At 64.4% G+C, this 230686-nt stretch carries 213 protein-coding genes, 4 tRNA genes and 2 pseudogenes (2 of these 219 running past the window's edge); 117 read left to right on the forward strand and 102 right to left on the reverse strand.

Annotation, left to right across the window (positions count from 1 at the left end; genetic code table 11):
• Positions 1–2327, reverse strand: partial view of a DNA gyrase subunit A gene (gene gyrA / locus NO366_RS14600; RefSeq protein ID WP_256531516.1) — the 5' portion only. Its footprint begins 148 nt before the window's first position; only the first 2327 of its 2475 coding nucleotides appear in the window; its start codon is at positions 2325–2327; its stop codon lies off the left edge, out of view.
• A gap of 295 nt (positions 2328–2622) precedes the next feature.
• A complete protein-coding gene (gyrB, locus tag NO366_RS14605) occupies positions 2623–4554 on the reverse strand; it encodes a DNA topoisomerase (ATP-hydrolyzing) subunit B (protein WP_256531517.1) in 1932 nt (643 codons plus the stop codon).
• Between the two features lie 273 nt (positions 4555–4827).
• Here gyrB and NO366_RS14610 point away from each other — a divergent pair, with 273 nt between their 5' ends.
• The 3 genes from NO366_RS14610 (at position 4828) to NO366_RS14620 (ending at position 8873) form a co-directional block, all read left to right on the forward strand.
• Positions 4828–7251 (forward strand): DNA topoisomerase VI subunit B, encoded by a 2424-nt coding sequence (locus NO366_RS14610; RefSeq protein WP_256531518.1) that lies wholly within the window; start codon positions 4828–4830, stop codon positions 7249–7251.
• A gap of 2 nt (positions 7252–7253) precedes the next feature.
• Positions 7254–8354: a DNA topoisomerase IV subunit A gene (locus NO366_RS14615; RefSeq protein ID WP_256531519.1), complete on the forward strand. Its 1101-nt coding sequence runs from the start codon at positions 7254–7256 to the stop codon at positions 8352–8354.
• A gap of 87 nt (positions 8355–8441) precedes the next feature.
• Positions 8442–8873 (forward strand): type IV pilin, encoded by a 432-nt coding sequence (locus NO366_RS14620; RefSeq protein WP_256531520.1) that lies wholly within the window; start codon positions 8442–8444, stop codon positions 8871–8873.
• Between the two features lie 30 nt (positions 8874–8903).
• On the opposite strand, the gene NO366_RS14625 is transcribed toward NO366_RS14620, so the two are convergent.
• On the reverse strand, positions 8904–9602 hold the full coding sequence (locus NO366_RS14625; protein ID WP_256531521.1) for an MBL fold metallo-hydrolase: 699 nt from the start codon (positions 9600–9602) through the stop codon (positions 8904–8906).
• A gap of 9 nt (positions 9603–9611) precedes the next feature.
• Positions 9612–10343, reverse strand: coding sequence for a fumarylacetoacetate hydrolase family protein (locus NO366_RS14630; protein WP_256531522.1), 732 nt, complete (start codon positions 10341–10343; stop codon positions 9612–9614).
• A 132-nt stretch (positions 10344–10475) separates the two neighbouring features.
• Here NO366_RS14630 and NO366_RS14635 point away from each other — a divergent pair.
• A tRNA-Glu gene (locus tag NO366_RS14635) sits at positions 10476–10550 on the forward strand.
• Between the two features lie 401 nt (positions 10551–10951).
• Here NO366_RS14635 and NO366_RS14640 read toward each other — a convergent pair.
• Positions 10952–11818, reverse strand: coding sequence for a UbiA family prenyltransferase (locus NO366_RS14640; protein ID WP_256531523.1), 867 nt, complete (start codon positions 11816–11818; stop codon positions 10952–10954).
• Positions 11819–11990: 172 nt separating this feature from the next.
• Between NO366_RS14640 and sucC the strand changes: the two genes are divergently transcribed.
• Together sucC and sucD are read left to right on the forward strand one after the other, a co-directional pair.
• Positions 11991–13139: an ADP-forming succinate--CoA ligase subunit beta gene (gene sucC / locus NO366_RS14645; RefSeq protein ID WP_256531524.1), complete on the forward strand. Its 1149-nt coding sequence runs from the start codon at positions 11991–11993 to the stop codon at positions 13137–13139.
• Positions 13136–14005, forward strand: coding sequence for a succinate--CoA ligase subunit alpha (sucD, locus tag NO366_RS14650; RefSeq protein ID WP_256531525.1), 870 nt, complete (start codon positions 13136–13138; stop codon positions 14003–14005). The genes sucC and sucD overlap by 4 nt, the downstream gene beginning before the upstream one ends.
• A 163-nt stretch (positions 14006–14168) precedes the next feature.
• Here the strand turns inward: sucD and NO366_RS14655 are convergent, their stop codons facing one another.
• The 3 genes from NO366_RS14655 to NO366_RS14665 all read right to left on the reverse strand — a co-directional run bounded on the left by NO366_RS14655 (position 14169) and on the right by NO366_RS14665 (position 17230).
• Complete coding sequence (locus NO366_RS14655) at positions 14169–15152, reverse strand: prolipoprotein diacylglyceryl transferase (RefSeq protein ID WP_256531526.1); 984 nt, start codon at positions 15150–15152, stop codon at positions 14169–14171.
• A 663-nt stretch (positions 15153–15815) separates the two neighbouring features.
• Positions 15816–16610: a M14 family metallopeptidase gene (locus tag NO366_RS14660; RefSeq protein ID WP_256531527.1), complete on the reverse strand. Its 795-nt coding sequence runs from the start codon at positions 16608–16610 to the stop codon at positions 15816–15818.
• A gap of 125 nt (positions 16611–16735) precedes the next feature.
• Positions 16736–17230: a DUF309 domain-containing protein gene (locus tag NO366_RS14665; protein WP_256531528.1), complete on the reverse strand. Its 495-nt coding sequence runs from the start codon at positions 17228–17230 to the stop codon at positions 16736–16738.
• Between the two features lie 504 nt (positions 17231–17734).
• On the opposite strand from NO366_RS14665, the gene NO366_RS14670 reads away from it, so the two are divergent.
• The 9 genes from NO366_RS14670 (at position 17735) to NO366_RS14710 (ending at position 25654) form a co-directional block, all read left to right on the forward strand.
• A tRNA-Leu gene (locus NO366_RS14670) sits at positions 17735–17817 on the forward strand.
• Positions 17818–18076: 259 nt separating this feature from the next.
• Entirely contained in the window at positions 18077–18898 is an 822-nt protein-coding gene (locus tag NO366_RS14675; RefSeq protein ID WP_256531529.1) for an inositol monophosphatase family protein, read from the forward strand.
• A 69-nt stretch (positions 18899–18967) separates the two neighbouring features.
• Entirely contained in the window at positions 18968–20092 is a 1125-nt protein-coding gene (locus NO366_RS14680) for a DUF63 family protein (protein ID WP_256531530.1), read from the forward strand.
• 49 nt (positions 20093–20141) lie between these two features.
• Positions 20142–21011, forward strand: a complete 870-nt coding sequence (locus NO366_RS14685; protein ID WP_256531531.1) for an NOP5/NOP56 family protein — start codon at positions 20142–20144, stop codon at positions 21009–21011.
• A complete protein-coding gene (locus NO366_RS14690) occupies positions 21004–21642 on the forward strand; it encodes a fibrillarin-like rRNA/tRNA 2'-O-methyltransferase (RefSeq protein ID WP_256531532.1) in 639 nt (212 codons plus the stop codon). The genes NO366_RS14685 and NO366_RS14690 overlap by 8 nt, the downstream gene beginning before the upstream one ends.
• A 96-nt stretch (positions 21643–21738) precedes the next feature.
• The gene (locus tag NO366_RS14695) at positions 21739–22824 is read left to right on the forward strand and encodes a glutamate--cysteine ligase (RefSeq protein WP_256531533.1); all 1086 of its coding nucleotides are present in this window, start codon (positions 21739–21741) and stop codon (positions 22822–22824) included.
• A 406-nt stretch (positions 22825–23230) separates the two neighbouring features.
• Positions 23231–24082 (forward strand): COX15/CtaA family protein, encoded by an 852-nt coding sequence (locus NO366_RS14700; protein ID WP_256531534.1) that lies wholly within the window; start codon positions 23231–23233, stop codon positions 24080–24082.
• Between the two features lie 157 nt (positions 24083–24239).
• The gene (locus NO366_RS14705) at positions 24240–24830 is read left to right on the forward strand and encodes a winged helix-turn-helix transcriptional regulator (protein ID WP_256531535.1); all 591 of its coding nucleotides are present in this window, start codon (positions 24240–24242) and stop codon (positions 24828–24830) included.
• Positions 24831–25021: 191 nt separating this feature from the next.
• On the forward strand, positions 25022–25654 hold the full coding sequence (locus NO366_RS14710) for a uracil-DNA glycosylase family protein (protein WP_256531536.1): 633 nt from the start codon (positions 25022–25024) through the stop codon (positions 25652–25654).
• Positions 25655–25724: 70 nt separating this feature from the next.
• Here the strand turns inward: NO366_RS14710 and NO366_RS14715 are convergent, their stop codons facing one another.
• Together NO366_RS14715 and dinB are read right to left on the reverse strand one after the other, a co-directional pair.
• The gene (locus NO366_RS14715; RefSeq protein WP_256531537.1) at positions 25725–26867 is read right to left on the reverse strand and encodes a J domain-containing protein; all 1143 of its coding nucleotides are present in this window, start codon (positions 26865–26867) and stop codon (positions 25725–25727) included.
• A 227-nt stretch (positions 26868–27094) separates the two neighbouring features.
• The gene (gene dinB / locus NO366_RS14720; RefSeq protein ID WP_256531538.1) at positions 27095–28693 is read right to left on the reverse strand and encodes a DNA polymerase IV; all 1599 of its coding nucleotides are present in this window, start codon (positions 28691–28693) and stop codon (positions 27095–27097) included.
• Positions 28694–28835: 142 nt separating this feature from the next.
• Here dinB and NO366_RS14725 point away from each other — a divergent pair, with 142 nt between their 5' ends.
• Positions 28836–30503: a gamma-glutamyltransferase family protein gene (locus NO366_RS14725; RefSeq protein ID WP_256531539.1), complete on the forward strand. Its 1668-nt coding sequence runs from the start codon at positions 28836–28838 to the stop codon at positions 30501–30503.
• 44 nt (positions 30504–30547) lie between these two features.
• On the opposite strand, the gene NO366_RS14730 is transcribed toward NO366_RS14725, so the two are convergent.
• The 4 genes from NO366_RS14730 to cyaB form a co-directional block, all read right to left on the reverse strand.
• Complete coding sequence (locus NO366_RS14730; RefSeq protein WP_256531540.1) at positions 30548–31198, reverse strand: DUF5804 family protein; 651 nt, start codon at positions 31196–31198, stop codon at positions 30548–30550.
• A 93-nt stretch (positions 31199–31291) separates the two neighbouring features.
• Positions 31292–32479 (reverse strand): tRNA sulfurtransferase, encoded by a 1188-nt coding sequence (locus NO366_RS14735; protein WP_256531541.1) that lies wholly within the window; start codon positions 32477–32479, stop codon positions 31292–31294.
• Positions 32480–32560: 81 nt separating this feature from the next.
• Entirely contained in the window at positions 32561–33766 is a 1206-nt protein-coding gene (locus tag NO366_RS14740; protein ID WP_256531542.1) for a methionine adenosyltransferase, read from the reverse strand.
• A 208-nt stretch (positions 33767–33974) separates the two neighbouring features.
• Positions 33975–34538: a class IV adenylate cyclase gene (gene cyaB, locus NO366_RS14745; protein ID WP_256531543.1), complete on the reverse strand. Its 564-nt coding sequence runs from the start codon at positions 34536–34538 to the stop codon at positions 33975–33977.
• Between the two features lie 277 nt (positions 34539–34815).
• Between cyaB and NO366_RS14750 the strand changes: the two genes are divergently transcribed.
• Positions 34816–35820 (forward strand): FKBP-type peptidyl-prolyl cis-trans isomerase, encoded by a 1005-nt coding sequence (locus tag NO366_RS14750; protein WP_256531544.1) that lies wholly within the window; start codon positions 34816–34818, stop codon positions 35818–35820.
• Between the two features lie 364 nt (positions 35821–36184).
• On the opposite strand, the gene NO366_RS14755 is transcribed toward NO366_RS14750, so the two are convergent.
• Positions 36185–36811: an RAD55 family ATPase gene (locus NO366_RS14755; RefSeq protein ID WP_256531545.1), complete on the reverse strand. Its 627-nt coding sequence runs from the start codon at positions 36809–36811 to the stop codon at positions 36185–36187.
• Between the two features lie 254 nt (positions 36812–37065).
• On the opposite strand from NO366_RS14755, the gene pyrB reads away from it, so the two are divergent.
• The 4 genes from pyrB to NO366_RS14775 are packed head-to-tail and all read left to right on the forward strand — an operon-like array spanning position 37066 to position 39513.
• Complete coding sequence (pyrB, locus tag NO366_RS14760; RefSeq protein ID WP_256531546.1) at positions 37066–37983, forward strand: aspartate carbamoyltransferase; 918 nt, start codon at positions 37066–37068, stop codon at positions 37981–37983.
• Positions 37976–38437, forward strand: a complete 462-nt coding sequence (gene pyrI, locus NO366_RS14765; protein ID WP_256531547.1) for an aspartate carbamoyltransferase regulatory subunit — start codon at positions 37976–37978, stop codon at positions 38435–38437. Before pyrB ends, pyrI begins: the two co-directional genes overlap by 8 nt.
• Before the next feature lie 60 nt (positions 38438–38497).
• The gene (locus NO366_RS14770) at positions 38498–38620 is read left to right on the forward strand and encodes a hypothetical protein (RefSeq protein ID WP_256531548.1); all 123 of its coding nucleotides are present in this window, start codon (positions 38498–38500) and stop codon (positions 38618–38620) included.
• Between the two features lie 59 nt (positions 38621–38679).
• Positions 38680–39513: a hypothetical protein gene (locus NO366_RS14775; RefSeq protein ID WP_256531549.1), complete on the forward strand. Its 834-nt coding sequence runs from the start codon at positions 38680–38682 to the stop codon at positions 39511–39513.
• 83 nt (positions 39514–39596) lie between these two features.
• On the opposite strand, the gene NO366_RS14780 is transcribed toward NO366_RS14775, so the two are convergent.
• The 4 genes from NO366_RS14780 to NO366_RS14795 all read right to left on the reverse strand — a co-directional run bounded on the left by NO366_RS14780 (position 39597) and on the right by NO366_RS14795 (position 42915).
• Positions 39597–40448, reverse strand: coding sequence for a hypothetical protein (locus NO366_RS14780; protein ID WP_256531550.1), 852 nt, complete (start codon positions 40446–40448; stop codon positions 39597–39599).
• Positions 40449–40594: 146 nt separating this feature from the next.
• A complete protein-coding gene (locus tag NO366_RS14785) occupies positions 40595–41794 on the reverse strand; it encodes a hypothetical protein (RefSeq protein WP_256531551.1) in 1200 nt (399 codons plus the stop codon).
• A gap of 398 nt (positions 41795–42192) precedes the next feature.
• Positions 42193–42266: transfer RNA gene (locus tag NO366_RS14790), tRNA-Lys, on the reverse strand.
• Positions 42267–42555: 289 nt separating this feature from the next.
• Positions 42556–42915: a hypothetical protein gene (locus NO366_RS14795; protein WP_256531552.1), complete on the reverse strand. Its 360-nt coding sequence runs from the start codon at positions 42913–42915 to the stop codon at positions 42556–42558.
• A 502-nt stretch (positions 42916–43417) separates the two neighbouring features.
• On the opposite strand from NO366_RS14795, the gene NO366_RS14800 reads away from it, so the two are divergent.
• Positions 43418–44866 (forward strand): DHH family phosphoesterase, encoded by a 1449-nt coding sequence (locus NO366_RS14800; RefSeq protein WP_256531553.1) that lies wholly within the window; start codon positions 43418–43420, stop codon positions 44864–44866.
• A 68-nt stretch (positions 44867–44934) separates the two neighbouring features.
• On the opposite strand, the gene NO366_RS14805 is transcribed toward NO366_RS14800, so the two are convergent.
• Positions 44935–45225, reverse strand: coding sequence for a PRC-barrel domain-containing protein (locus NO366_RS14805; RefSeq protein WP_256531554.1), 291 nt, complete (start codon positions 45223–45225; stop codon positions 44935–44937).
• Between the two features lie 75 nt (positions 45226–45300).
• Positions 45301–47829 (reverse strand): disk-shape morphogenesis protein volactin, encoded by a 2529-nt coding sequence (locus tag NO366_RS14810; protein ID WP_452176566.1) that lies wholly within the window; start codon positions 47827–47829, stop codon positions 45301–45303.
• Between the two features lie 463 nt (positions 47830–48292).
• Here NO366_RS14810 and NO366_RS14815 point away from each other — a divergent pair, with 463 nt between their 5' ends.
• From NO366_RS14815 to NO366_RS14825, 3 genes are all read left to right on the forward strand, one after another.
• The gene (locus NO366_RS14815; protein ID WP_256531556.1) at positions 48293–49804 is read left to right on the forward strand and encodes a phosphoenolpyruvate carboxykinase (ATP); all 1512 of its coding nucleotides are present in this window, start codon (positions 48293–48295) and stop codon (positions 49802–49804) included.
• Between the two features lie 98 nt (positions 49805–49902).
• Positions 49903–50157: an HEWD family protein gene (locus tag NO366_RS14820; RefSeq protein ID WP_343217306.1), complete on the forward strand. Its 255-nt coding sequence runs from the start codon at positions 49903–49905 to the stop codon at positions 50155–50157.
• Positions 50158–50480: 323 nt separating this feature from the next.
• Positions 50481–50969, forward strand: a complete 489-nt coding sequence (locus tag NO366_RS14825; protein ID WP_256531557.1) for a 50S ribosomal protein L11 — start codon at positions 50481–50483, stop codon at positions 50967–50969.
• 85 nt (positions 50970–51054) lie between these two features.
• On the opposite strand, the gene NO366_RS14830 is transcribed toward NO366_RS14825, so the two are convergent.
• Positions 51055–51657 (reverse strand): hypothetical protein, encoded by a 603-nt coding sequence (locus tag NO366_RS14830; protein ID WP_256531558.1) that lies wholly within the window; start codon positions 51655–51657, stop codon positions 51055–51057.
• A gap of 330 nt (positions 51658–51987) precedes the next feature.
• Between NO366_RS14830 and NO366_RS14835 the strand changes: the two genes are divergently transcribed.
• The 7 genes from NO366_RS14835 to NO366_RS14865 all read left to right on the forward strand — a co-directional run bounded on the left by NO366_RS14835 (position 51988) and on the right by NO366_RS14865 (position 56390).
• Positions 51988–52626, forward strand: a complete 639-nt coding sequence (locus tag NO366_RS14835) for a 50S ribosomal protein L1 (protein WP_256531559.1) — start codon at positions 51988–51990, stop codon at positions 52624–52626.
• A gap of 1 nt (position 52627) precedes the next feature.
• Entirely contained in the window at positions 52628–53662 is a 1035-nt protein-coding gene (locus NO366_RS14840) for a 50S ribosomal protein L10 (protein ID WP_256531560.1), read from the forward strand.
• Positions 53663–53683: 21 nt separating this feature from the next.
• On the forward strand, positions 53684–54019 hold the full coding sequence (gene rpl12p, locus NO366_RS14845; protein ID WP_256531561.1) for a 50S ribosomal protein P1: 336 nt from the start codon (positions 53684–53686) through the stop codon (positions 54017–54019).
• A 219-nt stretch (positions 54020–54238) separates the two neighbouring features.
• Complete coding sequence (locus NO366_RS14850) at positions 54239–55492, forward strand: tripartite tricarboxylate transporter permease (RefSeq protein WP_256531562.1); 1254 nt, start codon at positions 54239–54241, stop codon at positions 55490–55492.
• A gap of 44 nt (positions 55493–55536) precedes the next feature.
• Positions 55537–55716, forward strand: coding sequence for a hypothetical protein (locus tag NO366_RS14855; RefSeq protein ID WP_256531563.1), 180 nt, complete (start codon positions 55537–55539; stop codon positions 55714–55716).
• 225 nt (positions 55717–55941) lie between these two features.
• On the forward strand, positions 55942–56121 hold the full coding sequence (locus NO366_RS14860) for an HVO_2753 family zinc finger protein (protein ID WP_256531564.1): 180 nt from the start codon (positions 55942–55944) through the stop codon (positions 56119–56121).
• A 2-nt stretch (positions 56122–56123) separates the two neighbouring features.
• The gene (locus NO366_RS14865) at positions 56124–56390 is read left to right on the forward strand and encodes an elongation factor 1-beta (protein ID WP_256531565.1); all 267 of its coding nucleotides are present in this window, start codon (positions 56124–56126) and stop codon (positions 56388–56390) included.
• A 190-nt stretch (positions 56391–56580) separates the two neighbouring features.
• On the opposite strand, the gene NO366_RS14870 is transcribed toward NO366_RS14865, so the two are convergent.
• From NO366_RS14870 to NO366_RS14885, 4 genes are all read right to left on the reverse strand, one after another.
• A complete protein-coding gene (locus tag NO366_RS14870; RefSeq protein WP_256531566.1) occupies positions 56581–57015 on the reverse strand; it encodes a hypothetical protein in 435 nt (144 codons plus the stop codon).
• A gap of 37 nt (positions 57016–57052) precedes the next feature.
• Positions 57053–57739: an MBL fold metallo-hydrolase gene (locus NO366_RS14875; protein ID WP_256531567.1), complete on the reverse strand. Its 687-nt coding sequence runs from the start codon at positions 57737–57739 to the stop codon at positions 57053–57055.
• Positions 57740–57802: 63 nt separating this feature from the next.
• Positions 57803–58657 (reverse strand): class I SAM-dependent methyltransferase, encoded by an 855-nt coding sequence (locus NO366_RS14880; protein ID WP_256531568.1) that lies wholly within the window; start codon positions 58655–58657, stop codon positions 57803–57805.
• Between the two features lie 63 nt (positions 58658–58720).
• Entirely contained in the window at positions 58721–59680 is a 960-nt protein-coding gene (locus NO366_RS14885) for a hypothetical protein (protein ID WP_256531569.1), read from the reverse strand.
• Between the two features lie 83 nt (positions 59681–59763).
• Here NO366_RS14885 and NO366_RS14890 point away from each other — a divergent pair, with 83 nt between their 5' ends.
• On the forward strand, positions 59764–60411 hold the full coding sequence (locus tag NO366_RS14890; protein WP_256531570.1) for a helix-turn-helix domain-containing protein: 648 nt from the start codon (positions 59764–59766) through the stop codon (positions 60409–60411).
• 27 nt (positions 60412–60438) lie between these two features.
• Here the strand turns inward: NO366_RS14890 and NO366_RS14895 are convergent, their stop codons facing one another.
• Entirely contained in the window at positions 60439–61602 is a 1164-nt protein-coding gene (locus NO366_RS14895; protein WP_256531571.1) for a cystathionine gamma-synthase, read from the reverse strand.
• A gap of 198 nt (positions 61603–61800) precedes the next feature.
• Between NO366_RS14895 and NO366_RS14900 the strand changes: the two genes are divergently transcribed.
• The 8 genes from NO366_RS14900 (at position 61801) to NO366_RS14935 (ending at position 68352) form a co-directional block, all read left to right on the forward strand.
• Positions 61801–62094 carry a 50S ribosomal protein L21e gene (locus tag NO366_RS14900; protein WP_256531572.1) on the forward strand — a complete coding sequence of 98 codons (294 nt, stop codon included), beginning with the start codon at positions 61801–61803 and terminating at the stop codon, positions 62092–62094.
• The gene (locus NO366_RS14905) at positions 62091–62447 is read left to right on the forward strand and encodes an RNA polymerase Rpb4 family protein (protein ID WP_256531573.1); all 357 of its coding nucleotides are present in this window, start codon (positions 62091–62093) and stop codon (positions 62445–62447) included. Before NO366_RS14900 ends, NO366_RS14905 begins: the two co-directional genes overlap by 4 nt.
• 270 nt (positions 62448–62717) lie before the next feature.
• The gene (locus NO366_RS14910; protein WP_256531574.1) at positions 62718–63311 is read left to right on the forward strand and encodes a DUF655 domain-containing protein; all 594 of its coding nucleotides are present in this window, start codon (positions 62718–62720) and stop codon (positions 63309–63311) included.
• A gap of 81 nt (positions 63312–63392) precedes the next feature.
• Positions 63393–64277, forward strand: coding sequence for a 16S ribosomal RNA methyltransferase A (locus NO366_RS14915; protein WP_256531575.1), 885 nt, complete (start codon positions 63393–63395; stop codon positions 64275–64277).
• 63 nt (positions 64278–64340) lie between these two features.
• Complete coding sequence (locus NO366_RS14920; RefSeq protein WP_256531577.1) at positions 64341–65543, forward strand: mechanosensitive ion channel family protein; 1203 nt, start codon at positions 64341–64343, stop codon at positions 65541–65543.
• Positions 65543–66121, forward strand: coding sequence for a HemK2/MTQ2 family protein methyltransferase (locus NO366_RS14925; RefSeq protein WP_256531578.1), 579 nt, complete (start codon positions 65543–65545; stop codon positions 66119–66121). The genes NO366_RS14920 and NO366_RS14925 overlap by 1 nt, the downstream gene beginning before the upstream one ends.
• A gap of 159 nt (positions 66122–66280) precedes the next feature.
• A complete protein-coding gene (locus NO366_RS14930; RefSeq protein ID WP_256531579.1) occupies positions 66281–67285 on the forward strand; it encodes a 5-methyltetrahydropteroyltriglutamate--homocysteine methyltransferase in 1005 nt (334 codons plus the stop codon).
• Entirely contained in the window at positions 67282–68352 is a 1071-nt protein-coding gene (locus NO366_RS14935) for a methionine synthase (protein ID WP_256531580.1), read from the forward strand. Before NO366_RS14930 ends, NO366_RS14935 begins: the two co-directional genes overlap by 4 nt.
• Before the next feature lie 70 nt (positions 68353–68422).
• Here NO366_RS14935 and ddfA read toward each other — a convergent pair whose 3' ends face one another.
• Positions 68423–68692, reverse strand: a complete 270-nt coding sequence (ddfA, locus tag NO366_RS14940; protein WP_256531581.1) for a DdfA family disk-determining factor — start codon at positions 68690–68692, stop codon at positions 68423–68425.
• Between the two features lie 197 nt (positions 68693–68889).
• Here ddfA and NO366_RS14945 point away from each other — a divergent pair, with 197 nt between their 5' ends.
• The gene (locus NO366_RS14945) at positions 68890–69894 is read left to right on the forward strand and encodes a TIGR04024 family LLM class F420-dependent oxidoreductase (RefSeq protein WP_256531582.1); all 1005 of its coding nucleotides are present in this window, start codon (positions 68890–68892) and stop codon (positions 69892–69894) included.
• A gap of 42 nt (positions 69895–69936) precedes the next feature.
• Here the strand turns inward: NO366_RS14945 and NO366_RS14950 are convergent, their stop codons facing one another.
• The 3 genes and pseudogenes from NO366_RS14950 to folP all read right to left on the reverse strand — a co-directional run.
• Positions 69937–70374: a hypothetical protein gene (locus NO366_RS14950; RefSeq protein ID WP_256531583.1), complete on the reverse strand. Its 438-nt coding sequence runs from the start codon at positions 70372–70374 to the stop codon at positions 69937–69939.
• A gap of 63 nt (positions 70375–70437) precedes the next feature.
• On the reverse strand, positions 70438–71142 hold the full coding sequence (locus tag NO366_RS14955) for a 6-hydroxymethylpterin diphosphokinase MptE-like protein (RefSeq protein WP_256531584.1): 705 nt from the start codon (positions 71140–71142) through the stop codon (positions 70438–70440).
• 521 nt (positions 71143–71663) lie between these two features.
• Positions 71664–72515: pseudogene (folP, locus tag NO366_RS14960) on the reverse strand (dihydropteroate synthase); the annotation flags it as partial.
• Between the two features lie 250 nt (positions 72516–72765).
• Between folP and NO366_RS14965 the strand changes: the two are divergent.
• On the forward strand, positions 72766–73551 hold the full coding sequence (locus tag NO366_RS14965; RefSeq protein ID WP_256531586.1) for an RNA methyltransferase: 786 nt from the start codon (positions 72766–72768) through the stop codon (positions 73549–73551).
• 105 nt (positions 73552–73656) lie between these two features.
• On the opposite strand, the gene gatE is transcribed toward NO366_RS14965, so the two are convergent.
• The 5 genes from gatE to NO366_RS14990 form a co-directional block, all read right to left on the reverse strand.
• Entirely contained in the window at positions 73657–75564 is a 1908-nt protein-coding gene (gene gatE / locus NO366_RS14970; RefSeq protein WP_256531587.1) for a Glu-tRNA(Gln) amidotransferase subunit GatE, read from the reverse strand.
• A gap of 186 nt (positions 75565–75750) precedes the next feature.
• Positions 75751–77157 (reverse strand): class II fumarate hydratase, encoded by a 1407-nt coding sequence (locus NO366_RS14975; RefSeq protein ID WP_256531588.1) that lies wholly within the window; start codon positions 77155–77157, stop codon positions 75751–75753.
• Between the two features lie 101 nt (positions 77158–77258).
• A complete protein-coding gene (locus tag NO366_RS14980) occupies positions 77259–78935 on the reverse strand; it encodes a PH domain-containing protein (RefSeq protein ID WP_256531589.1) in 1677 nt (558 codons plus the stop codon).
• Positions 78932–79393: a PH domain-containing protein gene (locus NO366_RS14985; protein ID WP_256531590.1), complete on the reverse strand. Its 462-nt coding sequence runs from the start codon at positions 79391–79393 to the stop codon at positions 78932–78934. Before NO366_RS14985 ends, NO366_RS14980 begins: the two co-directional genes overlap by 4 nt.
• A 239-nt stretch (positions 79394–79632) precedes the next feature.
• A complete protein-coding gene (locus NO366_RS14990) occupies positions 79633–79878 on the reverse strand; it encodes a BolA family protein (RefSeq protein ID WP_256531591.1) in 246 nt (81 codons plus the stop codon).
• A 158-nt stretch (positions 79879–80036) separates the two neighbouring features.
• Between NO366_RS14990 and NO366_RS14995 the strand changes: the two genes are divergently transcribed.
• Together NO366_RS14995 and cysS are read left to right on the forward strand one after the other, a co-directional pair.
• Positions 80037–80534, forward strand: a complete 498-nt coding sequence (locus tag NO366_RS14995; RefSeq protein WP_256531592.1) for a DUF7523 family protein — start codon at positions 80037–80039, stop codon at positions 80532–80534.
• A 263-nt stretch (positions 80535–80797) separates the two neighbouring features.
• A complete protein-coding gene (gene cysS / locus NO366_RS15000; protein WP_256531593.1) occupies positions 80798–82285 on the forward strand; it encodes a cysteine--tRNA ligase in 1488 nt (495 codons plus the stop codon).
• 64 nt (positions 82286–82349) lie between these two features.
• Here the strand turns inward: cysS and NO366_RS15005 are convergent, their stop codons facing one another.
• The 4 genes from NO366_RS15005 to NO366_RS15020 form a co-directional block, all read right to left on the reverse strand.
• Positions 82350–83360 (reverse strand): presenilin family intramembrane aspartyl protease PSH, encoded by a 1011-nt coding sequence (locus NO366_RS15005; protein WP_256531594.1) that lies wholly within the window; start codon positions 83358–83360, stop codon positions 82350–82352.
• Positions 83361–83599: 239 nt separating this feature from the next.
• Positions 83600–83824, reverse strand: coding sequence for an H/ACA ribonucleoprotein complex subunit GAR1 (locus NO366_RS15010; RefSeq protein WP_256531595.1), 225 nt, complete (start codon positions 83822–83824; stop codon positions 83600–83602).
• Positions 83824–84105 (reverse strand): signal recognition particle subunit SRP19, encoded by a 282-nt coding sequence (gene srp19 / locus NO366_RS15015; protein ID WP_256531596.1) that lies wholly within the window; start codon positions 84103–84105, stop codon positions 83824–83826. Before srp19 ends, NO366_RS15010 begins: the two co-directional genes overlap by 1 nt.
• 157 nt (positions 84106–84262) lie before the next feature.
• Complete coding sequence (locus NO366_RS15020; RefSeq protein WP_256531597.1) at positions 84263–85420, reverse strand: PGF-CTERM-anchored ABC transporter substrate-binding protein; 1158 nt, start codon at positions 85418–85420, stop codon at positions 84263–84265.
• 60 nt (positions 85421–85480) lie between these two features.
• Here NO366_RS15020 and btuC point away from each other — a divergent pair, with 60 nt between their 5' ends.
• From btuC to NO366_RS15040, 4 genes are all read left to right on the forward strand, one after another.
• Complete coding sequence (gene btuC / locus NO366_RS15025) at positions 85481–86578, forward strand: vitamin B12 ABC transporter permease BtuC (RefSeq protein WP_256531598.1); 1098 nt, start codon at positions 85481–85483, stop codon at positions 86576–86578.
• Complete coding sequence (locus NO366_RS15030) at positions 86575–87834, forward strand: ATP-binding cassette domain-containing protein (RefSeq protein ID WP_256531599.1); 1260 nt, start codon at positions 86575–86577, stop codon at positions 87832–87834. The genes btuC and NO366_RS15030 overlap by 4 nt, the downstream gene beginning before the upstream one ends.
• A 1103-nt stretch (positions 87835–88937) precedes the next feature.
• Complete coding sequence (locus NO366_RS15035; protein WP_256531600.1) at positions 88938–89354, forward strand: DUF5805 domain-containing protein; 417 nt, start codon at positions 88938–88940, stop codon at positions 89352–89354.
• Entirely contained in the window at positions 89347–90360 is a 1014-nt protein-coding gene (locus tag NO366_RS15040; RefSeq protein ID WP_256531601.1) for a tyrosine-type recombinase/integrase, read from the forward strand. Before NO366_RS15035 ends, NO366_RS15040 begins: the two co-directional genes overlap by 8 nt.
• 763 nt (positions 90361–91123) lie before the next feature.
• Here NO366_RS15040 and NO366_RS15045 read toward each other — a convergent pair.
• The 3 genes from NO366_RS15045 to dph2 form a co-directional block, all read right to left on the reverse strand.
• Complete coding sequence (locus NO366_RS15045; protein WP_256531602.1) at positions 91124–92545, reverse strand: hypothetical protein; 1422 nt, start codon at positions 92543–92545, stop codon at positions 91124–91126.
• Between the two features lie 287 nt (positions 92546–92832).
• Positions 92833–93663 carry an MBL fold metallo-hydrolase gene (locus NO366_RS15050; RefSeq protein WP_256531603.1) on the reverse strand — a complete coding sequence of 277 codons (831 nt, stop codon included), beginning with the start codon at positions 93661–93663 and terminating at the stop codon, positions 92833–92835.
• Between the two features lie 158 nt (positions 93664–93821).
• Positions 93822–94886, reverse strand: a complete 1065-nt coding sequence (dph2, locus tag NO366_RS15055; protein WP_256531604.1) for a diphthamide biosynthesis enzyme Dph2 — start codon at positions 94884–94886, stop codon at positions 93822–93824.
• Between the two features lie 275 nt (positions 94887–95161).
• Here dph2 and NO366_RS15060 point away from each other — a divergent pair, with 275 nt between their 5' ends.
• Positions 95162–96085 carry a cell division protein CdpA domain-containing protein gene (locus tag NO366_RS15060; RefSeq protein WP_256531605.1) on the forward strand — a complete coding sequence of 308 codons (924 nt, stop codon included), beginning with the start codon at positions 95162–95164 and terminating at the stop codon, positions 96083–96085.
• A gap of 96 nt (positions 96086–96181) precedes the next feature.
• Complete coding sequence (locus NO366_RS15065) at positions 96182–97216, forward strand: disk-shape morphogenesis protein volactin (protein ID WP_256531606.1); 1035 nt, start codon at positions 96182–96184, stop codon at positions 97214–97216.
• Between the two features lie 232 nt (positions 97217–97448).
• On the opposite strand, the gene NO366_RS15070 is transcribed toward NO366_RS15065, so the two are convergent.
• Positions 97449–97619 (reverse strand): hypothetical protein, encoded by a 171-nt coding sequence (locus tag NO366_RS15070; protein ID WP_256531607.1) that lies wholly within the window; start codon positions 97617–97619, stop codon positions 97449–97451.
• Between the two features lie 139 nt (positions 97620–97758).
• Between NO366_RS15070 and NO366_RS15075 the strand changes: the two genes are divergently transcribed.
• Both NO366_RS15075 and NO366_RS15080 read left to right on the forward strand, forming a co-directional pair.
• A complete protein-coding gene (locus tag NO366_RS15075) occupies positions 97759–98160 on the forward strand; it encodes a sugar phosphate isomerase/epimerase (RefSeq protein WP_256531608.1) in 402 nt (133 codons plus the stop codon).
• Positions 98161–98384: 224 nt separating this feature from the next.
• Complete coding sequence (locus NO366_RS15080) at positions 98385–99014, forward strand: METTL5 family protein (RefSeq protein WP_256531609.1); 630 nt, start codon at positions 98385–98387, stop codon at positions 99012–99014.
• Between the two features lie 24 nt (positions 99015–99038).
• Here NO366_RS15080 and NO366_RS15085 read toward each other — a convergent pair whose 3' ends face one another.
• Positions 99039–100805, reverse strand: a complete 1767-nt coding sequence (locus tag NO366_RS15085) for a rhomboid family intramembrane serine protease (protein WP_256531610.1) — start codon at positions 100803–100805, stop codon at positions 99039–99041.
• Positions 100806–100968: 163 nt separating this feature from the next.
• Between NO366_RS15085 and NO366_RS15090 the strand changes: the two genes are divergently transcribed.
• Entirely contained in the window at positions 100969–101253 is a 285-nt protein-coding gene (locus NO366_RS15090; RefSeq protein WP_256531611.1) for a DNA-directed RNA polymerase subunit L, read from the forward strand.
• A gap of 100 nt (positions 101254–101353) precedes the next feature.
• Here NO366_RS15090 and hisF read toward each other — a convergent pair whose 3' ends face one another.
• The 3 genes from hisF to NO366_RS15105 all read right to left on the reverse strand — a co-directional run bounded on the left by hisF (position 101354) and on the right by NO366_RS15105 (position 104345).
• Entirely contained in the window at positions 101354–102193 is an 840-nt protein-coding gene (hisF, locus tag NO366_RS15095; RefSeq protein ID WP_256531612.1) for an imidazole glycerol phosphate synthase subunit HisF, read from the reverse strand.
• A 131-nt stretch (positions 102194–102324) separates the two neighbouring features.
• Entirely contained in the window at positions 102325–103680 is a 1356-nt protein-coding gene (locus NO366_RS15100) for a twin-arginine translocation signal domain-containing protein (RefSeq protein ID WP_256531613.1), read from the reverse strand.
• Positions 103677–104345, reverse strand: a complete 669-nt coding sequence (locus NO366_RS15105; RefSeq protein WP_256531614.1) for a hypothetical protein — start codon at positions 104343–104345, stop codon at positions 103677–103679. The genes NO366_RS15100 and NO366_RS15105 overlap by 4 nt, the downstream gene beginning before the upstream one ends.
• A gap of 139 nt (positions 104346–104484) precedes the next feature.
• Here NO366_RS15105 and NO366_RS15110 point away from each other — a divergent pair, with 139 nt between their 5' ends.
• Positions 104485–104691, forward strand: coding sequence for a DUF7550 family protein (locus tag NO366_RS15110; protein ID WP_256531615.1), 207 nt, complete (start codon positions 104485–104487; stop codon positions 104689–104691).
• Positions 104692–104699: 8 nt separating this feature from the next.
• On the opposite strand, the gene NO366_RS15115 is transcribed toward NO366_RS15110, so the two are convergent.
• Together NO366_RS15115 and NO366_RS15120 are read right to left on the reverse strand one after the other, a co-directional pair.
• Positions 104700–104912 carry a DUF7120 family protein gene (locus NO366_RS15115; RefSeq protein ID WP_007697004.1) on the reverse strand — a complete coding sequence of 71 codons (213 nt, stop codon included), beginning with the start codon at positions 104910–104912 and terminating at the stop codon, positions 104700–104702.
• A gap of 236 nt (positions 104913–105148) precedes the next feature.
• Positions 105149–105445, reverse strand: coding sequence for a hypothetical protein (locus NO366_RS15120; RefSeq protein WP_256531616.1), 297 nt, complete (start codon positions 105443–105445; stop codon positions 105149–105151).
• A 277-nt stretch (positions 105446–105722) separates the two neighbouring features.
• Between NO366_RS15120 and NO366_RS15125 the strand changes: the two genes are divergently transcribed.
• The 3 genes from NO366_RS15125 to menD are packed head-to-tail and all read left to right on the forward strand — an operon-like array spanning position 105723 to position 109533.
• The gene (locus tag NO366_RS15125; protein ID WP_256531617.1) at positions 105723–106313 is read left to right on the forward strand and encodes a sulfite oxidase-like oxidoreductase; all 591 of its coding nucleotides are present in this window, start codon (positions 105723–105725) and stop codon (positions 106311–106313) included.
• A 32-nt stretch (positions 106314–106345) separates the two neighbouring features.
• Positions 106346–107755: an isochorismate synthase gene (locus NO366_RS15130; RefSeq protein ID WP_256531618.1), complete on the forward strand. Its 1410-nt coding sequence runs from the start codon at positions 106346–106348 to the stop codon at positions 107753–107755.
• Complete coding sequence (gene menD, locus NO366_RS15135) at positions 107752–109533, forward strand: 2-succinyl-5-enolpyruvyl-6-hydroxy-3-cyclohexene-1-carboxylic-acid synthase (RefSeq protein ID WP_256531619.1); 1782 nt, start codon at positions 107752–107754, stop codon at positions 109531–109533. The genes NO366_RS15130 and menD overlap by 4 nt, the downstream gene beginning before the upstream one ends.
• Positions 109534–109626: 93 nt before the next feature.
• Here the strand turns inward: menD and NO366_RS15140 are convergent, their stop codons facing one another.
• A complete protein-coding gene (locus NO366_RS15140) occupies positions 109627–110616 on the reverse strand; it encodes a J domain-containing protein (RefSeq protein WP_256531620.1) in 990 nt (329 codons plus the stop codon).
• Positions 110617–110803: 187 nt separating this feature from the next.
• Here NO366_RS15140 and NO366_RS15145 point away from each other — a divergent pair, with 187 nt between their 5' ends.
• The 4 genes from NO366_RS15145 to NO366_RS15160 all read left to right on the forward strand — a co-directional run bounded on the left by NO366_RS15145 (position 110804) and on the right by NO366_RS15160 (position 115590).
• A complete protein-coding gene (locus NO366_RS15145; protein WP_256531621.1) occupies positions 110804–111691 on the forward strand; it encodes a 1,4-dihydroxy-2-naphthoyl-CoA synthase in 888 nt (295 codons plus the stop codon).
• A gap of 400 nt (positions 111692–112091) precedes the next feature.
• Positions 112092–113027, forward strand: a complete 936-nt coding sequence (locus NO366_RS15150) for a 1,4-dihydroxy-2-naphthoate polyprenyltransferase (protein WP_256531622.1) — start codon at positions 112092–112094, stop codon at positions 113025–113027.
• Positions 113024–114067 carry an o-succinylbenzoate synthase gene (menC, locus tag NO366_RS15155; RefSeq protein WP_256531623.1) on the forward strand — a complete coding sequence of 348 codons (1044 nt, stop codon included), beginning with the start codon at positions 113024–113026 and terminating at the stop codon, positions 114065–114067. The genes NO366_RS15150 and menC overlap by 4 nt, the downstream gene beginning before the upstream one ends.
• Positions 114064–115590 (forward strand): class I adenylate-forming enzyme family protein, encoded by a 1527-nt coding sequence (locus NO366_RS15160; RefSeq protein WP_256531624.1) that lies wholly within the window; start codon positions 114064–114066, stop codon positions 115588–115590. The genes menC and NO366_RS15160 overlap by 4 nt, the downstream gene beginning before the upstream one ends.
• A gap of 182 nt (positions 115591–115772) precedes the next feature.
• Here the strand turns inward: NO366_RS15160 and NO366_RS15165 are convergent, their stop codons facing one another.
• Together NO366_RS15165 and NO366_RS15170 are read right to left on the reverse strand one after the other, a co-directional pair.
• The gene (locus NO366_RS15165) at positions 115773–116348 is read right to left on the reverse strand and encodes a HalX domain-containing protein (protein WP_256531625.1); all 576 of its coding nucleotides are present in this window, start codon (positions 116346–116348) and stop codon (positions 115773–115775) included.
• A gap of 377 nt (positions 116349–116725) precedes the next feature.
• The gene (locus tag NO366_RS15170) at positions 116726–118699 is read right to left on the reverse strand and encodes a 3-hydroxyacyl-CoA dehydrogenase/enoyl-CoA hydratase family protein (RefSeq protein ID WP_256531626.1); all 1974 of its coding nucleotides are present in this window, start codon (positions 118697–118699) and stop codon (positions 116726–116728) included.
• A gap of 115 nt (positions 118700–118814) precedes the next feature.
• On the opposite strand from NO366_RS15170, the gene NO366_RS15175 reads away from it, so the two are divergent.
• Entirely contained in the window at positions 118815–119969 is a 1155-nt protein-coding gene (locus tag NO366_RS15175) for an acyl-CoA dehydrogenase family protein (protein WP_256531627.1), read from the forward strand.
• A 256-nt stretch (positions 119970–120225) separates the two neighbouring features.
• On the opposite strand, the gene NO366_RS15180 is transcribed toward NO366_RS15175, so the two are convergent.
• Both NO366_RS15180 and NO366_RS15185 read right to left on the reverse strand, forming a co-directional pair.
• Complete coding sequence (locus NO366_RS15180) at positions 120226–120696, reverse strand: hypothetical protein (protein WP_256531628.1); 471 nt, start codon at positions 120694–120696, stop codon at positions 120226–120228.
• 93 nt (positions 120697–120789) lie between these two features.
• A complete protein-coding gene (locus NO366_RS15185) occupies positions 120790–122103 on the reverse strand; it encodes a dicarboxylate/amino acid:cation symporter (RefSeq protein WP_256531629.1) in 1314 nt (437 codons plus the stop codon).
• A gap of 185 nt (positions 122104–122288) precedes the next feature.
• On the opposite strand from NO366_RS15185, the gene NO366_RS15190 reads away from it, so the two are divergent.
• From NO366_RS15190 to NO366_RS15200, 3 genes are all read left to right on the forward strand, one after another.
• Positions 122289–122885 (forward strand): DNA-3-methyladenine glycosylase family protein, encoded by a 597-nt coding sequence (locus tag NO366_RS15190; RefSeq protein ID WP_256531630.1) that lies wholly within the window; start codon positions 122289–122291, stop codon positions 122883–122885.
• Positions 122886–122981: 96 nt separating this feature from the next.
• The gene (locus tag NO366_RS15195) at positions 122982–125078 is read left to right on the forward strand and encodes an acetate--CoA ligase family protein (RefSeq protein WP_256531631.1); all 2097 of its coding nucleotides are present in this window, start codon (positions 122982–122984) and stop codon (positions 125076–125078) included.
• Positions 125075–126328, forward strand: coding sequence for a phosphotransacetylase family protein (locus NO366_RS15200; RefSeq protein WP_256531632.1), 1254 nt, complete (start codon positions 125075–125077; stop codon positions 126326–126328). Before NO366_RS15195 ends, NO366_RS15200 begins: the two co-directional genes overlap by 4 nt.
• A gap of 45 nt (positions 126329–126373) precedes the next feature.
• Here NO366_RS15200 and NO366_RS15205 read toward each other — a convergent pair whose 3' ends face one another.
• Positions 126374–126823 (reverse strand): pyridoxamine 5'-phosphate oxidase family protein, encoded by a 450-nt coding sequence (locus NO366_RS15205; RefSeq protein WP_256531634.1) that lies wholly within the window; start codon positions 126821–126823, stop codon positions 126374–126376.
• Positions 126824–126959: 136 nt separating this feature from the next.
• Between NO366_RS15205 and NO366_RS15210 the strand changes: the two genes are divergently transcribed.
• From NO366_RS15210 to NO366_RS15220, 3 genes are all read left to right on the forward strand, one after another.
• Positions 126960–129554 carry a cation-translocating P-type ATPase gene (locus NO366_RS15210; RefSeq protein WP_256531635.1) on the forward strand — a complete coding sequence of 865 codons (2595 nt, stop codon included), beginning with the start codon at positions 126960–126962 and terminating at the stop codon, positions 129552–129554.
• A 159-nt stretch (positions 129555–129713) separates the two neighbouring features.
• Positions 129714–131276, forward strand: a complete 1563-nt coding sequence (locus NO366_RS15215) for an ABC1 kinase family protein (RefSeq protein WP_256531636.1) — start codon at positions 129714–129716, stop codon at positions 131274–131276.
• 167 nt (positions 131277–131443) lie between these two features.
• Complete coding sequence (locus tag NO366_RS15220) at positions 131444–132496, forward strand: zinc-binding dehydrogenase (RefSeq protein ID WP_256531637.1); 1053 nt, start codon at positions 131444–131446, stop codon at positions 132494–132496.
• Positions 132497–132585: 89 nt separating this feature from the next.
• Here the strand turns inward: NO366_RS15220 and gap are convergent, their stop codons facing one another.
• Positions 132586–133659: a type I glyceraldehyde-3-phosphate dehydrogenase gene (gene gap, locus NO366_RS15225; RefSeq protein WP_256531638.1), complete on the reverse strand. Its 1074-nt coding sequence runs from the start codon at positions 133657–133659 to the stop codon at positions 132586–132588.
• 385 nt (positions 133660–134044) lie between these two features.
• On the opposite strand from gap, the gene NO366_RS15230 reads away from it, so the two are divergent.
• The 7 genes from NO366_RS15230 to NO366_RS15260 all read left to right on the forward strand — a co-directional run bounded on the left by NO366_RS15230 (position 134045) and on the right by NO366_RS15260 (position 138282).
• Positions 134045–134218, forward strand: coding sequence for a signal peptidase complex subunit 2 (locus tag NO366_RS15230; RefSeq protein ID WP_256531639.1), 174 nt, complete (start codon positions 134045–134047; stop codon positions 134216–134218).
• A gap of 12 nt (positions 134219–134230) precedes the next feature.
• Complete coding sequence (locus NO366_RS15235; protein WP_256531640.1) at positions 134231–135055, forward strand: cytochrome c oxidase subunit II; 825 nt, start codon at positions 134231–134233, stop codon at positions 135053–135055.
• Positions 135052–136806 carry a b(o/a)3-type cytochrome-c oxidase subunit 1 gene (locus NO366_RS15240; RefSeq protein WP_256531641.1) on the forward strand — a complete coding sequence of 585 codons (1755 nt, stop codon included), beginning with the start codon at positions 135052–135054 and terminating at the stop codon, positions 136804–136806. The genes NO366_RS15235 and NO366_RS15240 overlap by 4 nt, the downstream gene beginning before the upstream one ends.
• Positions 136806–136988 carry a CbaC protein gene (locus NO366_RS15245; protein WP_256531642.1) on the forward strand — a complete coding sequence of 61 codons (183 nt, stop codon included), beginning with the start codon at positions 136806–136808 and terminating at the stop codon, positions 136986–136988. The genes NO366_RS15240 and NO366_RS15245 overlap by 1 nt, the downstream gene beginning before the upstream one ends.
• Positions 136989–137061: 73 nt before the next feature.
• Positions 137062–137256, forward strand: a complete 195-nt coding sequence (locus tag NO366_RS15250) for a DUF8131 family protein (RefSeq protein ID WP_256531643.1) — start codon at positions 137062–137064, stop codon at positions 137254–137256.
• Between the two features lie 122 nt (positions 137257–137378).
• Positions 137379–137672 carry a DUF211 domain-containing protein gene (locus NO366_RS15255; RefSeq protein WP_256531644.1) on the forward strand — a complete coding sequence of 98 codons (294 nt, stop codon included), beginning with the start codon at positions 137379–137381 and terminating at the stop codon, positions 137670–137672.
• Positions 137673–137712: 40 nt separating this feature from the next.
• On the forward strand, positions 137713–138282 hold the full coding sequence (locus NO366_RS15260) for a VIT1/CCC1 transporter family protein (protein WP_256534035.1): 570 nt from the start codon (positions 137713–137715) through the stop codon (positions 138280–138282).
• Between the two features lie 97 nt (positions 138283–138379).
• Here the strand turns inward: NO366_RS15260 and NO366_RS15265 are convergent, their stop codons facing one another.
• The 3 genes from NO366_RS15265 to NO366_RS15275 all read right to left on the reverse strand — a co-directional run bounded on the left by NO366_RS15265 (position 138380) and on the right by NO366_RS15275 (position 142485).
• A complete protein-coding gene (locus NO366_RS15265) occupies positions 138380–139714 on the reverse strand; it encodes a RimK family alpha-L-glutamate ligase (protein ID WP_256531645.1) in 1335 nt (444 codons plus the stop codon).
• Between the two features lie 123 nt (positions 139715–139837).
• Positions 139838–141307, reverse strand: coding sequence for an oligosaccharide flippase family protein (locus NO366_RS15270; RefSeq protein WP_256531646.1), 1470 nt, complete (start codon positions 141305–141307; stop codon positions 139838–139840).
• A gap of 425 nt (positions 141308–141732) precedes the next feature.
• A complete protein-coding gene (locus NO366_RS15275; RefSeq protein WP_256531647.1) occupies positions 141733–142485 on the reverse strand; it encodes a GNAT family N-acetyltransferase in 753 nt (250 codons plus the stop codon).
• 254 nt (positions 142486–142739) lie between these two features.
• Here NO366_RS15275 and NO366_RS15280 point away from each other — a divergent pair, with 254 nt between their 5' ends.
• The 5 genes from NO366_RS15280 to NO366_RS15300 all read left to right on the forward strand — a co-directional run bounded on the left by NO366_RS15280 (position 142740) and on the right by NO366_RS15300 (position 147508).
• A complete protein-coding gene (locus tag NO366_RS15280; protein ID WP_256531648.1) occupies positions 142740–143810 on the forward strand; it encodes a succinylglutamate desuccinylase/aspartoacylase family protein in 1071 nt (356 codons plus the stop codon).
• A gap of 161 nt (positions 143811–143971) precedes the next feature.
• Positions 143972–144397 carry a succinate dehydrogenase, cytochrome b556 subunit gene (gene sdhC / locus NO366_RS15285; RefSeq protein ID WP_256531649.1) on the forward strand — a complete coding sequence of 142 codons (426 nt, stop codon included), beginning with the start codon at positions 143972–143974 and terminating at the stop codon, positions 144395–144397.
• Positions 144397–144762 (forward strand): succinate dehydrogenase hydrophobic membrane anchor subunit, encoded by a 366-nt coding sequence (locus NO366_RS15290; protein ID WP_256531650.1) that lies wholly within the window; start codon positions 144397–144399, stop codon positions 144760–144762. Before sdhC ends, NO366_RS15290 begins: the two co-directional genes overlap by 1 nt.
• Positions 144762–145655 (forward strand): succinate dehydrogenase/fumarate reductase iron-sulfur subunit, encoded by an 894-nt coding sequence (locus NO366_RS15295; RefSeq protein ID WP_256531651.1) that lies wholly within the window; start codon positions 144762–144764, stop codon positions 145653–145655. The genes NO366_RS15290 and NO366_RS15295 overlap by 1 nt, the downstream gene beginning before the upstream one ends.
• Positions 145656–145657: 2 nt before the next feature.
• A complete protein-coding gene (locus NO366_RS15300) occupies positions 145658–147508 on the forward strand; it encodes an FAD-binding protein (RefSeq protein WP_256531652.1) in 1851 nt (616 codons plus the stop codon).
• A gap of 220 nt (positions 147509–147728) precedes the next feature.
• Here NO366_RS15300 and NO366_RS15305 read toward each other — a convergent pair whose 3' ends face one another.
• Together NO366_RS15305 and NO366_RS15310 are read right to left on the reverse strand one after the other, a co-directional pair.
• Positions 147729–147923, reverse strand: coding sequence for a XapX domain-containing protein (locus NO366_RS15305; protein WP_256531653.1), 195 nt, complete (start codon positions 147921–147923; stop codon positions 147729–147731).
• Between the two features lie 140 nt (positions 147924–148063).
• Positions 148064–148873 carry an HD domain-containing protein gene (locus tag NO366_RS15310; RefSeq protein ID WP_256531654.1) on the reverse strand — a complete coding sequence of 270 codons (810 nt, stop codon included), beginning with the start codon at positions 148871–148873 and terminating at the stop codon, positions 148064–148066.
• Positions 148874–149160: 287 nt separating this feature from the next.
• On the opposite strand from NO366_RS15310, the gene NO366_RS15315 reads away from it, so the two are divergent.
• The 9 genes from NO366_RS15315 (at position 149161) to NO366_RS15355 (ending at position 158469) form a co-directional block, all read left to right on the forward strand.
• Positions 149161–149451 (forward strand): Sec-independent protein translocase subunit TatA/TatB, encoded by a 291-nt coding sequence (locus NO366_RS15315; protein ID WP_256531655.1) that lies wholly within the window; start codon positions 149161–149163, stop codon positions 149449–149451.
• Positions 149452–149465: 14 nt separating this feature from the next.
• Positions 149466–149538 (forward strand) — tRNA-Arg (locus tag NO366_RS15320).
• Positions 149539–150108: 570 nt separating this feature from the next.
• Positions 150109–153669, forward strand: a complete 3561-nt coding sequence (locus NO366_RS15325; protein ID WP_256531656.1) for an ATPase, T2SS/T4P/T4SS family — start codon at positions 150109–150111, stop codon at positions 153667–153669.
• A complete protein-coding gene (locus tag NO366_RS15330; RefSeq protein WP_256531657.1) occupies positions 153666–155729 on the forward strand; it encodes a type II secretion system F family protein in 2064 nt (687 codons plus the stop codon). The genes NO366_RS15325 and NO366_RS15330 overlap by 4 nt, the downstream gene beginning before the upstream one ends.
• A 2-nt stretch (positions 155730–155731) precedes the next feature.
• Positions 155732–156268, forward strand: coding sequence for a DUF7287 family protein (locus NO366_RS15335; RefSeq protein WP_256531658.1), 537 nt, complete (start codon positions 155732–155734; stop codon positions 156266–156268).
• The gene (locus tag NO366_RS15340) at positions 156262–156876 is read left to right on the forward strand and encodes a DUF7288 family protein (protein ID WP_256531659.1); all 615 of its coding nucleotides are present in this window, start codon (positions 156262–156264) and stop codon (positions 156874–156876) included. Before NO366_RS15335 ends, NO366_RS15340 begins: the two co-directional genes overlap by 7 nt.
• Entirely contained in the window at positions 156870–157256 is a 387-nt protein-coding gene (locus tag NO366_RS15345) for a DUF7261 family protein (protein ID WP_256531660.1), read from the forward strand. The genes NO366_RS15340 and NO366_RS15345 overlap by 7 nt, the downstream gene beginning before the upstream one ends.
• On the forward strand, positions 157256–157735 hold the full coding sequence (locus NO366_RS15350) for a DUF7266 family protein (protein WP_256531661.1): 480 nt from the start codon (positions 157256–157258) through the stop codon (positions 157733–157735). Before NO366_RS15345 ends, NO366_RS15350 begins: the two co-directional genes overlap by 1 nt.
• Positions 157732–158469, forward strand: coding sequence for a DUF7289 family protein (locus tag NO366_RS15355; protein ID WP_256531662.1), 738 nt, complete (start codon positions 157732–157734; stop codon positions 158467–158469). The genes NO366_RS15350 and NO366_RS15355 overlap by 4 nt, the downstream gene beginning before the upstream one ends.
• A 19-nt stretch (positions 158470–158488) precedes the next feature.
• On the opposite strand, the gene NO366_RS15360 is transcribed toward NO366_RS15355, so the two are convergent.
• From NO366_RS15360 to NO366_RS15415, 12 genes are all read right to left on the reverse strand, one after another.
• Positions 158489–159619 carry a hypothetical protein gene (locus NO366_RS15360; protein WP_256531663.1) on the reverse strand — a complete coding sequence of 377 codons (1131 nt, stop codon included), beginning with the start codon at positions 159617–159619 and terminating at the stop codon, positions 158489–158491.
• A gap of 94 nt (positions 159620–159713) precedes the next feature.
• Entirely contained in the window at positions 159714–160544 is an 831-nt protein-coding gene (locus tag NO366_RS15365; protein ID WP_256531664.1) for a CheR family methyltransferase, read from the reverse strand.
• Positions 160541–161053: a chemotaxis protein CheD gene (locus tag NO366_RS15370; protein WP_256531665.1), complete on the reverse strand. Its 513-nt coding sequence runs from the start codon at positions 161051–161053 to the stop codon at positions 160541–160543. Before NO366_RS15370 ends, NO366_RS15365 begins: the two co-directional genes overlap by 4 nt.
• Positions 161050–162291 (reverse strand): chemotaxis protein CheC, encoded by a 1242-nt coding sequence (locus NO366_RS15375; protein ID WP_256531666.1) that lies wholly within the window; start codon positions 162289–162291, stop codon positions 161050–161052. Before NO366_RS15375 ends, NO366_RS15370 begins: the two co-directional genes overlap by 4 nt.
• Positions 162288–162893, reverse strand: a complete 606-nt coding sequence (locus NO366_RS15380; RefSeq protein ID WP_256531667.1) for a chemotaxis protein CheC — start codon at positions 162891–162893, stop codon at positions 162288–162290. The genes NO366_RS15375 and NO366_RS15380 overlap by 4 nt, the downstream gene beginning before the upstream one ends.
• Before the next feature lie 46 nt (positions 162894–162939).
• The gene (locus NO366_RS15385; RefSeq protein WP_256531668.1) at positions 162940–167370 is read right to left on the reverse strand and encodes an ATP-binding protein; all 4431 of its coding nucleotides are present in this window, start codon (positions 167368–167370) and stop codon (positions 162940–162942) included.
• Positions 167370–168578, reverse strand: coding sequence for a chemotaxis-specific protein-glutamate methyltransferase CheB (gene cheB, locus NO366_RS15390; protein ID WP_256531669.1), 1209 nt, complete (start codon positions 168576–168578; stop codon positions 167370–167372). The genes NO366_RS15385 and cheB overlap by 1 nt, the downstream gene beginning before the upstream one ends.
• Positions 168575–168937 (reverse strand): chemotaxis protein CheY, encoded by a 363-nt coding sequence (cheY, locus tag NO366_RS15395; RefSeq protein WP_007697168.1) that lies wholly within the window; start codon positions 168935–168937, stop codon positions 168575–168577. Before cheY ends, cheB begins: the two co-directional genes overlap by 4 nt.
• Before the next feature lie 213 nt (positions 168938–169150).
• Positions 169151–169987, reverse strand: a complete 837-nt coding sequence (locus tag NO366_RS15400) for a chemotaxis protein CheW (RefSeq protein WP_256531670.1) — start codon at positions 169985–169987, stop codon at positions 169151–169153.
• Between the two features lie 235 nt (positions 169988–170222).
• On the reverse strand, positions 170223–170978 hold the full coding sequence (locus tag NO366_RS15405) for a DUF5803 family protein (protein ID WP_256531671.1): 756 nt from the start codon (positions 170976–170978) through the stop codon (positions 170223–170225).
• A gap of 2 nt (positions 170979–170980) precedes the next feature.
• Positions 170981–171655 (reverse strand): DUF2110 family protein, encoded by a 675-nt coding sequence (locus NO366_RS15410; protein ID WP_256531672.1) that lies wholly within the window; start codon positions 171653–171655, stop codon positions 170981–170983.
• Positions 171655–172179 (reverse strand): transcription factor, encoded by a 525-nt coding sequence (locus NO366_RS15415; protein ID WP_256531673.1) that lies wholly within the window; start codon positions 172177–172179, stop codon positions 171655–171657. The genes NO366_RS15410 and NO366_RS15415 overlap by 1 nt, the downstream gene beginning before the upstream one ends.
• Positions 172180–172374: 195 nt before the next feature.
• Here NO366_RS15415 and NO366_RS15420 point away from each other — a divergent pair, with 195 nt between their 5' ends.
• Positions 172375–172680: a hypothetical protein gene (locus NO366_RS15420; protein ID WP_256531674.1), complete on the forward strand. Its 306-nt coding sequence runs from the start codon at positions 172375–172377 to the stop codon at positions 172678–172680.
• A gap of 204 nt (positions 172681–172884) precedes the next feature.
• On the opposite strand, the gene NO366_RS15425 is transcribed toward NO366_RS15420, so the two are convergent.
• From NO366_RS15425 to NO366_RS15455, 7 genes are all read right to left on the reverse strand, one after another.
• Entirely contained in the window at positions 172885–173433 is a 549-nt protein-coding gene (locus NO366_RS15425; RefSeq protein WP_256531675.1) for a tRNA (cytidine(56)-2'-O)-methyltransferase, read from the reverse strand.
• Positions 173434–173597: 164 nt separating this feature from the next.
• Entirely contained in the window at positions 173598–173909 is a 312-nt protein-coding gene (locus NO366_RS15430; protein WP_256531676.1) for a colicin immunity domain-containing protein, read from the reverse strand.
• A gap of 438 nt (positions 173910–174347) precedes the next feature.
• Entirely contained in the window at positions 174348–174671 is a 324-nt protein-coding gene (locus NO366_RS15435; RefSeq protein WP_256531677.1) for a hypothetical protein, read from the reverse strand.
• A 6-nt stretch (positions 174672–174677) separates the two neighbouring features.
• Positions 174678–176459, reverse strand: a complete 1782-nt coding sequence (locus NO366_RS15440) for an ATP-binding protein (protein ID WP_382273890.1) — start codon at positions 176457–176459, stop codon at positions 174678–174680.
• Between the two features lie 205 nt (positions 176460–176664).
• Positions 176665–177309 (reverse strand): DUF7344 domain-containing protein, encoded by a 645-nt coding sequence (locus NO366_RS15445; protein ID WP_256531679.1) that lies wholly within the window; start codon positions 177307–177309, stop codon positions 176665–176667.
• Between the two features lie 178 nt (positions 177310–177487).
• Positions 177488–177838, reverse strand: a complete 351-nt coding sequence (locus tag NO366_RS15450; protein WP_256531680.1) for a DUF7113 family protein — start codon at positions 177836–177838, stop codon at positions 177488–177490.
• 219 nt (positions 177839–178057) lie between these two features.
• Positions 178058–179350 carry a DNA double-strand break repair nuclease NurA gene (locus NO366_RS15455; RefSeq protein ID WP_256531681.1) on the reverse strand — a complete coding sequence of 431 codons (1293 nt, stop codon included), beginning with the start codon at positions 179348–179350 and terminating at the stop codon, positions 178058–178060.
• A 161-nt stretch (positions 179351–179511) separates the two neighbouring features.
• Here NO366_RS15455 and gpmI point away from each other — a divergent pair, with 161 nt between their 5' ends.
• The 10 genes from gpmI (at position 179512) to NO366_RS15505 (ending at position 193444) form a co-directional block, all read left to right on the forward strand.
• Entirely contained in the window at positions 179512–181092 is a 1581-nt protein-coding gene (gene gpmI, locus NO366_RS15460) for a 2,3-bisphosphoglycerate-independent phosphoglycerate mutase (RefSeq protein WP_256531682.1), read from the forward strand.
• 121 nt (positions 181093–181213) lie between these two features.
• On the forward strand, positions 181214–181657 hold the full coding sequence (locus tag NO366_RS15465) for a hypothetical protein (protein ID WP_256531683.1): 444 nt from the start codon (positions 181214–181216) through the stop codon (positions 181655–181657).
• A 305-nt stretch (positions 181658–181962) separates the two neighbouring features.
• Positions 181963–184590: an alkaline phosphatase PhoX gene (locus NO366_RS15470; RefSeq protein WP_256531684.1), complete on the forward strand. Its 2628-nt coding sequence runs from the start codon at positions 181963–181965 to the stop codon at positions 184588–184590.
• A gap of 5 nt (positions 184591–184595) precedes the next feature.
• Positions 184596–185411 (forward strand): hypothetical protein, encoded by an 816-nt coding sequence (locus tag NO366_RS15475; protein WP_256531685.1) that lies wholly within the window; start codon positions 184596–184598, stop codon positions 185409–185411.
• Positions 185412–185601: 190 nt separating this feature from the next.
• On the forward strand, positions 185602–186432 hold the full coding sequence (locus NO366_RS15480) for a hypothetical protein (RefSeq protein WP_256531686.1): 831 nt from the start codon (positions 185602–185604) through the stop codon (positions 186430–186432).
• A gap of 479 nt (positions 186433–186911) precedes the next feature.
• On the forward strand, positions 186912–187760 hold the full coding sequence (locus NO366_RS15485) for a hypothetical protein (RefSeq protein WP_256531687.1): 849 nt from the start codon (positions 186912–186914) through the stop codon (positions 187758–187760).
• 131 nt (positions 187761–187891) lie between these two features.
• Positions 187892–188902: a sodium:calcium antiporter gene (locus NO366_RS15490; protein ID WP_256531688.1), complete on the forward strand. Its 1011-nt coding sequence runs from the start codon at positions 187892–187894 to the stop codon at positions 188900–188902.
• Between the two features lie 107 nt (positions 188903–189009).
• The gene (locus NO366_RS15495) at positions 189010–190296 is read left to right on the forward strand and encodes an O-acetylhomoserine aminocarboxypropyltransferase/cysteine synthase family protein (protein ID WP_256531689.1); all 1287 of its coding nucleotides are present in this window, start codon (positions 189010–189012) and stop codon (positions 190294–190296) included.
• A gap of 414 nt (positions 190297–190710) precedes the next feature.
• Positions 190711–192123, forward strand: coding sequence for an autotransporter outer membrane beta-barrel domain-containing protein (locus NO366_RS15500; RefSeq protein WP_256531690.1), 1413 nt, complete (start codon positions 190711–190713; stop codon positions 192121–192123).
• A 139-nt stretch (positions 192124–192262) separates the two neighbouring features.
• Positions 192263–193444: a CARDB domain-containing protein gene (locus NO366_RS15505; protein ID WP_256531691.1), complete on the forward strand. Its 1182-nt coding sequence runs from the start codon at positions 192263–192265 to the stop codon at positions 193442–193444.
• Positions 193445–193544: 100 nt separating this feature from the next.
• Here NO366_RS15505 and NO366_RS15510 read toward each other — a convergent pair whose 3' ends face one another.
• The 6 genes and pseudogenes from NO366_RS15510 to nadC all read right to left on the reverse strand — a co-directional run bounded on the left by NO366_RS15510 (position 193545) and on the right by nadC (position 200111).
• Positions 193545–194495 carry a D-2-hydroxyacid dehydrogenase gene (locus NO366_RS15510; protein ID WP_256531692.1) on the reverse strand — a complete coding sequence of 317 codons (951 nt, stop codon included), beginning with the start codon at positions 194493–194495 and terminating at the stop codon, positions 193545–193547.
• A 176-nt stretch (positions 194496–194671) separates the two neighbouring features.
• Positions 194672–195121 (reverse strand): annotated as a pseudogene (locus tag NO366_RS15515) (ABC transporter permease subunit); the annotation flags it as partial.
• Positions 195122–195179: 58 nt separating this feature from the next.
• A complete protein-coding gene (locus NO366_RS15520) occupies positions 195180–196460 on the reverse strand; it encodes an RNA-guided endonuclease InsQ/TnpB family protein (protein WP_256531694.1) in 1281 nt (426 codons plus the stop codon).
• A gap of 613 nt (positions 196461–197073) precedes the next feature.
• Positions 197074–198546: an aldehyde dehydrogenase family protein gene (locus NO366_RS15525; RefSeq protein ID WP_256531695.1), complete on the reverse strand. Its 1473-nt coding sequence runs from the start codon at positions 198544–198546 to the stop codon at positions 197074–197076.
• Between the two features lie 92 nt (positions 198547–198638).
• The gene (locus NO366_RS15530; protein WP_256531696.1) at positions 198639–199082 is read right to left on the reverse strand and encodes a hypothetical protein; all 444 of its coding nucleotides are present in this window, start codon (positions 199080–199082) and stop codon (positions 198639–198641) included.
• Between the two features lie 207 nt (positions 199083–199289).
• Complete coding sequence (nadC, locus tag NO366_RS15535) at positions 199290–200111, reverse strand: carboxylating nicotinate-nucleotide diphosphorylase (RefSeq protein WP_256531697.1); 822 nt, start codon at positions 200109–200111, stop codon at positions 199290–199292.
• Positions 200112–200245: 134 nt separating this feature from the next.
• Between nadC and NO366_RS15540 the strand changes: the two genes are divergently transcribed.
• The gene (locus tag NO366_RS15540) at positions 200246–201547 is read left to right on the forward strand and encodes a hypothetical protein (protein ID WP_256531698.1); all 1302 of its coding nucleotides are present in this window, start codon (positions 200246–200248) and stop codon (positions 201545–201547) included.
• Positions 201548–201583: 36 nt separating this feature from the next.
• Here the strand turns inward: NO366_RS15540 and NO366_RS15545 are convergent, their stop codons facing one another.
• Positions 201584–203146 carry an L-aspartate oxidase gene (locus tag NO366_RS15545; RefSeq protein ID WP_256531699.1) on the reverse strand — a complete coding sequence of 521 codons (1563 nt, stop codon included), beginning with the start codon at positions 203144–203146 and terminating at the stop codon, positions 201584–201586.
• Between the two features lie 2 nt (positions 203147–203148).
• Complete coding sequence (gene nadA / locus NO366_RS15550) at positions 203149–204282, reverse strand: quinolinate synthase NadA (protein ID WP_256531700.1); 1134 nt, start codon at positions 204280–204282, stop codon at positions 203149–203151.
• A 399-nt stretch (positions 204283–204681) separates the two neighbouring features.
• Here nadA and nikR point away from each other — a divergent pair, with 399 nt between their 5' ends.
• The 3 genes from nikR (at position 204682) to NO366_RS15565 (ending at position 206821) form a co-directional block, all read left to right on the forward strand.
• On the forward strand, positions 204682–205113 hold the full coding sequence (nikR, locus tag NO366_RS15555) for a nickel-responsive transcriptional regulator NikR (protein WP_256531701.1): 432 nt from the start codon (positions 204682–204684) through the stop codon (positions 205111–205113).
• Positions 205114–205456: 343 nt separating this feature from the next.
• Positions 205457–206191, forward strand: coding sequence for a J domain-containing protein (locus tag NO366_RS15560; RefSeq protein ID WP_256531702.1), 735 nt, complete (start codon positions 205457–205459; stop codon positions 206189–206191).
• A gap of 51 nt (positions 206192–206242) precedes the next feature.
• Positions 206243–206821 carry a DUF420 domain-containing protein gene (locus NO366_RS15565; RefSeq protein WP_256531703.1) on the forward strand — a complete coding sequence of 193 codons (579 nt, stop codon included), beginning with the start codon at positions 206243–206245 and terminating at the stop codon, positions 206819–206821.
• Between the two features lie 48 nt (positions 206822–206869).
• On the opposite strand, the gene NO366_RS15570 is transcribed toward NO366_RS15565, so the two are convergent.
• Positions 206870–207667 carry an ABC transporter permease gene (locus tag NO366_RS15570; protein WP_256531704.1) on the reverse strand — a complete coding sequence of 266 codons (798 nt, stop codon included), beginning with the start codon at positions 207665–207667 and terminating at the stop codon, positions 206870–206872.
• On the reverse strand, positions 207664–208686 hold the full coding sequence (locus NO366_RS15575; protein ID WP_256531705.1) for an ABC transporter ATP-binding protein: 1023 nt from the start codon (positions 208684–208686) through the stop codon (positions 207664–207666). The genes NO366_RS15570 and NO366_RS15575 overlap by 4 nt, the downstream gene beginning before the upstream one ends.
• Before the next feature lie 139 nt (positions 208687–208825).
• On the opposite strand from NO366_RS15575, the gene NO366_RS15580 reads away from it, so the two are divergent.
• The 3 genes from NO366_RS15580 (at position 208826) to NO366_RS15590 (ending at position 211561) form a co-directional block, all read left to right on the forward strand.
• Entirely contained in the window at positions 208826–209782 is a 957-nt protein-coding gene (locus tag NO366_RS15580) for a TIGR03557 family F420-dependent LLM class oxidoreductase (RefSeq protein WP_256531706.1), read from the forward strand.
• 129 nt (positions 209783–209911) lie between these two features.
• Positions 209912–210466: a DUF192 domain-containing protein gene (locus NO366_RS15585; RefSeq protein ID WP_256531707.1), complete on the forward strand. Its 555-nt coding sequence runs from the start codon at positions 209912–209914 to the stop codon at positions 210464–210466.
• Positions 210467–210571: 105 nt separating this feature from the next.
• Positions 210572–211561, forward strand: a complete 990-nt coding sequence (locus NO366_RS15590) for an aldo/keto reductase (protein ID WP_256531708.1) — start codon at positions 210572–210574, stop codon at positions 211559–211561.
• Positions 211562–211622: 61 nt separating this feature from the next.
• On the opposite strand, the gene NO366_RS15595 is transcribed toward NO366_RS15590, so the two are convergent.
• Together NO366_RS15595 and NO366_RS15600 are read right to left on the reverse strand one after the other, a co-directional pair.
• Positions 211623–213056 carry a heme o synthase gene (locus NO366_RS15595; RefSeq protein WP_256531709.1) on the reverse strand — a complete coding sequence of 478 codons (1434 nt, stop codon included), beginning with the start codon at positions 213054–213056 and terminating at the stop codon, positions 211623–211625.
• 93 nt (positions 213057–213149) lie between these two features.
• A complete protein-coding gene (locus NO366_RS15600) occupies positions 213150–213437 on the reverse strand; it encodes a DUF7111 family protein (protein WP_256531710.1) in 288 nt (95 codons plus the stop codon).
• Positions 213438–213609: 172 nt separating this feature from the next.
• Between NO366_RS15600 and NO366_RS15605 the strand changes: the two genes are divergently transcribed.
• Entirely contained in the window at positions 213610–213888 is a 279-nt protein-coding gene (locus NO366_RS15605; RefSeq protein WP_256531711.1) for a PadR family transcriptional regulator, read from the forward strand.
• A gap of 14 nt (positions 213889–213902) precedes the next feature.
• On the opposite strand, the gene NO366_RS15610 is transcribed toward NO366_RS15605, so the two are convergent.
• Together NO366_RS15610 and NO366_RS15615 are read right to left on the reverse strand one after the other, a co-directional pair.
• Positions 213903–215207 (reverse strand): digeranylgeranylglycerophospholipid reductase, encoded by a 1305-nt coding sequence (locus tag NO366_RS15610; RefSeq protein WP_256531712.1) that lies wholly within the window; start codon positions 215205–215207, stop codon positions 213903–213905.
• A 198-nt stretch (positions 215208–215405) separates the two neighbouring features.
• A complete protein-coding gene (locus NO366_RS15615) occupies positions 215406–216578 on the reverse strand; it encodes an acyl-CoA dehydrogenase family protein (protein WP_256531713.1) in 1173 nt (390 codons plus the stop codon).
• A gap of 209 nt (positions 216579–216787) precedes the next feature.
• Here NO366_RS15615 and NO366_RS15620 point away from each other — a divergent pair, with 209 nt between their 5' ends.
• Positions 216788–217840 carry a phytoene/squalene synthase family protein gene (locus NO366_RS15620; protein WP_256531714.1) on the forward strand — a complete coding sequence of 351 codons (1053 nt, stop codon included), beginning with the start codon at positions 216788–216790 and terminating at the stop codon, positions 217838–217840.
• 18 nt (positions 217841–217858) lie between these two features.
• Here NO366_RS15620 and NO366_RS15625 read toward each other — a convergent pair whose 3' ends face one another.
• Entirely contained in the window at positions 217859–219190 is a 1332-nt protein-coding gene (locus tag NO366_RS15625; RefSeq protein WP_256531715.1) for a hypothetical protein, read from the reverse strand.
• 293 nt (positions 219191–219483) lie between these two features.
• Entirely contained in the window at positions 219484–220338 is an 855-nt protein-coding gene (locus NO366_RS15630) for a 3-hydroxyacyl-CoA dehydrogenase family protein (RefSeq protein WP_256531716.1), read from the reverse strand.
• 313 nt (positions 220339–220651) lie between these two features.
• Between NO366_RS15630 and NO366_RS15635 the strand changes: the two genes are divergently transcribed.
• Positions 220652–221245: a hypothetical protein gene (locus NO366_RS15635; RefSeq protein ID WP_256531717.1), complete on the forward strand. Its 594-nt coding sequence runs from the start codon at positions 220652–220654 to the stop codon at positions 221243–221245.
• A 228-nt stretch (positions 221246–221473) separates the two neighbouring features.
• A complete protein-coding gene (locus NO366_RS15640; protein ID WP_256531718.1) occupies positions 221474–222232 on the forward strand; it encodes an SAM hydrolase/SAM-dependent halogenase family protein in 759 nt (252 codons plus the stop codon).
• A 213-nt stretch (positions 222233–222445) separates the two neighbouring features.
• Here the strand turns inward: NO366_RS15640 and thsA are convergent, their stop codons facing one another.
• Positions 222446–223990, reverse strand: coding sequence for a thermosome subunit alpha (thsA, locus tag NO366_RS15645; protein ID WP_256534036.1), 1545 nt, complete (start codon positions 223988–223990; stop codon positions 222446–222448).
• A gap of 243 nt (positions 223991–224233) precedes the next feature.
• Here thsA and NO366_RS15650 point away from each other — a divergent pair, with 243 nt between their 5' ends.
• Complete coding sequence (locus NO366_RS15650; protein WP_256531719.1) at positions 224234–225061, forward strand: amidohydrolase family protein; 828 nt, start codon at positions 224234–224236, stop codon at positions 225059–225061.
• Positions 225062–225179: 118 nt separating this feature from the next.
• The gene (locus NO366_RS15655; protein ID WP_256531720.1) at positions 225180–225965 is read left to right on the forward strand and encodes an enoyl-CoA hydratase/isomerase family protein; all 786 of its coding nucleotides are present in this window, start codon (positions 225180–225182) and stop codon (positions 225963–225965) included.
• A 96-nt stretch (positions 225966–226061) separates the two neighbouring features.
• On the opposite strand, the gene NO366_RS15660 is transcribed toward NO366_RS15655, so the two are convergent.
• Both NO366_RS15660 and NO366_RS15665 read right to left on the reverse strand, forming a co-directional pair.
• Entirely contained in the window at positions 226062–226955 is an 894-nt protein-coding gene (locus NO366_RS15660) for a glycosyltransferase family 2 protein (RefSeq protein WP_256531721.1), read from the reverse strand.
• 79 nt (positions 226956–227034) lie between these two features.
• Complete coding sequence (locus NO366_RS15665; protein WP_256531722.1) at positions 227035–227745, reverse strand: class I SAM-dependent methyltransferase; 711 nt, start codon at positions 227743–227745, stop codon at positions 227035–227037.
• A 263-nt stretch (positions 227746–228008) separates the two neighbouring features.
• Between NO366_RS15665 and NO366_RS15670 the strand changes: the two genes are divergently transcribed.
• The 3 genes from NO366_RS15670 to NO366_RS15680 all read left to right on the forward strand — a co-directional run bounded on the left by NO366_RS15670 (position 228009) and on the right by NO366_RS15680 (position 229983).
• Entirely contained in the window at positions 228009–228299 is a 291-nt protein-coding gene (locus tag NO366_RS15670) for an ArsR family transcriptional regulator (protein ID WP_256531723.1), read from the forward strand.
• Positions 228300–228329: 30 nt separating this feature from the next.
• Positions 228330–229118 carry an MBL fold metallo-hydrolase gene (locus NO366_RS15675; protein ID WP_256531724.1) on the forward strand — a complete coding sequence of 263 codons (789 nt, stop codon included), beginning with the start codon at positions 228330–228332 and terminating at the stop codon, positions 229116–229118.
• A 148-nt stretch (positions 229119–229266) separates the two neighbouring features.
• A complete protein-coding gene (locus tag NO366_RS15680; protein ID WP_256534037.1) occupies positions 229267–229983 on the forward strand; it encodes a YkgJ family cysteine cluster protein in 717 nt (238 codons plus the stop codon).
• Positions 229984–230050: 67 nt separating this feature from the next.
• On the opposite strand, the gene NO366_RS15685 is transcribed toward NO366_RS15680, so the two are convergent.
• The gene (locus NO366_RS15685; RefSeq protein WP_256531725.1) at positions 230051–230455 is read right to left on the reverse strand and encodes a TRAM domain-containing protein; all 405 of its coding nucleotides are present in this window, start codon (positions 230453–230455) and stop codon (positions 230051–230053) included.
• A gap of 120 nt (positions 230456–230575) precedes the next feature.
• Positions 230576–230686 carry the final stretch of a radical SAM protein gene (locus tag NO366_RS15690; RefSeq protein ID WP_256531726.1) on the reverse strand. It continues 1602 nt past the right edge of the window, so 111 of the gene's 1713 nt are visible here — the last part of the coding sequence; its start codon lies off the right edge, out of view; it ends in the stop codon at positions 230576–230578.

Here is a 230686-nt window from a genome sequence, read left to right on the forward strand (position 1 = left end):
CCGCGTTCGCTCATGATGACGAGGTGATCGTCCGGCGTCACGGCTTTCAGCGCGGTGACCGGCCCGTTTCGATCGTTGGTCTTGATGTCGATCAATCCCTTCCCGTACCGCGATTGGGTGCGATACTCGGAGAGGAGGGTCCGTTTGCCGTAGCCGTTTTCGGTGACGGTCAGGAGGGCCCGGCCGGCGTCGCCGTCTGTGGCGACGAGGCCGGCGACGGCGTCTCCCTCCTCCAGGTCGATGCCGTTGACGCCGCGGGCGTTGCGTCCCATGGCGCGCGCTTCGGTCTCGTCGAACCGGATAGTCATCCCCCGTTCGGTCCCGATGACGAGGTCGTTCGTGCCGTCGGTGACCTCGACGTCCACGAGTTCGTCACCCTCCTCTAGCGAGGCAGCGATGATGCCCGTCGTGAGGATGTTGTCGAATTCGTCGCCCCGGGTCCGCTTGACGTAGCCGTCGCGGGTGACCATCGTCACGTACTCGTCGTCGCCGAAGGCGTCCGTGTCGACGATGGCCGTGAGTTCCTCGCCCGGATCGAGGTCGAGGATGTTGACGGCGGACTTCCCCCTGGCCGTCCGGCTCATCTCCGGAATCTCGTAGGCCTTGAGCTGGTAGACCTGGCCCTGGTTGGTGAAACAGAGCAGATAGTCGTGCGTGTTGGCCTGGAAGACGGTCGTCACGCGATCACCCTCTTTGACGTCGCAGCCGATGATCCCCTTCCCGCCACGACCCTGCGGGTCGAAGTTCGAGGCCGGCATGCGCTTTACGTAATCGTCCTCGGTCATGACGATGAAGACCTCCTCCTCTGGGATGAGGTCCTCGTGCGTGACGGTGCCGACGTCCTCGATGATCGAGGTACGTCGATCGTCGTCGTACTCGTCCGTGATCGCCTCCAGTTCGTCCGTGATGACCTCGAGTAAGCGGGATTCGTTCTCCAATATCTCGGTCAGGTACTCGATCTCGTCCTGGACCGCTTCGTACTCTTCCTGGATCTCCGCGGCCTCCATGTTGGTGAGGCTGCCCAGTTGCATCCGGACGATGTGGGCCGCCTGCATCTCGGAGAAGCCGAACTCGGTCTCGAGGCCGCTGCGGGCCTCGTCGCGGTTCTCGGAGTTGCGGATGAGTTCGACCACGTCGTCGATCATGTCGAGCGCCTTGAGCCGGCCCTCGAGGATGTGGGCGCGCTCTTCGGCCTCGGCGAGGTCGTGTTCGGATCGTCGGCGGACGACCTCGCGACGGTGTGAGATGTACTCTTCTAACGTCTCTTTGAGCGTCAGGACCTGCGGCTGACCGTCGACGAGCGCGAGGTTGATCACGCCGAAGGTCTTCTCGAGGTGGTTTTCGAGCAGCTGGTTCTCGACGATCTCCGTATTGGCGCCCCGCTTGAGTTCGACGACGATCCGGACGCCGTTGCGGTCGGACTCGTCGCGCAGGTCGGAGATGCCTTCGATGACGCCCTCGTTGACGTCGTCGGCGATTCGCTCGACTAACTTCGCCTTGTTCTGCTGGTAGGGGATCTCGGTGATGACGATGCGATCGCGATCTGTCTTCCACTCTTCGACCTCGAACTCGGCGCGGACGCGGATGCGCCCGCGGCCGGTCTTGTACGCCGAGTAGATGGCGTCGCGGCCGACGATGTTGGCGCCAGTCGGGAAGTCGGGACCTTTGACGTGCTCCATGAGGTCCTCGACGGTGGCCTCGGGGTTCTCGATGAGTTCGATCGTCGCGTCGATCACCTCGCCAAGGTTGTGTGGCGGGATGTTCGTCGACATGCCGACGGCGATTCCCGACGAGCCGTTGACGAGCAGATTAGGGAACGCCGAGGGAAGAACCGTGGGTTCCTGCAGGCGATCGTCGTAGTTCGCCTGGAAGTCGATCGTGTCCTTCTCTATGTCGGTCAGCAACTCCTCCGCGATGGGGGCCATCCGGGCCTCAGTGTAGCGCGGCGCGGCCGGCGGATCGCCGTCCATCGACCCGAAGTTGCCCTGCCCGTCGACCAGCGGGTAGCGCATCGAGAAGTCCTGGGCCATCCGCACCAGCGCGTCGTAGATCGGACTGTCACCGTGTGGGTGGTAATCACCCATCGTCTCGCCCACCACGGACGAGGACTTGCGGTGGCTCGACCCGCTGGTGACGCCCATCTCGTGCATCGCGTACAGGATGCGTCGGTGGACGGGCTTCAACCCGTCTCGCACGTCCGGCAGGGCGCGTCCGGCGATGACGCTCATCGCGTAGTCGATGTAACTTTGCTCCATCTCGTCTTCGATCCGAACGGTCTCGACCGTCCGCGCCTCGACGTCGCTCGGATCAGGGGCTTCAGAACTCATGTCTCAGATACCTCGGTTGCGGTAGCGATTGGATCAGCGACTGCGGTAGCTGTAGTCGTCAGGCTGTTCCACCGCGAGCGCGGCCGCGGTGCGGCCACGCGAGCGGGCCGACGACCGACCCGAAGCGCGCGGCTTTGCCGCGCCGGAGGGGAGGGAGGAGTGCTTTTCATCAAAGCTAAGCGGGAGCGGAGCTCCCGCGAGGTCCAAAAGAGCCGTCCGGCTCTTTTGAGGATTTTGCCGAGTGCGGTCGCTTCGCGACCGCACGCAGCGCAAAAGTTTGCAGGGCAGAAGTTCGTCATATATCCACCCACTCGGCCTCGGGTGCGTGCTCTTTGATGAACTCCTTGCGCGGGCCGACGGCGTCGCCCATCAGGATCGAGAACATGCGGTCGGCCTCGGCGGCGTCTTCGACGGAGACGCGTTTGAGGATGCGGTTCTCGGGGTTCATCGTCGTGTCCCAGAGCTGCTCGGGGTTCATCTCGCCGAGGCCTTTGAAGCGCTGGACCTGCGAGGGGTTGCCGTTGCACTCTTCCTCGACGATCTCGTCGCGCTCTTCGTCGGTCATGGCGTCGTAGGTGTCCCCACGATATCGGATACGATACAGCGGCGGCTGGGTGGCATAGACGTAACCGTGCTCGAGTAACGGCCGCATGTGACGGTAGAAGAACGTCAGCAGCAGGGTTCGAATGTGCGCGCCGTCGACGTCGGCGTCGGTCGCCATGATGATCTTCTTGTAGCGGACGTCGTCGATGTCGAACTCGTCACCGATTCCGGCCCCGATGGCGGTGATCATGTTGCGGATCTCGTCGTTCTCGAGGATGCGATCGAGGCGGTGTTTCTCGACGTTCAGGATCTTGCCCTTGATCGGGAGGATGGCCTGGTAATCGGGATTGCGGGCCTGCTTCGCGCTGCCGCCAGCCGAGTCACCCTCGGCGATGAAGAGTTCGGCCTCGTCGGGGTCGCGCGTCTGGCAGTCGGCGAGTTTACCGGGGAGCGCAGTCGAATCGAGTGCGGATTTTCGTCGCGTCAACTCTTCGGCCTTCTTGGCGGCCTTGCGAGCCTTCGCTGCTTCGACGGCCTTCAGGACGATCGCCTGGGCCGTGTCCGGGTTCTCCTCGAAGTAGGTCGCCAGTCCGTCGTGCATCGCGCCTTCGACGATACCGCGGACCTCGCTGTTGCCGAGTTTCGTCTTCGTCTGGCCCTCGAACTGGGGGTCGGGGTGCTTGACGGAGATGACGGCGGTCAGCCCCTCGCGAATGTCCTCGCCCTTCAGGTTCTCGTCGAGATCGGAGAGGAGGTCGTTCTCGTTCGCGTAGTCGTTGACGACGCGCGTGAGTGCGGTCTTGAATCCGGTGAGGTGTGAGCCACCCTCACGAGTGTTGATGTTGTTCGCGAAGGCGTGGATCGATCCCTGGAGTTCTTCGGTCGCCTGCATGGCGACCTCGACGTGGATGTTGGCCTCTTCGCCGGTGAAGTAGACGATATCGCGATGGAGCGGCGAGCGCGTCTCGTTTATGTACTCGACGAACTCGCGGATCCCACCCTCGTACTCGAACGTTTCCGAGAGGACGACACCCTCCGCGTCGACCTCACGCTCGTCGCGGAGGGTGATTGCCACGCCCGAGTTCAAGAACGCGAGTTCTCGCAGGCGTTTCGACAGCGTCGCGTAGGAGAACGCGAGCGTCTCGAAGATCTCGCTGTCGGGCCAGAAGCGAATCGCCGTCCCGGTCTCGTCGGAATCGTCGGGTTCGCCGACCATCGACATGTTCCCGTCGGGTTCGCCGCGGTCGAAGCCGTGTTCGTAGACGCCGCCGTCGCGGGTGACGGTCACTTCGAGGCGTTCGGAGAGGGCGTTGACGACGGAGACGCCGACGCCGTGGAGGCCGCCGGAGACCTGGTAGGACTTGCTGTCGAACTTCCCGCCGGCGTGGAGGACGGTGAGGATGACCTCCAGGGCAGGCCGGTCGTACTCGTCGTGCGTGTCGACGGGGATACCGCGGCCGTCGTCGACCACGCTGACCGAATCGTCCTCGTGAATCGTGACGGTGATCTCCTCACAGTGGCCCGCGAGCGCCTCGTCGATGGAATTGTCGACGACCTCGTAGACCAGATGGTGGAGTCCGCGTGAGTCGGTAGAGCCGATGTACATCGCCGGCCGTTTCCGCACGGCCTCCAGACCCTCCAGGACCTGGATCTGACCGGCGCCGTACTCTCGTTCCTGTGACATGGAAAACCTGTCTTCGGGTAGCGCCTCCCCATTGATAAAGGTCACGTACGCGCGCGAGCGCGAGAACGTGTGGGCTCATCGTCAGTCTTCGGTCGAACATCGAAACTCAGTGCGCTCAGCAGTCTTGTGTCGAATTCGTCGATCGATTCGACCTGGTGATTCGGGAGGCGTCCAGTTTCCGGAGACGACGGCTGAATCGGTGGTCACAGTCCCGTTTCACTTTCACCGGGCTAACGGGAACGTTTTAAGGCCGCCGTTGCTACGGATTCCGTAATGACGTCGTTCCAGTCGTCGCTCGGCGACGAATCCGAGATCGCCCAGGAGCTGGCAGAGAGCCAGCAGGCGATCTCCATCGCCGAGTTCTTCGAGAAGAACAAGCACATGCTCGGCTTCGACAGCGGCGCGCGAGGCCTCGTCACGGCCGTGAAAGAGGCCGTCGACAACGCCCTCGACGCCGCCGAAGAGGCCGCTATTCTCCCGGACATCTACGTCGAAATACAGGAAGTCGGGCAGTACTACCGCCTGATCGTCGAGGACAACGGACCCGGGATCACGAAAGAGTCCCTCCCGAAAGTCTTCGGAAAGCTCCTCTACGGCTCACGCTTTCACGCTCGCGAGCAAAGCCGCGGTCAGCAGGGGATCGGGATCTCGGCAGCCGTCCTCTACTCGCAACTGACCAGTGGCAAACCGGCGAAGATCACCAGCCGAACGCAGGGGTCGGCCGACGCGCAGTACTACGAACTGATCGTCGATACGGACGAGAACGAACCCGAGATCAGCGTCGACGAGCAGACGACGTGGGATCGTCCGCACGGGACGCGCATCGAAATCGAGATGGAGGCCAACATGCGGGCCCGCCAGCAGCTCCACGACTACATCAAACACACGGCGGTCGTCAACCCCCACGCGCGGATCGAACTGAAAGAACCGAACGAGCACTTCAAGTTCGAGCGGGTGACAGACCAGCTACCCGACGAGACCGAAGAGATCCGTCCGCACCCCCACGGCGTCGAACTCGGCACCGTGCTCAAGATGCTGGCTGCGACCGATTCACACTCGGTCTCCGGATTCCTCCAGAACGAGTTCACCCGCGTGGGCAAGAAGACGGCCGAATCTGTCATCGAGGCGTTCCGCGATCGCCACTTCGGACGCGGGATGACGTGGCCAGCGCCTGCGAGTGGGGAGGACACGGACGTTGCTGCGGTCGTGACCGAGGCGACGGCGAACAAGGGAGCCGACGCGACGGAAAACTTCGCGACGGCAATCGCGGACGAGATCGACGCCGCCGGGCGGGTCGCATACCACGAAGTCCACGAGATCGTCGACGCTGCGGCGGAGGAGACGGAGGAGACCCACGGAACGACGTTTGGCACGACCGTCAGGGAGAACGCCGTAGAGGCCGCGTGGCTCGAACTCGCGCCCGTCGCCGCCTCGGACGTCGACGCCGTAGAGGAGACCCGCACAGCCGCGGATCTCTATCGCCGAGTCAACGACGCGACGAGTTCCCGAAAAGACGACGCCGTCATCGACGCCTTTGCGGGACGACTGGCCGGAAAGTTCGCAGACGAGGACGACCACAGACACCGACTCACATGGGCGACGCTGCGCTCGCACGTCGATCGGGCCGCCGATTTGACCGAGGATCGCGACGACACGAGTTTCGGTGAGACCGCCCGCGAGAACGTCACGGACGAACTCTGGGGGCTGATGCGCACAGTGCCGGACGATCCGCCATTGGTACGAGAACTCGCTGACGATCGTGACGGCGCCAGCGACCTCGTCGAGGCGATGCGGTCGACCGACATCATGGCTCCGCCGACGCGGTGTCTCTCCCCGATCACGGACGAGCTGATCGAAGCCGGCCTGAAGAAGGAGTTCGACGCGGACTTCTACGCGGCGGCGACTCGCGACGCCGGGGTATCGGGCGGCGATCCGTTCGTCGTCGAGGCCGGCATCGCCTACGGCGGAGAACTCGACGCCGAGGGGAGCGTAGACGTCCTGCGGTTCGCGAACCGTGTCCCGCTCGTCTACCAGCGAGGGGCCTGCGCGACGACGGACGTCGTCAAGTCGATCGGCTGGCGCAACTACGGACTGGACCAGCCAGGTGGGTCCGGGCTACCCAACGGCCCCGCCGTGGTCATGATCCACGTCGCGTCGACGAACGTGCCCTTCACCAGCGAGTCCAAGGACGCCGTCGCGAACGTACCGGAGATCGAAGACGAGATCGAACTCGCGATCCGCGAGGCGGCGCGCGATCTCAAACGCTATCTGAACAAGCGCCGCTCGATGCAACAGCGCCGGGAGAAGCGCAACAAACTCGGGACGATCCTCCCAGAGATGGCCGCAAAGCTCGCGACCGTCACTGAGCGAGAGCCGCTCGATATCGACGACTCGATCGCTCGAATCATGAACAACGTGCTGGTCGAACGGTCCGTCGAGGACGGCTCGGTCACGATCACGGTCGAAAACAACTCGTCGTCGAACGCCGACGTCGAACTGACCGACATCGTCTCCGTCGAACCCCAGGAGACCAACGGGGCCCAAGTGATCGAGATGGACGGTGAGTGGTTCGTCAAATGGGCCGAAACCGTGAGTTCGGGGGACGAGGCGGCACTCGAATACCGCGTCGATGGTGATGCCGAGTTCGATCTCGACGTCGCGGGTATCGAGGAGGAACTGCTGACGGTGAACACATAATCATGAGCACGGACTCTACGCTGAACGAGGAGGAAGCGCGCGAACAGTTGCTTGATCTGGCTGCGGACTTCTACGATCAGTTCGCCGAGGGAGACGTCCCCAAGATGCAGATTCCGACGCGGACCAAGTCGAACATCGAGTACGACGAGGACGAGGACGTCTGGGTGTACGGGGACCGAAGCAGCACGCGGAGTGCGAAGTCGGTTTCGGGTGCCCAGAAGCTCCTGAAGGCGACATATACCATCGATTTCCTCGCCGACCAGCTCGATCAGGATCGCTCGTCCACCCTGCGTGAGCTGTACTACCTCTCGGAGTCCTGGGATCTCGACGAGGCGCAATTCAACACGCAGGACGAGTCGAACAACCTCATCGAGGATCTCGAGATCGTCAGCGAGGTCAAGCGCGAGGACTTTCACATGCGACCGGAGGAGTCCGGTGCGAAAGTCATGGGGCCGCTCCTCATCAGAGAACAGACCCGGCGGGGCGATCGTGAGATTCACTGCCAGAAAGACGTCGGCCAGGGTGGCTACCAGATTCCGAACAATCCCGATACGATCGAGTTCCTCGAGAACGACGCGGAGTTCGTCCTCGCCGTCGAGACCGGCGGTATGCGAGATCGACTGGTCGAGAACGGATTCGACGACGAGTTCGACTGCATCGTCGTTCACCTCGGCGGACAGCCCGCACGCGCGACGCGTCGATTGACCAAGCGAATGCACGACGAACTCGATCTCCCGGTGACCGTCTTTACGGACGGTGACCCGTGGTCGTATCGCATCTTCGGCTCAGTCGCGTACGGTTCGATCAAGTCCGCACACCTCTCGGCGTACCTCGCGACGCCCGAAGCGCAGTTCATCGGCATTCAACCGGCCGACATCGTCGAATACGATCTGCCGACGGACCCGCTGAGCGATTCGGACGTCAACGCATTGGAGAGTGAACTGGAGGATCCGCGCTTCCAGACTGACTACTGGGAGGAACAGATCGAACTCCAGCTCGAGATCGAGAAGAAATCGGAACAGCAGTCGCTGGCTGCACGCGGACTCGACTTCGTCACCGACTCGTACCTCCCGACGCGGCTCGAGGAGATGAACGTCATCTGAACCAGCCGCGGATTGGCCAGTGACGACCGCTGTACGCACAGAGATGTCCGTCGGGTTCCTTTTGTCGGCGGTGCTCGTACGACCCGTATGGCTTCACGCGTGGCGAAAGTGCGGGCGGCACTGACGGCCATCGGCGTCGTTTTCGCGGCTGCACTGGTACTCGGCATCGTCATCCTCGTTCTCGGCTCTCTCGTCGGATACGTCGGCGGAACGGTGTTCGGTGGCGGTGACGGGACTGGATTTCAGGGACCCGATGCCGAGTTCGAGACGACACTCGCGAACGACTCGGTGGACGTACGGTACGTCGATGCCGAACCGATCGACGCCTCGGGGATCGTCTTCGAGGTCGACGGGGAGAGCCAGGGAACCTGGGCTACGTACGCCGCAGGCGATCCGTCGACGATCGAGGAGGGCGATGCGGTCACGATCGACGGGGTCGCGCCCGGGGACGAACTGGTCGTCCGATGGACGGACGGTGAGGTCTCCCAGGTGCTCCACCGGGAGACGCTCGAACCGTAGCGGGTCGTCGCCAGACGAACCGATTCTGGGTTACTCGTCGAGCGCGACGGGGACGCCACTCGTGGCGACGTCGACGACGAACGCGCTGGCGTCCGTCTCCAGTGCCTCGAAGGTGTCGTAATGGATGGGGACGACGAGATCGGGAGCGATGTCGACAGCGAGCGTGGCCGCTTCACGGCGATCCATCGTGAAACGCCCGCCGATTGGCGGACAGAAGACGTCGACGGGAAGCGTTTCGTGGAGTGAGAGTGCATCCGTGTCTCCCGGCCAGAAGACGGTGATCCCGTCCATGGTAAGCCCGAACCCGCATCCCGTCCCTGCCGGGTGGAACGGTGTGCCGTCGTCGCGGGTGTGAGGTCCGTCCGGTTCGTTGTGCGCCGGCGTCGTGTACAGATCGAGTGGTCCGACGGCGAACGATTCGTCGGCCTCGACACGTTCGACAGTAAACGGAAGCTCCTCCGGCTGGCGGGAGACTCGATCGATCTCGGTCGCGTCGATCGACTCGTGACAGACGACGATCGCGTCCTCGTGGGCGACGCGTTCGATGCCGTCGGGATCGAAGTGGTGAGCGTGACTGACCAGTACGAGATCGCCGTCTCGGGGTCGGTGGCCGTCGAGAACGCCGTATCGACCGGGGTCTACGTAGACCACCGTCCCGGTTCGCCCGGCGATGCGAATCGTCGCGTAGCCGAACCAGTCGAGTTCGACGGGCCCGTGTGTCACGGTCATGATGGTCGATCAGGGCCAGCGAACAGAGTGCTCTAGACGGCCGATGCCGTCGATCTCGATAGCGACCTCGTCGCCCTCTGATAGCGGTGTCACACCCTCGGGCGTGCCGGTCGCGATGACGTCGCCGGGTTCCAGTGTGAGGTAGGACGTGATTTCCGCGACGAGTTCTGGAACGGGGAAGATGAGTTGGTCGAGTGACCCCGCCTGGGCTGGTTCACCGTCGACGTACGACCGGACGCCGGCGTCGGCTGGTACCTCGTCGGGAGTCGCCAATACGGGGCCGATCGGGGCCGCGCCGTCGAACGCCTTCCCGCGGACCCAGTTTTGCTCCTGGCGCTGGTCGTCCCGGTTCGAGACGTCGTCGACGCACGTATAGCCGGCGACGACGTCCATCGCATCCGCTTCGTCGACGTTCCGACACTGTTCCGAAATGACCACGCCGAGTTCCGCCTCGACCTCCAATCGCTCGGTATCGGCTGGTGCCGTGATCGTATCGCCGTGACCGGCGAGCGTGTTCGGCGGTTTCAAGAAGAGCAACGGACGATCCGGTACGTCGTTTCCCATCTCTGCTGCGTGGGCAGCGTAGTTGCGTCCGATGCAGACGATCTTCGAGGGCTCGCACGGTGGAAGAACCTGAACCTCGTCGAAATCGTACTCCTGTCCGCCGAAGTAGACAGTCTCTCCGTGAACGGTCCCACGACGCACGGCACCCGCAGGATCGCGAAATCTGGCGTACTTCATACGACCTCTCATACAGGCCGGGGCTAAAAGAGTTCTAACTCACCGTCGTGACACGCCCACGCACGGGACAGCCGGAACGGAACGCTTTTTACTAGGCCCCGGCAACCCCAGACTGTCGCGTCACCGACGCGAGCTCCGTTGGTGTAGTCCGGCCAATCATTTCGGCCTTTCGAGCCGATGACCTGGGTTCAAATCCCAGACGGAGCATTTTGCTGCGAACGAACGAGAGCAGCAAATGCGACCCTGGATTTGAGCCCTGTCAGTCGCAGCGCGAACGAAGTGAGCGACCGTCTGGCTTCGGTTCAAATCCCAGACGGAGCACTACAGCGAACGAATTTTTGCGAGTGAGCGAAGCGCGCACAGATGGGATTTGAATTATACCGAGGTTCTGCGAGCGAAGCGAGCAGGTTCTCGGAGTTCACATCCCAGACGGAGCATCCGGCGACGTATCCGGGAGTGAAATGAGCGAGCGCTCGTGAGAACAGTATTCTCACGGTGAACGAAGGTCCGGAGTGGCTTGTGCCCCTGGGGGATCATATCGCAGGTCTGCGAGCGGAGCGAGCAGTTTCTCGTGAGTAGTTCGACCCCCGGTCGAGAGACGGGTACCGTTACAGGATCCCCACTGCGGCGAGCGTAGCGACGAGGATCGCGAGGAAGAGGTGTTCGCCGTCGACGACGAAGCCGTAGAAGAGCGGGCTGGCGTCCGGGTCCGCACGCAGTGAGTAGGTGAAGACGTAGGCGCTGAAGGGACCGAGGACGAGGTACCGAGGTGGGACGAGCGTGCGGGCAACCGCGCCGACGACGCCAGCGGTCACGAGGACCGCCGCTCCGGCGCAGATGTGTCGGGTCCGTCGGGTCCCGATGAGACGGGGGACGGTCAGGATTCCCTCGTGACGATCCCCGACGATGTCCTTGAGATCGAAGACGACTGCGGCGATGGTCAGCATGGCGAAGACGAACGTGGAGAGGAGCGCGATCTCGAGGGTCGTCGCGACGCCATAGTAGACACCGACGCCGAGCGGGATACCGCTCCAGGCGAGACCGACGAGGAGGTTCTTCACGAGCGGGATTCGCTTCAGGCCGAGGACCGAGTAGAGCGTGATGACGGCGATCGGGGCGAGGAGCAACTCGGCGCGAGGAAGGTCGTACCAGAGGGCAATACCTGCAGCGGCCAGGTACGCGACGGTCCCTGCGGCGAGGGTGGCGCGTCCGTAGCGTCTCGTGAACACGGCGCGTCCCGGGACGTTGTACTCGTCCTCGTCGATGTCGGTGAACCGGTTGAGGCTGTAGACGAAGAGCGTTACGGCGAAGACGATGAACGCGGGGATCGGATCCGGTGGCAATTCGGCGAGGACGATCGTCGTGACGACCCAGCTCGTGGCCGCGAGTGCGATGAAGACGTTACTGTGGACGAGTGCGAGAACGAGTCCGATGCCGGGTCGTGCGGGTGCCGTTCCCGTCCAGGAGTCGCTCATCCAGGGTGGTCGACCTACGGCGTCGAACCGCTTGAACGCTCGGACGCGACGACGCGGCAGTGGCGCGCCACGCTACCGATCGACGATGCGGATCCCGATTACCGGTTCGCGAGCGTCGGGGGCTTTCGACAGGTCTAACTCGGGGATTGCCGAACCTTCCGACGAGTTCACAATGAAGCTGCACGAGTATCAGGCGAAGCAGGTGTTCGCCGACGCGGGGATTCCGACGCCGGATTCACAGCTGGCGTCGGACGTCGACGGCGTCCTAGAGGCCGCCGGCGACGTCGGCTACCCGGTGGCGATCAAGGCGCAGGTACAGGTGGGCGGTCGAGGAAAGGCCGGCGGGATCGAACTCGTCGAGAACGACGAGGAGGCCCGCGAGGCCGCAGACCGTATTCTCGGTATGGACCTCAAAGGGATCCGAGTCGAGCGGGTGCTCGTCGAGGAGGCGGTCGATTTCACGAACGAGCTGTACGTCGGGGTCACGATGGACCGCGGCGAGGGGAAACCGGTCGCGATGGTCTCGACGAAAGGCGGTGTGAACATCGAGGAAGTCGCCGCGGAGGATCCGGACGCGATCGCCCGCGAACACGTCGATCCGTCGTTCGGGATGCACCCCTATCAGGCCCGGAAGGCCGTCTTCGACGCCGGCGTCGACCGGTCCGTCGCGACCGACGTCGCATCGGTACTCTCGACACTGTACGACCTCTGGGACGCGAGGGACGGCGCAGACGCCGAGATCAACCCGCTGATGGTGACGGCCGACGACGAGGTCGTCGCCGCCGATGCGGTGATGAACATCGACGAGGACGCCCTCTTCCGCCAGCCCGAGATCGCCGAGATGGGCGAGGAGGCCGCCGCCGGTGACGATCTCGAGGCCAAAGCCGACGAGTACGGGTTCGACTACGTCCGACTCGACGGCTCCGTCGGCATCATCGGCAATGGCGCCGGTCTCGTGATGACCACGCTCGACCTGGTCGACTACTATGGCGGTTCGCCGGCGAACTTCCTCGACGTCGGCGGCGGCGCGAAGGCCGAACGGATCGCCAACGCGCTGGATATGGTCTTCTCCGACGACAACGTCGACAGCGTCGTCTTCAACATCTTCGGCGGCATCACCCGCGGCGACGAAGTAGCGAAAGGGATCAACGAAGCGCTCGAACAGTTCGACGAGATTCCCAAGCCGGTCGTCGTCCGACTGGCGGGGACGAACTGGGAGGAAGGAATGGAGATACTCAACGAAGAGCTCGTGACCGTCGAGCAGACGCTCGAGGACGCGGTACAACGCTCGGTCGAATACGCCGAGGAGGTGGACGCATGAGTGTACTCGTCGACGAGGAGACGCGCGTCGTAGTACAGGGGATCACCGGCGGGGAAGGCAAGTTCCACGCCGGCCAGATGATCGAGTACGGTACGAACGTGGTCGCCGGAGCCGTCCCCGGAAAGGGCGGCCAGGAGGTCCACGGCGTCCCGGTCTACGACACGGTCGACGAGGCCGTCCGCGAGGAGAACGCCGACGCATCGGTCATCTTCGTTCCGCCGGCGTTCGCAGGCGACGCCATCTTCGAAGCGCTCGATACGGACCTCGATCTCGCGGTCGCAATCACCGAGGGCATCCCGACCCAGGACATGGCTCGGGTGAACAAGCGTCTCAGCGAGACCGATACGCGCCTCATCGGCCCCAACTGCCCAGGTATCATCACGCCTGGCGAGGCCAAACTCGGCATTCTCCCCGGGAACATCTTCGCGGAGGGTGACGTCGGTCTGGTCTCGCGCTCGGGAACCCTCACCTACCAGGTCGTCGACAACCTGACGAACCGCGGCATCGGCCAGACGACCGCCATCGGAATCGGCGGCGACCCCATCATCGGGACGGACTTCGTCGACGCCCTCTCGGCCTTCGAGGACGACCCCGACACGAAGGCCATCGTCATGTGCGGCGAGATCGGCGGCGAAGACGAGGAGGAGGCCGCTCGATACATCGACGAACACGTCGACACGCCCGTCGTGGGATTCATCGCCGGGCGAACCGCGCCACCGGGCAAGCGGATGGGCCACGCCGGGGCAATCGTCTCCGGGTCGGGTACCGGAACCGCCGAGAGCAAGATCGAAGCGCTCAACGACGCGGGCGTCTCGGTCGGCGATACGCCCGAAGAAGTCGCCGATAGCGTCGAAGACCTGCTCTGAGCGGATCGGCACGTTCCACATCGAGCGTCTGGATCGGCACGTTCCACATCGGTTCGAAACGAGCGGCTCGAAGTGACGAGTTGCCAGTCCGCTCCGGGTATCGCGTGACTGTGTGATTCCTACAGCACCGTTCTGGCCACTCGAGAAGCGATGGTGCGTGTCGTCAGCTTCGACCGCCGAGGCCCGGAACACGAGAGAGAAGTCGTTTGACGACGTCGACGCGTGACGATTGTGCCGGTTTCCGATGGTCGTAATATTCGATGGTCGTTCGAATCTCGCTCTTTGATTGGTTCGAGTCTGGGGCCGTCGGGTCATCCTCGACCCGAACGGATCTCTGGGAGTCGTCCGGTCCAGTCGGTTCCGTTTCGGGTTCAGTTGACGCCGCTGTACGGTCCGTCGCGTGTTCGGCAGACGCACCGCGTCGTTCCGATCCGCGCTCGCCAGCGGTCGACTCTGCAGTGTCGGTCGCCGCTCGGGGTGGAACCTTCCCGGAACCGGCCGCCTTCTCCCGTACGGTCGCCGACCAGTCTGTCTCGTCGGTCGTCGATTCGGCCGACGCCTCCCAGGCGATGGATTCGTCGGGAGTCGGGCCCTGATCATCAACCTGGGCCGCCGACCCGTCGCGAACTGTCTCCGTGTCGTCGTCCGTCACGTTCGTTCGTCCCCCGTCGTCTGTGGTAGGTGTCGAGTGCATCGTCGATTCCGTCTCGTCGTCGCGCTCCGTCGAGCGCTCGCGCTCGCCGTCCGCAGGACCGGTCTCTGTCCCTGACGGCGTCGCAGGTGAATCGTCAGCGGCCGGTTCGATCCACAGGAACGACCCGTCCGATCGTCGGTCTGGAAGGAGTAGCTGCTCGAACTCGTCTGCGTCGAACAGGGTCGAATCTGTAGACTGCGCCCGTGGCGGATCAGTCGCCCGGTCGATGAGCTCCGCCGGCGTCGTTCCATCGAGGACGGCATCCGTGTCGATTGCCGGCCCATCGGACGAGAGCGATCTGAAGACGTCCGTCGCCGTCTTGTCCCGAATGGCTGATCGCCGCCGGTCAGCCGAGTTGGTCAGCGTCAGTCCGGACTCCGACGTCGTACTCGCAGAACGTGCTGACTCCGAGTCAGTGGACTGGCGGTCCCGTCTCGACTCGTCGGTTCCCATCCCTCTTCAACAAACAAATGCCGTGTATTGAATTAAATCCTTCGATAACTCGTCTGTCAGTACCCTTCGCGGCGTGAGCCAGTACGTCGTCGACCGAAATCGTCGGGCAGAAGCGGACGTGACGCACCGCGAATACCGTTTGGATTTTCACGGGAGCCGTCTCGCCGACCAGGAAGCTCGTGTGCCGGTGTTCGACGACACACGTGTGGCAAATCGAGTCCGGTTCCGGGACTGGATTGGCCGACGTATCGATCGACATCGGTGTGAGTTCAGCGTGTCTCGATACCGAATACATACCGTCGATTTCGTCACGTGACACTCGATTCGTTGTACGCGCGAGGCGGAGACAGAAGCGTACGAGGAGAGCGAGCAGACCGAGCGGACGAAGACGGTCGTCGAGTGGGTTCGACGTCCGCGAAGAATCACATATCGTTGCAGTACCCGTTGGGACGCTGTTGACGGCTCGCGATAGGACGTTCGAGTCCGACGACTTTCGTCGTCGTGCCGGTCGGAGTAGTGAACAGACCTCGGGTGCGACGCGTGCCATTTGTGATGTCGACGCAGGAATCTGCACCGATCGTGGTCTGTCAGGAACCGCTTGCTGGAACCGCTAGGTCGGTAGCTGCTGACGAAGTCGGTCATCCCCCGTGCGTGCGAGATCGATCATGGTCCCTGTGCCGGGACGAGGTCGGTCAGTTTCTTCGCGGAGTACCCGAAGACGTCCTCGTAGCCGTCGGCAGAGAGCAATACCGGGTAGAACGGTTCCTCGGCGACGCGAGCCTCGCCGTCTGCGGCGGCGAATTGGGCTCCCGATTCGACGCGTTCGAAGTTGTCCACGAATACCTCGTACCGATCGGCCGCGTTCTTCGATATCGTATCGATCAGTCGGTACACCGGAACGCGGTGCTGAATCGTCGTACCCGGTAGCGCGCCGGTCGCCGTCAGAAATTCGTGAACGAGGCGAGCGGCGTTCTCTGCTGCGGTCTCCGTTCCCTGGAGGCCACACTCGACTTCGATCGTCTCCGCGCCGGTGAACAGGCGTCCCTCTGCCAGAGGGCCGGTCTCGACGAGTGCGCCGATAGAGAGCTGAGAACAGAGTCGACGCGCCGTCCCGGTCAGACCGTCGACGACGGCGAACGGTTCCGCGTGGCTGCGTGTCGAGTGCATGGAGAACACGATCGTGTCCGCCAATTCTGTCGAGAGTCGCGACGCCAGCTGACCCTCGTGCGTCCCGGCGTCCGGATCGCCCGGGAACGCCCGATTCAGGTCCTCGTCGACGTACCGGACACCTCGCTCGATTGCCAGTTCATTCGCCACGACGAGTTTGACCGGCTCCGTGACTGGCGGCGCTTCCGAGATGAGCCGTTCGATCGCGGTGACGCCGCACGGTTCGTCGCCGTGAATCCCACCGACGATCGCGATCGACGGCGTTCCCGTCCCGAGCTGTTCGACTCGCATGTACCGCTACTGGGTGTGGGAGGACTATAGGCGATTCGAAGTCGAAGCGACGACGAACGGACCGGGGTACGGACAACCGGTACCCCAGCTCTCATCGAGTGCCGCCGTCAGGTCGCCGATCGGCGTCACGATAGTTCGGCGGCGTAGGCGTAATCCGACTGCCTCGCGTCAGGTCGGTCCCCGTCGAGTTCGATCCGCCAGTCGTCGAGGACCGTCGGATCGGTACGCGCCGTCGTGAGCGTCGTTCGCACGTCGAGAACGTCGACGCCGTAATAGTCCTCCGGAACGTCGTGGAGGTACCGGAGTGCCGTCCCGAACAGGCTACACATCCCGACGTCGTTCTCGAAGTCGAAGTGCTTGTACGCACCCGCCGCCACCTGAACCATCCCGTGCAGAAAGACACTTTCGGTGGTGCCGCGCCCGTAATTGTACCACTCCGCTTCGAAACAATCGTGTGACTCGTGGAACGCGCCGCCGTTGTACAGTCTGACACCGTGAATCACCGCCCGCCGAAGGGTGCCGTACTCCCACCCGTTCGAGACCCCTCGATCACACCGCCAGCCGGTCGGATCGCCCGATATCGGGGGCGCGACGGTCTGGTCTCGCGTGTGGTCGTTCATGGTGGTGTCGGAGTTACCCGCGTCGTGTGCTCGTCCTGGGCCCGTGTACGTATCGTCTCTCCACGTCGTCGCCCTCCGGAGTCCAGCCGGACCATCGCGTGTGTGCCACCCGGGTACGAGCGCCCATACAGTGTCGACGGTCGATAGAAAGGAAAGCGTTCCGACGACGGTCCGCCATGCGGACCGGCGATACCCCCACGAACCTGCGAGTATGGACCCGCTAGTTTACGCCGGCCGGAGCCGTACGACCGACGATGCAACATCCACGCGGCCGGTGTGACCGCTGTGGGGAGCGCATGTACGCACAGGTTGCAGGCGGGTACCGGTGTTACAATTGTGGGCGCGAATCCTCCACAGGGACGAGCGATCGATATCGGGTACAGTGAGTACGGACGGGCCATCGGAGTGCCGGGCTTCGTCGGTAGCGAGAGTGTCGAGGCGATCGCCACGCGCGGTACGGAACCGTAGCGTATTCAAACGACCCCCTCGAACGGGTGAACGCGTGCGAGGGTAGCCAAGCGGCCAACGGCGGCGGACTCAAGATCCGCTCGTGTAGACGTTCGTGGGTTCGATCCCCTCCCCTCGCATTGCAGTGAGGCGCACGACGCGCCGAACGAAAATGCACGGAGGGATCGAATGACGCCGAGATTCTGCGCGTTGCGCAGGTTCTCGGAGGTGGTTCGATCCCCTCCCCTCGCATCGCAAGCGCCGCACTGCCGCGGCGAGACGCGATGCGGAAGATCCGAGCGATCTTCCCTCGCAACATTTTACAGGGCTGGGTAGTTCGAGAGCCGTGGCATCACCTCGATCACAGTGGCTTTGGCGCTTCGCTACGCCTGTACCGATATGACAGAACGCGGGAGGCACCCGACGCGTGTCGACGTCGCGATCGAAGCGGCGGCGGCCGGAGCGAGGGTCGCGGCGGATTCATTTCGATCGACGCTCGACGTCGAGACGAAGTCGAACGAGACCGACTTCGTCACGCAGGCTGATCGTGACGCACAGAACCGGGTAGTCGAAACGATCCGAGACCAGTACCGGGACGAACCGATCGTCGGGGAAGAGAGCGGCCGCGATGGCGCCGTTCCGGAGGCTGGTGCGGCGTGGATCGTCGATCCGATAGACGGGACGGCGAACTACGTGGCCGGGATCCCGACGTTCTGTACCGCCGTCGCGTGCACTGTCGACGGTGACGCCGTCGTCGCGACGCTCGACTTTCCCGTCCTCGGGGACCGATACGTGTTCGACGGTGACCGTGTCGAGCGAAACGGTGAGGACGTACACGTCAGTGACCGAACTGAACCGCAGGCGTGCACGGTCAGCCCGACGCTGTGGTGGGATCGAGACCGGCGCGAGGAGTACGCACGGGCGTGTGCCGAGATCGTACACCGATTCGCAGACCTCCGACGAGTCCGGTGCGCGCAGGCCGAACTCGCGATGGTAGCGGCCGGCGCGCTGGACGGAACGTTCGCGAACGTGTCGGCGCACCCGTGGGACACGGTCGCCGGCGTGGCGATGGTCAGAGCGGCCGGTGGCACGGTGACGGACCTCGACGGACGGCCGTGGCGTCTCGATAGCGACGGAATCGTTGCATCGAACGGCGAGATCCACGACGAGGTACTCGAAGCGGCGCGGGCGGTCGACGAACGGGCCAACGTCCCACGGTGAGTCACGGGGGAACGGCGCCGCCCTCTGCGAACCGGAACCGATAACCGGTCGCACGATAGCACCCTGCGTATGCAGAAGTACGTCGACCGCTACGGCGCCGAACGGGTGTGGGCGGCGATGGTCGTCACCGTGTTCGGCGGCCTCGCTCTCCTGGCGGCGCTGTTTCCCCACCGGGTGTACGTCGAGTTCCTCTGGGAATACTTCTGGGCTCCCGTGGTAGCCGACGCCAACGGGTGGAGTTGCGTCGCGTGGGCCGGTGGCAGCGTCGAGCCGTGTTCTACAGCCGGGCCGGGAGCCGGGCCCACGGCCACTCCCGGGTACACGTACGTCTCCTACGGGGGCTACATTCCGACGCTGCTACTGCTCTTGACGGGGTTCATCTTCGCCATCCGCCGGCTCGACGTCGATCGGTACCGGGCCGGGTTCTGGGGCCTCTTCCCGTTCATGCTCTTCGGCGGGGCCCTCAGGACGGTCGAGGACGCCAACGTCGCCGTCCGTGCGGAGACGGGAGAGGCGGCTCTGTCGCTTCCCTGGCAAGCGCTACTCATCAGCCCGTTCATCTACGTCGTGGTCGCGGTGATCGCGCTGGTTTCACTCGTCGTCGCCATCTGGCTCGAACGTCGCGACTACGTTCCGGGGTACGAGTACGCCCTCGCCGGAATCGGAACGACGCTGCTCGCGCTCTCGCTCGTCGTCCTCGCTCGCTGGGCCAGCGTGGGAGGCTACGGCTTCTTCCCGTTACTCGCCATCACCGTGCTGGTCGTCGCGAGCGCGATCACGGCGGTCGTCTGGCTGGCGATACAACGGTTCGCACCGGAACTCAACCGGGGGACGGAGTACATGGGTATCGCCATCCTCTGGGCGCACACGATCGACGGGACGGCGAACGTCATCGGACTCGACTGGGCGACGGCGTTCGGTTTACCCGGAAATCTGAACCCGAAACACCCTGTCAACGCGGCGATCCAGAACATCATGGCCAGGTACCTCCCAGAATCGATCGCGACGGTCACCGGAGACGTGTGGCCGTTCCTCCTGGTGAAAGTCGCCGCGGCCGTCTTCATCATCTGGGTGTTCAACGAGGAGGTCTTCGAAGAGAGTCCACGATTTACGATCATGCTCATGCTCACCGTCGTCGCCGTCGGTCTCGGGCCCGGGACGCGGGACGTGCTCCGGGCGACGTTCGGGGTCTGAGGCGGCGTGATCGCGAACGTCTTTAGGCGAGGACCGACCACGTACGGATATGAGTGAGCCGACAGCGGCCTGGTTCGCCGGCGTCGATCCAGCCGATCGAGACGCCGGCGTCCGATCGGTCCGCGACGGATCCGTCGCCGAACCCGGCCCGTGGCCGACGAACGCGGTCGAATCTAGCGCCGTTTCGGACGAAGACGCCTACTACGACTGGCTCCACGAGGTGACGGTCGCGGCGACCGAGCGTGCCGCACGAGAGGCTGAACGAGCCGACGACCGCCAGTTGATCCACGTGGTTCGAGCGATGGACGACTGCCGGCGGACGGCGAACGAACTCGCGGAACGAGTGACCGAGTGGGCCGGCACGCTCGACGACGATCCCGGTTCCGGCGTCGCGTACGCCCGTCGTCTTCGGGATTCGGAGTCGGAGGCCGCCGACGAATCCGTCCGATCGCTCGCCGGACGCGTCGTCGACGTGGACGAGGAGGCGACCGCACTCGAACGGCGGATCGACCGATTGGCGCCGACGGTCGCACCGAACCTGTCCGCGCTCGCCGGGCCGATACTCGCCGCGCGTCTGATTTCGCTCGCCGGGGGCCTCGAAGCGCTCGCGAAGCAACCGAGCGGGACCGTCCAGGTACTGGGAGCCGAGGATGCCCTGTTCGCCCATCTCCGGGGCCAGGCGCCGTCGCCCAAACACGGAGTCATCTACACACACGAGGCGATCCGTGAAACGAGACCAGCGGACCGGGGATCGGCGGCTCGCGCACTCGCGGGGAAACTCTCCATCGCCGCCCGGATCGATCACTATTCCGGCGATCGTCGTCCCGAGCTCGAACGGGAACTCGCCGACCGGATCGATACGATCCGGTCTCGTGACCCGGAAACCGGAGCAGACGATGGCGGTGAGACAGATGTCTGATCTCCCGACGGGCGTCGAGCGCCGTACGCTCGACGGACGCGAGCGACTCGCGACGCGTGGCGAACCGGTCTACGGCGAACCGACCGACGGAGCGTGGCGGGCCTGGGACCCACGCCGGTCGAAACTGGGCGCCATGCTCGAACTGGGCTTCGAGACCGGCTTCCGCGGCGGGGACGACGAACGCGTGCTCTACCTCGGCGCTGCGAGCGGAACGACGGTGAGTCACGTGGCGGACTTCGCCGGGCCCACGTACGCCGTCGAGTTCGCGCCAAGGCCAGCTCGCGACCTCGTGACGGTCGCGAACGACCGACGACGGCTCTTTCCCCTCCTCGCCGACGCCCGCATGCCGGCCCAGTACGCACACGTCGTCGAATCGGAACTCGACGTCGTCGTCCAGGACGTCGCGACGCGCGGGCAAGCTCGCGTCGCGATCGAGAACCGGCGCTTCCTCGCCGACGACGGTCGCCTGGTGCTCGCCGTCAAAGCCCGAAGCGAAGACGTAACCGCCGATCCGGCCGCCGTCTTCGAGCGCGTCCAGGACGAGCTAACCGAGGCGTACGAGATCCTCGAACGGAGGTCGATCGACGAGTATCACGCGGATCACTTCGGTATCGTCGCCACCCCCAGGTAATCGGCGTCGGCGTGCCGAGGGGCGTGCGATTCGATCGCAGTGGCGACGGTTCTGGTTCCAAACCCTATTTATCGTCGCACCCGCAAGACAGAGCCGATGGATCGCGGGTCGCGTTCGGCGTTCGATACGATGGGAACGCTCGGCGTCGAAGAGGAGTACTACGTCGTCGACGAACGGGCCAGGCCGACGAGCGGAACGGACGAACTCGTCTACGAATCGGAACCGCCGGCCGTCCTCGACGGGAAGCTCGATCACGAACTGTTCAAGTGCGTCATCGAGAGCCAGACGCCGACGTTCGAGGACCCTTCGAACACGGCCGAACACATTACCCGCGTTCGGTCGGCCCTGTGCGACCACGCGGCGGACCACGGATTCGACATTGCCGCGGCCGGGCTCCACCCGCTCGCGAGATGGCGTGAGCTCGAACACGCCGAAAAACCTCGGTATCAGTCTCAACTCGATCGGATTCAGTATCCACAACACCGAAACACGACCGCGGGCGTCCACGTCCACGTCGGCGTCGACGACGCCGACAAGGCGATCTGGATCGCGAACGAACTGCGGTGGTACGTCCCGATCGTCCTCGCGCTCTCGGCCAACTCGCCGTTCTGGAACGGGTTCGACACCGGTCTCGCGTCGGCACGGGCGAAGATATTCGAGGGGCTCCCGAACACGGGGATGCCGACCGCGTTCGAGGACTTCGAGTCGTTCGATCGATTCGAACGGCGGATGGTCGAGAGCGGGGCGATCGACGACCGGGGCGAACTCTGGTACGACGTCCGCCCACACACGGGCCACGGCACCGTCGAAATTCGGACGCCGGACGGACAGGCCGATCCGACGGTCGTACGCGCCATCGTCGAGTACTGCCACGCGCTGGTCGTCGATCTCGCGGCGGCGTACGAAGACGGCGAGCGCGGGTACGCTCCGACACAGCGCCGGGAAGTTCTCGACGAGAACAAGTGGCGAGCCATCCGACACGGGCGCGATGCCACGTTTATGACACGCGACGTCACGGGAACGATCGAACTCGACGAGCTCGTCGACCGTGAGTCCGACCGACTCGGGGTCGACGGCATTCGTCGAATATACGACCGGGAGAGTGGCGCACACCGACAACGCCGCGTGCTGGAGCGCGATGGCGTCGACGCGCTCTGTGAGTCACTCCTCCTCGAAGTGTAGCTCCGTGGATAGAGCGGGGAGGACTCGAACCGGCTCCGATCTCGACCACCTCCCATTGTAGACCGGCTCTGGAGTGGCTGGTCTATCTCGGAACGCTGCTGAGACCATCTTCTGTCTCGGAACGACCGAGACCGTCTTCCGCCTCGGACCGTCTCTGGGCTGACCGACCACTCTCAGGCCGTCTCTGAGAGCGGCTTCCGTCACACGTCACTACGTGCACCGACTCGTTTCAGAAGCAAGTGCGAGGCCGTGCGTATACCCCCGACCCGTCGCCTCGACCAGATCGTCGATTCGGATAGATAGTCGCACGTACCCAGGCGGTTCGTCGTGTCCGATCCGTTCCAGCTCGGTGGGAACGACTCGGTCGATTGAAATAGCGCGACCGTCAACTCGCACGCGATAGACCGTGGCCTCCACAACACGCACCGAAGCGAGTGGGTTCGGACTCCTCTCACGTCGGTTCGGCGTCCCGGAACTGGTCGGTACGACGCTCGTCCTGGTGAGTGCGACGATTCTCCTGGGAATCGCGACGAAAGCGTCCGGTGCCGGATTGGCCTGTGACGCGAACTGGCCGCTGTGCGACGGCGGCATCCTCAACCTCTTTCCGGCGACGTTCCCCAGTTTCTTCGAGTGGATTCACCGTGTCGTCGCCGGCGTCTCCGGACTCTTCATCGTCGCCTCCGCGATCGTCACCTGGCGATCCGGCGCCGACCGAACGGCCGCCTGGGCGCTCACGATCGGCCTGCTCCTCACCCCGGTTCAGGTAGCACTCGGCGCCGGCACCGTAAAACTCTACGATCTCGCCATCCTCGACCTCCACTTCTGGACGGCGATCGCCATCTTCTGTAGCTTCGCTGTCGGGGCGATCGTGCTGACGGCCGACCGCCTGAATACGACGACCGTCACGCGCGCACTCGGAATCGCGACGGTACTCGTCCCGGCACAGGTGGTACTCAGTCCTCTCGTCATTTCCACGTACACGGAAGTCCTCCAGACGACGCTCTACGCCGTCACGCTGGTGTTCATCGGATCACTGCTTTTCGCTGCGATCGTCGGCCGCCGCCGGTACGAAGGCCGAACCGCCCTGGTTCTCGGGGCCGCTCCGATTCTCGGCCTCGTCGTCGTCTACTTCGGGAGAGAATCCGTCATGGGGTTCGATCCAAGTATCGTCCTCGGGTACTGGCTCGTCACGATCGGCACGACGGTTGCGTTCGCGTGGCTCTGGTATTCCGTTCGAACGACCACCCCGAAGCATTGACCGTCGGTCGACCGGCACCGGTATTCGTCGACGGACCACGCTATCACAAGTATCCGTCAGCAACACGCTCGATAAGCCCTTCGAGGGACTCTCGAGAGTGTTTCCTCGATTAATCAGTACCGTAAAATGTAAAGTGTATCGGGACGAAGATTCCGGTATGCGTTCGCTGGACGAAACAGACCTCGAAATCATCGCCCTCCTCCTCGAAGACGCGCGCCGTCCGTACAACGACATCGCCGACCGCGTCGACGTCTCCGCACCCACGGTGTCCGACCGTATCGATCGGCTCGAACGGCTCGGGATCATCCAGGGGTTCACCGTCGATATCGATCGTTCGTCGTTCTCCGACGGGATCGAAGTCCTGATCGACGTTGCCCTCTGTGCGTCTCAAAACGGCACCGTGACGACGGACCTCGCCGCAGTCGAGGGTATCGAACACGTGTTCATGACCTCCGACGCCCGCCTGCTCGCGGTCGGTACCCTCCAGAGCCAGGACGTCGGTCCCTCACTTCTCTCAGCACTCGACGCCGGACAGATCGAATCGTACCGCGTTCACCTGATCCAGGAACGCGCCTGGGAGCCCTCTCTCGCCGACCGGTCGATAAACCTGACCTGCGAATCCTGTGGCGACGACGTCACCGAGAACGGTCGCTCCCTCCGATTCGATGGCGGATTGTACCACTTCTGTGACCGTGAGTGCCGGTCTGCCTTCGAAGATCAGCAGACGCCCCTCGCCGAGTCCTCCTGACCCTGGCTGGTCACCCGAGCACGAACGTCCCCGCGTGAGACGGCGACCACCCTCGTGCATCGACCGATCCTGCGCATCGTCGTCCCGCTCATCGGTCGGGTCCGCGCATCGACGCCCCGCACTGCACCCGTCTCACGGAGTCGAGATCGGAAATCGAGGCCGTTATGCGATCGGCGAACCTTCCGTTCGCCGTGACGCACCTGACCGATCGTCGGTCGAACCCGTTCGGACTGACGCCGCCGTTCGACCGCAGTGACGAATCGGCCGTCCCCGCCGTCTTCGGATACGGCGATCCCAACGCGGATTTTCACGTGATCGGTGATCGTCCCGGCGTCCACGGCGGTTCGACGTCCGGGATTCCGTTCGCACTCGGGAGGCGGGAGACGCCGCTCACCTCGCTCCTTCGGTCGGTCGACTTCCTGTCAGACGATGCGGACGGACCCCACCTCGACGATTGTTTTCTGAGCTACATCCACATGTGTACCCTTCCAGCCGGCACGGAGCCGACCGCGGACTCGTACGCACGACTCGAACGCTTCTTCGACGCGGAACTTCGGGCGGTCAACGCGCACGTCCTCGTCCCGATCGGACGGCGTGCAACGGCACGCGTCGTCGAATCGTACACGACCCGACGAACACGAATCGAACTGGACATGGACGCGCTGCACGCGACGGAGATACGCGGTCGAGGCTTTCTCGTCGTTCCGTTGGCGGATCCTGATCGGTGGGACGAGTCCCTGGTGGCGAGAGCGTCCGATCGATTCGAGTCGATCCTGTCCAGCGACTACCGTCAGACGAAGGGAGTCGCCACCACGGTCGGGTGACGCGGACGAGGCAACCGATCGGTCACACGTCGCGACGAGGAGTGAGCGGACGGTGACCGTTGTCGCCGGCTCAGACGCCGATACGGCGCCGGACGACAATCCTGACGGGGAGTCCGAGCGCACCGAGGAGGGGAACGACGACGAGCGCCACCAGTTCGATCGGTCCGAAGGCGAGCTCTATCGTGCCGGCGACGAGGACGGCGACCGGCGCCGAGACCAGGAGCAGATAGACGTAGGACGGAGACCAGCCTGGCAACCGACGTGAGTGATAGATCACCACGCCGAAGAGCAGTGGAAGGAGGAGCGATCCGGCGAGTAAGACGCCGCCAGCGAGTGTGCTGGTTACGCCCACGACGAGTGCGAGGAGGATCGTCTCGTCGATCGTCACCGGTCCGAGGAGGCTGCCACGTCGTGTGTGGCGCCACCCGAGGAGCAGCGCAATCGTCCCGACGATCGCTCCGGCGAGTACGGCGTACCAGAGCTGGCGAGCGATCGGTGGCGTGACCGGCTCCGTGGCCCCTACGTACGAAATTGCGCCGGTAAGACCGTCGCTGGCGGAGACGAGTGCGTCGTAGTCGACCCCCGATGTGCGAAGCGTCTCCCAGATATCGCCGAACGCGTCACTGTTGGCGCGACCGTACTGAATCAGCCCGAGCAGGTACACCAGCGTGCCAGTCCAGAGGAGCGGGCCGGCGACGTTTATAGAGCGCCACCACCGGAGGAGCTCTGAAAGACGATCGTGCGGAGATCGGACGACGCGGCGGCCGATGCCCGTGGAGGAGCCGATGCCCGCGGAAGACCCGACGTTCGAACCCGAACCGCGTCCAGATCCGGTCGACGAGGCGGATGCGTCGCCAGTTCGAGCATCTGCCCCGGCCGATGACCCCCACGAGGTCGATTCGGTCCGAACGGTGGAGTCGCCAACCGACGACGATCCGTCTGCGTCGTCGGTCGCCCACTTGTCGGGAGAGGGTAATCCGGAGGTGCGCTTTGCGACGTAGTCGACGTGGCCCAGTCGATCGTACGCTCGTCGTTCGACGGGGTCGCCGAGGACGTCGTACGCCGTCTTGAGGGCCGTAAATTGCGCTTGCGCACGTTCGTCGTCGTTCAGATCCGGATGGTAGATGCGCACCTGTTCACGAAAGGCAGCCTTGATCTCGTCCTGCGTGGCGTCCGGCGGTACGTCGAGAAGATCGTAGAAGTCCTCGGTCATGGCGTCACACTACTGGGCGGTCGTGGTACCTCGATTATCTATTCCTCTCCCGTATAATTCTGCTGTTCGGGAGGCGTCTGTCGATCATCCGCAACCAAGTGGGTTGAGCGTTGTGGCCGATTCCGCCGCGGCGTTGCACACCGACGCAGGTATACACGGTCGCTGGAGGTGTTCACGGTCGCTGGGGTACTCGATGCGTAACACACGGGCGAGGACAGTGAGAGGCATCAGTTTCCGACGAACTCCGACAGCGTCGTCTGATCGGGATGGCGGCGTACCGAGGTGATCGGACCGGTCCCGGCGGATCGATTTGCGTCGCGTCGGTCCGGCCCCGCGTCGACGGAAGCGCCGTCGCCGTCGAACGCCGAAAGGGGCACCACCACGTCTGTCGAACCGTCGCCGGCGTTCACCACCGCTGTTCGAGACGAAGGCGACGTTGGCGATCGATCGGCCGACCGGGTCCCGCCCTCGACGAGAGCGTCGAGCGTTCGCTGATCGGCTGGCAGCGTGTCCCCAGCGGCGTCCGATGTCTCGCCCGTATCGTCGGGCGATGGGTCGGGAGTGGTCCTCGACGAATCGGTTGCTGGTTTCCCTCCCGACACGTCCAGCGGGTTGTCGACACCGTCTCCGTCCGAACCCGCCCCGTTCGTGTTCCCTGGTTCCGTAGCGTCGCCCCAGCCGTCGAGGTTCGACTGGTTCGCCGCGTCGAACTCCAGGTTCGCCACTTTGACACCCAGTTTCCGGACCCGATCCTCGTCGAACTCCCGAAAGAGGTCCGTCGCGATCTCGACGACGAGCCCCGGATCGTCCACCGGCCCGGAGAGCGATCGCTCCCGTGTGTTGACGTCGTACGGCGGCGTGACGGCCTTGACGCCGACCGTTCGGTACAGCGCCCCTTCGCGCGTCGCGCGATCGGCAACGGCCTCGGCCAGCGTGTGCAACGTCTCGCGTTTTCGTTCCCACGCTGCGACGGGGGAGCCGAACGCGGATTCACGTGAGAAGCTCTTCGGGAGGCCGCGCGGCGTGACTGGCCGGTCGTCGGCGCCGCGCGAGTAGTCGTAGAGTTCTCGGCCTCGCTCGCCGAACGCCTCGACGAGCGCGTCGGGATCGGCGTCGGCGACGTCGCCGGCGGTCTCGAGTCCCATCTCGCGGAGGGTACGGGCCGTGACCGGTCCGACGCCGTGTATCTCGTCGACGTCGAGCGGACCGAGGAACGATCGGACCTCGTCCGGTTCGACGACGGTCAACCCGTCGGGTTTGTCGAAGTCACTCGCGATCTTGGCCGCACTCATCGATGGGGCGACGCCGATACTGACGGTGACGCCGACCTCACGGGCGATACGCTCTTTGACGTGTCTCGCGAACCCCTCCGCGACCGACCAGTCCGTCCGCTCGGTCACGTCGAGGTAGGCTTCGTCGATGCTCACCTCCCGAACGACGTCTGCGCTCTCGTGGAGGATAGACCGTACGTCCTCGCTCACAGATTCGTAGTACGCCATGTCGACGGGGCGGTAGACGCCCGTTTCGGAGACGTCCAGGTCCGAGTCCGAATCGGCGTCGACGCGTCGAGGAAGGTTCTCCAGGGCCTGACTGATCGCCATGGCGCTCTCGACGCCGAACTCGCGCGCCTCGTAACTCGCAGTCGCGACGGCGCCGACGGAGTCGCCCGGTTCGTAGCCCATCCCGACGACGACCGGTTCGCCACGCAATTCCGGCTCGCGGAGACGCTCACAGGCCGCGTAGAAGCAATCGGCGTCGACGTGCAGGACGATGGGGTCCTCGTCGGACTCCGTCTCGACGCCCGGGAGTCGCGCCTCGTCCGCCATTGTCGCCAGTCCGGACCGAACCACCGTGAACGTTGCGACGGCTGCCCGACGATCGGCTTCGCGCCACTTCGGTCCGGCATCGGTACCTGTCACGCCTGCCGGGAGGGGTCGCTTTTTGTCCGTGCGGCCGGGAGACGGTAGCATGGACTACGATCTGGATCGGTTCACCTCACGGCAGTCGACCGTCCGCGCGAATCGCGGGCTGGTCGCGACGAGTCAACCGCTCGCCGCGCAGGCGGGCGTGGAACTGCTTCGAAACGGCGGTAACGCCTTCGACGCCGCCGTAGCGACCGCCGCGGCGCTCAACGTGGTCGAACCGACTTCGACGGGAATCGGCGGCGACGTCTTCGCCCTGTATCGAACCGCCGACGGCGAGGTTGGCGCGATGCGATCATGCGGCGGGGCGCCCGCCGATGCGACGATCGAGAACGTCCGAGCGGCCCTCTCCGACGCCGACCCCGACGAGCGCGCGTCGTACTACCCCGAGTCTCGCGGCTACGCCGTCGACGCTGGTGGCGACCCGGACACCCTCGAGATGCCGTTTCTCGGTCCCCACGCGGTGACCGTTCCCGGGACGGCTCGCGGGTGGGAAGCGACCGTCGAGGAATTCGGCCGCACGTCACTCGCAGACGCACTGGCTCCGGCGATTCGCTACGCGACCGAGGGCTACCCCGTCTCTGACGTGATCTCGTACTACTGGCAGGGGGCGGAGACCCTCTTTACCGACGAACACGCTCGCGAGGCGTACCTCTTCGACGGCGAAGCCCCGGCCCCGGGACAGACGGTCACGCTCCCCCGACTCGGCGGGTCTATGCAACAAATCGCCGACGAGGGCGCCGACGTCGTCTACGAAGGGGAGATCGCCGACGCGATCGCGTCCGAGATCCAGGACGCCGGCGGCTTCATGACCGTCGACGATCTGGCGTCGTTCGAACCCGAGTTCGTCGACCCCGTCAGCACTACCTACAACGGGACCGAGATCTTCGAACTGCCGCCGAACAACCAGGGGTTGATCGCGCTCGAAGCGCTCAACATCGCCGAGGAGATCGGTGCGGGCGACCACGCCTACGACTCGCCGGAGCGCGTCCACGCCTTCGCCGAGGCGATGAAACTGGCGTTCGTCGACGGCCACCACTACATAACCGATCCGGCGTACGAAGAGATCCCGGCGCTCGCGTCGAAATCCTACGCGGAGACGCGGGCCGAAGAGATCGGCCAGGCACCGATTTCGGACCCGGACATCGGCGTGCCGAACGCCAACGCCGAGGACGCGGACACGGTCCTCCTCACGGTCGGCGACGAGGCCGGCAATCTCGTTTCCTTCATCAACTCACGGTTCGCCGGGTTCGGAAGCGGGCTCGTCGCCGGCGATACGGGCATCGCCCTCCAGAACCGCGGGGCGTCGTTCTCGCTCGACCCCGACCACCCGAACAGCCTCGAACCGGGCAAGCGCCCGTTCCACACGCTCGTCCCGGCACTCGCGAAGTTCGACGAGGACGACTGGGCCGCCTTCGGCGTCATGGGCGGCTACATGCAACCGCAGGGCCACGTTCAGGTGCTCTCGAACGTCGTCGACTACGGTATGGGACTGCAGGAGGCGCTCGACGCGCCGCGCTGGCGGGTACGCGAAGATGGCACGCTCGGCGTGGAAGAGCGCCTGCCGAACAGCGGTGCACTCGCACGCACGGGTCACGACGTCCGCGTGCTCCCGCCGGTCCAGTTCGGCGGCGCGCAGATCGTTCGTCGACGTGACGGCAGCCTCGCCGGGGCCAGTGAACCACGCAAGGACGGACAGGCCACCGGGTTCTGACGGTCGCCGATCAAAGCCGATCTTCGGTGACCTGGCGGCAGTTCTCAGGGAGCGTACTCGTCTTCGGTCAGTCGGACGACGACCGTTTCGGAGACGTCGCGGAGGTCGTACTCGGGGATTTCGCCGTCAGTTCGCCTGACGTACAGCGGTTCGACGAGGCGACCCCGGTCCGTCTCGCCACCCGTTCGGCCGGTCGCATCGTCCGGATCGGACGTCCCGGCGTCCGGATCGTCGATCGTCGCATCGTCCGGGTCGTCGACCGTCCCGCCGGTCGGGTCGTCTGTCGTCGCTCCGTCCACCAGCGCCGGATCGACGCCCGCAGGCGGCCCCGAATCGCGGTCGTTCTGCCGACGATCGTCCGGATACTCGACGCCGTATATCTTCAGATAGTCGCCGGTCTCGGCCGGCTCCATCTCGTCGTTACGCATCGCGCGGGCGAGCGGCCGAGAGAGCCACTCCGTCTCGTGGACACTCGGATCTCGAACCAGGATCGTATCGACGAATCGAACCACGTACCACTGCAGGTCGTTACACAACGCCATCGCCGCGCCGAGGCTCACCGTATCGAGGGCGATCGAGTTCTCGAACGGCCGTCGCAGATCGTACGTCGAGAGTGCTTCGCGGGAGGTCTCCCGCGAGAGGAGTTCGTACTGCAGGGTGACGTCCTCGTCGCCGACGAAGCAGACCCGGGTCACGTTCCGAAGGTGGGGTCGGACGAATAATGGTGGTTTCGGTCCGACTGGCCGCAGTCGACGTCGAACCGGACAGACTCGGGATCGAGTGCGTACTCACCGGCCACGAGGGTCGATGAGCGTCGCCTCGGAGGTGGCAGACGCCGCCCGCTCGTAGAGGTCGTCGGGTTCGACCGCCAGCAGCTGTTCGACCCGGCCGTTCGTCTCGACGCGATCGGGGGCAATGCGGTTACACCCGGCGGGGATGGTCGAGTCGCGGTACGTCCCGATGTTTCGGGCGCGCTCGACGATGGTCTCTTTGTCCATCGCGAGGAGCGGCCGGTGGATCGGCAGGTCCGTCGCCCGACTCGTCACCGCGAGATTCTGGGCCGTCTGGCTCGACTTTTGCCCGAGGGCTTCACCGGTGACGATCCCCTGGGCGTCTGTCTTCGCTGCGACGTGTTCGGCGATGCGGTAGAAGAACCGACGCAGTGAGAGCATCCGGCCCTGCTCCATGGTCTCGGCGAGGTGGGAGACGGTGTCGCCCCCCGGCACCCGATAGACGGTCAGGTCCCGGGTCGGCGCGTAGCGGGCGAGGGATCGAACGGTCTCGATCGCCCGTGCCTCGTGGTCGGGTCCGCCGTACTCGCCGAGGGCCACGTAGACGGGAACGATGGGACTTCCGCGTCGCATCACCTCGTACGCGGCGACGGGCGAGTCGATGCCGCCGCTGATCAGGGCGACCATGGGGGCCTGCGACCCGAGCGGGAGTCCGCCCGGTCCGGCGACGGTGTCGGTGTAGAGGTAGGCCGCATCGCTGCGAACTTCGACGCCGAACGTGTGGTCCGGATCGTCCAGATCGACCGTCGGGTCGAACGCGTCCTCGACGGCCTCCCAGATCGCCGTTCCGCCCGCTTTGGCCAGCTCCTGGCTCGTAAAGGGTAGGTCCTTGTCGGCCCGCCGGGCGTCGACCGCGAAACTCCCGCCGTCGTACGCCTCCGGGGCGATCTCGGCGAGCGCGTCGACGATCGGCTCGAACGCTGGCTCGACGGTTACGCACGGACTCGCCGAGACGACGCCGAACGTATCCGTCGCCGCGTCGAGGGCGTCGGCGACGGCACCTTCGGTCGTCTCGATTCGGGGCCGGTTCCACTCCCTGACCACCGAACCCGGGACCGATCGGTCCGCCATGAGCGCCTCCAGGTGCTCGACGAGTAGGCCCTCCATGTAGCGCTTGACCGACGTGCTCTTCGTGTTGATGTCGCCGTGGCGAACGAGCACGGTGTCGGCTCCCGGCGGATGCATGGCTCTCGCTAGCGACTGGTCCGTATAAGGAGGTTGTTATCGGCGAGCGGCGACGTTGGCGGCGTGAGCCACGAACGCGACCTAAAACGTCGTCAGTTCGCCGTCGATGACGCGACGGGTGAGTTCGGAGACGTCGCCGAGTTCACGATCGACGATGGCCTCGACGGCGTCCGCTACGTCGGCGATCGCCACGCCATCGGCAGTGACGACGTGGACGTCGGCGACGTGCGGGTGGTCGATCGGGCGGCCGATCTGGCTCAACAGGCGCACGCGAAGATCGGTGACGCCGTCGACCTCGGCGACGACGGCCTGGGCGATCTGCGTCGAGAGGAGGTTGTAGATCTTGCCGATGTGATTGACGGGGTTCTTGCCGCTCGTCGCCTCCATCGACATCGACCGGTTGGGCGTGATGAGGCCGTTCGCCCGGTTGCCCCGGCCGACGGACCCGTCGTCGCCCTGCTCGGCCGAGGTGCCAGTGACGGTGAGGTAAATCGAGCCCGCGTCGTAGTCGTCGGCCGTGTTCACGTGCACGCGGACGGTCCGATCGGTGTGTTCGGCGGCGACATCGGAGACGAACGCACGAACGTCTTCGACGGCGTCGCGGTATGCGTCTAGATCTGGCACGTACTCGTCGATCATTGCCGCCGCGACCGTGACGTCGATCTCGTCACCCTCACGCTTTCCCATTATCTTGACGTCGGTACCGAGTTCCGGGTGGTCGGCCGAATACGGGCCGTTGAGCCGACGCTCGGCCTCGCGGACGATCTCCTCGGTCTCCGAGAGCGGTGCGTGTCCCACGCCGTAACTCGTGTCGTTGGCCATCGGGACGCTGACGTCGTCATCGCCGAAGACCGACTGGAGGTCGCCGCTCCCCTCGCCGAGTTTGACGTCGACGATGACGTCCTCGCCGAACGTGAGTTCGGGGATCGTCTCGGCCAGGTACTCTCGGGCGGCTCGCAAGGCGATGGTCTCCGTGGGAATCGTCTGGCCGTCGTAGTGTTTGGTCGCTCGTCCGACGATCAGGAGGTAGATCGGGTCGACGACCTCGCCCCCGCCGAACGCCGGTGCCGCCTCACCGGCGACGAGTTGCGTCTCGTCGGTGTTGAAGTGCAGTACCGTCCCAACCCGGTCGAGATAGGTCTGTGCGAGCGCCTGCGAGACGTGTTCGGCGATACCGTCGCAGATCGAGTCCGGGTGACCGATCCCCTTTCGCTCGACGATCTCGATCTCCTGGTCGTCGACCGCTCGCCGCTCGAACGGTTCGATCCGTACGTTCCGGTCAGTCATTACACACGCCTTGCGGAGGCCCGGTCCTATAACTTGCGAAAATGAATTATCTCGCCGTGATTACTCAGACACCGTTCGATGGGCCGACGTCGGTTATCGATCGAGCGGACGTGTCCCATCGTGGACCTGTAGTACTCCCGGACGTGTCGGGCTCTCGGACGTGTCGGGCCCATCGGACAAACACTCGGTGACGTGTCGGGCTCTCGGACTACTCCGACGGCCCGTCCGTCTCGATACCATCGTCCAGCAGGAGACCGAGGTACGACGTCCGAATCTGGTCGGTCGGATCGAGTCCGAGTCGATCGAGGACGTCGAACGCGCCGCGACGGACCGCCTCGACGTCCGACTCCGTCGTTCCACGCTCGACCTCGACGTACTCGCCGACGTCCGCGACGACGTCGAGCGTGACTGCGTAGCCCTCCACGTCGTAGACGGTCCGCTCCTTGCGGACGGTCGCGGTCGGCGTAAATCCGAGTCGCTCGAAAATTTCTGCCAGTTCGGAGTCGCTGTCGACGCTCGTCTCGAACTCCTCTCGCGTCTTCGACTCGTCGTCGACGAGCGGACCCTTGTAGGTCACGTTCACGACCGTTTCGTCCGCCGTCAGTTCCCGGCGTATTCGGAGCGCTTCGTCCGTCTCACCGAACGACCGGTGTGGAGCGTCGTAGTAGACGTCGACCTGCGTCAGCGACCGATTCGCTTCGAATCCGAGGCGGTCCAGCCGGTCCCTCACGACGTCGAGATCGGCGGGTACCTTCACTTCGACTTCGTACATACTCGCGTACACGTCCGGCGGTCAAAAGTATCGGTCGTTTCACGAACGGCGGACGTGGCAGTCGGGTTTCGAACGATACCGACAGCGATTCGTCGAAATATCGTCCATCCCACGAACCGTGAAGATGGTCAGTCGATACCGCACACGGACGCCATCGGCGCGAATCGATCCGTGACCCCCTGTCGCCCCCCAGCATCGTAGTGGTGTCGGTCGCGGATACCCACGAACGTGGGGGCAAAACGTGTTCCTTAAATGTGGACGGGGAAACGTACAACGTATGACCGATGAAGCAGAGCGGGAGGCTGAGACGGCAGCCGACGACGCCGAGGAAGAACCGGACGCCGAAGCCGAGGCGACCCAGGAGAGCGGGCTGCAAGACGGCGACTTCGTGAAGATCGCCTATACGGCCCGAACGATCGAGGACGGACAGCTCGTCGACACGACCGATCAGGAGGTCGCCGAGGAAGAGGGCGTCGCAGACCAGGAGCGCGAGTTCGCGCCGCGGACGATCGTCGTCGGAGAGGGGCACATCTTCGAGGCGGTCGAAGACGCCGTACGCGGGAACGAAGTCGGCACCAGCGACACGGTCACCGTCGCCGCCGAGGAGGCCTTCGGCGAGTACGATCCCGACGCCGTCGAGACCGTAAGCTCCGAGAAGATCGACGAGGACGATCGGTACCCGGGTGCCCAGGTCCAGCTCGACGGCCGTCAGGGCTTCGTCGAGACGATCGTGGGCGGCCGTGCCCGCGTCGACTTCAACCACCCGCTCGCCGGAGAGGACGTCGAGTACGACTTCGAAGTGATCGAGGAGGTGGACGACCGCGAGCAACAGGCCGCCGGTCTGTTCGAGATGTACATCGACGTCGAACCCGAGGTCCACATCGAGGTCGACGAGGTCGAAGAGGAGGTACTCGTCGAACCGGACGACGACGCGGACGAAGACGACTCGGCGGACGAAAGCGACGAGCCAGAGCCGGAGTACGAGACGGAGATCGTCGAGAAAGAGACGCTCTACGTCGAGTCGACGCCCCAGCTGACGATGAACCAGCAGTGGATGTTCTCCAAGCAGCAGATCGCCCAGGACGTCATGGACAAGGTCGGCGTCGACCGCGTGATCGTCCAGGACATCATCGACGGCAGCGGCATGGGCATGCCCGGTATGATGGGTGGCATGGGCGGTATGGGCGGCATGGGTGACGGGGACCTAGAAGACGCGCTCGAGGACGCCGACGTGGACGCCGACGAGCTCGTCGAAGAGCTCGAAGCCGAAACCGACGAGTAACCACCCAGGTCGCTCTCGATCAGTTTCGAAGTCGAAACCGACGGGAACTCTTCCCGTTCGGTCGCTCCCATACCGACCCTCGTAGTACCGACCACGTCGGTACACTCCGTCGCGATTCGCTCGCGTTCGACGGACCGACTTGTTCCTCGAACGAATCCGTCGTCGTTTCGTCGAGAGCGTCCGTCGTCTCCTCGAACGCATCCGTCTGCGGCCCAATTCTAGTCGCTATAGAAGCGTTCCTGTCGCGATGACGACGGTCGACAGGCCGTTCCATGCTCCCTCTGGCACCCGCCACACCGGGAATCGACGCTGAGGTCGACATCGTGTCGAACGGTTGTGACAGAAGAGCCACCGTCCTGATCGTTCAGGCGATGTCTCGGCTCGTGTCGATCGCCATCTCGTCTGCCATCTCCAGTTTGATCCGTTCGGTCGGGGCACCGCCAGCCCTGAACTTGGGAATCGTGAGGAAGTTCTCCAGTTCCGTCGCTCCGATGTTGGTCTCCAGATCGAAGACCGCGTCGGCCATGTGCAGGGTTGCGGTCCGATTGTCGGGAATGGTCTCTCGCTTGAGGCAGTGGAGAACGGCGATGCTGCCGGTCTCTAGCATCTGGGTCTTGAGCTCGTTCAGGAAGACGCGATACTCCTCGACGGGCGTTTCCTCGAGAACGTCCATCGTGTCGACGATCAGGTTAGCGCCATCCGGGAGCGCGCCGACCAGGCGGCGCGCGTCGGTAACGGGATCGTCGCCCGTAATCTGTCGAATAGTCGGGCTTCCGACGCGCGCCTGTGACGTCTCCAGGCAGTGTCGAATCGCGTCGTCAGACCGTTCCGTCGAGATGTACAGGGTACCACGGGCGGCGGTGAGTTCGTACAGGAGCAGTTCCGACTGGCTGGCTGGCGAGGCCGTGAAGGCGACGATGCACCCAGGCGGAAGCCCGCCATCGAGCTTCCGATCGAGGACGTCGATACCGGTTTCTAACCGACCAGCCATGTACGCCTGAAATAATGCACCACGGCGGCTATAACTCTTTGGCTTCGAGTAGTTTCCGTCGGTAACGAGCTCCAGACCCGGCGGGCGAGACCGTGATACGTCGCAGTGCCGTGCCGAATTGGCCGGGGCTGGAGAGTGAGGGGAGTGACTCGCACACGATGAGACACGAACACACTCGTCGGGTTCGATGGGACCGAACCGACCTCGGTCAGGATGGGGAGATTGAAGGGCACGCCACGCACACGTGCGAGTAGATGCGTCACGGAAATATTCTCACGAGCAAACAACTGTCTCGGGCGGACATCGAAGCGGTCCTCGACCACGCGGCCGCGATCGAATCCGACGGATCGGCGGCCGTCGAGGACCGCTCCGAGACGGTGCTCGGCTTGCTATTTTTCGAGCCGAGTACGCGAACGAAGATGAGTTTCGAGACGGCGATCAAGCGCCTCGGCGGCGACGTCGTCGACATGGGGTCGGTCGACGCCTCGAGCGTCAAGAAGGGTGAGAGCCTCGCCGACACCGTTCGCGTGATAGAAGGCTACGCGGACGGTATCGTCCTCAGGCACCCGCGACAGGGGGCGGCGAAGCTAGCCAGCGAGTACGTCGACGTGCCGGTCATCAACGCCGGTGACGGGGCCGGTCACCATCCGACGCAGACCCTCCTCGATCTATACACCATCCGAGAGAACGCCGGTCTCGACGATCTCACCATCGGGATCATGGGCGATCTCAAATACGGTCGGACCGTCCACTCGCTCGCGTACGCCCTCTCGAATTTCGACACGCGACAGCACTTCGTCAGCCCGGAGAGCCTCCAACTTCCGCGGGAGGTCGTCTTCGACTTACACCAGGAGGGTGCATCGGTGAAAGAACACGAATCGCTCGACCCGATCCTCCCGGAACTCGACGTTCTCTACGTGACGCGAATCCAGCGCGAGCGCTTCCCCGACGAGAACGAGTACCAGAAAGTCGCCGGCGAGTACTGCATCACGACGGAGACCCTCGAGGCCGCGAGCGACGAACTCTCGGTGATGCACCCGCTGCCGCGCGTCGACGAGATCGCCCCTGGTGTCGACACGACGGACCACGCGACGTACTTCGAACAGGCTCACAACGGCGTCCCGGTTCGAATGGCCCTCCTGGACCTCCTGCTGGGTGATTCCGATGAGTGAGAACCACGAACTCCGGGTCAGCAAGATCAAGAACGGGACCGTGATCGATCACGTCCACGCCGGCCAGGCCCTCAACGTCCTCGCCATCCTCGGCATCGACGGATCGGACGGCGAGGGAGTCTCCATCGGGATGAACGTCCCGTCCGACCGCCTCGCCACCAAGGACATCGTAAAGGTCGAGGGACGTGAACTGAGCCAGGAAGAGGTCGACGTCCTCTCGTTGATCGCCCCCGAAGCCACCATCAACATCGTCCGCGAGTACGACGTCGTCGAGAAACACCGCGTCGAGCGACCGGATTCCGTCGAAGGGATTCTCAGTTGCCCGAACGCCGGGTGTATCACCGCAGCCGACGAACCGGTCACGTCCCGGTTCGACGTCCTCGACGATGGCGTCCGGTGTGTCTACTGCGAACGGATCGTTCGTGACGGGATTCCAGCCTTGATCGAACGCTAATTTCTCTCACAATATACTCCTCCAAAAGGGTTAATAGGGAGCGTCAGGTAGATCCGCTGTATGTCACGAACGACGAAAGTCATCCTCGCGCTGGTCGCGGTCGTCGCCCTCTGGAAACTGTACAGCACCGTCTCACCATCCCCCATCGAGTACGAGCCCGAACCGGAGACGCAGACGGCGTAAGACCGACCGAACCGGTCGGTGAACGAACGCCTTAACCCGTCCGGACCGAACGGTGATACATGGTCGGCGTCGTCACCCGAAACGAGCCAGAAGTCAACTGGGCGGAGTTCGATCGTGCGTTCTACGAAGTCAAAGACGTCACCGGCCGGTCGGCGGAACCGCTCCCGTCGGCCATCAACATGGTCTCGTGTTTCGGTGACAACGCGGCAGCCGACGCCGACCCCTCGCTAGTCGCGGTCGACGACGGCGGAACGCGTGCGACCCGCGAGCAACCGTACTTCGACTGGGCGTACATCTGTCCGTCTCGAACGGCCTACCAGGACGGACTCTTCGAGATCGTCGACGACTGCGTGGCCGCGAACGAAGACGTCAGACTCGACGACGTGGGGTTTCCACGAGCCGAATACTGTCGCTGTCAGGCCTGCGAGACGGCGTTTCGGGAACACGAGTCCGACGACTGGATGACGTGGCGCGCCGACGTCATCACGGACTTCGTCGCTCGAGCGGCCGACCGGATCCCCGGCCGTGTGTATCTGACCCTGTACCCGGATCCGTATCCCGGGCACCTCTACGAACGGTCGGGTCTCGACCTCTCCGCGCTCGACCCCTACGTCGACGAATTCGTCGTCCCGCTGTACGACACACACTACGGGACGACCTACTGGCTCGAATCGCTCGCGAAGGGGTTCGAGAGCGCGCTCGAAACGCCGTTCAGCGTCGAACTGTACGCGGTCGACGTCGCGATCGACGACCTCGCCCACGCGGCCCAGGTCGCCGAAACGTACGCGAGCGACGTCTACTTCGGCTACGACGCGAGCAACGCGCGAGCCACCGTCAGGCGCATGCGAGCGGACGACCGACAGGGGGAGACGTTCGGTGCGCCCGACTCCTGACCGGTAGCCGATCGACAGCACGACGGCTCGACGTGGTCCTGTCAGCGCCCGTCACGGACGAAACCCGATCGAACGGTCGGCGGTCAGGACCGATCGGAGTCGCTATCGGAGTCGGTGTCCCGATCGTGGAGCCCCCGGTCGTCGTCGCTATCGGAGTCGGTGTCCCGGTCTCGCACCTCGCGTTCGGCGTCCGTCAGTTCGTCGTCTGTGCCGCCGACGCGGTCGCCGTCGCCGACGTCCGGATCCATCGCTTCTCCCTCCGATCCCCTGTGAGCCGAGGACGAGCTTCGACCCCGGTCACTCCGCTCCGACCCGGAGAGTCCCGCGTCGGTGGTACCCGGGTCGTCGTCCATCGGCCGATCGTCCGGCCCGCCGGATCCACTCGACTCCGTTCGTCCACCGGCGACGTCGCGCTCCGGGACACTGCGGTTGGTTCGGTCGTCTGAATCGGAACGCTCACGCTGGTCGACGTCGCCGACGGGTCCCGTTTCGGTCCCCATCGACTCCTCCGCTCCCAGTTCGCTCCCCCGGTCACGGCCCCCGTGGTCGCCCGTCGCGTCTCCTCGGCCCGTCCGATCCTCCGGCGTCGACTCGGAATCGTCCCGTCGACCGGTCTCCGCGGACTCGGTACTCGTACCCGCGTCGCGACCGCTCGACACGTCCTGATCCATCGTCCCCGCCGTCGTGTCGCCGTGGAGTTCTCCACTGAGGTGGATCTCGTCCCCGGTGATGCGATCGATCGCGTCCTCCTGTAACGGATACGTGTCGTCGCCGGTGTCTTCCCACCCGAGCGCCGCTTTGATACTGTCCGTGAGACCCGGATCCGGGTTGATACGAGCGGTCCCGTGTTCGACTGCCGTCACCATCCCGACTTCCTCGCCGCTCGCGTTCACCACGGTCTTTCCCACGTCGTCGTCGCCGAATGCTGCGCACATAGCAACGATACTGTCGACGATGTCGTGTATGCCAGTGGTGCTTGCACAGACCGGGACGGAAACGATCCCCACACGCTGACCAAATTAGCAGTCTCCTCCATCCGACTACAGACTCCTCAATCCCTCGAACACACACCCTGACCCACCTACTCCTCGTCGTGCCACAGCTGTCCGTCCTCGGGGATGGTCGACAGTCCCAGCAGTTGGGCGTGGACGCTCGGCTCGTCGGGAGCGTCCATCCTGTAGAGGTCGAGCGAGAGATCGCCCTCGTAGGCAGTCCCGACGGCCAGCGAGATCATTTCCTCGTCGGGCGGCACGTCCGCCGGTAACTCGCCGATCGGCAGGCCGTCCTCGTCGACGAGTCGGCGGATGAACGTCTCCGAGTTCACCTCCCAGAGCCTGTCGTCGCGACGACGAACGCAGAAGACGTGACACCTGTCGCCGTAGTCCAGATCGTCCGGGAACGTCCCGTAGTCCATCCCCTCGAACTCGAACGGTGCGTGGGCCTCGCACACAACCGGGTCGCTCGCCAGTTCGCCCGGTTCGAGTTCGCGGAACGGATCGACGAACGTCGACCGCTTCCTGTCGATCTCCGCACGCAGCTCCGTGACAGATCGGCCCTCGAACAGGTACTCGTACGCCGACACCTCGTGATCGCCCGAGAGGTCCGGCCGTACGTGGCCAGGGACCGGATCGGTGCGGAGAAACACGGCGCCGGTGTCGAGTTCTGCCGCCTTCCAGACCGGCGCGTCGAGCACCCTGTCGCGGCCGCCGAAGCCCGGGAACCACTCCTCCGAGAAGACGGTCATCCACCCCAGTTCCTCGAGACCGCTGTTCGGCGGGTGCTCGTCCGGGTGTAACCCCATCAACTCATCGATGTGACGGATCGAGACGGTCAGGTACCACGGATCCAGGGCTTCGGCGAGGGCAACGACAGCCTCCTCCACGGTCTCCGCCCGCTCCCGGGCTGGCTCCGCCGATACCTCGTTCGACTCGAACGCGCGTTCGGTGATCCCGTCGACGTGGACGACCGGAGCGAGTTCGTCGTACCGCTCGTCAGCATCGAGCGTGAACGTCACGAGCGCGTACCGGTCGGCGAACTCGGTCCTGACGACACCGGACTTGGCCGCCGCGATCTCCGCTCCCACGGTGTCGAACGACGAGTCGTTCCTGGTCTCCCGCCCGTCCTCGAACGACCCCACCTCGTACCAGTGTACCTGATCGGCTGCTCTGTTCCAGTCCGTCTCGAATCCGGACTCGTGGAGTCGTTCGATCGCGCGGCGAACGAGATTGTCCGTCGGATCGTCGACGAAGGCGGACACCTGCAACTTCCTGGGATCGCTCATGCGATCCGATCGTGAGGGAACGGATATAATTTCCTGCGCTCCGAATCGAACTATCGAAGGCCCACGGCCGCGACGAGAGTGTCGACCTCGCAGAGAGACCGACATCAGAGGCATCCAGATTCGTGTAGACGTACCTGAACCAGGTCGTGACCGACACTCCTGACCGGGCACGATTTGAACGACGCCCAGAACAGCCCGCTTCGCTGCGCCGTTCTGGTCTACTTCAATCGCGGCGGCCGTCCCACTCCTCACGTCCGTTCGTCGTGTAACCGGGCCGGGCGCGATTTGAACCGAAACCAGACGTTCCTGCTCGGGCCACTGGCCCTGCGCGGGCTGCGACTGGTAGGGCTCAAATCGCTGGTGACCGCTTTGCTCGTCACGTCCGTTCCTCGCAAAAGCGGGCCGGGCGCGATTTGAACACGCGACCGTCTGATTAAGAGTCAGACGCTCTGCCTAACTGAGCTACCGGCCCTACACCTCCGAGTTTTCGTCGGGCATTGAAATACATTTCCCTTGGCGCGTCCGGCCGGGAACGCGGAGCGTCGCGACGAGCCCGGTCGTACCCTCCATAAAAATCGACGCTGACTGACCGGCCAATCCCCGCACCTACCCTCGCAACTCCTGGACTTGCGCGAGCGAGAGCCAGCAGCCGCACGGACTCGCTGCGTGCGAGTGCGGTCCAGACGACGTGATACGGACGACTGGTCTGTCGCAGAGCGGACACAGCGGAAACGGACAGTCCGCCGGATCGGGGACGTCGCTCATCGGTTCGCCCCGCCGAGCATGGACGCGACAGTGTCGGCCTCCAGCGGGCAGCCGCACGGGTCGGCGGCGTGGAGGTGCGGCCCGAGCGTCCGAATCGTGATCACGGGCTCGCTGCAATGTGGACAGTGCGGGTACTGCTCGCGCGGGACGACGCCGATGCGATTCGGGTCGACCGGTTTGTCGATCTCGACGCGGAGCGGGTCCTCGGGGGAACCGGTAGTGGCCGAGTGAATGCGTGGGAACGGGACGGAGTCGGAGCGCGGAGTGCTCGGACGGAGAAACGCGTAGCTGGCCGTATCCTGCAGGTAGGCGGGCTGTGCGCGGGGTTTATGGTGGTCTGGTGTATAGCGTGTCATGGCTTGCAAAACCCATCCTGTGGGTTCGGAAGCCACGTCTCGGGTGTCCTCAGCACCCGGGGCATTTCTGCCCGCTCTGGAGTTCCAGAGCCAGTGGCTTCCGCGTGAGAAGACGGCCTAGTGCATATTATATTTATTGGATATTAGTTTGTTTTTGGAACAGGGAGTTTGTCACGGCGGCGTTTCCAGAAAGTTAGGATTCAGTGGCATTTCGTGGCGGTCCCGTAGACGACAGAGCCAGTTGGTTTGGACCGAGTTGGTTTGACCGGTCGATGACGGACCCGTGTCGCCACGCCGACGTTCCTCCGGGTCGACTCTCTCGAAACGAGGAGGCGCGAGCGACCGCCACCGATTCCAGACATCGGGGCAGGCGCACCCAGTAGCCACGGTAGATCCGATAGGCGATCGGTACGGTCGAACGGCCGATACCGTTGCTAACGACCGATCCACCGTCTGTCACTCTCCGGGAGGGTTAAGTGGAGTGACCCCGACCACACGCCCAATGAACGCTGGGGCCTCCATCTCCTCTACATCGAGCTACGCGATACTCGGGTGCGGTAGTGTGGGATACGCCGTCGCAGAGGAGATCGCCGAACAGGGGAAGGACGTACGGATCATCGACCGCGACGAGAGTCGGGTCGAATCGCTCAGAGACCAGGACTTGGACGCCCGCGTCGCCGATATCAGCGAGCCCGGCATCGTCGACCTGGTCGCAGACCGCGACGTCGTCCTGATCCTCGCCTCGGACGTCGACGCCAACGAGGCCGCCGTCGAACACGTGCGAGGGGCCGACTCCGACCAGTTCATCATCGCCCGCGCGAGCGATCCCGTCTCCGGTGACGAGCTCTCGGCGCTCGGCGCCGACGTAGTGATAAACCCGTCGACCGTCATCGCGGACTCCGCCCTTCGCGCGCTCGAATCCGGGGAACTCGAACACAACGCCCAGTCGCTCGCCGCGATCATCGACGACGCGACGGAGCGCATCGCGATCCTGACGAAGCGCAATCCCGACCCGGACTCGATCGCGAGCGCCGTCGCGTTACAGGCCATCGCGGAACATCGGGGTGCCGACGCCGATATCATCTACTTCGGCGACCTCGGCCACCAGGAGAATCGCGCGTTCGTCAACCTCCTCGGCATCGAGTTACACCTCTGGGAGGACGTCGCCGACGAGAACGACTACGATACGGTCGCGCTCGTCGACCACACGAGCCACCCGGAGATGGACCTCCCCATCGACGTCGTCATCGACCACCACGACGCGGACACCGAGGCCGACCCCGAATTCGCCGACGTCAGACCGAGTATGACCTCGACGTCGACGATCATGACGAAGTACATCCAGGAGTTCGATCTGAACGTCTCCGAGGAGGTCGCCACCGCGTTGCTCTACGGGATCAGGGCCGAGACTCTCGACTTCAAACGAGAGACGACGCCCGCCGACCTCACCGCAGCTGCGTACCTCTATCCGTTCGCGAACCACGACACCCTGGAGCAGGTCGAATCCCCGTCGATGTCGCCGGAGACCCTCGACGTGCTCGCGGAAGCGATCGCCAACCGGGACGTCCAGGGGAGCCACCTGGTCTCGAACGCCGGCTTCGTCCGCGACCGCGAGGCGCTCTCGCAGGCGGCGAATCACCTCCTCAACTTGGAAGGTGTCACGACCACGGCCGTCTTCGGCGTCGCCGAGGAGACGATCTTCCTCTCCGCCCGCTCGAAGGACATCAGGATCAACATCGGGAAAGTGCTCGCCGACGCCTACGACGAAATCGGCGAGGTCGCGGGCCACTCGACCCAGGCGAGCGCCGAGATTCCCCTCGGTATCTTCACCGGTATCGAGATCACCGAGGGGACGAGAGAGACGCTCCTCGAACTGACCGAAGAAGCCGTCAAACAGACGCTCTTCGACGCGATGGGCGTCGAGGGATCGGAAGGATCGAACGGAAACTAGCGATCGGCGCGCGTGAGAGACCCCTGAGGAGATCGGGTCACGCCCGAAGAGATCGGGTCACGCGACGCTCAGGCGACGACTTCTTCTTCGTCGTCCGGTTCGCGGACGCGCTCTACGACGTCGGCGACGAGAATGACGTCGCCCACGGCTCGCACCCAGCGATAAGGGACGACGACGCCCTGTCCCTGACTGGCTTCCTGTTCGAACAGTTCCGTGCTGAGACTCCCGACGGCGAGTCCCGTTACCGTTCGCACGTCGAGGTTGAGCTTGAGATCTTCGACTTCACCGACGAAGACGCCGTTCTTCGTGTAGACTTCGCGTCCGACCAGGGACGTGATCTCCTGTGGTCGTTGCTCCATGAGGAGGCCAAAGCGTGGTGGACTCTTAATTGTTGGTCAGACGCGTGACTGTCATCCCATCTATCGTCCGGGCCGTCACCGCGACCCAAGCACGCCGCCGATCCCCACGACGCCCAGGACGACGGCGGCGATTCCGACTTCGAACGCACCCGAGACGACGAGTGCGATCCCCGAGACCACGCCCGCACTGGCCCCGCCCGCGACGAGGCTGGCGACGTCGACGCCCGATGCATCCTGGTCGGACGTCGCCGTCTCGTTCGATTCGGAACGCGACGCCGAGAGGTCGTGAACACGCCGATCGAGTTCGGCGATTCGATCGAGCGCGTCCGCCTCGACGTCGTCGTCTGTGCTCGATTCGAGCGTCTCGATTCGTGATTCGATCGACTCGAACCGTCGGTTCGCGTCGTCGAGACGATCCAGTTCCTCCTCCAACGTATCCACCCGATCCAGGTCCCCTTCGAGGGTGATCAGTGACTCCTCGAGAGTCTCTACCCGGTCCAGGTCCGCTTCGATACGATCCAGATCCTGTGCGAACACGTCGAGTCGATCGTCGACCGATCGCTCGATCGTCGAACGCTCGTCGTCGAGCGCCTGGACAGCCCCAGCGAGGGTATCGACGGACAGATCGGTCGTCTCGAGCGTAGCATCCACGTCGCCGAGGTCGTCGGAGACTGTATCGACCGTGGTTCGTACGTCGTCGACGGTCGATTCGAGCGATTCGATCGCCGCGTCGTTCGCGTCGATGGCCGATTCGGCCGACTCGACGTCGGCGCGAACGGCAGCACCCTGGGCGTCGACGTCCGCCAGGTCGGATTCGACCGACGTTAGCCCGGATCGAAGCGCTTCGACGTCGGATTCGATCGCTTCGACATCGGATTCGACCGCGTCAACATCGGACGCGGCCGCTTCGACGTCGGATTCGATCGCACCGTGTGTGTCCTCTAGCGCGTCGACGGTCTCGGTTAGCGCGGACGCGGTCGATTCGAGTTCGTCGATACGGGTCGAGAGTTCGTCGTCGTATTCGGAGACGTCAGATTCGAGGGTGTCGACGGCGTCGTCGAGTCTCTCGACGGCTGACTCGCGTGTCTCGATCGCCGTCTCGAGGCGATCGCTCACCGAATCGATGTCGGCGGTGTGCGTCGTCCGAAGTTCGTCGATGTCGGTTTCGACGGTCGATTCGAACGTCTCGAGGGCCGCTGTTCGCTCGTCGCGGACGCGCTCGATACTGGCTTCCGCGGCGTCGACGTCGTCGGAGAGCGCGTCGAGATCGCGCGCCAGTTCCTCGACGCGGTCTGCCGCGGCGAGGGTCTCGATCGACTCCGAGACGTCGGTGAGGAGCGCCTCGGCATCGTCGATGCGTTCCGACATCGCGTCGACGTCTTCGGTCGATGCCGCCGAATCCCCGAGTGACTCGAGGTCGCCACGCAACCCGTCGAGGTCGGTTCGAACGCCGTCAACCGTCGATCGCAAGTCGTCGAGTTCGTCGTCGCGCGTGCCGAGACGATCGAACAGTCGCTCGATGGCGTCGTCCGCCACGTCGTCTCCGGCGAGACCGCCACTCGACCCGTCGTCGACGAAGTCGGTCAGTTGCCGATCAGTGCCTGATTCTGTCGATTCGTCGTCGACGTGAGGAGACCACGTGACGTCTGTGAAGTCGTCGACGTCTTCCTGCGCGGCGGCGAGGGCACCGCGGACCGCACTCTCCGCCGGGTCGTCGGCCAGACGGACGCCTCTGATCGAAAACGGGAGCGAGGCGGCGTCGAACCGGCCCCCGAAGAGGTACTCGACGCCGTCGACTGCTCCGGACCCGGCGACGGCGACGGGCACGGAGAGTCCGCGCTCGATATCCGCCGCGGCCGACTCCGCGTCGATTGCGTCGACCAGGGAGTCACAGAGGTCGTCGAAGGTCTGCGCGATGGCCCGATCGAGCCGTCCGCTCGCGTCGGGATCGAGCGAAAACTCGTCGAGCCGAGTCGAGACGGCATCGAGGTCAGTGTCGGCGGCGTTCGCAGCCCGTTCGATGAGCCACTCCTGCCCAATCGACAGGGAGAACGTGAATACTGGAACGCCGTAGTAGACGAGCGCGACGCCCGTCAGCGTACGGCCGACGTGGATCCCGAGCCCGGTGACCGACTCGTCTCCGAGCTGGTCGGCGACGACCGCGTAGCCCGTGCTGACCGGCGTCGGGTCGTATCCGAGCGTGCGAATCGAGTCGTCGATCGCCGTCCGATGGTGCTCGGTTGGCCGTTCGGCGTCGACGATCGTCCCGGGAACGGTATAGCAGAGTCGAGAATCCGTTTCGTCCGAGAGAAGTGACTCGAGGAGCGCGTCGAGTGCCGGTTCGGCATACGGGTCGGTCGAGAGGATACCGCCGTCGAAGAGCGGGACCGGATCGGCGTCCGCCTCCGCCGCGGCCGTCCGTGCGAATTTCCCGACGGCGTACGTGTCACCATCGACGTCGATGGTGAGTCCGTTCCCGGCCTCGGACGCCGTGGACGTATCTATCGGAAAACACATCGACTCGACGGTCTCGATAGCAGACTCGTCGAGTCCGTCACGTGCAACTCGCATCAGTGGAGAAGAAAGAGCGAGACCAGTGGCCATACTGGACGGAGTGACCGATCGATAATGGACGTTTCCCTCCGAATACCAGAACTGAAAATCGGCTCCGCAGGAATGGCTGTACAGGTGCCGACGATCGTCGGATCACCCTCGCGACTCGAACAGCGTAGACGCTACGTCGGGTGTCGACGCGATCGACCCATCAGCACCTGTGCCCGACCGTATGGGCTGTGACGAACGACTCGAGCACCTCCCGGACCGATTCAGGTTCGGCCGTCCTCCGCGGAGGTCGATCAACCGTCCAGGCCGCGGTGATCGATCATCCGTCCGGGGCGCGGTGCTCGCTCACTCGTCCAGGCCGCTGTGCTCGACCGGCAGGCACGCTCACGGGCCACCGACAGGCACGCTCACGGGTGCACCGACAGGCACGGCCACACGGCACACACCCGCACGCCGAATCGGGAACCTCTACCGTTATAATAGGGGACCGAGAGAACTAGAATACATGTCCGAAACCGGGACAGAGCCGCCGACGTACGCACAGCGGCTCCCCGACCCTGCGAGCACGTCGAACGTTCGGTACAACCCGACACTCACGGTACTCCGCGAACTCGCACGCGACGACGAACGCCAGACCGAGTACGGTTCGCCCGCGTACGTCAGCGAGTACCGTTCCCGCAGTGCGGACCGCACCAAGAACGCGATCGACCACGATCTGACGGACGAGGATCACGAGCGGGTCCGCGACGCGATCCGATCCGCCTCGGACCGTGAGCTGCTCTGTGTCGATCGACTCGTCGGTCGTCACCCCGACGCCACCTTCTGCTGTCGGCTGTACGTTCCGACCGAACACGCACGAATCGCACTCACCTGGGCCAAACTCTTCGAACCGACGGACGGTCGCGAACCGGATTTCCACACCCTGCAACTTCCCGACCACGACGAGACGGCGATACGCGTCTTTCCGGAGGAGGGTACGACCGTCGTCCTCGGCTCCGACTACACCGGCGAGGCGAAAAAGTCGTTCCTCCGACTGTTCATGTACCGTGCGAAACGAGCCGGCGGGCTCGGACTTCACGCCGGCAGTAAACGCGTGACAGTGTCGGACGCCGAGGGAACCCAACGAACCGTCGGACAGCTCTTTCTCGGCCTCTCTGCGACCGGCAAGTCGACGCTCACATCACACGGCTGCTGGTTAGAGGAGCCGGAACACGCGGCGATGTTACAGGACGACGTCTGCGCGTTACTCCCGGACGGCTCGGTCGCGGGAAGCGAAGGGCAGGGACTCTACATCAAGACGGACGGGTTGACGAAGTCCGAACAGCCAGCGCTGTACGAGGCCGCGACGGCAGACTCCGCCGTCCTCGAGAACGTCGTGGTCGCGGACGACGGGACCGTCGACTTCGACGACGACCGTTACACCGCGAACGCGCGCGCGGTCGTCCAGCGATCCGAACTGTCGAGCGCCGCCGACGAGATCGATCTCCCGCACGTCGACCAGATCTTCTTCATCACGCGTAACCCCCTCATGCCGCCGGTCACCAGACTCGACGATCGCCAGGCGGCGGTCGCGTTCATGCTCGGCGAATCGATCGAAACGAGTGCGGGGGATCCGTCGCGAGCCGGGGAGTCCATCCGCGTCGTGGGGACGAACCCGTTCATCGTCGGCTCCGAAGGCGAGGAGGGGAACGTGTTCAGGGATCTCGTCCGATCGCTCGACGTCGACTGCTACGTCATGAACACGGGCTTCATCGGAGACGAGTCCATCGACGTCGGCGTCTACGAGTCGGTGACGCTCCTGACCGAGATCGCGAGAGGGACGATCGAGTGGCGGGCGGACGATCGAATGGGACTGACGATTCCCGACGAGGTCCCCGGCCTCGACATCGATCGGTACTACGTTCCCGACCACGTCGACGACTACGACGCGGCCAGCTCGGCGCTCAGAGACGATCGCGCGTCGTATCTTGACTCGTTCCCGCACCTCGACGACGAGATCACGAACGCCGTCTACTAACGCCCGGGTCGAGCGCGCCCGTTACCGAGTCGTCGAGATACGTGCAAAAACCGCCGGTGACCGCGCAGGTTATCAGTGTCGACGACCGTGTGCCCACCATGGCAACGAACGGGTCCGACCGAGACATTCACGTTCCGAATCGGCGGCGATGCGAACGGTGTGGACGAACCGAAGCCTGGGATAGCCCCGAGGGAGCGTGGACACTGATCGATTCCGACCGGGCTGGCAGCCGATTCTGCATTCACGAGTGGGACATCACCGGTTCGTTCTGTCCGGTTCCACCGGCCGACAGACGAGACGGAGCGTCGATGGTCGGGCCGCGGAAGGCCGTCTCGAACGAGAGCGGTGACTGACGGCTGACGGACTCACAGGTCAGCCGCGACGTCGGGTTGTCACGTCCGCTTCGGTAGGGTCGTGTGCAGCTTCGGTACGGACGTGTGCGGAACCACACTGGGACGTCGACTCGAAACGGTCGGACCGGGGCGAACACGGGGTGAGTGATGAGCGATTCCGCCGCACGTCGACGACCGTGTGACTCACCGTATCCGCCGGCCGCGCGGGTGGAACGAGAATCCTCGAGTGAAACGTACCCAGACAGCGCGTGAAGCGAACACACGGCGGTGGTCGGCTGCGCCGAAAAGCAACCCTTAAAACTCGCGCAGTGATTTGATCCCGTATGGCTGGAACTATCGAAGTACTCGTTCCGGGCGGTGCGGCCAATCCGGGGCCGCCGCTCGGACCGGAACTCGGACCGACGCCCGTAGACGTCCAGGCCGTCGTCCAGGAGATCAACGACCAGACCGCCGCGTTCGACGGAACCGAAGTCCCCGTCACCGTCGAGTACGAAGACGACGGCTCCTTCGACATCGACGTGGGTGTCCCGCCGACGGCCGCCCTCGTCAAGGACGAGGCCGGATTCGAGACCGGAAGCGGCGTCCCGCAGGAAGAGTTCGTCGCCGACCTGTCGGTCGAACAGGTCAAGACGATCGCCGAGCAGAAACTGCCGGACCTCCTCGCGTACGATCTGAAGAACGCGACGAAAGAGGTCGTCGGCACGTGTACGTCCCTCGGAGTCACGATCGAGGGCGAGAATCCGCGCGAGTTCAAAGCGAAGATCGACGAGGGCGAGTACGACGAGTTCTTCGCCGACGAAGCGGCCGCGTAGTCGACGGACGACTCGCCACCGGCACGACCTGTTCTCACCGGACGTCGACGGACAGTGACGAGACTAACCCAGCGTACCGACTCGATCAGATCTTGTTCGCAGGGGGGACGGATCGGTCGGATGGATCGGTCGCGGACCCACCCGATATCAGTACGCGAGCGCCGGCACCGGCGCCGTAGCAAACGAGTGTCCCGAATACGACGGCGAAGAGAAGCAACTGCGCGGACGCCAGACCGAGGAGCACAGCTCCACCGATGAGGCCGGCGGTGAACCCGTCGGTGCCGAGACGAACGGAGAGGGCGTTTCCCACGGAGACGGCCGCCATGATAGCCCAGGCCGGCAGGAGCGTCAGACCAACCGTCACGAGCGGAATCGCGAAGAAGACGCCGAGGTCCGAGTGAGTGAGTCGGATGCCGACGTAGGAGAGGGCCACGACCGAGAGCGCTGCCGGGACACCGACGAGTATCGAGATGACGGGACTCCGACGGGCCGTCTCGATCGTTCGGGAACTGTAGCCAGGGAGGAGTCCGAGGACCGTGAGCCCGGTGAGCAGCGTCGCACCGAAGACGAGTCCCGCCCGGAGCGCCGGTGACAGTTCGACGAGGATGTCGAACACCGCCTGCTGATCGGAGAGGGGAACCGGTGGATACTGGGGAAGTTCGTGCGCCGTCGGCGGGCCCAGTATCATCGTACAGGTAATACGAATGCGTCACAAAGAAGATATCGGTGCCGGAGGCGTCGAATCGATCGGGACCGGCCACGGCTCGTCGCCAGGAACGGACTCGACGATCCGATGGGGCGAGAGCGCTATCGGGGATGCGGCGAGTCCTCCCAGACGGACGCTCGTACCCGCTCTCATCGACGGACAGGGAATACGGGTCCGTCGAGCGCTGCAGCGGGAGCCAGAAGGGAGCTTCGACGGGTTTAAGTCCGGGTTAGCTCTGACAATAAGGTGAGACAGGCTTTGCCTGTTTCACTGACCCGTAGGAGCAGACCCTGCGTACTACGGAGGTGAACGATGGCAGATTCGGATATCGAAACAGCAGTCACGCGCGCACTCGAGGAGTCACCGGACCGGAACTTTACCGAGACGGTCGACCTCGCGATCAATTTGCGTGACCTAGATCTCGACGAACCGTCGAATCGCGTCGACGAGTCAGTCGTCCTCCCGGCCGGTACCGGCCAGGAGACGACGATCGTCGTCTTCGCCGAAGGGGAAACGGCGCTCAGAGCCGAGGACGTCGCGGACGACGTCTTAGACGGCGACGAGCTCGCAGACCTCGGTGACGACGACGATGCGGCCAAGGAACTGGCCGACGACACCGACTTCTTCATCGCCGAGGAGGCGATGATGCAGAACATCGGACGGTACCTCGGTACCGTCCTCGGTCCGCGCGGGAAGATGCCGACGCCGCTCTCGCCGGACGACGACGTGGTCGAAACAGTAAACAGAATGAAAAACACCGTGCAACTGCGCTCCGGTGACCGACGGACGTTCCACACGCGCGTCGGTGCCGAAGACATGGGCGCCGAGGACATCGCCGACAACGTCGACGTGATCCTCCGCCGATTGCACGCGGACCTGGAGAAGGGTCCACAGAACATCGGTTCCGTCTTCGTGAAGACGACGATGGGCCCGTCCGTGGAGGTGGCCTGAGATGAGCGCCGAGGCCACTCGCCAGACCGAGAACCTGCCGGAGTGGAAGCGCGAGGAGACCGACGAGATCGAGGCCCTCATCGAGGACCACGAGAACGTCGGCGTAGTCGGTATCGCCGGCATCCCCTCGAAACAGCTGCAGGACATGCGCCGCGAACTGCACGGGACGGCCGTGCTTCGCGTGAGCCGCAACACGCTACAGCGCCGTGCACTGGAGGCGACCGACGTCGGCGAGCTCACGGAGTTCGTCGAGGGACAGGTCGGACTCGTCCTCACCGACGAGAATCCGTTCAGCCTCTATCGCGAACTCGAGGCCTCGAAGACGCCGGCACCGATCGGCGCGGGCGAGGTCGCACCGAACGACATCGTGATTCCCGAAGGGGACACCGGCGTCGATCCCGGACCGTTCGTCGGTGACCTCCAGCAGATCGGTGCGAACGCCCGGATCGAGGACGGCTCGATTCAGGTGATGGAGGACTCCACGGTACTCGAAGCCGGTGAGGAGGTTACGGCAGACATCGAGAACGTCCTCAACGAACTCGGTATCGAGGCGAAAGAGGTCGGTCTCGACCTGCGAGCGGCGTTCGCCGATGGCGTGGTCTTCGATCCAGACGACCTCGACATCGACGTCGACGCCTACGAGCAGGACGTCTCGACGGCCGCCGTGCAGGCCCGAAACCTGTCGGTCAACGCCGTCTTCCCGACGGCGCAGACTGCGCCGACGCTCGTCGCCAAAGCTACGGGCGAAGCCAAGAGCCTCGGGCTGCAGGCCGCCATCGAGGACGAAGAGCTGATGCCCGACCTCGTGGGCAAAGCCGACGCACAACTGCGCGCACTGGCTGCGCAGATCGACGATACCGACGCACTCCCCGAAGAACTCCAGGACGTCGAGGCGCCGGCCGAAACGGCGACCGAAGAGACGACGGAGACGGACGAATCGACCGACGAGCAAGACGAGACCGACGCCACCGAGGACGGCGACGACGATGACGACGACGAAGACGGCGCGGAAGGCCTCGGTGCGATGTTCGGCTGATACCAACGGAGACACAGACCAATGGAATACGTATACGCTGCACTCATCCTGAACGAAGCGGACGCAGAGATCAACGAAGACAACCTGACCGACGTGCTCGACGCAGCAGGCGTCGACGTCGAGGAGTCCCGCGTGAAGGCGCTCGTCGCCGCACTCGAGGACGTCGACATCGACGAAGCCGTCGCCGACGCCGCTGCCGTGCCCGCCGCAGGTGGCGCCGCTGCCGCGCCGGCCGAGGAGGGCGGCGAGGACGAAGACGAAGAAGTCGAAGAGACCAGCGACGTCCCGGACACGACGGACGACGATGACGACGAAGACGAGGCCAGCGGTGAGGGTCTCGGCGAACTCTTCGGCTGAGCCAGAAGACGCGACACTTTCTCCGTTTCTTTTCCCGGCGTAGCGGCTGCGCTCGGCGCCGTACGCGACACGGGTGGCGTCTCTGTGGACGCGGTCGACTCGCCCGTCGGTACCCAGGTAGTCCACGGTCGGTCCCCACTCAGTCGACGGTGACGACACGGACCGACGGACCCGACACGGGCGAACCATTATAACCGATCACGCGGCCAGGGTGCCCGGATGAGTGGGATAGATCTGGTCGTCGATCCGGGGGTGTCGATTCGGATCGGCTGCTGGATCGGCGTGGGTGTTCTGCTCGGGGCGATCAGCGGGTCGATTCCCGGATTGCACGCGAACAACGTCGCGTTCGTGCTGGCAGGGGTCGCGCCGCAGATACCGGGACCACCGCTGCTCGTCGGCGTAGCGATGCTCGCGGCGGGCGTCGTGCACACGTTCGTCAACGCGATCCCGGCGATGGCGATCGGTGTTCCGGACGCCGAGATGGCGTTGACGACGTTGCCCGGCCACCGTCTCGTTCTCGCCGGCCGGGGACACGAGGCGATCCAGCTGTCCGCAGTCGGGAGCCTGCTCGCGGTCGTCTTCGCGGTTCCCATCGCGGTGCCGCTCACCTGGATCGTCGTTCGGGTCTACCCGTTCGTGATCGACCACCTCGGGCTCGTCCTCGCCTGCGTGGTCTGCGGACTGCTCATCGGCGAGCGGACACCACGCCGTGTACTCGGCGGCGCGCTCACGGTTGCCCTCGCCACCGGACTCGGCCTGACTGTGTTAGACGTCGACCCGGCCGCGCCGCTACACGCAGGAGGAGTGCTCGCGCCGATCTTCGCGGGACTCTTCGGCGCCCCCGTGTTGATCGACGCAGTCGACGCAGGCGGAGTCCCCAAGCAGGACGACGCACGGATCCGGCGTCCGCGCTGGGCCGTCGGTTCGACAGCGTTCGCCGGGACCGTCGCCGGCGCGATCGTCGGGTTCCTCCCCGGCGTGTCGGCGGCCATCGCCGCCGTCGCAGTCCTCTCCGTCGTGCCGGGAACGAGTGGTATCGGTTCGACCGACGATCGCGAGTATATCGTGGCCACGAGCGGCGTCGACACGGCGAACGCGGTGTTCGCGCTGATCGCGCTGGTCGTGCTGGGTCAACCCCGGACCGGCGTGATGGTCGCGTTCGACGCGACGGGTGCACCCGTCGTCGTCCCGGTGGTGCTCGCGAGCGTCCTCGTCGCCGGAACCTGCGGCTTCGCGATCGTGGTCCTCGGCGGTTCGTACTATCTGGAATTCGTCGGCCGAGCGAACTATGCGGTCCTCTCGATCGGCGTACTCGCGCTACTCGTCGGGCTCTCGTGGCTGTTCGCCGGTCCGCTCGGTGTGGTCGTCTTCTGCGTTTCGAGCGTTATCGGTCTGGTCCCAGTCCGACTCGGTGTTCGACGCGTTCACCTGATGGGCGTCCTGCTCGGACCGCTCATCCTCTCGGCGTGGTGACGAAGAATCCGACGTGTATTGCCCACACCGATCAGAGATCCGATATGTGTCACGCGGAGTCGTCGGTCGCAGCGCTGCTGGTCGCCGTCGCCGCCGGTTCGCTCGTGGGCGTCACGACGACGAAGTCGACGCTACTCTGGCTCGGCTGGGCGGTCGCCACCGTCGTGGCCGCTGGCGCAGTGCTCCTGTGGTCGAACTGGGGACACGAACCGCAGATCGACTAACCCGAACGTACCGGACGATCCGCGGTCGTGGTCGCGAGACGATCGGCCGTTCCCGTGCACGGGCGGTGCTGTTCCGGTGGGACCGTCGAGACGTCTGTGGACTCGTGGGACGCACGGACGACCGGCGGGTAAGCGAGCCCGTCTTCGGACGTGGTCCGTCCGACTGGTGTGCCTCGCGGCGGCCGAAAGACAACCGTTAAAAGCAACGGACGGGAATCCTCTCGTATGAGTACGACGGACGACCGCGGAGACCGCGCGTGCGTGTCCTGCGGGATCAACGTCTCCGGAACCAACGCGGCTCGGTTCAAGTGCCCCGACTGTGGTGCGACGATCCACCGCTGTGCAACCTGCCGCAAGCAGAGCAACCTCTATGAGTGTCCCGACTGCGGATTCACCGGACCGTAACCATGGGTAAAGTAGCAGCTGCGATCAAGGTCATGCCGAACAGCCCGGACATCGACCTGGACGACCTCCAGGAGCGTCTCGAAGCGACCCTCCCCGAGGGGGCGAAGATCAACGGCGTCGAACGCGAGGACGTCGCGTTCGGTCTCGTCGCGCTCGTCCCGACCGTCATCGTTCCCGACGGTGCCGGCGGTACCGAGGCCGTCGAGGACGCATTCACCGAAGTCGACGGCGTCGAGAGCGTCGACGTCCAGAACGTCGGTCGTATCTGAGACGACGTCAGTTTTCAGCCGGTATCCACCGTTTTCGAGCGAGAGCCGTCGGGTTCGACACCGACGAGCGCTGCCGCGACGACTGCGAGGACGTATCGGTGACGAGTTCGGGGTACGGTCACCGCAAAAGCGGACGGGAATGGCCGAACGGAATCGATACCGGGCCCGAACGACCGTATCGACAGACCGATCAGGAGTCGGCCGGCGCGCCCCAGGTCGACGGTTTCGACGCGAGGAGTTCGGAACCCGCCTCCGAGAGCTCGACCGAGACGTCCCGGTCGAGTCCCGTGCTAATCTCGTCGATGTTCTTCGCGAGGACGGTGAGGATATCCGGCGGGTTAGGGTAGACGAGCATGGTGCCGTCTTGACCCTCCGTCGCGAGTTGTGTGTCGTTGATCGCCACCTGATCGTCGACGATCGACGCCGTGACGACCGGGAGCGCCTCGGGTTTCCCCGGTTCGTCCTCCCGGACTTTGCGGATGTGAACGGCGTCGAGGTCGATGACGTCTTTGTGTTCTCGGATTCGTTCGGCACATCGAACCATATCGCGAACGACGTCCTGTCGACCCTCGTCACCGTGTTCGCGGGCGTAACAGTGCGCACAGACGCGCAACTCGAGTCGCATACACGACGTAGCCGGCCGGGACGGATGAGATTTCCGTTCAGTCGCCGGTCTCGAACGTCGTCGCGATTTCTTGAATGCGGTCGGTACCGAGCGGCACGTACCCGCCGTGGTGGCAGATCACGTGATCGACGTCGAGTTCCGCGAGAGTCGCCACGGAGTCGGCCGCCCGTTCCTCGTCTATCGTGTAGGCCGGTTTCGGCCCCGAGAGTGGCTCGTCCTCGTCGGCGACGAGAGCGTCACCGGCCAGGAGGAGGCGCTCATCGGGGAGATAGAGGGAGACGTGCCCGGCGGTGTGACCGGGCGTCTCCACGACGCGAAGGGGTCCGGCGCGGGTCGAATACGTCGCACCGTCCGCCAGTTCCTCGTCCACCTCGGCCGGCGGGTATCGATCGTCGTCCGGGCCCTTCACCGGCATCTCGTCGCCGTTTACGTGCGGTCGCTCCGCGGGGTGGGCGGCGATCGTGACGTCCGTTCGCTCTCGGAGTGTCGCGAGCCCGCCCGCGTGGTCGGCGTCGTGGTGCGTGAGGATGACGCGGTCGACGTCGTCGAACCCGAATCCGACGTCCGCGAGTGCGGTCGCCAGGCGATCGGTCGCCGGTTCGGGTCCCACGTCGACCAGGACGAGTCCGTCGTCGGTTTCGACCGCAGTCGGGGTGATCGAGACCGTTCGATCACCGAACTCGATCGGAATCGTGAGCGCGTGCACGCTGGTGTCGTCGGGCATCGATCCGGATTTACTCGTGCCGACTCGAAAGCGTTCCGACGACGTGGTCCCGACGCGTGTCCGTCACCCGGAGGCGTTCGCGTCGCCAGTCTCTGCGACGGCGAGGTAGCCGGCCCCGCCGTCGTACGTCTCGACGACCCGTACCCGCTCGAACGTCTCCCGCAGTAACTCGAGCGTGTCGACGCCGCGCTGGTGATTCACCATCCACTCGATGACCCGCTCGTACACCGGGTTGATGCGGCTGGCCAGCCCGTCGGTCAGCGGGCGCGAATCGAGCACGACGAATCGGCCGTCGGGCGCCAGCGCGTCGTGGACGGTCTCGAGTGCACCCGCCGCGTCGGGAAACGTGTGGAGTGCGAACGTCGTGACGACGGCGTCGAACGCGTCGTCGGGACCGCAGGTCACCGAGGCGTCCGCCTGGACGACGTGGACGTTCTCCCAGCCCCGTTCGTCGACCTGTGTTCGCGCCGACTGCACCATCCCGGGCGAGTAGTCGAGGCCCACGACGGTCCCGTCGGGGCCGACAGCCTCGCGGAGGACCTCGAAGTTCGTCCCGGGCCCGCACGCGAGGTCGAGGACGGTCTCGCCGGGTTCGAGGGCGAGCGCGTCGAACGTATCGTCCCGCAGCGATCCTGCCAGCCCAATGACAGCGTCGTACAACCAGTCGCGATCGCTCCACCAGTCGTACAGGGAGCGACCGCGATCGTGCGCTGTCGGATCGAGCGCCGCGACGTCGTCACGCGAGACGACCGTCGCCCCATCGGCTCGGAACGCATCTAGAAGGTCCGGATCGGCGGAGTTCGTGCCAGCCATCCCCACGTCGTCTGCGTCCATCGAGGACGGCCGACTCCCGCCTTCGGCGCCGCTCGACTCTCGCTCCCGTTCCGGCCGCGCTCGGTTGTCCATGTTCGATGTCATTCGCTCTCGATCGTCGATTCGATCGCCGACTCCCTTAGCCCACTGACGATCCCTTTCGGCCATTTATGTGTCCCGACACGATCGCATCGATGCCTCTCGACGCACTCGCCAGGTTCGCGGCCGGTTCGATCCGACCGCGTGGACGAGCAGTTCGTTCTCAGCGGGTAGCGGTCGTTCGAGAATGCGTTCTGGACGATCGAGCAGGCGTTTCATCGCGAACGCCGTCCCGCGCGCCATCGGGTTCCACGTGTTCGTGTACGCCTCGAATACCCGTTCGAAGGAATCGGCTTCCATGAATTGCAGGAGTCGGACGCCGTCGGCGGTGCGGTCGAGGAAGATCGTCTCGGTGTACATGCCTTCGGCCCGGATGATCGCCTCTTCCCAGCCCGTCGTCGATCGCTCGATCCACCCGCCGCTGCTCCCGTGCGAGCGCGTCGCCAGCCACTCGACGAACCAGGACGCGACCCCCGGTTTGACGCGCGCCTCGACGAGCGCGACCTCGACCGAAGGATCGTCCGACGACGCCGACGGGACCACCGGTTCGTCCCGATCGGCGACGGCAACCGACCCACGCGGACGTTCCGGATGCCACGCGTGGGTGAAGACGTCCTCGCTCGAGAGGGGCCCGCCGATCGCCCGCGGTCGATCCGACGAGGCCAGGAATTCGTCTATCCCGGCGTCGTACAGCGGTGACTGCGTTCTGAGGTGTTGGGCGCCAGACGTCCCTGTGGAGTCCTTTTCGGCGACCGACCGATCGACCTCCAGGTACCAGGTGAGCGTCGGGTCGTGACTCGACTCGTCGAGAAAGAGCGCTGCCGTGTAGACCCCGTCGATCCCCGTCAACGCGCTCGGATCGTCGACCGACCGATCCCTCACTACATCCGCGACCACGTCGCGGACGGATCGTGCGGCGTCGGAGCGAATCGGTTCCTGGACGAGATAGGCGGACGCCAGTCGTTCGAATGGGTTTGCTGGTGGCGTCCCGTCGGCAGCACCGTCGGCGTCGCGCGTGCTGGCTTCCATACCGCACCTACTGGCTTCAGTCGCGAGAACGTGTACACGATAGTGTTCACGGATTTATATGGTCCCGGTGAAAAACGAGGGCTGTGAAGTCTCTCAGGATCGCGATCACGCCGGATCAGGAGCTCGTGGCGGCCGAAGGGAACATGGCCGTCGCCTCGTCGGCCGTCGACAGACACCTGATTCTGGGTGGCGCAGTCCTCGACGGTCGAGAGACGACGATCTCGTACGTCGAGGGCGACCCCGACGCCATCGAGTCTATCCTCGACGCGTCGACTGCCGTCGACGAGTACGACGTGACAGCGACCGACGGCGGCTGCTTTCTGTACTGTCGGCAGGCGTTGACCGAGTCGGCGCTGACGCTGTTCGACGCGTTCTTCCAGGAGACGATCGTCGTGGTACCGCCCTACGAGTGCCGATCCGACGGCTCGATCCACATGACCGTCGTCGGGGCACCGTCGGAGGTCCAGGCCGTCCTCCAGGAGTTCCCGGACGACGTTGGCGTCGAGGTGCTTCGGGTCGGAGACACCGTCGGCGGCGCGGTGACCGAACTCTCCGACCGCCAGCGGGAGGCGGTCGCCGCCGCGTGGGAGTGTGGCTACTACGAGGTGCCGCGAGACGATGGTATCGACGCCGTCGCCGACGAACTGGACTGTGCCGTCTCGACGGCGTCGGACCTGCTCAGACGGGCCGAGTCGCGCCTGGTCGCGAACGCGCTCGACGTCCAGCGATAGGAGACGCCCGGCGGACGGTCGCACCGATCAGGACAGGGCTGCGTCGATCGCGGTTTCGAGGTCGGCGAGCAGGTCGTCGACGTGCTCGATGCCGACGCTGATGCGAACGAGGCCGTCGGTCAGACCGGCGGCGAGACGGTCCTCGCGGGGCACGGCGGCGTGGGTCATCGGGGCCGGCTGTTCGATGAGACTCTCGACGCCGCCCAGGCTCTCCGCGAGGGTAAACACCTCCGTGTTCGAGACGACGGCGCTCGCCTCGTCCAACGTCGCGTCCAGTTCGAAGCTCAGCATGCCGCCGAAGTCGTCCATCTGGCGCGCCGCGAGGTCGTGACCCGGGTGGGACTCGAGTCCCGGATAGTACACCGTCTCGACGTCCGGGTGGTCGTCGAGCCACGCGGCGATAGCCCGGGCGTTCTCGCAGTGGCGGTCCATCCGGACGGGGAGCGTCTTCGTCCCGCGGAGGACGAGGAAACTCTCGAATGGACCAGGGGTCGCGCCCACGGCGTTCTGGTAGAAGCCGAACTGCTCGTCGAGATCGGGATCGTTCGTCACCAGCGCGCCGCCGACGACGTCGGAGTGTCCGCCGAGGTACTTCGTCAGCGAGTGCGAGACGACGTCGGCACCGAGGTCGAGTGGTCGCTGCAGATACGGCGTCGCGAACGTATTGTCGATCGCGCAGATGGCGTCGTGGTCGTGCGCGATCGCCGCCGCGCCCTCGATGTCGACGATCGACATGAGCGGGTTGGTCGGCGTCTCGAGCCAGAGCAGTTCGGTGTTCTCGCGAAATCCGGCCTCGATGGCCTCGAGGTCGGTCATATCGACGAACGTAAACTCGATATCGTAGTCCTCGTACACCTGCGTAAAGATGCGATGCGTCCCGCCGTAGACGTCGGTGCCGGTGACGACGTGGTCGCCGGCCGAAAGCGTGTTGAGGACGGTGTTGATCGATCCCATCCCGCTCGAGAAACAGCGTCCGTACTCGCCGTTCTCCAGGCTGGCTAGATTCGCCTCGAGGTCGCTTCTCGTCGGGTTGCCCGTCCGGGAGTACTCGTACCCTCGATGCTCCCCCGGACCGTCCTGTTCGTAGGTCGAGTTGGCGTGGATCGGCGTCATCACCGCTCCAGTCTCCGGATCCGGCTCCTGTCCCGCGTGAATCGATCGCGTCTCGAACCGGAAGTGGTCGTCGTCCATGCGCGGGTAGACACGCTCTACGCCCCTTACCCTTACCGTCTCGATTGGCTGACTGTCATAGTATTGTTATTACGGTGCCGGTATCGGGGCGACCGGTCGCGGATCGATGCGGTGGTACCGTCGGACCGGAATTCGACGAGAGAGCGAACACAGAACGTGTCTTTTATAACTGTCACGGGGTAACGGGACGGTACGACTATGCCCAAATCGAACGGCCCTCGCCAGGGAACGCGGAACAAGCTCCGTAACGACCCCCGAAACCGTGGGACGTCCCCGCCACAGCGTGCGATTCAGGAGTACGACGTGGGGCAGAAGGTCCACCTGAAGATCGACCCGAGCGTCCAGGACGGTCGGTTCCACCCGCGCTTCGACGGTCGAACGGGAGAGGTCGTCGGCACGCAGGGGACGGCCTTCACGGTCGAGGTGACAGACGGCGGGTCGTCGAAGACGCTCATCGTCACGGCCGCCCACCTCCGCGCACAGGACGAATGACCATCTTCAAGGAGATCGTCGACGAGGAGTACCTGACCGTCTCCGAGACCAAAGAACTCCTCGCGGACATCGAAGCCGAGCGCGCCCTGGACGAGGACCGTGAGCTCCGCTACGAACTCGCGCGAGCGATCGAACACGCGAACCGGTTCGCCGTCCTCGATCCCGACGAATCCCGTGAACTGGTCGCCGACCTCGAAGCCCACGAGAAGATCGACGAGGCGACGGCCTACAAGATCGCCAATCTGTTACCCAGAGATCGGGACGAGCTTCGGGCCGTCTTCGCACAGGAGCGCTACTCGCTCTCCGGAGACGAACTCGACGACGTACTCGACACCGTCGCGAAGTACGCCTGACCGGCGGTATCGGGGCAGATCATCCTCTTCAGACACCCGTACCTTCGATCCGCACCGTCCGTCCGACCGGCTCCGACGACCGGCGCTCACGACGGTCCGTGAAGACCGCGATCACCATCGGTTCCGACGACCGTGATAGCCAGTGTCTCCAACCACCGTGATAGCCAGTGTCTCCGACGACCGCCGGTCTCGACCGTCGGGTCCTGGTCGGACCCAGCGATCGAGAGGTGGCCGATCGTTTAAGTGTTCGCTTGGCGTACCTAGCAGGTGATGAGTGAATCCGAACGTGACGAGTCGGCGCAGCGGCGCGCGGTCGTGCTGGATTATCTGGCGCACGGTCTCTCCTCGAGTGGCCGGCCGCAGTACGAACGCTCCCCCGCCGGGTACGCGATGGATGTCGACGATTTCGGACTCTACGAGGTTGCGTTCGACGAGGACGAACGGTTGACGATCGGAACGCAGGTCGTTCTCGAACCGGTAGACGCGCGAACGATCGTCGAAGACGCCAGACCGGCGTCGTACGACGATCTCTCATCCGGCGCCCACTCGGAACTCGAGTACGTGATCCGGGACCTCGTCGAGGACGACGAGCGACGGTTCGTCGACTTCTACAACGAGGCCCAGCCGATCACGTTGCGGCTCCACCAGCTGAACCTCCTACCGGGAATCGGGAAGAAACTGCGGAACTCGATCCTCGAAGAGCGAAAGCGAAAACCCTTCGAGAGCTTCGAGGAACTCGAAGAGCGCGTCTCGGGGTTACACGATCCGGACGACATCCTCGTCGAGCGGATCTTAGAGGAGATCAGAGACGACGACCTGAAGTACCGAACGTTCGTCGGCCGGCAGGCCGAAGACGCCCGGTGACGGACGGCCCATCGATTTTTCGACCGATCGGCGAGGTCCGGAACGGTGCGTTTACCCAGCGTCGGTTCGAACCGAGGCACAATGAGAGATCCGGACGAACTCCTGGTCAGGGCTGGTGTCCGCGGTAACCCCGACCGGGATCAGCATTTCCTCGTCGACGATCGCGTCCTGGATCGGTTGCCGACGTACCTCGACGCGGTCGACACGACCGACGGTGACGACGGGCCTGCCGTCGACCCGACCGCGCTGGCGGGCGAACACCTCCTCGAGATCGGGCCCGGAACGGGAGCGCTGACGGATCGATTGCTCGCGACTGGTGCGTCGGTCACCGTCGTCGAGCGCGACCGCGACCTGGTTGCGTTCCTGAAACGAGAGTTCGCCGACGAGGTCGACGCCGGACGACTCACGGTGATCGAGGGGGACGCCCTCGACGTCGAGTTCCCGGACGTCTCGGCGTCCGTCTCGAACCTCCCGTACAGCGTCTCGAGCGGGGTGGCGTTCCGTCTACTGCCGCTCGGCGTTCCGCTGGTCTGTATGTTCCAGAAGGAGTTCGCCGAACGGATGGTCGCCGAACCCGGAACGTCGGCCTACGGCCGGCTCTCGGTCTCGACACGCCACTACGCGGCACCCGAGATCGTGGAGACGGTGCCGCCGGAAGCGTTCTCGCCGCCACCCGCCGTCGAGAGTGCCGTCGTCCGAACGCGGCCGCGGACGCCGTCGTACGAGGTGGCCGACGACGCGTTCTTCTTGCGGTTCGTGAAAGCGCTGTTCACGCAGCGGCGCAAGACCGTTCGCAACGGGATCCGAAACACGGCACACATCTCCGGTCTCGACGACCCAGACGCCGTGGTGGACGCTGCCCCCGAGGCTCTGTGTTCGAAGCGTCCTGACGCCCTGGCGCCGGCCGAGTTCGCCGAACTGGCGACGATCGCTCGATCGATCGAGGGGAACGACCGTGACGACTGAGCCCGGCCGGACGAACGATCGACGAATTATCAAGGGAGAACCCCCAACACCCCACGGAGACTGATGGACGCCTCGATCACCGCGCTCGACGGGCTGGGGACGATATTCGAGACGACGACGCAGCGCCTCGTCGTTACCGCGCTCGTCACTGCCAGTTTCGTCTACGGACTCAGGGTCGGCCGACGAGCGCTGAAGCGTCTCGACGATCACGTCCGCCCGGTCTACAGGGACGTCGTCGGCGCACTCGTGTTTCTCGCCGGCTCCGGACTCGCGTCCGGCATCGTCGTCGGGACCTGGCAGCAGACGACACACGTCACGACGGTGGTGAACGGGAACGGTCTGGGCGGAGAGACGATCGCCCGGTTGATCGTCTCGACCATCCTCGTCGTCACCGGCGTCATCGGCACGCGATTCCTCAGACGCCTCATCAGGAACATCCTCGGATCGGCCTCGTCGGTCACGGACCACCAGAAGGAAGTCACGTACCGACTGACGCAGGTCATCGTCTACGCGATGGTGTCGATCATCGTGCTCGGTATCTGGGTGGAGGATATCGGTGCGATCCTCGTCGGCGCCGGGTTCCTCGGTATCGTCCTCGGCATGGCTGCCCAGCAGACGCTCGGGTCGGTGCTATCCGGCTTCGTCCTCATGTTCTCCCGCCCGTTCGAGATCGGCGACTGGGTGCTAATCGGCGACGTTCACGAAGGCGTGGTGACGGACATCTCCATCGTCGACACGCGCCTCAGAACGGTCGACGGCGAGTACATCGTTCTGCCGAACGACGTCGTCGGGTCGTCGGCGGTGACGAACCGGTCGCACGCCGGACGACTACGGCTCGAAGTTGAGGTCGGCGTCGACTACGCGGCCGACGTCGAGCGGGCCGCGGCGCTTGCGACGGAGATCGCGGAGTCGGTGGACATCGTCCTGAACGCCCCGTCACCGCGCGTGGCGACGAAGTCGCTCGGTGACTCGTCGGTCGTCCTCGGCGTTCGATTCTGGATCGACCGACCGCGCGCACGTCGGGCCGCGGAAGCGAGGACGGCGGTCACGAACGCGATCAAGGCCGGCTTCGACGACGCCGACGTCAAGATCCCCTTCCCACAGCGAGAACTCTCCGGAGCCGTCGACGCGACGGCCGATCCGCACGCGGTCGACGAGTCCGAGGCGGTGGTCGCGTACGAGGAGACGGACGAAACGGGTCCGGCGACGTCCGATAACGGGACCGGTGGGGCCCAGAACGGCGACGGCACGTCCGGTGACAGCTGATGGATCTGGCATCCCGTCGCGGCCTCGAAACCGACGTCTACCAACCAGCCGAGGACTCACACCTCCTCGCCGAAACAGCGGTCGAGCGCCTCTCGTCGCGATCGCCGGGTCGGTTGCTCGAGGTCGGAACTGGATCGGGCTACATCGGGGCGCACCTTGCGGACGAACTGGCGTGGGACGTGGTCGTCTCGGATCTGAATCCACACGCCTGTCGGCAGGCTCGTGACCGGGGTCTGGACGCGGTGCGCGCCGACCTCGTCGAGCCCTTCGCGACCAGTTCGTTCGACGCCGTCGTCTTCAACCCGCCGTACCTGCCCACCGATCCCGACGACGAACGCGACGACTGGATGGAAGTGGCGCTGTCCGGCGGTCACTCCGGCCTGGTAGTCATCGAGCCGTTCGTCGAGACGGTCGGTCGCGTCCTCGCGACCGACGGCGTCGCCGTCCTCCTCGTCTCCAGTCTCACCGGTGTCCCGTCGGTCGTCGGACTCGCCGCCGAGGCGGGCTTCAGTGCGATCGCCGTCGCCGACGAGTCGTTCCCCTACGAGACGCTGACGGTTCTCGAACTGGTCCGGTGAAACGCCACGGCCGAACGTAGCGAGGGTTGCGTTCGCACGGGCCGCAGGGCCGTGTCCGTCGGGGCGTTCGCGACCGGCGACGTCCCCCGGTAGATTACCCCCAAACATGATTCGAGATAGCAAATATTAAACAGCGTCATAGCGTTGTGTCCGGTACGGATGACACGTTACATCTCGACCCAGACGGGACTCGCCCCCCTTCCCGATCGGGCGAAAGCCGATCTATCGGACCTCAAGGGTCATCAGAAACACGACCTCGTCGACGGGACCGAGGGACCGGAGATCCGGGACCGGTACGACGACGCGCGAGCCGACGTCGTCGACCACCAGCTCGCGGTCGGACTCGACCGCGTCACCGAGGCCCAGCTTCGCTGGGACGACATGCTCGCCCATCCACTCGCCGTGTCAGACGCGGTCGAAACGCGCGGGATCGTCCGGTACTACGACAACAACAACTTCTATCGCGAGCCCGTGATCACCGGGGAGCTATCCGCTACCGGGGATCTCGCGACGGAGTTCGCCCCGTTCGCAGACGCGGTCGAACCGGAGGCGAGGCAGGTCGTCTTGCCGGGACCGTACACGCTCGCCGAACTCGCCACCGACGAGTACTACGGCGACGACGCGTCGCTGCTCTCCGGCGTGACCGACCTGCTCGTCGGTGAACTCGAGTCGATCGAGTCGTTCGCGACGCTCCTCTTGCTCGATCCCTCGCTCGTCACGGACCCGCCGAGTGACGGCCACGACGAACGGGTGAGCGACGCGATCGATCGCCTCGCAGCGGCCACGGACGCCGACGTCGTCGTCCACAGTTACTGGGGAGCGCTCGAAGAGAAGGTGTACGCACACCTGCTCGACGCCGACGTCGACGCCGTCGGGTTCGACTTCGTCACCGAGCGCGACGACAATCTCTACCTCGTCCAGGAGTACGGCTGTACCGACGACATCTACCTCGGACTCGTCGACGGGCAGAACACGCTTCTCGAGGAACCGGAGGCCGTTCGCGACCGCGTCGACTGGGTGTTCGACCGCCTCCCCGTCTCCGACTTCGAGACGGCCTATCTCGGGCCGAACACGGAGACGTTCTACCTCCCCTACGAGACGTACGAGGCGAAACTCGAGACCGTATCCGAGGCCGCATCGCTCGCGGAGGTGCGTGCCGCATGAGCGACACCAAAGCGCAGTTTCGGCCCGAAAACCACCCGAACGACCACTTCATCATGACGACCGTCGTCGGCAGTTACCCGAAACCGAAGTGGCTCAACCGGGCGAAAGCGCTGTACGAGGACGACGACGTCGACTTCGACGACGGTGACTGGCAGGAAGCGAAAGACGACGCCGCTCGCGTGATCACGGACGAACACCAGCGCGCCGGTCTGGACGTGGTGGTCGACGGCGAGATGCGCCGGAACGAGATGGTCGAGTACTTCGCCCATCGCATCGATGGCTACGAGTTCAACGGACCCGTCAAGGTCTGGGGACACAACTACTTCGACAAGCCATCCGTAGTCGACGACGTCGCCTACGACGAGCGATGGCTCGTCGAGGAGTACGAGTTCACGGCGAGCGTCGCCGACCGTCCGGTCAAGGTTCCGATCACAGGCCCGTACACGCTCGCCAGCTGGTCGTTCAACGAGGCCTACGACGACGACGCATCGCTCGCGTACGACCTCGCAGACCTCGTCAACCAGGAGATCGAGAAACTCGTCGACGCCGGGGCCCGGTACATCCAGATCGACGAACCGGCGCTGGCCACGACACCGGACGACCACGCGATCGTGGGCGAGGCCATAGAGCGCATCGTCGCCGACGTTCCAGACGACGTCCGTATCGGCCTCCACGTCTGCTACGGCGATTACTCGCGTATCTACCCCGAGATCCTCGAGTTCCCCGTCGACGAGTTCGACCTGGAACTCGCAAACGGCGACTACGAACAGCTCGACGTGTTCGAAGACCCCGCCTTCACGGCCGACCTCGCCCTCGGCGTGACCGACGCTCACGTCGCCGAGGTCGAATCCGTCGAGCAGATCGAACGCAACATCGAGAAAGGTCTCGAAGTCGTCCCACCGGACCAGCTCGTTGTCTCGCCCGACTGCGGGGTCAAACTCCTCCCCCGGGACGTCGCCTACGGCAAACTCGAGAACATGGTAACGGCGGCCCGAAACGTCGAGGCGAAACTCGACGACGGCGACGTAGACGTCCGCGGACGGACCGCCTCGCCGGCAGACGACTGATCGGACAACTACGAGTTCCTGCGGGGCAGAGAGAGTCGCCAGATCGACACCGGGCGTATTCGGTCGTCGCTCACTCGAGCTCGACTCGCCCGTCGCTGTAAGCGGTCACGGTGTAGCCGGCGTATTCGAACCTGACGGAACCGTTCGAGCGTCCGTCTCCGGATGGCGCCGGTGCGAAGACGGTGTCGAGTGCGTCCGGATCCACGACGGAGTACAGCGGCGGATAGGCGGGTGGCTCCAGTTCGGTGACGTCGATGCCTTCCCGCTCAGCGATGGTCTCGATGACGACGTGACTCAGCGAGACGTCCGTCGCACCGGGGCGATGCTGGGAGAGTCCCATACGAATCCCTTCCCGCTCGGTCGTATAAGCTTGGTGGCCAGTTCCCACGCGACGGGCTATTACCCGGCGAACGCGCGACGTCACGAACGCGGTCGGCATGAATCAATTTTAATAGAGTTGAAAGTGTCCTCCCGATAGCGACCGCGGGCCCCACGGGCGCGACGGACCCGGCGGTCGGCATCGAAAGACCACAACCGATGACATCGAGAACGCTGCACCTGCCGGTCTCGGCACCGGACCACGTCGAATCGTTCGTCGAATACGCCTCGCTGGGCGAAGCGGTCGGATACGATCACGTCTGGCTCCCGGAGACGTGGGGCCGTGACGCGGTGTCCGTCCTCACGCGGATCGCGAGCGAGACGGACGAGATCGGGATCGGACCGAGCGTCCTCAACGTCTACTCCCGCTCACCCGCGCTCGTCGGCCAGACGGCCGCGACGCTCCAGGAACTCTCCGCCGGCCGACTCAGACTCGCCGTGGGGCCGAGCGGACGAGCGGTCATCGAGGGCTGGCATGGTGCGTCCTTCGACCGTCCGCTCCGTCGGACGCGGGAGTTCATCGACGTCGTCCGCGCGGTGCTCTCCGGTGACGTCGTCGACTACGACGGGGATATCTTTTCCCTCGGCGGGTTCCGCCTCCGCTGTGACCCGCCCGAGACGCCGGTCCCGATCGAAGCCGCCGGCATGGGACCGACGTCCGTCGAACTCGCCGGCCGGTTCGCAGACGGCTGGCACGCGATCGTGTTCACACCGGACGGGTTCCGCGAGCGCATGGCGGATCTCGAACGCGGTATCGAGCTCGGCGGTCGTACTCGCGGCGACGTGACGACCACCCTCTCGTTGACCGCATCCGTCCACGAGGACGGAGAACACGCCAGACGACGCTGCCGAAATCACCTCGCGTTCTACGTCGGCGCGATGGGTACGTACTACCGAGAATCGCTCGCCAGACAGGGATACGAAGACGAGGCCACGGCCATCGCGGCCGCGTTCGCCAACGACGACCGCGACCGCGTCCACGAGATCGTCGACGACGAGATGCTCGCCGACCTCGCAATCGCGGGAACGCCGGCGGAGGCCCGCGAACAACTCGCCCGGTGGGAAGCCATCGACGGACTCGACGAACTCGCGATCAGCTTTCCGCGCGGCGCGACCGACGACGAAGTACGCCAGACCATCCGAACGCTCGGACCGGACACCTAGTTACCCCCGGCCTCGATTTTGAAGGATCGATCGTCGAACCGGTCAGGACGAACGGTCAGTGCCTACCAGTCCGTGCAGGACTGTACGAAAGCCCGGGCTCGACCGGTACCAGACCCAACCGCCGACGAGCGAGCCGATGAGCGTGACGACGAACAGACCAGCGACACCCATCGCGTACGCCGGCCGTCCGGATCCGGTCACTGCGAAGACCGAAGCCGGGTTGTCGTGTACGACGAAGAAGTACGCGACGAACCAGCTCGTCGAGACCATCGACAGGGTGTACAGCGCCGATCCGTAGACGTAGTTACGGAACCAGAGGAGGACGAGACCGACGAATGACCCACCGAAGCCGACACCGGCGACGAACGCGTCTTGCCCCGACGTAAACGTCACGTCCGACGCCACCGCCCCGCCCGCGAAGATGGCGCCCGCGACGAGCGCGGCGACGAACGAGGCCGTAACGACGAGTCGAGTGTCCACGCCACATCGTCTCGTCGTTTTCGCCTTAACTGTTGCTGCCGGCCCCGCAACACGCTGGTTCGGTCAGTCGATCGGCAGCGAAGATGTGTCGATGGCGTCTCGCCGGCCGTCGAGAACCGAAAATCGGTCCCCCCGGCGGCGTTCGAGCCAGTAGAGCAGCCGCTCGGCCCAGACGAGTTTCCGGGACTTGCTCGCGGTGACCGATCGATCGTCGAAGTCCCACCCGACGAACGTGAGTCGGTCGGCACCGAGGGCGTCGGCGAGAAACGCTGCACGATCGCCGTCCGTGAACCCCCCGACGTTGACGACGTGGCCTCGCGGCGCGACCTGCGTCGTGGGGAGGATCGACCCGTCCGGACAGTCGGGGACGACGCGTTCGATCGCCTCGACGTTGTCGCCGTGGGCGTGGACGGCGACGGGCGTTCCACGCGCCGTCAGCCGGCGGACTGTATCCGGATTCTTGTCGAGGTCGGTCACCATCCAGTCGACGGTCACGTCGCGGGCCTCGAGCGCGTCGACGGCGGTCGACGCGGCGACGATCCCATCCGCCCGTCTCGCCCCGTCGATCGCAGCGTCGTCCGTGATCGACGGACCGCCACCTGCGATGGCCACCGTCGAACCCGGTTCGACGAAATTCGATCGGTCGTCGAACGGGCGGGTGAGTGCGAACAACCGATCACGCGCTCGCGCATCGGCTGTCCGATCGTACCCGAAATCCGCGCGGATCGCCTCGTAGACGGGTTTCCACGCGTCGAAGTCTGTGCCCATAGCTGTCACTCTGCAGGATGTGGGTCAATAAGTGAATGGTTCGCCGGGCATCCTCCAAGTACCCCTACCCGAGAGGTTTCCCGGCTTCCATCAGGTCTTTCAGATGCCTCCGGTATAAGCTTTCTCTTCAACAGGCATATCGTGGTAGTGACAGACACACACGGACGACGGACGTTCCCGACGAGAGAATCGTCGAACGGCGACCGTGTCGTGACCGACGCGAGGGTCGTACCCACCTACAACGGGTGCGTTCGAAACCCACCGACGCGACCAGAATCTGAACCCAGGTGACGCGACCTATATCCAACGCCCACCGGTCGACGCGACCCGATTCCGACGCCCACCCGTCCACACGACCCGATTCCGACGCCCGCCCGTCCACACGACCTGTATCCGACGCCCGCCCACACGACCCGATTCCGATACCCGCCGACTCGGCCACGTATCGGAGAGGGATCGTCTCGCGTGGCCGCACCCGACGGCAATCACGAATCGACGGAGTCTTATCGCCGAGTGTCTCCGAACCGATCACCCACGAGTGCCGCATCACGCGTGGCCGCGACGTCGTGTGTCCGAAGTACGTCGGCTCCCCGCTCGACGGCCAGCGCAGTGGCACCGAGGCTCACCGGGAGTCTGTCTGCGGTCTCGCGGTCGACGAGGTCGCCGAGGAAGTTCTTCCGGTTGATCGAGACGAGGACCGGCCCACCGAGCGCCCGAAACTCGTCGAGGCGCTCGAACGTCGCCCGGTCGTCGGCGAGCGTCTTCGCCTCGCTCCAGCCGCCGAACGCCGGATCGACGATCGTCTTTTCTGTCAGCGGCGTCTCCTCGAGTGCCGCGAGCAGTCTGTCGACGTACTCCGCCTCGGCGGCCCACTCCGGCGACCGACGCGCCGCCCAGTCGACGTCGGAGACGGCGCCTGGTCGGTCGAGATCCGGCGGGCTCGCCATCTTGACGACAGCTGCGTCGTAGGCCGCACACACCTCCGGCATCACCGGGTCCGCGAACCCGCAGATGTCGTTGACCATGTCGAACCCTCGCGTCAACGCCTCTTCGGCGACGGCGGCGTAGCGCGTCTCGATGGAGAAGACGGCGTCACCCGCGACGCGGTCGATCGTTTCGACGGCCACGTCGAGCCGATCGAGTTCCTCCTCGGCCGAGAGCACCTCGAAGCGCTTGTTCGCCGACTCGAGCCCGACGTCGACGATGTCGGCACCCTCGCCGATCAGCGCATCGTCTACGTATCGGGCGGCCTCGTCGGGATCGTCGAAGACGCTCGGGTCGTACGGCGACTCCTCGCTGACGTTCAACACACCCATGATCCGCGGCGGGTGTCCGTCGCCGATCCCGAGTCCGGCCGCGTCCACAGTGTTCATATCCCGTCTGTGGAGTCGAACCAGTTAGCGCCCACGGTTCCGGGGTCCGATGGCCGGTTTCGGTGACGGCACCGTCGCCGATATCGGACCGGTGGGAGAGCGCACACCTTTTGGCCGGGCCGCACCCAACAGTGTCCATGGAACGTCCCGCGCCAGTTCGGCCGACCCAACCGGTCGGTCATCAGGTCCGATCGGCAACCGCGCCCGTAGCGCAGCGTCCGCAGACCCCCCGTCCGCGAACGGCCTGGCCATGACGGCCGACGCGGGATCGAGCCGGGAGGACGCACACACCGTCGAGCGACGCGAGACGCCGGCCGTCGCCGTCGTCGACGCCGAGACACCGGGAAACGTCGGGACGATCGCCCGTGCCATGAAGAACTTCGGCTTCGCTGACCTGCTGCTCGTCGACCCGCCGGCTCTCGATCCGGACGGCGAGGCGTACGGGTTCGCCGGCCACGCTCGCGAGGACGTCCTACCGAACGCGAGCGAACTGTCGTTCGAGGAGCTCGTCGACACGTACCACACGGTCGGCTGTACGGCGGTGACCAACGAGGACGATCGCGGACACGTCCGTTATCCGTTCTCCACGCCGGCCGAGCTCGCCGAGCGGCTGGCGTCGGTCGACTCGCGGACGGCCATCGTCTTCGGACGTGAAGGCGTCGGCCTGACGAACGAGGAACTCGCCCGGATCGACGAGATCTGTACGATCCCGGCAAATCCCGAGTATCCGGTCCTCAACCTCGGCCAGGCCGCCACCATCACCCTCTACGAACTCCAGGACCTGGCGCTAGAAGAGACGCAGCTTCCCGACGTCGAGCGAACTCGCGCCCCCGAACCCCTGCTGGAACGGTGTTTCGACGCGTGGGCAGGCCTCCTGGGTGAGATCAACCATCCAGAGCCGAAACGGGCGAAAGCCGACCGACTGTTCCGCCGGCTCGTCGGTCGGGCGGATCCGACCGAAGGTGAAGCGAACACGCTCCTCGGCATCCTCAAACGGGCCAGAGACAGACCAGATCGGACGGACGATTCGGACTGACGGGCCGGCGGCGGGAACGTGCTCTCGGCCCGTAGCGGGAACTGATCCCGACCGAACTTACAGCGATACGAGGAGAACGCCCACGGCTTCAGCCGTGGGAGGATGTCAAGACGAGCGCTTGCCGATCTCTTCTCGCAGGATCTCGCTCACCTGATCGCCGTCGGCCTGGCCGCGAAGGGCACCCATGCACTCGCCCATGAGGCCCGAGAAGGCCTGCATCCCCTCCTCTGAGACCTGCTCGGCGTTTCGCTCGACGACCTCGACGACGGCGTCTCTGACCGCGTCCTCGTCGGCACCGCCGAGGTCCTCGGCGTCGGCAGCCGCGACCGCCGTCCGGTCCGGGTCGGCGGCGAGTGCAGTGAGCAGTTCTGGAATCGCCTCGTTGGGGATCTCCCCCTCGTCTGCCAGTGCGAGCGTGTCGGCGAGGTGACTGTCGGTGAGGACGTCGACGGCGACGTCGTCTCGGCGCAGTTCGGTCAGCGTCGACTCGAGGGTGCTCGCCGCGAGCGTGGGATCGACACCTTGCGTCGTCACTGACCCGTCTTCGGTCTCGACGCCCTCCTCGACGACGGATTCGAACAGCGGCATGTACACACCGTAGGCGACCTGTTCGGCCAGACCAGCGTCGAGATCGTGTTCGGCCTGGTAGCGGTCGACCGTCGCCGTGAGCAGTTCCGGGACCGGAACGTCGCTCGGATCGGGTTCGACCGGCGGGACGTCGGTCTCGGGGTACATCCGCGCCGCGCCGGGGAGCGGCCGGAGGTAGCGCGTCGTTCCGTCCTCGTTCGCCCCGCGGGTCTCCTCGGGGACGCCCGAGATGGCGGTCTCGGCCCGCTCGGCCGCGGCCTCGATGGCACCCGGTGCGACGTCCTCCGTTGCGGCGACGAGTGCGACGGCGTCGTCCGCGTCGGCGTCGACCGCCGCTCTGAGTGACGCGACTTCGGTTTCGGTCACGCCGTAGGCCGGCAACTCGTCGGTGTGGAAGATGCCACCCGCGCCGTGGCGCTTCGCGTGATCGGACAGTTCGGTCCCGAGCCGACGATCGGAGGCGATCTCGCGGCCGACGAGTCCGTCGAAGCCGGCGAGTCGCACCGCGTACACGGCGCCGCCGTCGGTCAGGGCACCGGCGATCACGCCGCTGTCGGTGTCCTCGAAGACCGCAGTGACGTCCATCGGCTCGCCGACGGCCGCGTCGCGCGCGTCGAGTTCGGCCGCGATGTCGACGAGTTCGGCCTGTCGCTCGACTTCGGTACGAACGATGTCGTCGATGTCGTCCAGACTCTGGACGCCCTTGATCTCGACGCGAGCACCGGCCTCGATGGAGACGTTGACGTCCTGGCGAATCGTCCCCAGCCCGCGTTTGACCTTCCCCGTCGAGCGCAGCAACATCCCGATTCGTTCGGCCGCCTCGCGGGTCTGTTCGGGCGTCCGCAGATCCGGCTTCGTCCCGATCTCGACCAGCGGGACGCCCAGCCGATCGAGGCTGTACCGAACGCCATCGTCCGTCTCGGTGACGCGCTGGGCGCTCTCCTCTTCGAGCATCAGATCCTCGATGCCGACCGGTCCCGCGTCGGTCTCGATCTCGCCCTCGGTCGCGATCAGCGCCGATCGCTGAAAGCCCGCCGTGTTCGAGCCGTCGACGACGAGCTTTCGCATGACGTGGGCCTGATCCACCGGATCCATGTCGAGCAACTGAGCTATCTCGAGGACCGTCTCCAGCGCCTCGTCGTCGAGTCGGCGCGGCGGTTCGTCGTCCTCCTCGACGAGACAGGTCGAGTCGTACGCCAGGTACTCGAACTCGCGGTCGACGCGGCTCTCCTCCAGGGCCGCCTCGTCGATCTCACCGAGTTCACTCCGGGTCGGGTGGAGGTACCGGGTGAACCGACGCGTCGACTCCTCCGGTTCTCGGACCGTCGTCGGACAGGGACAGAACAGTTTCGTCTCGGTGTCGAGTTGCTGGTGGATCTCCAGACCAGCGACCAGCCCGAGGTCGGCGTAGTCGTCTTCGTCCATTAGGCGGGTGTGGGTGGCGCGGGGGTAAAAAACCGTTCAGTTCGGGCGCCGGGTCGGCCGGATGGCTCCGGTTGGGACGACGGGCCGGCCGGTTGGCTCCGATTGGGACGCCGGGTCGGCCGGAAGACTCCGATTGGGACGACGGGCCGGCCGGATGGTTCGTCGAGGACGACTCGATCGCCCGCGTCAGTCTTGCCCGAGGATGCCGCGCTCGGCCATCTTCCGCGGATCGAGTACCTCGTCGGCCTCGTCTTCGTCGAGGTACCCCTTCTCCAGGACGACTTCGCGAACCGTCTTGTCCTCCTTGAGGGCAGTCTTGGCCACCTCGCTGGCCTTGTCGTAGCCGATGTGGACGTTGAGCGACGTGGCCATCGCCATCGACTGTTCGACGCGGTCGGCGCAGTAGTCTTCGTTCGCCTCTAGCTTCCGGACGAACCGCTCGGCGAAGACCTGGCTGGCGTTCGAGATGAGTTCGGCAGACTGGAGGAAGTTGTGCGCGAGGACGGGCTTGTAGAGGTTGAGGTCGATCTGGCCCTCCGCGGCGCCCGCGGCGACCGCGGCGTCGTTCCCCACGACTTGCTTGTGGACCTGGTTGACCGCTTCGGCGACGACGGGGTTGATCTTGCCGGGCATGATCGACGACCCCGGCTGGTTCTCGGGCTGTTCGATCTCGCCGAGCCCGTTGCGCGGTCCGGAGGCGAGTAGCCGGAGGTCGTTGGCGATCTTGTTGAGAGACCCGGCGACGACGCGCAGGGCGCCGTGGGCCTCACTCATCGCGTCGTGAGCGGCCTGGGCCTCGAAGTGGTCGTCCGCCTCGCGGAACTGGACGCCGGTCTCCTTGGTGATGTACTCGGCCGCGCGACCGGGGAACTCGGGGTGGGTGTTCAGACCCGTCCCGGTCGCCGTGCCACCGAGTGCGAGTTCGGCGAGGTGCTCGCGGGACTTGTCGACCCGGGAGAGGCCCTTCTCGATCTGGGTTCGATAGCCGCCGAACTCCTGGCCGAGCGTGACCGGCGTCGCGTCCTGGAGGTGCGTTCGACCCGTCTTGACGACGTCGTCGAACTCGTCGGCTTTCGACGCGAGCGCCTCACGGAGCGTATCGAGCGCCGGGATGACGTCCTTCTCTACGGCCTCTAGGGCGGCAACGTGCATCGCGGTCGGAATCACGTCGTTCGAGGACTGGCCGTAGTTGACGTGGTCGTTGGGGTGGACGACGCGGTCGCCGATCGTCGCGCCCATCAGTTCCGCCGCCCGGTTGGCGATCACTTCGTTCGCGTTCATGTTCGAGGACGTCCCCGAACCCGTCTGGAAGACGTCGACGGGGAACTGGGCGTCGTGCTCGCCGGCGATGACCTCGTCGGCCGCCTCGACGATGGCCGCCGCGACCTCCTCGTCTATCAGGTCCAGATCGCGGTTGGCCTGAGCCGCCGCCTTCTTGACGACGCCGAGTGCACGGACGAACCGCCGGCCGAAGCTGATACCCGAGATGGGGAAGTTCTCCACCGCCCGCTGGGTCTGGGCACCCCAGTAGGCGTCCGCCGGCACCTGCATCTCGCCGAGACTGTCCGATTCCGTTCGAAACTCCTCTACCATGTGTCGTCGTTCTCCGTGCGAGGGGTAAAAAACACCGAATCCGGGCTCGGCGCCACCGGGTACGTTCATGGACCGCGGACACGGACGACGCGGCAACCGGGTTACAGGCCGTCACCGATGCTCGCCGATCCTTCGTCGCGAGCCGTCAGTGCGTCCTGCAGCCGGTCTCGACCCGTCACGTGGACGTCGCGGGCGATCGGCAGATCGACGTCGTAGATCGTGGGGTTCGATCGAGCGAAGGTCTGCGAGCTCGCCGTGTCGACGACGACCGACGCCAGCCCCAGCCGCCGCTGGAAGATCGACCGCCGCGTCGATATCGTCTGAATGCGGTAGTACGGGACCACCGACGTCGTTCGCGACCAGAACCCCTCGCGGATGACGATGGCCTCGTCGCCGACGTAGTACCCGAGGTGCGCCCACCGGAGGTGGGCGGCCGGCGGAACAGCGAGGTAAACAGCGAGCGCGACGTACCACGCCTCGAACGCGGTCACGCGCGTGAGTGCGTAGGCGCCGACGACGGGGATCGTGGCCACCAGCGCGTAGCGAACGAGGTATCGGCGTCTCGCGACCGTCGTCGGTCGATCGAACGTTGGCGGTTCGACGCCCGAAAGCCGTTCGGCGAACGTCTGCGCCCGTGGTCGCCTGGCGAAGGGGACGGCCGACTGGCTCCCACTGTCGCTGTCCGGACCGTAGCCCGCCGTCTCGACGCGGAGACCGGCGTACCCGATCAGCCGCTGTACCGGATTGTCCGTGATCGTCACCGACTGCACTTTCTCGAGGGGGATGCTCCCGCTGTAGCGTTGCAACAGGCCGCGTTCGTACACCAGATCGTCGCCGGCCCGGCCGAGGCGAAACCCGTAGTACGAGACGAACGTGTACGCGATGCTCACCGCGTACGTCACGGCGACGGCGTGGGCCACCGATACCGTACCGAAGACGAGCGAACGCGTCGGCATCCCCCCACCGGTCGCGGATCCCTGCGTGACGGCATCGGTCACCGAGAGGAGGTACTCGACGACGAAGTCCATCCCGAACAGCGTCAGAAAGCCCAGTGCGGCGACCGCCGCTTTCCGGAACGAGGCGAACGAGTACAGGAGCAACTCGCGCATCTCGAGTGCGAAGAGTTGGCGCGGTCGGTACGCCGTTCCATCGGGAGCCGATTCGGGGCGCTGATCTCGGGCGGACGACTCCGGGCGTGTGTCGACGGGAGCGCCCGAAGGGGTCACGTCGGCCCCCGAATCCGACGCGGTTTGGGACGGATCACCACTGACGGGGGCGCGCTCGTCGGCCGACGGGTCGACACCGTCCTCGCGACGGGTGGGTCGATCCCTGGCCGCCGTCCGTCGGCGAATCTCTCGCTGGAGCCGAGCGGCTTCGTCGTCGCTGACGAACGAGAGCGTCGCCTCACTCGACCCCCCACCGGCCGTCTCGATCGTGACGACGGCGATCCCGAGGATTCTGGAGACGACGCCCTGCCGCACGTCGACGTTCTGTACGCGACCGAACGGGATCTCCCGGTCGCGTCGGGAGAGGACGCCGGAGGCGATGTCGAACGTGTCCTCGGTCAACTCGTACTCGAACCGGTAGTAGTAGGCGACGGCGTATCCGACCCCGACGAGAAAGCCGAGCGGCGAGAGTACGAACGCCCAGGACACCTCGACCATGGAGACCATCCCCGAGAGGATCGAGACGAGAAAGAACATGACCGATCCGCCCACGACGCCCCGCTGGACGGCGTTCGTAACGGCGCTTAGCGGGTGGAGGCGATTCGTGGTCATACGGCGTCGTCTGCCTCGCTGGCGACGGCGAGGTCCCGGAGCGTGTCCTGGAGTGTTCGTGCGCGGTCAGGCGTCAATCCCGGAATCCGAACGTCGGCGTTGCGCGAGCCGGCGGTGTAGACGACCACACTCGAGAGCCCGAGCGCGCGTTCGATCGGACCGAACTGTGTGTCGACGTGCTGGACGCGGACGAACGGGACGGCCGTCTCGACGAACGTGACGACACCGCGTTCGAGGTAGAGCGCGTCGTCCTGTAGCTCGAACCGCCATCGGCCGTAGTGGACGACGGCGTGGGCGACGCCGAGGACGACGACGATCGCGACGACGCCGACCGCGGCGGCGACCGGAAGCGAGACGAGCCACGCATCGACGGCCAGAAGCGCGAATCCGAGCACGGCCGCTCCGAGCACGGCCCGGCCGACCCAGACGAGCCGAATGCGCGAGTGGAGCGTTTCCATATGCGCAGTCGTAACAGTCCAACTGTAAACGTACCGGTTATCGCCACGGGAAGCGAGCCGATCCACGTCTCGAGAGGCGTCGAACCGACCGGTCTGCGAATCGGGACGAGGACGGGGTCGAAAACGAGTCGTATCGACTCTCCTCCAGTGCAGCCTCGTCGACCATCACCACGCGTGCACACGCTGACCGGTCGACAGTACGACGGGCGAACGCTATCCTCGACGGGCCCTCCGATGGGTCAGTCGTCGTACTCGTCGGGCGTGTACGTCGAGAGTTCGAGCGCGTGGATGTCCGTCGTCATGTGTTCGCCGAGGGCGTCGTAGACGAGCTGGTGCTGATCGACGAGCGACCGGCCTTCGAACGCCGGCGACACAACGGTCGCCGCGAGGTGGTCGTCGTCGTGGTGTCCGCGTGCCCGTCCGACGGTCGCCTCGGCGTCAGGGAGGTTCTCCTCGATCAGCTGCGCGACTGCGTCCGGTTCCATAGCAAGTCAGTGGACCGGGGGCGGCAAAAGTCACGCGATCCCGACCGATCAGGTTCGACCGCTGATTCGGGTGCCTCGTCGTCACGGGCTGCCGGTCGTGTGTGACGACAGTATCGGGGACCAGCGCCTTTAAGCGGGTTCCCTGCCCGGTGTCGGACATGTCACTCGCGGCAGCGACACGGGATGCGGTGGACGAGCGCCCCTTTCTCGCGGACGCCCTTCGGGCAGGCCTCTGTAACTTCACGGCGGTCGCCAGATTCCTCGACGTCGACGGCGACGTGGAGGCGGTGGCGACGGCGCTGCGGCGGTACGCCGAAGAGTTACAGCCGTACGAGACAGGCAGCCGATCGGTCCGGGTCACGATGGAGAGCGGTATCGAACCCGTCGACGAACCGAGCGATGCGATCCTCCAGGTCGGCGAGACGTCGCTCGGGACGGGTCGTGGCGATCGGACGGCTATCGTCGCGACCGGGGCGGTCGACGCCGCGAGCGTCGCACACGCGATGGAGCGGTGTCGGGTCGCCGAAATCGCCCTGACCGCCGTCTCGTTCGTCGACGACACAGCCGCAGTCTTCGTCGTCGGTCGCCGCGACGGTGCGAACGCGCTCAGGGAGATCGAAGCGTCGTTCGCCGACGCGCCGCTCGTCGATGACTGACGAGCTGCCTGCGGAACACACACCGTGGGCGACCACTCACCACGGCGTAGGGCGTCAACTCACCACTGCGTGGGACGTCCACTCACCACGGCGTAGGGCGACCACTCACCACGGCGTAGGGCGTCAACTCACCACTGCGTGGGACGTCCACGCACGACGGATGGGACGCCACCAGACGCCGGTGGCCCCAGATCCGGGTCGGTTCCACGCTCGCCCGGACTGCATCCAACGCTTTATCTGTTACCCGCGGGTATCACCCGCCAATGACCCTGCACGTGACGAACACGTTGACGGGCGAACCGGAACCCTTCGAGCCACAGGACCCCGACGACGTCACTCTCTACTACTGTGGCCTGACGGTCTCCGACCCGCCTCACCTCGGCCACGCCCGGTCGTGGGTCCACGTCGACGTCATGCACCGATGGCTCGCACACCTCGGTTACGGTGTCCGCCACGTGGAGAACTTCACCGACGTCAACGAGAAAATCGTCGCCCGCGTGGGCGAAGACGACCTCGGCGACTCCGAGGCCGAGGTGGCCCACAGCTACGTCGCCCGGACAATCGACGACATGCGGTCGCTCAACCTCCTCCGGGCCGAGGTGTATCCGCGCGTCTCTGAACACGTCCCGGAGATCCTCGATCTGATCGAGACGCTCGTCGAGAAGGGCTACGCCTACGAGTCGAACGGCTCGGTCTACTTCGACGTGACGACGTTCGACGACTACGGGGCACTCTCGAACCAGTCGATCACGGACATCGAATCCCAGGGTGACCCCGACGAGCGCTCGGAGAAGCGCCACCCCGCCGACTTCGCCCTCTGGAAGGCCGACGGCGTCTCGCCGGCTGCCGTCGAAGAGCATCGACACGAGGGGGCCGCGCCGGCGAGCGACTCCTGCGAGACCGCCCAGACCTGGGACTCGCCGTGGGGCGAGGGGCGCCCCGGCTGGCACATAGAGTGCTCGGCGATGAGCATGACACACCTCGGCGAGACCATAGACCTCCACGTCGGCGGCCGCGACCTCGTCTTCCCCCACCACGAGAACGAGATCGCCCAGTCCGAGGCGGCGACGGACCAGCAGTTCGCCCGATACTGGCTCCACTGCGAGCTCTTCGAACTCGACGAGGAGAAGATGTCCTCGAGCCTCGGCAACTTCGTCACCGTCGCCGACGCGGTCGATCGGTGGGGGCCGAACGTCGTCCGGACGTTCCTCACGGCGGGTGCGTACAACAGCTCGCAGATCTACAGCGAGGAGGCGATCGACGAAGCGGAGCGACGGTGGGAACGCCTCGCACGCGCACACGAGGACGCGATCGACGCTCTCGACTCGCCCGACGCGCACGCGAAGGTGACCGACGACGACCTTCGGGCGGTGATCGACGACACCGTCGCTGCCTTCAGCGCGGCGATGAACGACGACTTCAACACGCGCGAGGCGCAGACGGCCCTCCTCGATCTGGCGAGCGCGCTCAACCGTCACCGCGAATCGACCGACGCCTTCGATTACGTCGGGCTTCGACGCGGCGTCGACGCGCTCGAAACGTACGGGTCGATCCTCGGCCTCTCGTTCGACGGCGACGCAACCGGCGACGTCTCACTCGCCGGCGAGCTGGTCGAACTGCTCCTGTCCGTCCGCGAGCAGGAACGAGCTGCCGGGAACTACGAGCGCGCGGACGAACTTCGCGACGAACTCGGAGCGCTGGGCGTCGACGTCCAGGATAGCGACGACGGACCGAGCTACCGGCTCCCCTGACCGGTCGCACGCCACGCAGCCCGACCGTCCGCGAGTCGGCCGACGTGACGAACCCGGCCAAGACCTACAGTCCGAGGGCGGTCGCCACCGAAAGTCCTGCTGCGATCGCACCCAGGAGGTAGCCGGCGATCGCCCCACCGTTCAGGAGGGGAAGGCCCGCGTGTGGTTTGCCCTTCAGTACCATCGAGAGCAGTATCGCGAGCCCGGCGGTCGTTCCGACGATCGCACCGAGGGCCGGAAGCGTCAGCGTGAACACTGGAACATCGAGGAGCGGCGCGTCGAGGAACGTGACGCTACTCGCGACGAGGATCGTGGGGATGACGGCGTCGCCGAGACCGACGAACAGCGCGTCTCGATCGAGGGGGTCGGGCTCACCGGCGCCGTCGGTCGCGGGTGGCGCTTCCGGTTCGTTCGACGCCTGTTCGGACGCGACGTTGGCACCGTTCGCCGACCCGTCCGGACGCGGCCCGTCGTCGAGATACGAGTACCCGAGCGACGTGGGAACGACGAAGACGACCGGGATCTTCAGGTCGAGCACCCCGTCTGCCAGCGAGAGCATGTGCTCGGTCCGATAGACGCTGATCGCGTCGTAGACGGCGAGGACGACGAGAAAGAGCAGCGCCGGGAGGAGACCGAAACTGATGCCGAACAGCGCGGCCGCACCGGCAGCCATCAAGACGCCTGCGGCGTCGACGACGTACCACTCCGGATAGACCAGTACCCCGAGGCCGAGCGCACCCGCCGCCAGACCGGCGATCGCGTTGACTCCGCCTACCGTCACGACGGGTGGAATCAGGACGACGAAGACGTACCACGAGAGTAGCACGCTCACACCGACGATGAGCCAGCGGATGAATCGATCCGCGTCGTACCGGAATGCGGCGAGCATTATGGCTGTCGCGACGAGAATGACGCCGAAGAAGACGCCGCTATTCGCCGGATCCTGCGGATCCTCGACGGCGGGACCGTGCGTCGACTGAAACGGTTCGACGAGCGCCAGCGCCCCGAACTGCACGGCGAGGAAAATCGCGACGACCCCTGCGGCCGACAGTCCGATTCGAGCGCGGTCGTTCATTTAGACGCCTTTCGAACGGACCCGGTATCTGTGTTGTGATTACCCGATCTCGTCGGCCGTGAGTGAGTTGTGAGTACCCGATCTCGTCGGCCGCGAGTGTGGAGGGAACGGTCCGTCCGCCCGACTCGGGAGTGTGGAAACCGAATCGTCCGAGCGAGAGAATACGTCGACGTCCGGTCCTGAAACCGATTCGACCCTCGGCAGAAACGCTCGACCACCGTTTCGATCCCACGCCGTGCTCACCGAACGTAGACGTGCTCGCCGACGAGTCTCGGTGGGTGTACGTCGTCCGACGGGGATATCGCGGCGAACGGTTCCGTCACCGGACCGAACACGTCGACCACGCGCCCGACCTCCGTGAGCGAGTCGTCGAGGATCATCGCGCCGAGGTCGACGTCTTCGTCGGCCATCCGGCAGACGAGGACTCCCTGTGCCACCTCGACGACGGTTCCTGCGCGACGCATTAGCTACGCATCGCCCCGACGTACGCGGCGACGGCCTGTACCAGGTCGTTCTTCGTCGAGTCGTCCGCGCCACGGACGACGACACGACCGCGGTGGGTCCACGGCTCGCGCGAGTAGGCTTTGTCGCGCTCGACCGAGGCGTCGTACCCCACTTGCTGTACCGCCTTCGCGATCTCCTCGACCGTCGGTTCGGGGACGGCGATGTCCCGCGGAACCCGCCGACCCTCGTTCCGGCTTCGGTCGGCGTCGAGGTAAGCGGGCCAGATCACGTTCTCGACCATACCGGATGCTGGTGGTGAACGGAGTAAACCCTTCGCAAATTCGACCGAAACCGGTTCCGCGGAGTGGCGTCACGGACCGGGTGTTCGATACACAACTCGTACCCGATCGGGTCAGACACGAAACCGTAACCGACCGATCGGGAACTGGCCGATCCGCTCAGCTGCGCCGGGTGCTCAGGAGCGCGACCGAGAGGACCGCCAGGAGGGAAACGGCGACCCCGAATCCGGGGATCACCGCCGCGTCGTCCGACGTGTCCGATCCGGTCGAATCGGCCGTCTCCGACCCGGTAGCTGAACCCGCCGATTCGTTCTCCGATACCTCGGCGTAGGCGTCCGCGTGCACCGTCGACGCGATCTGCTCGATCACCGTCACCACGAGCGGACCGGGTTGGCTCATCGCATTGTCGTTCACCACGACGAACTGGTCGTCCGTCCACGCGGTCGTCGTTTCGAGGGCCCGATCGACGGGTGGTGACTCGAACGAATCGCCGTAGACGATCCACTCGGGGTCTTCGGCCACGATGACCTCGTTGCTGAGCTCTCCCCACCCGGTGACGTTCGCACGCGCCGCGACGTTTTCCAGGCCGGCCCTGGTGAGGATTTCGTGCTGGAACGTTCCCTCACCGGGTGTGACGTCCGTGTTCGGCCCCATCGAGTAGTACGCGAGGGGCCGATCCCGGTCCTCCACGGCGGCGTCGATCACATCTAACGACTCGTTCATCTCGGTAATCGTCCGGTCTGCACCCGCACACTCCCCGGTGAGGCGCCCGGCGAGGCGGACGTTGGCTCGGACGTCTGCAATTGAGGACGCCGCGTCGTAGACGTAGACGGTCTGTCCGGCGTTTCGAAGCTGTTCGACGAACCCGTCGTGGTACGTGACGGTGTTGGCCGCGAGGACGATATCCGCGTCCAGATCGATCACCTTCTCGGCGACCGGCGTCGAGCCGTCGTCGGCCGACACGTCGCTGACGTTCGCGGGCGCGTCCAGATACGACGTGTACGGTCCGACCGGCATACCGGCGAGTTTCGACGTCGCCCCCAGCTCCGTCACGAGCTGGGCGTCACTCGGCTGGACGGCCACGACGGATCCCGGCTCTTCGTCGATCGTGACCGACGTTCCAGTCGCGTCCGTGACCGTTAGTGGATAGGTACAGGCTGTACCGGACTCGGAGGGTTGGGTCTGGATCGGGTGGACCGGCTCTGAGGGCGGCGCGTCGGTCGGTCCCACCGGATCGTCCACGGCTGCCGTGACACCAGGTGCAACGGTGCCGACGATCACCAGCAGTGCGAGCAACGTGAGTAGTCGATGGCGCATCACCCGGTCATCACCACCAATTCAATAAATACTTATCTAAAGCAATCCTACTTTCCTTCGATGGACGTTCGACGTCGAGCGGTCGGCTGGTCCGTCACGTTGACGGGAGCCCTCGTGGCGACCGTCGTGGTCAGCGCCGCGATCGGACCGATCCGCATCGAGTACGTCGACGTCGGGAAGGCGATACTCAACGCACTCGCCGTGCCGACCGGCGTCGAAATCGACTCAGTCTCGATGCCACCGTTCTGGTGGGACGTGCCGCGGCCGACGCTGTCGCTTCGCCCCCTGTTCGGCTTCGACGTACACGGCCCGCACGAGTCGATCGTCGTCGACCTTCGGCTCCCGCGAATCGCTCTCGCCGCGACGGTCGGGACTGGCCTGGCGACCGCCGGAGCGGTCATGCAGGGATTTTTCAGGAACCCGCTCGCGGATCCGTCGATCATCGGGGTGTCCTCGGGGGCCGCCGCGGGCGCGGTGGCGATGCTGGCATTCCCGCATCTCCTCCCGTTCGCCCAGTTACGGTGGGCCGCGTTCGTCGGGGCTCTCGGCGCGGCCGGACTCGTATACGCGATCGCAACCGACGGTGGGAAGACCCCAGTCGCCACACTGCTCCTCGCCGGCGTCGCCGTCCAGACGTTCCTCGGTGCGGTCATCTCCTACTTGCTCGTGCACAGTGGGGACGGCCTCCGGGCGGCCGTCTACTGGATGATGGGCCGACTCACGAACGGCGCCTGGAACGACGTCGGATTCGCGTTGCCGTTCGTCCTCGTCGGAGTTGGGATACTGTTTACGTACGCACGTGACCTCAACGTCCTCCTCCTCGGGGAAGGAGACGCACATCACCTCGGTATCGACGTCGAGCGAACCAAACTCGTCTTGCTGGTCGTATCGACCGTCGTCACCGCGGCCGGCGTCGCCGTGGCGGGCGTCATCGGGTTCGTCGGCCTCGTCGTCCCGCACATGATGCGCCTCGTCGTCGGCCCGGACCACCGAATACTCCTCCCGACGAGTGCCCTCTCCGGGGCGATCTTTCTCGTCGTCACGGACACGATCGCCCGATCGGGCCCCGTCGAGGTTCCGGTCGGTATCGTAACCGCGGCCGTCGGTGCACCGTTCTTCCTCTTCCTGCTCGCTCGAAAGGAGGTGCACGCCCTGTGATCGACGTCGAGTCCCTCCGGGTGTCCTACGGCGAAGCGGTGGTATTCGACGACTTCGAAACCAGCGTACCCGGCGGAACGTTCGTCGGACTCGTGGGGCCCAACGGCGCCGGGAAATCGACGCTTCTCCGGACGATCAGCGGATCACTGTCTCCGGATTCGGGTCGCATCACGATCGACGGAACGCCCGTCGAAACGCTGCGTTCGCGCGAACAGAGCCGGCTCGTCTCGGTCGTCCCCCAGGACACGTCGCCGGCGTTTTCGTTCACCGTCGGGCACTTCGTCGAGATGGGACGAACACCCTACCGGTCACGGTTTTCGCCCCCAGACGAGACGGACCGTCGGCTCGTGGACGAGGCGCTCGACCGAACGAACACGGCACGATTCGAATCCCGTGCGATCGACGAACTGAGCGGCGGCGAACGCCAGCGAGTCGTCCTCGCGCGTGCGCTCGCACAGGATACGCCGGTGATTCTGCTCGACGAACCGACTGCGAGCCTCGACATCAACCATCAAGTCGAAATCCTCTCGCTCGTCGCGGATCTCGCCGCGTCCGGGAAGACGATCGTCGCTGCGATTCACGACCTGGACCTCGCCGCGCGGTTCTGTGACGAACTCCGCCTCCTCGCCGACGGATCGATCGTCGATCGGGGTCGACCGGACGCAGTCCTCGACGCAGAAACGGTCGAACGAGCGTTCGAAACCGAGGGCGTCGTCACGCGAAATTACGCGACTGGCACTCCATCGGTGACCGCACACCCCTCGGACACCGATTCACCGGCGATACCCGACCGAGTGCACGTTCTCGGGACCGGGCCGGCGGCAGCGAGAGTACTCTCAATTCTCTCTAGGACGGACAGTGACGTTTCGATCGGACCCGCCCCAGCCGGCGACGTGGCAGCTGTGACGGCGACCGAGCTGGGAGTGCGCAGTCACGACATTCAGGCGTTTGCCGGGGTAGATGCCGACGGAATACGGACGCTTCGGATCGCGCTCCACGAGGCAGACGCGACTGTCGTTACGGATGATTGTGCGCTTCTCGACGATGACCGAGTACTGTCGGCTCTCTCAGAGCAGCCGACGATCGCTGTCGCGACGGCGGCGATCGGCGGAGATCGCCACAATTCGAACCCTGCGACCGGCCCGTTCGACAGAACGTCAGATCCAGACTCTCTCCTCGAAACGCTGGCGACCATCGGTGCTCGAGAAGACGACGAGACGCGAGCGTCGCCGAACCCTCGATACCCACCTTTGTGACAATTCAAATATGATTGGCGGGACCAGATTCGCTGCTCGAACGATATAGCGATATACGATATACAAGACCGAGACGCGCCATCCGATGTTGTAGTATAGTGTCATATTTGGCAACGATCAGAGCGAAATTGGTAGGGAGACCACCAGCAACGAGACACCAGGACGACAGCGCGACGATCGGCTGTGATCGTGCATCACCGATCGTACGCACGGATCGTTCGATAATCGGCTCGCCCCGGTTAGATACGCACCGACTTGCACACGAATCGGTCGATAGAGACCGATCGACGTGACTGGTCGGTATTTCGATGGTTCTACTGGCGAAGCGGTTCGCACCGCCTCTACAAACAGCTTCAGAGCTAGTCGAGTCGCAGCGACCGACCAGACGTACAGCAATTGCTCTCGAGAACCGCTCGATCCATTCACTGTATCACCACCTCCCGAGATAGATCCGCGAACCGGACTGCCGCATGACACAATCTCCGGTGGTGGTCGAACCCACCGACGGTAGCTAACAGAGGCAGGCCGGGCAGAAACTGACAGGCACAGACTGTGACCTGCCCAACTCAGTACGGGCAGTCGGTACGAGTGACGATCCACCTAATACGGAGCGTAAATTGCTCTCACAGCGAGGGTGAGTACGGCTCTACGGAGGCCTCAGATCCTCGACCGGACGGTGAAGTGACCAGTGATCGACCGTACCGTCACGAGATCGACGAGGGCGATTCTGTAACAACGAGACCCACTATCACCGTAGTCTCGAACACCGCCCCTCCGCCCCACTCCCACGCCCCGGGTTGTGACGCAAGCGAATACCGTCTACCGAACTATCGATCGACGACCCACGTTTCGACACCGACACCCCAGGGGTCACGGCCTCGAAACACACCTCTAGATCATCCCGGTCGCCACCCTTCCGAGAGTAGCACGGTGGAGCCATATTTGTTTATTCTAGTACGAGTGACCAGAGGGGATTCTGATAGACACAGATACTTGTATAATGGACTGAGTTACCCACCTGTAGTAGTCACATATCCTCAAATAAAGACCCTTATTTGGATACAGGGGCTAGATTCATGAGTGTCCGGTTCGAACGACCGTCCATGAGCAGTGACGATCGGGTTGCCGTGAAGACGTACGTGCCGCGCCATCAGAAGCGAGAGTGGGTGAGCCACGCAGAGCAACTCGACATGACGCAGAGCGAGTTCGTCCGAACGATGGTCCAGGCCGGACGCGCCGATATCGGCGTACCAGGAGCGACCGACGTCGAACCACTATCGGGCGAATCGTCCGATGACGCATCGGTATCGAACGAATCGGCAGTCGGTAGATCCGATTTCGGCGATCGAATCGTCGAGGTGTTGCGTCGACGCGGGGCGCTCGACTGGGACGAGCTCGTCTCCGCTCTGGTCGACGACGTCGAATCTGAACTCGACGACGCCCTGCAGTCGCTCCAGTCCGAAAATACGATCGTCTACAGCGGACGAAACGGCGGCTACACCCTGACGAACGATGAGTGACACAGCGCACGATCCGATCGAGTACTTCCTCGAGGACATGACTCACCACGGGCGTAACGTTCGAACGTACGAGGCGTACGAACGCGTACTCGGGCAGTTCGAGACGTTTCTCACGACCGAACGAAACGCGTCGCCGGAGACGGCCACGTACAGAGACTGTATGGCCTGGGTCCACGACCTGCGGAGCCAGCACGCCGAGAGTACGATCGCGACGTACGCCTCCTATCTGAATCGATTTTACTCGTACCTGGAGCGGGTCGGGCGTCACGACGAGAATCCGATGGGGCTCGTGATCGAAGAGATGGACGAATCGATCGATACCAGCCCCGCGCGGCGAGACATCTCCCTCCCGGAGATGCAGGCGTTCGTGTCCGGTCTCGCGCACCCGTTGCACCGGTCGATCGTGATCACGTTGTTGAAAACGGGGCTGCGATCCGGCGAACTCTGTAATCTCGATCTGTACGATCTCAATCTGAGCGGCGAGCAGTACTGGGACCCGCGTCCGCAGATCGACGGCCAGACCGGCTCACTGTACGTCTCTCCCGATCACACCTACGGAGAGCGAAGCGGCGGGGTCGAGCGGACCGCCTCGAACAAGCGAAAACGTGAGACGATCGTTCCGATCGACGACGAACTCGAGGGAGCGCTCCGTCGCTGGCTCGCGATCCGACCCGATACACAATCTCGCGCCGAACCGGTCTTTTTGAGCACCGAGGATCGGTGGGGACGTCGCCTCACGCCGGATCACGTCCACCACATCGTCACTCGCTACACGCGTGAGGCCGGCTGGTATCGGTCCGGAGGTGGCGCCCGAGAAAACGTCACACCGCACTACTTTCGACACTTCTTCACCACACACCTCCGGGATCGGACGGGCGACCGCGGGATCGTAAAGTACCTTCGCGGCGATGTCGCCGACGATATCATCGACACCTACACTCACAACTGGGGTGATCGCGTCCGTTCGACGTATCTGGAACACATTTATTCGGTGGCCACGAGTTGATCCCGTCGCATACACGAACGGACACGCGGGGTGCAACGCCTGCCTATCGATCGACGGCCAGCACCGGATGGACGATCCGATAGAGACGGGGATCGTTCGAATACCCGTTCATCGCACACGTACCGACGGTGCAGGAACGGCCGTGCCTCGAGGAATCGGTGGATCGTCCCGGACGGTGTCGTAACGGCCTTCACGACAGACCCAAGGAGAGGATCCCAAACCCACCGAAAGTGAGTCACTGTCGGTCGTCAACCGATGCTGAACACCGAATCCGGTTACTCCTCGCCCTCTTGTTGGCGACGACCTCACCTATCTGGTGATGAGTACGCCAGGCGGCCGTGAACGGTTGCAAGATCGTGCGGTTAAACACGGAAAAACACGAGTTCTGTACTACCCATCAGAATATTATAGTATTTTTCCAACTGCTTCTGCTGGACGAGTCCCAACACATAAATCGTATATTGCTATATAGAATGGCCACGTGGTGCGAGCGCAATTCTCTTACTAATGAGTACAGTATGTCGCCAGACGAGTCGTGGGACAGGCGCGTACGCACGCGGCTAAGAACCCATGCCGGGACTGAAAGAGACGAGACTGAACGACGCCGGCGAACGGCCCAGAACGAAGAGGCGGTACAGCGTTCACGGACCGTCTGAGACACGGTTAGCAACCTGACGGAAAATCGATCGAATGCGATGAATCGAATGAACCAAAACGAAAGTCTCATGCAGAGAATTCGACGACGATCGCTGACGAGTGGCGATTAGTCGTCGGAAAACATGGACCCGAGCTGGTCGCGCCACTCGATAATGTCGACGACGTCCGCGGACACGTCGTCCAGATCGTCTGCGAGCGAATCGACGGTTTCTGCGAGTTCGTCGACGTCGGTGGTGACGTCATCTACGTTAGATTCGATCGACTCCGCGCGGTCGTCCAGGTCAGAGACGGACGACTCGAGGCTCGACACCCTGTCGTCTATCCCGTCGACCGCCTCGTCGTGAGACGACACGGTGGTCGTGAGGTCGGACAGATCGGATGAGACCGACGTCACCGAGGATTCGAGTTCGGCGACCATCGAATCGAGGTCGTCGACAGCACTCGACGTCGAAGAGAGTGACGAGGTGAGGTCGTCGATCTCTGCGGCGTTGTCGTCAGCCGTCGCATCGATAGATTCGACCTCCGATCGGAGCGCCGACAGTTCGGTCGAGAGGTCGTCGATCAACTGCGCCCCCGAACCGTTGTCGTCGAGAAAGTCCTCCAGGGCGTTCGCGTAGGCCGCGACAGATTCGACGCGTTGTTGCAGATGGTTCAGGCGTGCGTCTGTAGAACCGGAAATGGCGTTTTCCGGTAGCGCATCGACGATCGTCTCCAGGTCAGACTGATCGACGCGATCGGCTCGTAGTTCCGAAGCGAGCGCCGCAGAAATGGACTCAGTTGCAGAGTCCGCGGTGTCCACCCCGTCGTCACGGCTATCGGACGAATCATCCGCATCCGTAGTCACGGACGTGTCGTCGAAATCGTCGTCCACAGACGGCTGATCTCGGTCCCCGACATCGGATTCGGATTCGTCGTCACCCGGTTCTGTCTCCTCGGCGACGCGTTCCGCTGCGGCGTCGATATCGAGTTCGATCTCCGAGCTAGATTCGTCTTCCGAATCCGAACCTGAAGACTCGGCCGAGGGAGCACCCTCCGATTCGAGGCCTGGAACCGAATCGGCGTCACCGGAGAGAAGGCGCTTTACGGCATCTGCCCCCTCAGAGGATACCACTTCCTCGACCGACTCGGAGACGTCGGCTGCCGTCGACTCGACGACGTCGTGCTCACTATACGCCTCGATCGACGGTTCTGTGAGAAACGCGGCCGGATCCAGTTCGTCGTCGAGGCGAATACCGTAGACGGTGACGAGAGACTCGTTCGGTTCGACGACGCCTTCGAACTGAACGCGGTGATCCTGGTAGGCGGTCCACTGATCGCTGTGATACTCCGGGTGAAAACCGACGGCGTCCATCGGGAACGACTCGGGGATATCTTCTGTCAGACGAACCGCCGCCGGTTCGGGGCGGTCGGAACTGATCTCGAAACGGATCGCCGGAACCGGGAATTCGTCCGGGGCGTATCGCTTCGTTACGGTGACGTCGTCTCGATTCACCGTCACGATGTCTTCAGTGTCCGCACTCGAACTCATTACGGGACGATTACAGGAGCACGACCATAAATGAAGCGGGCGATTCGACGGGGCAGGGACGACGTTCTAGACCGTCGAAGCCGACTAGTGCACAGCATGGTCCACGTACGGAAGAACGGACGTTCGAACGGACGAATACTAGCGGAGGAACGGACGGGGGATGAGAGAGCGGGTGAGGGGGAGCGAGAGAAGGTGGATGAGGGTGAGAGAGAAGGTGAGATAGGGTGAAATAGAGTGAATGAACAAACAAATGAGAGTGAGAAACGGCGAACGCAACTCTCGTTCCGTCACAGATCGATGCGGTCACCGATACGGGCGATTTCGAGGGTCCGAGGGTAGTCGAACGATCCGATGTGGTGTGACAACGCCGTCGGATCGGCCGTCAAACCGCGCCACATGTCCCAGTGGGAGGGAAGCAGTCGGTCGAACCGGAGGTCGTTCGCGGCACGAACGATCTCGTTTTCGTCGTTGTACCATCTCGTTCGCTTCGGCTCCCGCGTCTGTTTGTCCGGGATCCGACCGACGGAGCCGAACGCGAGAATACCCAGGTCGATATCGTACGATCGACCGATTCGTTCGAACGCATCCGAGGGACGCGAGTCGCCACCGTGAAAGATCGTGACGTCTCCGTGCTGGATGACGTAACTGACCGGCTCGTCGGCGTCAGGATCTGTCGCCGCTTCGACGGTTATCGTAACCGACCCCACGTCGAAGGTGTCGCCGACTGAGACCGATCGAATCTGAGATGGGTCCACGTTCCACTCGTCGGTCCATCGTTCCGATCGAGTAACCTCGACGCTCGCGTCGGGGCCGTAGAACGTCGAGGCGGTCTCGGCGAGAATCGGTGCCTGTGTCGGACCGTGTACGTGATCCGTGTGTTCGTGGGTCGCCAGGATCGCGTCCATCCGAGTGACGTCAGTCGGATCGAACGGGACGGGAATCATCCTGACCGTCCGCGGAGGATCGCCGAGTCCAACGTACGGGTCGACCGAAATCGTCGTGCCGTCCGCCGCCTTCAGTACGAACCCGTTACACCCCAGGTACCAGAGGGCTATGCCGTCGGGATCGGCCTCGGCGACGTCGCGTACCAGCCAGTCACCCCAGTCACTTTCGACCATGTACGACCGATGCGTGGAACCTGCGGGTAACAGTTGTGGTTCGTCGCAGGGACCGCCTCACCTACCATCGGAACCGACGGTGCAGGGTCGCTTCACCAAATCGCGTGGAAAATGTCACCAGATTCTATAGAAGATGTCTCCAGGTTCCGTGGAAGATGTCACCAGGTTCCGTGGAAGGTGTCGAATCCGATATCCGAGAGCGGTTTGTTGCCGACGGCAGCGTCGTACTCCCCGGGTGTCAGCATCGGCTTGTGAAAGCGGGGACCATCGTCCGTCGTAATTCGAGGGCAGCCGGTGTTGACGAACGCGTCGACGTCGAAGTTCCTGAGTCGATCAGGCGTCACCTCGTCCAACGTAATCAGGTAGGCGTCGTCGTTGTCGTCCAGAATACGGTCGGCTTCCTCCCAGCGCCCCTGTCCGATCTTCGTACAGAAGATGACTCCCCAGGTTTCGGCGTCCATGGCCTTGTGGACGGACGCGTAGCGCTGTTTGACGAATTTCTCCGTGTCCGCGACGGTGACGACGTTGTTTACCGGGTCTGCGATCACGACGCGCTTGTCGGGATGTTCCATCGCGAGTCCAAGCGGGTGGAACTTTCCACCGCCGACGTAGAGCACCTGGGCCGCATCAACGTCGGCGCTGGCGTAATTACACCCGAGAACCTGCCCCTCGTGAGTCAGTCGGTCGTCCCCACGCCGCGTCTCGACGTCGTACCCTTCCGCAGAGAGGGTCTCGCACATCTCGTCGAACCGATTCATGTGCTGGGCCGTCGTCACGAGGCCGATCGATCCGTGCTCTGCAGGTGGTGCCAGTTCGTCGAGCGCCTCGTCGATGATCGGGAGAACGTCGACGTTCGAGAAGAGTGGGACGTAGATCACCTTGTCCGTCTCCTTCATCGGCGAGTGACCGAAGTGAACGAACACGTCCGATCGCTTCATCAGGTAGGTATCGAGATCGCACGCGCCGTAACACGGCTGGCCGGAGATGAGAACCCGGACGTCGTCGGTCAGATCGCGCTCGGCGACGAGTTCACGGATGTCGTCCGCGACGCGGGGGGCTCGCCGTTTCAGTCCTTCGGGGAACTGTAACCCGACCGTGTCCGCGTCCCGCTCCTCGATTGCTTCGGCGATGCGGTCGAGTTCGTAATCCCACTCCCGGTCGTGTTTGAGACGCATCCCTGTATTTCGCAAGTCCCCCTCGCTGTACGACGACTCCTGGCTCATTGGCCTGAATACCCGCTACGAACGTAAAACCTCCACGTTTCACCGACCACGGGCCTCCGAGACGCCGGGACGAGCTCCGCCATCCAGCACTGCATGTAGTCGGGGAACCGCCCGAAACGACCTATCTTCGCATCGAGCGTCCACACCACCACTGGGCCCCGAGTACCTCGTTCCACACGGCCACCGGTCCTGTCAGCCCCACGTCTGACTGCCGTTCGTTCACTGATATAAAGGCGGGCAAAAAGTCATGGTACTGGAGTCTAAAGCGAAGACCAATGTCGACGACATCCGAAGGAAAACTGTTCGACCTCTATCGGTCGTATATCGGTGAACCCGATAGCGAGCGAGACGTCTACGTGGGATTCGGGCTATTCCTCTGTGGCATCGTTCTGGCGGGCGTCGCGCTCGCGCTGTTCGTCGTAGGGACACAGCACGCCTACCGGACGGAGTCATTCTTCGCGTGGGTACAGCCCGCGTACGCGCTTGGGATGCTATCCCTCCCGGTCGTCATGCTCGGAATCGTGATCTTGCTCCCGTCCGAGCGGCGAGTCCTCGCGGTCTCCGTCGTCGGCGTCGCGATAACGATCGCTGCCACCGCCGGCTTCCTGTACGCGTATCCGGACGACTGGAACGGATGGGGGAACGACTACACGGTTCCCATCGTTACCGTATACGCCGTCGGGCTCGCCGGCATCTCGGCGTCGACTGGTGCCGCGTTGATCGCTCATTACCTCGACCTGGCGAGACAGATCGAGGTCACCGCGGATGACGACGACGAGACCGAACACTACACGGACGAGGAGATCTCTGCAGACATCGACGAGGCAATGGCCGACGTCGAACTCTCCTGGGGTGGCGTCGAGAGGTCAGATAACACCACGCTGACGTTCACGGACAACGAGTTCTCCGACGCGGAGATCGGGGACGTCGGCGTGACGAAAACGAGATCGTCTGGTGTCCAGTCGCAAGTTTCCGGGCTCAAAGGGATGAAACAGGGCGAGGCCAAGACCGCCACCTCGACCGGAACCGTCGACGATCAGACGGCGAAGTTAAAAGAACTACGCGAACAACAACGCGCCGATGACCTGGCGACCGCCGAACGAGGTGTCGCCGGTCGGGTCCGAGCACGGGTTACCCGCACCGGAGAGGCGATTCGATCGAAGGCCGATGCCGTGCGGCGGCGGATTCGGCGAAATTAAGCCGATTCTCTCGTCGACAATACGCCAGTATACTTTTCTATCAATTCGGGAATTTATTCACATAGATTTATATTCCGTCAGTCGCCTTGGACACATATGGCGAAAGGCCTAGACGTCGGAACAATGAACATCCTGTCGGCACAGCAGGATGGTAACGACACGGTATTCGTTCAGCAACGCAACTCGTTCGTCGAGATCGAGTACTCGGACATGGCAGAGCAGATGCTCTCGCGAAGCGAGGTCCTCCACATCCGAAAGGACGACAAGGTGTACGTCGTCGGCGACGACGCCCTGAACTTCGCGAACATCTTCAACAAGGAGACACGCCGACCGATGTCACAGGGAATCCTCTCCTCGGACGAGAAATCGGCGATCCCGATGATGAAACTCATCATCGAACAGGTCGTCGGCGAACCCGCGTACCCGGACGAGAAACTGTACTTCTCGACGCCGGCAGACCCGATCGACTCCGAGCTCTCGACGCTGTATCACCAGAAGACGATCGAATCCTTCCTCAACGACGTCGGGTACGACGCCGAACCCATCAACGAGGGGATGTCGGTCATCTACTCCGAGCTCGCCGACAACAACTTCACCGGCCTCGGTATCAGCTTCGGGGCCGGCATGACGAACGTCTGTCTGGCGTACTACGCCGTCCCGGTCATGAAGTTCTCCGTCGCCCGCGGCGGTGACTGGATCGACGAGCAGGCCGCGCGTGCGACCGGAACGCCGGTCGACAAGGTCACCTCTATCAAGGAGGACGACTTCGAACTCGACTTCACGACCGACGTCGGCGGCGTCGAGGGCGCGCTCTCGATCTACTACGAGAACCTCCTCGACTACGTCATCGAAAAGGTCGTCCAGGAAGTCGACGACGAGGACGTCGAAGAAGGGCTCGACATTCCGGTCGTGGTCACCGGCGGAACGTCCAGTCCGAGCGGCTTCGAGGCGCTCTTCCGCGACCACCTGGAGGACGCGAACATCCCATTCTCTATCAGCGGCGTCTCCCACGCCGACGAGCCCCTGTACAGCGTCGCTCGTGGTGGTCTGGTCGCCGCCCGATCCGACGAAGACATCGAACACGACGCTGCGGATGAAGACGAAGCCGAAGCGGCTGCGGCCAGCGAGTAACCGCCGCATCACTCGTTTCAGGACGGCTCCGCCAACGGCAGGCCGCCGTACGCAAGGGTCGTTCGACCGGTGTGAAACGGTTCTGGAAAGACTTCGATGTCGATCGATCGCCTCGATCAGGGTCACTACTCCCATCTACCGAGTCGAAACACTCGCTCGGTACGAGAGCTGACACGATTTACGCCAGTGTCCGCGGCCGATCAGGATCACCACCGGAGGCCCGGAGGCGACCCTACCGCTCGTAAAACCGTTCCATCGCCTCGTGCCAGGTCTCCCGCTCCTGCCACTCGGCTTCGTGCTCCACCGGGACGTCGGCGAATCCACACCGACTGCACGCCACCGTCGTGGTCTCCGCGAGAGAGAGTCGCTCGAGTGGTGACTGGCACCGTGGACAGGTGTCCATATTTAGCCCTATCACTCAATGATCTTAATTCTATGTGATTCGACCGACCCTCCATGCCGCTTCCATGTACTTCGGCCCACCTCACATTACTGTGAGGCATGTGCAAACATATTTGTATGCGGCCAGTGTATTGACTGGTATGAGTACCACGAGCCGGACCGACGTCAGTTCGACGCTCGAGTCGTGTCGATCGGCGGACGTCACCCCAGTCGTGCTCGAGGCCGAGTCGCTCGAATCCACCGCGCCAACGTACCTGGCGACGCTGAAACGAACGTTCGCCGAAGAGGGCTTTCAGCCGGCGACAGTTACCGTCACGGCCCGATTCGACTCGACCTGTTCGATCGACACACAGTCCGAGATCGATCGCATCCGTGGGTACGTCCGTGCCGCCTCGTTCCTGGGCGCGAGTACAGTCTCGGTGACGACCGAATCCGTCGAGGACGTAGACACCGTCGAACCTGCACTCGAGGCGTGTGCCGAGCGTGCAAACCGCGAAGGGGTTCGGTTCGAGGTGGACGGCCCCGTCACCATCGCAGGATAACCGGTCCGGACGTCTCCCGGCGTGACACGAGAGACCTATTTGAGTACCCGACCCACCGTCGCGTCGTACGACGCATCGGTCGTCCGAGTCCGAACCCACTGTGGCCAGACCAACACCGCTTGCGTCACGACTGCCTGTCCCGCATATGTCAACGCCCGCTTCGCTCGCTCTGACGTCACCGTCAGTCGAAACACACAGGGACATCGCCGGCGGAGTGACGGTCGATGCCGTCACGGCGGACGCTCGCCGCAGCGCTGGAATCGGTCGCCGACTTTCGCGAGCCGCAGGTGTCACTCGAGCAGTACGTGACGCCACCGGAACTCGCCTCGCACGTCTGTCACCTCGCGGCGATGCGCGGCGATATCGCGGACCGGTGGGTCGTCGACCTCGGCTGTGGGACGGGTATGCTCGCGCTCGGTGCGAGGTACGTCGGCGCGACACGAATCGTCGGGATCGACGTCGACCGAACAGCACTGGAAACCGCCGTCACGACGGAGCATCGGCTGTTCGATACGATGCGTATTCACTGGGTAACGGGTGACGCGACCACGCCACCGATCAGTCCGGGGACGGCGACCGTCGTCTCGAATCCGCCATTCGGTGCGCAGCGGGGGAATCGTCACGCAGACCGACGGTTCCTAGAGGCGATCAGTTCGATCGCCGACGTCTCGTATACGATCCACAACGCCGGCAGTCTCGCGTTCGCCGAATCGTTCGCCGCCGATCACGGTGGAACCCTGACCGACGCCTTCGAATCCGAGATACCGATCGATCGTCGATTCGACTTCCACACCGACGATCGGTCGACGATTCCGGTCGAGGTGTTCCGGATCGACTGGCGGGAGGTTGAATGAGATGACGGGATCCGAGCGTCTCAATCACTCGTCGTACTCACGTATAGCGACGACCGCTCGCGTCCCGTCAGACACGGCAACCAGGCGGTCATCTTCGTGAACGAGCGTGATATCCCCGTTCGTCGATCGGTCGTCGGCCGCCGGAACGGGAACCGTCTCTGAGGACTCGTTCTCGCCCGCCATGTGAAGGACAAACGTCCCGTCTACCGACGCGAGCGTCATCGACACCCCGTCGACCGCAACCGACGAGCGACGTGGTGGAGATTCGAACGCGAGCGACCGATCCGCGGACGGCGAGTCGAGCCAGACCTGATAGGTGGACTCGTTTCCGACGACGTCCCAGCCGGTGCGTTCGACCGAGACCGTCCGACGCCAGCCCGGTGCGCCGAGTTCGACGGAAGCGGACCCCGAGTGGGCGAGACGATTCGCACTCACGGCGTTCGTCCAGAGCGATCGCTCGGTCGACCAGACGATCACACCGCTCACCGTCACCGACTCCGTCGACCCGTAGGCGTCGACCGGGACGACGGAGACGAGTTCGTGTTCGACCGATTCGTCGTACGTGACGCCGTAGCCGTCGACGGACAGCGCCGGTTGAGTATCTGATGGGGCCGGGGAGACGGCATTCAGCGCCAGTGCCGGGCCGGAAACGAGTGCCAGAACGACGACGAGCGCCACAGTTGCCGTCTCTCGTCTCGGGAGACTGTCGATACGACCGGCGAATCCGGCGCTGATAGCGGTCGAACGAACGGCCCTCCTGCCGACGTCGAATATCCGTCGGACTCGGTGCGTGTAACCCGTTCGCTCCGGGGTCGCACGATCCCGATCGGTTCCAGTGACGGTGGTGTCACCGATCAGTGGCCGCTCGGAGTCGGTCACCGCGAGCGTCACGACGATCGACAGTACGAGAACCAGTGCGACGCCAGGTGCGCGAAACAGCACGTACCGCCCCTCGGCGCCGTACCAGTAGATTGCCCACATCGATTTCCCGAACGCGAACAGGACGACGGCGATCCAGAAACGGCCAGGTCTCGGGCGGCCGCGAGCCCGCGAGGAGACGGCGAGCGCGAGCAGTACTCCGGCGAGAAATCCGAGAGCGTGGGCCTGAATCGCGATCGTCGCCCAGCCGGGTGGCGCCGGTGGCGCAGCGTCGACGCCCGCCACCGTCACGGGCGACCGCATCGCTCGAATCACCGTCAGGAGAGCGCCGTGTGCCCCCAGACTGGCCACGACGGTGTGTATGGGATACGAGACCATGGCGAACCCGGCGAACGCGAACACGACACCCGAGAAGCCGATGACGGGACCGACAGCCAGGACGCTCGTCGCGAGCGCGACGAGACAGACCCCGAGCGGAAAGACGACGACCGCTCGAACGCGCGGATCGGCCCGGATCGAGGCGGATCCATCCGTACTGTGTCCCGGGTAGTGACCCCAGGCGTACTCCGCGATCGGAGCGAGGACGAGGGCGCCGGTCAGGTTACCGAGCAGGTGACCGAGGGACGCGTGCGCGAACGGAGCCGTCACCATCCCGAGCGGATACCGGTACGACCAGGCTCGATACGGGATACTGACGGGATCGGTCGGTTCGGTGAGCCCGTCCTGAACGACGAAGTAGACGAAGAGGACGATACCGACGACGACGAGCGTTCCCCACGGTACGCCGAGGTACAGTCGATCCCGTGCCCGCTGGTGCCAGTCGGTCTCGCCGTCCAGGTGGTCGACGCCTCGGATCGCGAGGGTGACCAGGACCACGAGGGAAAGCACCGTCACTGCCGTCGTCCAGCGCATGTGCTGATGGAGTCACCGAACGGGCAAAGCGATTGTTCTTCCGACCGAACGAACCGTCCCACTCTCCGTCGGACGAGTACTCGCCGGTCCCCGGTGGCGTGACCGGCGGACACGAGCGAAGACCTTCGAAAGGTACAAACAGCTAACTCGCCCAGTACACGCTATGGAACTGCGGGTCACCGACCGAAGCGAGGAGGAACTCTCCATCGAGATCGCCGGGGAGGATCACACGTTCATGAACGTACTGAAGGGGAGCCTGCTCGAACACGACGACGTCAGCGCCGCCACCTACGACATCAACCCAGAGCAATCGGGCGGCCAGACGGATCCGATTCTCACCATAAAGACGGACGGATCGATCGAACCGCTAGACGCCCTCGAAGAGGCGGCCGCCGACATCCGGACGAAGGCCACGACGCTCCGTGACGCGTTCGAAGCCGCGGCCTGACGTCGCCGTAAACTGACCGATCGATTGGTTCGGTCACTGTACCACCCTGATCGATAGACCGATCAGTGCACTCCCGAATCGGCGATCGACCGCCCGATGACTATCGTGTGGACCCGTCCGAGTCCGTCAGTCTGACCGGTACGTCACGTTCCGCCAGCGCTCGCTTCGTCTCCCGAATCGAGTACTCGTCGAAGTGGAAGATCGACGCGGCGAGCGCTGCGTCTGCGTCCGCCGCGACGAACACGTCGTACATGTCGTCGGGGCTGCCACAGCCCGACGAGGCGATGACGGGCGTGTCGACGGCGTCCGTGACGGCCGACGTCAGCGGAAGATCGTAGCCATCTTTCGTCCCGTCGCGGTCGATAGAGTTCACGAACAGTTCTCCAGCACCCCGCCGTTCCGCCTCCTCGGCCCACTCCACGACGTCGATACCAGTCCCCTCGCGACCGCCGCGTTTGGTACACTCGAACCAGCACGACTCGCCGTCCGCCTCGACGTAGTGGGTTCCCTCATCGTCGTACCGACGCCGTGCGTCGATGCTGATGACGATGCACTGGCTGCCGAACGCCCGCGCGCCGTCGGTGATCAGATCGGGGTCTTCGAGCGCCCCGCTGGTGATCGACACCTTGTCCGCACCGGCCCGGAGCGTCTCCCCGATATCCTCGACCGTGCGTATGCCGCCGCCGACGGTGAGTGGAATAAACACCTCGTCGGCTACGGATTCGACGACGTCGAGCATCGTCTCCCGGCCGTCCGCGGAGGCGGTGATGTCGAGAAAGACGAACTCGTCGGCGCCCGCTTCGTTGTACTCGCGGGCCATCTCGACCGGGTCGCCCGTGTACTCCAGGTTCTCGAAGTTGACGCCAGTGTACACCGCCGCGTTTCCGTCCTCGTCGAGATCGACGTCGATGCAGGGAATAATTCGTTTGGTGAGTCCCATACGGCTTCTATCGGGAGTTGGGGACGCGGGTAGTAAAGGAGTCCGGAGTGGCACGAGCCGTTCTCGCCACCAGGAGAACCCGATACAGGCGTCGGTGCCTCGACCCGTCCGGATCCGGACGGGCTGGCGAATCAGTCGGTACGAAGCCGATCCCGGAACGTCTCGACGGCGTCCGGCAGGGCCGTCAGCTCCGCGCGCCTGAGTGCGTAGTCGCGGTATTCGTCGTCGAGCGAGACGCGCGTCTCCGGATCGTTGTCTGCGGCCCGCCGGACGGCCGCGTCGGTCCACTCGAGCGATTGTAGCCTCTCGGCACAGCGGAGCGCCCCGAGCGTCGGGCCAGTGACCGATTCCCGAGCCGTCTCGGCGGCCAGGAGTGCGGCCGACCGTTCGGCCTCGATCTCCGATACGGACGCCGGCCACGCGAACGATCCACTTCGGACCCAGTCTCGAAACGTCTCGAACGCACGGTACCGCACCTCGAACTCGAGTGCACGGTAGAGCGCGGTTCCGAGCCGCCCCTCCACCGACGCCGTTTCCACGCCGTCGGCCGCATCGATGACCTCCCCGCCCGCTCGCCAGAGGGCGAATTCGAGACCCCGATCGTCGAGGTCGTCGACACCGACGGCCCCGTACCAGGTGTCGCCCACCTGCTCGGGGAAATCGACCGTCTCGATCCGCTCCAACGAGCGGTCGATCACGTCCGAAAACGACGATTCCAGGGGGACGACGTCGGACTGGCCGGCCTCGTACCGGTCGATCAGGTGCGACCAGATCGATGCCGTCGCCGACGCACGTTCGACGTCGCCGGCAGCCTCCCCGAGATCGATGACGGTGTCGCCGAGGCCGGCGCGCCAATCGCCGAGGGTACGCTCTGCTCGACGGAGGTCGGCTTCGCGTTGACGGGCGACGAGCGCCGCACGGAGTGTTCCCTCCACCGTCTCTGGACCGCGATAGTCGATCGCGTCGAGTTGCGTTCGAACCGTCCCGAGCACGTCGGTCCGTTCCGTTCGGAGGTCCGCAACGAGCGACTCGTGATCCAGTTCGATCGCATCGTACGTCGTCCGCGAGTGGCGGGCAGCACCCCGTGCGTCGGACGTCTCGCGCAGGTGTCGGTACCTGGCGACATCGCTCGCGTCGCGACCGTCGATGGCGTCGCGTCGATTCGAGGCGATCGATTCGCGGACGACGCCGTTCGGAACGTCCGCAACGGTGATCGGGTCCGGAATCTGCGCGAGGAGTTCGTCGACGCGGTCGTGGGCGTCGGCTATCGACGCCGACGACGGCTCGATGGGGTCCGGCCACTCGATCGATGGCCCATCGGCAGACAGAACGGCGTCCACCGAATTCGCCGGGACGCGACCGTTCGAAGTACGCTCTCGCCAGGGAAGACGGTCGAGACAGCCCGCCAGCGACGTCCCGGCCCCACCGACAGAAGCTGCGGCGAGGAAGTCGCGTCGGGTCGGACGGAGCGTTCGATCGCCGGTCATCGGGAATCTCCCTCGGTAGCTGACCGGTTCCCGGCGTGTGCAGCGTCGGAATCAGCGGACCGACAGACCATACTCTCGGAACTGCCGCTGCTCGACGGCCGGTCCCGGTAGGGTCGAGCGACCCGGATGACGATCGCCTCCATCACGCGCTTGTCAGCCTCACATCGGGTCGTCGGCTCCTTCAACCAGCGACAGAGGTGAAACCGGAAATCGTCGTCGCGAGCCTCGACGCCCGTAAGCTCTCGGTAGTAGCAGTCGCCGATGGAACGCTGCTCCACGACGATCGATTCGGATTCAAAATCGGTCGCCGCGACGAACGACCGAAGGTCGGCCGCCGCCGTCTCGATTCGCAGCGTGTCCGCAGCTGCGTCGTCGAGGACGAAAAACGTGGAGTTCAGCCGGGCGTACGCCGAATCTGCCCCGCCGTTTGCGCTGTATTTCTCGGCTGCATCCTCGTCGGGGAAGACGAACTGGGAATCGGTCTCGGCCCGCGCGAACAGAACCTCGTACTCGTGTGTCGAGACGTCGGTCCCTCCCAGATCGACCGTCGATCGGTGCGACGACGATTCGCGGAATTCAGTGCGGGAACAACCGGCCAGGGCGCCGGCGACGCACGCGCCTCCTGCCGCGAGTACGCCTCGTCGCGTCCAGTCTCCAGAGGGCATCTGTTCTCGGTAGCTACCCACCGAATAAATACTTGCTGTACGACACGAACGGGGAGGAACTGACGTCGACACCCGCAATCGGGTCGATCCGTGTGTCGGTGTAGACGGGTTTAAGGGGCTCTCCCGGGTACCATCTCGTATGGCCGACGAAACGGAACGAGAGGATGCGGACGACGCGAAACGAGAGAATTCGGACGACGCTGGATCGACATCCGATGACGCACAACACACGCCACGAGAGACGGCACCGATGAGCGACTTCGAGGCGAAAAACGCAGCGATCGGCGCGGCGATACTCGTCGTCGGACTCGGTGTGAGTATCGGCGTTCCCCTGTTCGTCCTGTAACGCGTCGGTCAGAAGACGTATTCGTCGTCGTGTCCCATCATTCCGTCGTCTTCGAATCCCGGTTCCTCCTCGTCCTGCGGACCGCTCGTTTTGTAGGCCTTTATCCCAGTCGAGAGCAAGTCTTCGACCGCCTCTTCCCGATTGACGAACTCGCCGCGTTCGACCATCTGGGCGATCTGCATCTCTAGGTGTTCCGGGATCGTGAGCTCAACTTTCGGCATCTGATTCGGGTTTCGGTGGAGGGGCATTTAAGTTTGACGGGGAACTTACACAGGTGGGAACGGACGCCTGACTGGTGAATGCGACAGTTTGGTGTACGATACGCGACACACCGACGAGCACCCCACCCGAACCGGGGCGTGGAGACGAATACAGGTGGGTCCACCGATCCCGGCTCCGTCCGGAACGAAGCCGACCTATCACGACTGACTGACGACCGAGCGTCGACGATCGGTCGTCAGGCGTTCCCCATTACCGAGTCGATCGTCTGCTTGATCGAACGACCGGGTTCCGTTATCATCGACAGCCGGTTGTTCATCCGATGCTGCATGAAGTAACTGGCGAACGCCAGGATCGTCGGCGGCCAGAGTCCGACGAAGAGTCCACGTTCTTTCTCCCCCTTGAGGAAGAAGTAGTACCACGAGAGTCCGACAGAGGCGGCGGCTGCCATGACCGCTGGCCCCATCGCTTCCGACCCGGCTTCGACGGGCTCCGTTGTCGTCGACTGATCGCGCATCAATTGTTTCGTTGCCATGCGAGAGCATCGGTCGGCCACGTCGCACTTGGTTATCCCCACCGTATCGGTTCGCCGACGATTGAGGGTCACGTCGTCGGACCGTTTCAGCGGGTTTCACGGGCCGTGGCGTGCCCGTAATCCCTCGTTAGCTCCCAGGTTCCGACGGCTTCAGTCACGCACGAAACGGATCACCCCGACGGTGCCAGATCGGACGAGAATGGCTCCGATCGAGGGACGACGAGGGGTGGTCGGGTAAAACCACCACACCTACGGTCCCGACCACGTACGATATGGTATGAAAGACGTCACCGATCTCCACCGGGAGTTCGACGGTGAACGGCTTCCACCCGGCCAGCGGGAGACGACGGCCTTCCCCGTCCTCAGCAAAGGGGAGACGCCGGCAGTGAATCGCGACGAGTGGGAACTCTCTCTCACCGGAGCGGTAGCGTCGCCGCGGACACTCACCTGGGAGGAGTTTCGAGCACTTCCATCGGAGACCCAACGCCAGGACTTTCACTGCGTGACCGGCTGGAGTCGATTCGACTGCACGTTCACGGGTGTCACGTTTCCGACCCTCGCCTCGCTCGTCGGGGTCGACGACGACGCGGTCCACGTCCTGTTCTCGGCCAGCGACGGGTACACCACCGACCTCCCGCTCGAAGACTGTCTGCGCGAGGAAGTCATGCTCGCGTGGGAGCTAGACGGTGAAACGCTGCCCGCCGACCACGGTGGGCCAGTGCGCGTCGTCACCCCACACCGGTACGCGTACAAGGGGGCGAAGTGGGTCGACGGAATCGAGTTTCTCACCGAGCCGGCGCTCGGTTTCTGGGAACGACGGGGGTACTCCGAGACGGCGAATCCCTGGAACGAGGAGCGATATAGTTAGGCTGAAGGCAGTTCCCTCCCGATGACCCTGCAATGGTATCCGCCCCGGGTGGGCACACCGCGTCGTCGACGACCGAACGACCCGCACTCACGAGTCGAAGCCGCCGACTCGGGGACGGCTCGATAGCGGGCATCCTCGACACCGTCGACGACCACGGGCACTGCTGGTCGGCGCCCGACGGCCTCGAACTCGTCGGTCGAGGCGTCGCTACCGAGCTCACCGTCACGCGACCGGATCGGATCGAACGCGTCCGCGACCGGGCCGCGGAACTCTTCGCCGGTATCGATCACGACGGACCGCCGGCGAGTCGACCTCGCGCCGTCGGCGGGTTCACCTTCCACGGCGCGCGCGAAGGGGGTTCTCCACCGAATCGGACCGACGAGACGTCGCGAGATCGAGTAGACGAGACCGCACCCGGTGCCCGGCGGGCGATGTGGCGTGGGTTCCCCCCGGCCAGGTTCGTCGTCCCGACCGTGCAAGTGACGGTCGACGATGGCGAGCGGTGGGTGACCGTCGTCGACCGGGAGGACGAGGTGGCCGACCGCCTCGGGGACGTCGTGTCCGCGCTCGAATCGGCGCCCCGTGACCGGACCGACGGTCCGACACCGACGATAGAGAACAGAGCACGATCGACGACCACCGACGAGTGGCACCGACAGGTCGACGAAGCCGTCCACGCGATAGCGACGACCGACCTGGAAAAGATCGTCCTCGCCCAGGCACTGACCGTGGATCTCGACCAGCCCGTCGATCCGATATCGACGCTCGGACGGCTGGGAGGACGCTACCCCGAGTGCTATCGATTCTCGTTCGACGGGACCGCCGGTGGAACCTTCTTCGGCGCACCCCCCGAACGGCTGATCGCGAAGCGGGGCGATCGATTCGAGACCGAAGCGCTCGCCGGTTCGGTTCCCCGGGGCGAAACGCCGGACGAGGACTCCGCCCACGCCGAACGGCTCCGCCACAGCGACAAACTCGACGCCGAACACGCGTTCGTCGTCGATGCAATTCGCTCTAACCTCGACCCAATCGCCGAGTCGCTCACCGTCGATACCCAGCAGATCAAGCGACTCGCGACGATACAGCACCTCCAAACGCCGATGTTCGGGCGACTCGACGGCGGCACGCACGTCCTCGACGTCGTCGCTGCGCTCCACCCGACGCCGGCCGTCGGCGGCGTCCCGCAATCACGGGCATGTGAGAGTATCCGGTCGATCGAACCGATCGACCGCGGGTGGTACGCTGCCCCGATCGGCTGGTTCGACGCACACGGAGACGGTGAGTTCGCCGTCGGAATCAGATCCGGCGTGGCGAACGGGACGGCCCTCTCGGTGTTCGCCGGGAACGGGATCGTCGCCGGCAGCGACGCGGCCGAGGAGGCCGACGAGATCGAACTCAAGCTCCGCTCGATCATAGACGAGTTCGGGCGAGAAACCGCATGACAGACGTCAACCCGGCGACGCTGTGGGGGCGCACTATCGTTTCCGAACTGGCCGCGGGCGGGCTCGAACACGTCTGCATCGCCCCCGGAAGCCGGTCCACACCCCTCACCGCCGCGTTTGCGGCACACGAGGACGTCACTGTCCACTCACACCTGGACGAACGGTCGGCAGGCTTCTACGCCCTCGGCCGCGGTCGCCGGACGAGTGAGCCGACCGCACTCGTCTGTACCTCTGGGACCGCCGCTGCGAACGTCCACCCGGCCGTCATCGAGGCCGATACCGGCCGCGTGCCGCTGCTCGTACTCACCGCCGATCGGCCGGCAGAACTCGCAGACAGTGGAGCGAACCAGACCATCGACCAGACGAAGCTCTACGGCGATTCGGTTCGGTGGTACGCGCAGTTGCCCGAACCGGTCCCGAACGAGCGGACCCTCGCGAGCGTCCGAACGACGGTCGCCAGGGCGCTCGGACGCGCCTCCGACACGCCGAGCGGACCCGTCCACCTGAACTGCCCGTTCGCCAAGCCGCTCGATCCGGATCCGACGGCGGAGCCGATCCCTCGCGAGCAGCTCGACCCGTTGCTCGAACAGTCCCGAAACGGCCCGTACGTTTCGACCACGAACGGAACGGTCTCGACGGACTCCGACACCGTGGACTCGCTCGTCGACGCGCTCGAAGACGCCGACCGTCCGCTGTTCGTCGCCGGACCCGCAGATCCCGAGGCGCTCTCGAATCACGCCACCTGGCGGGATCCGCTCGTCGAGCTAGCGGAATCGATCGGGGCACCCATCCTGGCAGACCCGCTCTCGGCCGTTCGATTCGGCCCCGGCGCGTCGTCTCCCACCGTGTGCGGCGGATACGACGCCTACGTAGACGCCCTCCCGGATCCGGATTGCGTCGTCCGAATCGGTGCCTCACCGACGTCGAAACGGCTCAGACGGGCACTCAAAGACGCGAACTGCCGTCAATTCGTCGTGGATCCGGCTGGATCGTGGCGCGAGGCGACGTTCAGCGCGACCGATCTGGTCGTCGCAGCTCCGTCGACGCTGCTCCCCGAACTCGCTACGCGTGTCGGTGCGAGGCAGGCGTCGACATCGGACGGCGACTGGTTGGGCCACTTCACGGACGCGGAGCGGACCGTCGACGAGGCGGTCGACCGACAGCGATCGGCCGACGCGCTCGCCTCGTCACCCGTCGAAGGGAGCGTTCTCGCCACGGTTCTCGAGCGAGCGCCTGACCCGTCGACCGTGTTCGTCTCGAACAGCATGCCGATCCGCGACGCCGACCTGTTCGGACGGCCGCGCGAGGCGTCGCTCACCGTCCTGGCGAACCGGGGCGCAAGCGGTATCGACGGCATCGTTAGCACGGCACTCGGGGCAGGGAGTGCCACGGACGATCCGCTCACGCTCGTCACGGGTGATCTCGCGTTCTACCACGACAGCAACGGCCTCCTCGCACTCTCACGGTGTCCCGTCGACGCGACGATCGTCCTCGTCCACAACGACGGGGGCGGCATCTTCCACAAACTCCCTATCGAAGCCCACGACCCACCCTTCACCGCACAGTTCAAGACGCCACACGGGCTCGACTTCGAACCGTTCGGCTCGGTGTACGGGTTCGACTACGTCAGTGCAGACCCAGAGACGTTCGAACGGACGTACGCAAATGCCGTCTCGACCGACGGAACGACGGTCGTCGCCGTCCACTTCGACGCGGCGTCGAGTCACCGACGGCGGGAAACCCTGCTCGATACGGTGACGTCCCGCGTCTCGGAGTGAGAGTCGACGACTCGTGGCCGAGGACGATCACCATGAAGGCTCGATGTCCCGCGCCACCGGGCACGGATGCCAGGAACCTGCACTGATCACCGATCAGTGCGTCAACACCCACCATACCGCGAGCGCGTACCCGAACGGAATCCAGAATCCGCCCAGAACACCGAGGGCCAGCGGCGACAGGGGTGAGACGGGGCGACCGATCGCGAACCAGGCCGACGCCAGGAGGCTCAGGCTCCCGAACACGCAAAGCGCGACTCGCGGCGTCGTCAGGAGATATCCGATCACGAGGAGGGTACAGGCGCCGATACACAGGTTGACGGGCCACGGGAAGACCGGCGTGATCGTCCCGTAGACCAGGACCGGATAGATGGCGGCGATACCGGCCCCCACGACGATCGTCGAGCCGTCGAGTGGTCTGAACGGACGCTTGAGTTCGACCTCGTCGTCCCACTGTGTCACGACGTACCCGGATCGACCCGATCCGGTCCCGGCGGTCGACCCGTGCGCCCACGGGTCACGACCGGCCCGTTGACGATAGCTCGACTCTCGCCTGCCGCCCGAGCCGGTGGAACGCGCGAACCCGGATCGCGACCCCTGTCGAGTTCCATTCCCGAACGACGATCCCGAATCGCCCACGGATCCCGATCCACCGGTGTCCGTTCGCCACCGTTCTCGACGTGCGCGGTCACGACGTGCGCGATGACGAGCGTGATGGCTCGGTCCCGATGGGTCGGCGGTCGACGCGCGATCCCGGGATGCGTACCGCTCCCACCACCCCTCGTCCGGCCAGCCACGGTCGGTCCCGACGGGTTCGTCACCGGAATCGTCGTTCGCGGCCGACCGGGACGCGTCGCTCCCGGACGCGACGTACCCATCGTGCCCGAGTCGATCGTACCGGGCCCGCTCCAATTCGTCCGTGAGGACGTCGGCGGCGGTCGTCACTCGTGAGAATCGTTCGGCCGCGTCGGGGGCGTCGTTGTGGTCCGGATGGGTCTCTAGGACACGCTCGCGGTAGGCGCGTTCGATCACCGCGACCGAGGCGTCCGGATCGACGCCGAGTACATCGTAGTAAGTCTCGCCCATCCGTTTCCGCTTCGTACCGAGGCAGACGTAAAAAATCAATCGCAACGGCAGTCAATTTTGCATTCCGAAACCCAGGGAGGTAGAACATTCCGGATTTCGTCACCCCGATCGACGACAGGACCGACTCTGACATAACGTCGAAACCGTCACGGGAACCTATTTGGGTCGGACGCCGAAGAAGACGGTAATGGTGTCCGAACTCTTCGACGAATCGCAGTGGGATCCGGTGGCGACGTTCGATTTCGAGGATATCACGTACCATCGGGCGGTCGAGTCGGGAACCGTCCGTATCGCGTTCGATCGGCCGGCCGTGCGCAACGCGTTTCGCCCGCGGACGGTGGACGAACTGTCCGACGCGCTCCGACACGCCAAGCGCCAGACCGACGTCGGGTGTGTACTCCTGACCGGTAACGGTCCGTCGCCGAAAGATGGCGGCTGGGCGTTCTGCTCCGGCGGTGACCAGACTATTCGGGGCGAATCGGGCTACGAGTACGATGGGTCCGAACCGCGCGCCTCCGAGGGCGGACGGTTACACATCCTCGAGGTGCAGCGTCAGATCCGTCACATTCCGAAGGTCGTCGTCTGCGTCGTGCCGGGATGGGCGGTCGGCGGCGGACACTCGTTGCACGTCGTCTGTGACCTCACGCTGGCCTCGCGAGAGCACGCGAAATTCCTGCAGACGGACCCGGACGTCGCGAGCTACGACGCTGGCTTCGGCTCGGCCTATCTGGCCCGTCAGATCGGCCAGAAGAAGGCCCGCGAGGTGTTCTTCCTGGGAAAGACCTACTCCGCGGCGGAGGCCGCCGAGATGGGGATGGTCAACGAGGTCGTCCCGCACGAGGAACTGGAGGAGACCGCGCTCGCGTGGGGTGAACGGATCAACGGGAAGAGCCCCACTGCCATGCGGATGCTCAAGTACGGGTTCAACCTCGCCGACGACGGATTCGTCGGCCAGCAGGTGTTCGCCGGTGAGGCCACCCGACTCGGGTACATGACCGACGAGGCCCAGGAGGGCCGCGACGCGTTCGTCGAGGGACGGGAACCGGACTTCGACGACTATCCCTGGCACTACTGACCGGCAGCAGCGTGCACCGTCACGTGGGTGAGAGTCGACCACGACCCAGCGCCCGATAACGGATCGACGGTCCCGTGTACAGAGGACCGAATCGGATCGACGGTCCCGTGTACAGACGACCGAATCGGATCGACGGTCCCGTGTACAGACGACCGAATCGGATCGACGATCACGGGTACAGACGATCGACTTCGGATCGACGATCACGGGTACAGACGATCGAATTCGGATCGACGGTCACGCGAACGGATGGTCGAAAACCCATCACCGACGGCGCGAGACACCGGTCGAAAACCGATGTCGATCACGGACAAAACGAACGAGCGACCGACGCGCGACCGAGCGTCGATCCGACCGCAATGCCAACGTTGACACTCTCGGGGAACAACAGTATCGAGTAATGACGACGGTCGAGCCGAACGTCTCTCGAAGCCGTGCGTGGCTGATGGCGGCCCGTCCACAGACGCTCCCCGCCGCGATCGCGCCTGTCGTCGTGGGGACGGGACTGGCCCTCCACGATCACGTCTTCGCCCTGGTTCCGGCGCTGTTCGCCGCTCTCGGGGCCGCACTCATCCAGATCGGTACGAACTTCGCCAACGACTACTACGACGCCAAACACGGCGCGGACACGGACGACCGCGAAGGGTTCACCCGCGTCACACAGACGGGCCTCATCCCGCCGGGACAGGTGAAACGAGCGGCGGTGACTACCTTCGCTCTCGCCATCCTCGCCGGCGTCTACCTGGTCTTCGTGGGCGGACTCCCGATCGTCGTGATCGGACTCTCGGGCGTCCTGTTCGGCTGGGCGTACACCGGCGGTCCCTACCCCCTCGGCTACCACGGTCTCGGCGACCTATTCGTGTTCGTGTACTTCGGCCTGGTCGCCGTCGCCGGCACGTACTACGTCCAGGCCGCCAGTCACGTCGTCGAGGGATTCCCCCTGACTCTTCCCCCAGACGCGATCACGACGGACTCGCTTCTGGCCGGCGTCCCGATCGGGGCGCTCGCGACAGCCATACTCGTCGTGAATAACCTCCGGGACGTCGACACGGACGCCGAAACCGGGAAGCGAACGCTCGCCGTGCGCTTCGGACGACGATTCACCAAGCTCCAGTGGACCGCACTCGTCGCCGTCGCCTACCTCGTGCCGATCGGACTCTGGACCGATCCTCACCTCGGCGCTGCCGTCCTGCTCCCACTCCTGACGATTCCACACGCCCTGCTGGTCGGTCGACTCGTCTGGCAGGAGGTGGACCTCAACTTCGCCCTCGAACGAACGGGAATGCTACTCACGCTGTACGCGCTCACCTTCGCCGGAGGACTGATTCTCTCGTGAGCCTCGACGTGACGTACCGATCGTTTCGCTGTCCGCTCGATCGCCCCCTCCAGACGGCCGACGGAACGATAGACGAACGAGCCGGGTTCTTGATCCGGCTCACGGACGGGACGGACACAGGCTACGGGGAATCCACGCCGCTCGCCGGGTGGACGGAATCACTCGACGAATGCCGCGAGGCACTCGACGACGCCGTAGACGCCCAGTCCAACGGCCACGCCGCCGTACTCGACGCCGTCGACCACACCGCCGCCGATCGACACGGCATCTCGCTGGCGCTTGCGGACCTGGCCGCGACGCGTGACGCGAACCCACTGTATCGGGACCTCGGCGCCCTGGAACGAGTACCGCGCATTCCGGTCAACGCGACGATCGGCGACGGCGACGCCGACGAGACGGTCGACGCCGTCGACCGAGCCGTCGACGACGGATTCCAGTGCTGCAAGCTCAAGGTCGGGCGGCGATCGGTCGCGGACGACGTCGAACGGGTCCGGCGCGTCAGGGAGACGTTCGGGGACGATCTCGACCTTCGCGTCGACGCGAACGGCGCCTGGACCTTCGACGAAGCCGAACGAGCGCTCGACGGGCTGAACGATCTCGACGTCTCGATCCTCGAACAACCTCTGCCAGCCGGCGCGCTCTCGGGACTCGCGGAGTTGCGCGGCAACGGTGTCGCGATCGCCGTCGACGAGGGCCTACTCGAACACGGCGTCGACGCCATCGAATCCGCGCACGCGGCCGACGTCTACGTCCTCAAGCCCATGGCGCTCGGCGGTGTCGACGTCGCCCGGCAGGTCGCCGCCTGGGTCGGCGAATCCGACCGGTCGGTGATCGTGACCACGACGATCGACGCCGTCGTCGCTCGAACCGCGGCCGTCCACCTCGCTGCGGCGATCCCGAACGTCCTCGCCTCCGGTGTCGCGACCGGGGACAGACTGGCCGAGGACCTCGCACGCGACCCCGTCTTCATCGACGGCGGAACAGCCGTGATACCACAAACGAAGGGATTAGGCGTCGAAAACGTCTGGGACGAACCGTGACGCCGACGGACTGGCCCACGACCGACCTCTGTCGACTGCGCGCGACCACCACGCCGAATCGAACGGCCCTCGTCGACGCCGACGACGGTCGCCGGTGGACGTACCGGGAACTCGACGACGTAGTGACGACGCTCGCGGGTCGCCTCGACGTCGAGACGGATGCTCGGGTCGGAACGCTCCTGTCTACGGGGCCGCGACTCGTCACGACGGCGTTCGCCGTCGCCCGACTCGGGGGGACGCTGGTACTCTTGCCACCCGACGAATCGAACGACTCCCTCGTCGAGAAAGCCTCGCAGGCGTCACTGGACGGGCTCGTCACCGCCACTGAGACAGATCCGCTCGGCGAATCACTCGCGTCACGCTGTGACGTCGACCGTATCGTCACGCTACACGACGTTCCGACCGCGCCGGGTGACGGAGCGAGCCGCCGCGACGATCCGTCGGACGCGACGGGGACGGCGACGATGGACGCCGCCGAGCTCGGGCCTGACCACACGCAGGTCGTCGTCTTCACCTCCGGAACGACCGGGACACCCAAAGGGGTCAGAGTGACGACATCGAATCTCCGGTCGAGCGCGGTCGCGTCTGCGTTCCGCCTCGGCGTCGATCCGGACGACCGGTGGCTGGTCCCGCTCCCGCAACACCACATGGGCGGATTTGCCCCGGTCGTCAGATCGGCGCTGTACGGAACGACGCTCGTCACGACGCGGTCGACGGAACCGCACGAGATAGCCCGGATCGTCGAGGACATCCGATGTACGGGCACATCGGTCGTTCCGACGATGGTTCGGTCCCTCCTCGAGTGGGGGTGGGACCCGCCGTCGCACCTCCGGTTCGTCCTCACTGGCGGTGCACCGACGCCATCGGAGCTCGTAACGGCGTGTGGAGACGCCGGGATTCCGATCTGTCCGAGTTACGGTGCGAGCGAGACCGCCTCACAGATCGCGACAGCGACACCGGACCAGGCTCGACGGCGTCCCGACAGCGTCGGACACCCACTCGTCGGCACGAGTATCGAACTAGTCGGCGAGGACGGCACCCCCGTCGACCAGGGTGAAACGGGTGAGGTGATCGTCTCGGGCCCGACGGTCTCCCCAGGATACCTGGATCCGGCACAGACGGCGGCTGCGTTCGAGGACGGTCGGTTCCGAACGGGCGATCTCGGTCACCTGGACGACGGTGCTCTCTACGTCACCGGCCGTCGGAGCGATCGGATCGTCACCGGCGGCGAGACGGTCGATCCGACCGAAGTCGCCCACACGCTGTGTGAACACCGGTCGGTCACGGACGCAGCCGTCGTCGGCCTTCGAGACGACCGCTGGGGCGAACGAGTTGGCGCAGCCATCGTCCTCGATTCCGACGCTGGCGACGTCGATCGGGCGGCGCTCGAACGGTTCTGCGACGACCGGTTCGCGCCCCACAAACGGCCGCGTACGATCGCCTTCGTCGATACCCTCCCGAGAACGGACTCGGGAACCGTCGACAGGAACGCCGTCCGGACGCGACTGGAGACGGATCGGTAACTGCTCGTACGACGGTTTCCCGGACGGGGACGGAAACGTATCTGGAGACGGCACGCTGTCTCCCGGATACGAGAACGTGTGAAACCACACCGAGTGGACAGCGACGGCACGATCGAGAGGCGGGACGGAACTGATGGCTACAGAGCGGCGGGTGACGAACGCACGAGATTCTCCGGTCGGTCCTAGTTCTCAGACTGAAGGTCCTGGAACGCACCGACGAAATCGTCGTGGGACTGCATGTCGGAGACGCTCGCGTCGACTTCCGACCGGAGTTCGTCGACGCGGTCGATCAACTCCTGGTACTCGTCGTTGTTCTCGAGTTCACGCTCGGCCTTCTCAGACTCGAGGAGCGCCTTCTTCGAGACCAGCGAGTAGTACTCCTGAATGTCGGATTCGTACGCTGATCGACTCGTGACCTGGTCGATCATCGTGAGTAGTTCCTCCTTCGACACAGGCTTGACGAGATAATCGTCGAATCCCATTTCGATTATGTCGAAGTCGGGATCGACGGCGGTTACCATGACGACGCGACAGTCGTATCCAGCGTCACGGAGCGCTTCGAGAACTTCGTCACCGGAGAGACCCGGCATCCGCCTGTCGAGCAGGACGATCTCGACGGAGTCACTCATCTTCGAGAGGGCCTCGTCGCCGTCGTACGCGGTTTCGACGGGGCGCTCGGTACCGATCCAGGCTGCAAAGAGATCCGCCAGTCTGGCCTCGTCGTCGACGACGAGTACTTCCGGCTCCTCGTCACTCATCGACCAACACCTCCCACTCGGTCACGATCGATTCGACCACATGCCCGAATGGGTTCACTCCGTGATAAATCTCGCGACCAGTTATCATATTTCCAATATTATATTTCCAATGGTTGCTTCGGCCGTTGCGAACGGACAGGCCGGACCGAACGCACCGGCCACACCGACGCGGTTTCTTGCCCACAGATGCTGATGGGGATGCACGCCCGCTCTGGACGGAGTAATCGGACGATACTCGAGTTCTATCCGGTTCGATGACACGTTTCGATAGCCACCTCGGAACGTGACACCACGGCGAGCCCAGGATACAGGTAGCGTTCATACATGTGAATCGCAGCTTCTCAGAATTACACGTCGGAGACGACACCGTACCGCCCTTACTGGCCCTCGAATTCCGGATCGCGGTCGGACTGGAACGCGGAGAGCCCCTCCCAGAGGTCGTCCGTCGTAAAGAGATGCCCGAAGGAACTGGACTCGACTTCGAGGCCAGCGTCGACGCCGTCGCGACCGGCGAGCATCGCGCGCTTGGTGAATTTCATCGCGATCGGCGGGCCGGCTGCGAGGTCACGTGCCAGTTCCCACGCCCGCTCCTCGAACTCGTCGGTCGGGACGACCTCGTTTACGAACCCGTAGTCGGCCATCGTCTCCGGATCGTAATCGTTGCGCGCGGTGAAGATGATCTCCTTGGCTCGGCCTTCGCCGACGATGCGCGGCAGGCGCTGGGTACCGCCCCAGCCTGGGAGGAGCCCGAGATTGTGCTCCGGTTGACCGAACTGCGAGCGCTCGCTGGCGATGCGCATGTCTGCGCAGGCCGATAGCTCCATGCCGCCGCCGAGGCAGTAGCCGTCGATCGCGGCGAGGACGGGAACCGGAATCTCCTCGAAGCGTCCGAAAACGCGCTGACCGAGCCGCGACAGATCGGCCGCTTCGATACCGCTCCCAGCCGCCGCGGTCGAGGCGTCGAACCCGGCCGAGAACGCACGGTCACCATCACCAGTGAGGAGGATCGCGCGAACGGCGTCGTCCTCGACGAGTGTGTCGACGGCGTCGTCGATCTCTTCGATCATGTCCGTCGTGATCGTGTTCATCCGGTGTGCTCGGTCGATGGCGAGGTGTCCGACCGAGTCCTGGACAGTGACCGCGATCGAGTCGTAGTCGTAGCCGTCTGCGTCCTCGGATCCGACCGATTCGTAGAACTGGCCGTCCTCGACGAAGTCGGCGAACGCGTCGGACGGTTCGTGACGGGCGGCCCCGCTATCCTCGTGAGCCGTTTCGAGCGCGTCGTACAACGCCTCGAGCCCGCGGTCGTCGGCCATCTTGGCCGGACCGTCCGGGAAGCCGGCGCCGAGTTGCATCGCACGATCGATCGCGTCCGGCCCCGCGACGTCGTCGTCGATCAGCTGGGCGACCTCGTCGGCCATGACGGCCAACAGGCGGTCCTCGATCCACTCGGCACCGGCGTCGGTCGGGATCTCGACGCCCTCGCCGTCCTCGTAATCGTAGACACCTTTGCCGGTCTTCTTTCCGAGTTCGCCCGCCTCGACCTTCTCCTCGGTCATCGGGCACGGCTCGTAGGCCTCACCCAGCGTCTCGTGCATGTACTCCTGCACGTGGAGGCCCACGTCGAGACCGACCTGATCCGTGAGTTCGAACAACCCCATCGGGAGGCCCATGTCGTAGCTCGCCGTGGAGTCGACCTCCTCGACGGTGGCTTCGTCCTCGTAGACCATCCACGCCGCCTCGTTCATCAGCGGAACGAGCACGCGGTTGACGATGAAGCCGGGTGAATCCTTGTGGACGCGGACGGGTGTCTTCCCGAAGTCCTCGGCCAGGGATCCGATCGCATCGAGCGTCTCGTCGGACGAGTGCGCGCCCGAGATGACCTCGACGAGTTGCATGCGCACCGGCGGGTTGAAGAAGTGCATCCCACAGAACTGCGCCGGTCGATCGGTCACCTCCGACAGCTCAGTGATCGAGAGACTGGACGTGTTCGTCGCGAAGATGGCGCGATCGGGGGCGTGCGCCTCGACGTCCTGGTACACCTCCGTCTTGATGTCCATCTTCTCCGGAACGGCCTCGATGACGACGTCGGCGTCGCCGACCGCCTCGCCCACGTCGACGAGCGGCGTGATCCGGTCGAGCGCCTCGTCGGCGTCGTCGTCGGAGATCTGCTCACGCTCTGCCAGTTTCCCGAGCGACCACTCGATCTGATCGTAGCCGTCCTGGACGAACTCTTCGTTGACGTCACGCATGGTCACGTCGTAGCCGGCCAGTGCCGCTACCTCCGCGATTCCGTGGCCCATGTTGCCAGCCCCGAGAACTGCGACGGTGTTGATGTCGTCTACGTCCATGTCAATATATGCGACGTGATCCCGTTTCAACGTTTCCCTCCGGGACGCCGAAAACGCCGTTTCAGTTTACTTCGGGTTACAAAACACTTTACGGCTATGGCGTCGTGTCACACACATGGACTTCGAACTCACCGACGAGCAGAAACAGCTTCGCGAGGAGGTTCGACGCTTCGCGGAGAACGAGATCGCCCCCGTCGCCGAGGAGTACGACGTCGAAGAGAAGTACCCCCACGAGATAATCGAGAAGGCTGCCGACATGGGCCTGCTCGGTCCACACATCCCCATCGAGTACGGCGGCGCGGGCTACGGCTCACTCGAGGTCGCCATGATCGTCGAAGAGCTGTTCGCCGTCGACGCCGGCATCGGCCTCTCGCTCATCTCGACATCGTTCGGCTGTGAGGCCATCATCGCCTTCGGCACCGACGAGCAGAAAGAACGGTTCCTCGAACCCGTCGCTGCCGGCGAGGCCATCACCGGCGCCGCTATCTCAGAACCGGACACCGGCTCCGACGTCTCTTCCGTCTCCACGCGCGCGGAGAAGGACGGAGACGAGTGGGTCCTCAACGGCAACAAGATGTGGATTACGAACGGCTCCGTCGGCGACTACTTCGTCGTTCTCGCCGAGACCAACCCCGACGCCGAAGGGCGCTACAACGGATTCTCCCAGATCGTCGTCGAATCCGACCGTGACGGCTTCGAAGCCGAGAAGATCACTGGCAAACTGGGCATTCGTGCCTCCGACACCGCCGAACTCATCTTCGACGATGTCCGCGTCCCCGAAGAGAACCTCATCGGCACACGCGACGCCGCGTTCATGCAACAGATGCAGTTCTTCGACGAGACACGTACCGCCGTCGCCGCCCAGGGCGTCGGCATCGCGAAGGGCGCGCTCGAGGCCGCCAGCGAGTACGCCCAGGACCGCGAGCAGTTCGGCCGGCCGATCTCGGACTTCCAGGCCATCCAGCACAAACTCGCCGACATGGCCACCGAGACCGAGGCCGCGCGCAACCTCACCTACAAGGCCGCCTGGAAGGTCGACCAGGGCGAAGACATCACGCAACTGGCCTCCATGGCCAAGGAGTTCGCCTCACGCGTCGCCGTCGACGCCGCCAACGAGGCCGTCCAGATCCACGGCGGCGCCGGCTTCGTCAACGACTTCCCCGTCGAACGCTTCTACCGCGACGCCAAGATCACCCAGATCTACGAAGGAACCACCGAGATCCAGAAGAACATCATCGCGCGCGAGCTGCTGGGCAAGGGCGCGTTCTAGAACCGAACTTTTTCTCTGCGCTCTGGCGGAACGTGCGCCAGCAATGCTGGCGACGTTCCGCCGACGCTCGGAAAAACTTCGATGAAAAGCACTCCTCCCTCCCCGACAGCCGCGCTTCGCGCGGCTTCTCGGTCAGTCGTCGGCCCGCTCGCAGCCTGACGGCTGCTCGCGGTTATCCATTCCAACCCGGCCAGCCTTCCCCCCGGGTCGCACACCCTCACTACCGTTCAGGTGCGCTCACGGTCTTAGAAGTCGGTCACGAGTCGCTGTCGGAATCCGTATCTCCATCGCCGCTGTCCGAATCCGTATCTCCATCGCCGCTGTCCGAATCCGAATCACCATCATCGCCATCCGAGTCTGCATCCCCGTCGCCGCTGTCCGAATCCGTATCGCCGTCCTCAACAGAGGCCCGAGCGGGTGGGTTCGATTGGGTCGTTGCAGTGGCGCGTTCGGCCGACTTCGGATCCGATCGGCGGGCGCGGCTCGCGGAACGCTCGTCGGGTTCGAAGTCCCGTTCGGCCGGTGTGGACCAGCCGATCGAGAAGAGGACGATCGGCGGGAGGACGTACGACGCGATGGCCAGGAGCGCGAACAACGAGTCCACGAAGACGAGGATTCCGAAAATAGCGAGGAGTGCAACCGAAAGGGCGTGGATCGGTGTCTCCACGTACCGTCGATAGAACTGCCAGAAATCCCGAAGGGTCCCGCCACCGGTGCTCGTCGTCACACCCTGTGTACGCTCCGAGGACTGAATTCGTTTCGGGTGCCCCGGATGCGGGAGTCGATCCGGCCGTCCATCCGACGATCGGTGGAGAGGCGCTCAATCGTCGCTCGGAACCGGGCCCGACTGGTCCACGTGTTCGCCAACCCAGGACCCCCTGTCGAAGTCGATCGCGTCGTTCCACGAGGCGACGAGGGTCGTCACCGCGAGATCGCCGCTAATATTCGTCATCGTTCGGAGTCTGTCGAGGATCGGGTCGACGCCGGCGACGAACGCGACGACGGCGAGTGGGAGGCCGAGCTGGGTCAACACCATCGTGAGCATGATGAGGCCGGCCCCCGGAACGCCAGCGGCGCCGATACTCGCCAGCACGGCGATGGCGACGACGGTGACCTGTTCGCCGAGGGTCAGGGAGACGCCAGCCAGGTTCGCCGCGAAGATCGCTGCGACGCCCTGGTACAGCGCGGTCCCGTCCATGTTGATCGTCGCCCCGAGCGGGAGCGAAAAGCCGTAGACGGACTCGTCGATGTGGAAGTTCTCGTCGGCGTTCGACATCGTGACCGGAAGTGTGCCGCTGCTCGATCGGATGCTCAACGCCGTGATCAGTGCCTCTTTGGCACCGGCGAGGAAGGCAACGGGGGACTGCCCGACCAGCACGAGAATAATCGCACCGAGGTGGACGAGCACCACGTGCAACGCCACGGCGAGCGCCAGCGTCACGATGAGGACGGCGAAGGTCGTGACGGCTTCCACGCCAGCCTCCGCGAAGACCGCAGCCATCAGGGCAAAGACACCGATCACCCCGTACTCCATGACGCCCCAGACGATCTTGAACATCGCTTCGGCACCCGCCTCGGCAACGTTGAAGATCGTTTCGACCCCTGCGCTGACTCGACCGTCGTCGGTGGCGTCTCCCACCATCGCCAACGCCAGGCCGAAGACGATGACGAAGAAGATCGTCGGAAGGATCTCCGCGTTCGCCATCGCACCGATCGGGTTCTCTGGAACGATACCAAGGAGCACCTCTTCGAACGGTGGCGGTGACTGGGTCTCGGCTTCGCCAGCCGAGAGTTCCAGCCCCGTTCCAGGGTTGATCGCATTCGCGATCGAGAGCCCGATGAACACGGCGGCGGCCGACGTGAGCAAATACAGACCGACGACCTGTCCGCCGATCCGACCGAGTTTCGACGGTGTGAGGCCCCTGATCCCCATCAGGAGGGTGAACACGATGACCGGGAGGACGATCATACTCAGGAGTCGCACGAAGAGATCACCGAGCGGCAGGAGTCGTGTCGCCGGCGCGCCGACCACGAGACCGACGATCGAGCCGAGGACGAACGCAGCCCCGATTCGGTACACGATGGGAATCGACCGATACCGCGACCACGTCGCGAACAGTGTGGAACGTGACATTGCGTCCTCGGCTCAGCGCATTCCGCGGAGTGTGTTATATACCACCATACGTCGCAGTTGGTGAAAACGACCTGCGGCCGAATTCGGCGTCGACCCGTCCGGACCCGAGCGCCGCGAATAGTGTCTCTGCGATGGGGAGAATCGAAAGGTACGTACCCGACAGGCCCGTTCGGCTGGCACCCAGAATGTTCACCGACGAGGCTCACGACGTGTTGCGAACCGATCCGGTGATGGCAGAACTCGTCGAGACCTACGATCCGTACACGGAAACGGAGTGGGACGAGTTCGAGCGCCTCTGCGTCTCGATCATCAACCAGCAGCTCTCGACCGCGAGTGCGAACGCGATCAGAGAGCGAGTGTACGAGGTTCTCGACGGCGAGATAACGCCGGATCGCGTGCTCTCGGCCGCGGATCAGCCGCTGTTGGACGCCGGCCTCTCGGGAACGAAAGTCGAGTACCTGCGCAACGCCGCCCGCGCGTTCGACGAGAACGATCTCACCCGCTCGGGCCTGGCCACCCACTCGAACGACGAGGTCGTCGACAGACTGACGGAGATCAAGGGAATCGGCGAGTGGACGGCGGAGATGTACCTCCTGTTCGTCCTCGAACGGCCCGACGTCCTCCCGCTTGGTGATCTCGCGATTCGTAACGGCATCCAGCAGTTGTACGGTGACGGGGATGAGATGACGCGCGCGGAGATGCGGACCGTCGCGGATCCCTGGCGCCCGTATCGATCCGTCGGGACGCGATACATCTGGGCCGCCTACGAAGACGACGACTGAGATTGCCTGCAATCGGCCAGCGGAGACCAAGGAGTCGTCCCATCCCGCTGGAACGCGGGTGAGGTTTTACGGTACCCGAACACATCCGTCCGAACGATGGGACGGTTCTCAGGGCTGTTCAGGCCCGATCGAGTCGGTATCGTCGGTGCGACGGATCGCGAGGGATCCGTCGGACGATCGCTCGTGACGAACCTCGACGAACACTTCGACGGCGAGATCGTCCCGATCAACCCCGGCCGGGACACGGTGCTCGGGTACGACTGTTATCCGGACGTCGCGAGCGCACCGTCGATAGACCTCGGCGTCGTCGTCGTCCCACCGTCGGCCGTTCTCGACGCGGTCCGGGACCTCGGCGAAGCGGGGACGACGAACGTCGTGGTCATCACGGCCGGCTTCGGCGAGAGTGGGAGCGAGGGAGCGAGACGCGAGCGAGAACTACGTGCGGTCGCCGAGGAGTACGACATCGACCTCGTCGGGCCGAACAGCCTGGGCGTCATGTCGACGCCTGCAGGCCTCAACGCCACGTTCGGACCCGACATCGCCCGGGAAGGGTCGATCTCCTTTATGAGCCAATCGGGGGCGTTCATCACGGCAGTCCTCGACTGGGCGAACGAGGAGGGCATCTCGTTTCGCCACGTCGTCTCCGTCGGGAACAAGGCCGTCCTCGACGAGGTCGACTTCCTCCGCGCGTGGGACGAAGACGAGGGTACCGACGTCATCGTCGGCTACCTCGAAGGGATCGAAGACGGCCAGGCCTTCGTACAGGCGGCCCGCGAAGTGACGTCGGAGACGCCGGTCGTCCTCGTGAAATCGGGCCGGACAGACGCTGGCGCACAGGCCGCCTCCTCGCACACGGGCGCCATCGCCGGCAGTGAGGAGGCCTACGAGGCCGGCCTCGATCAGGCGGGCGTGATTCGCGCGTCCACGGTCGAGGAACTGTTCGACTACGCCCGCGGCCTCTCGGGGCTCTCGACGCTCGAGTCCGAGGGCGTCGCGATCGTCACGAACGCCGGCGGGCCGGGCGTCCTGACGACCGATGCCGTCGGCGACTCCTCGCTCGAGCTGGCGTCGTTCGACGACGACACCATCGAGGTCCTCACAGCGGCGATGCCCGAGGAGGCGGCCGTCTACAACCCGATCGACGTGATCGGCGACGCGGACGTCGACCGGTTCCGGACGGCGCTCGAACGGGCGCTGGCCGACCCGAACGTCGGGAGCGCGATCGTCGTCTCGGCCCCCACGGCAGTGCTCGCGTACGAAGATCTGGCAGAGATGGTTCTCGACGTGCGCGACTCGTACGAGACACCGATCGTGACCTGTCTGATGGGCGGCTCGCGAGTCGATACGGCGGAGGGAATCCTGCGCGACGCCGGTGTGCCGAACTACTTCGACCCCTCACGGGCGGTGGCCGGCCTCGACGCACTGGCTCGACACGACGAGATCACCGGTCGTGCGGCGGACGACCCGACCGCGTACGACGTCGACAGGGAGCGCGCCCGATCGATCCTCGAACGCGCTGCGGACCGGACGGACAACCGCCTCGGTGTCGAATCGATGGACCTCCTCGACGCGTACGGCATTCCGACGCCGACGTCAGCAATCGTCGACGATCCGGTCCGGGCCCGAGACGTCGCCGACGACATCGACGGCGACGTGGTGATGAAGATCGTCAGCCCCGACATCTCACACAAGTCGGACATCGGCGGCGTGGCCGTCGGCGTCCCGACCGAAGAGGTCGAAGACACCTACGAGGACCTCGTCGCTCGCGCGCGAAACTACCAGCCCAACGCGTCGATCCTCGGCGTGCAGGTTCAGGAGATGGTGGACCTCGACGCTGCGACGGAGACCATCGTCGGGATGAACCGCGACCCGCAGTTCGGTCCGCTGTTACTGTTCGGTCTGGGCGGTATCTTCGTCGAAATCCTGGAGGATACGTCGATCCGCGTCGCCCCCATCGGGGAGACGGAAGCCCGGAGCATGGTCGACGAGATCACGGCAGCACCGCTGTTGCGCGGGGCTCGCGGACGGGAACCCGCGGATATCGACGCCATCGTTGAGACGCTAGGACGACTCTCGCAACTGGTCACCGACTTCCCCGCGCTGGTGGAACTGGACGTCAACCCGCTCGTCGCCGGCCCGGACGGCGTGCAGGCGATCGACCTCAGGGCAACCGTCGACACGGAGGACCTATGACTGATACCGACACGACAGCCGAGCGAACGGCACGGGGCACCGCACCGAACGGAGAGACCGACGCGCGAACGAACGACGCGACGGATCGATCGAGCGATACGGACCGCGACGAAGCGATGGACGGACCGGACGACACACGACCCGACGACGCGACCGCTCGACAGACCGGCGTACGACCGGACGGCGGAGCGGAGACGCTGCTGATCGTCTCGCTCGAAGAGAGTACTGGCAAGACGGCGATCACGCTGGCGCTGGCCCAGCTCGCGTCTGACAACGGTGAGCGCGTCGGGTACATGAAGCCGAAGGGGACCCGACTGCAGAGTAACGTCGGGAAGACGCTCGACGCCGATCCCCTGCTGGCGAAGGAACTGCTCGGCATCGACGCTGACGTGTCGACGCTCGAACCGATCGTCTACTCGCCGACGTTCGTCGAACAGGCCATCCGTGGTCGGGAAACCCCCGAGAACCTCCGCGAGCGCGTCCGCGAGGCGTTCGACGAACTCGCCGGCGAGACGGACCGAATGGTCGTCGAAGGCGCCGGCGAGTACACGGTCGGGGAGATCGTCGACCTCACGGACGCCGACGTCGCAGACCTGCTCGACGCCCGCGTCGTGCTCGTGGCCCCGTACGAGCGTCCCGGCGACGTCGACGACGTGCTCGCGGCCCGACGCGCGTTCGGCGATCGGCTGACCGGCGTGATCTTCAACGACGTCGGTGACGCGGCGTACGACGACCTCGAGACTGACGTGGTTCCGTTCCTCGAAGGGCGCGACGTTCCCGTCTACGGGATCGTGCCACGAGTGCAGGAACTCTCCGGCGTGACGGTCGCCGATCTGGCCGACGAACTCGGCGCGTCCGTCCTCGTCGAGGAGGGAAGCGACCGATACGTCGAGCGGTTCTCCGTCGCGGCGATGGGTGCAGACAGCGCGCTCAGATACTTCAGGCGAACCAGAGACGCTGCCGTCATCACTGGAGGTGACCGGGCAGACGTCCAGGCCGCAGCGCTCGAGGCGTCCGGCATCCGCTGTCTCGTCCTGACCGGCGGGCACCATCCCTCGGGCCGCATCCTCGGCACGGCGACCGAACGGTCGGTGCCCGTCCTGTCTGTGCAGTCGGACACGTTGACCACGGTCGAGCGCACGGAGTCGATCGTTCGAGGCGGGCGCACACAGGACGAGGCAACCGTCGAACGGATGCGCGAACTGCTCACCGATCACGCCGCCGTCGCGGAGCTCCTCGGAACCGAGTGAGCCACCCCGGTGTCGGCGGTCGGCAGCGGGGACGAGCGTATCCAATCAGTCGTCCGTCGGAACCTCCTTTCGACCGGACAGTGAGTCGGGAACGAGTAGATAGTGCTGGAAGGAGATTTCCCGCCGCGGGCGATCGAACACGTCGACGATCGGGATCTCGATCGCCCACATCCCCTGGATGGCGTCCGAGGCGTACGGCATCTCGGAGACGTCCGTCAAGCGACCGGTCGCGACGACGCTTCGCCACCCGCCGTCTGCCTCCTCGTGGACGACGTACGAGACGGGTTCGTCGACGAGGCCGTCCTTGCGGCTCCCGGGGGGAAACGAGAGGTTGAAGTAGAACGCCCTGTCGGTCGCGTTGTACCCGTAGGAGACCGGGATCGAGGCGGGCGGTTCGTCGTCTTCCGTCCCAAAGGAGATGACCCCCGTCCCCCCGCGCCCGAGGAAGTCGTCGATCTCTTCGTCGGTCAGCTGGACCCATCGAAGCCCTTGCATGTGACTCCCCACCACACACAGATGGAAAATACCGGTCTACCAGATTCCGACGAAGACAGTAACACTGCGGTCTGCCGCGGAGTGGACCCCCATTTCATTGTCTCGTCGGTAGACAGGGGAACTCAGTACGAAGCCGATGGACGATCCACCGCACGCGCACCCAACGGAGCAGGTTCTCGACGCGCTGGAGACGGACATCGCTGGACTGTCCACCGACGAGGCCCACCGCCGACTCGAAGCGTACGGCGAGAACGACATCGTTCGGACGGGCGGCCGATCGCCGCTCGACATCTTTCTCGTCCAGTTCGACAGCGTGCTGATCTGGGTCCTGCTGTTCGCGGCCCTTCTCTCTACGTGGGCCGGACAGACCGTCGACGCAGTGTTGATCGTGATCATCGTCGGTGCCAACGGCGTCTTCGGGTTCGTCCAGGACTACCGCGCTGAACGCAGCTTAGAGTCACTGCGGGAGCTGGCGGCCCCGACGGCGACCGTCCGGCGGGACGGCGAATCGAGCGAGATCGAGGCGACCGAACTCGTCCCCGGCGACGTGATCGTCCTGCGGAGCGGCGACGTCGTGCCCGCAGACGCCCGCATCGTCTCGGAGACAGACCTGACGGTCGACGAGGCGGCGCTCACGGGCGAGAGCGTCCCGGTTTCGAAGGCGACGACCGTAGTCGAGGCGGACACGCCGCTGGCCGAGCGCACGGGCATGGTCTACAAGGCAACGAGCGTCACCCGCGGGAAGGGCGAGGCCGTCGTGACCGCCACCGGCATGGAGACGGCGGTCGGCGACATCGCCGCAGAACTCGCCGGCACGGCGGAGACCGAGACGCCGCTGCAGTCGGAACTCGACGACCTGGGGCGAACCCTGGGGATCGGAATCTTCCTCCTGTCGGCGCTGGTCGCGCCCCTGTTGATCCTCAGGGGCACCAGCGCGGTCCAGTCCGCGCTCACCGCCGTCTCGCTCGCCGTCGCCGCGATTCCGGAAGGCTTGCCCGCCGTCGTGACGCTGACGCTCGCGCTCGGCGTTCGGCGGATGGCCGACGAGAACGCGCTGGTCAGGCGGCTTCCGGCGGTCGAAGCGCTCGGCTCCGTCGACGTCATCTGCACGGACAAGACGGGGACGCTCACCAGAGGCGAGATGACGGTGCGTCGCCTCTGGGTGAACGACGCCGTCGTCGACGTCGACGAGGTGACACAGGGGAACGGATCAACGGGAACACACGACGTGACCGACCGCGAAGCACTGCTGGTGCGAATCGGGGCGCTCTGCAACGACGCCACCGCGGAGGCGGGCGACCCGACCGAGCGGGCGCTCGTCGAGGCCGCCGATCGTCGTGGCCTGGACGTCGAGGCACTCCGGGCCGACCATCCCCGGACCGACGAGATCCCGTTTTCCTCCGATCGCAAGTGGATGGGGACCGTGCACGACGACGTCGGCTACGTGAAAGGAGCCCCGGAGGTCGTCGTGGAGAACTGCGATCGGGTGCTGACGGCCGAGGGAGCAAAGACGCTTACCGACGCGGACCGCGACCAGATCGCGTCGCGAGTGACGGCGTTCGCAGACGACGCGCTCCGGGTCCTCGGAATGGCTGTGGTGGAACAAGCTGCAGACGCTGACGACCTCCGCGACGGCCTCACGTTCGTCGGGCTGGTCGGCATGATCGACCCGGCGCGGGAGGAAGTCGCCGACGCTATCGCGGCCACCGAGCGCGCCGGTATCGACGTCAAGATGGTGACCGGTGACAACGTCCGGACGGCGACGGCGATCGGCGAGACGCTCGGGTTCGGGTCGACCGGCCTCGAGGGTCGCGAAATCGAATCGATGACCGACGACGAGCTTCGAGCGCGGGTCGATCACGTCGACGTGTTCGCTCGCACGTCACCGGAACACAAGGTCCGCATCCTGCGCGCGCTGCAAGATGGCGGCCACCGGGTCGCGATGACCGGCGACGGCGTCAACGACGCGCCGGCGCTGAAGAACGCCGACGTCGGCGTCGCGATGGGGGTTCGCGGCACCGACGTCGCCAGACAGTCCGCGGATGTCGTCCTACTCGACGACAACTACGCGACGATCGAGCGCGCAGTCGAGCGGGGACGGGCTATCTTCGACAACGTCTGGAAATTCGTCGCCTACCTCCTGAGCGCCAACGTCGCGGAAGTGGCGATCGTTTTCCTCGCCTCCCTGTACGGGTACCTATTGCTTCCTGCCGTGCAACTTCTGTGGATCAACCTACTGACCGACGGATTACCGGCACTGGCGCTCGGCGCCGATCCCGGCAGCGAGGACGTGATGGATCGTCCGCCGCGGGGCGCCGATCGCGGCATCGTCGACCGGGAGATGTTGGGGGTGATCGGGGGCACCGGGGCCGTGACCACGGTCGTCATGCTGGGGCTGACGGGCTACACCCTCGATGGCACCGAATCGGTCTCGGCCTACGCGATGACGATGGTGTTCACCGCGTTCGTCGTCGTCGAGTTCGAGAAGCTGTACGTCATCCGGTGGCTCCGCGAGACCCCCACGTTCTCGAACCCGTGGCTCGTCGGAGCGATCGCGGCGTCGCTGCTCGGCCAGCTCGCCGTCCTCTACACGCCCCTGAATCAGTACTTCGGAACGGTACCCCTGGCACTCGCGGACTGGGCGATCATCGGTTCGGTTCTCGGTCTCTGTCTGGTCGGGCACGCCGCCGTCGCCATAGTAGTCGCACGCTGGCGGCGGACGACCGACTGAGTGCGTCAGCTGCTCGATCTGACGCGGCGGCCACGCGACCGTCGATCCGGCGCAGACCGCGCCTTCACCGCGGAACGGAGGCCACCAGCCTTTATAGGACAGGTGTTCGAAAACTGAAATAGGTATCGGCCCGGATGACCAACCCGCCACCAGTGTGAAATGATCGGATACTATCGCCGGTATTTGCAGGTCCTCGTCCGGTTTCTTCCCTTCGTCCTGGCGTTCCTCCGCGACAAGCGGCGGTTCGTGCTGGTCGGGCACCCGAGGGGTGTCGACGATGAAACCCACCGGCAGAGAGCCGAGCGGATCCGGAACACGATGTTGGATCTCGGCCCGGCGTTCGTCAAGGTGGGACAGGTGCTCTCGACGCGGCCGGATATCGTGCCGCCGACGTACGCCGACGTCCTCGGGACGCTGCAAGACGAAGTTCCCGAAGGCGCAAGCGGCGATCCGCGGTCCGTCCTGGACGACGAGCTCGGCGACGAGCTCGATCTGTCGACGATCGAACCGGTCGCCGGTGGGTCACTCGCCTTCGTGTACGCGGCGATCCACGGCGGCGAGCGAATCGCGTTGAAGGTTCGCCGGCCCGATATGAAATCCCAGATAGAGCGGGATCTGCGCGTCGTTCGCGGCCTACTCCCCCTGATACGTCTCTTCGCCGACGAGCGCCAGCGGTACTCGGTCCGGAACGCGGCCGACGATTTCGAGTCGATCATCCTGGACGAACTCGACTTCGAACGGGAGCGCGAGATCATGGTCGAGATCGGCGAGAACTTCGCGGACGACGACCGAGTGGTCGTTCCCGACGTCTACGCCGACCTTTCCTCGGAGCGCGTACTCGCGATGGAGCACCTGACCGGCCGGCGGGTCACTGACGACGACGCGCTGGCGGACGTCGACGTCGATCCGCACGAGCTGGCGACGCGGATCACCTCGGTGTACCTGAAGATGGGGCTGGTCGACGGCACGTTCCACGCCGACCCGCATCCGGGAAATCTCGCCGTCACGGACGAGGGGCGACTGCTCATCTACGACTTCGGCATGAGCGATCGGCTTTCCACCGCCACGCAGGGAGACATCGTCGGGCTCTACCGCGCGCTCGTCCAGCGCGACGTCGAGGCCCTCGTCGACGCGCTGATCGCGCTCGACGTGCTCGAACGTGACGTCAATCGAGCCGAGGTCCGACGGGTTCTCGAACTCGTCATCGAGACCCTGGAAGGACACTCGACGGTTACCTGGCGGCGTATCATCACCGAGCTGACGTCGAACCTCCGGGACTTTCCGTTCCGCCTCCCGCCGAACGTGATGTTGCTCGTCCGGGCCGGGACCGTCGGGGAAGGCGTCTGCCGACAGCTCGACCCGGAGTTCGACTTCCTGGCCGCCGTTCGATCGTTCCTCGTCGAAGAGAACCTCATCGAGAGCGAACTCCAGGCAATCCTCTCGGAGATCCGGACCGACGTACGCCGGTCGCTGCCCGCGCTCTCGCGGCTTCCCGCTCGCGTCGATCGAACGGCCCAGCGGCTCGAACGCGGCGAGCTCGTCGTCCGAACCGACCCCGTAGACGACCGCGGCACCGGGGATCGCGACCTCGGGTACGCCGTGCTGGCGAGTGCGCTACTTGTGGCCGCGTCGATCCTGGCGTTTCACGACCGGCCGTACGAAATCCCCGCGCTGGCGATCGCGTCCGCGTTCTTCCTGCGATATCTCGTCGGTAGCCGCTGAGAACGACGTCGGTCGGTAGCTAGAACGCGACGGCTCCGGGATACGGGCGTCGCGTTCGCGACAGACGCGTCCGACGGGATTCGATCCGGCGGAGGGTCCCACGTCGCGGGAACCACACTCGGGCTCTATGCGATTGAGGATCGTAAGTACTGGTGGAGGGAGTAGAAATGAAAGCATTCGTCATGCAAGAAGTAGGAGAAACTGGATTCACGGAGAAAGAACCGCCCGAAGCGGGACCGACAGACGCCGTCATCCGGCCGACGAAGGGGCTGGTCTGTACTTCGGACGTCCACACCGTTCACGGTGCAATCGGCGAGCGAGAGAACCTGACGCTCGGACACGAGGTCGTGGGCGTCGTCGAGGAAGTCGGCGATCAGGTCGCGAAGTTCGAGCCGGGCGATCGGGTCGCCGTCGGCGCCATCACCCCCGACTGGGGGTCCGCCGCCGCCCAGGACGATCACCCGTCACAGTCGAACGAGGCCCTCGGCGGGTGGAAGTACGCGAACGTGAAGGACGGAACCTTCGCCGACTACGCCCACGTGAACGAGGCCGACGCGAACATGGCCCACATCCCCGACGGCGTGAGCGACGAGGAAGCGGTCTACGTCACGGACATGATGAGTACTGGGTTCATGGGCGCGGAGAACGCCGAGATTCCGGTCGGTGGAACGGTCGCCGTGTTCGCGCAGGGGCCGGTCGGGTTGATGGCCACGAAAGGCGCGGCGCTTCAGGGCGCCGGGCACATCATCGCCGTCGAGACGGTCCAGAACAGACAGGAACTCGCGCGAACCTACGGTGCCGACGACGTCGTCGACTTCGCCGAGGGCGACCCAGTCGAACAGATCATGGACCTCACCGACGGCGAGGGCGTGGACGCGGCCGTCGAGGCGCTCGGAACGAGCGGGACCTTCGAGCAGTGCGTCGAGGTGACCAAGGCCGGCGGCACGATCTCGAACACGGGGTACCACGGCGAAGGCGAGTACGTCAACATTCCCCGGGAGGCCTGGGGCGTCGGCATGGCCGAGAAGGATATCGTCACCGGCCTCTGTCCCGGTGGCCGGCTCAGACTCCAGCGGTTGCTTCGTCTGCTCGATCGCGACCGCGTGGATCCGACGCACATGACCACGCACGAGTTCCCGTTCGACGAGATCGACGAGGCGTTCCGGCTGATGGAGACGAAGGAGGACGACATCATCAAACCGCTCATCCACTTCGAGTAGGGGTCGACACCCGCGACGGCGAGCAGCCGTCGCGCGGATCACGCCGTTTCGGGTACCGCGACGCCGATCGGCGGGTCGGGACGGGGAGATCAGTGGGCGACGGCTGCACCGGTTGCGACGTGATCGCCTTCGCTCGCGACGTAGGCCGCGAGATCGAGCAGCTGTCGAGAGAAGCCGTACTCGTTGTCGTACCAGACCAGTATCTTCAGCATGTCGTCGTCGACGACCATCAGCGACTCCAGATCGACGTAGGACGGGATCGGTAACCCGACCACGTCCTGCGAGACGATCTCGTCGTCGGTGTATCCGAGCACCCCCGCGAGTCTCCCGTCGGCCGCCGTTCGGACCGCGTCGGCGACGTCGGCTTCGGTGACGTCGGTTTCGAGATTGAGTGTGAGGTCAGAGATGGAGCCATCCGGGACCGGGACGCGCATCGCGCGCCCGTCGAACGTGCCCTCGAGTTCGGGCAAGATCTCGGTGGTGGCGATCGCAGCACCCGTCGTCGTCGGGACGATGTTCTCGGCGGCCGCCCGGCCGCGACGACGCTTCTCGAGCGGTCCGTCGACCAGCCCCTGGCTCCCGGTGTAGGCGTGGACCGTCAACAACAGTCCGGAGTCGATCCCGAACGCCTCGTCCAGCGTTTTCATGACAGGGGCGACGGAGTTCGTCGTGCAGGAGGCGTTCGAAACGATAGCCTCGCCGTCGTACGTCTCGTGATTGACCCCGTAGACGAACATCGGAACCGGTTCGTCGCCCTTCGGCGGCGCCGAGATGAGGACCTGATCGGCGCCGGCTTCGAGGTGCTGGGACGCCTCGTCGCGAGTTCGAAACAGGCCGGTTGCCTCGAGGACGACGGACACATCGACGGCGTCCCACGGAATTTCGGACGGATCGGGTTCGGAGTACAACTGGATCTCCTGTGACCCGACGTACATGGTATCACCCTCGCGGAAAACCCCGTCGAGACGCCCGTGAACCGAGTCGTACTGGAGGAGGTACGCCATATCGTCGTCGTCCATCACGTCGTTGACCGCTACCACGTCGAGATCGTCGTGCTCGAGCGAGGCACGGAGCACGCTTCGACCGATGCGCCCGAAGCCGTTGATGCCGATTCGAAGCGGTTCGCTGGACTCTCCGCGACTGTCGTTCGTACTGGCGCCCATGCTCGGTCGGACATCGCCACCGAGTAAGTTTGTTGGCCCTAAAACCGTCTACTCGGAGAGTTTCAGGCCCAAAAGAGCGTCTCCGGTACGAGCACCCGGCAGGACTCACTGGAGAGATCGTGCAAGGCACGCGGTGTCCCTGGCGTCACCGACCGCCAGAGATCGAATCGATACCCGGAACGGGCGTCCGATCGAACCCAAACTGGAGCGACACCAGCCCCGTATCGTCGAGACAAGAGAAAATAACTGGCCGACAATCCACCGTTACCGGCGGTGTGACCCACAATTACTCGCGGTTTGGTCCACGGTTACCCGCGAACTGTCTCCGTCTGTCCGTCGCGCACCACTGGTGATTTAATACACAGAAGGTGGGCAGCGATAGGACATGAGTCGGTCCGGCGCGACGCGAACGATCGATCACGACGAGTTCGATCCGATCGGGACGCTCGCACTCGTGGTGCTCTACTTCGTGGTCCTCACGGTGATGTGGCTGTTCACCTACTTCGTCGAGTTTCTCGGAAACGGACCGACGGTCATCGACTGGCTCGTATTCGGATAACGGTGATCACACATGCGCATTCACACGTACGAGAAACTGTGGCTCGCCGGTTCGTTCGTCCTGATCGTGGGGTTCATCGTGACGATCACGTACGGGTCGGTCGGCCTCGGGATCACGATGATCGACGACGAAGCCAACACCGTTACGCCCGACGAAATCGGGTCAGACGACCGATTCAGCGACCCTCGGGTCGAGCAGGTCGGCGAAGACGAGTACGAGGTGTACGTCGTCGCGATGACGTTCATCTTTCAACCCGACCCGATAGAGGTGCCGGCCAGCTCAGAGGTGACGTTCTACGTGACGAGTCGCGACGTGATCCACGGCTTCGAGGTAGCCGGAACCAACATCAACTCGATGGCCATCCCCGGACAGGTGGCGGAACTGACGGTCGAGTTCGACGAACCCGGGACGTACGGCATCGTCTGCAACGAGTACTGCGGGCCACAGCACCACACGATGGAGGGATCGCTGGTGGTGACGCCCGAATCGGAGTTCTCGCAGACGGAACTCGAAGTGAACGCGCCGGAGGAAGTCGCTCAGGGAGACGAGATCGACCTCACGGCCACCGTCTCCAACGGATTGCTCGAAGCACGCGAGTCGACGGTGAACGTTACCATCGGCTCACAGACGACCGAACAGTCGATCACCGTCGACGGAGAGAGTAGCGAGAACGTGTCGGTCACCGTCGACAGCGACGAACTGGGATCGGGTGAGCACGACTGGACGGTCAGCGTCGACGATCAGGACGAGTCCGGAACCATCGCAGTCGGGAACGAGTCGGCGACGAGCGAATCCGTTCCGATTCGGGAGCCCGATCGTGGAGGGTCCCCACCATGACGCGCCTCTTCGTCGACGAGTATCCGGGACAGGCACGACTCGTCCGGGCGGCGTTTCTGAACTCGTTCATCGCACTCGGACTGGGGGCGACGTTCGGGCTCGTTCAGGCGTTCCACCGGACCGATATCTATCGCTTTCTACCGTCACCCGATTACTATACGGTGCTGACCGGACACGGCGTCTTCCTCGTCATCTCGTTCGTGATCTTCTTTCTCGTCGGACTCTTTCACTGGGCGATAACGGACAGTCTCGGCCAGCGACCGACCCGCGCCTGGCTGAGCTGGGGCTGGTACGGACTGATGTCGCTCGGGACGCTCATCATCGCCGCGTCGATTCTCGGCGGGTTCTTCGAGGAACCGCCGGAGGTGCTCGGGGCACCGTTGAGCGCGGACGTGCTCTTTACGTTCTACGCCCCGCTCCAGGCCAATCCCCTGTTCTATCTGGGACTGATCGTGTTCTTCGCAGGAACCTGGCTCGCCGGTGCCGACTGGTTTCGGACGTGGCTGACCTGGAAAGGGGACAATCCCGGTAAGCGAATCCCGCTTCCGGCCTTCATGGTCCTGACGACGATGATAATGTGGTATCTCGGTTCGATCGGCGTCATCGTCTCGCTGATCGCCTTCATCGTGCCATGGTCATTCGAGGTGATCCCCGGTGTAAACCCGTTGCTGACCCGGACGCTGTTCTGGTTCTTCGGGCACATGGTCGTCTACTTCTGGGTGTTGCCGGCGTACCTGCTCTGGTACAACGTCCTTCCCACGCTCTCGGGCGGACGGTTGTTCAGCGATCCGCTCGCACGAGTCGTGTTCATCCTGTTCGTGCTGCTCTCGACGCCGGTCGGCATCCACCACCAGTACATGGACCCCGGCATCGCGGAAGGGTTCAAGTTCGTCGCGATGACCAACACGATGTTTCTGTTGCTGCCGAGTCTTCTGACGGCGTTCACCGTCGTCGCGAGCATGGAACACGGGGCTCGCCAGCGCGGCGGGGAGGGAACGTTCGGCTGGATACGTGCGTTGCCCTGGAGAGAGCCCGCGTTTACCGGCATGGCGCTCGCGGGCGCGGTCTTCGCCTTCGGTGGCTTCACCGGCATCGTCAACGCCGGCATGAACATCAACTACCTCGTCCACAACACGCTGTGGATCCCCGGACACATCCACACGCAGGTGGGGACGGCGACTGCACTCTCGCTCATGGCCGGCTCCTACTGGCTCGTCCCCCAGCTCACCGGAAACCGCCTCGTCGGCCGGCGTATCGCGCTGATCCAGGTCGTCACCTGGTTCCTCGGCATCGTGTTCATGACGAACGCGATGTACCGATCGGGACTGTTCGGCGTCCCCCGACGGACCGCAGAGCCACAGTACAGCTTCGAGTACGACGTCGGTATCGGGTCGATGGGCGAACTGAACGCCCAGATCGCCCTCGGTGGAACCCTGCTCTTCGTCGCCACGGTACTGTTCCTCGGCGTCATGCTGCTCACCGTTCTCAATCGAGACAGCGAACCGCTGGTGGACGGGACGATTCCGCCCGCACTGTCCGGACCCGAGGATTCGCCGCGGATCCTCGACAATCTGAAGTTGTGGGCGGCTATCGCAATCGTCCTGCTCGTCCTCGCCTATGCCCTCCCGCTCGCGAGCATCATCCAGCAAGGAGGACTGCACGGACAGGACATCAGGCCCTACCCGGTCGTTCTCGCCCTCGTCGACGCCGTACAACACGCCGGAACGACCCTCGGAGTGGCCATCTACTGATGCGGACCACCCCAGCGAAGCTATTGATCGTCAGTGCACTCCTCCTCGTCTTTCTCGTCGAGGGACGGACGGTTCTCGGGTTCTTCGACGTCTACGTCAGCCCGCTCGAAACCGTCATCGTCGGCCTCCTCGTGTTCGCCGTGCTTCTCGGCTGGGCGGTCGCGCCGCGCCGCGGCGAGTGACACCATCGGAGACGAGCGAGACCCGGCGAACGGAGGGCAGGACTTCACGGTCCGGGACAGCCTACGACGAGCCGTGTTCGAATCGCTCACCCCACGGGCGACGCTCGTCCTGGCGTTACTCGCGCTCGTCCCGACGATCGTCTGGACGGTCACCAGGTCCGGGCTCGGCGGCGCCATCGCGTCCATCAACGTGGTCCTCATCGCGGCATCGTTGTACATCGCGTTTTCTCCGATCGACGTCTCGAATCGCACGACCCGCCACACCTGATGAGCCAGTCGACCCACCCGAACGCCGATCGGGGACCGACCATCAGATCGGCGATCCCGCGACACCCCGCGGAATCACGATCTGCCCCAGCATTAAGCGCACTCGGGTGGTAGCGATCCACCGTGACGGCCCCGATCCGACGACTCGTGCTCGACGTACTGAAGCCACACCAACCGGATATCGTCGAGTTTACACGCGCAGTCGCCGACCACGCGTCCGTCGACGCCGTCAACGCCGTGCTCGTCGAGACCGACCGGGAAGTCGAAACGGTCAAACTGACGATCAGGGGTGCTGCCGTCGACGCGTCCGCAACCGAAGACGCGATCGACACGCTAGGCGGGTCGATCCACTCGATCGACGAAGTCGTCTGCGGCGAAGCGCTCACCGAACAGAGTCCGACGCCGCAAGATCGGTGAGTCGCCGGTCGCCCTGGACCCACGCACTCGCGTACCCGTGATCGAACGAATTCGTGATCTGCTCGCCACGGGCGACGTGGCGTCGATCTCCCGACGATACTTCATCTCGAACGGGTTCGACGGTACCCTGACCAGCATCGGCATCGTCGTCGGCGCCTACCTGTCGGGGGTGACGGACGGCTACACCGTGGTTCAGATCGGCCTGGGTGCAGCCGTGGGGCTGGGGACGTCCGGCGTCTGGAGCGTCTGGGAGATCGAACGGGCGGAAAAACAGGCGGAGATCCTGTCCATCGAGCGTGCGATGCTCACCGATCTCACGAACACGGAGGTCCAGCGGGATCAGGTGGCGGCTCGAAAAATCAACGCGATCGCAAGCGGCATCGGCCCGATCGTCGGTATACTCTGTCCGCTCGTCCCGTTCCTGTTTCACGGGTCGCTCGTCACGCTCCTCGAGGCGACGCTGCTCGCCATCGGAATCGGCGTCGGGGTGTTGTTCGCGTTCGGGGCGTACCTGGGTTCGATCTCGAAACAGAACTGGGTCGTCGCCGGAATTCGAATGGGGCTGGCGGGATTCGTCGTGGCGATACTCAATCTCTTCCTGCCGGGGTGAGCGACAGGTCGCCGTCGACGGGCGGCGAGACGGGGACGGCGATCAACGGACCCGATCGGCCGGACTCGCGACACCAGCCCGTCGGGACACCACCCGTTCACTCCTCTTCGTACGTATCGTCGCCGTCCGTCCGCCGGGCGACGTCGACGCGATAGTGTTTCAGGATGTCGCGGCCGAGGATCACGGGGTACTCCATGTGACTGCGGTCCTCGACGCTCGCGGTCACCGTGTGCTGGTTGCCGCCGACGCCGACGACCACGTCGACGACCGGCCGGCTCCGACTCCCCTTGGAACTGCCAGTCTTGACTTTCGCGATGGACTTGATCGGTCCGGCGCCGATGTCGGCGGCGAGGCTCGTGTCGATGCTCGTCCGTTTGGCGCCGGTGTCGGACTTGGCGACGACCGACTCGGAGCCACGTGTGCCGGTGAGGACGATCTCTTCCGTGTAACCGATGTCGCTCGGAACCCGCTCTTCGGCGACAGGCTCCGGCGGGAGGAAGGACGGTCGGGAGTCGTCGAGCGTCCGTGCGAGGCGTTCGACGTCCTCGTCGTCGACCTCGCCACCGACGCGCTCGATCGCAAGTTTCGCGATGTAGGGCGCGGGACTCACGCCCGTGGCCTCGAACAGCCCCTTGAATCCGGCCGTGGGGTTCACCTCGAGGACGTACCAGCCGTCTTCGCTCTCGACGACGTCGACGCCGGCGTAGTCGAGCCCGACCGCCTCGGTCGAGTCGAGCGCGATGTCTCGAACCGCCGGCGGGAGGTCGTCGGTCGCGTCTTCGACCGATCCGCCGAGGGCGACGTTGGTACGCCAGTCGTTCTCCGGGGCGTAGCGGTACATCGCGCCGACGATCTCGTCGCCGACGACGTAGATCCGAATGTCGCGGTGTCGGTCCGCGTCCCGTTCGATGAGTTCCTGGAGGAACGCGTACCGGTTCCCCACCTTCGGGTTGACCCGCTCCTCGCGACCCACCTTCCAGGTCCCGCCGCCGTGGGTACCGATCGCCGTCTTGTAGACGGCCTCCTCTCCGAAGTCGGCGCGGGCCTCGTTGAGTCGGTCGCTCGACAGCGAGAGCAGGACGTCGGGGACCGGGACCTCGTGGCCGGCGAGGGCGACGGCCGTCGAGAGCTTGTGCAACGCCGTCATGGACGCGACTGGCGTGTTCAACGTCGGAACCAGCCGTGACAGCGTGTTGATCAGCCCGAGCGCTTCGCACGGCTGTTCGGTGTTCGAGAGTAACAACCGATTCGCGATCACGTCGACGGCGGGCTCCAGGCTGACTCGACCGTCTTCGACCCCGATCGTCGTGTTGTCCGCACGCAACCACTGCGGACGGTGCCCGAGGTCATCGACCGCGTTACAGATTGCCTTCGTCTCTTTGCTCGTGTGGAGGCTCAAAACACCGACTGTGACGGGTTCTTCCGTGCTCATATCGAAGAATCACGTCGCCGTGAGAAAAGGATTGTTACCAGTCTCGACCCGCGGAGACGCGTCGATCGGCGGCACGACGGTCGTCGCTGCGAGTTCGAAAATCCGGTGACGGGGCGTCGCCCCTCACCCGAGTGTGGTCCGGATCGTTCCGAGTTCGATCACCCCGCTAGCGACCGCCAGGAGCGCCCACGCGAGGACGCCGATCGTCACGGCGAAGACGAGGAGCGGGATCGTCGTGATCGGCGGCGTGACGACAACGACGGTCGCGGCCATCACGCCGGTAATCGAGAGGACGCGTCCGGCCTCGACCGCCAGCGAGCGATACCGGAGTGACAGTTCGTCGTGAACGACGTAGAGGGTGACCGAGACGTAGACGGCGTGCGTGACGACCGTCGCAACGGCCGCGCCGACCACGCCGAACGCCGGAATCAGGAGGAGGTTGAGGCCGAAGTTGCCGACCGACGTCACCCCCTTCGCGATGGCCCGCTCGCGAGCGCGTCCGAGGTAATCCAGCCCGTCGCTCGTCAGATTCGTGATCGTCTGAAGGACGACGAAGACGCTGAGTAACTGTAGCAGCGTCGCGGCGGTCGCGTACTCTGCCCCGAAGACGAGTACCACGAACGGTTCCGCGACAATTACGAGTCCGACCGCAGCCGGGACGTACAACGCCAGCGCGTTCGACAGTGCCGTCTCGTAGAGGGCCCTGGCGCCGTCGACGTCGCCGCCCGCCTTCCCCTCGCCGAAGTTTGGCGAGATGACGAATCCCAGCGACTCCGCCGGCGCGAGGACGAAGTCTGTGATCTGCTTTGCGAGCGTGTAGAACGCGACGGCCGTCGAGTTCAAGAAGACGCCGACGAGAACGATGTCGATCTGTTTGTCGAGGACGTTCGCTCCGCGGGTGGCGGTGAGCGGGACGCTGTACTCGAGGAGGCGACGAGAGAGTCCGTCGTCCATCTCGGTCGCTGGCTCGTACGCCGAGTAGACGGACAGGTACACCGCCGTCAGTCCGACCACGGCGGCGATCGCGTAGCCAACGACGTACCCGAAGAAGGCTCCGAGGGCGCCGAAGCCCGCGACGACGAAGACGACGGCGAAGACGAGCCTGCTCGCTCCACCAACCGCTCTGACGCCGGCACTGTAGACCAGCCGATTCGACCCCTGAAAGACGACCTCGGGGAAGACGCCGAAAGACTTCGCGACGACGAGAAGAACACCCGCTGTCAGGAAGGGTGCGGCAGCCGGTTCCCCCAGTGCGGCGGCGAGCGGCCGCGCTCCGATCAGCAAGAGCCCGGCCACGACCGAGACGGCGACCAGTTTGTACCCGATCACGTAGCGGATCACGTGCGGAATCTGGCGCGGGTCCGTCTCGCCGTACTCGGCGACGTACCGGGCGGCCGACTTGCCGAAGCCGAGGTCAGCCCCCAGCTGGACGACGGCGAGGATGCCGATCGTCCAGAACAGGAGTCCGTACTCGTCCGGGTCGAGAAAGTACCCGGCGAGCAGATACATCAACAGCGCGCTCGAGAGCATGTAAACGGCTCGCGCCGCGAGCGTCGCCGTGAACCCTCGAACGATGTGGCCAGCGGAGCGCATTGTGAGGAGCAGACGACGCGTCGCCGTCCCGTCGTCCGGGCGCGTCCACTGCGGATCGAGGGATTGTTATCCACCCCAATCACCGGTCAGGCGAGCCGTACGGGTACCGCACAGCGGCTGTAGCGAGAGTGGATACCGACCGGCGTGCGAATCGAACGGGGATCGGGATACCTCTGTGAGAGGGTGTGGGACCGGTCAGACCGGGACCTGCGACGGGTCCCCCGGTCGAACGATCGGAATCGATCCGTCTCGAGTCGACGGAACCCGTGACTGCGACACCGACGCGACTCACGATCGTCGAGGCGACGAACGATTCGCAGCAGCCGGTCACAGGGACGACGAGAGATGCGCAGCGGCCGTTCACAGAGACGACGAGAGATACGCAGCGGCCGGTCACAGGGACGGCGAGAGAGGGCCGCGGCCGGTCACAGGTACGACGCGTCCCACCGCGTCGCCTTCCGTTTGTTGCCACAGACGTTACACTCGATCCGCCCCATCGCGTCCATCGCGTTGTCCACCGTGTCGCAGTTGCCGCAGAACCAGCCGTACCGTTCGGTCTCGTCGGTCGACTCGTAGGCGCTGTAGAAGGGAGCCTTCGAGCCGCGCGCGGCTTCCCCGTAGCTGACGAACACGCTGGTGCCGTCGTCGAGTTCGCGCTCCTCGATCGCGCGCCACTCGGCGTCGGCGTCCGCGGCCTCGACGTACACGTTCTCGGTGTAGGTGTCCGATCCGATCGTGATGGAACGGGTGCCGGCGCGTTCGAACCCGTGTTCCTCGTAGAATCGGTTACCGCCTTCGTTCCCCTCCAGGACGAACCCCCTGATTCCCTCCGCGCCGGCGTCGAGCAACGCCTCTCGGGTTCTAGTGAGCAATCGGGACCCCAGCCCGGCGCCGCGCTCGTCCGGGCGAACGTGCAGCCAGTGAACGTTCCCGACCGTCTCGCCGTCACCGACGACCTCCGATTGACTGAATCCGGCCGGCTGATCGTTCTCTGCGAGCAGAATTACCGTGTCGTCACTCTCGACGAGATCGCTCGTGGCCTCGTCGCTGTACCACTGTTCGAGCGCGTCCTGGATCGTCTCCTCGGAGAGGAAGGACGTGTACGACGCGGTCACCGACTCGCGGGCCATCGATCGGATCGCCTCGACATCCGCGGCGGTCGCCTCGCGAAAGTTCATGGTCGATCGAATAACAGCCACGTACAAAACTGTCGCCCCCGAAACGCATCGAACGAGGGACGTCGGGCCGGTACCGGGATCCGTCGGTCACCCGTCGGTGTCGACGGTACCCAATGCACGCGGTATTCGGGCCCACATGGGTTCGATCGATCCCACAAACGCCGATCGGTGGCCCACGAGGGTGCACCGAGTCGGTTCGCTGTCCGGCGGTCCGGGTAGCACGATTTATACGCGTGCCGCCGCATTGACGGGATATGGCCGATGTGGAGGCGGGAGCGGCGGAGCCGGAACCGTTCACGTACGACGACGTGCGCGTCGAACCCGGCGAGTCCCGCAACGAACGGTACCGGATCAGCGAGACGTACCTCGGCGATCCGATCCGCGTCCCGGTCACCATCATCAACGGCACTCGGCCGGGGCCGACGGTGTTCCTCTCGGCCGCGGCTCACGGCGACGAACTCAACGGTATCGAAGTCGTCCGCGAAGTCGCACACGACTGGGATCACGCGGACCTCCACGGAACGCTCGTCTGTCTCCCGGTGTTGAACGTTCCAGGCTTTCTCGCCCAGGAGCGGTACCTGCCGATCTACGACAGGGACCTGAACCGATCGTTTCCCGGACACGGCGAGTCGACGAGCGCGAAGCGAATGGCCCACCGGCTGTTCTCGGCGTTCGTCGAACCCTGCGACTACGGACTCGACTTTCACACGTCGACGCGCGGCCGGACGAACATGCTCCACGTCCGCGCAGACACGACGAATCCGGCGGTCGAACGGCTCTCGCACGCCTTCAGTTCGAACGTGATCATCGACGGGGATGGACCGGAGGGATCACTCCGTCGGGAGGCGACGGACGCCGGCGTTCCCACGATCACGATCGAGATGGGCGAGGCCCACCGGTTCCAGCGCGACCTCATCGATCAGGCGCTGACGGGCGTCGCGAGCGTCCTCGCAGAAGTGGGCTGCCATCCTGACTCGTCCGTCCACTGGCCGGGCTGGCGGACCGTCATCACCGATTCCAGTGAAAAAACCTGGTTGCGCGCGGACGCGGGTGGAATCGTCGACATGAAACTCGGACGGGGCGAACTCGTCCACGAAGGTGACGTGATCTGTACGATCACCGATCCGTTCAAGGAGGCCGACGACAGCGTCTCAGTCGAGGCCCCGTTCACCGGGTTGATCGTCGGCGTGCTCGAGAACCCGGTCGTCTACCCCGGCAATCCCCTCTGTCACCTCGTCGCCCTCGACGACGACACGCTCCGCGCGCTCGAACGCGAACTGTCGGCGTCACTCTCGCTCTTCGGCGGACCCGACGACGGGGCGTGAGGCGACGGTCGACCCACAGCCGACGCGGTCCTCGCACCCGTACTCACTCGCCACTCGGTAGTTAGAGCGCCACTCCAATACCTTATGATTCCGGCAACCTTGGGACCGACAGACGGAAAGTAACTACTATACCACCGGGGTTCGACGCATCTGGTGAGAGTATGAGCGATTCTTACAACCGCGGGCTGATCGAGGACTTCGGTCGGTGGCGGGAGTTCGCGCCCGGCATGTGGGCGTGGATCCTCCACAAGTTCACCGGCTGGATCCTGATCGGCTACCTGTTCACCCACATCGCGGTGTTGAGCACGGCGCTCGGCGCCGCCGGAAACACGGCCGCCATCGAGGCTGGTGACGACGTCTACACGACGACGCTGCAAGGACTCGAGGGGCTCTTCCTCGTCCGAATCCTCGAAGTCGGCCTGCTCGCCGTCGCCGTCTTCCACATCTTAAACGGCGTCCGGTTGCTCATGATCGACCTCGGGATCGGACTCGAGTCACAGGACAAGAGCTTCTACGTGTCCCTGGTCGTCACGGCGGCGATCACCGTCGCGAGCGTCCCGACGTTCATGACGGGGGTGGGCGTCTGATGGCGGAGCGCTACTCCAGTTTCACCCCCGGCGGCACCGGCTGGCTCCTCCAGCGCGTGACGGCGGCGTTCCTCGTCCTGACACTCGCATTTCACTTCTTCCTGCTTCACTTCGTCAATCACGCCTACGAGATCGAGTTCGCCGGAACGCAGATGCGCATGGAGAACCTCGGGTACATGCTGACGATGATCATGTTCCTGTGGGCGGCGGCGTTCCACGGCGTCAACGGAGTCTACAACGCGCTGGTCAACCAGGGACTCACCGGCACGCCGAAACGAGTCGTCCTCGGTATCTTGAGTCTCGCCGGTATCGCACTGGTCGTCCAGGGGACGTACGTCGCACTCGTAATGGGAGGAATACTCTAATGAGTACGCAACAGGAACAGCCGCCGGAGACGGACGACACGAGCACAGAAACCGTCGAATCATCGACCGACGCCGGACCTGCTCCGCAGGACCGTCGCATGGAGGAAAAGGCCGATCGGCGCGCCCGGAGAGAGCGAACGGCAGACGAGATCGACGCGGGAACGGAGACCGTTCACCTGAAGGTATTCAGGTACGACCCGGAGGTCGCCGAGAAGCAAGAACCGCGCTTCGACGACTTCCACGTCCCATTCGAAAAGGGGATGACCGTCCTCGACGCGTTGATCTACGCGCGAGACGAGTTCGATCCATCGCTGACCTTCCGTCACTCCTGTCGACAGGCGGTCTGTGGATCGGACGCGTTCTTCGTCAACGGACGCCAGCGCCTCGGCTGTCAGACACAGATTTCTGATCTCGATGGTCCGGTGCGCGTCGAGCCGCTCCCACACCAGGACGTCGTCAAGGACCTGGTCGTCGACATGGGGCACTTCTACGAGCAGATGCACGCGGTCGAACCGTACTTCCAGGAGGAAGAGGACCTCCCGGACGGCGACCTGGAAGAGCAGTTCCAGACCCGGGAGAACCGCGAGAAGGTAAAGATGTCCACGCGCTGTATCTGGTGTGGCGCGTGTATGTCCTCGTGCAACATCGCGGCGGGCGACAACGAGTACCTCGGCCCGGCGGCGATCAACAAGGCCTACCGCTTCGCCATGGACGACCGCGAGGGCGAGGAACTCAAAGAGCATCGACTGCGCATCTTAGAGCAAGAACACGGCGTCTGGCGCTGTCAGACGCAGTTCTCTTGCACCGAGGTGTGTCCGAAAGACATCCCCCTCACCGAGCACATTCAGGAACTCAAGCGTGAGGCGGTCAAGAAGAACCTGAAATTCTGGTAACCATGTACGAACACGACGTCATCGTAGTTGGCGCCGGCGGCGCCGGGCTCCGCGCGGCGATCGCTGCACACGAAGCCGGAGCGGACGTGGCGATGGTCACGAAACTCCACCCCGTCCGCAGCCACACGGGCGCAGCCGAGGGCGGCATCAACGCAGCGATCCGCGAGGGCGACGACTGGGAACTACACGCCTACGACACCATGAAGGGGTCGGACTACCTCGGTGACGCGCCGGCGATCGAGACGCTGGCACAGGATTCGCCCGAGGACACGATCACCCTAGAACACTGGGGGATGCCGTTCTCCCGGGAGGAAGACGGTACCGTCTCCCAGCGACCGTTCGGCGGATTGTCTTTCCCCCGCACAACCTACGCCGGTGCCGAGACCGGTCACCACCTGCTGCACACGATGTACGAGCAGGTCGTCAAGCGTGGGATCCAGGTCTACGACGAGTGGTACGTGATGAACCTCGCCGTGACCGACGAACCCGATCCGAACGACCGCTCCTGCCACGGCGTCGTCGCCTACGACGTCCAGTCGGGACAGATTCAGGGCTTCAAAGCGAACGACGGAGTCATCCTCGCGACTGGCGGTCCAGGTCAGGCCTTCGACCACACGACGAACGCCGTCTCCTGTACCGGCGACGGCCAGGCGATGTCCTACCGCGCGGGCGTCCCGCTGGAGGACATGGAGTTCGTCCAGTTCCACCCGACGACCCTGCCCAGCACGGGCGTCCTCATCTCCGAAGGTGTTCGCGGCGAAGGTGGTATCCTCTACAACGAGGACGGCGAGCGCTTCATGTTCGAACACGGCTACGCCAACAACGACGGCGAGTTGGCCTCGCGGGACGTCGTCTCGCGGGCGGAGCTCACCGAGGTCAACGAGGGCCGCGGCGTCGAAGACGAGTACGTCCACCTTGACATGCGCCACCTCGGCGAAGAGCGCATCGTGGATCGGCTCGAGAACATTCTGCACCTCGCGGAAGACTTCGAGGGCGTCGACGGCCTCGTCGAACCGATGCCGGTCAAACCCGGCCAGCACTACGAGATGGGCGGCATCGAGACCGACGAGAACGGTGCGACCTGCGTCGACGGCCTCTACGCCGCCGGCGAGTGCGCGTGTGTCTCCGTTCACGGAGCGAACAGACTCGGCGGGAACGCGCTGCCCGAACTCATCGTCTTCGGCAAGCGCGCCGGCCGCCACGCCGCGGGTGAGGAGCTTGGAACGGCCGAAATTCGGACGGGCTACGGCGACGACGTCGAAGACGAGACCGACGTCGGTGCCCCCGTTGAGCCGGGGCTCGCGGGCATCGACGAGACGAGTCCCGCAGGCGGTGTCGCGGCCGACGGCAGTGGCAAGGCGACGGCGACCGACGCCGTCCTGGAGCAAGCAGTCGAGGCCGAACGCGCCCGCGTGGACTATCTGATGGACAACGACGACGGCGTAAACCACGCCGACATCCGTTCGAAGCTCCAAACGGCCATGACGGACTACGTCAACGTCTTCCGGACGGAAGACGGGGTCAAGAAGGCCCTCGAGATCATCCGCGAGTGTCGCGAAGCGTACCAGCACGTCGGCGTCTCGGACCCATCCCGGACGTTCAACACGGACCTCCAGATGACCTACGAGACGCGGAATCTGATCGACGTCGCCGAGACCATCGCGCTCGGCGCACTCGTACGCAACGAGTTCCGTGGCGCCCACTGGCGTCAGGAGAACCAGATCCGTGACGACGAGAACTGGCTCAAACACACGATGATCACCTGGGACGACGGCGAGCCGTCGATCTGGTACCGACCGGTCATCCTCGACGGCGAGGACAAGACCTACGAACCCAAGGTGCGCAGCTACTGACCGCCGACACCACGACCGGTCTCGACGAAGTACCGATCGCTCTCGGACGATACCTCACAGGACGATACCTCACAACTCTGATCTCTCGCTAACTCACGCTCCGAGTTCACCGACGTTCGAGAGCAGTCCCTTCGGGTCACGGTCGAGCGTCGACTCCTCCCGGAACCGCGTCGGTGTTGTGACGGCCCGCTCGACCCAGTGGGTGTCGGGCCGACACCGTTTACAGTCCGAGCGCCTCTAGCAGGTCGACGCTCACACCAGCGGTGTCGACGAGTTTGTACCCGAGGAAGAGTCCCACGATTCCGAGCAAACCGGGCAACTCCGGCGGAGCCGGGATCGGGATCGAGAGAAACCGGAAGAATCCACCGGTGAGCACGCCCGTCAGCAGCGCCAGTACGGCGAGTTGGGTCGACATCGAGTCCACAATCGAAGACCGGCGGGAAAAGTGATGCGACGGGTCGGCGCCCACCGTCGGTGACAGGTCGTGGTCGGACGATGAGTCGGTCGTGGACGGTCGATGCGTCGGCCGCGTCGATCGCGGACGACCGGCCGGAGTTAGAGTTCGATACGCTCGACGAGTTGTTCTCGGTTCTCGTTGGTGTTGACCGCGACGATACGGACGTGCTCTTCGAGCATGGACCGCTCGAGTTTGGCTTTCAGGAGATTGTCGACCTGATAGACGCCTGCGGCGTTCGTCATTTCGATCTCGACCAGGACTGGTCGAGAATCCCCCTCGTGGAGGGATACTCGACTGATGGCCTGGCTGGAGAGCGTGTTGATCCCGCGACCGCCCTGCTCGTACGGGATGCGAGATCGGCCCCGTTCCATGTCCAGTGCGTCTGCGACGCGAATTACGCCAGCTTCGAGCGTCAGGGGATCGACTGGTGTGTGGTGACAGAGGATCGCGTGGAGGATCTCTCCTTTCATCCTGACCGCGTCGGCGACGTCGTAAAACTCCGGGAGAATGCGATCGAGAACGTCGGACGCGAGCGGAACCGAGTAGAAGGGGTGGCGATCGCGATGGACCACGTGTCCCACGTCGTGTAACGACGCGGCGAGGGCGATGATCACGGGTTCGTCGGCCTCGTCCAGGCCCTGTTGCGTGGCGCCGTTGAACGGCACCGAACTGGCCTTCAGCAGGTCGTAGAGGCAGAGCGCCCGGTTGCGGACGATCTCGATGTGCTTCGGGCCGTGATCGTTGTAACGCATCCGGTCGACGGCGTTGACGTTCTGGGCCTCGAGGAGGGTCTGTATCTCGACGTCTCCGTCGACGAATTCGAGAACAGTATTCACCCGTTCGTCGGGAAAGGCGTGATCGGCGTCGGGATCGTAGACACGGTGTCCGTTTGCCGGCTGCTCGCTCATAGTGGACGCTCGGTGGGGACAGCCAAAAGGACTCCGCACGACATTCGCGACATGAGACGGCACCCGACCGAGGTGATCGTTGGAGCTCTCGGCGAGGCGGTTCGTGACACGAGAAGACTGCGGACGCGAACGGAGTTCGAGCGGCGGAGAGAAACGACCCCGTCGTCGCGCGAAGAGACGAGCCCAAATTCGGTAACAAATAAGTACGAACGCCGACGCATCTATCGTTCGCCGGGTCGACTTCTCCAAAAAGGTTATAATTGCCAGTCGGTAAGGATCGGATAGAGATGGCACCCGAAATCATCCCGCTGTTCGGCATTCCCATGGGACCGGAGCTCGTCGTCATCCTGTTCCTGGCGATACTGCTCTTCGGCGCGAACAAGATCCCGAAACTCGCACGATCCACCGGCGAAGCGATGGGCGAATTCCAGAAAGGGCGTGAAAAGGTCGAGACGGAACTCGAAGAGATGCGAGATACCGGCGACTTCGACGACACGTCGAGCGACAACGACGAGTTCGTCGACACCGAACCGGTGACCGCAGAGGAGACCACCGAGACCGAGACGGACTCCGCATAACTCGATTTTCGACGGGACGTGTGGCCTAGCGGAGAGGGCAGGAGGTTCCTAACCTTCTGATCACGGGTTCGAATCCCGTCACGTCCGTTTCCTGCGAGCGATAGCGAGCAGTGAAACCGTCATTGTGGGATTCGAAGCCTGCCAGTCGCAGCGCGCACAGTGAGCGACGCGAACGAGCACGACCGTCTGGATTCGGTTCGAATCCCGTCACGTCCGTTTCCTGCGAGCGATAGCGAGCAGTGAAACCGTCATTGTGGGATTCGAAGCCTGCCAGTCGCAGCGCGCACAGTGAGCGACGCGAACGAGCACGACCGTCTGGATTCGGTTCGAATCCCGTCACGTCCGTTTCCTGCGAGCGATAGCGAGCAGTGAAACCGTCATTGTGGGATTCGAACTCGACAGGGAACGCGTTCCACCGATGGCTGCTACCAGGCGGCGGGTTGGCTGGAACGATTTCGGAGGGTAGTACCACTCGGTGCCCAGAATCTCCCATTCACGATCCGATCTGGGGAGAGATGGGGTAACACGATGGGTCGGACACTACGGGCTGGTGAATCGATGGCGAGTCGAGGGACGGGTCGGAGCGAACGATGAGATTATCAGGACCGATAATCTACGGATGAAACTTTTTAGGGGTGAGTTCTTTGGAAGGCGTTGATGGCTATTGACGAGGGCGACCACGCCGGCGGGGGGGAATTTTCTGATGGGACGCCGTCAGATTCGACGCCGGGTGGTGACGAAACGAGTGGGCCCACGAGCGGAGCCGATGTCCGTGTCGGCCGGTACACCTGGAAGGAGTTCATGGCCGAGCACGGCCACGAAGACGAAGTGAAGGCGCTCTATCCCGATGATCGCGAGGTGAGCGGCCGACTCGGGCTCGACGCGGACAAGACGGCCGCTACGCCAAGTGGCGACGATTGGCAGGGCGTCGACTTCGATCCGGAATCGTACCTGGGCTTTCACCCTGATGAGCTCGACGAACGAATCACCGACTATCACGCGCCGAACGCCAAATTTCTCTGGAATCAGTTTCTCGAGTACGTCGACCCCGAGACGACGCCCGTCACGAAGGACGTCTACAGCTGGGAACACTACAAGTGGGAGTACTACTACGAAGACGACGGGAGTCGTCCGCGTTCTGGCGGCGAGATAGACCGTTTCGACGGGGAGGCGGCGGTTGGGTTCGACCCCGATGCGGTCGAAGAGACGCTACACGCCGCTGGCTCGGTCGCGATGGAGCTCGACGAACTCGTCGACGAACGGACGGTCGACGTCGCCGAAGACATAGACGAAGACGAGTTCTTCTCGACCGACCACGGACACACGACGGTCGCCAATCGGTACGATCTGGAGAAGGCGGTTCCGTTCGAGAAGAAGACGCACTTCATCGAAACGGAGCGCTACTGGGTGAACAAACCGTACTCCTTCGTCATCATCTTCCACTCGGAGAAGGAAAACGAGAAGAAGTACTACGTCGTCGAACCGTACTGCAACGAGATCGAACGCGAACTCCAGGAGTTCCTCTCCGGGAAGTTGCGGACGGCAATCAAGTACGCCGACGAATCCGTCACGGCAACGGCTGACGAAGACGATAGACGGACCGTCATCGAACGAGAGACCCGACGCTTGCTGAAGCGCTACGACCTGTTCGAGGGGACCGGGAACGAGACGACGATGGGACTCGTCGAGACGATCAAACAACTGTTCGACGACACGGACGACGCAGACGACGATCCCACGAATCGTACCACGCAACTCGACGGGATGTCGGTTCGGCCGGAGCCACTCATCCTCGAGGAAGATCCCGACACGGTCACGGAATACCAGGTCGAGAAGCTACTGTACCTCCTGAAACGGGATTTCATCGGCTACGAGCGAATCGACCCGATCAAACACGACATCAACGTCGAAGACATCTCGTGCGACGGGTACAACTCGCCGGTGTTCGTCTATCACTCCGAGTACGAACAGATCATCTCGAACGTCTTCCACGGCGAAGACGACCTGGACGACTTCGTCGTCAAACTCGCCCAGCGGTCCGGCAAGGGCATCAGCAAGCGACTCCCGCAGGTAGACGCCACGCTGCCGGACGGTTCGCGCGCGCAGTTGACGCTCGGTAAGGAAGTCTCGGACCACGGGACGAACTACACGATCCGACAGTTCAAGGACGTCCCGTTCACTCCAATCGACCTCATCAACTGGAACACGTTCAGTCTCGACGAGATGGCGTTCCTGTGGCTCTGTATCGAGAATCACAAGAGCCTGATCTTCGCGGGTGGGACCGCGTCCGGGAAGACGACGTCGCTGAACGCCGTCTCGCTGTTCATACCTGCGAACACGAAGATCGTCTCCATCGAGGACACCCGCGAGGTCGAGTTGCCCCAGCGCAACTGGATCGCCTCGATGACCCGGCCGTCGTTCGCCGACGACTCCACCGGCGACATCGACGAGTTCGATCTGCTGGAAGCCGCACTGCGTCAGCGGCCGGACTACATCGTCATGGGTGAGATCCGTGGGGAAGAGGGGCGGACGTTGTTCCAGGTGATGTCGACGGGCCACACCACCTACACGACGTTCCACGCCGACTCCGTCGACGAGGTCTTAAAGCGGTTCACGACGGATCCGATCAACGTCTCGAAGACGATGTTCACGGCGCTGGACCTCGTCTCGATCCAGACGCAAACGCGCGTACAAGGCCGGAAGGTCCGTCGAAACAAGTCACTGACCGAGATCAACCACTACGAGGCCGAAAACGACGAGATCAACGTCCAGGACGTCTACCAGTGGCAGGCCGAGACGGACGAGTACCTCAAGATGGGGGACTCGAACACGCTCGACGAGATCATGTTCGACCGCGGCTGGAACCACGAGAAGCTCCAGGAAGAGCTCTTCAAGCGCAAGGCGATACTCGCCTACCTCATCAGAAACGGCCTCAACACGTACGCCGAGGTCGCGGCGACGGTCCAGGCGTTCATCAACGACCCCGAGACGATCCTGACGCTGATCGCGAACGGGCAGCTCGAAAATAGCCTCGAAGACTTGCGGAAGATGGAGAGCGTCCTCATCGATGTCGACCCGGAGAAGGAGGCGCTCGTTCCGAGGCCGGACGCCTCCTCGGAAACGTACAACCTCTCGATGGATATTCTCGAACGCGCGGAGGAATCACTGTTCGAGGAGTACCGCGGAAACGTTCCCAGCGGGCTCGCCAGCGCGCTTGGCGAGGTGTCGACGGACGAGGACGACGACTCCGATGCTCTCTTCGAGTTCGACGACGACGGAACGGCCGGCGACGACTGGGGATCGCTCGACGGAACGGACTCGTTCGACTTCGAACAATCGACCGATAGCCCCGAGGCCGACGTGACGGCTGGGCCTGGCGGAGGCGCCGAAGCACCGTCGTGGCTCGCCGGCGACGAATCGTTCGAGACGGCGGCGAGCACCGAAACCGAAAGTGTGACCGACAGGCTAGAGGGGGACGATCCGCCTCGACTCGAAGGGGCACTCGACGCCCCGGACGCTGCATCGGTACCGCCGGAAAGTGCGTCGAGTCAGGAGGGGCCTGGCGAACGCGCACCTGGCGAGGAGACACTGGAACTCGACGAACCACCGAGTCGAGCCGACGAGTCGGACCAATCGACCGACGATTCCGACGACGGCGGGCTCAATGCCCTCTTTACGGACATGGACGACACGCTCGCAGCCCTCGAATCCGGAGATCCGTCACCCGAGGAGGGGCCCACTGAAGGGGTCGCGAACGATGGTGGGCCGGATACGTCGGCGTTCGACGAGATGTTCCCGGGCGACGACGTGGCATCCATCTTCTCGGACGAACCGGTCTCCGAAACCGGAGACGAGCCGAACTGGGATCTGGGGACGGCATCCGAGCGTGTCGAAGGGAGCCAACGACGGTCCCCGGACACTGGAACCGACGAATCGTCTACCAGTGACGAACTCACCTCGTCGAACAGCGAGCCGTCGGAGTCGATTTTCGGTGCCGACGACGCCGGACCGTTCGATGAGTCTGACGAACGGACCGATCCAGACGACGGTACGAGCGATCCAGACCACGAAACGAGCGGTCTCGACGAGGAATCGGCCTTTACGTCGACTGACGAGTCGGACTCGATCTTCCAGGCGACGTCACAAGGGGACGAGTCCGACCGGGAGGAGGGGAACGGTCGTGACGAACTGGACGAGGAGGAGGCCGACGATCGATGAGTCTGGACGGACACACCGGAACCGATCAGCGGTTCGGCGATTCCGATGCGCTCGGAGACACGTTCTATCCGCTCTACGCGAAGCTCTTTTCCGACGACAGTCAGTTCGTCTCGGACATCGAGACGAAACTCGCACAGGCGCGCATGACGGATACCGTCGAGATGTACCTCTCCAGGGCGATCGGTATCGGGTTCATCAGTGGGCTCTTCCTGTGGATTCTTGGGTTACTTATCGGCTGGGGGCTGTTCGGGACGGGAATCATCACGGTAGATACGATCATCGGCGTTCCCGTCCCCAACGAGCAGGTGCTCTCGCTGTGGGAGGCGATCAAGATCCCGGTACTGATCGTCGGGTGCGGACTCGTCTTCGGTTCCCTCGGCTTCCTCCTCGGGTTCGGCTCCCTGGTCGCCGTCCCCTACTCGGGAGCCTCGGCGCGGAAACGAGAGATCAACATGTTGCTCACCGACTCCGTGTCGTTCATGTACGCCCTGTCGGTCGGCGGCCTGAACCAGCTCGAGATCCTCCAGGCGATGGCCGAGGCGGACGACACCTACGGAGAAGTGTCGAAAGAGTTCCAGAATATCGTCAACGAGACGGAGTACTTCGATACGGACTACCGGACGGCTATTCGCAACCAGGCGATCGAGACGCCGAGCGACGAACTGTCGCAGTTTCTGACCGACATGCTCTCGATCGTCAACAGTGGCGGTGACATGGAGAGTTTCCTCTCCGATAAGAAAGAAAAGCACATGCGGACGGCTAAACAGCAACAGGAACTCACACTCGAGACGCTCGAGTTGTTCGGCGAGATGTACATGACGCTCTCGCTGTTTCCGCTGTTGCTGATAATTATCCTGGTGGTGATGCAGATGATACCGAACTCGAACGCATCGCCGAATATGATATTCGTCGCCGTCTACGGGTTGATTCCGCTCACCGGCGTCGGCTTCATCATCCTCGTCTCGACGGTCAAACACGACGAAGTCGGTGACGGCTATCTCAGTCCGGACGGCGGTCACGAGCGACTCGAGGCGACGCGGAACAGCGGGTTACTCAACCTCGGGTTGATCGAACAGTTCACCGGGGACCACCGGGTGTTCGATCGGATCAAGAATCGAGAAGGGACTCACGAGACGATGGTGGTGCTCAAACGACCCCACCACTTCTTCAGAGAGCACCCGCTGATGACGCTCACGCTGACTGTTCCAGCCATACTGGTCGTCCTCACAGCGGCGATGGTACAGGGCGTCGTCCCGACGACGTGGAGCGGCCTGGTCGACGATCCCGTGTGGGGGACGTTCGTGTACGTCTACCTGCCAGTGTACGTCACCCTCGTTCCGCTGGCTATCTTCTACGAGTGGAACGTCAGAACCCGCCACGCGGTGGTGGCAACGCTCTCCGAGGATCTCCGAAAGCTCTCCAGTGCCAACGACACGGGACTCACGTTGTTAGAATCGCTCCAGTCCGTCGCGTCGACGACGAGCGGTGCACTCGCCCGCGAGTTCGAGGTGATGCACACCAAGGTCAACTACGGGATGAACCTGAAAGAAGCGATGATCGAGTTCAACAACAAATATCACATCCCGCGACTCGCACGCTCGGTCAAACTGATCACCAAGGCCCAGGAGGCGTCGAACCAGATCTCGAACGTCCTCAGGACGGCGGCCCGGGCCAGCGAGAATCACGACGACATCGAACGCGACCGCAAGTCACGAACGCGCATGCAGGTCGTGATCATCATCATGACGTTCATGACGATGCTCGCAGTCATCGCTATCCTCCAGACGCAGTTCCTCAATACGATGGCCGACCTTGGGTCGAGTGCGAGCGGCGACTCCTCGGCCCTCGAGGGGTCGAGCGGACCGATGTCGCAGATGAACCTGACGGAGAGCGTCGACGTCGAGCAGATGGGGCTGTTGTTCTTCCACGCCATCACCTTACACGCCATCCTCTCCGGGTTCATCAGCGGCTACATTCGCGACGCCAACCTGTTGAGTGGATTGAAGTACGTCATCGCCCTCTCGACGATCGCACTGGTCGCCTGGGCATTCGTCACGTGACCATGAAGCCGACAATCGAACACGACCGTCCGACCGACGCCACGACCGATCGGTACCGACGTCGGGACCGCGCCCAGACCGTGCAGGATTTCGCGGTCGGCATCGGAATCTTCCTGCTGGCCGTGGCGTTCGTCTTCACGTTCGTCCCGACGATTATCACCCCGTTCGAGGACGCGGGCGGAGCGGATGCCGCACAGGCAGACCGCATCGCCGCGACGATCGTCGAAGACGCGTCGACGTCCGGGCCGACCAACGAACTCGACTGGAGCGAGTTCGATGGGGGGACCTACGACGAGGATTCGAGCGAGGACCTCGCCGATGAGCTCGGACTTCGAGTAACGGATTCGGGGAACGCGATCACTCGCGTGAACATCACGCTGGTCGAAATCGAGACCGTCGCACACTCGAATCCCACGGTCCGAGCGGGTGGTGGCGACGACTACGACGACCAGGTTGGGGCGAGCGCGACGAGAATCGTGACCACTGACAGCATCAGTAACTGCGATCCCGCCTGTCAACTGGTGGTGAGAGTATGGTGACTCCGGGACCACCTGATCCCGCCGGCCGAGATCGCGGACAAGCGTTCACTCTGGAAGGGTTCGCGAGCGCGATCATCGTCCTGACGGCGGTCCTGTTCGCCCTCCAGGCCGTCGTCATCACACCGACGACCGGCGGCGCCGTCGACCGGGCCGCCCTCTCCCAGGAAGAACAGGAGGTGCGCGACGTGCTCCTCGTCGGAGCCGAGAACGACGATCTCTCGGAACTCGTCCGTAACTGGAACACATCGACGAAGTCCTGGGACGATTCGACGCGATCGAGTCAAACCGGCGCGTACAACAGCACCGAATTCGCCGCGACGAGCGACTTCGGAACGATCGTCCACGAGCACTTCGCCAATTCGAGCGGAAAGTCGTACAATCTGGATTTCATCACACAAAACGGTAGTTCGAGAGACGTCGAACACATCGTCAGGATGGGCGGCGGCAGTTCCGAGTCCGTCGTCTCGGCGAGTTACACCGTCACGATACACGACGAACAGCCGTTTACCGGTGGGTCTGGAGACGTAGGAGATTCGAATACGAACTATCCGTTCCGTCCTGGAACGGACGACTACACGGTCGTGGAGGTGCAGTTGACCGTATGGTGACCGAGGACACCCGCGTCGACCGCGGACAACTCCTGCTCGTCGGCGCGATCTCGCTGGCGTTCATCCTGCTCGGCGTCGTGATGGTCTTCAACAGCGTCCAGTACACGGAGACCATCAACAGCGGGAGTGCGACTGACGACGTACAGGAGATACGGACGGTGGAATCGGAGATTCGGACGGGATTGCAGGTACTGGATAACCGGGGAGAGATCAGCACCGACTCAGACGTCGAAGAGTACATCGCGGATTACTATGCACAGGAAAAAACCCGGCAACGGCCAGTACACATCACCGTCGAATCCGCTAACGCAGGGACTGATACCGTCACTATACGGTACACCACCGAAGACATCACCGTCACACACGAGGTGAACTGGTGATGATCCTCGAACGAGACGAACGCGGCGTTTCGATCGCCGTCACGCACGTCCTGACGGTCGGGATCACGGCCATCCTGATCTCCGGGCTCCTGATCGCCGGTTCGTCACTGCTCGAGACGGAGCAAGAGCGCTCGACCGAGTCTGCGCTCGAGACGATCGGCGAACGACTCGCGAGCGAGATCGCCGCCGTCGATCAGACCACCGAGCCAAGCGACACCGTGAGAGTGAACACGTCCCACCCGCGGACCGTTTCAGGGTCCGGATACCGGGTCGCCCTCGCAGACGGGAGTACCTGCACAGGCTATCCGCTCGTCGACACTGAGCCCTGCGTGATCCTCGAAGCCGACGGCGAGGACGTGACCGTCGCCGTTCCCCTCGCGGTCGACTCCGGTGTGGACACGAGCGTCGAGGTCCGTGGCGGAACGATCGAGATCACGAGGAGGGCCAGTGGAGATCTCACACTGGAGGACTATCCATGATCGATCGGACGTCAGGACACGACGACCGCGGCGTGACCGAACTCGTCGGCTTCGTCATCATCTTCGGGATCATCATCAGCTCCGTCGGCATCCTGTACATGACGGGCTTCAGCGCGATGGGTGACGTCCAGGATCACGAACAGACGCGCAACGCCGAACGGGCGATGGACGCCCTCGGGGAGAATTTGAACGACGTGGTCCGGTCCGAGGGGGTAACGTATCGCGCCGGCGAACTGAGCCTCCGGTCGGGGACGATCTCGTCGAATTCGACGGGGACGTGGGTCAACGTCTCGGTGGACGGTCAGAACAACCCCGTGGCGACCGCGAACGGGACGTTCAGCTACGAGTCCGGGGAGACTACGCTCTACTACGAAGGCGGAGCCATCACGAGGGATACAGCGGCCGGTGGATGGCCGATCAGCGATCCCCCGATCCGCTGTCGCTCGGACACCGCCATCGTTTCGCTGGTCGACCTCCAGGTCGACGAATCGTCAGTCACCGCCGACGGAACGCGTCGAATCACAGCTACACAGACGGGAACGAGTGTCGAGACCTTCGACGACGAGACTGTCGAACTCGAAATCAATTCGCCCCGCGAAGGTGCATGGCAGCGGTCGCTAACGAACGCAGGGTGGACGGACGAAGGAAGCGGACAATTCTCGTGCGATCCAAGCGATTCAGCTGGCGACGAGGTCATCGTCCGAACGACGGCGGTACAGATCGATTACAGTTAATCGACCCGCCCGATCTCGATCAGGCGTCCCAGTCGCCGGTCAACATCACTCGGAGACCGGCTCGTTTCGCCAGCGCCTGAACCCGTTCTGCCCGATCATCGACGGACCCCTCCGTGTTGACGTACAGGTCGTTGGGTAACTGGCGATAGGCCGCCCACCGCTCACCCGACGCGTCGCAGGGCTCAGTGGCGAGGACGTCTGGGCCGTCATCCGGTCCCCACGGGATCCGAATCCCCCGGAGACCCCGTTCGAAGAAGTACGTCGCCGCCTCGGCGAGCGCGCCCGCCGACGTGGAGTGGCCGACGGCGCCAACCGAACCGCGGTCGTTGAACACGCGAACGACGAACTCCCCGCGGCGGTCCGTCTCGGGTTCGACGTCGGCGGGTAGCTCGACTGCGTCGGTGCCGACATCGGTCGAATCGCTACCGTCGGTCGACTCGTTCGACACCAGTTCCTGCGCGGTCGATGACCCTTCCCGGGGGGAGTCAGACGACGCCTCATCTGTCGACAACAGATGTTCAGACGACGCGGCAGACCGGTCGGTCGTCGTATCGATCCCACCGAGAAACTGACCGAGCGCGTCGTCGTCGATCTCCGGTGTCGACCCGAGCGATTCCGCGAGCACCGATTCGATCGACGAGACAAGTTCGGCTCGCGAGACGGTGAGCCGTCGACGACGGAGGCGTTCTGCGGAGAGGTCGCGACAGTGATCAGCCACAGCTGACCGCGAGAAGAGTCCGAGCACCCGTTCGTGGTCGAGAAGGCCCTCGTGATCGAGGAGGAGATGATCGTCACCGTCACCGACGACGAAGACGAACCGACGTCCGTTGGTGTAGATCGCTCGATCGATTCCGGATCGAGACACGGCCTGTCCGAGCGCGCGGACCCGGTCCGACGACAACGAGGTATCCGCCGACTCACAGGCGGCGACGAGCGCCGGCGTTGGCGGTGTGGTATCGAGCGCGGCGACCAGATCGTACTCGACCGATCCGATAGAACCGGCCGGTTCGAACGTGTCGACGGTCCAGCCGAGATGTGCGAGTAGCGGCCTGAGAACCCACGCAGCGGTCTCCGAGCGCGTTCTCGGTGGGGCCGACTCGAGTACCTCGGCGAGGCGTCCGACGTACACGTCCAGTTCGAGTTCCGCCATCGATTCGTATTCGGGAGAGCCGCCACATGTACTTCCCGGCTCGTGACCCGGTCCCCTGAGCCCGCGCCGACGCCCGCCGCCTGTCTTACCCAGATCACGGGGGGTTTCTGGCCGCCGCGTCAGCACCGGCGAGCCGGTAGATCCGCAGGCGACCTTCGTGAATGCTAAAGCGTGACTTGAGTTCGGGCGGAATCGTCTCTGCCTTTCCGATGACGAGGTATCCGTCAGGCTGCATCGATTCGCCGATCGTTTCGAGGATCGGCGCTTTGTAGGCGGGATCGATGTAGATAAACAGGTTCCGACAGACGACGAGATCGAATCCTGATTTCGAATCGTCGTTGATCAGATCGTGTCGTTGAAACGTGACCTGCCGTTTGACACGGTCTGTGAGAGAAACTGCGTCGTCCCGACCGGTTACGTAGTCGTCGTAGTCGTCCAGAAACGATAACTGGGCATCGATGTCCGTCGTCTTCGAACGTTCGTACACGCCCGCGCGGGCGGTCGCCAGTGCGGACTCACTGATGTCCGTCCCGAGGATGTAGAGGTCGGATTCGTCGATACGGGGATCCGCGTGAGCCAGCATCGAAATCGAGTACGTCTCGCGGCCGTCCGCACAGGCGGCAGACCAGACGTGAACGGAGCCCGGCGTCGACGAGAGCGTTGCAAGCACCTCGCGAATACCCTCCCAGACGTCGGGATTTCTGAAAAAGCCGGTGACGTTGATCGAGAGCGAGTCCAGTATTGCGGCCTGTTCGTCGGCGTCCTCGCGGAGCAACTCGAAGTACGCGTCGTATCCGTCGCTGTCCGTTCGCCTGATCCGCGACGAAATCCGCCGGTCGAGGTAGCTATCGTTGTAATGACTGGTCGCAAAATCGAGTTCGTCCTCGACGAAGGAACAGATCTCTTCGAACCCGTCCTCGGTCACAGTTCCGTCACTCCGATTTCTTCGTTGCCTTTGATGCGGAGCGTCCCGGTGCCCGGGGTGAATTCGACCGTCCGTCCGTGACTGCCACCCACGTCTTCGTCCACGAGCGGGACGCCAAGTTTCTCCAGTTCCTCGCGGGCGGCGACGGCGTTGCGCTCTCCGACGCCCTCGCCGAAACTCTCGAATTGAAACATATCACTTCCGCCGGCGATCTTCGCCTCCACGTCGGTGTACGTCGCCCCTCGTTCGACCATCCGACGGAGCAAGGCACGAATGGCCGTGTCGACGTACTTCCCGGGTTTCATATCGCTGTTTTCCGCGGCGTCACCGTCCGGGAGCATCGTGTGGGCGAGCCCGCCGATACTGCTTCCGGGATCGTACAGCGCGATCGCGAGACACGATCCGAGGCCGTAGGACTTCAGGGTATCGTCCCCGGACGAGACCGCGAGTTCGGAGATGCCAACCTGGACGGATTCGGGTGCGCCAGGTTCGCTACCGTAGGTCTTCATGTTCCCTCGATGTCGCCAAATTCGGCGGTCGTCGGCGTCTCGTCGATCTTGCTCACGTCCAGGTCGTTGAGCGCCCGTTCGAGATCGGACTCGTCGGGGATCGCGTAGACTTCACAGTCGAACTCGCGACCGTCGGCGACGACGGTCGTATCGAAGACGAACGCGTAATCTTGGTCCTCCCCGAGTTGAATTACGATGGGGTCGACCGCTGCGGCACCGATGTCGTGGATGAACTCGGGTGTCGAGTGATCGATGGTCGTGTCGAGGACGTTCGCCCAGCCGTCCAGGAAGCCACTCGCCATGATGTTTCCGAGTTCCTTGATAGCGCTTTTATCCATCTCCGTGAACTCGTCCGGGGAGCTTCCGGTATCCGTCGGCACCATCGCGTCGACGATTTCGCTGGCCGACGCTTCGTCGAACAGGAAGAGCAAGTACCCACTCGGTGTCCCGTCGAACTCGAAGGCGACGCCGACCAGGCGCTGGTTTGCGACCTCCTGTGGAATGGCTTCGAGCGAGACGAAGTTCAGCCTCCGGATCTCGACCGTCGTCTCGATACCAGTGAGGGTCGTGGCCGTCTTCGCGACTTCTTCGGCCCCCTGCTCTGCCATGCGGTCGAATCCCTCGAGCTTGTCGTACTCGATGCCCTCGTTCGTGCGAAGGCGTTCGAGCAACACCGCCATCGAGTCGTGCTCGGGAAAGAGGTAGTGACGGAACCCCGTTTCGGCACCGACCGCTTCGATGTGGCTCTGGAAGACCAGCGCCAGGTCGTCGGCCTCGGGAGCCGCCTCGACGTCGCCGAAGAAGTCCGCCGACGACGTCCCGCTCGCGTACTCGGGCGTGGAAACGTCGATGGCCGTCTCCAGGACGTCAGCCCAGCCGTCGACGAACCCGTTGTTCATGATCTGGCCGAGTTCGGTCACCGCAGACTGACTCAATTCGTCACCGAGACCGACCTCGGTATCGGGAAGCAACGCATCGATTATCGTCTCGGCACTCCCTCGATCGAACACGAGGATGGAGTGGCCGTCGATGCCGCCCGAGAGTTCGACGCGTACGCCGACGTTCTGCGTCTCGTCGTCGAAATCGTGACGGATCTCGGTGCCGCGCATGAAGTTGAGTTTGGTCACGCCCACGTGCGTGTCCACACCTGTCATCTGTGTCAATCGCCCCGCTGCCAGGCCCGCACCCTCTTGAGCCATGCGGTAGAACGTTCCCAGCGCGTTGACGTCCAGTTTCATGCAGTTTGGGGTTCGATGGCGTTGACCATCCCGACGAACTCCTCTAAGTCCGGAAACGCGTAGATCTCCGCCTCGATCTGGTAACTCGGAACGGAGAGCTCGGAGTCGAAGAAGAGCGCGAGGTCGTCGCCACCCAGCCCTGCTGTACGAACGACGATGTCGCCAGCCGGCGCGTACACCAGCTGCGGCGCGGCGGTGTCGATCGCTCGACCGAGTACGTCAGCCCAGCCGTCGATGAACCCTGAGGCCATCATGTTGCCCATCTCTTCGACGGCACTCCGTGCCATCTTACCGGAGACGTTGCCCATGTCGTCGACGACGTCCCTGAGCATGAGTGCGGTTATCTTCTTCGCGCTGGCCTCTGGGAACAGGATCAGGATGTGTCCGTGGGGCTCGTCGAGGAGCCTGACGCGAACACCGACGCGCTTGCCCGCGTCGAGTTGTGATTTGATATCCTGGACGTCGATGAAGTTCGTCTTCGTCACCTCCATGCGGGCGTCTTCGCCCGTGAGCTTTCCCATGTTGTCGGCGACGCCGTTCGTCCCGACTTTCGCCATCTCGTTTATGAAACTCAGCTTTCGAATGTCTACTTGTAGCGTCATGATTACTCGTGCCTCCGGGACCGGGTATCGTGGATTTCGTTCATTGTTACAGGGTACTCACGTCGAGGATAGTAATAACTTCCCCCCGACCGCGGACCGTCGCTCCGCTGATTCCGGGAATGTTCCGCATGAATCCTTCGAACGGCTTGACGACGACCTCACGACGGGTGTGGACGACGTCGCACTCCAGCGCGACCGATCTGACATCGTCACGGACGCGAACGAGCATTCCGTCGGAATCCGTCGACGACGTCGAAGCCGCCTCGAGGGCGTCGTCGAGTCGGACGACCGGGACGCTCTCTTCGTCCGTCTCGTAGACGAGTTCGCCCCCCGTGTCGCGGACGTTCGCGACGTCTCCAACTTCCCTGACGACGTCGACCGGAATTCCGAACTGCTCGCCACCCGCTTCGACGAAGAGCACGTCGTCGACGGCGACGCTCACCGGAAGGGTCATCGTGACTGTCGTCCCGTCTCCGGGTTCGCTCTGGATCGAGACGGAACCGTTCAGTTCGTCGACCGTTCTGCGAACGACGTCCATCCCGACGCCGCGCCCGCTGACGTCTGTCACCTCGTCCGCCGTCGAGAGTCCGGAGTGGAAGACGAGGTCGTACGCCTCATCGTCGGAGAGTTCGTCGGCCTCCTCCCGACTGAGGATGTCGGCTTCGACCGCCTCGTCCCGGAGCCGATCGGCGTCGATGCCGCGACCGTCGTCGGATATTTCGATCCGAACCCGGTTCTGTGCGCGCTCCGCCGAAAGGTCGATCGTCCCCTCGGTCGGTTTGTCGGCCGCCTCGCGCGTCGTCTCGTCTTCGATACCGTGGTCGACCGCGTTTCGAACGAGGTGGATCAACGGATCTCCGATCCGGTCCAAGACGCCGCGATCGAGTTCGACGTCAGCGCTCGACTGATCGAACGCGACGGACTTGTCCTGGTCCCGAGCCAGGTCTCGGACGACGCGCGGGAGTCGATTCGTCACGGTCTGCAGCGGGACGAGTCGGACGTCCATAACCGTCTCCTGGAGTTCAGCAGTGAAGTCCTCGAGATCGTCGAGTTCACGCTCTAGGGACTCGTAGGGTTCGCGCCGATCGACGGCCGATCGGAGCCGAACCCGGGAGGTGACGAGCCCCTCGACGAGTTGTAAGAGCGTGTCGACCTGCTCGCGATCGACGCGAACCGACTGGGCGTGTGGATCGAGTTCCGTATCCGTATCCACGGTCGCTTCAGTCGGAACGGTGATATCCGGTGTGACCATCTCGGGGAGACCAGCGAGCACTTCGTCCGCGGGGTCTGCGTCCTCGAAATCCGTGCCGGTCGTGTCCACCGACATTCCATCCGCGTCCACCGACGACGTATCGGTCCGATCCGCCCCCTCGGACGGACCGAACGTGCCGGCAGAATCGAAGTCGGTCTCGCTATCGGGATCCGTCGTGGGTGGATCGGTGTGGAAGTCGTCTCCGTCGAACTCGTCTCCCTCAGTTGCAACACGGTCGGTCGATACGTCCCCGGAGTCGAGAACGCCACCGTCGAAGTCGGAACCGACGACCTCCTCGAACGACTCGATAGCATCCGCATCGAAGTCCACCGCATCGTCCTCGAACGACTCGGAAGCGTCCGCGTCGAAGCCCACCGCATCGTCCTCGAACGACTCGGAAGCGTCCGCGTCGAAGTCCACCGCATCGTCCTCGAACGACTCGGAGGCGTCCGCGTCGAAGTCCACCGCATCGTCCTCGAACGACTCGGAGGCGTCCGCGTCGAAGTCCACCGCATCGTCCTCGAACGACTCGGAAGCGTCCGCGTCGAACGCATCCGAATCGTGGTCCGAGTACGACGTGGGAGCAGTTCCGGAATACGGATCAACGTCATCACCGAACGCCGAGTCGGCCTCATCGGTGTCGACGGATCCATCCGTGGGAGAGCGTTCGTCGTCGGGATCAGCGACCGCGGAGGCTTCGACCGGACTCGCCTCGTCACCCACGTCGGCGGGTTCGCCGTCAGATGCGGCAACCGATTCGTCGGACTCGACATCGACGGCAGAATCGTCGGTCTGGCTCGCATGCGCGGCCTCGGTCGACTGGTCCGTCGATTCGTCGCCCGTCACCGTGAGATCGTCGAGACCACTCGAGAGATCGAACGCCGGTGGCTCGTCGCCCGACGCGACCCCCTGAGACCCGGTCTCGGCTCCGGGAGTACCACTCCCCACAGCACCCGACTCCTCCTCCGGTGGGACCGCTTCGGACGTATCCGGCTCGGCAGGTGAATCACCCTCGTCGATATCGAGTCCATCTTCGAAGGGATCGTCTCCATAGGCGGTCGCTCCATCGGTCGGTTCATCGCTCGCTTCGGTGGATTCTGCCGGTTCAGCATCGGCAATCGATCCGGAGTCGCCTGCCGTCACACTGTCGTCCGCTGAGTCGGCACCCAGATCGGCTTCGGCTTCCGCCACATCCTCTGCTGAGTCGGCCTCCAGGTCGACCTCGGCCTCCGCCGCATCCTCCGCTGAGTCGGCTCCCAGATCGACCTCGGCCTCCGCCGCATCCTCCGCTGAGTCGGCTCCCAGATCGACCTCGGCCTCCGCTGTATCTTCCGATGGGTCGGCCTCCAAGTCGACCTCGGTCTCCGCCGCATCCTCCGCTGAGTCGGCACCCAGATCGGCTTCGGCCTCCGCCGCATCCTCAGCTGAGTCGGCTTCAATATCGACCTCGGCCCCCGCCGTATCCTCACCTGGGTCGGCACCCAGATCGACCTCGGCCTCCGCCGCATCCTCCGCTGAGTCGGCTCCAAGATCGGCTTCGGCTTCCGCCACATCCTCCGCTGAATCGGCCTCCAGGTCGACCTCGGCCTCCGCCGTATCGGTTCGCTCGTCGACGGCGCTACCGGAGTCGCCGAAGGCATCTGCAGGGTCGGTTTCCGTTACACCGTCCGCCTCTGCGTCGGCGGACGATGATTCTCCATCGATCGACCCACCACCGAACAGTTCGTCCGCGAAGGCGGACGATTCGGACGGTTGGGAGTCTGTCGCGTCGCCAGTCGGTTCGTCGGCCGGCGTGGCGTCGATGGACGTCTCGGCAGGCTGTTCGTCGAATTCACCGTCACCGGCCACGACGTCCGTCGACTCCGAATCGTCGGTCGATGGGTCCGAACTCGCAGCCGTCTCGCTGTCGTCCGCCGTCGACGACGCGACCGTCGGGTCTGACGACGAATCCGTTCCCGACGCCGACGACTCGGGTTCCGATTCCGCGGGTGACGGTGTCGACCAGGTAGTCGTCGCTGGATCGGACGGGCCCGACGGTTCGTCACCGACAGGGTCGACTGTGGACGAATCGGCATCGTCGACGTCGAGAAACGCGGCGTCGTCGACGTCGACATCGTCGCCGAGTAACTCGTCCATACTGACTTCCTCTTCGTCGAACTCGTCGAACTCGAGTTCGTCGAGTTCGTCCTGCAGTTCGTCGAACCCGACCATGTCGACTTCCTGTTTGAGTTCTGCGAAGACAGCGCTCGCGTCCTCGACGTCGTCATCGTCGTCGGGTGCGTCCTCCTGCGGTTCCTCGTCGGAGTCGACGACGATATCGTCGAACGACCCCGCTTCACCAATGTCCTCGAACTCGCTGACGTCGTCGATTTCGTCGGCGAGCGCGTCGATATCGTCGAGTTCAGTGAACTGGTCCAGCAGGTCGTCGACCGACATGTCGTTCGCCTCGTCTGAGGAGATGTCGCTCCCGATATCGTCGTCGATCGGAGAGAAGGGGTCAGCGTCGTCAGCCTGTAGTTCACCGGTGACGGAGAGAATGCTGAAGGCTTCGACTGCATCGACCGGTTCGAGAGCCGCAGAGATTGCCGATTCGTCGACGGCAGCCCCGAACACGGCATCGATACGGTTGCCGTGCTCTTCGTTTTCGATCGCGGTTCGAGACGGGTCGGTCCCAATGAGGTCGAAGGCGTCGTTCAACGCCTCGATGACGACGAGACCGTTGTTCAGGTCGGCGGACTCGGCGATCGCCATCCGGACCAGATAGGCGTCGTGGGCCGGGTCCGACGGCGGTGAAAATCTCGCGAGGGTCGCTTCACGCTCGTCCGGGGTCGGCGGGGTGACGTCGACCGAATCGTCCGACAACGGGGCTCGAAGCGCCGCTATCGTCTCCGCTGGCTCGGTGCGAATCTCGCCGTCGACCGCAAGCTCGTCCACCATGGTTTCGAGACAGTCGACCGCGGCGAACAGCGAGTCCATCCGTTCCGGAGTCACCTCGACCGATCCTGATCGAATATCGTCGAGGATGTCCTCCATCGCATGAGCGAGGTCACTCGCTCGGTCGAGTCCCATCGCACCCGCGTTGCCCTTCAACGTGTGGGCAGTTCGAAATATATCCCGAACGACGTCCGTGTCGTCCGGCGATCGTTCGAGTTCGAGCAGAAGATTGTTCAGTTTCGTAATGGCCGCTTCGGTCTCGTCGACGAATTCTCGTACGTACTCGTCCATTAGTGTGCACCTCCGCAATCGGCGTTCCCGTCCATCACGGTCGCGACGATTCGCTCCGGAAGCGACGGCGCAGGGACGATCTCGTCCACGGCACCGGTCGCAATCGCCTGTTTGGGAATCCCGAAAACCGGACTCGTCCGTTCGTCCTGGGCGAACGTTCGGCCACCGGCGTCGTGTATCGCCTGGATGCCGCTCGCTCCGTCACGACCCATCCCGGAGCAGACGACGCCCACCATGGCCGCCGGCTGGGCAGCGGCGACCGATTCCATGGTCACGTCGATCGAGGGCCTGACGCCGTGTACACGCGAACCGGTCGACAGCGAAACGAGGAGACCGGACCCAGTCGAACGAACACACTCGACGTGTGCATCGCCCGGGGCCACCAGCGCTTCTCCGGCGGTGAGACGATCGGAATCTGTAGCCTCACGCACCGAGTAGTCGGTTCGGCGATCAAGGCGGTCGGCGAACCGCTCCGTGAACCCGGCCGGCATGTGCTGTACGACGAGGATGCGCGCGTCGAGCGCTCGTGGAAGCGCCTCGACGATTCCTTCGACGATGCGTGGACCACCCGTAGACGCACCGATCACGATCGTCGGGGGAGTATCCGGCGATCGATCGAGGTCGACCGACGCGTCGGCCCACGATTCGCTCGCGTCGAGGGCCCGTCGAGACGACTCGGGAATCGCGGATCCACCGGTCATCGACGCCGTCGACCCCGACGTGACGTCGACAGGTCCGGACGATCCGGTCACCATCCTGGTTCGGGTTCGCGATCGATGGGCCGCAGCCGTCGTCTGTGCGAGCGCCAGGGCAGCGGTACTGGCGGACGCGAGCTCGTCGACGGTCGAGACGAGTTCGTCGGTCAGGTCTGCGAGCGACCGATCGTCCGTCCCGTCTGGTTTGTCGATGATGGCCATCGCCCCCCGGTTCAGCGCCTCCATCGAGGCATCCGCGCCGTCGTCGGTGTGGACGCTCAGCATGACGATCGGAGTCGGGTCGGTCGCCATGATTCGATCGACGGTTTCGATGCCGTCCACGCCCGGCATCTCGACGTCCATCGTTACGACGTCCGGTTCGAACGCACGGACCGCATCGATCGCCGCTTCGCCGTCAGACGCCGTTTCGACGTCGTAACCGGCCGCACACAGTGCGTCTTCGACGACCGTCCTGATGAACCGGGAATCGTCGACGACCAGTACTCTCGTCATGCAGCGACGACGTCAGCGAGGGCTTTGCGAACGCTTGGTTCTTCGAACGGCTTCGTCACGTACCCGTCGGCCCCAGCCTTGACCGCGAGTTTCATCTTCTCACGCTGGCCGACACTCGTACACATGATGACGCGCGACCGTGGATCGAGCTTCTTGATCGCGGCCGTGGCCTTGATCCCGTTGCACTTTGGCATCACGATGTCCATCATGACGATGTCGGGGTTCTCCTCTTTGTACAGTTTCACCGCCTCGGCTCCGTTCGACGCCTCGCCGACGATGCGATAGTCGTCCTCCAGAATCTGGCGAAGGAGATTTCGCATAAAATGGGAGTCGTCGACGATAAGCACCCCTTGCGACATTTAGTTGTACACCAAGGTTTTGTAGAAATACAACGACCATAAATGCTGTCTCCCGAATATCACTCCTGATAAACGGAGCAAGGTGGCCAGTTCCGGATCGGCGTTCTCCCACGGGAGGACGTCGAACGCGACAGAATCCGCCAGCAGGGCGCCAGGGAGAACCGGCGACCGAGTGAGAGGAGTCGACGCTGTAACCGGATGAGGCGGGTGCGACTATTCAGGCGACCCAGAATCGATCGACGACTCCGTCGAAGTGGACTCGGCCGACGTCTCCGACGACGCTGAATCGACCGTCTCGCGTCCTTCGCCGAGGTGACCGGAAGCCAGCAGAAACCGGTCGATATCGAGGATCGGCGTGATTTCGATCTCGACGTCCGCCGGTTCGGCTCGATCGACCCGGTCGTCGGACTTCGGGCGGTCCTCCGCCTCGTCGAGGGAGAACTCACCGACGACGACACCCGAATCGTCCGGTTCGGGATCCGAACGGTCGGAGACGAGTCCCCCTCCGGAGCCGATCGCCGAGTCCCCCTCCGTCGCGTGGACCACGGTTTCTACGACGTCGTCGCGCGGGCGATTCTCGAGCCGAATCGCCCCGACGATGAGCGGGTGCGCGAGCGCCGTCCCCTCGATCTCCTCAGCTGTATACTCGGCGTCGGCGATCACGTCGTCTTCAGGAATCGACTCGACTCCGTCCACCTCATCTACGTGCATCGCGGCAGGCTGGTCTTGGTCGGCGAACACCAGAAGCGACGTTCGCTCCGACGGCCCACCGCTGTCAGGAAAGAGAACGTGCGGGTCGACCAGCGTCGTGATCTGTCCGCGTATGTCCGTCACCCCGACGATCGCAGGTGGCGACCGTGGCACCCGCGTCACCTCTATCGAGCGATTGACGATCGAACCGACGTCGGCAACCGGGACGGCGAGGCGATGATCGCCGATGTGAACGATCGTAAACCGCTCGTAGACGACGTCGTCCGACCTGGACGAATCGGACGCCTCCTCCCGATCGCCGCCTGCATCGAGAAGTCCGTCTGGGAGATCACCTGCCATGTTCGTCTCTACGTATCTAAGTGCACAGTTAAAACTGTGCCCCTCGGTGACGGGTCAAAAACCACCGTTCGAACGAGCGGCGTCCCAGAATCGAGACAGGTGCTACGTGTCGATGGTCGGACGACCGAACGAGGGATGACACCGGGCACGAGGGATGACACCGGGCACGAGGGATGACACAAGATTCGAACGCCAGGACACCCGCGTACGACGGTCCGTCCACGACAGGTGGATGTCACTCGGTCCCGTCGTCCGACTCCACGCTCATCGCCATTCGTCGGCGTTCGAGCCGTTTGATCCGACGGTAGGTCACCGCTGCCGCGACCCCGCCCGCGCCGAGTACGAGAACGACGAGCCCGTAGAACAACGTGCGGTCCCGTTCGTGGTAGTACCGGACGGATATCGAGCTATCGACCGACTCCCAGTACAGCGACTCGGTCTCGCCGAGAACGCGCCGATCGTACGCACCCGGTTCGACCGAACCGAGGACGAACGACGACGATCGATGGCCCTCCGGCAAAGTGACGTTGTACGAACCCTCTCGAACCGCCGGGAGAGCGAACGTCTTCTTGCCGGCCGGTCCTGACACGGCGAGTGTCCCGTTGTCGGCTGGAAGGCCGATACGCGTCCGCGAATCGCCGCGTTCGACGTCGAGTTCTGACCCGGTAACGACGGTGTCGTTCGGATACCAGAACCGAACACCGTGGACGGACACGGGGCTGTCACTGTAGAGCCCTGTCCGGTACAGTTCGAGTTCGTCCGTCCCGTTCACCGTATAGACGGCCCTGAACGAGCCGTCAGAGAGCATCCCACCGGCCTCGAGATCGATCGCGACGGTCGCGTCGCGCTCTCTTAGGTCGTCGTACTCCGCGTCCTCGTCGAGTTGCTCGTCGGGGATGTCGTTCGACATGGCCGCACAGCCGGCAGTCACGACGAGAACGGCCACGACCAGGAGTGCGAGGACGAGACGACGGTGGGGGGCAGATATCATAATCAGGGGACGACACAGCGGAGTTCTGCCGGGAGATAGGATCCGATGCTCGAGAGGAGACCCGGCGGATCCGTGTCCGACGTCACGACCACGCTCTGCTCTAAGAGGCCGAGTCGCTCGACAGTGACGTAATCCTGGGCGTGTCCCGCCCGGTTCAGCGTCGCACGGACTTCTCCCCGCGTGGCGCTGTTGACGTTGAGTCGGCCGTCTCCGCGCGTCCACTCGAACAGCCGATCCCGTTCTCCGTCCGCCAGCCGGTTCGGGCCGTCGTCGCCGCCGTAGACGAACGTCATCGGCAGGTGCTGGACGAGCCCGAATCGATCGCGAATCTGGGCGGGCGTGCCCGGACCAAGGCCGAGTTCGTCGGTCGGAATGCGTACCGCCTGACCGGCGTCGAGGACGAATCCCTCCTCGTCCCAGGATTCGAGCGTCCCGACCGCTTCGGCGCCGGTCTCGAGCGTCGAGACGATTTCGCCCCACTCCTCACGCAGGACGTTCCGGGCGACGACCGCATCGGCTCCCTCGACGGTGACACTCGGGAAGTCGTCGTGGCGAACGCCGATCTCGTAGGTGACGTCCAGGTCGCCGAGCGCGTTGTCGACGAGCGAGGTGAGTGACGAGAGGGCGCGCTCGCGAGCGTCCCCGTCGACGTACACCTTGGTTGCGAGGACGACCATCAGGCTTCAGCGTCCAGGTTGAGTTCCGCCTCGAGCTGGTCGATCCGTTCGTCCATCGACGACACGAGTCGGTCGTTGTCCATCGCGTCCATCGGCGTCCCACACTCGGGACACTCGAATCCGAAGTCCATCGCCTCGCCGAACTCGAACCGGATCGAGCAGATCTCACAGAGGTAGAACTCGTGGGTCCGCTCGTACTCTCGACGGTCCGTGAGCGCGTCGTAGAGCCGGTGGAGTTCCGTCTCCAGGTTCTCGGGGATGTTGTCGTACTCGAACGTCCAGAGGTACGTCAGCCACCCGGAGTCCTCGTCGCGGAGGCGTCGATAGCTCGCGAGGTCGTTCTCGTAGAGGATGAACAGCGACCTGCGTACGTCGTTCAACTCCAGATCGAGTTCCTCGGCGAGTTCCTCGTCGGTCACTTCGCCGTCGGGCGGCGCGGCCGCAACCGGCATGCCCTTCGGCCCCACCAGCTCGTGTAAGTACTTCTGGATGACGGGGTCCTCGAGCAGATCCTCAAAAGCCATTGGGTAACGATTCCCCGATGAGCCAATTAAGTCTTTTGAGAAGCGGACGGCCGGAACCGGCCGATCGACGCGAATCTGTCCGTCGTCGACACCCCCGACGGTCACCACTCACCCATCGAGACGCTGCGTAACTACCATAAATACCCTGCACTCGACCGGTCGGAATACTTCGGACGGATTCAGGTACCGCCGACCATGGATGGATCACATCCACTCGACCGACGACAGTACCTGACCGCCGCCTGTGCCACACTCGGAACCGTGTTCGTCGCCGGCTGTTCAGACGGTGGCGGGCCGGAAGACGACACGAACGGGGACACCGGTGACGACGGCGTCGGGGACGACGGAACCGACGGGGGAGTCGGTGACGACAACGAGACCGACGACGGCATCGGTGACGACAACGAAACGGACGACGGCATGGGTGACAACGAGTCGAACGAGACAGTCGGTGGCAACGAGACCAACGAGACCACAGGAAACGATACGACAGACGAGTGACCCTCCGAATCGATCCCGGATCGACGACGTATCGTAGACGGACGCGATAATCGCCACCGACGCCGACTGTTTATCGACGAACGTCCACGGGAGTTGGAGAGACTCGAAACGGAGGGCGTGTGACGGTGATCCTGACGCGACGGAGGGCGTGTGACGGTGGTGCTGACGCGACGGAGGAGCGTGTGACGGAGTATCGACCGAGCCTCACTCCTCGTCGACCGATTCGACGAGTTTTCCGGTAGCCTGCGGCACCACTTCGCGTGAGGCGCCGACCCACTCGCGGTCGAGTTCGGCGCCGTCGAACAGCCTGTCGAGGAAGACGGCCAGCCCGGCCACCTCCGAGTGGGGCTGGTTGGTGACGGCGACGTTCCAGTCCGCCGCCTCGTAAATCTCGAACGGCACCTTCTCCGCGCCGACCACGACGAGAAGCGGCTCGCGCCGATCGACGAGGGCCGAGCGCACGTCCGCCTCGACCGCCTGTACCGGCTCGCCATACATCGTCAGGTGGGCCACGACGCCCTCCCAGTTGCGAACGACGCCGGTCGGCGAGTCTGTCCGCTCGACGGCGAACGGTCCGCCGAAGCGATCCGTGATGTCGCGTGCGGTCTCGACGGCATCCGTCGCGTTCTCGGGGAAGATAGCGCGATAGGCGCCGAGCGCCCGCGCGGTCAGCCCGACGTGGGTCGTCATCCGGTCGTCCCGCCCGGGCCGGTGCCCGAGTCGGCAGACGGCGACCTCGGGAAAGCGCTCCATACCGCCACCTCGCCCGGCGCTCATATGTGGGTTCGGGTTCGCGGCGCCGTGACAGGCGCTCGTCCCCGTCGGGAGCGGTCCGAACACACGACTGGCCGAGTGGAGCCCGCGCCTTCACATCCCGGATCTGTGAACGTCCGTTCCTGGGTTCCTAGAGAAGTGACTCAATCGTCCAGTTCTTGCAATCGGTGCTCCAGAGCCGCCGACGCCTCACGAGCCGCCTCCAGAAGTTCTTCTTCGTCGATACAACTGCTCACCTCGGCCCGGATCGAGGGTTTGCAATACGCATCGGCTTCTACGAACAAATCGTGGAGAATATCGTACGTGTCTTCGGAAAACGGTGTCTCGTCGTACAGACGCATATCGTCTAGGTACATATTCACGTAGGATTGCGAAAATTCGAACGGTGTTATTGCAGGAGTAGTGAACCACTCGATCAGTTCCAAATACAGCGTAATGTGTTCGGTTTCGTCCATTTTCGGTCGTCTCCGGGACGATCTGGGATGCGGATCGGCCTCTCTACGCGGGTCGTCCGCTCGGCAGTGCCTTCACCTCGAATGCCAGCAGTCCAATCACCGCGATGTACTCCACACAGACACTATGCCGAATCCGCGTTCCAGGCCGAACCCAGTCCATCGTGGATGGGTTAGAAACCACGTCTCGGGTGCGTGTTCCACCTGAGGTATGTTTCGGCACGGCCTCTGTGACGGATGGAGACGGAATCGCCCAATGCTATCTACGAGTCAGCGAATAGTATACGTTTCGAATAAGAAGAAAGGGAATCGAATGCTCCAAGGGGGTTGCTGGTTGTGTTCGTTCGAACAGTCAGGCGGCCAGCTTCGCTTTCCCGGTACGATCAGGCCCCACTGTTCAGACCAACGATCTGCTGGATAGCGACAGAGACAGTCGCTCGGTTATTCCACCGCCTGCCCGTCGAGCCAGTCAGAGAGGAGCGACCGAACGGCGTCCTCTCGGGGGAGGTATCGTCGTCGACAGTAGTCGTCCAGATCACCCGCTAGATCGTCCGGAAGACGGATCGTACACTCGATGTCGTCCACGGTGGGAGACCGATCGCCGACCTCGGACCGTATCGAGACTCGTTCCAGAACGGGCGCTTCGACGGCGTCGGTCTCGTCGGCGCCATCGCTGACACCGTCTCCCTCGCCGTCGGCCGCATCCACAGTTTCACCGTCGGCCGCGTCGACACCCTCGTCGTCTGCCGGCGGTCGTCCCGTCATCGCGACTCACCGTCCGTGCCTGGTCAGGCAGTGAGGCAGTCCGATCAGTTCGACCGGTTCGGAGTTGTCCGGAGAGTAGACGACGCGCTGGCCCTTCTCCATGTACGGCACCTTCGATTCGAGCGATCGGGGGATGTTGACGCTCTTGATGGCGTCCTCGTCACCCAGGTTGAGGACCACCGTCGTGTTGATCTGCTTGAAGACGGCGTCGTCGATATCCTGGGGGTCCTGCGTGACCAGAAAGAGGCCGAGGCGCTCCTTGCGGCCCTGCTTCGCGGCGTCGGTGAACTTCCCGATGACCTTCCGGGCCTGCACCGAGTCGGCGTCGGTCAGGAAGTTGTGCGCCTCGTCCATCCCCAGCAGGAGGGGCGTCTCGTCGATGCGCTCGTAGGTCGGATCGTTCGAGAGCTTCTCGTCGATGAGCAGACTCGACAGTGCGAGTACGACGGCCTCCGTCGCCCGCGAATCCGACAGGTGGTACGTTGGGACGACCGAGAGGCGACCGGGTTTGACGAATTCGTGGACCAGATCGGTGATGGGTCGTGCCGACTGGTCGAACAGGTGGCCGAAGCCGATGACGCGCCGGCGGACGGCGTCGAACGTGGCCTCGTGGACGAGTCCGCTCTCGTCCAGTTCTTCGCGGAGCGCGGGATCGTCCATGAAACTCGTGAACTCGTCGTAGGTCGCCTCCGACCCGTAATTTCGCTCGAACCGCGGCAGGAGGACGGAGACGAGCGCGCCGTACTGATTGTCGTTGAGGCCGCTCCCGGCGACGAGCCACGGATTGTCCCGCACCATCGAGAAGGGGATCGTGAACTCGATCTGCTCGGCGCGGTGGTGGTCGGCCGCGTAGGTGGCCGACCCGACCTTTGGGACGAACGCGACCGTGTCCTCGTGGCCGCCGTGGGCGATCCCCTCGCGGTCGAGCCGGCGGGCGAACGCGTCGTCGTAGTCCCCGTCGTCGTGCATCTGGGCGTACTCGTCCTGCGGGTCGAACTGGACGACGGCGGGGCGAACCTCGCGGCCGTCGCCCATCGGGTAGCGTCGCTCCTCGTCGACGAACTGCCGGAGGACGTTCTTCGCCGCGTGGGTCTTCCCGGAGCCGGTCCCGCCGGCGACGAGCGTGTGCCGGAAGGCCAGCGGATCGCCGGAGTCGTAGTCGTCGTTCAATCGGTAGTCGATCGTCGGTGGTTCCGCAGCGGTGCGAACTTTCTCACCGCCGACGGCGAGGTGCCCGAGGAAGATCCCATCCTCCGGGATCTTCAGCCCGGTCTTGATCTGCGATGGATCGCTCGCGCGTTCGAGTGTCGTCTGGGGCTTCGGGACGCGGTCGGTCATCCGTCGCTTGAGCTCCCCGGCTTCCTCGTAGAGCACCGCGACCGGGTCGAGACTCGCGACGAACTTGTAGTCGGCCTCGTCGAAGTCGTCGGTTCGCATCGCCCGTCGAGCGTGGATTTCAGTCGCGTCGTCGGCGTGGAACTGCTGGGCGTACTCGAGTCCAGTGATCCGGCAGAAGAGCAACTCGTCGTCTGGATACGGTGCGACGAGGTAGCTGCCGATCCTGATCGACGAGCGGTTCTCACGGGTGACGTACGCCCGGAGCGTCGTGTCCTCGCCGTCCTCCGTGACACGCAGCCCGCGCGAGACCGAGAGTGCTCCGATACCGTCGGCCGCTTCCGTCGACTCGATCGACGTGCGTTCGAACCGGGCGTCGTCCGTCCCCGCGTCGGGTTCGTCGTCCGCGGACGCGGCCGTCGCTTCCTCGTCGGCTGCATCGGCCCCTGGCATGGCGGTCTCGGACTCCGACTCCGCGTATTGCTCGAAGTCCCCCAGGTCAGTCATACGGACACTCACAGACGCCTGCCTAAAACGCGTTTCCCTCCGCGGCAGACGCCCGTCAGACGATGGTCCGCCGAGAGACCTCACGAGCGGTCACACCGACGACCCCGTTTCGGGGACGCCGTGACGACGGCCGATTCAGCCGAACGGCGTTTCAACCCACCAGTGCGTCACTGGGAGCGACCGTCCCCGACGTGTCGTCGTAGGTAACGATTCCAGCGGTGGAGAGCGCTGGGAGGTGGGAGTGAACGAGCGAGATGCGGATTCGGTCTACGGTCGACGCCGACGGGGCGGACCCCGATGGATCGACCTCCCTCGCCGCGATGCGCCGGCACAGTTGCGGGACCGAAAGCGGTGACCCTTCGCGCGCGAAGACGTCGACGACGAGCCGCCGGCGGGGATGTGAGAGCGTCCGGAGATGCCGAGCATACCCGGTCGGTGGCACCGATTGCAGGCGGGTTCGCACCTGCGTCGTGGCGACGTCGTCCGCGAGAGCGACCCGTTCGTCCGCCCGGTCCCACTCGACGAGCGACCGTGACGCGAGTGCCGGAAGGTGCGAGTGGCGAAGCGACGTACCCACCGTCCGTTCTTCCTGCGCGGTGACGCGTTCGGGGCTCGTTCGAGACTCGTGGGCCGCTACGTTGCGGGTGAGTTCCAATTCGTCCACGGGGTCGTCAGCGTCCGACAGGACCCACAGAATCGTCCCACGTCGCGGGTTCGAGAGCGCCGCGAGGAGGTCTGACTGCCCGGTGGCGTCGACGACCGATCGTGAGGTTGCGGCGTCGCTCTCGACAATCATGGTGGTCAGACGCGAAGGGTGGTGAAAAGTCTCACGCCGTAGGGGGCCATCCTAACCCGAATCCGCCTGGCCTCCGGCACAGGCCGGACGGGACAGGTGCACGGACCGCAGACCGACGGTACCACGGAACAGGATCGGACGGACACGTGGGCCGCTCTCCGACACGCGATCCACTCCGTCAGTGGATCCGTTCTCTGGATTCGACGCCGGGTTCGACCGAGACGTCGACGTTCTCCGACGGGACACCGATCCGAAGAAATTGCGTTCGAACGTGTTCCGTCGCGGCCGCGACTGCCTGTTCTTTCGTGTCGAACCCGCGCGGCAGCGGCGATTCGAACGCCACGTTGAGCTCTCGGTCGCCGAGTTCCAGTTTCGCTCCGCCGCTATCGACCTCGTAGAACTCATCACAGATCCAGACGTACGCGGAGTCCTGATCCGGCGCCCCGCGAAACGACGGGGCGTCCTCACCGCGCTCGTAAATCGTCCCGGTGAGTTCTGTCTCGCCGGCCCGGCCGGACACTGTGAGCATACGTAAAGGTACGCGGCCAGAACGGAAAAGGAATCCGGGGCGCTGGACGATTCGCGAGAGCGTCAGACGGTATCGTCGACCGTCCGCTCTCGACGGTCGACGGTCTGAATAGAATCGACTCAGCAGGAATACGGTCAACTCAGCAGGAATACGGTCGACTCAGCAGGGATACGGCCGACTCAGCAGGAATACGGTCAACTCAGCAGGAAACCGTTCGCCTCACCACTGACCTGTCGCGCGGTTCGTACCGACGTCGTCGCCCCACCGACGGTCGTCGTAATCGCGATCGGCGGTCGTCTCGAAGCGCTCTTCGAAGGCCTCGCGAAGGGAGGCCTTCTCCGGGGCACTGATCCGCGCCAGTTCGTCGGCCTTCTCGATAACCGTCGGCGGACCACCCGCCGTCGCGACGTCGGCGAGGAGTTGTCGCGTCAGCATCTCTCGTCTCTCGTCGTCTCGCGTGAACGCGTACGGCGCCTCGATCCGGTAACAGAGATCGTCGCGAGGATCGTAGAGGACGAAGAACGTGACCTCGTACGCGGCCGGGTCGAGCGAGCGGTCGACGCCGAGCGCGTCGCCGTCTCTCGACATCGGACCGTCCACGCCGCCGCGCGAGCGGAACCAGTTCGTGTACGTCAGCGCATCGGTCTCGCGTTCCCACCGTCGTCCGTCGACGTCTTCGACGGTCTCGCCACGTTCGAGGACGCGAGTGAAGAATGCGGTATCGTCCGTCCACGGTGCGTCGAGTCCCTTCCCCGAGACCGTTCTGGAAAGCACCCGCGTCGCGGGATTCTTGACGAAGCCGACGAGCGGGACCGAGCGGTCGACGAATGATTCGACGAGGCGGACGTAGTTCTCGAGGATCGAGCGAGGCTGCTGCTCGGTCACCAGGAGGTCGGCCAAGTCGGGATGCTGGTCCGCCCAACGGAGCAGGCCGCGCGGGTAAAGCGGCCCGTCCAGGATCAGCAGGTCGTCGACCTCGTTCGCGTGTTCGTTCGCGTGTTCGCTCTCGGCCATGTACAACGCGAGCGCGTGAACGACGCCCTCTGCGAAGCGCGGCAGCGACGGGACCTTCACCGCACGACTCCGGCTGTAGCCACCGTCGAACTCGTCCCACCGATCGTCGACGCTCGCGGTGGCGTCGTTCGAGTGAACCGACGCGATGACAGTCCGGGATCGGTGCATATCGAGGTCAGACGGGGTCGACGCCATCGCAGCCTGCGCGACGTCGATGACGAGTCCGTTCCGGAACGTGGTCGGGTTTATCGTCCCCGCGTCCAGTCCGTGCTCGGTCGTGTACGGCCGATCGCCGAGGGCGACCGCCTCGGTGTCGACCAGGTAGCGATCGACGCCCGCGATCGGTTCGAGCACGACCCGATCGTCGTCGATCAACGGGTCGAGAAAGTCCGTCCACACCGTCTCCGCTATGTCGCGATGGTCCTGTTCGGACGCACCCTGGTCGATCCGTCGCGCTAAGCGCGCGATACCGTCGAAGTGGACCGGATCGAGCGTCATGCCTCTCGCAACCGATGCCAGCGCCAAAAAGTTCGCGATCCGCTGGATCCGCCGGCGATCGGACACCGACGATCGGTAGTCGCCGCCGAACGGGACGTGACGGAGACATCCCGTCGGAAGAGAGCGATAGCTAGTTGGTCGCCCGTCGAGTCGGTTCCGGCATGGACGCGGCGCTGATCGTACTCGACGGGTGGGGGCTCGCCGCCGACGACCTGCTGTGGGATCGACTCGCGGATCGGGGGCACCAGCCGCCCGACGATTCCGACGGACGAAACGCCGTCGCCGCGGCGGAGACGCCCACCTTCGACCGCCTCGTCGATTCGGGGGCGGTCTCGACGCTCGACGCTGTCGGGCGAAGCGTCGGGTTGCCGTCGGGCCAGATGGGAAACAGCGAGGTCGGCCACCTGACGATCGGTTCCGGGCGGGTCGTCGACCAGGAGTACACGCGGATCACGGACGACATCGCGAACGGGGCATTCGGGGAGAACGCGGCCATCGACGGCGCGTACGAGTACGCCCGGCGCCACGACGGTCAAGTGCACCTCCTCGGGCTAGTCAGCGACGGGGGCGTCCACTCGGATCAGGCGCACCTACATGCGCTCGTCGAACTCGCCGCCGACCGCGACGTCGACGCCGTCACCCACGCGATCACGGACGGCCGGGACACGGCTCCGACAGGCGGACGGACCTACCTGCGCGCGCTCGAAGAGACAGTCGAGGCGCACGGCACCGGCCACGTCGCGACCGTCTCCGGACGGTACTACGCCATGGATCGCGACCAGAACTGGGAGCGGACCAGGCGGGCGTACGACGCCATCGTCGATCGGGAGGGCGCGTACGAGGCTCCCTCGGCCGTCGCAGCGGTCGAACGATCCTACGAGCGTGGAGAGACGGACGAGTTCGTCGAACCGACGCTGATCGACGGCGGACCGGCACTCGAAGATGGCGACGCCGTCGTCTGGTTCAACTTCCGGGCCGATCGCGCTCGGCAGCTGACGCGGATGCTCGCCGACATTCGACCGTCCGACTGGGAATCCGAGATCGAGACCAGCCCACCCGAAGTCGAGGTCGTCATGCTGACCGAGTACGACAAGACCTTCGACCTCCCCGTCGCCTACCCGCCCCACCAGCCCGAAAACGTCCTCGGCGAGGTGCTGGCCGGCGCCGGAAAGACCCAGCTACGGATCGCCGAGTCGGAGAAGTACGCCCACGTCACCTACTTCTTGAACGGCGGGCGCGAGGTCGAGTTCGACGGCGAGCGGAGGAAGATCGTCCAGAGTCCGGACGTCCCGACGTACGACGAACAGCCGGCGATGAGCGCGCCCGACGTCGTGGACACGGCGATCGAACGCGTCCGATCCGACGACCCGGACGTCCTCGTCCTCAACTTCGCCAACCCCGACATGGTGGGCCACACCGGCGATTTCGACGCGGCGATTGCCGCGGTCGAGGCGGTGGACCAGGGTCTCGGCCGACTCGTCGACGCGCTAACCGAGGCGGGCGCCCACACGCTGGTCACCGCCGACCACGGAAACGCAGACGACATGGGGACGACCGACGACCCGCACACGGCACACACGACGAATCCGGTCCCCGTCGTCTACGTCGGTCCGGACGGAACGCAAAGCGGACGAACGCTCCGCGACGGCGGGACGCTCGCCGATCTAGCGCCGACGCTCCTCTCGCTCGTCGGACTCGACCGGCCCACAGAGATGACCGGACGGTCACTCCTCGAAGAGTGATACCGGTCACCGGTTCGACGCGTTCCCACCACACCGGAAAGATCCGAATCGCTCAGGAGAGCACAATAGGTCTCATATAAACGGTCAAACCGGAGCGCGTCGCGCCCCTCCGTACGGTCCCATGGCCACGTCTACGCAGACCACCGAGTCGAACGGAACCGTCGTCGAATCGTACGGCTTCGGCGTCCGCATCGTCGAGCGGCGGTCAGACCCCGACACCGTCGAGTACGCGTTCGTCGCACCCGAGCACGCGGACGTCTCGTTCGAGACGCTCCCCGACGCGTACCTCTACGCCGACGTCTACTTCGACGTCAACGGTTTCGTCGAGGCCGACACCGGCACGCGCGGCGTGCCGCCGGAGATCGTCCAGGCCGGGACGGACACGCTCGCGGCCTATCTCGTGACGATGCCTTGGGCTGACGTCACCTGGGTCGCCTCGTTCTACGGGACGACACCGACGGTCATCGAGCGATACCTGTCGTGGGTACGAACGCGAGCCAAGGAGGTTCGAACGGCAGCCACCGACGAAGCCGTCGGGCCGGCCGGTGCCGACGAGTCGGCGTGAACGGCCGTCGACCAGGGCGTCTGAATTCTCCCTTCGACCGAGCGGGGAAAGAGCAGAGTGACGGCTACCGCGCGTATCGAATCGGCGAATTCACGATTCGATCGTCGAGACTGTCGACGGATCCGGTAGCGAACGGATGTCGAACCTCGGAGCCCAGGTCACGTGTCGACGAAACGTATCGGACCGGTGGCCTACGTACCGAACAATAGTCGACCAGTGTGGGGCTGTATTCTCTGACTACTTCGTTAGAAAAATAAATCAATATTATAAACCATAATGTGTAGTCGGTCGATCTATCGAGTTGCATGGTGGAATTCACCAGACGTAACCTGCTCGCATCATCGACGGCGGCCGCGCTCGGACCCGGCGTGATCGGGAGTGTCGGAGCCGCGGGCCGACCCGACGAACACGACACGCCGGAGGCGCCGTACGTGAACGGACGGCTGAAGCGATTCGCCACGACGGCGAAGGGCGCGGAGGTGACCGGCCCGTTCGTCTTCGAGACGGGCGAGGTGCTCTTCAGCGTCCAGCACCCGAGTCGCGACAATCCGGCGCCGTTCGACCGGGCGGGCGTCGGCGTCGTCGAGGGTTTTTCGTTCGCGTTCGACGGCTCGAACGACGACTTCCAGGAAGTAGAGCCGCCGCTCACGAACGCCGAACGGGGACGGGTGAAATCAGCCGCCGGGGAGTTCGTCTACCTCGTCACGGAGGGCGAGGAGATAAACGGGGGAACGGAGCGCTGGGGGCACCCGCAAACGCTGGACGGGACCGACGTCGCCGATCTCGTAGGGGAGAGCTACGAGGGCGTCGGTTACAACCCCGACATGAACGTCTTCGTGGCGACGGACGACGCCGGGGCCGAGGGGTACCTCTTTACGAACAACGAGACGACGCCCGGCTGCATCACCCGAACCCCGATCAGTCGCGGCGGGGCTGGCTCCTGGGAGGCGAATCTCGAGGACGCGATGGAGCTCGAAAATACCGACGCGTTCCGCGCGGTCGGCGGCACGCGCATCAACTGTTATGGCGACCTGTCGCCCTGGGAGACGCCCCTGTCCGCCGAGGAGGAGTACGGCCACCCGCGAGTGAACGGGCTCGTGACGGTGAGTGACATCGTCGAAGCCGGCAGCGGCGTCGGCCTCCGCGGCGGCAGCGAGTTCTTCAACCGACCGAACGTCGGCGCGGTCGAAGCCTCGCTCGAAGACACCTTCGGCGACGATGCCTGGACACCGATGGGGCTCTGGTCGAACACAGGCGTCGAGAAGTTGGCGTACTACCTCGGCGCCAAGCCTATCGACCGCACCGACGGCGAGAACACCTCGACGCCGATCGGCGACGTCTTCCCCAATCGCTACCGGTACGGGAAGATCGTCGAAGTGACCGAACCCACGGCCGCGGAACCCGTCCCCGTCAAACACCACGTGTTCGGCCGCGCGGCCTGGGAGTGTCCCGACGTGCTGCCCGACGAGCGAACGGTCTACCTCGCATCCGACGGCGGCGCGAAGGGCATCTACAAGTTCGTCGCCGAGGAGCCCATCCCGAACTACGACGACCGAATGGACGTCCGTGGCACGCTGTACGCGATGAAAGCCGCCGAGATCGGCGAGGGAACCGTCGGCGAGACCGACCTCGACGTCGAGTGGCTCGAACTCGGGACGGCGAGTAACGCCGAGGTCGAATCCTGGATCGCCGACTACGACGACGTTACCCAGGTGGACTACCTCGAAACCCACGCCGAGACCGACTGGGAGGACGACCTCGACGCCGCCCTCGCCGAGGCCGACGAGACCGTCGCGATCGAGGGCAACCGGGATTACATCACCGACGAAGAGATCGTCGAGTGGGCCAACCAGTACGACGAACGCGGCCCCGACGGCGTCGACGAGGTGCTTCGTCGGGTACCATTCCTGGAGACGCGCGCCGCGGCGAAGGAAATCGGGGCCAGCGTCGAGTTCAACAAGGCGGAGGGGATCGACTCGATCGACGACGCCGAGCCCGGCGACTACGTCTACTTCGGGATCTCTTCCCTCGGCGGCTACATGACCGACGACCGTGGGGAGCTCCGGTTCGACGAGGTCGACACCGGCGTCGTCTACCGCGCCCGCCTCGACGAGGCCTACGACGTCTCGCGACTGGAGCCCGTGATCGTCGGTCCGAACGCCAGTGATCCCGGTTCCCTGCAGGACGTCTCGCTCGTCAACGTCGACAACGTCTCCGTCATGGACGACGGACGCGTCCTCTGTTGTGAGGACAAGGGGACCTTCGGCCGCTCCTACCCCAACGACGCGATGTGGGTCTACCAGCCGCCAGCGACGCTCCGGGTCGGATCCCTCGCGCTGGCGTACGACGCGACCGGGACGGTCGAGCTGACGACCAGTGCGCTCCCCGACGGACTCGCTGGCGGACGCGTCACGGTGACCGTCTCCCACGCCGACATCGCGGCGATCGCCGACGCGAGCTACGTCGACGAGCTCGCGCTCACCGCCGATCCGGTCGTCGCATCCGACGGATCCGCCGTCGAGTTCCGCTTCGCGGACATCGAAGACGCCGTCGAGCCAGGCGCCGGCGAGACGACGCTCGCGTCGATCGAACTCGAAAGCGTCGAGACGGGGAGTACCGACCTGACGATCGAGACGCACGCCTTCGACGACGATGCAGGTGCACCGATCGAACCCGATTCGAAACCGGGTGTGGTCGTCGTCGGCCCGCCGCCGATCGGTGACGGACCCGGTGGTGACGCGCCGACGGATCCCGACGGGGACGGCAAATTCGAGGACGTCAACGGGAACGGCCGCCTCGACTACGACGACGTCGTCACGCTGTTCTCACACCTGGAGGACGACGCGGTGGAACTCGACCCGGAGGCCTTCGACTTCAACGAGAACGGACGGATCGACTACGACGACGTCGACGCCCTCTACGACGAGCTGTGAATCCAATGATCCGACCGGATCCCCCAGCCCCTGACACACCGCCGACCCCCGTCGACGAGTCGTCCGTATCGAGGCGGGTACCTGCGACCGTCGCCGCCGCAGCGCTCGCCATCCTGCTCACGCTGGGCGTCGTCGCCACACCCGTCGAGGCGACGACGGCGGCGGAGCGTTCGAACCAGACCATCCTCGTTGGGGACGCTACCACGACCCCCGGCCAGGGTGCGTCGGTGGACGTCGTGCTGACGGACGCGCCCGACGGCCTGGCCGGCTACGAGCTGACGCTCACGCTGGAGGGCGACGGCGTCGCCTCGATTCAGGGCGTCAGTTACCCCAGCGAGTTCGGATTGACGTCGAACCCTGTCGTCGGCCCCGAGGGTCGATCGATCACCGTCGAAGCGGCTGACGTCGAAGACGAGATAGTGGCCGGCGACCGCGACGTCACGCTGGTGACGATCGACGTTACCGGGCACGAACCCGGCGAAACGAGCCTCAGTGTAACCGGTGCGCGGCTCGACGCGGACGGCGGCGACGCGATCGACGTGTCCGACGAGGACGGAACCATCGCCGTCGGAGGCGAGGACGCCGATGGGGAACTCGACGACCGAGACACGCCAGCCGAGAGCGAACTCCCCGGCTTCGGACCGATCGCGGCGCTCACCGCACTCGGCTGGGCCGGGTGGAGACGGTACGACGGTACCGCGACCGAACCAATTGGAGGATCGTCCGTACCAGGTTCGCCCTTCCGATCGCACGTAGCACCCGGCCGTTCGAAGACTCCACAACCGGCGGACCGGACCGAACGAGGTGACGAGTCGCGATAGGGAAGCGACTGGGTAGGGACGGTACCGGTGTGTAGAGAATGGAACTACTTTGATAACATATTGCCAATACACCAATAGAAAAATCGCCTTCGCGTGCTCCGAATGCAATAATACCACGGTGAACTCAACAATCGTAATAGTATAACTCATCGATAAATTAATATACTATTGATTGGATTCTTGAGACGGAATGCGACGACGACAAGCGATCAAACTACTCGGAACCGGAACGGTCGGTGGATCGGTGCTTTCGGGTACCGCATCGGCTGACATAACCAATCCTGGGTACGGCGGAACCGCACCGGAGTGGGAAGCGTTGTACGACCGCGGAGACATCGATATTGGCACGCGATCGACGCTCGTTATCGACTTCGTCAGCCACTCGCGGAGTCGGGGCTCGGCGACGTGGTCGAATCTGCAGGATCTGATCGATCATCTCTGGGACGATATCAACACGTCGTATCTGGACGGGATCCGGGCGTACTGGCACACCTGGAAGTACATCCACACCACGTACGACGACTCGGATCGAGTGGGATCGTCGGAAGCGTACCAGGACAAAGCGGCGACGCTACGATCCGTCTCGAATTACTCGGACTACACGGGACCGTTCCTCGTGCAACTGGACGCAGGTGACGTAGACGGCGGGAGTGGAACGACGAAATTCGGTGCGGGGTCGAACGATCCGTACGATCCGAACAACCCTGATCATCCCGTCGCGTTCGCAGAATACGGGACGGATCATCGATACACGATGTGTCACGAACTCGGTCACTGCCTCGTCAATTCGTCTGTGACGAACGTCGACCACGATCACTACCTCGCAAACTACGTGGAGTATTACGCTGACCCACCGAAAACTACGCTCATGGGCTACGAGGTAGAACACTTCGACGATGGAATGGCCGATTACCCCGACTTCCCCGAGGAACACACTGACCCCCTGGATTACGATCGACAAAACGAGTTCTCGTGTTTCTTCGACAACGCCATGTACGACACATATTACGACTATGCGTAAGAGAGACTGCGACACGGAGCATCAACATCAGTCGCGGACCGGACCAAATCATCGCACGTTCCGGCGAAGGGAGACGCCACCGTGAGATGTGAGACCGGTCGTCAGGCCACGGTGCGAGCAAGCGACCGCCTGTAACGGTGAGCGGTCGCTGGGCACACCATTTCCACGGTGACGGCGATTCGGGCATCAACCGGCGAAACGACCGGCGTCGATTCCGTGGAAATAGTCTTTCGGCCCATCGACTGTCCCCCGTGACACCTGCCACTCGGGCACTCGGAGGGGCATCGGACGCTTCCTCGCGTACGCGAACATCGATACAATATTACCGAATCCAAACCGAATTGCCGCACACATACAAGATAACTAAATGACAACTCCCCCTGATCTTGGACTATGGAATTATACAATCAATATATTAAGTATTTTAATCTAATTTATAGAGAAACCTATATTATAGCGGGGTTGGATTTTCAAGTGCAATGCGACGTCGACAAGCGATCAAAGTAGTTGGTGGAGCCACGATCGGTGGATCGGTACTGTCAACGACGGCATCGGCGGAGTCCGGATCGTACGGAACGTATCAGGAGTTGTACGACCGGGGCGAGATCGACGTCTCTTCCCGAAACACGCTCGTCGTCAATTTCGTCTCCCATACCGAAGCATGGGGGCTCGGGGCGTGGTCTAACCTCCAAGACGTGATCGATCACATATATGACGACCTGTATATCCCATATCTCACCGGAATCAGAGCCATCTGGCACACGTGGCCGTACATCTACGAGTACTACGACGACGATGACAAGGATGCGAGCGCGCAACTGTACCAGGAGAAGGCCAAGTACCTCCGTGAAAATTCGGCATACTCACACTACACCGGGCCGTTCCTGTTTCAACTACGGTCCGAACAGATGGAGGACTGGAACGGCCTGGCCGAAATCAGTGGCGATGACGCAGATCCGTTCGCCCCGGAAAACGACGACCACCCGATCGCCTGGGCCGAGCTCGGCACCGACGACAACTACACGATGTGTCACGAGATGGCCCACTGCATCGTAAACGACGAGTTCGCAGGCGTCGAGGACGACCACTACCTGGCCGATATCATCGACCGGAGTGCGAATCCGCCGAAAACCACCATGATGGGGTACGAGAAGAGCCACTTCGAAAACGGCCCCAACGACACGGACGAATACCCGGCGGACCACGTCGAGGGAGATACCGACGGCGACGGAGATATCGAGGTCGAGTACGACCGCCAGATGCAGTTCTCGTCGTACTTCGACGACGCGGTTCGAGATACCTTCTGGGAGTACAAATACAACAACTGAGAGAACAGCCTCGGTGAACATCCGCGGGCCAACACTCCCGATAGCTAGTTCGGAAACCGAGGCCGCATCTCCGTTCGAAGGAGTGGCGGAGACAACTGTTTTCCCGTCCGATGGAGAATCCGAGAGACAGCGTGCTACAGATACTCTCCCTGCTCACCCTGGCGCTAGTCGGGACGGCCGTCGTCTGGGTCGGAAGCACGAGGCTCGAAGACGCGGCGGCGAACCTCGCGGGCGCCTACGGCGTTCCGTCGGTGGTCCACGGGGCGGTCATCGCCGCCGTCGGGTCGAGCACCCCGGAACTCGTTAGCGTCCTCCTCGCTGCAACACGGGGTGAATTCGAACTCGGTGTGGGCGCGATCGTCGGGTCGGCCGTGTTCAATCTCCTCGTGATCCCGGGGATCGCCGTCGTCATCGGCGATGGAATCGAGACGAATCGCGATCTGGTCTACAAGGAGTCGCTGTTCTACATGCTCGCGGTGGCGACGCTGTTGCTCACGTTCTCACTCGCGGTGATCTACTACCCCGTCGAGCCCGCAAACGGCCTCATTAGCGGTGACGTGACCCGCGGACTCGCGCTGGTCCCCATCGTCCTGTACGTACTGTACGTGTTTACCCAGTACCTGGACGCGTCCGAATCGGAAACGCTGGCGGACGAGGGGGTCGATCTCGTCCGGAGCTGGGTCGTCTTTCTCGTCGGGCTCGTCCTGATCGTCGTCGGGGTGGAGGCGCTGGTACGGGCCGCAGTCGGCCTCGGCGACGCCTTCGGGACGCCCGCGTTCCTCTGGGGCATGACGATTGTCGCCGCCGGTTCGAGTCTTCCGGACGCCTTCGTCAGCATCGCCGCCTCACAGTCCGGTCGGCCGACGGTCTCTATCGCGAACGTCCTCGGCTCGAACACGTTCGACCTGCTGGTGGCGATCCCAGCGGGGGTCGTCGTCGCCGGTTCGCTCCAGATCACGTTCGACCACGTCGTCCCGATGATGGCCTTCCTCGTCGTGGCGACGGTCGTCTTCTTCACCATCTCACGAACGAAGATGTACCTCTCCCGTCGTGAGGGGTGGCTCCTGCTCGTCCTCTACGGGGGATTCGTCACCTGGCTCGTCGCGGAAAGCGTCGGGCTCACGCGTCTGTTGCCGACCTGACCGATCGAATTCTGACGTCCGGGCGGGTCACACCGGTGTCGTCGGCGATACCGGCAGATTCCGACGCGATGGGGAGGTACTACCGACGACCGACGGTATGAACGGGTATGGCAGACGACGAGACACCACGCTTCGACACGCGGACGATCCACGCCGGGCAGGAACCGGATTCGGCGACCGGCGCTCGCGCCCCGCCGATCTACCAGACCACGTCCTACGAGTTCGACGACACGGACCACGCGGCCGCCCTCTTCGGACTGGAGGAGTTCGGCAACATCTACTCGCGGATCATGAACCCGACGAACGCGATGTTAGAAGAGCGCGTCGCCAGCCTCGAGGGCGGCGTCGGTGCGCTCGCGACCTCGTCCGGGATGGCGGCGTTCGACCTGGCGACGTTCATGCTGGCGGAAGCCGGTGACAACATCGTCTCGGCCTCGTCGCTCTACGGCGGCACGTACACGTATCTTACCCACAGCGTCGCCCGCCGCGGGATCGAGACGAAATTCGTCGACACGCTCGACTACGAGGCGTACGACGCGGCGATCGACGACGACACCGCGTTCGTCCACCTGGAGACGATCGGCAACCCCGCGCTGGTGACGCCGGACATCCAGCGGATCGCGGACATCGCCCACGATCACGACGTCCCGCTGTTCGTCGACAACACGTTCGCGACGCCGTACCTCTGCAATCCGATCGAGCACGGCGCGGACCTGGTCTGGCACTCGACGACGAAGTGGCTCACCGGCGCCGGGACGACCGTCGGCGGGATCCTGGTCGACGGCGGTACCTTCCCGTGGGACGAGGGCGACTATCCAGAGATCGCCGAACCGAACCCCGCCTACCACGGCGTCAACTTCTACGAGACGTTCGGCGAGCAGGCGTTCGCGATCGCCGCCCGCACCCGCGGGCTACGCGATCTCGGCAACCAGCAATCCCCCTTCGACGCCTGGAACACGCTCCAGAAGCTCGAATCGCTCTCGCTCCGGATGGATCGCCACTGCGAGAACGCGCTGACAGTGGCGGAGTACCTGGACGACCACCCCGACGTCGCCTGGGTCACCTATCCCGGCCTCGAGTCCCACGAGACGCACGACAACGCGAGCGAGCACCTGGAAGGCGGCTACGGCGGGATGATAACGTTCGGCCTGGAGGGCGGCTACGACGCGGCCGAGACCGTCTGTAACGAGGTCGAACTGACGAGCCTGCTCGCCAACGTCGGCGACGCGAAGACGCTCATCATCCACCCCGGGAGCACGACCCATCAGCAACTAACCGAGGAGGAACAGTTGACCAGCGGCGTCACGCCAGATCTCGTCCGACTCTCGGTCGGGATCGAGGATCCCGCGGACATCGTCGCCGACCTGGAACAGGCAATCGAGGCCGCGAACTGATCGAACGATAGGGCACGCGATAATCGCTCATCGGGGCCGAGGAGTAAACGTATCACTCGTCGAGCTATTTTCCGGACGTGCCAAATTCGATAGACAGATCACCATCCGAGACATTATCGCGCCAATTCGTTCTCAGAAAGAATATTTTCTACCGATCTAGATAGAATTTGTATACGTACCGATACAGTTATATTCCGATACTATAGCATTCATTAACAGTTCGTGGAGGAGGGCACGGCAGACGAGGGACAAAGAGACACCGAACGGTGGACCCGGTCGTGGAGGAGATCCTGTCGACGGTGATCCCGTCGAACGGTCCAGAAGCGGGCTTTCGACGCGATAGGACAGCATACCCGACCGCCGTGGACACCGACCCGTCGAAACTGGTCATCCACGCGAACCGGAGGGACATGAATGACAGACGACATCACCGACCGAATCGAGCGACTCGAAACGCTCGTCGAACGGCAACAGGACCGACTCGAATCCCAAGAGAAGACGATCGACCACCAGCGAGAGGCGCTTGAGACACTCCTCGATGAGCGGGCATCGAGCGTATCGACGTCCGACACCGGACCGGCTATCGGACGACGAACGGCGCTGAAAGCGGGCGGCGCGCTGGCGCTACTCGGCGTCGGCGCCGGCACGGCGGCGGGGGACACACAGGGCCAGATCGGCACGGCGAGTGACCCGCTGGAAACGTTGTACGCGGACGCGGTACACGCAGGGGATGCGGGCGAAGTCACGCTGGGTGACACGCTGGACCTCGACGGGAACGCCGTCACGAACGGAGGGACGATCGAGGCTACAACCGGCGGCTCGACTGCGCTCAAAGGGGAAACCGGGGCAGTGGACTACAACGGAATCCACGGAATCAATACCGCCGATTCGGGCTGGTCCTGGGGCGTACGAGGAGAAACCAATTCGACGAGCGCAAACGCCTACGGCGTTCGCGGAGAGGCCAATGCCAGCAGCGGGCAGGCTACCGGCGTCGGGGGAGTGACGGACGCCGAGAACGATGGGGCGGCCGGCGTCCAGGGCGAAGCGACTGCGACCGTAGGAGAGACGTTCGGTGTCGACGGCGTTACCAAGTCGGCAGACAGTGAGGCCGCCGGCGTTCGAGGGAAATCAACTGGCAACAACTACGGCGTCGACGGACGGGTATACGACGACGAATCGGCCCTTCCGACGCTCGCATCGTTCGAATCGGCGGGCGTCTTCGGACGAACAGACAAGGCCGACGGCTGGGGCGTCGCGGGGTGGAGCGTGAACGATGACGGGATGTTCACGCGTACGGACGACTCCGAATCGTATGCACTCTTTGCCTTCAATAGCGCGAGTGACGGCACGGCCATCCATTCGAATGGTAACCTCGAAGTCGATGGTCACACGAGCGTGAGCAAGACGGGCCTGTCGGCGTACCTCTCGGCGAACCAGACGGTCGACACCGACACCACGACGACGATCGTCTTCGACCAGACGAACCGGGACGACTTCGCCGGCTACAACGCCACCAGCGGGCAGTACACGATTCAAGAAGACGGCGATTATCACGCTTCGTTCACTATCGACTGGCAATCGAACTTCGGCGACGGCGTCAACATCGGATACGAGTTGCAAATCAACGGCAATTTCACGGGTGGCGTTCAGGCCGACACGACCACGGCGACGTCCGGGCAGCGCATCTGTCGAGGGTTCAGTCGAACCCTGTTCGACCTCACCGAGGGCGACACCGTGGAAGTCGCCGTCTCGCAAGACTCGGGAGCGACGGCGGACATCTATGGGTCGGATCAAGAAACGTATCTGACGCTGTACAAAGTCGGATGATGGTGTACGCAGACCCACGCGTGCCGATACGCAAGACACGCTCCAGGACGGGAACCGCCATCCAACCCGGCTGGAATCCCGATAGCGAAGTGAACGGACGGAAGCTATTCCCTGGGCTCGGCGGCCGAGAGGTACCCCGATGAGCAATTCGACGCGCGGTCGAGGAATCGGTGTCGTCCTCGTAACGATCGTCATCGTGCTCGCGACGGTCGCCATCGGCCTCGGTTCGACTGCAGCTACCGCGAGTAACGCTATGGGTACTGCGGGTGCCGATGAGGTAGATATCGCGTGCACCGAAGGCGCGGGCGGAGGCGCGGTCTACGTCACCGACAGCGGACTCGCGGTGACGGACAACGACTCCGCCGCGAACGAATCATATCCGACGTTCCCGGACGACCGAACCGTGACCCTGGGCGACGGGAACACCGACTCCATCTCGTTCACCGCGGCGGGTGAGTCGTCCCTCAGAGTGGAGAAGCGAAACGGGACGCTCACGTGTCTGGTAGCCGTAAACGCCACGGAACACGCGATCACGATCGCACCAAACAACGCGTCAAACGTAACTGTCAACGGGTCGCTCGACGCGTTCGCGTTCGACGAAATCGACTTCGACGCGGACGACGAGACGGACCTGGTGACTGACGCGAACGAAACCGTGTCCGTGATCGTCCACGACACCGGACTGGACGAGGGCGAGACCGTGACGGTCGAGAGTCTCGACTCTGACGCCGTGGACGAGGACTTCGACGTCGACGGCGAGGGCGATCTCTCGCTCGATATTCCATCGGGAACGCATGATCTGGCGCTGTCGACAGCCTCGGGTGGCGGTGGTGGCGGAGGACTGCCACCACCGCCACCGGATACCGGCGGTGACGACGACCCGGCGTCGTTCGAACTCTCCGATCTCGAACTCGATACGGAGGAACTCCAGATCGGCGAGACGGTGACGGTGACGGCCACCGTGACCAACGTCGGCGACGAGACCGGTTCGCACGACGTGAAACTGGCGGTCGACGGCGAGACCGTCGCGGACACGTCGGTCACACTCACCGGCGGAAGCTCCGAATCGGTGTCGCTGTCCACGACGCTCGAGGAGACCGGGACGAGGGAACTGACGGTCGGCGGAGAGTCCGTCGGGACGGTTACCGTGACCGATCCCGACGACACCGACGGATCGGACGCGACGAGTCCGGACGGTGGAGACGGCGGAGACGCGGACGGGGAAGACGGGACCGACCGCGGTGGCATCGTGTTCGGTCTCGGTGCCGTGATCGCGCTGCTCGCTGTCGGTGGCGGTGTCGCCATCTATCTGCGCCAGTGAACGGCTGCAGCGGCCGACGCGACACCCCCGCATCGGCCCGGTCAGTAGAAATCGACGCGGGCCACCCTGCCGGCGCCGACGCACGTTCTGCGATCGATCCCTACACCACGCGGTTTCGCATGCCGTCAGGATTCCCCGCGGCGAGGTGTTCGAAGTTCTCGGCGAAGATCTCGGCGACCCGGTCGTAGTAGTGCGGCGTCGAGCCCGAGACGTGGGGCGTCACGAGGACGTTCGGAAGGTCCCACAGCGGCGAGTCGGCCGGGAGCGGTTCGGTCGAGAAGACGTCGAGTGCGGCACCGGCGAGGCGACCCTGTTGAAGGGATTCGACCAGCGCGTCCTCGTCGACGACGTCGCCACGGGCGATGTTCACGACGACGGCGTCGCGGGGCATGGTGCGCATCGCGTCGCGGTCGATCAATCCGCGCGTCTCGTCGGTGAGCGGGCAGGCAAGAACCAGGTACTCGGCCTGTCGGAGGACCTCGTCGAGTTCGTCCGCCGGGAAGACCGCGTCGACGGCGTCGGGCGCGGTCGACGGGTCGCGCTTCGTCCCGACGACGCGACAGCCAACGGCCGAGGCGAGTTCGGCGATCCGTCCGCCGATCGCGCCCAGCCCGACGATACCGACGGTCCGGCTCGCGAGTTCGCCGCCGCTGTCTCGGAGCCAGACGGCGTCGCGTTGGCGGTCGCGCGCGGCGAACAGGTCCCGCTCGATCCCGAGCATGGCGCCGAGGGCCCACTCGCCGATCGGTTGGCCGTGGACGCCGGTGGCCGTGGTGAGCGCCACGCCAGCCTCCGAGAGCGCGTCGAGGTCGAAGTGATCGTAGCCTGCAGTCGTTCCCTGGACCCACTCCAGGTCGGATTCACGCTCTAGCCACTCGTGGGGAACACTCGACGAGACAGCGATCGTCGCCGTCTCGATCCCCGACAGCGTCTCGTCGGGCGTGGTCGCGACGGTGACGTCGGCGTCGTCGAGTTCGTCGAATCGGACCGCGAGCCGTTCGCGATCCGCCCGGTCGTACCGGTGGGGAATCAGGATCTCGTGGGTACGCATGTGACTGTGCACGTCGGCCCGACCAATCGACTCTTTCGGTATCGAGTGGCGAACACGGACCGACGTCCACCGATCGGCAGTGACGCCAAAGAGACGACACCGGCACCAACGTGACGGCACCAGCCGACAGTGACGCCAACGAGACGGCACCGTCCCCTACGACGGGCTGAACTGACTCACGGCTGCCGTTTCGGATCCAGCGCATCTCTGAGGCCGTCGCCGACGAGTTTGAGCGATACCAGCGTGACGGCCAGTGCGATCGTCGGGAACGTAGAGACCCACCAGATTTCGTGCGGATCGATTTCGAACCCCGCGCCGAGTTTGAACCACGGCGGATCGATCCCCTCCTGGATGGTCGATCCCCACGAGTACGTCTCGACGTGGTGAAAACCGAGGAACGCGACGCCGGCTTCGACGAGGACGAGAAGTGCGAGGAGGTGGAAGACGGCGGGGACGAGCGTGTTCGTTACGTTGGGGATGATGTGTCGACGCCCGATGTAAGACGCCGACCCGCCGAGGCTCCTGGCGACGAGAATGTACCCTGCTTCCCGCCGTTGCAGGGTTTCGCTGCGGACGAGGCGAGCGACGCCGTCCCAGCTCAGGAGGCCGAACGTAACGAGTAACATTGACATCCTCCCCGCTCTGAAGGGCGAGGATTCCCGACCGCCGATGGGATATTGTGGTTTACGACGTAGCCTGTTCTCGCGGTGCGAAGCATCCGCTCTCTGAATCGAACAAGTACGTCGATGGCTGTGCCAACCAGCCGTTACTCCTATTCACTGAAAGACTCGGTGAACTCGGAGATACTTTCTGTCGAATGTTCTCAGCGCCGTTCACGTCCGCGTTCGCCACCAAGCCGCATTCGCCGCACACGTACAACCCGCGTTCAACGCGGTTCGCCTTGCGTTCCCGACCACAACACGAACACGACTTCGACGTATCACGCTCGGAGACCTGCTCGACTGTAATACCTTCCATCTCGGCTTTGTATTCGAGCAGGTCGGTGAATCGGTTGAACGCCCACGAGTGCAAGTCGAGATTGCCGTGCTTGCCCCAGTTTTTCGACTCTCCGTTCTCTTCGTCCTCGCGGATGCCAGAGAGGTCTCCCACTACAATCGTTCCAACACCTTCCTCAACGCATCGCTGCACGATGTGTTTGGAGAGGGTGTGGAAGTAGTGAGTGCGCCGTCGAGACTTCTTCTGATTCAACCGCGTGGTCTGCTCGGAATCCGAGTCGTCACACCGAGCAATATGCTTACTGAAGTAGTAGTCGTCCTGTTTCAGGCAATTCAGCGGATACAGTTCGCTGTGACCGTCCTCGTAGGCGAGTGCCGCGAAGTTGTTGATGCCGAGGTCAACACCCACGGTTTTCTCGCCGGGTGCTTCAGCGACTTCGGTTTCGACTTTGCACACGAAGTGTAGTTCCCACTCGTCACCCGTCCAGACTGCACGTACTTGCTGAACGTTTTCTACGGTTGAGAGGTCAACTTCAGGGCGAGTTTCGTACTCGCAGAGTATGAAGTCCGACCAGTACTCTTTGAGATTCGACCCCTTCGAGAGTCGGACGCGGTTGTACTGGGTGTCGAGTTTGAAGCCAGCGGCTTTGAACGTGACTGTGCTTCTCGGGTGGTCGTCGTCGTGTTTGCGGTAGCCGGGTGGGTTCGCTCTCGTATCTCCGTTGCGTCGTTTGCCGTACCAGCCGTTGAACGCTTCAGCGAGTTCTTGAAGGACTCGTTGACTTGACTGAGAATGTAGGTCATCGTAGCGTTCGTGTGACTTCAAGTACGCGGTGAGTTCGTCGTGTTCGGGGATGTAGTCGATTTCATCCCAGACACGACTGATTGTCCACCGTCCGACGTTCCAGAGTTTACTGGCGGCGAACCCGAGCGAATCAAGGTCATCCGACACCTGTTGCTGGTTCCGAATGGAAGCAGTGATGGTGCGTGTGACGACCTGTTTCGCCATACGTAACCTATGTAGACAAACCTACTCGAAGGTATGGATTGCGCCGCGTGGAATATCCTGCCGTGCTATCGAATGGGTGTAGGGTAGGATAGTGTCGGATTCATCCACGTCCTTGAAAACGCGAAGCGTTTTCAGTTGCAGCGAGAGCGAAGCTCTCGCCATGCCCCTAAAGGGCGGGGCTTTCTCCTTGATTCTCCGTAATCGATGCGTTCTGTCTCCCAGGTACCGAGGAGGTAGGTTCCGGTCGAACGATCGAACAGGAAGAGGACGAGACAGAGACAGATACCGAGTGTGAAGACGATTCGCTCCCCCGTTACACACCGACCAGACCGACTGATACGTTTCCCGTCGACCGCCTCGAATCGCTGTCCGTCATCGGATCGGCTCACAACGTGTCGAGGATACAACTGGACTTCGATAACTGTTTCGTCACCTGAACGTTCTCGATTCTGTGGACGGTCCCACTGTATGGGTCGATCGAAGATGGAACGCACTCCGCCTGGAGACCTGTTCGTGCGACGACGCACCGCGATACCGAACACTCGTTTCACACGACGCGAGGTTCGAACCCATCACACATCAGGCTCGAACTCACCACGGAAGCGCAGTTCCGTCAGAACGGATACTCCCGCGGTTCGCGCTGGATCGAGACCCACTTGGTCGTCGTCAGTTCGTCGAGGATCGAGTCGGCGTTGTAGCGCCCGAGGCCAGAGTGTTTCATCCCGCCGAAGGGGACGTGCGGTTCGTCGTTGATCGGTTGGTCGTTGATGTGAATCATGCCCGTCTCGATGCCGTCGGCGATACGTCGCGCCTGCGCCTCGTCTTCGGAGTGGACGGACCCGGAGAGACCGTGTATCGTGTCGTTCGCCAGGGTCACCGCGTCCGCGTCGTCGGTGTACGGAATAACGGGTGCGATGGGACCGAAGTGTTCGTTACACGCCGCGGCCATGTCGTTGCTCGCATCGGAGAGCACCGTGGGTTCGACGACCAGACCGTCGCTCTCACCGCCCGTTTCGACAGTTGCACCCGCGTCCACGCTCTCCGCGACGAATTCGAGCATCTGGTCGCGCTGACTCTCGTCGATGATCGGCCCGATGATCGTCTCCTCGTCGCGCGGATCGCCGGCCGAAAGCCCCGCCGCACGGTCCGCGAGGGCGTCGACGTACTCGTCGTACAGCGATTCGTGGACGAGGTGGCGATTGATCGAGATACAGGCCTGTCCCTGGTGGAGGAAGGATCCGAAGACGCCGCCGTCAACCGCCCGGTCCAGGTCCGCGTTCTCGGTGACGACGTGGACGTTGTTCCCCCCGAGTTCGAGCGCGGGAAGGGCGATGTTGGCAGCGGCTTTCTGGGCCACTCGCTGTCCGATCTCCGTCGATCCGGTGAACGCCAGAACGCGGGGCGTCTCGTGTTCGGCCACGGCGTCTCCGATCTCGGATCCCCGACCCGGTAGGGCGTTCAGGACGCCGTCGGGGAGACCCGCCTCGTCGAAGAGCCGAGCGAGCAGGAGTCCGCCAGTGATCGGCGTGTTCGAGGCGGGTTTCAGGACGACGGCGTTCCCCGCAGCGATCGCCGGCGCGACGGCACGCATCGAGAGGTGAAACGGGAAGTTCCACGGCGAGATGACGCCGACGACGCCCACCGGCACGCGTTCGACGACGTTCGCCTTCCCGGGGACGATGGAATCACGATGCTGGCCTGCCATCGTGAACGGATATCCGGCCGCCACCTGCATCATTCCCTTCGCCGTCTGTAACTCGGCGACTGCCTTCACCGACGCGCTCCCCGACTCGACAGCGAGGAGGTCGATCACGTCGTCCCAGTGGTCCTCCAAGAGACGAATGGCGCGAGTGACCACGCCGGCCCGGCGCTGTGGCGGCTGATCGGCCCAGGCCTCCTGGGCCCGCGCTGCAACGCGGTACGCCTCGTCGACGTCGTCGACCGTCGCTGCCGGGACGCTGGCGATGGGCTCGCGCGTGTACGGGTTCTCCACGTCGATCGAGTCTCTATCGCCCGGCGCGACCCACTCGCCGTCTCTGTAGAAGGCGTTCCAGCCGGAGTCGGGTGACAGGGGCAGATCCGTCATACGGGACCCACCCCGTCAGGTCGCATAATCCACTGACTGGCGTACGCAACCGTCCCCTCCTAGCACCGGATCGATCCGTCGACCGGACGACGCTACGGGAGTTCCGCGTTCGGCATGACGAACGAGAGGGAGACGTACGCGACCGCTACGACGAGCAGGCCGATCGGGAGCGCCGGAACGAACGATTCGGCGACGAACAGGTAACTGAAGTACGTGAGACCGCCGGAAACGAGGGCTAATCCGGCGGCCAGTCGGTGAAACGATCGGACGGGGTGGCTATTCGCGTTCGATTCCATCCCGGGGAGACCGTCGTCCACCTCGGAGCTGGCGATAAACAGCGGTAGAAACAGGAAGATGCCGGTCCCGACGAACAGTCCGGCGAGCGCGCCCGCGACCGGATCGCCGAAAACGAAGAATCCGACGACTCCGAACGCGACGACGTCGATACATCCGAACACCGCCCCCAGCAGGTTCGGTGAGAGCGGACCGTCTTCGAAGCCGGTTTGGTCCTGTGTCGACTCGGCTGACGAGTTCATACGTTCACGTCGCAACGGGAGAAACATAACACTACCTCCTCGCTCCGAGAACCCGCGATCGACGGATCCCGCGCTCCGTCGTCGAGTCAGGGTCCGACGCGTAGTCGAGCGAAAAACCGGGTATGAGAGGCGACAAACCCGCCGTGGACGAAGACAGTGACCCGACCGTAATCGGACACTGCGAACCGGCCGCAATTCGAGACGAAGTCACCCGCCGGTCCGGAAGGACAGATCGAGCGATGGGGCGGAGTGCGTGAGGCTACCCATCGAGACGACGTCGACGCCGGTCGCGGCGTACTCGGCCACCGACTCCAGCGTGATCCCGCCACTGGCCTCTGTCAGTACGTCTTCGTGACCGGCTTCCGACAGGGTTTCGAGCGCGGACCGCACCGTCTCGGGATCCATATTGTCGAGCAAGACGACGTCCGCGCCGGCCGCCGCGGCCGTCGGTGCGTCGACCGGTCGCTCGACTTCGGCTTCGATCTTCGTCGCGAAGGAAACGCGGTCGGCGACGTGCTCGATCGCTCCCTCCAGGCCCAGCTCGGCGACGTGGTTGTCCTTCACCATGACCATGTGCGAGAGGTCGAGCCGGTGAGTGTCGCCGCCGCCAGCCACGACCGCGCGTTTCTCGAGCCCACGGAGGCCAGGCGTCGTCTTGCGTGTCGCGGCGATCCGGACGTCGGCGGCCGCCTCGCTCGCTCGGTCGACCGCCTCGCGTGTTCGCGTCGCGACGCCCGAGGCGTGCCCGACGAGGTTTACAGCGACGCGTTCTCCGCGAAGTACGGCCCGTGTAGACCCGGACACCGCGAGAAGTTCGTCGCCCGGGTCGACGGACGTCCCGGATTCGAGTCGATCCGTAACACTCGCACCCAGATACTCGAAGACGCGAGCGGCGGGGTCGATGCCGGCTGCGACGCCGGCCTCCGTGGCGAGGAGGCGACCGGTGGTCTCACCCGGAACCTGATTGGTCACGTCGTGGTGACCGAGATCCTCGCGAAGCCAGCGCTCGATCTGCGAATCAGTGATCATGTGATCGGTATCCGATCCGTTCGCCGGCGGCCGCTTATCGCCACCGATTTCGGCGGGAGTACCGTCACCAGTCGGTCCGTGACTGGGTCCAGAGCGGCAGTGGTTTGTATCCCCGACCGCCAACGCTCCGATGAATGGCCGATTGGGACGGATCACGACGCGAGTTCCTCACGGCCGGAGCCGTCGCACTCGGCGTGAGCACCGCCGGGTGTTCGTTCGGGAGTAGCTCCGATCCGCAGTCTGGTCCATTGCGCTTCGACGGCGTCGACGAGGCCTTTAGAGAACGGACGAAAGCTGTCTACGACCAGCTCTCGGAGATGGTCGGCGCGTCGATCTCGGACCAGACGACGATTCGGCTCATCGACGCGGACGAGATGCGCGAACGGGCCGGGACGTTTCAGGTGGTCGGCGGGTCGACGACACAGAAGCTCGCCTATCGTGCGCTCGGTCTGCTCCGGCAACTCGACGCCGAGCGACCGCTCGAATTCGCCGGCGCGTACTACCCGGGATCGACGACGATCCGCCTCGTCGGCGCCGACGAGGGCGACATCGACGATCAGCTCCTCGCCCACGAACTCTTCCACGCGATTCAGTTCCAGACGGCCGGCGTAACCGACTGGGACCGCAGCTGGTCGATCGGATTCGACCGGTACGCCGCCCAACAAGCGCTCGTCGAAGGGGCAGCCATGTTCGCAGAGGACGAGTACGTCGATGGCTGTGGGGGCGACTTCGCGGGCTGTCACCTCCCGGGTCCGACGCGCGTCGACCCGGACACCCTCGATCCCGCCCTCCTGCTCACGTACGGCTCGTACTTCAACGGACACGACTTCGTCGCCGCGCTCGCAGAGCGTGGTGGGTGGGACGCCATCTGGGACTGTCACGACGACCCGCCGTCGTACTCCGGACAGGTTCTCAGGCCCGAGTGGTATCCGGACCGAGAGCCGGAGTCGGTCGCGCCGCCGACCGAGCCCGAGGGTCGCTGGACCCGCCTCGATACCGAACGGCTCGGGATGCAAGCACTTTTCACCACCCTCTGGCACGAGGGCGTCCTGCCCGGCGATGCCGTGTACACACGGGACGCTGACGCGACGGACGAAGTGTACACCTCGCTCGTCCGATTCCGCTCCCCCGTAACCGACGCCTTGCGCGGTGACGCGTTCACCGGGTTCGAGTCGGACGCACCCGACGATGGACGGGAAGACGGACCGTACGCGTGGCTGTGGCGGATCAGGTTCACCGATACTGCAGCCGCGGAGACGGCGTACGAACGGTTCCGCCACTGGGCCGAGACGCGCGGTGCGGGGACGGATCTCGACGACGTTTGGCACCGCGACGGTCGATTCGAGGCGCTCGCGCTAGACGGCGACGACGTCGTCGTGACCGCGGCCCCGACGATGGACGACCTCGTCCAGCTATCACCGGTTCGAGTAGCCTGACCGCGTCACGGCGCTCCCCTCGGCAGGACGAACCGGTTACTGACCCGAGGGCGCGTTGGCGACCGCATCGTCGATCACGTAGTGACAGCCGACCGATTCGGGGTTCTCGCGGGCCGCTCGGGCGATTAGAAGCGCCGTTACGCAGGCGTTTCGCAGTTCGTAGAGGTCCCGACTCGTCCGCGTCCGGGTGTAGGCGTCGACTTCGCCTTTGAGTCGGCGGAGTACGGCGCCCGCCCGGCCCAGTTCGTCCAGATCGCGTTCGAGACCGAGGTACTCGTCCATCGTCCGTCGCAGCCGGGTGAACTTCTCGGCCGCGAATCGCGGTGGGAGCGCGGGATCGGTATCACGGAGTTCGGGTGGTTCGACCGGCGAGTGGTCGAGCGACTCGGTCGCGTTCGCGGCGTCTTCGCCCGCGCGAAGCCCCCAGACGAGGCCCTCCAGGAGGCTCGTGGAGGCGAGGCGGTTCGCCCCGTGGACCCCGGTCCGGGCGCACTCGCCGACGGCGTAGAGACCGTCAAGCGACGCCCGGCCCCACCGATCGACGTCGATTCCGCCGCAGAGGAAGTGTTCGCACGGCGCGACGGGGATCCGATCGCGGTCGAGACCCCGGTCCGCACACGTTGCGGCGAGGTCCGGGAACGACTCGTCGAACGGTTCGTCGAGGGGGCTCACGTCCAGGACGACCTCGCCCGTTCGCTCCCGTTCGGTCGCTACCGCCCGCGCGACGACGTCACGCGGCGCGAGTTCGGCGTCGGGGTGGACGTCGGGCATAAATCGCTCGCCGTCGGCGTTCAACAGGTGTGCACCGTCGCCCCGTACCGCCTCGGAGAGCAGGAAGGGGTCGTCGCCGGCGAACGCCGTCGGGTGAAACTGGACGTACTCCATATCGGCGACCTCAGCACCGGCCAGTGCAGCCATCGCGATGCCGTCACCCGTCGACCCCTCGGGGTTCGTCGATCGAGTGTAAAGCGAGCCGATCCCGCCAGTCGCCAGGATCGTTCGATTCGCGTAGACGGGCAGACCCGATTGCGTCTCGTCCGTGAGAACACCGTGGACGGCCCCTTCGTGAGTCAACAGTTCGAGCGCCGCAGTGTCCTCGCGGACGTCGATCCGGTCGTGGGCGTCGACGTGGGAGAGAAACGGTCGGAGGATGTGCGTGCCGGTCGAGGCGTCGACGTGGAGGATGCGATCGGTGGAGTGGGCAGCTTCCCGTGCGTAGTCGAAGTCGTCTCCGTCGGCATCTGGGCCAGTGCGATCGAATCCGATTTCGAGCGTCTCGATGAGGACGTCGCGGACCGCCGCGTCGGCATCGTCTACGAGGACGTTGACGGCGTCCTCGTCGGCCGTGTTCGAACTCGCCTCGACTATGTCGCGTTTGAACGAGTCGGGGTCGCCACCAGTCGTGGAGATGCCGCCCTGCGCCCAGTCGGTACTCGCTTCGTCCGGTCTGCTCGCCTTGGTGAGGAGACAGACGTCGCTTCCCTCGCGGGCGGCGCCGAGCGCGGCCGCACAGCCTGCGATACCCGACCCGACCACCAGGACGTCGGTCGACGCCGACGGACTGTCGTCGTCCCGTTCGGCGTCCGTGTCGTTCGTCATCGTCAGACCTCCAGCATCCGCTCTAGGGCGACGCCGGCGAGTTCCTTCTCCTCGGGGGCGACCTCGATCACGTTACGCTCGCGGCCGGCGACGAGTTCCTCCAGGACCCAGGTGAGGTAGTTGGGATCGATCTGGCGCATCGCGTTGCAGTCCATGCAGGCGTCGCCACAGAGCGGGAGGACCTCGACCTCGGGGTGCCAGCGCGAGAGGTGTTCCGTCAGGTGGATCTCGGTGCCGATCGCCCACGTCTCGCCCGGCTCCGCGTTCTCGACCGTCTCGCAGATGGTACTGGTCGACCCGACCACGTCAGCGGCTTCGACGACCTCGCGGCGGCACTCGGGGTGGACGACGACCTGCGCTCCGGGGTGCTCGGCGCGAACCCGTTCGACGTGGTCGGCCGTAAAGCGCTCGTGGACCTGGCAGTAGCCGTCCCAGCAGATGATGTCGGCCTCGGCGACCTCGACCGGTTCTTTCCCCGCCGGATCCCAGGGATCCCACGTGACCACGTCGTCTTCCATCCCCAGGCGGTGAGCCGTGTTCACGCCGAGGTGTTTGTCTGGCAGGAAGAGGACTTTGTCGCCGCGGTCGAACGCCCACTCGAACGCGCGGTGGGCGTTCGATGAGGTACAGACGAGCCCGCCTTGATTCGCACAGAACGCCTTCAGGTCGGCGTAGGAGTTCATGTACGTGATCGGGACGATCTCCGCGTCGGGCGCCGCGGCCGTGATCTCCGCCCACGCGGCGTCGACCTGTAGGGCTTCGGCCATCCCGGCCATCGGGCACGAGGCCTCCATGCTCGGCAGGATCACCGTCTGGTCGTCGTCGGTGATGATATCCGCGGACTCGGCCATGAACGTCACGCCGCCGAAGATCACGTACTCGGCGTCGGCCTCGGCCGCCCGCTTCGACAGTTCGTACGAGTCGCCGACGAAGTCGGCGTGCTCGACGATCTCGCGGCGCTGGTAGTTGTGCCCCAGAACGACCACGTCGTCGCCGAGTTCCTCCAGGGCCGCCTCGATACGAGGCGTTCGTTCGGCCTCCGAGAGCGTTCGGTACGCCGTCGGGAGTTGTTCTAAGTTGTCGTACTTGAACAGGCTCAGGTCCGTCTCGATGTCCGCAGTTTCCATCGTAACCATGGCGATACCTGGTAGTACTGACCCCTCGAATCGCTACCACGAAAAGATTTTATCTTCAATCGGCGGTTTCGACTGATGTTGTCCCGACAGACCGCCCGGGGTGGCGAACATATTCGCCCAGGTCGACGCCATCGCGTCGACCGCCGACCCCCTCGGGCTATCCGTCATGCGACGAGCGGGAACCGACGCCCTCTCCAGGGAACCCAGAAACCATCGGCCGTCGATAGTCGACGAAACCGACTTGGAACGGGCGAATCGCAGATCGATCGTGCGGGCGCCCCGCCGACTGGCCGGGAATTCAGCGAACGTCGAATCGAACGTGGGAAATATTCGTCTCTTCGGGTCTTCACCGGATATGGAGCCACTCATTTTATCAATACGGACCGATATTCTTAGTCCATGGCAGTCGTCAGTGTCTCGATGCCGGACGAACTTCTCGAGCGACTCGACCAGTTCGCCGAGGAGCACGGCTACACGGGGCGGAGTGAAGTGGTGAGAGAGGCCTCACGAACCCTCCTCGGAGAGTTCGAGGAAAAGCAACTGGAAGATCGGACGCTCATGGGCGTCGTCACGGTACTATTCGACTACGAAACGACGACGGTCGAAGAGCGGATGATCTCGCTGCGTCACGAGTACGAACGCCTCGTCGCGTCGAACTTCCACAGCCACGTCGGCGATCACTTCTGCATGGAGCTGTTCGTCCTTGAAGGCGATCTCGAAGATATCTCGACGTTCGTGGGCAAGATCCGCGCGACGAGTGACATTCTGACGGTCGATTACTCCGTCCTCCCGGTCGACGACGTCGACCCCCTTCGAACCGGCGGACACTAGCCGACGGACCGACGGTCGGTATCCGGTGACGGCTCGAAGCGGCCGGGCAGGCGACGCCTGGAGTGTCCGGCTCAACTGCTGTACGTCGATCGGGTAGGACCGAGACCGCGGCCAGAGCGACCGGTCCCGTCACCGTTCTCGGGGGGCTGGGTACGAGGGCGAACGACGCACTCTCAGCGACGCTGTACACGTCGGGATCGACCGGTTTGAGTCCGAACCGACATCTGGACGACCGGAGCGTTCCATCGGCGACACGGGGCAATCGAGGCGACCGTATCCTCGGCTACCGGACGATACCGAGCAGAAAGACTCATTTTGGCCTCGTGATTGGGTAGGGATGAGAATGGAGCGCCCCAGCGAAATCCTCGGCGTGTCGCCGGATGCATCCATCGCGACGATACGCGACCGCTACCGGGAGCTCCTCACCGATCACCACCCCGATCAGGGCGGCCGTCGGGAACGATTCCTCGAGATCAAACGCGCCTACGAGGAACTCACCGGTGAACGGCCGCCCGCCGGGACGACGTCCAGAGCGCTGTCCGCCGAGCCGATTCGGCCGGACGCCCCCACGTTCGACGCCGAGGCGGTCGAACGGGTGACTGTCACGCCCTCCGTCACCGGGGAGCTGCTGACGCTCTCGCTCGTCGGATTCGCCGATTCGATCGACGTGGGGCGACTCGCCGCGACACCGGGGATCGGTTCGACCCTCGACCGGCCGGTCGCGTGTTTCGAGGTTTTCAATACCGGGTCACAGGCCTGCCAGTGGCGTGGCCCGTCGGAGACGCGCTTCATCGGAACTGACGGATTCATGTACGAGGCCGCGTCGCTGCTCGCGCCGGGACGGTCGTCACTCCCCGACGACTGGTGGCCCGGTCCAACGACACTCGAACCCGGAACCGGGCTGCGCGCCGTCGTCGTCGCCGACGAGTTGCAGAACGACGCCACTGTCGACCGCATCGTGTACACACAACGGGGCGCTACGGCTGGCGGGTCGACCACCGAACGGTACCTCTTCGAACTCGATCGCGAGGCGCGAACCCGTCTCGATCCGCTCCCGTTCGACGTCGAGTCCGAGTAGCGCCGAACAGGAAGACAAGAGGGAAAGCGATCGACTCGAAAGGACCACGTAATGGTTACTGTCCGACTTCGCGAGCGGATCCGCACCCGGACGGCGGCGAGCACGGCGCTCCTGACCGTGATCGGCTACGGACTGGTGCTCGGAACCTTCCTCCTCGACGCGCCGATCTACCCGGATCTCACCCAGGACCAGACCAACGTCCTCACGCACGCCATCGCCGTCATCAACGCGACGACGACGGTCCTGCTTATCGCTGGCTGGTACTGGATCCGGAACGGGCGTGTGAACGCCCATCGACGCGCGATGTCCGGCGCCTTCGGGACGATTTTGCTGTTCCTCGTCGTCTACCTCCTCAAGGTAGGTGGCGGCGGGACGAAGTACTTCGAGGGACCCGACCCCGCGTACTACGCGTACATCCTCATGCTGGCAGTTCACATCGTGCTGTCGATGGTCGCCGTGCCGGTGGTCCTCTACGCACTCTTACTCGGGTTGACCCGGACACCCGCGGAACTGCGCGATAGCATCCACGCTCGCGTGGGCCGAGTCGCCGCCGGATCGTGGATCCTGAGTCTCGTCCTCGGAATCGTGACGTACCTCATGCTGAATCACATCTGGGACTACTCTTTCTGAACGAACGGGCCCTCCCGATCCCACCGAATTCTTCGACGCGCGGTCGGTTCACGATTCCGTCTGTGGAATCGACCGGGCGCCGATCCAGAACAGGACGAGCGACGCACCCGTGAGGACGACCAGGTTCCCGATCACCGGGTCGAGGCCGAGGACGGGACCGTAGTCGGCGGCCGGATACGTCGCCGCCCGGACCCCGCGCGCGAAGTACGAGAGGGGCGAGAGATCGACCAGCGGGAGGAACCACGCGGGCAACTGCGACGGGTTCACGAACGTCGCGGAGAGAAAGAGCACCGGCAACCCGATCGCATTGCTCGCCGCCACGGCGCCATCCTGCGATTCGGTATAGCTTCCGAGGGCTGCACCGAGTCCACAGAAGCCGACGACACCGACGAGGACGTACACGGGTAACAGCGCCGAGAACGCGACGGTCGCACCGGTGAGGGCGACGACCAGCACGAGGATCAGTGCGGCCGCGATCGTGATGATGACCGCGTTGACGATCGTTTGCGCCAGGAGCCACTCGGTGCGCCCGAGCGGTGTCGTCGCGAGCTTCTCGAACCGGTTGCCCTCCCGGTGGCGAGCCACCTCGCTGCTCATCCGGGAGAGGGGCGTAAAGAGCACGACGGTGGCGAGGTACCCGGGGACGTAATAGCCCGCCGGCTCCGCGAACAGTCCGCCGCCGCCCGAGCTGGTCCGGACGAGCGCGCCGAAGATGATCACGAGGATCGCCGGGAAGAAGAACGTGAAGAAGACGGCCGTCCGCCGGCGGACGAACGCCCGCCAACCGGCACTCACAGCGCCGCGGATCCGTCGGAGGCGCGCGGCGGGCGAATCGACAGCCGTCACGGGCGACCACCTCCGGCATCGGAGACCGGCGGGTTCGACGTCGCACTCGCCTCACCAGCGACCGAGTCACGCCCGTCCGGCTCGGAACCGGTCTCCGCGTCCGCGAGCGCGTAGTAGACCGCCTCGAGGCCCGGCTCCGTCCAGCGGAGGCCGGTGTACCCGATTCCTGCCGCCGACAGGTCGTCCGCTACCGACCCGATGTCGGTCGGGTCGACGTCGTGGACGATCAGATGTGATCGATCCCGCTCGATCCGGTTGGGGAGTGTCTCGCGCGCTGTGGCGAGGAGGTCATCTGCCGTCGTCGACGGGGCGTCCGTATCGATCCCCGTCTCGGCCTGCTCGACGACGAGTCGGTCCGACCCGGCGTGGCGGTCGACGAGCGCGGCCGGCGACCCGACGTCGAGAACGGTGCCGTCGGCGAGCAGGCCGACGCGATCGGCCAGACGCTCGGCCTCGGCCATGTCGTGGGTCGTGAGGAGGACAGTCGTGCCAGCCGCCGCGAGGTCTTCTATCAGACGATGGATCGTTCGCCGGCCGGCGGGATCGATCCCCGTCGTCGGTTCGTCGAGCACGAGTACGTCGGGGTCGTTTAACAGCGTACTCCCGACGCACGCGCGACGCTGCTGCCCGCCGGAGAGGTTCTCGTACCACGTCTCCGCCGAGTCTTCGAGTCCGACCTCGGCCAGGACGGTGTCGGGATCGCGCGACTCCGGATACAGCGACGCGTAGTAGGCGAGGAGTTCGCGTGCGCTCAAGCGGTCGGGCGGCGAGAACGACTGGGGGAGGACACCGAGGCGGCTGGCGTCGACGTCGGCAGGTGACGCCCCGAGTACGGAGACCGAACCCGAGTCCGGGGAGACGGTCCCGGTGAGCGCCCGAACGAGTGTCGTCTTGCCGGCACCGTTCGGCCCGATGAGGGCGAACACCTCGCCGGCGTCGATCGAGAGTGACGCGCCGTCCAGGGCGATCGTCTCGCCGTAATGCTTCGCCACGTCCTCGGCCACGACGACCGGATTCATGCGCCGGGGTAGGCAACCGACCGGGGTAAGGTGTTCGATTCCGGTCCCGTAACCCACCGCGGGCTGACTCCACGGGTCCAGACCGAGTCCGATGGCAGGCCCAACCGATATGCGTCGACCCGTGGTCCACCCTGCCACCATGACGGACGTCGGCTACACCCTGTCCAGCGAGGAGCACGGTCCGGACGCGTTGATCGAGCAGGCCAGGCGTGCGGAGGAGGCCGGGTTCGACTTCGTCTCGATCTCCGATCACATCCACCCGTGGGTGACCGCCCAGGGCGAGTCGCCCTTCGTCTGGACGACCCTCGGCGGCATCGCCGCCGCGACGGACGAGATCGACGTCGGTGTCGGCGTCACCTGCCCGACGACGCGCATCCATCCGGTGAACGTCGCCCACGCCGTCGCGACCGTCGCCGTCCTCCTGGGTGATCGGTTCACGTTCGGCGTCGGGACGGGGGAGAACCTGAACGAACCCGTGACCGGCGACCGCTGGCCGGAGCACGCGATCCGACTCGATCGACTCGAAGAAGCGCTCGACGTGATGCGGGCGCTCTGGACCGGCGAGAACACGAGCCACCGCGGCGACCACTACACGGTCGAGAACGCGAAGCTGTTCACCTGCCCCGACGAGCAGCCGACGACCGTCGTGAGTGCGTTCGGCCCGCGGACGGCCCAGTGGGCGGCCGACCACGGCGACGGCCTCTGGTGTTCGGGCCCCAAGGGAGACGTCGTCGACGCGTTCGACGACGCCGGCGGGAGTGGACCGACGATCACCCAGCTCCACGGCTGTTACGCCGAGAGCGAGTCTGCGGCCGTCGACACGATCTACGACAGCTGGCCGAATGGCTCGCTCCCGGGGGAGCTGGGCCAGGAACTCCCCACACCGAAACACTTCGAACAGGCCGCGACCATGGTCGAACGAGACGATATCGCCGAGTCGTCGACGCTCACCGATCCCGACCCGGAACCGTGGATCGACTCGTTCGAGACCGCCGTCGACGCCGGCTTCGACCACGTCTACGTCCACCAGATCGGGCCCGATCAGGCCGCGTTCTTCGAGTTCTTCGAAGACGAACTGGCACCGGTACTCGCCTGAATCCGACGCCCGGCGGAGGTCGGGACGATGTCGAACGATGTGCCACGCCAGAAGGGACACCGACCAGCTGGTTCCGGGCGATGGTACCGACGCCGGCGTTTATTACTCGGAGCGGCGTAGACTACCCACATGGGGCGGGACGTTACCCCGAGAACCCGACGTGGCTACCTCACGACCGTCGGGTCCACGGCCGCGACCGTCTGGGTGAGCGGGTGCACCGGTGGCGAACCGCACCCGTCGAACGAATCGACGAACGCCCCCTCGTCGAATCCCGACGATCAGCCGATCCACGCCGGCTACGAGACGACCGAAGTGGCCGTCTCGACGCAGGATGGGGACCCACTGGGATCCGTTACGGCCGCAATCGCCGACACGCCCGAGTTGCGACGGCTGGGGCTGAGCGACACGGAACGACTCCCCGACGACCGCGGCATGCTCTTCATCTTCGGCCGCGACCGCGACCGCCAGTTCGTCATGCGCGAGATGGACTTCGGGATCGACATCGTCTACGCCGGCGGATCCGGGACGATCACCCGAATTCACCACGCACAGGCACCCGGGCCCAACGAAGACGGGGAGAACCAGCGGTATCCCGGTCGGGGCCAGTACGTCCTCGAGGTTCCCTACGACTGGACGACGGAGCGGGGCGTCGAATCCGGTGACCGACTCGACTGGGGTGAGTGACACCGATAGTGATGAGTTTGCTCCGCCCGAGATGCACGCACCGAGCCGCGGGGCTCTCCGCCACCAGAGGGGTTTTTTCGGTGCCGGTAAAACACCCATCCGCCTATGGAGTACGTCACGCTCGGCAACACCGGGACGACGGTATCGCGACTCTGCTTCGGCACCTGGCGCTTCGGCAAGCGCCACGGTGACGAGGTCGAAACAACGAGGGAGGAAGCACACGACCTCCTCGACGCCGTCGCAGACCACGGCATCAACTTCATCGACACGGCGAACGTCTACGGCGACCCCGACGGGACGAGCGAGGAGTGGATCGGCGAGTGGCTGGAGGATAGAGACCGTGAGGACTTCGTCCTCGCCTCGAAGGTCTACTTCCCGTTCGACGGCTGGGGCGAACCGGGTCCGAACGACTCCGGGCTCGGACGCAAGCACATCCGCCGCCAGATCGAGGGGACGCTCGACCGGCTCGGGACGGACTACCTCGACCTCTACTACATCCACCGCTGGGACGACGAGACACCCATCCGCGAGACCATGCAGACACTGACGGAACTCGTCAGGGACGGGACAGTCAACTACCTCGGCGCCTCGTCGATGGCCGCCTGGAAGTTGACCAAGGCGCTGTGGACGAGCGACGTCGAGGGACTGGAACGGTTCGACGTCACCCAGCCGATGGTCAACGCCGCCCACTACGATCAGGTCGGCGACTACCTCGACGTCTGCGCCGATCAGGACCTCGCCGTCTGCCCCTACTCGCCGCTGGCCGGCGGCTTCCTCACCGGGAAGTACGACCGCGCCGACGACGGCTCCGTCGAGGCCCCGGACGGCTCGCGCGCGACGCTCGAAGATCGCTTCGGCGAGTACTACGCGACCGACACCGCCTGGGACGTCCTCGACGCGGTCGAGGCCGTCGCCGACGAGCGAGATGCCTCGCCCGCGCAGGTGTCGCTGCGCTGGCTGATGGACCAGGACCGCTTTACCTGCGTGCCGATCGTCGGCGCGCGAACGCCCGACCAACTCGAAGAGAACGTCGGCGCCGTCGACGTCGATCTCACCGACGACGACGTCGAACGGATCGCCGAGGCTCGACAGTAACGACCGCCGAAACGGCTACTCGTCACGTTTTCGAGCGTCGAACGGGACCGTTCCGACCCGCCTACAGGACGATCATCGCGTCGACGAGAATCGAGACGAGGACGGCACCGAGGAAGGCGTTCGACGCGTGGAACGTCCGCATCGCTGCGCGCTCGGTCCGGGCAAAGTGCAGTTCCACCGCGGCCGCGAGGAAGATCCCGCCGAAGACGACGACGGCCGTCGCGTAGATGGCTCCGAGGTCGGTCACCCAGGCGAGTGCGGCCGCACCGACGAGCGTCGCGCCGAGGTAGTAGACGATGTGCTTTCGGGTGACGGTGTCGCCGCGAACGACCGACAGCATCGGGAAGCCGCCGCGCTCGTAGTCTTCGCGATAGGCGAGCGCGAGGTTGTAGAAGTGCGCGGGCGTCCAGAGGAAGATGAGACCCGCGAGCGCGAGCGCCGGGGCGCCGATCTCGTTCGTGACGGCGGCCCAGCCGATAAGGGCGGGCAATGCACCGGCGAACCCGCCGATGACCGTGTTCTGGACCGTATTCGGCTTCAGAACCAGCGTGTAGACGACACTGTAGAAGACGATCGCGATCAGACCGAGAGCCGCCGCGAGCGCGTTGATCGTAAAGAAGACCGAGATGGATGCGCCAGTCAGGACGAACCCGAACAGAAGCGCGTTGGTGACGGGAACCAGGTCCGTGGCCAGGGGCCGGTCGGACGTTCGTTTCATGCGGCGATCGACGTCGCGTTCGAGGACGTGATTGAACGTACCGGAGGCGCCGATGGCAAGCACGCCGCCCGCGAGGGTAGCCACGACGGTCTGGGCATCCAGGTCGGGCCCCGCAGCGAGAGCCATCCCGGCCGCCGCGACGAGACAGAGCAGCCACATCAGTCGCGGCTTGGTCATCGAGAGGTACGCTTTCACGCGTAATCGAAGTCTGTCGAAGCGGGAATCGGGGAGCGTGCGCTGGGACGCATCGGGCTCCTCGACAACCGGTGCGTCGGGGGTCGTCGCGACCGCTCGATCGATCTCTTCGGTCGCTCCCGTCGCGACCTCGAGATCCCACGCGAGTGCGAGGACGACGGTGCCGAAGACGACGACGCCGAGTCCGAGGTGTAATCCGGGGACGATCGCGTCCGATCCCATCGTTGCGGTCACCGCACCGACGGCCACCTGCACGGCGTACAGGCCGAGGCCGGCGAGCAGGGTGTAGCGGACGCGACGTGTGGCCGCACCGAGCCAGGCGACGACGGTCGTCGCCAGTAGGAGTCCGGCGACGAGGACGGCCGCGATCCGGTGACCCAGCGCGATAGCCAGTTCCGTCTCGGTCAGGGGGTCGACCGGCTGGCCGCACCCCGGCCACGCCGAGCAGGACGCGGCCGCGTCGGTGATAGACGTCGTCGCGCCGACCACGACGAGGAGGTAGACGCCGAGGGCCGTCGCCGCGAGTAAACCGGCGAACCGGGCGTGGGTGTCGATCGGCGACGGAAAACGGTCTGAAGTCACGGTTCCTGTCGGATACTTCGCCCGCCGTTACTTAGGGATCCCGCTTTCGTGGCGGTCGAGCGTCGGTCGGCCGACCGCAGTCTGATGGATCCGCTACAGTCCCATATCATCGGCCGACTCGGGTACCGGCAGTTCGGTCGGGTGAACCGAGAGCAATTCTGCTGCGTGATCGATGGCCATGTCGAACCCGTAGTAGCGCTCCAGTTCGGCGCCGTCGGGCGACGGCCGGACCGATACCATCGCGTACCCATCGATGTTCTGGGCGAGGACAGCCGTCTCGCCGCCCGACACCGCCTCGAAGACGAGCAGTCGCTCGTCGGCCGTTTCGCGATACGTAGCTGTGATCCCGTCGGCGCGTTCGGTCGTCTCCTCGTCGCTCATAGTGGGTGCTCTCCCCGCGCGACAGTCTAACCTGTCGATTCGGATCGCAGCCAGATCGCGTTCTCCAGTAACCGAACGTTCGGTTCGCTCCGAAGCGTACCGATACCATCCGGGTCCGACGTGACGCGTCCGAACCGAAAGGCCCGACAGCGAGCACACCGGATACCCTCACATGACGAGGTGGCTCCAGAGTGGCCGACGACGGGACATCTGTTACCTGCTCGCCGGCACGGACGGCCGGCGCGGCCAGCAGCTCAAATCGGCCCTCGAATCGCACTACGACGAGCGAATCGATCCGTCCGGTTTCTACGGATCGCTCTCGGCGCTGGTCGGCGCCGGATTCGTCGAAAAACGTCCCGACGGCGTCCACGACGTCTACGCACTCACCGATGCGGGGGCTCGGCGACTCGAGGCGCACGTCTCGTGGATGGAAACGCAGACGACGCGGTGACGCCGACAAGATCGCTACTTGAACTCGAACGCGGCGGAGACGTTCCCGCGCTGTTTGTTCACCGGTTTCGGCAGGAATCCGTCGAAGTCGATCGCGACCTTTTCGCGAAGGAACTCGGAGAGCAACGAGACGTCGTCGACGTGCAACAGCTTCGCGATCGCCAGCGGGTTGGCGTTGTTCGCCTTCCGGAGTGAGGCCTCGTCGAGGCTCCCCAGATCTCGCATGAACCGATCGTAGCGATCGTTGTCCGCGAGGTAGAGCAGTTCGGTCATGAGCAGTCGAGTCCGGTGGTTGGGTGCGACGTCGCGGTGCCAGAGCCGGTCGTAGATGCTCAACTGCTCCGCGCTGGTGTCGGTCATTCCCCTGTCGAGGGCGGCGTCGACGGTGATCGCCGCCGCGCGCGCAGACTTCATCCCCTTGTGGATTCCCTCTCCCCAGACGGGGTCGATGGTGGGAACGGCGTCGCCGATCGCCATGAACCGGTCAGTCGAGAGGTCACCGGGCATCTGGATGTGTGCGGAACCGCGGTGCTGGACGCCCTCCTTGCGCTCGGCGTCGGCGAATCGGGGGTCCCTGTCCAGCCAGTACGCCATGTAGTCGTCGACCGAGAATCCCTCGCGGGCGTTCTCGCGGTGACTGTCGTTCTGGATGTAACAGAGCCCGACCTTCGCCTCGTCGGCGCCAGTGTGGAAGATCCAGGAGTACCCACCGGGCGCGATGTCGTGGTCGAGGCGAAGCATCATCGCGTCGGTGAGGTCGCCGTACTCGGGGTGGTCCAGGTCGACCCCGGTGAGTTCGTACTCGATCCCGATGGCGTGGTTCTCCCGTTCGAGTTCGCTCACGCCGAGCGCCTTCGCCAGCGGTGCGCTCGGACCGGTCGCGTCGATCGTGATCTCGGCCCGGACCTCCTCGGAACCGTTGTACTCGACGCCGACGATATCGCCGTTCTCCACGATCGGACCGGTGACACGCGCGTCGAACCGATACTCGGCGCCCTTCTCGCGGCCGTCCTCGACGAGCCAGCGCTTGAAGTCACCGAACTCGAGGACCGCACCAGCGTGATGGCGCGTGAAGTGGTCGTTCGGCGATTCGAGGACGACCTTGTCGGTGTAGTTCATCACGACCTCGTCCGGGACGCCGAAAGAGGTGATCATCGACGGGAACGTACCGGCCGTCGACTTGTTGCTGGTCCGTGGGAACTCGGCTTCGTCCTCGGTCTCGAGAACGACAACGTCGTACCCGCGGTTCGCCAGGTCGCGCGCACATTGCGCCCCAGCCGGGCCGGCTCCCGCCACGATTACGTCGTACTGTTCGCTCATTGAGACACACTTATCCATCCTGTATAATGAGTCTTGGTGAATCGATACGGCGAACGGACAGCGGAGTAGGGTGGAGCAACTCCCCGCAAAACGGGTTTCGAGTAGGATCGAGACGCTGCGACGGCGCGAGAGCCACCTCGTGGGCCGGCTCGGGAGTGAGACGGGCGTCTCACCCGTTTCGGGAATCCCGAGTCGCGTTCACCCCAGCAATCGGTCACCGATCGTGTTCCGCAGGACCTCACTCGTGCCCTCGTAGATCTCGTTTAACTTGGCATCGCGATAGAAGCGCTCTGCAGGGAAGTCCTTCGTGTAGCCGTACCCGCCATGGATCTGGATGCCCTCGTTGGCGACCTCGCGCGAGACCTCACTCGCGTAGAGCTTCGCCTGTGCAGCCGATTTGATGTAGTCCTCGCCGCGGATCTTGTCGTCCGCTGCCCTGTGCATCAATAGCGTCGCGGCCTGGATCTTGGTGTCCATGTCCGCGAGTTTGTGCTTGATCGCCTGGAATTCGCCGATCGGCTGGCCGAACTGTTCGCGCTCGGTCGCGTACTCGCGCGCTTCGTCGAAGGCGGCCCTGGCGATGCCGACGCCGCGAGCCGCGATCGTGATACGGCCCCCGTTCAGCGTTTTCAGCGCCTGGACGAACCCGTCACCCTCGTCGCCGAGGCGGCGGTCGGCCGGAATCTCGAGGTCGTCGAACCGCAGTTCGGCGGTCGGACAGCCCTTGTCACCGAGCTTATCCTCCGTCCCCTCGACGTGGAAGCCCTCGTCCTCGTCCGCCCGGACGACGAACGACGAGATGCCCCGGTTGCCGGCCTCCGGGTCGGTCTTCGCGAAGACGGTGATCGTCTCGGCGACCGAGCCGTTCGAGATCCAGAGTTTGCCGCCGTTCAGACGGTACGCATCGGGCTCTGCGTCGGCATCGTCCGCACCGTCGCCGACCGGCTCCGCAGTCGTCTCCATCGCGGGCACGTCGCTTCCTGCGCCAGGCTCCGAGAGGGCGAATGCGCCCACCTCCGTGCCCTCGGCCAGCGGTGTCAGATAGCGTTCCTTCTGGGATTCGGTGCCAAACTCGTAGAGCATGTTGCCCGCGAGTGACGTGTGCGCGGCGACGATGGTACCGAGCCCGCCGGACCCGCGGGAGATCTCCTCCAGACCGATGGCGTAGGAGTGATAGTCGAGGCCGGCACCGCCGTACTCCTCGGGGAACGGCATCCCCATCAACCCGAGGTCGCCCATCTCCGTGACGAGGTCACGGGGGAACTCGTCCTCGCGGTCGATCGCTGCCGCCCGCGGGACGACCTCCTCGTCCACGAACTCGGCGACCACGTCCCGAATCTGGCGTTGTTCGGCCGTCAGCGTGAAATCCATACGTGCAGTACCGCGGCTCGCTCCTTTACAGTTATCACTCCGTCCGAACGTCGGCGCGCTCGATCGTGGCCCTCCCGTCGAACGTCGGCGCGCTCGATTGCGATCGTCCGGCCAGTGACCGACCGTGGACGCGCGGTCGCGTACGATCGCGATGGCGGCGGCTCGTCCAAGACGTTTTTCAGTACCGTACCCGTAGAGCCTGTACGTTGATGTCAACCGGCCCCACCGATCTCGACGCGGAGACGGACCTCGAGTGGTGTTTCGAGGCAGTACACGGCGTTTCGAGGACGTTCTCCATAACGATCGATCGGCTCGAAGAGCCGATGGCCCGCCAGATCTGCGTCGGCTACCTGCTATGTCGGATCGCCGATACGATCGAAGACGCCGGTCACGTTCCCCCGTCCACGCAGACCACACTCCTCACCGAGTACGACAGGGTCCTGGATCCGACCGACGAGTACGCGGCCGACCAGTTCGTCGAAGCGGTCGATCCCTGGCTCCCGGAACCCGCCGAACGGTCGGCTGACTGGACCGTCGTGGCCCAGACACCCCGCGTCCTGCGTGCGTTCGAGGCCTTGGACGAGGAACCTCGTGAGATCATGCGCGAACCGGTCCGGGAACTCGTCGACGGCATGGCGATGTTCACTGACCGCTACGCGGACGAAGGTGGGCTTCGTCTCCAGACGCTAGAGGAACTCGAAGAGTACTGCTGGTACGCGGCCGGAACAGTCGGTACGCTCATCACAGGGCTCCTCGCCCGCGGCGCCTCCCGGGAACGTGCGGACGAACTCAGGAGTAACGCGCGATCGTTCGCCCTGCTGTTACAGCTCGTGAACATCGCGAAGGACGTCCAGACGGACTACCACGAGGAGAACAACGTCTACCTCCCTGCGGAGTGGCTCGCCGAAGAGGACGTCGCGCCGGAGGCCGTCACCGACGACCACAATCGCGGGGCCGTCACCACCGTAATCAGGCGTGTGGTCGGTCGCGCCGAGGAGTACGTAGACGACGCCCACCGATATTTAGAGACCGTCCCACAACACCGAGGGAACACGCTCTCCGCGTGGGCGATTCCCTACCTGCTCGCCGTCGGGACGCTCAGAGAGTTGCGAGAACGTCCCGAGGACGTCCTTCAGGAGGGTAACGTCAAGATCTCGCGCGCCGAGGTGTACGCCCTCATCCAGCAGTTCGAACGGGACGTCTCTCCGTCCGGCCTGGCAGATCTTCGCCTCGAGATGGCCAGTAAACCGCTCCACGAGTAGGAGAGCCCGATTCTTCGATTAGCCCTCGACCGCCGCCAGCCGTCGCCCTGCGAACGCGACAGGACCGCCGAACACGACGACGACTCCACTCCAGACGGCGACGAGCAACCAGTACACGGGTACGCCGAACCCCCGTGGAGCGAGCACCAGCGACAGACATACGGCCGCGAACATCGTCACGAGACCCACGAGCACAGCGAGGGAACCGACGGGTATCGGTCCGGAACTGCGCTCAAATGCGTATCCCATCGGCAGGAAGAGAGCGGTGGCCAGGGCAAACGGGAACGTCGTCGTCGCGAACCAGCCCCCGAGGAGCCAGAGGAGTGCTCCTGTACAGAGTGCAACGGCCACCGCGAGTGTCGTTACCCCACGAGCGGTGCGGGGCGGATCACATCGACCGATCACGATCCCGAGTGCGCCGTACCCGACGCCGAGTGCCGCGAGCGCCCCGAGCCCGGGACTGAAGAGGCGACCGCCGGAGGCAACGCTGGCGACGGGAAACGCGAGCGCGCCGAGCGCACCGACCGCGACGAACAGGCGTTCGAGCGTGGCCAGATCCCACGCGTCACGGCCTCGATCGAGACGGACGACCAGCAGCCCGGCCAGTCCGACGGCGATTCCTGGGATCACGCCGACAGGGCCGCCCTGTGCGACCGCCGGCGGGACGACCTCTCCGGCGATCGTGGCGTAGCCGTTCACGGTGTCGACGACACCACCATCGCCATACGCGAGGTAGGTTCGCCGATCGAAGTCGCTGTCGAGCGGCCCGTCCGCGCTCGCGGTCCACGTCGCGGCGGACCCCCCGACGCGAGCGCCAGGTGGCTCGGTGACGATGGTCGTCCCTGGCGGTACATGGATCGTCACCCGTTCGGCCGCCAGCCCGTACCTGGCGGTTCCGCCCTCGATCGCGAAGTAATCGACGAGCCAGGTATCGCCGACGCCGGGTCGAGCGAGGTCGGCGACGGTGTAGTTCACGACGACGGCGTCACCGTCGACCGTCGATTCGACGGTCTCGACGTCGCCGTCCGCCGCGTGATAGCGGGCCCAGGCGTCGTCGACCGCAGTCGCGAGTGCGGTCCGATTCGCCCGGTATCGGTCCGAGGCCGCATCGGAGACGGGGATCCGAGCGCTCCAGACCGAGTCGCCGTTGCCGTCCACGTAGATGTCGAGCGTCCCCGACCCGGTCGCCCCGTCGATGCCGGCAGACCCGTATTCGGACTCACAGACACCGCAGAGTTGTGTCGGGGGTGGTGCGCCGGCGACGAGGCTCAGGCCGAGCGGACCGACGACCGCGCCGAGCAGGAGGGCGAGGAGGAGTGACCGGCGCGCGGTACACCACGATAGGGACATAGTCGATCGGGACGGCAGTCTCACATATAATTCGTTGGGTTCTGAAACGATGGGTTCGGATCGATCGGGGCGAACCGGCAGGTTCGACACTCGTCGACGGCCCGTGGGAACAGGCAACGGACATCGACGATGTGTAGGTACAGACGTCGGGCGACGACGGTGTTTGGGGTACGCCGGCGAAAGACGACCGAGTACAGGATAGGCCAGCGAAAAACGATCATCGTCGCAATCAGGTGGCGACAATTATTCGCTGGATACGACTGCGGTCGCTACAACGAGGTCGGCTGTTCGGATCAGTCGTACTCGTAGAATCCGGATCCCGACTTCTTTCCGAGTTCGCCGGCCTCGACCTTTCGTTTCAGGAGGTACGCCGGTTTGTAGCGGTCGCCCAGTTCCTCGTACAGCGTCTCTGAGGCGTGCAGGCAGATGTCGAGGCCGATGTGATCGGCGAGGGTGAGCGGGCCCATCGGCACGTTCGTCCCGAGTTCCATGCCCGCGTCGATGTCGGCCTTCGAGGCGACGCCCTCGTCGAAAGCGCGGATACCCTCGTTGATCCAGGGCATGAGGATGCGATTCGTCACGAAGCCCGGTTTGTCGTCGGACTCCCAGGTGGTCTTCCCGAGGTCCGCGGCCAATTCGTGTGCGAGGTCGACGGCCGCCCCAGCGGTCTTCTCACCGACGACGACCTCCACGCCCTCCATGATCGGAACGGGGTTCATGAAGTGCAGGCCGACGACGCGTTCCGGTCGCTCCAGGTCGCCCGCGATCGAGGTGATCGACAGTGTGCTCGTGTTCGTCGCGAGCATCACGTCCTCGTCGCACGTCGACTCGAGGTCGGCGAAGATGTCGCGTTTGACCTCGAGCTTCTCTATGGCCGCCTCGATCACGACGTCGCAGCCCGCCAGATCGCCCAGACCCGTCGTCCCAGCGATCCGGTCCCGGATCGTCGACGGCTCGTCGGACAGCGCGTCCCGCTCGGCGAGCCGGGCGAGCGAGTCGTCGATCGTCTCGAATCCGCTTTCGACGTACGCGTCCTCGACGTCGCGCATCACGACGTCGTACCCGGTCGTCGCCGCGACCTGGGCGATGCCACTGCCCATCGTCCCCGCGCCGACTACCCCGATCCGATCGATATCGTCTCGAACCATACGATCGACTTCCCGAGACGATCACATTACGGTGACGATCCGGGACGGTCAGACGGCGGACAGGTGAACCGAGTCGGTTGTCGATCGCCTTCCTGTCGGATGTACTGCCACCCCGTCGTGTGTCGATCTTCATCTGCCGGGTGTCGGCCTCCATCCGTCCGATGCCGGTGCTCGCCGAACTTCATCGGTGTGAGGTGGTCTTGCGCCGGTTCAACCCGTACTTGAATCCGGGCGAGCCGTTCGTTCTGGATTACGGTCCCGGACGGGAGAGTAACGTTCAAGGTGCCCGACCGCCAGGGGCATACAACCCGGCATGGCACACGAAACCGACGCCGCGAAGACGGCTATCGAGGCCGTTCGACCGCTCGAACCGGACGAGCGCGGGCGGTTCGTCGACGCGGGCGTCGATCCCTCGCGGCTCGAATCTACCGGCATCGATCCAGCGGGCGTCGTAGAGAAAGAGTACTCCTATCGGCAACTGGTCGACGGCGGACTCTCCGAAGACGACGCCGGCGCACTGCGACGGACCTTCTCGCTCCCCTGGTCGTTCGAAACGGACGGCAACCTCGACGATCGGTCGGAAGCGGTCTCCGGACTGGGCGACGACGAGCGGGCCTGGGTCGCCGCGAGTGCCGACGAGAGCTGGCAGGGCTTCGACGGTGCCGGCGAGCGCTCGATCCCGACCACGACCGATCGCCCCGCGGAACGACCGTACCCTCGCCCAACTCCCGTCACCGCCGTGACCGGCGTCAGCGAAGCCAATGCGGACCGCCTCGCCGACGCGGGCGTCGTCTCGGCCGAACGACTGGCGACGATCCACGCCGGCGAGGTCGCATCCGCCCTCGACCTCGATGTCCTCCACGTACGTACCTGGCGACACAACGCGCGCGAACTCGTTCGCCGGTGACCTCCGTACCGCCGACGGTGACCTCCTCGCAGTCCTTTCACTGGAGACCTCCGTGCCGCCGACGGTGACCTCCTCGACGTGCCTTTCACTGGAGACCCCCGACGTCTCTGCTGAATTGCATACCCGAAGTGGGATAGTCACGGACGATGGTCGGACGGTTCTCGAGGTGTGCAGGGAGGCTGCCGGGCGGGCCAATTCTCAAGACCGCTCGAGTCCAATCGCCCGCACATGATCACACTCGCGTCGGACTTCGGCTCCCCGTATCCCGCAGCGATGAAGGGCGTGATTCGAACACGTTCGGATGCGGAACTGATCGACGTCGCCCACGACTTTCCGCGACAGGACGTCCGTACCGCGGCGTTCTGGCTGCGCGAAGTGTTGCCGTACTTCCCGCCGGCGACGCACCTCGTGGTCGTCGACCCTGGCGTCGGCACCGACCGCGCCGCGCTGGTGGTCCGCGCGAGGGATCACCTCCTCGTCGGCCCGGACAACGGCGTCCTTCTGCCGGCTGCCCGGCGCCTCGCGGGAGAGTCGACGGTCGAACCCTACCGATGGCGCTACGATGATCCCGGCAGCGCGACCTTCCACGGGAGAGACGTCTTCGCGCCGGCTGCGGCCGCCGTTCACGACGCCGGTATCGATACATTTCGCGCCCTCGATCCCGTGACGTCGATCGATTCGACCGTCGACTGCCGGTTCCCGACCGCCGAGGTCCGTACCGACCACGCCGAAGGCGAGGTCCTGGTCGTCGACGACTTCGGCAACGTCGTCACCAACGTCCCGGGCGACGTGCTCGACGGAGCAGGCACCGTCGCCGTCGACGGCGAGCGAATCCCGATCGTCGCGTCCTACGCGCACGTAGATACGGGCGAACGGGTGGTCACCGTCGGAAGCCACGGGAACGTCGAACTGGCAGTCAACCGTGGGCGCGGCGACGAGGCGTTCGAGGTCGCCCCCGGCGACCCGGTCACGATCGGGTGGCACTGAGCCGAATCGACGGCACTCCGTGGCCTCCCATACGGCTGACTGGCACTCGCGAATCGAATACCGGTCGGCAGCCAGGATGGTGGTCGTGGTGCCCGGATGGCGTCGCTCCGTGGGGAACACGGACGACGGAGTAGCGACACGAACGCCGCGAGAAACGACGAGCGAAAACGACGTAATTCGGACCGAAACCGGACGGCTGGACGGTCGTGAGGATTACTCGGCGGCGATGACGTCGTCGATGCGAACGATCATGGTCGCGGCCTCGGCCGCGCTCTCGATCGCTTCACGCTTGACGTCTGCGGGATCCAGGACACCGTGGTCGACCGGGTCGCCGATCGTGACGGTCTCGCCGTCGGTAACCAGCCCCGCACGGCCCTCGGATTCGTGTTCGGCGCGCAGATCGACGAGCGTGTCGATCGGGTCGCGACCGGTGTTCGAGGCGAGCGTCCGCGGGACGACGTCGATCGCGTCGGCGAACGCGGTGACGGCGAGCTGGCTGCGGCCCTCGATGCCGGCCGCTTCCGAGCGGATACGGTCGGCGATCGCGATCTCGCTCGCACCGGCACCCGGGACGACTTCGCCGGACGCGCGGGCTGTCGAGACGACGTCGAGCGCGTCTTCGACGGCACGTTCGAGTTCGTCGACGATGTGGTCGGTACCGCCGCGGACGAAGACCGTGACGGCCTCGGCGGCTGCACCGCCCTCGACGAACGCGAGGTCGTCGTCGCCGAAGGTATCGGTGCGGATGCGGTCGGCGTGTCCGAAGTCCTCGTCCGAGAGATCCTCCAGGGCGCCGACACGACTCGCGCCAGTCGCCGAGGCGATCTTCCGGGCGTCGGAACTGCCGATACCCTCGAAGACGAGGACGTCCTCGTTCGCGAGGTAGGAGGCGACGCGGTCGTCGACGTCGTCGGTGTTGAAGACGACGTCGACGCCGGAGTCGACGATAGCCTCCGCGTAGCCTCGCAGTTCGCTCTCTTCGGCATCCAGCGCCGCGTTGAGCTGGTCGATGGAATCGATCGAGTACTCGGCGTCGATCTCGCCGGTGTTGATCTCCAGCGCGACGTCGAGGATCGCGATCTCGGCGTCCTCGACGGCCGACGGCATCGTCTCCGAGGCCGGCTCCTCGTCGAGGACGATTCCCTCGACGAGTTCCGTCGCGCTCGAAGAGGCGCCGACCTGCGTGTAGATCGAAACGTCGTCCCGATGGACGTCGTCACCGTCACTGACGTGGTCGATAGCGGAGACCACCGTCTCGGCGAGTTCGGCGGGTGTGAGACCGCCGGTGCCCTTGCCGGTCATACTGGATTTGGCGACCTGACGGAGCAGCTCCTCGTCCAGTTCGGCGTCCAGTACCTGGTCGTCGATGGCCTCGAGGGCGATACGAGCCGCTTCGTGGTAGCCTTCGACGATGGTCGTCGCGTGGACGTCCTGTTCGATCAGATCCTCGGCCTCGGCCAGGAGGTTCCCCGCGATGACGGCGGCCGTGGTCGTCCCGTCGCCGACCTCGTCCTCCTGAGTCTCCGAGACCTCGACGATCATCTGGGCCGCGGGGTGTTCGATGTCCATCTCCTCTAGGATGGTGGCGCCGTCGTTCGTGATGACGACCTCGCCACCCGAGTCGACCAGCATCTTGTCCATGCCGCGGGGCCCAAGTGTCGACTGTACCGACTCGGCGACCGCCTTGCCGGCCATGATGTTCGACGACTGGGCGTCCCGGCCCTCCGTTCGCTGACTGTCCTCGCTTAAGATGAACATCGGCTGTCCACCCATGCGTCGCTGTTGTGCCATACGTTGTACCTCACTACATGTATCATCAGCACTTCTATATAACTGTTTCCCTCCGCCTCGCCTCCGTCTGGCGATTGGTATGTAATAGCACAGACGGTCGACCCCCCAATCGGAGATTCGACGAGCCGCCCGCCAACCGACCGGCAGCCGGGTGGACGATCGACACCGATCCGGTAGTCCAATATGTGACCGGTGCCAACGACGAATCGAATGCAGTTGGAGCACGGGTTCCGGGTCGTCGACGTCAACGTTCGGTTGACGCCAGAGCGCCACCCCGCCGTCCGCGATCGCGGCAGACCCGTCACCCCCGAACGCCTCGAACGTGAGATGCACCAGGCCGGAATCGTCAGGGCCGTCGTCAGTCCGGACCCGCAACCGGAGACGAGTTACGTCCAGGCGAACAACGGCGTCGCACGATTGAGCGTCGAGCGTCCGTTCGTCGCGTTCGCACGTATCAACGGTCGACGAACTATCGGCGACGATCCACGAAGTCGGTTGCGTAACGCGGTCAGTCGGCGCGAGGGCTATCACACGGAACCGGGTGACATCGAACAGTACGCCTACGACGACCGGTTTCACGGGTTCACCCTGGACCCGGGCGTCGACGGTCTGCCCGACGAAGCCGTCCTCGAAGAACTGGAATCGGTTGGGCTACCGGTCGTCGTCGCCGGCGGTACCGACGCGCCACCGTCCGCGCTCGCGGAGAGCGTACTCGATCGCGCGTTCCCGGTCATCGTCGGTCACTTCGGCGGACATCCGCTCCAGCGATCGCTCATGGACGAGATGATCGACATGCTGGACACGTACGACGACTGTTACGTCGACACGAGCCTGGTCCGCTACCGAGATCAGCTCGAACGGGCCCTCCGCGAACACCCCGACCGCGTCCTCTTCGGGAGCGGGACACCGGTGAGCCACCCGAACGTCGCCGTCATGGAGATTCTGACGCTCGACGTCTCTGCCGACAGACTCGCTCGAGCGTTCTCGAAGAACGCCGCCCGCGTCGTCGAGGCACTGGACACGCCGTCGTCCCGATGACGCCGGTACCGACGACACCGGTACCGCCTGGGAAACAGAGCCGTCCGTCTCCAGAGCGAACGGGCGCGACGATCACCGGCAGAGTGAGATTTAAGGCACACGCACGAAAGATCAGGCTATGCGAACAGTGGGAAGCGGTCTCGCGGCGATCAACCGCTCCGGCCACCGGGCTGACGTCTATCTCTCGCGTCCGGGCAAACGAAACGCGATGACGATCGACCTCGTCAAGGACCTGACCGAAGCCTTCAGGCGGCTCGACGCGGACGACGACATCAGGGCGATCACGCTGCTCGGGGAGGGGCCGGTGTTCTCGGCGGGGATGGACAGGGAACTGGTCGAACGGCAGGCCGAATCGACGCCGATCAGCGACGACGCGTTTCCACAGCTGCTCGCGCTAATCGAAGAGGTCCGCCAGCCGGTCGTCGCCGGGATCGAAGGCGCAGCACCCGCCGCCGCGTTCGAACTCACGCTCTCCTGTGACTTTCGAGTTCTCGGCCGAGACGCGTCCTACGGACTCGTCGAGACGAAGTTCGGAGCGTTCCCGCAAGGGGGCGGCACACAACGCCTCCCCCGGCTCATCGGACTGTCGAAGGCGACGGAGCTGGTCATGACCGGTGAGTACGTCGAGCCCGACGAGGCCCGCACGATCGGCCTCGTTCACGAGGTCTGCGACCCAGGCGACGTCGACGACTGTGCAAAGGCGTTGGCCGACGACCTCTGTGAGAAGGGCCCGCTCGCGCTGCAGAACGCGAAGAAAGCGCTCAACGCCGCCCTCGAAATGCCGCTCGACCGCGGACTGGCGTACGAACGATCGCTCGGATCCACGCTCGTCGATACCGACGATTTCAGGGAAGGGTTCGAGGCTCAGCTGGAGGATCGCGAACCGAAGTTTACCGGCGAGTGACGACCCGTCTGGTACTGGGCACCAATCGGACATCTGTACCAATCACCGTCGGTCGGACACCCGTTTTCACTGGCGTCGATCGGATACCTGTACCCATCACCGCCGATCGTACACCTGTACCGCCCGGTCGTGTCGGCTCGAAACGCCGTTGGGATTCAACCGGCGGCGGTCCTCGTCGTGGCGGGCTCGTAATCCGTCGCGGATCCCGTAGAGTGCGTTCGTCGTCACGTCGGATCCGTTCCGAATCCAGCGCGTCAGTGCAGTCTCACCTCGGAGTACACAGCGAGCGTCTTCGAACCCGTCGAGTGCTGCCCGCCCGACAGTCCGACCCAGAACCGACGGACGGAGACCGTAATTCTTCGCTAGCCGATAGCCGATCGATCGGTACCTGACTCCCCACTCGTCGGCCTCATCAGACGGGTCGCCGTTCCATCGTGTGGTCATGTCCCCGGACCACGTGACGTCGAACCCGGCGCCCGCGATGCGATGCGCGCAGTCGACGGCGCTGCCGTGATCGAGGTACTCGTCGAAACCGTCTAGCGTCTCCACCACGTCGACCGTGAACGCGACGTTGGTCTCGGGTACCGGTGTGACGGAGCGACCCGCGACCGTGATTCCATCGTTCGAGTCGCCTGGGTGGGATCGGCCCGTAACCGGCCCGGTGACGACGTCCGCCCCGGCGTCGATAGCGGTCCTGATACCAGCCGCCCATCCCGAAGTGACGACCGAACCGTCGGCCAGGAAGGCCACGACGTCACCGTCGGCGTGATCGAGGCCGGCGTTTCGGGAGACGCTGGCGCTACGTTCAGAAATTTCAACCAGCACGTCGACGTCGTCCCGGTCTCTCACCGCGCCGGTCGTCCCGTCCGTCGACGGTCCGTTGACGACGAGTACCTCTGCGTCTCCGGACAAGTCCGCCGTCAGCGCATCCAGAGAGTCACAGAGTCGTTCCCGGTCGTTGAGTGTCGAGACGACGACCGAGAGCTTCATAACGGACTGTCACTCGGTCTGGCTGTATAAATTCGCCGTCTCGAATCGACGGCGGGCGAGTCACACCGGACGATACAACTCACCCGTCGAGTCTGGTATCCCAGAACGACACTGATGCGAGTCGGTCGGCGTAGGGGACGCCGCCGACGAATCGATCGAGCGAGCGAAGCGGTGAGGCGAGGACGTTCGGTGTGATTCGATAGAGACCGTACGGGAGGAGGAAATCGTTCGTCGTCCGATGCAAGGAGAGCTCGTTGGCCTCGAGGAGGGCTTCGACCTCCCGCGACGAGTACAGCCGCGATCCCATCGGGAGCGCCCAGTTGTAGATGCTCCGCGTCGAGTACCGGTTGAACGTATCGAAGACGATCTGTTCGCGACTCACGCGGCGCATCTCCCGTAAGAACCCGTGGGGGTCGTCAGCCAGGTGAAAAAACCGCATCGCGACGACGGTGTCGAAGTGATCGTCCGGAAACGGTAACCGGGCCGCGTCACCGCGAAGAAATTCGAGGTTGTCCGAGACGCCAGCATCTCGGGCTTTCTTCCGCCCCTGCTTGAGCATCGCGGCCGAGATATCGAGGCCGACGACGTCCGCACCGCGATCGGCCAGCATCACCGTGAATCGACCGGTTCCACAAGCGATCTCGAGGACTCGCTTGTCTGCGAGCGGTGAAAGCGCTTCCAGTACGGCCGCCTTTTCCCTGAAATCGATCAACTGGCCGCCCCGCGAAAACCGCTTGTCGTCGTACTCGGCGGCGACATCGTCGGCCTGGTACCACTCCTGTCCCTTCACGTTAGTGTCCGTTAGCTTGCCGGGGGGATAAAACAATACTGGACTCGGCCCGGGAACGGACCAGTCTGGCGTGGAGACGCGACCGCCGATACCTCGATCAACCCCGAGCGTATCGACGTCCGTTTCCCCGTGGTCACGCCCAATTCGAGGGGAATCGCCAGCCGGCAGTCGGATATCAGGGTGATAATATACCTAATATAGAATAGAGAATATGGACCTCCATAGAGAGAACCTTTACCACCCTCGACCGACGCCGGATCGATATGAGCACGCGCCCAACGACCGACCGCTCGCAGTCAACCGACGCACTGACGCGGACCGAGTATCGAGACCGACTGCGCGACCTGCCCCCGAGTGCGAAGCTCGTCGCGAAAGTCCTCGAAACGGACCAGCCGCTGGCACAGGGACAACTCGTCGAACGCTCGCTGTTACCCGATCGAACGGTCCGGTACGCACTGAATCGGCTGGACGACGTAGACCTCGTCGACTCGCGGTACTCGTTCGAGGACGCGAGAAAGCAGGTGTACTTCCGCACCGATTCGACGGGCCGATAAGCACTTCCTCCCGCCGAGATTACCCCGCCTATGGACGTCGTCCGGAGAGCGATCCCCACGGAAACGAGTGCTCCGGACGGAACGACTAACGCGTACGTTCTCGGTCGCGATCCCGCCCTCCTGATCGACCCTGCCGGGTGCCCCGAAGACCTGGACGAACTGGTCGAGCGACACGGCGTCGAACACATCGCCGTGACGCACGCGCATCCAGATCACGTCGGCGCAGTCGCCCGGTACGCAGCGCACATCGATCGACCGGTCACCTGCTGGGCTGCAACCGGACACGAAGACCGGTTCGAAGACGCGACGGGCGTCGCACCCGACGCGACGTTCACCGACGGCGACAGACTGTCACTCGGCGGTGGGACCGTCCGCATCGTGGCACTACCCGGTCACGCGCCGGACCACGTCGGGTTCGCCGTCACCGACGACGGACCCGCTTTCTGCGGAGACTGCGTCGTTCGCGACGGGAGCGTCGTCGTCGGCGGCGACGGCGCGAACATGCGCGACTACTTGCACTCGCTCGACCGGCTCGCAGCGCTGGACCCGCCGACGATGCTCCCGGGACACGGGCCGCCGATCGAAGATCCCCTCGCCGCCGTCGATCGACTGCGGAGTCACCGTGAACGACGCGAACGACGGGTCAAAGACGCCGTCGACCGCGGTGCCGAGACGCCCGACGAGATACTCGCAGTGGCCTACGAGAAGGACCTGGCGGATGTCAGGGCGCTCGCCCGTGACACAGTGATCGCACACCTCGAAAAACTCGACGCGGACGGCGAACTCTCCTGGGATGGGGCGCGGGCGACCCCAACGTAGCAGTCCTTTTCCCCTGGCGCGCATAACGCCACCCGTGAGTCCACCGATCGACGAATCGAGGTCACGTTCGGACGGCGAGGCCCAGACCACGAGAACGGCCGACGAACCGCCGACGTCGCTCGAAGCCGCGCTCGAACGAGCGCGGTCGCTGGCCGTCGACGACCTCGCCGACGCGATCCAGTCCATCGGATTCGACTGTACGCACTGTGGTGCCTGCTGTCGTGCCGAACCGGGTGTTTCGACGGACGGCGAGTCAGGGGTCGCCGACGAGTCGGTGGACGCTGGAGACGACCGCACTACGAACGACGAAACCATCGAGCCGCACACGGCCACCGTCTTTCCGGACGAAATTCGTACGCTTCGAGATCGGCTCGAGCGATCCGACGACGACGTGGCGTGGCGAGACGTCGCGCGCCCGACCCCGTTCGGCCTCGAGAGTGACTCTGACGGGTCACAGACGGGAGAGACGTTCGAGTGGGCGCTCCAGACCGACGCCTGCGGAGACTGCACGTTCTACGACCCCGACGGCGAATCCGGCGGGTGCACCGTCCACGAGGACCGACCGCTCATCTGTCGCACCTACCCGTTCAGCGTCGCGCTCGACGGGACGAGCCAGCCACTCGGCGACCCGGTCGACGATGAGGGCATCGTCCGGGCGCACGAGTGTGAGGGGCTCGGGCGACCGATAGCCCGTTCGGACGCCGAATCCATGGCCGCGACGCTCAAGCGGCGGGCAATCCGAGAACTCGAGGAGGCAATCGCCGTGATCGACAGCTACGAACCCATCGATCGAGACGTCGACGGACCGATCGTTCACGATTCAGACGGCCCGAAGCATTCTGATGGACGCCCGTTAGAACGCTGATCGAAGATCTGAACGGTCGCAACGACCCGAGTCGCACGGCCCGAATCGAGCGCCCATCGGTAGGCGATCAGAACGTCTCTTCGATGATCTCGCCGACGGCGAAGTTCGACTTGACCTCGCTGACCTCTACTTTGACGCGTTCGCCGACCTCGGCGCCGGGAACGATGATGACGTAGCCACGCTCGACGCGCGCGATCCCGTCACCCTGCTTGCCGATGTCCTCGATCTCGACGTAGCGCGTCTCGCCGATATCGACTGGCGGTCGGGGCTCCCCGGGTCGCGACTCGGGTTCTGCCTCCGGCGCAGTCCCCGATTCCGTCTCGTCCCTCGCGATCAACGCGACGCGATAGACAGAATCGGTGTCGATGTCACCCGTTTCGACCTCGTGCTTTGGCACCTCGACGACGTAGCGACCGTCCACTTCGGAGACGTCGGTACTGAACAGACACAGGAGTTTTTCAGATATTTCCACAAGTACACCCTCACGTGGCCAGAACAGATCGATCCTAATAATATTACCGGCGTTCGAAGGGGTCACGGCATCGAACGACTGGTAGCCGCCGTCCCGGTCACGCGGGTAGCTACCGTCCCGTCACCGCGATGTCACGGCGAACGGCGAGAGGTCGACGTCCGCATCGACGTCCACGTCGTCCACGGACGCGTACGGCCGGTTGACGACGATGTCACCGGCGCGCGAACGGCC

Origin of the sequence: Halovivax cerinus (genome assembly GCF_024498195.1) — an archaeon.
Lineage (GTDB): Archaea > Halobacteriota > Halobacteria > Halobacteriales > Natrialbaceae > Halovivax > Halovivax cerinus.

Coding starts and splice junctions, on each gene's coding strand:
- NO366_RS14755 (WP_256531545.1), bottom strand. CDS start 36,811: ATGGCTGGTCGGTTAGAAACCGGTATCGACGTCCTCGATCGGAAGCTC.
- NO366_RS15345 (WP_256531660.1), top strand. CDS start 156,870: ATGGTGACCGAGGACACCCGCGTCGACCGCGGACAACTCCTGCTCGTC.
- NO366_RS14695 (WP_256531533.1), top strand. CDS start 21,739: ATGGATCGCGGGTCGCGTTCGGCGTTCGATACGATGGGAACGCTCGGC.
- NO366_RS14795 (WP_256531552.1), bottom strand. CDS start 42,915: ATGACACGCTATACACCAGACCACCATAAACCCCGCGCACAGCCCGCC.
- NO366_RS15310 (WP_256531654.1), bottom strand. CDS start 148,873: ATGAGCGAGCAGCCGGCAAACGGACACCGTGTCTACGATCCCGACGCC.
- NO366_RS14675 (WP_256531529.1), top strand. CDS start 18,077: ATGACAGAACGCGGGAGGCACCCGACGCGTGTCGACGTCGCGATCGAA.
- NO366_RS15475 (WP_256531685.1), top strand. CDS start 184,596: ATGATCCGACCGGATCCCCCAGCCCCTGACACACCGCCGACCCCCGTC.
- NO366_RS15500 (WP_256531690.1), top strand. CDS start 190,711: ATGACAGACGACATCACCGACCGAATCGAGCGACTCGAAACGCTCGTC.
- NO366_RS15035 (WP_256531600.1), top strand. CDS start 88,938: ATGAGCAGTGACGATCGGGTTGCCGTGAAGACGTACGTGCCGCGCCAT.
- NO366_RS14785 (WP_256531551.1), bottom strand. CDS start 41,794: ATGAGCGATCCCAGGAAGTTGCAGGTGTCCGCCTTCGTCGACGATCCG.
- NO366_RS15435 (WP_256531677.1), bottom strand. CDS start 174,671: ATGACGGGACGACCGCCGGCAGACGACGAGGGTGTCGACGCGGCCGAC.
- NO366_RS14750 (WP_256531544.1), top strand. CDS start 34,816: ATGACCGATGAAGCAGAGCGGGAGGCTGAGACGGCAGCCGACGACGCC.
- NO366_RS15585 (WP_256531707.1), top strand. CDS start 209,912: ATGGGGCGGGACGTTACCCCGAGAACCCGACGTGGCTACCTCACGACC.
- gatE (WP_256531587.1), bottom strand. CDS start 75,564: ATGGACGAAGACGACTACGCCGACCTCGGGCTGGTCGCTGGTCTGGAG.
- gyrB (WP_256531517.1), bottom strand. CDS start 4,554: ATGTCACAGGAACGAGAGTACGGCGCCGGTCAGATCCAGGTCCTGGAG.
- NO366_RS15005 (WP_256531594.1), bottom strand. CDS start 83,360: ATGAACGACCGCGCTCGAATCGGACTGTCGGCCGCAGGGGTCGTCGCG.
- NO366_RS15565 (WP_256531703.1), top strand. CDS start 206,243: ATGGTTACTGTCCGACTTCGCGAGCGGATCCGCACCCGGACGGCGGCG.
- NO366_RS14925 (WP_256531578.1), top strand. CDS start 65,543: ATGGATCTGGCATCCCGTCGCGGCCTCGAAACCGACGTCTACCAACCA.
- NO366_RS15150 (WP_256531622.1), top strand. CDS start 112,092: ATGACGACGGTCGAGCCGAACGTCTCTCGAAGCCGTGCGTGGCTGATG.
- pyrI (WP_256531547.1), top strand. CDS start 37,976: ATGAGTGAGAACCACGAACTCCGGGTCAGCAAGATCAAGAACGGGACC.
- NO366_RS15120 (WP_256531616.1), bottom strand. CDS start 105,445: ATGGCAACGAAACAATTGATGCGCGATCAGTCGACGACAACGGAGCCC.
- NO366_RS14840 (WP_256531560.1), top strand. CDS start 52,628: ATGAGCGCCGAGGCCACTCGCCAGACCGAGAACCTGCCGGAGTGGAAG.
- NO366_RS15140 (WP_256531620.1), bottom strand. CDS start 110,616: ATGGGCGAGACTTACTACGATGTACTCGGCGTCGATCCGGACGCCTCG.
- NO366_RS14870 (WP_256531566.1), bottom strand. CDS start 57,015: ATGCGACTCGAGTTGCGCGTCTGTGCGCACTGTTACGCCCGCGAACAC.
- NO366_RS14855 (WP_256531563.1), top strand. CDS start 55,537: ATGTGTCACGCGGAGTCGTCGGTCGCAGCGCTGCTGGTCGCCGTCGCC.
- cheB (WP_256531669.1), bottom strand. CDS start 168,578: ATGACGAGAGTACTGGTCGTCGACGATTCCCGGTTCATCAGGACGGTC.
- NO366_RS15445 (WP_256531679.1), bottom strand. CDS start 177,309: ATGATTGTCGAGAGCGACGCCGCAACCTCACGATCGGTCGTCGACGCC.
- NO366_RS15415 (WP_256531673.1), bottom strand. CDS start 172,179: ATGGCTTTTGAGGATCTGCTCGAGGACCCCGTCATCCAGAAGTACTTA.
- NO366_RS15045 (WP_256531602.1), bottom strand. CDS start 92,545: ATGAGTTCGAGTGCGGACACTGAAGACATCGTGACGGTGAATCGAGAC.
- NO366_RS15220 (WP_256531637.1), top strand. CDS start 131,444: ATGAAAGCATTCGTCATGCAAGAAGTAGGAGAAACTGGATTCACGGAG.
- srp19 (WP_256531596.1), bottom strand. CDS start 84,105: ATGGTCGAGAACGTGATCTGGCCCGCTTACCTCGACGCCGACCGAAGC.
- nikR (WP_256531701.1), top strand. CDS start 204,682: ATGGCAGTCGTCAGTGTCTCGATGCCGGACGAACTTCTCGAGCGACTC.
- gpmI (WP_256531682.1), top strand. CDS start 179,512: ATGGACGCGGCGCTGATCGTACTCGACGGGTGGGGGCTCGCCGCCGAC.
- NO366_RS15090 (WP_256531611.1), top strand. CDS start 100,969: ATGGAACTGCGGGTCACCGACCGAAGCGAGGAGGAACTCTCCATCGAG.
- NO366_RS14835 (WP_256531559.1), top strand. CDS start 51,988: ATGGCAGATTCGGATATCGAAACAGCAGTCACGCGCGCACTCGAGGAG.
- NO366_RS15210 (WP_256531635.1), top strand. CDS start 126,960: ATGGACGATCCACCGCACGCGCACCCAACGGAGCAGGTTCTCGACGCG.
- NO366_RS15245 (WP_256531642.1), top strand. CDS start 136,806: ATGCGGACCACCCCAGCGAAGCTATTGATCGTCAGTGCACTCCTCCTC.
- NO366_RS15215 (WP_256531636.1), top strand. CDS start 129,714: ATGATCGGATACTATCGCCGGTATTTGCAGGTCCTCGTCCGGTTTCTT.
- NO366_RS15070 (WP_256531607.1), bottom strand. CDS start 97,619: ATGGACACCTGTCCACGGTGCCAGTCACCACTCGAGCGACTCTCTCTC.
- NO366_RS14805 (WP_256531554.1), bottom strand. CDS start 45,225: ATGGAGCAACGACCACAGGAGATCACGTCCCTGGTCGGACGCGAAGTC.
- NO366_RS14625 (WP_256531521.1), bottom strand. CDS start 9,602: ATGACCGTGACACACGGGCCCGTCGAACTCGACTGGTTCGGCTACGCG.
- NO366_RS14810 (WP_452176566.1), bottom strand. CDS start 47,829: ATGGCCACTGGTCTCGCTCTTTCTTCTCCACTGATGCGAGTTGCACGT.
- NO366_RS15065 (WP_256531606.1), top strand. CDS start 96,182: ATGGCGAAAGGCCTAGACGTCGGAACAATGAACATCCTGTCGGCACAG.
- NO366_RS15605 (WP_256531711.1), top strand. CDS start 213,610: ATGACGAGGTGGCTCCAGAGTGGCCGACGACGGGACATCTGTTACCTG.
- NO366_RS15355 (WP_256531662.1), top strand. CDS start 157,732: ATGATCGATCGGACGTCAGGACACGACGACCGCGGCGTGACCGAACTC.
- NO366_RS14640 (WP_256531523.1), bottom strand. CDS start 11,818: ATGAGCGACTCCTGGACGGGAACGGCACCCGCACGACCCGGCATCGGA.
- NO366_RS15660 (WP_256531721.1), bottom strand. CDS start 226,955: ATGAAGCTCTCGGTCGTCGTCTCGACACTCAACGACCGGGAACGACTC.
- NO366_RS15675 (WP_256531724.1), top strand. CDS start 228,330: ATGGACGTCGTCCGGAGAGCGATCCCCACGGAAACGAGTGCTCCGGAC.
- NO366_RS14865 (WP_256531565.1), top strand. CDS start 56,124: ATGGGTAAAGTAGCAGCTGCGATCAAGGTCATGCCGAACAGCCCGGAC.
- pyrB (WP_256531546.1), top strand. CDS start 37,066: ATGCGTCACGGAAATATTCTCACGAGCAAACAACTGTCTCGGGCGGAC.
- NO366_RS15175 (WP_256531627.1), top strand. CDS start 118,815: ATGGACTTCGAACTCACCGACGAGCAGAAACAGCTTCGCGAGGAGGTT.
- NO366_RS15265 (WP_256531645.1), bottom strand. CDS start 139,714: ATGAGCACGGAAGAACCCGTCACAGTCGGTGTTTTGAGCCTCCACACG.
- NO366_RS15275 (WP_256531647.1), bottom strand. CDS start 142,485: ATGAACTTTCGCGAGGCGACCGCCGCGGATGTCGAGGCGATCCGATCG.
- NO366_RS14965 (WP_256531586.1), top strand. CDS start 72,766: ATGACGGCCGACGCGGGATCGAGCCGGGAGGACGCACACACCGTCGAG.
- NO366_RS15465 (WP_256531683.1), top strand. CDS start 181,214: ATGGCCACGTCTACGCAGACCACCGAGTCGAACGGAACCGTCGTCGAA.
- NO366_RS15545 (WP_256531699.1), bottom strand. CDS start 203,146: ATGACGAACGACACGGACGCCGAACGGGACGACGACAGTCCGTCGGCG.
- sucC (WP_256531524.1), top strand. CDS start 11,991: ATGAAGCTGCACGAGTATCAGGCGAAGCAGGTGTTCGCCGACGCGGGG.
- gap (WP_256531638.1), bottom strand. CDS start 133,659: ATGGGCGCCAGTACGAACGACAGTCGCGGAGAGTCCAGCGAACCGCTT.
- NO366_RS15060 (WP_256531605.1), top strand. CDS start 95,162: ATGTCGACGACATCCGAAGGAAAACTGTTCGACCTCTATCGGTCGTAT.
- NO366_RS15495 (WP_256531689.1), top strand. CDS start 189,010: ATGGCAGACGACGAGACACCACGCTTCGACACGCGGACGATCCACGCC.
- NO366_RS15615 (WP_256531713.1), bottom strand. CDS start 216,578: ATGGATTTCACGCTGACGGCCGAACAACGCCAGATTCGGGACGTGGTC.
- NO366_RS15105 (WP_256531614.1), bottom strand. CDS start 104,345: ATGCCCTCTGGAGACTGGACGCGACGAGGCGTACTCGCGGCAGGAGGC.
- NO366_RS15480 (WP_256531686.1), top strand. CDS start 185,602: ATGCGACGACGACAAGCGATCAAACTACTCGGAACCGGAACGGTCGGT.
- NO366_RS15580 (WP_256531706.1), top strand. CDS start 208,826: ATGACGGACGTCGGCTACACCCTGTCCAGCGAGGAGCACGGTCCGGAC.
- NO366_RS15340 (WP_256531659.1), top strand. CDS start 156,262: ATGGTGACTCCGGGACCACCTGATCCCGCCGGCCGAGATCGCGGACAA.
- NO366_RS15485 (WP_256531687.1), top strand. CDS start 186,912: ATGCGACGTCGACAAGCGATCAAAGTAGTTGGTGGAGCCACGATCGGT.
- NO366_RS15050 (WP_256531603.1), bottom strand. CDS start 93,663: ATGGTCGAAAGTGACTGGGGTGACTGGCTGGTACGCGACGTCGCCGAG.
- NO366_RS15635 (WP_256531717.1), top strand. CDS start 220,652: ATGGCACACGAAACCGACGCCGCGAAGACGGCTATCGAGGCCGTTCGA.
- NO366_RS15270 (WP_256531646.1), bottom strand. CDS start 141,307: ATGCGCTCCGCTGGCCACATCGTTCGAGGGTTCACGGCGACGCTCGCG.
- NO366_RS15440 (WP_382273890.1), bottom strand. CDS start 176,459: ATGCCAGGGGCCGATGCAGCCGACGAGGAAGCGACGGCCGCGTCCGCG.
- NO366_RS15020 (WP_256531597.1), bottom strand. CDS start 85,420: ATGCGCCATCGACTACTCACGTTGCTCGCACTGCTGGTGATCGTCGGC.
- NO366_RS15400 (WP_256531670.1), bottom strand. CDS start 169,987: ATGGCAGGTGATCTCCCAGACGGACTTCTCGATGCAGGCGGCGATCGG.
- NO366_RS15080 (WP_256531609.1), top strand. CDS start 98,385: ATGCCGTCACGGCGGACGCTCGCCGCAGCGCTGGAATCGGTCGCCGAC.
- NO366_RS15185 (WP_256531629.1), bottom strand. CDS start 122,103: ATGTCACGTTCCACACTGTTCGCGACGTGGTCGCGGTATCGGTCGATT.
- NO366_RS14630 (WP_256531522.1), bottom strand. CDS start 10,343: ATGAAGTACGCCAGATTTCGCGATCCTGCGGGTGCCGTGCGTCGTGGG.
- NO366_RS14655 (WP_256531526.1), bottom strand. CDS start 15,152: ATGGGAACCGACGAGTCGAGACGGGACCGCCAGTCCACTGACTCGGAG.
- NO366_RS15370 (WP_256531665.1), bottom strand. CDS start 161,053: ATGAAGACCTACGGTAGCGAACCTGGCGCACCCGAATCCGTCCAGGTT.
- NO366_RS14820 (WP_343217306.1), top strand. CDS start 49,903: ATGGCAACGAACGGGTCCGACCGAGACATTCACGTTCCGAATCGGCGG.
- NO366_RS15650 (WP_256531719.1), top strand. CDS start 224,234: ATGCAGTTGGAGCACGGGTTCCGGGTCGTCGACGTCAACGTTCGGTTG.
- NO366_RS14705 (WP_256531535.1), top strand. CDS start 24,240: ATGCGTTCGCTGGACGAAACAGACCTCGAAATCATCGCCCTCCTCCTC.
- NO366_RS14735 (WP_256531541.1), bottom strand. CDS start 32,479: ATGCATCCGCCGGGAGCCGACACCGTGCTCGTTCGCCACGGCGACATC.
- NO366_RS15010 (WP_256531595.1), bottom strand. CDS start 83,824: ATGCGTCGCGCAGGAACCGTCGTCGAGGTGGCACAGGGAGTCCTCGTC.
- NO366_RS15240 (WP_256531641.1), top strand. CDS start 135,052: ATGACGCGCCTCTTCGTCGACGAGTATCCGGGACAGGCACGACTCGTC.
- NO366_RS15100 (WP_256531613.1), bottom strand. CDS start 103,680: ATGACCGGCGATCGAACGCTCCGTCCGACCCGACGCGACTTCCTCGCC.
- NO366_RS15205 (WP_256531634.1), bottom strand. CDS start 126,823: ATGCAAGGGCTTCGATGGGTCCAGCTGACCGACGAAGAGATCGACGAC.
- menD (WP_256531619.1), top strand. CDS start 107,752: ATGACAGACGTCAACCCGGCGACGCTGTGGGGGCGCACTATCGTTTCC.
- NO366_RS15525 (WP_256531695.1), bottom strand. CDS start 198,546: ATGACGGATCTGCCCCTGTCACCCGACTCCGGCTGGAACGCCTTCTAC.
- cyaB (WP_256531543.1), bottom strand. CDS start 34,538: ATGTACGAAGTCGAAGTGAAGGTACCCGCCGATCTCGACGTCGTGAGG.
- NO366_RS15530 (WP_256531696.1), bottom strand. CDS start 199,082: ATGAACTCGTCAGCCGAGTCGACACAGGACCAAACCGGCTTCGAAGAC.
- NO366_RS14620 (WP_256531520.1), top strand. CDS start 8,442: ATGGCTTCACGCGTGGCGAAAGTGCGGGCGGCACTGACGGCCATCGGC.
- NO366_RS14830 (WP_256531558.1), bottom strand. CDS start 51,657: ATGATACTGGGCCCGCCGACGGCGCACGAACTTCCCCAGTATCCACCG.
- NO366_RS14900 (WP_256531572.1), top strand. CDS start 61,801: ATGCCCAAATCGAACGGCCCTCGCCAGGGAACGCGGAACAAGCTCCGT.
- NO366_RS15115 (WP_007697004.1), bottom strand. CDS start 104,912: ATGCCGAAAGTTGAGCTCACGATCCCGGAACACCTAGAGATGCAGATC.
- NO366_RS14815 (WP_256531556.1), top strand. CDS start 48,293: ATGTCCGAAACCGGGACAGAGCCGCCGACGTACGCACAGCGGCTCCCC.
- sdhC (WP_256531649.1), top strand. CDS start 143,972: ATGAGCGATTCTTACAACCGCGGGCTGATCGAGGACTTCGGTCGGTGG.
- NO366_RS14860 (WP_256531564.1), top strand. CDS start 55,942: ATGAGTACGACGGACGACCGCGGAGACCGCGCGTGCGTGTCCTGCGGG.
- NO366_RS15640 (WP_256531718.1), top strand. CDS start 221,474: ATGATCACACTCGCGTCGGACTTCGGCTCCCCGTATCCCGCAGCGATG.
- NO366_RS15200 (WP_256531632.1), top strand. CDS start 125,075: ATGACTGATACCGACACGACAGCCGAGCGAACGGCACGGGGCACCGCA.
- NO366_RS15470 (WP_256531684.1), top strand. CDS start 181,963: ATGGTGGAATTCACCAGACGTAACCTGCTCGCATCATCGACGGCGGCC.
- NO366_RS14875 (WP_256531567.1), bottom strand. CDS start 57,739: ATGCCCGACGACACCAGCGTGCACGCGCTCACGATTCCGATCGAGTTC.
- NO366_RS15305 (WP_256531653.1), bottom strand. CDS start 147,923: ATGTCGACCCAACTCGCCGTACTGGCGCTGCTGACGGGCGTGCTCACC.
- NO366_RS15145 (WP_256531621.1), top strand. CDS start 110,804: ATGGTGTCCGAACTCTTCGACGAATCGCAGTGGGATCCGGTGGCGACG.
- NO366_RS14770 (WP_256531548.1), top strand. CDS start 38,498: ATGTCACGAACGACGAAAGTCATCCTCGCGCTGGTCGCGGTCGTCGCC.
- NO366_RS15430 (WP_256531676.1), bottom strand. CDS start 173,909: ATGGACGAAACCGAACACATTACGCTGTATTTGGAACTGATCGAGTGG.
- NO366_RS15655 (WP_256531720.1), top strand. CDS start 225,180: ATGCGAACAGTGGGAAGCGGTCTCGCGGCGATCAACCGCTCCGGCCAC.
- NO366_RS15520 (WP_256531694.1), bottom strand. CDS start 196,460: ATGGCGAAACAGGTCGTCACACGCACCATCACTGCTTCCATTCGGAAC.
- NO366_RS15125 (WP_256531617.1), top strand. CDS start 105,723: ATGAAAGACGTCACCGATCTCCACCGGGAGTTCGACGGTGAACGGCTT.
- NO366_RS15610 (WP_256531712.1), bottom strand. CDS start 215,207: ATGAGCGAACAGTACGACGTAATCGTGGCGGGAGCCGGCCCGGCTGGG.
- NO366_RS14850 (WP_256531562.1), top strand. CDS start 54,239: ATGAGTGGGATAGATCTGGTCGTCGATCCGGGGGTGTCGATTCGGATC.
- NO366_RS15560 (WP_256531702.1), top strand. CDS start 205,457: ATGGAGCGCCCCAGCGAAATCCTCGGCGTGTCGCCGGATGCATCCATC.
- NO366_RS14910 (WP_256531574.1), top strand. CDS start 62,718: ATGAGTGAATCCGAACGTGACGAGTCGGCGCAGCGGCGCGCGGTCGTG.
- NO366_RS14915 (WP_256531575.1), top strand. CDS start 63,393: ATGAGAGATCCGGACGAACTCCTGGTCAGGGCTGGTGTCCGCGGTAAC.
- NO366_RS15670 (WP_256531723.1), top strand. CDS start 228,009: ATGAGCACGCGCCCAACGACCGACCGCTCGCAGTCAACCGACGCACTG.
- NO366_RS15380 (WP_256531667.1), bottom strand. CDS start 162,893: ATGACGCTACAAGTAGACATTCGAAAGCTGAGTTTCATAAACGAGATG.
- NO366_RS15300 (WP_256531652.1), top strand. CDS start 145,658: ATGTACGAACACGACGTCATCGTAGTTGGCGCCGGCGGCGCCGGGCTC.
- ddfA (WP_256531581.1), bottom strand. CDS start 68,692: ATGGGACTCTCCCAGCATCGCCCCGGTGCGACGGACGTCTCGCTGAGT.
- NO366_RS14660 (WP_256531527.1), bottom strand. CDS start 16,610: ATGCGAGTCGAACAGCTCGGGACGGGAACGCCGTCGATCGCGATCGTC.
- NO366_RS14955 (WP_256531584.1), bottom strand. CDS start 71,142: ATGGGCACAGACTTCGACGCGTGGAAACCCGTCTACGAGGCGATCCGC.
- NO366_RS15190 (WP_256531630.1), top strand. CDS start 122,289: ATGTTCACCGACGAGGCTCACGACGTGTTGCGAACCGATCCGGTGATG.
- NO366_RS15630 (WP_256531716.1), bottom strand. CDS start 220,338: ATGGTTCGAGACGATATCGATCGGATCGGGGTAGTCGGCGCGGGGACG.
- NO366_RS15575 (WP_256531705.1), bottom strand. CDS start 208,686: ATGAATCCGGTCGTCGTGGCCGAGGACGTGGCGAAGCATTACGGCGAG.
- NO366_RS14880 (WP_256531568.1), bottom strand. CDS start 58,657: ATGACATCGAACATGGACAACCGAGCGCGGCCGGAACGGGAGCGAGAG.
- NO366_RS15295 (WP_256531651.1), top strand. CDS start 144,762: ATGAGTACGCAACAGGAACAGCCGCCGGAGACGGACGACACGAGCACA.
- NO366_RS14930 (WP_256531579.1), top strand. CDS start 66,281: ATGACACGTTACATCTCGACCCAGACGGGACTCGCCCCCCTTCCCGAT.
- NO366_RS15325 (WP_256531656.1), top strand. CDS start 150,109: ATGGCTATTGACGAGGGCGACCACGCCGGCGGGGGGGAATTTTCTGAT.
- NO366_RS15130 (WP_256531618.1), top strand. CDS start 106,346: ATGGTATCCGCCCCGGGTGGGCACACCGCGTCGTCGACGACCGAACGA.
- NO366_RS15375 (WP_256531666.1), bottom strand. CDS start 162,291: ATGAAACTGGACGTCAACGCGCTGGGAACGTTCTACCGCATGGCTCAA.
- NO366_RS15235 (WP_256531640.1), top strand. CDS start 134,231: ATGCGCATTCACACGTACGAGAAACTGTGGCTCGCCGGTTCGTTCGTC.
- NO366_RS14895 (WP_256531571.1), bottom strand. CDS start 61,602: ATGGACGACGACCACTTCCGGTTCGAGACGCGATCGATTCACGCGGGA.
- NO366_RS15315 (WP_256531655.1), top strand. CDS start 149,161: ATGGCACCCGAAATCATCCCGCTGTTCGGCATTCCCATGGGACCGGAG.
- NO366_RS14980 (WP_256531589.1), bottom strand. CDS start 78,935: ATGACCACGAATCGCCTCCACCCGCTAAGCGCCGTTACGAACGCCGTC.
- NO366_RS14690 (WP_256531532.1), top strand. CDS start 21,004: ATGTCTGATCTCCCGACGGGCGTCGAGCGCCGTACGCTCGACGGACGC.
- NO366_RS15420 (WP_256531674.1), top strand. CDS start 172,375: ATGGATGGATCACATCCACTCGACCGACGACAGTACCTGACCGCCGCC.
- NO366_RS14725 (WP_256531539.1), top strand. CDS start 28,836: ATGGACTACGATCTGGATCGGTTCACCTCACGGCAGTCGACCGTCCGC.
- NO366_RS14995 (WP_256531592.1), top strand. CDS start 80,037: ATGTCACTCGCGGCAGCGACACGGGATGCGGTGGACGAGCGCCCCTTT.
- NO366_RS14715 (WP_256531537.1), bottom strand. CDS start 26,867: ATGACCGAGGACTTCTACGATCTTCTCGACGTACCGCCGGACGCCACG.
- NO366_RS15330 (WP_256531657.1), top strand. CDS start 153,666: ATGAGTCTGGACGGACACACCGGAACCGATCAGCGGTTCGGCGATTCC.
- btuC (WP_256531598.1), top strand. CDS start 85,481: ATGGACGTTCGACGTCGAGCGGTCGGCTGGTCCGTCACGTTGACGGGA.
- NO366_RS14665 (WP_256531528.1), bottom strand. CDS start 17,230: ATGAACGACCACACGCGAGACCAGACCGTCGCGCCCCCGATATCGGGC.
- thsA (WP_256534036.1), bottom strand. CDS start 223,990: ATGTTCATCTTAAGCGAGGACAGTCAGCGAACGGAGGGCCGGGACGCC.
- NO366_RS15405 (WP_256531671.1), bottom strand. CDS start 170,978: ATGATATCTGCCCCCCACCGTCGTCTCGTCCTCGCACTCCTGGTCGTG.
- NO366_RS15505 (WP_256531691.1), top strand. CDS start 192,263: ATGAGCAATTCGACGCGCGGTCGAGGAATCGGTGTCGTCCTCGTAACG.
- NO366_RS15280 (WP_256531648.1), top strand. CDS start 142,740: ATGGCCGATGTGGAGGCGGGAGCGGCGGAGCCGGAACCGTTCACGTAC.
- NO366_RS15165 (WP_256531625.1), bottom strand. CDS start 116,348: ATGAGTGACGAGGAGCCGGAAGTACTCGTCGTCGACGACGAGGCCAGA.
- NO366_RS15510 (WP_256531692.1), bottom strand. CDS start 194,495: ATGCGTACCCACGAGATCCTGATTCCCCACCGGTACGACCGGGCGGAT.
- dinB (WP_256531538.1), bottom strand. CDS start 28,693: ATGGCGGACGAGGCGCGACTCCCGGGCGTCGAGACGGAGTCCGACGAG.
- NO366_RS14680 (WP_256531530.1), top strand. CDS start 18,968: ATGCAGAAGTACGTCGACCGCTACGGCGCCGAACGGGTGTGGGCGGCG.
- NO366_RS14920 (WP_256531577.1), top strand. CDS start 64,341: ATGGACGCCTCGATCACCGCGCTCGACGGGCTGGGGACGATATTCGAG.
- NO366_RS14800 (WP_256531553.1), top strand. CDS start 43,418: ATGAACGCTGGGGCCTCCATCTCCTCTACATCGAGCTACGCGATACTC.
- NO366_RS15075 (WP_256531608.1), top strand. CDS start 97,759: ATGAGTACCACGAGCCGGACCGACGTCAGTTCGACGCTCGAGTCGTGT.
- sucD (WP_256531525.1), top strand. CDS start 13,136: ATGAGTGTACTCGTCGACGAGGAGACGCGCGTCGTAGTACAGGGGATC.
- NO366_RS14685 (WP_256531531.1), top strand. CDS start 20,142: ATGAGTGAGCCGACAGCGGCCTGGTTCGCCGGCGTCGATCCAGCCGAT.
- NO366_RS14945 (WP_256531582.1), top strand. CDS start 68,890: ATGACATCGAGAACGCTGCACCTGCCGGTCTCGGCACCGGACCACGTC.
- NO366_RS15620 (WP_256531714.1), top strand. CDS start 216,788: ATGTCAACCGGCCCCACCGATCTCGACGCGGAGACGGACCTCGAGTGG.
- NO366_RS15230 (WP_256531639.1), top strand. CDS start 134,045: ATGAGTCGGTCCGGCGCGACGCGAACGATCGATCACGACGAGTTCGAT.
- NO366_RS15350 (WP_256531661.1), top strand. CDS start 157,256: ATGATCCTCGAACGAGACGAACGCGGCGTTTCGATCGCCGTCACGCAC.
- hisF (WP_256531612.1), bottom strand. CDS start 102,193: ATGGGACTCACCAAACGAATTATTCCCTGCATCGACGTCGATCTCGAC.
- NO366_RS15085 (WP_256531610.1), bottom strand. CDS start 100,805: ATGCGCTGGACGACGGCAGTGACGGTGCTTTCCCTCGTGGTCCTGGTC.
- NO366_RS15040 (WP_256531601.1), top strand. CDS start 89,347: ATGAGTGACACAGCGCACGATCCGATCGAGTACTTCCTCGAGGACATG.
- NO366_RS15540 (WP_256531698.1), top strand. CDS start 200,246: ATGGCCGATTGGGACGGATCACGACGCGAGTTCCTCACGGCCGGAGCC.
- NO366_RS14615 (WP_256531519.1), top strand. CDS start 7,254: ATGAGCACGGACTCTACGCTGAACGAGGAGGAAGCGCGCGAACAGTTG.
- cheY (WP_007697168.1), bottom strand. CDS start 168,937: ATGTCGCAAGGGGTGCTTATCGTCGACGACTCCCATTTTATGCGAAAT.
- NO366_RS15425 (WP_256531675.1), bottom strand. CDS start 173,433: ATGGAGCGCTTTCCCGAGGTCGCCGTCTGCCGACTCGGGCACCGGCCC.
- dph2 (WP_256531604.1), bottom strand. CDS start 94,886: ATGAGCCAGGAGTCGTCGTACAGCGAGGGGGACTTGCGAAATACAGGG.
- NO366_RS14780 (WP_256531550.1), bottom strand. CDS start 40,448: ATGTGCGCAGCATTCGGCGACGACGACGTGGGAAAGACCGTGGTGAAC.
- NO366_RS14935 (WP_256531580.1), top strand. CDS start 67,282: ATGAGCGACACCAAAGCGCAGTTTCGGCCCGAAAACCACCCGAACGAC.
- NO366_RS15600 (WP_256531710.1), bottom strand. CDS start 213,437: ATGAGCGACGAGGAGACGACCGAACGCGCCGACGGGATCACAGCTACG.
- nadA (WP_256531700.1), bottom strand. CDS start 204,282: ATGGTTACGATGGAAACTGCGGACATCGAGACGGACCTGAGCCTGTTC.
- NO366_RS14985 (WP_256531590.1), bottom strand. CDS start 79,393: ATGGAAACGCTCCACTCGCGCATTCGGCTCGTCTGGGTCGGCCGGGCC.
- NO366_RS14990 (WP_256531591.1), bottom strand. CDS start 79,878: ATGGAACCGGACGCAGTCGCGCAGCTGATCGAGGAGAACCTCCCTGAC.
- NO366_RS14825 (WP_256531557.1), top strand. CDS start 50,481: ATGGCTGGAACTATCGAAGTACTCGTTCCGGGCGGTGCGGCCAATCCG.
- NO366_RS15625 (WP_256531715.1), bottom strand. CDS start 219,190: ATGTCCCTATCGTGGTGTACCGCGCGCCGGTCACTCCTCCTCGCCCTC.
- cysS (WP_256531593.1), top strand. CDS start 80,798: ATGACCCTGCACGTGACGAACACGTTGACGGGCGAACCGGAACCCTTC.
- NO366_RS15110 (WP_256531615.1), top strand. CDS start 104,485: ATGGCCGACGAAACGGAACGAGAGGATGCGGACGACGCGAAACGAGAG.
- NO366_RS14775 (WP_256531549.1), top strand. CDS start 38,680: ATGGTCGGCGTCGTCACCCGAAACGAGCCAGAAGTCAACTGGGCGGAG.
- NO366_RS14975 (WP_256531588.1), bottom strand. CDS start 77,157: ATGGTAGAGGAGTTTCGAACGGAATCGGACAGTCTCGGCGAGATGCAG.
- NO366_RS14885 (WP_256531569.1), bottom strand. CDS start 59,680: ATGGAAGCCAGCACGCGCGACGCCGACGGTGCTGCCGACGGGACGCCA.
- NO366_RS15590 (WP_256531708.1), top strand. CDS start 210,572: ATGGAGTACGTCACGCTCGGCAACACCGGGACGACGGTATCGCGACTC.
- NO366_RS15410 (WP_256531672.1), bottom strand. CDS start 171,655: ATGGTCGTCCTCGCAACCAAGGTGTACGTCGACGGGGACGCTCGCGAG.
- NO366_RS15195 (WP_256531631.1), top strand. CDS start 122,982: ATGGGACGGTTCTCAGGGCTGTTCAGGCCCGATCGAGTCGGTATCGTC.
- rpl12p (WP_256531561.1), top strand. CDS start 53,684: ATGGAATACGTATACGCTGCACTCATCCTGAACGAAGCGGACGCAGAG.
- NO366_RS15170 (WP_256531626.1), bottom strand. CDS start 118,699: ATGGACGTAGACGACATCAACACCGTCGCAGTTCTCGGGGCTGGCAAC.
- NO366_RS14905 (WP_256531573.1), top strand. CDS start 62,091: ATGACCATCTTCAAGGAGATCGTCGACGAGGAGTACCTGACCGTCTCC.
- NO366_RS15455 (WP_256531681.1), bottom strand. CDS start 179,350: ATGACGCTCGATCCGGTCCACTTCGACGGTATCGCGCGCTTAGCGCGA.
- NO366_RS14610 (WP_256531518.1), top strand. CDS start 4,828: ATGACGTCGTTCCAGTCGTCGCTCGGCGACGAATCCGAGATCGCCCAG.
- NO366_RS14740 (WP_256531542.1), bottom strand. CDS start 33,766: ATGACTGACCGGAACGTACGGATCGAACCGTTCGAGCGGCGAGCGGTC.
- NO366_RS15360 (WP_256531663.1), bottom strand. CDS start 159,619: ATGGCGGAACTCGAACTGGACGTGTACGTCGGACGCCTCGCCGAGGTA.
- NO366_RS15385 (WP_256531668.1), bottom strand. CDS start 167,370: ATGGACGAGTACGTACGAGAATTCGTCGACGAGACCGAAGCGGCCATT.
- nadC (WP_256531697.1), bottom strand. CDS start 200,111: ATGATCACTGATTCGCAGATCGAGCGCTGGCTTCGCGAGGATCTCGGT.
- NO366_RS15290 (WP_256531650.1), top strand. CDS start 144,397: ATGGCGGAGCGCTACTCCAGTTTCACCCCCGGCGGCACCGGCTGGCTC.
- NO366_RS15335 (WP_256531658.1), top strand. CDS start 155,732: ATGAAGCCGACAATCGAACACGACCGTCCGACCGACGCCACGACCGAT.
- NO366_RS15450 (WP_256531680.1), bottom strand. CDS start 177,838: ATGCTCACAGTGTCCGGCCGGGCCGGCGAGACAGAACTCACCGGGACG.